Origin of the sequence: Exiguobacterium sp. Helios (assembly GCF_014524545.1) — a bacterium.
Classification (GTDB): domain Bacteria; phylum Bacillota; class Bacilli; order Exiguobacteriales; family Exiguobacteriaceae; genus Exiguobacterium_A.
The window spans coordinates 397,501-628,186 of the sequence record NZ_CP053557.1 but is presented as its reverse complement, the minus strand read 5'-3'; the positions used below and the strand labels follow the sequence as shown (position 1 = coordinate 628,186).

Sequence of the window (230,686 nt, the reverse complement as noted above, 5' to 3'; positions counted from 1 at the left end):
ACCAGGCCGTGTTCATTTAACTTTTTCAGACGATTGGAAATCGCACTTTTATGAACTCCTTGAATGACGGCAATCCGCCCGGAAGCAATCGGTCCATATTTATCGACCAGCTTCAGCAAATGGAGTTGTTCTGGTGAATAGAGACGCCAAACCGGTGAATCAACTGATTTCAGGACACGTTCTGTCCCGTGAATCATCACCTCTTCAAATAATTGAACGGCTTCCCGCAGATTTTCTTTCATGATTAGTTTACCCCCTAAACTCATATCAGTAGTTTAGCCCCTAAACCAGATGGCGTCAACTCCAAACTGTCACAATTATCCTGACATGTAAATCCAATTTTCGTTATGATGGAAGAGAGGATTTATCTTACTGAAGGAGGGCTAAACATGACCGTCTTATTTTGGATTGCTTTAGTAATCTGTGTACTTGGACTTATTTTTACAGTAATGGTCGGACAGAGTCGAAACGAAGAAACGTACAGCAACAGCCAGACAGCCAAAAACATGTCCTGGATGTATCTAGTCTTGTTGCCGGTTATTTTGATCATCTTAGGCATTTTTTATTATTTATTAACTTAAAAACATCACTGAACATCAAACAGGCTGCTTCGATTCTTCATCGAAACAGCCTGTTTGTGTGGTATTCACTTGAGTGTTTTCGGGCGAACGATATAGATATCACACTTCGCATAACGGGTAATGTTTTCAGAGACACTCCCGATCATGATTCGTTCCATTGCATTCATTCCGACAGCGCCACAGACAATCAGCCCTGCCCCGACACGCGGTGCGATGACTTTCGGGATTAATGTTTTCGGTGATCCGCTTTCGATGACCAGTTCAACTTCCGCTACGCCTTCCTCGACCGCCCGTTTTTGATATTTATCAAGGAGTTCCTGGGCGTACTCCGTGACATTTTGATCGATGAAGCGCTGGTTCGCACGGACATTCGCAAAGGTTTGAATATCGATGACATGTGTGATGACGAGTTTTGCTTGATCGAGTTTCGCGAACTGAACGGCTTTTTCAAAAGCTAAGTCTGCTGTTTTGGAGCCGTCGACTGCTACTAAAATCGTGTGATAATGGCTATCCATCGTCGTTCACCCTTTCCACTCTGGCACGGTTACAACATCCGGTCGTTTTCGTTCTCAAGTGCCCGGTTTTCATGGTCAAGCTTCCGCTCAGCCTCAATGCCTTCCGGTTCACTCTCTAAAATACTTTGGGGTTCTGGTTTAGGACGTCTTGCCCCTTCTTCATCCGCCAACAGAACATAAGACCCGTGTTTGACGCTTGTCACATGTCGTTCCATGTCGCCTTCCGGCAGCCCTAACGATTGGAAGGCTTCACGGGTTTCTTCTTCCGTTACCGGCTTTCCAGTAAATCGTTCGAATAACGTCCGTTTCCCTGAAACAAGCTGTGCTGCCGATTGGCCGCGTAACATCGCCATATCGGTTTTATCTTGCAGGACGATGTATAAGTCTTCTTCCAGATATCCGGCAAAGTGTAAGTCTTCAATCTGACGAATCAAATCCGTCTCATTATCATATGTTCCGATCAACTGCTTTTTCCCCATTGGTCATTTCCCCCTTTTATACTTCTATAAGGGATATACCCCAAAAAACCAAAAGCAATGACACCAACTGCCGCTTTCTTAAGAAACCGGTCTTTTTTCTTGCGCAAACAACCGGTCCCGTTTCCGAAAGACAAGAACTACCGCCACCAGGACTGCTATGACGCTCATGACTGTCACGCCTTGTTGAAAGTCCGTTAAACGTCCATTAAAGAACAGACCGACATAATACCAAATCATGACAAGACCAAATACCCAGTCAGTATGCACGAAAATAAAAAATACGATGCCGCAGGCAAATAAAATTAACATGACGGTCACCTACTCGGATGTCGTCAGCCCAAACAAATCTTCAAACCGGAAATCACGCAGAATACGAAATGGTAAAATTAATATCTGGATACTCGACCAGGCAAGAAAAACGGAAAAAGGAGAACGCATCCACGGGGAACGGTTCGGATGATGTTGTACTTTCATATAGATGATACATAAACTGATAAACGAAATCGTTGTCAATACAAGTTCCCATGGAGGACCGACGATACTACTCGCTCCGTATCCGAGCATCGTCAATATAAACCAGCCGCTGATATCAAAAATTAATGTCCGGTCAGCCGGGTACGCTTGGACAGGCCGGATACACCAAATCAGCAAAGTCGTATAGACAACACCAAACACCGCATCCGTAAACGATGCCGGCACGATGGCAAGAGGCTCTCCCGTCGGCGGTTCATACCAGACGACACGTGCTAAAAGGACAAATAAAAAGCTGATTAAATTTAACAGGCGAAGTCCGGTCAATGATTGCATTCCTGTACACCTCCTCAGGTATTTATTTCCCGGGTGTTACATGAAGAAAACAAAAAAATACCGTTTCACCGAAACCGATTTCGTGAATAAAGAATTACAAAGGGAGCGATATCTTATGGAACCTTTCATTCAACCATTTCAGTACAATTTCATCCGTGGTCAGGTCGATGCGATGATTCAGCAATTGGGTACCGTCCATGATCCCGACGTCCGGGACGCCGTCATTTACAGTGCCTCTAAAAAAATCTTTGATTTGCTTCCGGTTTTGACTGCCGAACAGGAGGCGTTATTGATGGTGGTTCGAACCGTTCAAACCGAGACGGATTCCGCCCGGTACCTCGAGGATATCCAACCGTTCGTCCAATCTTTCCCGTCGATTACCGAACAGCAACTGCAGCAACTGTTTCGAAAAACGAAAAAGTTACGGCATCCGCCCCTTCACTCAATCGATTTTCTTAAGACGACCTATTTAAGTTGGAACGACACCGGGAATAAAAAGAAATTTTTTGTCTATCCTTTAAAAGGAGAATGGATTGGAATCGAAGGCACGTATCTTCCGACGATTCAAAAAGGCATCTGTACAATCTGCAATCAATATAGTGATGTCACCCTTGTCTCCGCCCGGACGAATCAATCAGCTGATCAATACCGGGCAATCGGAAATTATATTTGTATCGACAGTGACCATTGCAATGAGCAGGTGACTAATCCGACCGCTTTGGAGAAATTACTGAGTAAGATGAAATGAGTCAAAAAAAGTCCCCGACAGTTGTCAGGGACTCTTTGCTTGATTCAGACTTCCACATGAAATTGATTTTTCCCGCGCCGCTTCGCTTCATACATCGCGACATCCGCCTGTTCGATCAAAGCTGTCCGGGAGGTCGCATGCGTCGGATAAACAGCGCCGCCAATACTTGCCGTCATGAAGACAGGCGTGTCTTTCAGAATGAACGGCCGTTCGAATAACTGAACCAGCTGTCGGCCACATGCTTCGATGTCCGATTCGTCTTTGACATCAAATAACAGTAAAACAAACTCATCCCCGCCTTGTCGGGAGATGACCGTATTATGCGGCAATTTTTTTTCAAGACGGTTGGCGATATCAATAATCAACTGATCTCCAATTTGATGGCCGTATGTATCGTTCACTTGCTTAAAATGATCAATATCGATGAAAAACAGACCGACAAATCGTTGATGAATTTCCGCCCGGCGAAGTTCCTCTTTGAACAAGCGGGCAAACAAATACCGGTTCGGTAAATTCGTCAGTGCGTCATGATAGGCCATATGCTCCATCTCTTCCAATGCCTGTTCGAGTGCTGCCGTCCGCTCCTCGACTTTCGCCTCAAGATTTTCCCGCAACCGTTGATTGTCCATCACGATCCGAACCTGCCTTGAAATCAATAAAGGAATGGCAATCATTAAACCAATCGTCAAACCATTCCAACTGACGGCTTGACGTGCCATTGTCACAAACAAAATCAACAGGAAGACATACGGTGTCACGAGACGAATCCCGTCTAGAATCCGCCGGTTGACGTTAAATCCGATCGGCTGTTCACCAACGTCGAATATCAGTCCCGCCCCGCCAATTAATAAGACGGTCGCAATCCAAATCGGATCCAGCCACATCAAAGAAATCGGAAAATTGGTTCGATCCAAAATGACGTATAATAAATCCGCAATTAATTGCAGATGAAAACCAATCAATATCATCAGAAGCGGGATACTGTTTTCACGTTTCATGACACCAAAGAACAGGATTAACATCCCACCCAGTAACAGCAGATCTCCTAATGGATAACGGAGTAACAACAGTGTTTCCATGCTGAACAGTTCCGCCTGTTCCAAATACGGCGTGACGAGATAATGCCAGGAAATCGCTCCTGTCACAATCAAAATGATGAGTTCATCAAATAGGAAAAATCGTAAATTCACTTCTGAACGGCGACTGATTAAAAAATAACAAAAAGCCAGCAAATAAAATCCGATTTGCAGACTGAATATTAAATCAATTCCATCAAATATTTCGGAACGTTCCAAGTGCTGTTGGGACACGATCAATTCTAACGTTTCGCCAATCGCCAGCGACATATTTCCGAATAAGAGCAGTAAAAATAGACGTTGCGTAAATGGACGATTCGGATGACGCCGCGCCGCTAATACCAACATGATCGTCGAAAGGACAGCGCCTAGAATCATGAACAGGCTGTTCCCTGTTCTCGAAAGGTCCGATGATGTACCGACGATTCCTAACCATAACAAATGAGACATCACCCATCCGCCGATGATGGTATAGATTAGTTTATGCATCGTCCACGCCCTTTCTTTTGTCCTAGTTCGTTTGTCCTATATGTTTATCGGCAAATCTTTCTGTTTTTTAACTATCTTTTCATTATATTTAAATATTCACTGAACGTCTTGTGTTTTCTCTCAGCGCTTGAAAAATTATTGTAAAACAAAAACAGGTACCGGTTGCCGAAGCAATCCGATACCTGTTTGGATTAGACATTTTCCAATGCGTGCAACGGCAGGGCGACCGTAAAGGTGCTTCCCTTTCCGACAGTCGATTCGACATGAATCACACCGTCATGTTCTTTGACGATTTCCTTACAAATCGAAAGACCAAGTCCCGTACCCCCGATTCGTCGTGTATCTGAATTATCCACACGATAAAATTTATCAAACAGATGGGCAAAGGCATATTGTGGAATCCCGATACCGTGATCGGTAATCTGAATCGTCGCATTTTCTTGATCCGCGCTGACTGTAATGTCAACCTGTCCACCGTCCGGTGAATACTTGATGGCGTTGTTGACTAAATTGTTCAGCAACTGCTTAATCCGTGTTTCGTCTCCAATAATCGCTGGTCGTTCTACACTCAACACGTGAAGTTGAATATCGTGAAGTCCGTTTGACGCCTTATAGACACCAATTACTTGATCGACGATCGAATACAAATCAAGGTGAGCCATTTGGTAACGTTGTCCACCGGATTGCATCCGTTGAACATCGAGGAAATCGGTCACCAAATTCGACAGCCGTTCCGTTTCATTATGAATCGTCGACAAATATTTCTGTTGTTTTATCGCATCAATCTCTCGATTGAGCATCAATTCCGTGAATCCGTAAATCGAAGACAAGGGAGTCCGCAATTCGTGAGACACCGTCGAAACGAGTTCTGTCTTCAGACGATCCGCTTCTGTTTCCCGGGTAATATCACGGATGACGAGGATGACCCCTTTCCAGCCACCTTCAATATCGATTCGTTCTGCATATACTTCAAGATGTGCCGAATTACCACGGACATCAAATTGAACTTTATCCGGAGAAACTTCTCCAGAACGTATCAAGTCTAAGTAATCGTTAAATCGTTCGACATCATCGACGATATTACGCATCACTTCAATCACATAACTGGCCGACGATAAAGTCCGGTCCGTCGTAAATTCGGTTTGCAATTCTGGTATCAGTTCGAACAACGGACGATTGACATATAATTCATCATTTCCGTCTTCCAGATAGATAATCGCTTCCCGGATTGAGTCGAGGACCTGCTCGGTTTTTTGTTTTTCCTGTTTCATCTCGTCATACGAACGCGTCCGTAATAAGGATAAAGTCATCTGCTGAGAAAAATCACGCATGTCCGCTAGATGCTGAGACTGATACGGTGATTGGTATCGAACCATATAGACAGCAGCCATCAATTGGTTTGTTGATGGATCGTAAATCGGCAAGGCGACTTCATGTGTACTAAAGCTGTACGGTGTATCGTCCGTTCGTGAGACCCGCTTTTCCGACTGAACGACTTTCGTCCCTAACCGCATCCGGTTCAATAAGGAATTCTCATCATCCAGTAAGGATTGAATCTGTTGTATCTTCATGCCGTTCGTCGTCGCACCGATGTAAACGCCATTGTCATACAATAATAAAGCGCCATACTCGGAAGACGTAATATCCAACATTTTTTGAACAATCGCCGGGTACGATTCGACCGTTTCCCGGACAGCGAGTGCTTCCGTTAATTCGCTGCGCATCTTCAGCTTCTCTTCGTTTTGTTTCGTCGCCTGATATGCCTCTTCGAGTTCTTCTTGTTGCGATTGTAATTCTTCTTGTTGGGCCAGTAATTCTTCACTCTGTGCCTGTAACTCTTCGTTTTTATTCTGCATCTCTTCTTTGTGTAGATTGGTCGTCACAGCCATCTGATTAAAGGATGAGCGCAACATGCCAATCTCATCTGTCCGCCGCTCCATGACATCCATCTCAATCGGCTCGTTTCGTGACAGCTTTCGATTGTCCTCAATCAGGCGTAATAACTGTTTCGTCATTCGTTTCAGGAACGGATGAACAAACAGTAAAATAAAGATAATCAGGACAAAGATACTCGAAATCCAAACCCATTTCGTTTTTGCGACCTCACTCCGCAGGTTGGCAACGGCTGTATCCTGCTGTTGTTGTAAATTATTCCGGTATTCATTTAATGCCGAAGATGCTTTTTCAATATCCGGTTCGACATCAATTGAACCGTCCGCTGTTTGTTTTAATTGACCTTGTTCCACCAATCGTTTAGCAATCGGTAATGAGAACAGACTGTCACCCTGTAAAAAATCTTCATTGATTTGATTCGCCTTTTTTTCATTTACGTACGACTGGGTCAAAGGAAACAAGGCTCCATAATATAAGTTGTACATATTCGTCATTTGGGTAGCGAATTCTTCTTCTTCATCCGTTTTGGCTTTACGGGTAAACCAGTCCGTTTCACTTTTGATTTCTGTCCGTAGCTCCTGGATTTGATCAAAACGTTCCTGGTTACCGAAAATGACAAATCCCCGCAAACCAAACTGGACGTTCTGCCAGTTATCCCATAAATGATCTGCGCGACGATTTTGTTCGCTGATGACTTCTAAGTTATCGCGTGATGATTCGATTCGATTTTCCATATAACCATAAACCATAAAGGAAGTCATCGAAACCAAAAACAGTAAGACATATAATACTGCCAGTAGTTGCCGCCCGATTCGTCTCCGAATCCAATTAATCATGAAATATCCTCCTCATCATTCGCTTCGAATGATGCTTTTTTAAAAAATAGTCGAATCAATTAAAAGTAACATATTTTCAAAAAAAATACTTTAAAAGTAAGATAACTCATCAAAAAAAAAAGCACCCTTTTTCGTTTTACCCGAAAAAGGGTGCTTTTAAGACTTATTTCTTCGCTTTTTTGACGACAACTGTTGTCTTCGTACTCGTTTGTTTCAAGTCATTTTTGAGATAAACATACAGCTTCGCTCCTGCTTTTTGTTTCGTAATCTTCACAGAAAACGTTCCTTTAGAAGTAACGGTTCCTTTGGCGATGACTTTTTTCTTCGCATTTTGGATATACACATGCGTTTTTTTCTCACCTGTACCGGTTACTTTCGTTTGACCGGCTGTCACCGGCTTTACTTTCGGTGCAGCTGGCGGAGCAAGAACCGTAATGACGGTCGCTTTGCTCGAACGGTTGGCAATATCTTTTACCGTGATCGCAAGACGGGCATTAGGGGCTAATTTCGCGACTTTGACCGTGAATTTCCCTTTACTGTCGACAACGGCTTTTCCGATTACTTTCTTTTTTGAATCTTTAATTGTAATTTTACCATTGATGATGGCTGTACCGGTTACTTTCGTTGCTCCGGCCAACACACGGTTGACTTTCGGTGCAGCCGGCGCTTTCCCTGGCAAAACTTCCGTCCGTTCCGATGTCACGTCAAGACCGTTCGCATAACGAATCGTCAAGACAGATGTTTTTTCCTGACGGGGAATCGCCACACTGTATTTACCGGCTGTTGCTGTTGTTTTTGCCAACATTTTTGCCGTGTCTTTTGTATCCGTCAACTTTTTCGTCGACCAAACTTCAACTTTTGTACCCGTTTTAACTTGTCCGCTGACAACAAGCTGGTTGTCATAGACCGGGTTCACTTTTCCGTTTAGGTGCAATTGCGAGATCGCACGTGTGATGTTGACTTTTCCATATCCCGATACCGGGCTGACGAATGCCGGGAAGTCCGGTGTCATTTCTTTTTCATATCCTGGTGGATACTCATCTTCCATATCTTCGTCTTCATCATCGTACCAATCGTTCGGATTCTCAAAGGCAAGCGGTTCAGCACTTGTCCGTAAGATTGTCTCGATTTGTTTTGGCGTCAATTTTGAATCGAGTGACGCAAGAATTCCGGCAACGGCTGCGACGTGCGGTGACGCCATGCTTGTTCCGTCCATATAAACGGTATTACCGTCCGGAACAAGACTTGCAATTTTTGAACCTGGTGCGACAACATCGAGTCCGATGCCGTAGTTCGAATAATCAGCAACCATACCGAGCGGATTTGTCGCTCCGACAGAAATGGCGTATTCTGAACTGGCCGGGAAACCAACGGACATATCGTATTCGTTACCTGACGCTGCGACGACCGTTACACCGCGATCTGCCGCATATTTCATCATATATGCCATCGTCCGGCTTTCACCGCCGCCAAGACTCATATTGATGATTTTTGCCCCGTGATCAACTGCATATTTAATTCCGAGTGCGATCGCATCCGTTTCCCCTTCACCGTTGGCGTTCAAAACCTTAACGGGAAGAATTTTCGCCGATTGATGGATGCCGCGAATGCCGTAATCATTTTCAAGGGCTGCTGCAATCACACCTGAGACGTGTGTTCCGTGACCGTTATCGTCGAGTGCATTTCCGTTCCCGTTCACATCGACGTAGTTCTTTTCCTGGGCAATATCAACTTTCCCTTGTAAATCCTTCAGGCGGTAATCCACCCCTGTATCAATAACTGCAATCGTGACTGGTTTCAACTTTTGACCTGCATTGTTTTTCAGGAATTTTTCGAATCCGATTCCCGCATCCGGGAACTGTTCGACGCTCGATTTTTGGTTGAGCGACCATTGGTAGTCATAGTTGATGTCACCAGTTGCTCGGTATGTCTGAACTTCTTCGACATACTCAACAGCACTTGATTTTTTCAACGATTGTTTCAGGACTGCTGCCGACTGATTTTTAACCGTCGGATCTTCCGTGACGATGACAAACTGACCTGTTTTACCAAGCGATAACTTCTCAACGTCTGTTGCCTGTGTACCGGCGATTTTCATCGTCCGCTCTGTATGACCCGGTTTCAGCTTAACGATGAACCGTGTTTTAGCTTCTGATTTCACTTGAATACCAAATGGTTTGAAGGCATCCGTCAAATTGGATCCACCAATTGTTTCAATGTTCGCCGTTTTCGCGACTTGATTGATTTCCGTTGCGATGACTTCCGGTGATGCGTCACGAGTCAACGCGTATAAACGGTTGACCGCTGCTTGATCGGTTTTCGTCAATGTGTATGATGTACCGTTGACAAGAGCAGACATGGCCGGCTTCAGTGATTTTAAATCTTCATATGCTTGTGTCCGTTTGTCTTTGTTGAACAACAAGGTTTTGACGACGTATGGTGATGCCTTGTAGTACAACGACGTTAAACTGCGTCCTTGTTCCGACTGGCTCAACACTTGTTTTTGAATCGCATGCATCAAGGCAAGCATCGGTTTTTCGTCCGATGTTTGTTTCAGTGCTTCTTCCGCCATACAGCTGATATCGCTGATTGGCTCATATTCGACAGCCAATTTGACATTATTGTACGTCAAGTTGACATTTGCTGGTTTGACCGTCTTATCTTCTTCGATTTCCGGATAATAATCGACTTTGACGTAATATGGTCCGTCCCATGCATACGGAACAGCGATTTTTGTGACGTCCTTATCGTTTGGTTCTGCATATCCGCGGTAACGGTCAAATGTCTCATCTTTTGATGCCATCTCTTGACTAGGGTAAGCCGTTACTTCGATCGGCTGATCCGTATCAATCGATAATTCAAAATGTGTCGCCGTTTTTTCAATCCCGGCTTGATGATCGACCTTATACCAATATGTATTCGTTTTATTCGTTCCTGTTTCCAGAAGCGTTTCCTGTCCTGCCTTTAATAAGACAGCTTCCGACAATTCATTTGCCGCTGCTGTTTTAACAGCTGATGGTCCGATTCCGAGCGTCAGAATCAAACAGCTCAGCATGAGCCAAATCGTTAACTTTTTCACAATGTTCCTCCTCAAGATATGATCTTACATTGTGTCTAGTATAAACAATATTTGGATAAAATGGATAGTTATTTTTAATGCGGTCACCTTACATTTTCGAAAGAAAAGGGACTTTTCACGAAAGTGAAAAATCCCTTTTTAGCTGATTATTTAAATTCGGAAGCATACTGACCGTAACCTTCTTTTTCGAGGTCGGCTTTCGGCACAAACCGTAAAGCAGCTGAATTCATACAATAACGTAAACCAGTCGGTTCAGGACCATCGTTAAAGACATGTCCAAGATGCGCATTTCCGTGCCGGCTTCTGACCTCCATCCGCTTCATCCCTAATGCAAAGTCACTTTTTTCAATGATATTTCCTTTTTCTAACGGTCGAATGAAGCTCGGCCAGCCGGTTTTCGAATCAAATTTATCATTAGAAGAAAACAGCGGTTCACCGGAAATCAGATCCACATAAATCCCGTCCGCTTTTAAATCATGATACGGATTATCAAAAGCCGGTTCTGTCCCGTCTTCCTGAGTGACTTTATATTGGATATCCGTCAACTTCGCTTTGATTTGTTCATCGGTCAATTTTGAATACTTCGGTAAGTCCAGTTTTGGTTGATCTTTCCAATATCGATTGATGAACTCATCACGTCCGGATGCAGCCCGGTAAAATTTATATTTCTTTTCGCTCTTCAAGTAATAGTCTTGATGATACGCTTCTGCCTCATAAAACGGACCCGCTTCAATCAACGGTGTGACAATTTTTTCATCAAAAATTCCGCTCTCGGCTAATTCGTTCTTCGACTGTTCCGCAATCTGCTTTTGTTCCGCATTTGTATAGAAGATTGCCGTCGTATATGATTCGCCTTGATCGACGAATTGACCGTTCGGATCGGTCGGATCGATTTGGCGCCAGTAGACATCAAGTAACTGTTTATAGGAAATAACAGCCGGATCAAATGTAATCAAAACGGCTTCCCGGTGTCCGGTTGTTTCCGCCGATACTTGATTATACGTCGGATTTTTCACATCTCCACCGGTATAACCGGAAATTACGGATTTGACCCCTTTTAACTCTTCAAACGGCGGCTCCATGCACCAGAAACAACCGCCTGCGAGAATCGCCGTTTCTTCTTTGGCATAGGTCAGTTCTTTGCTCCCACTCGATTTTGCCTGTTGTTGCTGAAAGACAAAGTAGCCGCCAATCATGATTGCAATCAATGCTACGACCGATAAAATCGTCAACATTCGTTTCTTCATCCCCCTCCGCCTCCTTTTTTAAGCTTACGTCGTCCATTGTCTGACGGATGTCTTTTTTCTAATGTACCTTGATTTCCCACAGTTTGTCGCCCGGTCTGCTCTCATTCGGCACATTCAAAAAAGACGATTCATCCTGTCAAAAGAGGGAAATAAATTTAAGACATCAAAAAAACCGGGAGGGGTATTCATGTTTGACTACACAGTCAACTCGAATCATTCAACGGAGAAAACAATCGAACGTCTCAAAACAGCACTTGCCGAGGTTTCCTTTGGCGTCTTATGGGAGTTTGATTTGGCGAAAAAATTTGCTGAAAAAGAGTTACCGTTTGAAGACCGATACCATATCCTCGAAGTCTGTAATCCAAAGGAAGCCCATCGTGTCTTGTCGGCGGAACGTCGGGCCGGCTACTTTTTACCGTGTAAGCTCGCTGTTTATACGGAAGATGGACAGACGAAAATCGGAATGCCGCGTCCAACGGCACTGATTGGTCTGGTCGAAGAAGACGAGTTAAAACAAGTCGCACTCGATGTCGAACGGCAACTTGTTGATGTCATTGAAAAAAGCCGTTTGTAGCTTCATCAAAAAAAGCGATACTTTGCTGATGTACAAGCAAAGTATCGCTTTTTTGTACTCTTTCATAAAATATCGAGCCAGATTTTGACGGCTGTCGCTAAAATCAGGACAGCCAAAATGATTTGCAGGACTTTTGTATTCATCTTTTTTCCGGCGATTGCGCCGAGCGGTGCCGCAATCAGACTGGCGACGACCATGATGGCAGCCGGTCCCCAGTCGACCTGCCCTGTCGTAATCTTTCCGACCGTTGCGCCGATTGACGAAATAAAGGTAATCGCGAGCGACGAAGCAATCGTCATCCGGGTCGGGATTTTTAAAACGACGAGCATAATCGGAACAAGTAAGAATGCTCCTGCCGCACCGACGATTCCTGCCCCGACTCCGACGATGAACGCGCTACTCGCTGCAATTGTTTTGTTGAACCGGACCTGATCAAGCGGAATATCATCCAGTCCTTTTTTCGGTACGAACATCATGACCGCTGCCGTTAACGCCAGTATTCCGTAAACGATATTGATCGTATCTTCCGCCAAGACATTTGAACCGTAGGCACCGAGGAAACTTCCGCTTAAAATGGCGCCACCCATACTTACGATTAATGACTTGTTGAGATAACCGCCTTTCCGGTAAGCCCAAACGCCGCCAATCGTCGCAAAAAAGACTTGAATGGCACTGATTCCCGCCACTTCATGGGCCGAAAAGGCAGCGAATCCGAGCAACGGCGGAATGTATAACAGCATCGGATATTTGATGATTGAACCGCCGATTCCGAGCATTCCGGAAATATAGGATCCGACAAGTCCAATCAAAAAAATGGTAATGATAAACCCGATTTCCATTCGATTCACTCCTTTTGAAAAAGAAGGACTGTCTCCAGCCCTCCTGTAACTTGAATTACCCTTTTTGGATCCAGAATTTTAAGACGCTGGCCTCTTCTTCGTGTTTCACAAGCTCATGGCCACCTGATTTTGCCCATGCTTGTAAATCGTTTTTTGCCCCTTTGTCCGTTGCATGGACTTCAAGGATTTGACCGGATTCGAGTCCGGCGATTGCTTTTTTTGTTTTGACGATTGGCATTGGACATGCAAATCCTTTTGCATCTAATACGAGTTCTGATTTCATAATTGTAATTCCTCCTGAAGTAATTTTTTTAGTTTAGCGAACGGCACAGCGGTTTGGACCGACTTCCATCTCACGTTGTGCTTCGAGATCCGGTGTCTGTTTCCCCATGTTTGTTTCTCGAATTTCCTGGTACGCATTCGGTTGCGGCGGCAAGTTTTCTGTCACCATTTTCCGGAATGTTTCTTCGTCTTCGATGTTCAAGCCATGATTGTTGGCAAGTAACACATCCAGTTTTTCCGCGACGCTGCCGTCTTCGTTTAATTCTTCGATTAACATGAAGTGGGCAGGCAAAACAATCAGGTCTTTCGATAGTTTACGATACGTGTTGTAGAGCGAGTCTCTTAAGTCACCGACCCAGTCTTCTGCGAGACCGGCTAAATCAGGACGTCCGATGGAATCAATAAACAAAATGTCGCCCGTCAGGAGATAACGATTATCGACGACGAACGAAGTCGACCCGATTGTATGTCCCGGGGAATAAAGGGCCCGTACATCAATTTGTGTATCTCCTACCTGAACGTGGCTTCCATCTTCGAGCGCTTCATAATCAAACGTGACGTCTGTAGCGTCTTTTGGTGGCAACCAATATGTTGCGCCTGTTTTTTCCGCAATCTCACGTCCGCCGGAAATGTGATCGGCATGAAGATGTGTATCAAATACATGTGTGATTTCAAGCTGACGTTCTTTTGCATAGTCGAGATAGATATCTGTCATACGTGTGGCATCCACGAGGACGGCTTCGCCTTCCGAGATGATCATGTAAGACAGGCAACCTTTCCCGATCCGGACGAACTGAACGACTTCTCCACGATCTGACCCGGTTTCATTTAATGATCCGAGTGAAATCGGCTCGAGATGTTCGCTCCAGGCTTTCATCCCGCCTGCAAGATACGAGACCGTCCGTCCTGCTTCTTTCAATAAATCCGCGACAAAAATGGACGATCCTTCCTTCGCACAGACGACGAGCACGTCTTGATCGGTCGGCAGTTGGTCTAAAATGTCTTCGACACCATCAAGTAAATCAAAATAAGGAACGTTCAAGTAGGAAAACTGTTCGCCTTCAATCTTCCAGTCCTGGAATGCGTCTTCATTACGGACGTCCAAGATAAACATTTTTTCGCGGCGAATGATTTTTTGCGTCACTTCTTTTGTTGTCATTGCTTGTGCCATCTTTGTCTTTCCTCCTGACAGTAATTTACGGATTAAACGTTTTTTTCTGTATCAAATGCCCAGTCACTCATACCGGGAACGACATTTTGAACGTTGAATCCTTTAGCATCGAGTTGTTGGCAAGCCAAGTCACTCCGGCTGCCTGTTCGGCAGACCACATAAATCGTTTTAGACATATCGAGTTCTTCGATACGTTCTTCCAGTTCACCCAGCGGAATGTTTACCGCACTAGGAATATGTGCAAACGCATATTCTGCCGTTTCCCGGACATCGAGAACAAGCGTATCCGCGTTCTGACGAGCAACTTCGACCGTCTCGTTATTGACGATTTGTTCGAACGCCGGCACTTCCTGATCATTACCGGAAGCTTTCCGGACGTAATGACGCAGAACATCGCCGTCTTCAATCGTTCCGAGGTATTGGTTGCCTGTACTGTTTGCCCAGGCCCGGAGATCGGCCGTCGATCCTTTATCTGTCGCTTGAACCTCTACGACTTGACCCGGTTCCAGTGTCTTCATCGTTTTTTTCGTTCGGACGATCGGCATCGGGCAAGCTAAGCCACGTGCGTCGAGTACGATATCTGTTTTGATTGTCTGCAAAAGTATTCGCTCCTTTTACCTATTGGGGTATAATTAAGATTAAAAAAATTAGTTGGTTTTACCTTCGTATGCCATCATACCGCCATCCATATTGATGACATCAAATCCCTGTCCCTCAAGATAAGTGGCTGCACGGCCACTACGGGCACCTGAACGGCAGACCATGACGTATTGTTTTTTCTTATCAAGTTCATTCATTTTGAATTCAACGAGTCCGAGTGGAATATGAATTGCTTCCGGAATTTTTCCTTCTTTGACTTCGTCCACTTCCCGGATATCAATGATGTTAAGTTGTTCTCCGCTCTCTAGCTTTTCCTGTACTTCTTTTGCTGTGAATCGTTTCATTTGTTATTCCTCCTCGTGTTTTTTAACGCCAAACATTCATTCCGCCTGATACCTCTGTTACGTGGCTGTATCCGGCTTTTTTTAATTGTTTGACCGCTTGTTTACTACGCATTCCGCTTTGACAGATTACGATGACTTCTTTATCTTTCGGAATCTTGTCAAGTTGCGACGGTAATATTTGAAGCGGAATGTTCTTAAATCCTTTAATGTGATTTCCTTTGAACTCACCCGGTGTCCGGACATCCAAATAAAATCGGTTACGGTCACCTAAATGCTGTTTCAGTTCAGTTGCTGACAGTTTGTTGACACCTTTTGTCGGTGCAAACATCCGGTAAGCGAGAAAGGCAACAATCACTAGAAATACGATGTTCAGGATATCCACTTGCATCAGTCCTCCTCGAAATTAGATGAACAGGTTGACGTTTCCGTCTTCAGCATCCGCGAGGTACGCTGCGACACCGGCATATTCGATCCCATCATGCAGTTCTTCCTGCTTTAAGCCGAGCAGATCCATTGTCATCGTACAAGCAACCAGTTTTACATCCTGTTCTTTCGCCAGTTCGATTAAATCGGGAAGCGGCATCGCATTGTGTTTTTTCATGACGTTTTTGATCATCTTCTGACCGGCACCACCGAAGTTCATTTTTGAGAGCGGCATTTTGTCGGCACCGCGCGGCATGAATTTACCGAACATTTTTTCAAGTAGTGTTTTATTCGGTTGAATCGGCTCGTCTTTACGCATCGCGTTTAATCCCCAGAATGTATGGAAAACCGTCACTTCGTGGTCGTAAGCGGCTGCTCCGTTGGCAATGATATACGCTGCCATGACCTTATCGTAATCTCCACTGAACAATACAATCGTTGTTTTTTTAATCTCTGACATCTGAAAAATCCCTCCATCTATTTTACCCCTAAGGGTATTAATCGTTGTAAAATTTTTTATCTGCTTTTCAGTAATAGTTGAACCGCTTCTGCTACAGCCTGTTCATTGTTATCGTCGGTTTCGTCATTCGTGACACATTCAATTAGATTTTCACTGACGACAAGTCCAATGACACGATCAATCGCGCTTCGTGTCGCACTGAGTTGAGTGACAACATCTTTACAGGACGCTTCTTCTTTCATCATCCGGATAATACCGTGAAGCTGACCTTCAATCCGGTTCATCCGGTGAATGATTTTGTCTTCATACACTTTTTCCATGCGAAGAACACTCTCCTTTTTCCGTGTGACCTGTGTCATACCTAATGGCTACATTCCATACAATAATACCTACATGGGTATATGTCAACGAAAAAGTTTTTAGTCGGATTCACCATGTTGATTGATCCATTTTTGGGACAGACGGGTTGTCTCTCCTTTAAGCGTAATGAATTGAAACATCCTTGGATCAATCTGCGAATCATCATATGTCTGAAACCGTTCTGATTCGAGCAGGCTTCCCGCCAAACGTTCCGAAAGAATCGAAATCCCCGTTCCATTTTTGATTAACTGTTTAATTAACCGGTTGGAATATACCGTGATTATCCGCTTCGGAACAATTGCTTGTGTCTGCAACCACGTTTCCAGTGCTAAACGTGCGGCTGATCCCTCTTCCCGGTAAATCCAGGTTGCCTGTTCCGGAACCAGATGATGATGACCGATGATGCGCAGTCGATCTGTCGCAAAAGGAATGGCTTCGATTTGGTGCGAGCGATGCAGTCCTTCTACCATACCTAAATCAATCTCGTAATGGAGCAAGGCCTGTTCGACTTGTTCCTGATTCATGACGCGCGCATCGACGGAAACATCCGGATAGACCAGCAAAAAGTTGTGAATCATCTCTTCTAACATCGCTTCGTAGATCGTATGTGTGGCCGCGATTCTGAGCGTCCCGCGTGTAATGCCTTCCAACTCATCCATTTCCTGCTCGAGCCGGATCGCTTGGTGCAAAATTTCCTTGGCATGCCGGTACACAATCCATCCCGCTTCCGAGATTTCAATCGTTTTATTAAAGGTATGGCGATGAATTAAACTTTGTCCAAAATGTTCTTCCAAATGTTTTAAATGGAGACTGACCGTCGGCTGTGAAATGTATAAGCGGTCCGCTGTTTTCGTAAAATGTTTTGTTTCGACCAACGCGACAAAGGTCTTCAGTTCATTAAAATTCATAGATTCACCTCATTTATTTTTCTAATCGTTACGATCAGTATAATTCATTTTCCTAATCATTACTTTCCCCGTAGAGTCATCTGTATCACTTTATAGAAAGAAGGAACATTCTTGGATTTATTACTTTTTCTTGTACTCGGAGCCGCAATCGGCATTCTATCCGGTTTTTTCGGAATCGGCGGGGGCATCATCCTGACCCCTCTTTTATTGATATTAGGATACACCCCGAGCACCGCAATCGTCTTAAGTTTGCTTTTGACACTCGGTTCGACGGTGACAGGTACCTTTGCCCATCTCCGTCAAAATAACTTTCACCTTCGGGATGCTGTCACGATTGGCGTTTCCGGTATCATCGGCTCCGCTGCGATTACGCCTGTCGTCTTTTGGATGGAACGGCACAGCGGTGCCGATACGGTCATCTCCACCCTTTACATCGTCCTGCTCCTGTTGTTTGCCATTCAGTTTTTGAAACCGGCTAAAAAAGTGGTTCAGGAGACATCTGTGCCGCACGCCTCGTTTTATAAACTGGTCGCAATCGGTGCCGCTGCCGGAATCCTGTCGTCTTTGATGGGGGTCAGCGGTGGATTTTTACTGACACCACTCTTGATGGGATGGGTTCGTTTCCCGCTTAAGCAAGCAATCGGAACAAGTATTGCGGCAGCTACGTTGATTGTACTCGGCGGCGTTACGAGTTACTTCATGTCAGGTACACAGGCTCCGCTTGCTTTAGGGATTGCTTTAATCATCGGAGCACTCATCGGCTCGCCGCTTGGCGCATCATTCCTCAATCTCTTCAGCAGTCAATTCGTCAAAAAGAGTCTGGGCAGTTTTTATGCCGCCGTTGCAGCCAGCGTGTTCTTAAAAACTACGCACTATGAACAACTCTCGTTACTTCTGCTCGCCTTGTTTACGACCGGTTTGATCGGTGTATTCTTCTATCAAAAAGTAATTCAACGTCAAACAAAAGACTGCCCTTAACGGACAGTCTCTTGTTTGATTTTTTCAGGTTTTAAGACTTTCGCTTCTTTCTTTTGACGCATCCGTTCGGCGTTCATCAATCCACCGAGCATCAGGACGACAGATGACAAATAGAACCACGTCATCAGGACGATAATTCCGGCCAGTTGTCCATACAGACGGTCGTAACTGCCGAATTCCGCGTAATACGAGAAGAATTCAGAAACAGCCTGCCAGGCGATTGTCGCAAACAACGCACCCGGCAAGACTTGACGGACTGTCAACCGGACGCTCGGCAGAACACGATACAGCAGAATGAAGAAGACCAACAGGAACAGTGATCCGAGTCCCCAACGGAATAAAAACCAAATCCAGGAGTAGTTCGTGACGACATCATTGACGATGGCAAAATGCGTGATGAAACGCCGCGTTAACTTTTCAGCAACCGGAACGAGAAGCGACATCGGTAAAATAACCATCATGCCGACCGTAAAACCGAAGTCCTGCAGTAACCCTCTCCAAAACGGCACTTTCCGCGTTACTTCCAGCGCATCATTCAATGATCGAACCAATGACTGCACCGACATCGAAGCGAGCCAAAAGGCTGCCAGGAAACTGATCGAGGCGAGTTTCAATCCCCCGTCATCAAAAATCCCGACGACGTTTTTCCGGATCAATTCATATGTTTCCGCCGGAGCGAACGGACGGATTAAATCAAGAACGTCTCCTGATGTGAACGGTAAAAAGGATACTAATCCAACTACAAATAACAAAAAGGGGAATAAGGACAACATCAGATAATAGGCGAGTTGAGCCGATTTATCAAAAAAGGCTTCGCCAAAAAATCGGGCAAATACAGATTTTAATAATGACATAACAATTTCCTCACTTTCGAATAGTTCTCTCCTCTATCCCCCTTTCCATACACTTTCTAAACTTTTAACGTCTTTTGAACTTGTAAGTAAGCGTTTAACGATTATCGTTTGGCACAAAGCGCAAGCAAACGGTACACTGAAGCAAGAACCATCGTCGTGTTGGATGAAGAAAGGATTTACGCCGTGTCTACTTTACTCACTGAAGCCGAACGCTTTTTTCATGACTATATAGAACAATACCCGCAAGAGGCACATCGCCTACATGAAGTGCGCGAAGAAATTTTGCGGACAGGTACGTATACGCAAACGCTTCAGGAACTTACGTATGGAGCAAAACTCGCCTGGCGGAACAGCAACCGCTGTATCGGGCGCCTCTTTTGGGAGCAACTTCACGTCATTGATGCCCGGAATGCCCTGACTGTGGAATCGATCCGCGACACCTTGTTTCATCATATGGAGTACGCGACCAACGATGGACGGATCCGTTCGACGATTACGATTTTTGATCCCGACCGGGTCCGCATCTTGAACCATCAATTAATCCGTTATGCCGGTTACGACACCCTGGATGGTATCATTGGTGATCCGGCATCCATTGCATTCACCTCGCTTTGTGAGTCGTTCGGATGGAGTGGACAAGGAACCGACTTTGATCTTCTGCCGTTACTGATCGAACTCGACGGACAAGTCAGTCTGCATCCGATTCCGGATGAACTGGTGCTTGAAGTCACGATTCAACATCCTGATTTTAACTTGTTCGCAAACCATACCGTCAAATGGTATGCTGTCCCGATGATTTCTGACATGCGTCTTGAAATCGGCGGTATCTCCTATCCGTGCGCCCCGTTTAACGGCTGGTACATGGGGACTGAAATCGGCGCAAGAAATTTGGCCGATGTTGATCGGTATAACCTCTTGCCGCTGGTCGCGGAGCAGCTTGGACTGAACACATCCCGCGAACGGTCGTTATGGAAAGACCGGGCACTCGTCGAACTCAATTATGCTGTCCTCGATTCGTTTGAACGGGCCGGCGTGACGATTGTCGACCATCATACGGCGACGAAACAATTTGCCCGGTTCGAAAAAAATGAAGCGGCCTGTGAACGGGACGTAACCGGAGAATGGTCCTGGCTCGTACCGCCCATGAGCGGTGCCGCGACGCATGTCTTCCACAAAGATTTCGATCCGGCCGTCAAGCGTCCGAATTTCTTTGCCCGTTCTGCGACTGTTGAAAAAACAACCAAGCCAACCGGCTGTCCGTTTCATCAAGGGGTGCCGCGATGAATTATGTCGAGACACTCCGAAAGCAAATCGGACAGACCCCGCTGATTCTCGTTGGTGCCGTCGTTCTCGTCATCAAGGACGGACACATTTTGCTTGAGCAACGGAATGAAACACAAGCCCGGTTCGGACTACCGGGCGGTCTGATGGAATGGGCGGAGTCAACAGACGAAACTGCACGCCGTGAACTGTTGGAAGAAACAGGTCTTGTCGCTGAAGACTTGACGTTACTCGGTGTCTATTCCGGAAAAAACTATGTCACGACGCTTGCGAACGGTGATGTGTTTCAAAGCGTCACGCTGGCTTATGTCGCTTCCAAAACGACCGGAACCTTACGCATCAGCGAAGAAAGTGTTACGTTAACGTATTTCCCTCTGACCGATTTACCGGAGCAGATCGTCGGCTCGCATCGCGTGATGATTGAGGATTATCTGAACCAATCGTAACCAGGTACTCACTAGTCTCTTGAAGATCAATCTATTGGAGTATACGAACGTAGGTTGATTTTGGTTTTCTATTTTTAAGGCTCAGTCATACAAAAACGTAGTTTTCTACAGATTTGAGGATGTTTTATGATGAACAAAATCATGTTGGTCATGCTTGGTGGCACAGGTATCTTATTCGTGATCTTTGCCGCCATCGTCATGATCAGCTTATGGATGTAACAAAAGACGGGATCTACAGAGTCGCCTCAATGGCCGTTCTGTAGATCCCGTTTGTTTAGACACTGATTGGTTTTTGCATGATGAATTGTTTGAGGTCCCGTTGTTTCCAACCGGCTTTGAGTAATTCTTCCCACACCTGCTGATTCGTTGATTGCAGATGATAGTGTTCACCTGCCAATCGGCGTGTTGCTTCGGTCGCGACCCGGGCAACTTCTTCCTCATCTGTCAAAATGGCAAAAATTGATTCATTGACTGCGGCAATAAAGGCACCATCGAGTTCGTAGTAAAGGGCTTTCGCCAGTTTCATAACGCCCGGATCCTGTTGCCAAATGTATTCGTCCTGCTGTATGTACCGCCGTTCAAAAGCCACTTGATCAATTTCAACAAGCGGTTCAACCTGTCCCTGTTCTTCTTTATGAAAATAACCGAGTTCACTGACAGTTTGATAACCGAAACTCTCGTATAAGGTAATCGCCGGCTCATTTCCTTGAATGACTTCAAGCATCAAGCAATCGATATTCAAAGATTTGGCATAACTCAGCTGTGCTTCATACAAGGCTTTGGCAATTCCAAGACGCCGGTACTGCGGATCGACCGCCAGTCCCCCACAACGCATGACCGTTTTTTTCTTGATGGTCTTCAGCCCGTTCAACCAAATCGCGACCGGTCGTTCCCCGTGATAGGCAATGAACGAATGTTCCAGTTGGTTGCCGTCACGTTCTAAGATTCGTTCCTGAAACACTTCAGGTGAAAGACCTAGTGGAATCATGTAATCGCTGAAACCTTCCTTCATGACTAAATATGCTGTTTCTGTATCAGGTGCCTGTTTAATATGAATCATTTCGGATCGCCCCTTTCCCTACAACCGTTCGCCTTTTCCGATGTTCATTCCTGCCAGAAGTAAATAAAAAACCATCCAGAAGCGGTCCTGGATGGCATAAGTGCTATTAATGCAGTTTTGAGCGTGTTCTTCCATATCCGAAGTAGACAAGTAGGCCAATTGCGGTCCAGATGAAGAAAGCAATCCATGTGAATGTTTGAAGGTTCAACATCAACATGATACAGGAAAGGACGGAAAGAATCGGTAAGAATGGAACCAATGGTACTTTGAATGCCCGCTTCAGATCAGGACGCGTTTTCCGTAAGATGACGACGGCAATTGAAATCAGAGCGAATGCTGCGAGTGTTCCGATATTGATCAATTCTGCCAGTGTACCGAGCGGAACGAACCCAGCAATCAAACCGGCCGTCGTACCAAGAATCCATGTTGCTTTGACAGGCGTATGTGATTTTTCATTCACGTCCGAGAAGATTTTCGGCAATAATCCATCACGGCTCATCGCGAACAGGAGACGAACCAGACCAAATGTCATGACGAGGATAACAGTTGTCATACCAACGATGGCACCTAAGTCGACGAAACCTGCGACCCAGTCCTGACCTGCTACTTTTAAGGCTAACGAAACCGGGCTGTCGACCCCTTCAAATTGTTTGAATGGTACGATTCCGACCATGATGGCGGATACGACGACGTATAGTACGGTAACGATGGCAAGTGATCCCAAGATTCCGATCGGCAAGTTACGGCCCGGATCTTTGACTTCTTCTGCCGCTGACGTAACGGCATCAAAACCGAGGTATGCGAAGAAGGCGATCGCTGAAGCCTGCAGGACACCACTGATACCGAACGGTGCGAACGGCGTGTAGTTGCCCGGCTCGACATACCAGATACCGACGACGATGAACAAGATAACGACGGCTACTTTAACAAGAACCATGATATTGTTGACGCGTTTTGTTTCCTTGATTCCCATTGAGAGCAACAGCGTGATGACCATCAAGATCAGGAACGCCGGTAAGTTAAAGAATGTTTCGCTGCCTGGTACAGCACCTGGTGCTGCTGTTAATGCTGTCGGCAGACTGACACCGAATCCGGATAACAACGACTGGAAATAACCGGACCAGCCTGTTGCAACGGCACTCGATGCTAAACCATATTCCAGGATCAAACACCAACCGATGATCCAGGCAACCAGTTCACCAATCGTGGCATACGTATACGTATAGACACTACCCGAGACTGGAATCATTGATGAGAACTCGGCGTAACAGAGAGCTGCTAATGCACAGACGATAGCAGAAATAATAAAGGCAACCGGTAATGCGGGTCCTGCATACAACGCTCCTGTTCCGGTCAGGACGAAGATCCCTGTCCCGATGATTGCACCAATCCCAAGTAAAACTAAATCAAAGCCTGATAAATGCCGCGCCAGTTTGGAATGGCTCTTTTGATCCATCATCACACTGACATCTTTCTTACGAAGCAAACTCATAAAACACCCTCCGAACTTTCTCTTTTTTCTGAATATTCAAATCATTTTTCTAATTGACCTTTTCATCATAACAAAGGATGTCAGCTTTTATAAGCAAAAGTTTCTGTTTTTTTTCACAAAATGGTCAAACCAGTTTTGTTGTTTTACTACAATACAAATATGTAGATATGCATTAACGTACTAAAAACTCCTCCACCGCTCGGTGAAGGAGTTTTCGTTTAGGTTACGGACGATCATTCGGGTGATCTAAGTTCGGACCACGGTTCGTGTCCGGATCGATCGGGTAATCGTCTTGTTGTGCTAAATCATTTTCAGGAAGTGCCCCTTTTGGTGTACCGTGTGTCGGGTTCACGTTCGTAGAAGATGATGGTTTAGAAGCTTTTGGTGCTTGATCTGGTGTGACGTCATCTGCTGCTTTTGACGCGGCACCTTTTGCTGCTTCTTTTAAGCTTGGCTTCGTCGAAGCAGACAATGTGTTGTTTGATGGCAGGTTCGATGTGTCGATATCTGCATTCTCTGCTTTTTTCTGGAGACGATCGAGGTAACGTGATGCATTATCACGGCCACCTAAGCCAAACGCGAGTCCGAAAGCAAGAGCAACAGCACCGAGGATCAAGATGAACGCTGAGTTAACGATTGTAGCAGCAACACCAAGTTGATCAAGTGCCATGAAGACAGCAAGAGCAAGGATGGCATATTTTGCGACGCTTGAAAGAACTTTTAAATCCGAGTTCGCAAACAGGCTGTCCATTGTACGTTTCACCAAGTTGCTGATGATGATACCGATGGCCAAGATGATGATCGCTGTCAAGACGCTTGGAAGGAAAGCAAGAACCGCGCGACCGAGATCAACCATGAAGTTGAGACCGATCAGATTGAATGCTTCAACGACGAACAAGACGACGATGACGATTTCAACGAGTGATCCAACGATGGATGATGGGGATGTCGAGGCATTGTTTGCATCCCAGTTACCGATTTTCAAGTGGCGTGTTAAGTTATTGAAACCGAGGCGTGACAAGAGGTCTGCGACGAATTTCTTAACGAAACGACCGACATAAAGACCGACAAGGATCAAGACGACACCGATAATGATGTTCGGAATCATACCAAGAACATCATTTAACATGTTGATGGCTGGTCCTGTAATCCCTTTGATGTTGAGCTGGTCAAGTGCCGAAATCGTGATCGGGATTAAGATCAGGATGAAGACGACTGTACCTAAGATGGAAGAAAGTGATTTTGTATCTTTTTGTTCGTTTGTACCGATGTTGAAGCGTGAAGCAAATTTGTCTGTACCGACTGCATGCAGGAAGTTCGTGACGATATCGCGAACGATTTTCGCAACGAGGAATCCGACGAAGAAGATCGCTGCTGCAGCAATCAGACGTGGGATGAAAGCAAGGAACGACGAGAGTAATTGGCTGAACGGCTCAGAAACACTTTCAATGTTGAGCGCACCCAGTACACCCGGTAGGAACAATAACAAGACAAGATAGAAGACGATTTCGCCTGCAATCTTCGGATAGTTCGAAAGATCCGTTTGACCTTGAAGCATTTTGTTCGAACGGACTTTTTCGTTCGACATCAATTTCGTTCCGCCTTTGACGATAACCATGCGCAGTACGACCGCGATGACGTAAGCAAGAAGAAGAATCAATGCTGCTTTCAGGATGTTCGGGATCGCTGCGAGCAATGTGCTCATCGTATCCGCAAGCGGTCCTGCGATGATGTTCAAGTTCAAGATGTTAAAGACGAGGATGAGAACGAAAACCATCAAGACCCAGAAAATGACTGTCCCGATAATTTTTTCAGGCGTCCACTTTTTCTTTTGTGGTGGTGTACCTTCTTTTTGTGGTGACAATTTGTTGACGACACCCGATTTTTCCAATGCCTTTTGAATACCGTTTGCGATCAGTTTCGCAATCAGCCATCCAATCAAGAAGACGATAAGTGCTCCTAAAATGTTTCCGAGAGTTCCTAGAATCCCGTTGACGTCAAATGACGTCGTGTTCCAAAAGTTGTTCATCCTGCCACACTCCTTCATCTCTAAATAATATATTTCCGACACTTCTTTAATTTCCCCGGCTAAAGGAATTACTAAACCACTTTTAACCTGAAAGTGGCAGTTTGTGAATAGTATTTAAAAAAATGGATGATTCTGATCAGAACCATCCATTTTGGAAAAGCTATTTATTTTTTAGTATTCCGCCGTCATGGTTTCGCCGACGTACCGAAATAATTTGACCGCGTCCATCTTAAACGACTTCTTTTTCCGAGAACTGACTGTTGTAAAGATCGGCATAAAAGCCGTTCGCTTCGAGCAAGGCTTCATGTGTGCCCTGTTCAATGACCCGCCCTTGATCCATGACCAAAATCAAATCGGCATCTTTAATCGTCGACAGACGGTGGGCGATGACGAAACTTGTCCGCCCTTCCATCAAACGTTTCATCGCCTGTTGAATAAAGATTTCCGTCCGCGTATCGACACTTGACGTGGCTTCATCGAGAATCATGATCGGTGGATCGGCGAGGACCGCCCGGGCAATCGTCAACAGTTGCTTCTGCCCTTGCGAGATGTTCGACGCTTCTTCGTTCAGGACGGTATCGTAGCCGTCCGGCAATGTCCGGATAAAGTGATCCGCATGGGCTGTTTTCGCGGCTTCGACGATGTCGTCTTCTGTTGCCCCGGTTTTTCCGTACGCGAGATTATCACGAATCGTACCGTTAAAGAGCCACGTATCTTGCAGGACCATGCCGAACGTCGTCCGTAAATCTTCGCGTGACATCTTCCGTGTATCGATCCCGTCAATTCGGATGACACCACGATTCAACTCGTAAAAGCGCATCAACAGATTGATCAGTGTCGTTTTACCGGCACCGGTCGGACCGACGATCGCAACCGTCTGACCCGGTTTGACGTCGATGTTCATGTCTTCAATCAACAGCTGTTCGCCGTAACCGAAGTCGACATGCTCGAACGCAACGGCTCCGTCGGCTTTCGTCAAGTGATGGGTCGTTACTTCCTTGACTTCCTCTTCTTCATCCAATAACTCAAAGACCCGCTCGGCAGCGGCGACCGTCGACTGAACGATGTTCGCGATATTGGCCGTTTGTGTGATCGGTTGTGTGAACTGGCGTGTATAGGTGATGAACGCTTGAATATCTCCGATCGAGATGCTGCGCTGGGTGACGAGAATCCCGCCGACGACACTGATCAGGACGTAACTGATATTCCCGATGAACATCATCATCGGCATGATGATCCCGGAGATAAACTGCGCTTTTCGTCCCGCTTCATATAATTCTTCATTAACCGTATCAAACTGTTCGACCGCTCTGCGTTCATGACCAAACGCTTTGACGACCGGATGCCCTGTATACATCTCTTCGACATGACCATTCAGTTGTCCGAGTGTCCGTTGTTGATCGGCAAAGTATTTTTGCGACCGTTTCAAAATCGGACGAATCGCGAAAATCGAGATCGGTAACGAGACGAGCGAGATCAACGTCAACAGCGGACTGATCGTCAGCATCATGATTAAGATCCCGACAATCGTCACGATCGACGTGATGAACGACGTCACACTTTGTTGTAACGTACTCCCGATCGTATCGATGTCATTTGTGACCCGGCTGAGTGTCTCCCCGTTCGGACGGCCGTCATAATACTTGAGCGGTAAGCGTTCAAGCTTCTGATTGACATCTTCCCGTAAATCGTAGACGGTTTTTTGCGCAATCCCGGACATCAGATACTGTTGCAGGTAACTGAACAGACTGCTGATGACATACAGTCCGGCGAGTAACAGCAAAATCTGTCCGATTTTCGTAAAGTCGATTTCTGCTCCCGGTACCCCCTGGAACTTGGCATAGGCTCCTTCAAACAGTTCCGTGATTGCCGTCCCCATGATTTTCGGTCCGGCAATCATAAAGATCGTACTGAGAATGGCTGCGACAAAAACCGCTATGAGAGCGTTCCGGCGTGGTTTCAGGTAACCGAGCAACCGTCGGAACGTCGCTTTAAAGTTTTTTGGTTTTTCGCCCATCATCATCATGTTCCCGCCGCCGGGACCACCACCCGGGCCACCTGGAGGACCGCCGGCAGGTCGTTTTGTATTACTGGTACTCATGCGATTTCCTCCTCTGACAGTTGGGATTTGACGATTTCCTGATAGACTTCGTTTGTTTCATAGAGTTCATCATGCGTTCCGATGCCGGCAATCCGACCTTCTTCGAGGACGATGATTTGATCGGCGTCCATGACTGTGCTGACACGTTGGGCGACAATCAGAACGGTCGCGTCCTCGGTTTCCTGCTTTAGGGCTTTGCGTAAGGTTGCATCCGTTTTAAAGTCAAGCGCCGAGAAGCTGTCGTCAAAGACATAGATGTCGGGTTTCCGAACCAGCGCCCGGGCAATCGACAAACGTTGTTTTTGACCACCGGATACGTTTGATCCCCCTTGTTCAATCATTGATTCATACCGGTCTGGCATCCGTTCAATAAAATCTGTCGCTTGAGCGACTTGTGCCGCATGTTGGATTTCTTCGTCCGTTGCGTCCTCTTTCCCGAACCGGATGTTATCCGCAATCGTTCCCGTGAACAGCAACGCTTTTTGTGGGACAAAGCCGATTTTCGAACGTAATTCTTCTTGCGGAACGGCTTGGCTGTCGACACCGTTGACTTGGATGCTGCCATCCGTCACGTCATAAAACCGCGGAATCAAATTGACGAGCGTTGATTTCCCGGAACCGGTCCCGCCGATGACGGCCGTAATTTCTCCCGGTCGGGCAGTAAAACTGATATCCGATAAGACCGGTGCCTCGGCTCCCGGATAGCTGAACGTCACCCGGTCAAAGACGAGCGTGCCGCGTTCTTTATCCGCAGAAGCGGTTCCGGCGTCGACCATCGTCGGCTCCATCTCGAGGACTTCATTAATCCTTTTCGCCGAGACCGCCGCCCGGGGAATCATGACGAACATGACGGACGCCATGACGAGGGCAAACATGATTTGCATGACGTATTGAATGAACGCCATCAAATCTCCGATCTGCATCCCGCCGTTGTTAATCCGGATACCACCGAACCAGATGACACCAACAACCGTCAAGTTCATCACGAGCATCATGACCGGCATCAAAAAGGCCATGATTTTATTGACCTTGATCGAGACATCCGTTAAATCCGCATTCGCTTTTTTTAACCGCACTTTCTCCTGGGATTCCCGGTTAAAGGCCCGGATGACACGAATCCCGGTCAGGTTTTCCCGTAAAACGAGATTCAAGCGGTCAAGCCGTTTTTGGACTTGGCCGAACAACGGGACTCCTTTCCAGAGAATCAACAGAATCGAGACAACCAACACCGGCATCGCCGCAACGATGACAAGTGATAATTTAGCATCTTTCGAGACCGCCATGATCAGTCCACCGACAAACATGATCGGCGCACTGACGACCATCCGGAGCATCATGATGACGACCTGCTGAACTTGGGTGATATCATTTGTCGTCCGTGTGATTAATGAAGCCGTTCCGACTTGATCAAACTCCTGTAAGGTAAAGCGTTCGACGTGGTTAAAGACTTTTCGGCGGATATCGCGTCCAAGTCCCATCGCGGCTTTCGAGGAATAATAACTGGCAGCAATCGCCGCGAGTGCGCCAAGTCCGGTAATCCCGAGCATGACAGCCCCGATTTTCCAAATGTATGCCGTATCCCCCGTCACGACTCCTTTATCGATGATGTCAGCCATCAACGTCGGTAAATATAAATCCGACATCGACTGGGCGAAGACGAGAATTAAGACGGCAAAAACCGCCCATTTATAGGTCGTCAGATTTTTGAGTAGCTTAATCATCTGTACAGCCTCCGTTTCCTGGTGCCAAAATTTCTTTTAATCCTTCTGCAATCTGCGCATGGGTTTGTAACATCTGCTCAAAAACAGCAGGGTCAATTTGATCGAGGACCTGTTCAAGCCGTTGTTGCATCCCCGCTTCCTGCTGTTTGATCGTTTCGACGAATTGCCGTCCGTGATCACTCAAACGTAAGACGACTTCCCGCCGGTTGTCCGGATTCGTTTCCCGGATCACCCACTCCGACTGCACCAATCCTTCTACCGATTGACTGAGCGTGCTTTTCGGCAGATGGGTATGCACGGCCAGTTCCTTTTGTGTAATCGGACTTCGTGGGGCAATCGTCATCAAACTGTGAAATTGCGGCAAACTGAGTCCGTTTTCCTGCGCCGTCTGATGCGCCGCGCGGACAAGATGACGTTGCACATTCCAAAACGACTGCATCATCGCCGTTGAACGGACCGGCTCTTTTTGTTCGGTTTCCATCCTTCCACCTCCATGTTCCATTTTGAATTGTTCTATATAGAATGATTATCTATGTAAACTAAAATTACGCCCATTCAGACCGAATGTCAACGCAGAAACAATGTGAAAATGCACATATTTATGTTCTTGTGATCCATGCTTTGATTTATACTGAGAAAGATCTCTTATTAAAGGATTCATGAGGAAGGAGAACTTGCTTTGTTACATCAAATGGGGTTGTATCAAGAGCCTTTTCAATCCATCGTTTCCGGAAAAAAGATAGTTGAAATCCGCTTGAATGACCCAAAACGACAAGCCGTTCAAGTCAACGATCAGATTGAATTCACGAACCTATCGACAAACGAAAAAGTGACCGTCAACGTTACCGAACGTCAATCATTCAAAGATTTCCAGACGCTTTACGAACAGATTCCGCTCGAACAGCTCGATTGCATCGGCTGGTCCATGAAGGAGTTATTGGACGCGACCTATACGATCTATTCAAGAGAATCTGAAAAACAATTCGGAACACTGGCTTTAACAATCGAACGGAATTCTTAAGTAAAAGGAGGGGAGTATCATTATTGCATCCATTAAACGTCTAATTAATCAGCAATACGCACATCCGACAGGACGGTTCGGAACCTATATCGGGGAAAAGATGGTCAGGCAGCACCAACCTGAAACAGAATGGACAATCGAGCTGTTGACTGTCCAAAAGGATGACAGCATTTTAGAATTAGGTTGCGGTGCAGGTTATGCCATCGAACGACTTGTACATCAAACAGACGCAAAGCAGATTACCGGTATTGATTCTTCTTCTGCTATGCTGCGATCGGTACAAAAAAGAAACAAAGAGGCGATCCAATCCAAACGGGTCCATGTTCTTTACGGTGATCTAAACAAGTTAGCTTTTCAAAGTGAACAATTTGATAAGGTATTTACGATACATACACTTTATTTTTGGGAAAACATCTCCGGCACCTTGGCTGCTCTCTATCACGCCTTAAAACCAGGCGGTCATTTTGTTATCACCTTTTGTGATGGTAAGAATGATGTCATTTGGGCCGGCGTGAGAGATCTAGTCCAAGACGAACTCCTTCCTGCCGCAAGAAAACACGGATTTTCCGACATTTCATTCATCGAAGGTCCTGTTTCAAGGCAATTCCGTAACGTTGCAGTGAGGGGCCATAAACCTTTCCATTAAAAAAAGGAACAGTCGTCAGAGGACGATCGTTCCTTTTATCTGCTTCATTCCGGCTCAACGTGGACATGAATATCGTAGACACCATATTCATCCGTCAGCGTATCTTCGACTTTCGTCGCGATATCATGGGCTTGATGGACGTTCAATTGCGAGTTGACGAGAATCACGACATCAACGACTTCATTATTCCCATAATTCCGTCCCTTGATTGACTTGATTCCTTTGACACCTTCTAAATCAAAAATCACATCTTCATACATCTTCAGCTTCTGTTCATCAAATCCATCCGACAATTCGTGGGACGCTTCCGAGAAGATATCCCACGCCGTTTTACAAATCAGGAATCCGACGACGATTGCCGTCGCGGTATCCAGCCACGGCATCCCGAACTGGGAACCGATAATCCCGATCGTCGTCCCGATACTGACCCAGGCATCGGATAAGTTATCCTTCGCCGCTGCCATGACAGCCTTGCTGTCAATTTTCCGTGACAGATTCCGGTTGTAACGGTAGACGAAATACATCACGACGGCAGAACCGATCCCGACGTAAGCTGCGACTATATCTGGCGACTCCTGTTTTCCTTGAAATAACGTCGAAACCGTATCAATCAATACTTGTAACCCGACTGCCATCATAATGAAGGAAGCAACCATCGAGGCAATCGTTTCACTTTTCCAGTGTCCGTATTTATGGTTATCATCTGCCGGACGTCTTGAAATCCGTAAGCCGATCAAAACCGCAATCGAGGCAATGATATCCGTTGTATTGTTCAAGCCATCCGCCCGTAAGGCCGCTGAATCCGCCGTGTAGCCGACAATCAATTTAATGACCGATAAGACAATATAGGCGATGATGCTGATGATTGCACCACGCTCACCAAGCTTTAAATTATCGTATTTTTGTTGATCCATTTTCGTCGCCCCCACTCACTCTGTCGATTAGCAAACCTCATCGTAACAGGTCGAAATCAAGTGGGTCTATAGAAATCATTTTGCTTAAAACTAGTTAATTAACAAAAGACCAATAGTTTTGCCTTAAAGCAAATCATATTTAATCGTGTATTGGCGCTTCTTGTGCAATTTGCGCATACTTCTCTTGCTTCGCTCTACAACATTTTTGCAGAACCCGGTTCCTTTTCAATCATAATCCGTGCATCTTGCGTCCCGAATCAGTAGACTAAAGATACACACCAACAACAGGGGGAACTAACACATGAGTAACTACATTAAGAGTGAAGATACATTTAAAGAGTTAATCGCAAGCGAAACACCGGTCATCATCAAGTTCGAAGCCGACTGGTGCCCGGACTGCAAACGGATGGACTACTTCATGCCGGACGTCGAAGCCCAGTTCAGCGAATTGCCGATCTATACGATCGACAAAGATGAATTCCCGGAAATCGCTTCTGACAATGTCGTCATGGGAATTCCAAGCTTACTCGTCTTCCAAAACAATGAGAAACTCGGTCACTTGCATAGTGCCAACGCAAAAACACCGGAAGAAGTCACAGACTTCCTCAAGAAAAACTTCAACTAAACAGACGAAGATCCATCTCCGACATCGGAAATGGGTCTTTTTTTAACGTTCGCAGGCGATGCCATCTTTGTCACGGTCTTTTGATTTGTTGAGATTGTATGTCGCTAAGCTGACATACGCTTTGTATTTCGTATCTTTATAGATGGCTTTACCTTTTTTATCGTATCCTGTCCGGTTTTTCAGACCTTTTTTCTTGGCGACGCCGCCTTTATATTTGTCATGCATCTCTGTACAGTTCTTGAATGTCTTCGCTTTCGTTGCTGCATGGCTTTCTGCCGACGTCACGCTGATCAATGAAAGACTAAGTACACCGGTCATGATAAGTTTCACTGCTTTATTCATGTCCATTCCTCCTCGTTTTTAAAATACCAAATTTTAGTGATAATTTAATTATAGAGGATTCGTTTAAAATATACGGCTCGTTTTTAACATTTATTTCTTATGAACACATATTTTGTTTAGTTTTTTAAAATCAGATTACCATTTTTTAATAATATGTTATGTTTTACATAATATATTATTAAAGGAGCGAAAAGGATGAATAAATTTTTTCTCATATTACTTGGTATATTAACTACACTTCTTACTGTCGTGCTGTTAATAGTATCTATTACGACCACTTCAATTTTCTCTAGTATTTTATTTATTGTCAGTTTATTTTTTAATTATCAATTCTTCCAAAAAATACGGAATAAAAGGTTTGTTATAAAACGTCCCTTACTTTGGATGATTCTTACTACACTAATTGCATTCTTTGTTTTAGCCTTTGAATTACCTAGTACGGACATGGCTGAAACCAATGATCTTCATACACTTTCAAAATCGGTTGCTCCGGCTAAAGTTCAAAAACCTGATGAATCAAATGTAGATGAAGTAACGACTGAACAGAAAGATGATGATCAGGAGAAAGCTGACGCTAAAGCCAAAGCCGAGGCTAAAGCCAAAGCCGAGGCTAAAGCCAAAGCCGAGGCTAAAGCCAAAGCCGAGGCTAAAGCCAAAGCCGACGCTAAAGCCAAAGCCGACGCTAAAGCCAAAGCCGACGCTAAAGCCAGAGCTGACGCTAAAGCAAAAGCTGAGGCTAAAGCCAGAGCTGACGCTAAAGCAAAAGCCGAGGCTAAAGCAAAAGCCGAGGCTAAAGCAAAAGCTGATGCCAAAGCGAAAGCTGATGCCAAAGCAAAAGCTGATGCCAAAGCAAAAGCTGATGCCAAAGCGAAAGCTGATGCCAAAGCGAAAGCTGATGCCAAAGCGAAAGCTGATGCCAAAGCGAAAGCTGATGCTAAAGCTAGAGCTGATGCCAAAGCCAGAGCTGACGCTAAAGCCAGAGCTAATGCATCCTTTGCGAACTGTACAGAACTGACCCAGGTCTATCCAAATGGTGTTCCCTCAACTCACCCCGCTTACCAATCAAAAATGGATCGGGATAAAGACAATTTTGCTTGCGAGCGATAATCTAACTTTATATGTATTTCAAAAAAACTCTATGAAATTGCAGTTTGGTTTATCTAAAACCATTCTGTCTTTTTCATAGAGTTTTCTTAGTAATGTAATTGTAGAATTGCTTATTTTGAAATAAAATCATCCGCTCGACAAAGGATGGTCACCGCCCAGTTCGGATGAATTCGAAATCCTTGGACAGAACGTGGTGATTCCGGAAGCATCACTGCTGTCGCTTCAATCAGATCAAGCTTTCCAAAACGTTCACGGACTCTTCGAATCAACTGCCGCATATGGTCATACGTGATATCTTGTCCACTTAGCTCAGACAAGGCAGCTTGCAGGACGGGATACGTCTGAAACACGGATTGATTTAACAATACAAGGGTCAAAAACATATGTTGATTTAACATCTCACTTGATTGACCGGCTACATGTAACATTTTCCCGGCATCCGAACTTTTTAGTAATAGTTCACCCTTCTCCGGTTTCGTCTCATGAAACGTTTCTTCATTGATAATCGTTTCACGATCTGCCGAGATTTTCCGGTAGTAGATTCGGTCCAGTACATACTCATCCTGCACGATCATTTCTGCGCGATAACGGTCAATTCGTATTTGATCGATATCACCTTCGATTTGCGATTCCAAATCTTCAAGCTTTTGTAACGCCTCCCGTGTTATCGCCACTCCACAATTCACGAGAAAGATATTCGCTAAGATCAGTTGTGTATCACTTAAGATGTCTGTCCGTGTTCCATCAACTGCTATTTTTAAATGATAGGCAGCTTGTTCATACTCACGTTCACGATACAAAATATAACCTAATCGGTAATTTGCAATCGGATGATGTTTCTCCATTTTAATGGCGTCCAGTAACCACCTTTTAGCCTGACGATAATCCGGAGTGTCCGACAACTTGTAGAATTCTGCCTGACGAACAAGTAAGTCAAGGTGTGCTTGACGCTTGATAGCCCGTTCCTCTTGGGTTTCGTTCGGTAATTCCCGGCGGATTCGTTGCGCTTCCAAATATCCTGACAGTTCCATTCCCTGTGACTCCTTCATTTTTGACGTGTGACAGCCTGTCACAGCTCCCTTGCTAAACTAAAAACAACTTACAAAACAAGGAGCTGTTTGAAATGACTAATTCAACGATTCTATTAGCACGACACGGTCTAAACCGGGAAGACCGATTCAGCAAAACGCACGTCGCCTTTTTGACTGACTCCATTTTACAATATCCGGTTGAAGACTGGAGCGATCGTCGGCTGATCGAGTGGATTCAGCAGGTTCCTTTTAATGATTTACCGGGTCGTGAAGCGATGCTTGATCCTTCGACAAATGATTTGCCTTATCAATCCTTTGATCCATATATTCGGGGCATCGTCCGTTGGCTGAACTCTCTCGACATCGCGACGTTGTCTTGTTGCGACGGACATGGCCGCGGACGGGCTTCCGTTACGTTAAAACAACTTCCATCCCTTGAACAGTGGCAGATGCTTAACCTTGCGTTGCCACACCAAATGACGATGCATTTGACGCGTCTGACGTTACAACTCGATTACCGGAAAAGTGGATTTTCTTCTTTACTATCCTTAGCGGAGCGTCTTTACCGGTTGTCCGAAGACCGGAGCTATCTCCATACCTTACAACTCGAACAATTTAAACATCGATTGCTGATATGGCTTGATATCCCGGGTGTCAGCAAACGGGAGCGACTGGTCGCGATGCATCTACGAAATCACTTAAAATCGAGCACGGATTTCCCGTATACCGATAAGCAGGGAAATGTTTTGGCGACGATCCAGTGTGGTGTCGGACCGACCGTCTTGCTATCAGCTCATATGGACACGTTTGAATCAAAGGACGAACACCGGACCATTTTCGAAGACGGGACGACACTGCGCAGCTCAAGCGGTACTTTGGGAGCAGATGATCGAGCCGGCATCACGGCGATTCTCGAAGTCGTCGATCGTGTGCAAAATACAAACTTCTCCGGTACTCTGAAACTCGCTTTTACCGTTCAAGAAGAAATCGGATGTCGCGGCGCGGCAGGCATCGATCCCGCTTTCATTCAAGATGTGGATGCTGCCATCGTCGTCGACCGCCGGGGAACGCGTGATATCGTCACAGCCTGCCGAAACCTGATTCCGTTCTGTCCGTCCAATTTCGGTTCGTTGTTTGAAGAAGCAGGACGCTTGGCCGGAATGCCCGATTGGCAGACGACCACGAACGGCGGATCAAGTGATGCCAAGGTATTTTCCGACTTCGGCATCCCTTCTGTCAACCTGTCTGTCGGATACATGCATGAGCATACCGAACACGAAACGGTTGATTACGCAGCGACGTTTGAGACAGTCGCTTTGATTGAATCCGTTCTGCATCATCAGCTCATCCCGCTTCGTACTTGAGTATCGTACAGAAGTAACCGAAAAAAGCGCGCCGCGGCGCGCTTTTCAACTATCTGGCAATCAGTACCGTAACCGCTTCGCTTCTAGTCTTTTGGACCGGACACTTACGCCAATCGCCAGCACGATATAAGCAAACCCGGCAAACAGTGCAAACTGTCCATATAATACGTCAAACCAGGCATTGAACCCAAACAGCGGGACTGCAAACAAATAATAGAACGGATATTGAATGCCCGAGACGAGATCAAACCAAAGTTCGCCCAGCCAGTACCGCTCAAAGAACGTCACCAAATAGACTACGATGCCGGCAACAAACCCAAAGCTTAGATAATAGAATACAAACGAAAGCGTCTTTTCTTCGCGGACGAGCATTACCGAACCGATTAAAAAGATCAGCCAAACGAAGGATGCTGCGATTTGAAGCAGTCCAATCGTACCGTCGGGATGAATACTCGCCGACCAGGCATTGATACCAATTGTCGCAAGCAAAAGCACGATAAATAAAACGATATACTGTTTTGTCGAACGAACCATGGTTGTGTTCCTCCTAAGTATGAAATTGCATTAGTGTTATGTTCTCTTAATTGGATTTAAATACCTTTTAACACAAAAAAATAAAACATCCAGGTTCTCCTCTTATATCGAAGCGGAGATTGCCCTGAATGTTTTATGTTTGGTCTTACTTCACTTCTTACTTCACTTCTTACTTCACTTCTTACTTCACTTCTAACTTCACTTCTAACTTCACTTCATCAATCGTCACGTCATGTGCCGCAAACGGTGAGCCGGCTGCTTTCCCAAGCAGGAATTTCAATCCGGCTGTATCATCCTGACCAAGCGTAAAGTCAAACTGATACGTTTTTGCTTCCGTTCCGAGCTCGACAACCTGACTGAAGTAACGTGTATAGGCTGCATTTTCAACCGTCACTTCCAGTGGTCGTGCCACTGTCGACGATGCTTTAAACGTCAGTTGGTACGTCTGCCCTTTGACAAGCTGTAAGTTACCTTGCTCAAGCAGGACGCTCCATGGTTCCTGTCCTTCTGACGTGATGGCCAGTTTCGCTGCCTCATTGACGTTCGAAACGACGGCTTGCGCGTCATAATGGACATACGAACTCCAGAAGTTCAGTCCGTCCGCAAACGAACCGTTTTTGAGCGGTGACCGATCGACCTCGACCGGTGTGACATCGATCAGTTCGACGTCATCCAGCGTGACTTCCCCTTTCGCCGTTCCGAAGTTGAACTGGAGTTGGCTGTTCAAATCCGTCGCCTGTGTCATCGTAAACGGTACTTCGACTGTTGTTGCCGTTTTTGTCAGCGGCACATCATGCGTCGGCAGATAGACTAACGTTCCGTCAGCATTCGTCAGCTTGACCTGCAACTGTTTGATTCGTTCGGCTTTCGTTTTAAAACGCAGGACATACTGATGGTTTTCTTTTAATTGGACACCTTGTTGTGTCAAAGTCGCGGCTTGCCCTTTTGACGGATTGGTCTTGAATGTAAAGTCACGTGTCACCGGATCAACGGTTCCCCTACCTTTTGTCTGACCGGCATCAAACTGCCAGTACGTCAGACGGTCCATCGCGCCCTGGTCAAATGTGCCGTTGTAGATTTGATTGCCGTCCGGCAGTGCCGGTTTTGTTGCTGCTTCATCGATTTCACCGCGTGGTACCTGCTCGACGCGGACATTGCCGATCTTGACGCCGGCTTTCGCCAGACCGAGGTTAAACTCGAGGCGTGCCGCAAGATCCGTTTCCGCTGCCATATCGAATGCAAACGTATAGCGTTTGACAGTTGGTGTTAAATCGATGACTTCTTCATTCGAATATTTCGTGTAGCCGCGTTCCGCTCCGCCGCCGACTTTCGCAACGATCGTCCGCGCTTCTTCACTGCTGGCGTCAAAGCTGACTTCATAGCGTCCGCCTTGGGCGAGGGAAATCTTTTGGATCAACTGGTGGGCATAGTTTTGCGCCCCCGGTTGGTCAATCGTGACATTCGCGAAGCGGGTTCCGTCCTGCTCCGTCACGTTGACTGATCCCTTCCCGCCGAAGTCCGGTAACGTCACATAGTTCCAGTACGTCGGATCAAGGACTTGTGCCCCGTCGGTAATCGTTTTAATCGCTTTTTCGTACGCTTGATCATACACGAGGTTCCCGTCAGCTAACGGCTGTTTCGCGCCGTCCGGTAACGTCACGTCTTCATACACCGGCTCGACCGGTTCGCGGTAATCACGGTTCTGTAAATCGTAGACGCGGACATAGTCGACTTCCATTTCCGCCGGGAACTTCGTCGTCGCATCGACTTCCCCGTCAAACCAGCCGCCGACGGCAAGGTTCATCACGAGATAGAAGTTTTGGTCGAACGGTGCCGGGTAACTGTAGTTCGTTGCTGTGTTTTTGCCTTTGCTGTACCAGTCGTTTTGCGTTTGATAGAGATTGCCGTCAACGTACCAGCGCAGTTCGCCCGGCTCCCACTCGACGGCATACGTATGCCACTGATCAATCCGTCCGCCGTCCGAGAAATGATAATCCTTGCCGGTGTATTTATTGTTCGGCCAGTTTTCACCATAGTGAATCGTCCCCGCGACTTTGTCCGGCTGACTGCCCCACGCTTCCATGACATCGATCTCACCGGACGAAGCCCAGGCGCCGTACTTGTCCTGCTCCGGCAACATCCAGAACGCCGGCCATAACCCTTTGCCGGTCGGTAGTTTCGCTTTGATTTCGTAACGCCCGTATGTCTTGCTGAATAAGCCTTTGGTTTTCAGTTTTGCTGATGTATAGTCGTACGTTCCAAGGGCGTCCGTTGTTTTTTCTTCCTGGGCCCGGATGACCAGTTTGCCGTCCCGGATAAACGAATTGTCTGTTTTGTCCGTGTAGTATTGTTTTTCGTTATTCCCCCAGCCCGGACTGATAGCGCTTCCATTTTGGTCGACAATCCAGTTCCCGGTATCATATGTCCACTTCGTCCGGTCGAGTTGTTGTTTCGTAAATTCATCGGACCAGACCATCTTCCATTTCGTGTTGTCCTTTTTGTCTGCTTTCTCGGCATGACCGGTTCCGGCATATGACAGGACGAGTCCCGTTCCGAGGGCGACTGCGAGCCACTTCTTCATCTGTAATTCCTCCTTTTGAATGAAAAAACAGGCAAGACGATCAATTCGACCTTGCCTGTTTGACGACGTTACGCTTCTTGCGGAAGTGCTGCCTTATGCGTCTGGATGACATTCGCATACCAATGCGCGCTGTCTTTCCAGATTCGTTCCTGTGTATCGAAATCGACATAGATGATGCCGAATCGTTTGTCGTAGCCGAAACTCCACTCGAAGTTGTCGAGTAGCGACCAGAGATAATAACCAGCGATGTTCATGCCTTCGTCATTCAAGTCAGACACGGCCTGTAAATGTTGCGCGACATAATCGATCCGATTTTGATCGTGAATCTGTCCGTCGACGAGCTGATCGTCGAACGCAGCACCGTTTTCCGTGATGTAGATTGGCAAATCGGTGTACTCGGCACGCAGGCGACGGATCAAGTCCTTGAATTCACTTGGAGCGATATCCCAGCCCATGCCGGTCTTGTCGTAATCCGAGTACGCGTCTTTGTGTAAGAAGTCACTCGCTGCACTGAACTCAACCAGATTGCGGCTGTAGAAGTTGATCCCGAAGAAATCACACGGCGTCGAAATCGTCGCGAGATCTCCCGCGTGGATGAAATCGTACGTGTGCACGTATTTCGAGAACAGGTTCATCATGTCGACCGGATATTGTCCTTTGAAGATTGGATCAAGGAACCAGCGATTCGCGTACCCATCGGCATTGTTCATCGCGATCTGATCGTTGATGGAATCCGTCTTCGCATACTTCGGTGCCAAGTTCAACGTGATACCGATCGGCGTCGCTGAGTTGAACTCTCCTTTTAGCATCTCGACAGCTTTTCCGTGTGACAACAGCATGTGGTGGACGGCACGGACGGCTTCGTTCATGTCCGTATGGCCCGGTGCGTGTTGACCGAGGTGATAGCTTAAGAAACCGGCACACCATGGTTCGTTGTGTGTAATCCACGAGTCAACGATCCCGTCGAGCTCTTCAAAGCAGACGCGGGCGAAGTCGAGGAACCAGTCGACCGAGTCACGGTTGACCCAGCCGCCTTCGTCGTACGCCCAGACCGGAAGATCCCAGTGGTAGAGTGTGACAGCCGGTTTGATGCCTTCTTCCTGCAAACGTGTGGCGAGTGTCTTGTAAAACGCCATGCCTTCCGGATTAAACTGCCCTTTGCTCGGGAAGATCCGTGGCCAGGCAATCGAGAAGCGGTACGTGTCGACGCCTAACTGTTTGATGTGCTGGATATCTTCTTCAAACCGGTGGTAATGATCGCAGGCGACATCCCCGTTATGTTTTTCGAAAACTTTTCCGTCCGTATCGCAGAATGTATCCCAGATTGACGGGGTACGGCCACCCTCGTCGTGTGCGCCTTCGATTTGGTACGAGGACGTCGCCGTCCCGAAGACGAAGTTCGGTGCAAATTTCATAGATGTAAGCTCCTTTAACAGTTTATTCTTTGACAGCACCAGCTGAGATGCTGCTGACGATGTATTTCGAGAGGAACAGGAAAGCGATCATGATTGGTACGACGGAAATCGCGATTCCAAGATACAGCGAGCCAAGGTTTTCTGCGACTTGTGATCCTTTTAAGAAGCCCATCAGGACCGGCAACGTATACTTTTCTGGTGAGAACAGAAGGACGAGCGGCATGATGTAGTTGTTCCATGAGCCGATGAACGTAAAGATCGACATCGTCGCGATGGCCGGCATCATCATCGGTAAGGCGATTGTATGGAAGATCCGCATTTCGCTCGCACCGTCCATCCGTGCTGCTTCAATCAAACTCGGGTGCATGACCGTCTGTAAATACTGACGGACGAAGAACACCGTGAACGGACTGGCAATTGCCGGGACGATCAGCGGAATGAAGCTGTCGAGCAATCCTAAGTTCTTGCTGAGTTCGTAGAACCCGATTAATCCGAGTTGCCCCGGAATCATCATCATGACAAGCATGAAGACGAACAGGACGTTTTTTCCTTTAAACTGGTAGAACGCGAATCCGAATGCTGTCATCGCCGAGAAGTAACCGGATAAGACGGTGACGAGGACGGCGATGATCAGACTGTTCTTGAAGCCGGACCAGATGTTGACGTACGAGCTTAACGCCGCATAGTTTTCCGCAAGCGAGTTCCCGGGAATCAATGAGAAACCGGACAGGACTTCTTCGTTTGAGCGGGTCGCATTGATGATCATCATCAAGAACGGAATGATACAGGCGATCGTCAAGGCAATCAGCGCGATATAAATGACACTCCTGCCGAACCAGGCTTTTTTCTGTTTCGGCGGCGGCGTCAATTTCAGCGGGCGTTCGGAACGCTCCGGTTGTTCTTCCGTTTGTGGCACGATCCGACGTGCTTCTGCATTTCGTTCCATCGGTCAGGCTCCTTTCGGTGAACGTTCTTTTCGGAACATCCCTTTGAAGACGATAATTGAAAAGACGAGTGTAATGGCAAACAATCCGTATGCGACAGCAGCGGCGTAGCCGTAGTTGTTGTACTTAAAGGCTTGGTTGTACAGATAAAGTACCATCGTGTTCAAGGCACCATCCGGCGCACCGACACCATCCGTGATCAACATCGGTAAATCGAACAATTGCAGTCCGCCAATCAATGACGTGATCATGATGTAGAGCAGGATTGGTTTTAAGAGCGGTAACGTGATCCGTGAAAAAATTTGCCAGCGTGTCGCACCGTCAATCAGTGCCGCTTCGAAATAATCCTTCGAGATACCGGATACGCCGGCCATGACGACGATGAACGAGTGACCGAGCCACATCCAGGTCAGGATGAGGGAGACGGAAATCTGTGCTGTGACCGGTTGTGTCAACCAGTTGATCGGCTCGGAAATCAAACCGATTTTCATCAGCATCATGTTCAGTGAACCGTGCTGCCAGTCGAGTAAAATCCCGAACAGCAAGGCAACCGAGCTGATCGTGATCAAGTTCGGCAAGTAGAATGTCGCGCGGAAAAAGGCGAGCCCTTTTAACTTAAGCTGTAAATCCGAGAACAGTAAGGCGAGCATCAACGCTCCCCCGATTTGCAGGAAGAAGTTCAGTCCCCAAATCTTGATCGTATTGAAGAACGCTTCAATGAAGTACGTATCCCCAAGCAAACGCGTATAGTTCGCGAGTCCGACGAGTTGTTCGCCTTCTGCGCCTGTGTAGTTGGTAAAACTGTAATAGAACGTCAAAGCAACCGGATAGATGCTGAAGATCAAGAAAACGATCCAAAACGGTGCAATGAACAGATAACCATGGCGGTCGAGTTTTTTCACAGGTCAAACCCCTTTCTTAAATAAGAAAAGGTGAAGCGAGGATCGCCCCACCTAGACTCCTTACTCCGGTACTTTTACGTCCGGATACGCATTTTTGACTTTTTTGTAGAATTCAGCAAGTGCTTCGTCTTTTGATTTTTTGCCTTGGACATACTCCATGACAGACGCACCGTACAATGTGTCGAGCTGTTGGTCGTACTTCGTCACGATTCCCGGTGTGATCTTGTCTGCTTGATCAAGGAAGAACTCGTAGTTGTTCTGTCCGCCGAGGAACTCATCTTTGAAGTCTGTTTTGATTTTATCCGTAACCGGTTTGTAAGCGAGGACGTCGCCTGTTTCTTTCGCCCAGTCTGTCAGGAACTCTTCGTCTTGCGTCATCATCTTAACGAAATCATACGCAAGTTTTTGTTTCTTCGAATCTTTGTAGACACCTAACCATGTACCGCCCCAGAAGTATGGGCTCGGTCCGCTTGTGACAGCCCAGTCACCGGCTGATTTCTTCGCGTTTTCTTTTAAGACACTGTGTAAGCCCCATGTCGGAAGGACATATGAGAAGATTTCTGTTTCAGTTTCTTTGCCGTTTTCTTTGACTTTGACCGGCTTATCCATTCCAGCGAACCATGATGGAGACCATTCCGGCGCAAGTGCTGTGTATTGTTTCGTCCGTAATTCTTTTGCGTAATCCATGTAGTTTTTCTTGTCTTCTGTCACGACGAGTTCCTGTTTGTCGTTGACCCAGGCTTGCGGCTCATTGCCTTGTGCGAACCAACGGATTGATCCTTCATCCGGGAACATTTTGTAGCCTTTGCCTTTCATCTTCTCAGCGACTTCGAAGACACCGTCCATCGAGTTCATCATCGCACCGATTTCTTTTGGATCATCTGTGCCGAGAACTTTTTTCGCGATGCTTCGTTTGTAGTAGACGCCACCTGGTGTTGTTTGCCATGAAAGAGCACGAACGTTACCGTCTTTGTCTTTCCCCATGTCATAGACATACGGGATATAGTCATCTTTGACTTCGCCTGCGTTAAACGGTTTTTCCGAAAGGTTTGCCCAGTAGCCGGCATCGACCCATTGTTTTAAGAAGGCAATCTCACCTGTGAAGATATCCGGTGCACCGACGCCGCTCTCAAGTGCCGGTTTTAACTTTGTCGGGTAATCCGCGATCGGAACGATCGTCAATTCGACTTTGACGCCGTTTTTCTCTTCAAACTTTTTGATTGGTTCTTTTAACTCATCCGTGAACGACCAGATTTTCAGGACTTCCTTGCCGCCGCTCGTTTTTTCTTCTTCACCGCCTGAACATCCTGCTAAAATGCTTGCTGTTAATGCGCCGATTGTTAATACGCTGACAAACTTCTTCTTCATGTCATCCCATCCTCGTCTTGTTTTAGTAGTCCCCTAAGTAAGCGGTCTCATTTATTATTCAAAAATATCGAAAGCGCTTTCGTAAATGGTCTGAAAAAAGTTCCGAAAGCCCTTTCGGAAACGTACAAAAAAATATAGTATAGTATGGATTTCGAAACCGCTCTCGCGTTTTCTCGAAGACAACCTGCGAGAGCGATTTCGAAAAGGTGTTATGCTTTGACAGGTCCCGTCGACTGGCGGACGATCAGTTCGACCGGAATGATATCCGTCGTCATGACCCGCTTCTTGTTGACGATCTGTTCGATTAAAAGGTTCGCTGCATGCTGTCCGATCGTATCCGTATCTTGCCGGACCGTTGTCAGCTTTGGTGTAATGAACTTAGCCAGTTCGATGTCGTCATAGCCAACAATCGAAATATCTTCCGGAATCCGTAAGCCAGCTTCATGAATCGCGTCAATGGCACCGATGGCCATTTGGTCACCTGCAACAAAGACAGCCGTTGGTTGTTCCGGCAGTGCGAGTAACTCTTGCATTGCCTGTTTTCCTTCTTCGACCGAAAAGAATCCTCCGCTGACGATATATTCATCAGGAATCGGTAATCCTAAGCGTCCCATTGCTTGTTTGTACCCTTCAATCCGAGCCGATCCTGCGTCAGTCGTACTATCCCCTGCGATATGGGCGATAAGTCGATGACCGAGCTGGTGTAAGTGATTGACGGCAAGTGCGCCGCCGGTCAGATTATCCGAGAAAACGACACTGCAATCCGTACTGTCCATATCAACGACAACGATTGGAATCGTACTTTGAATCAGTTCCTGAACGTGTTGGTCCATTTGATCGGAACAGATGACGACGATGCCGTCGACCGCCCGATGCCGGAAATGCTCGAGATAACTCATGTCCCGATTACGCAAATTCCGTGAAGCGAAGATTAAGTCATAGCCTTGTTGCTCTGTTGCTTTTCGGAAACTTTCGATGATCGCGTTGAAAAACGGATGCATCATTCCGACGCCGTGTGCTTCCGAGAACATGACGCCGATTGTCCAGGACCGTTTTGTCGAAAGTGACTGGGCATGCGCGTTTGGTAAGTAGCCCATATCGGCTGCTGCCTGAACGATTTTTGCTTTCGTCTTCTCACTGACATCGGAATAGTTATTTAAGGCTTTTGAGACCGTGGTGATCGAAAAACCGGTTATTTTCGCTAAATCATAAATTGTACCCATGTAACCACTCCATTTCACCGAAAGCGCTTTCGATAAATTTAGTATAGACGGTGATTTGGAAAGATACAACCATTTTTTTAGAATTTAATCGGAATTCGCAAATAAATGATATCGCTTTCATTTTGTACTCGAGAAAACTTTAAATAAGAACAAACGTTTGGTATACTATAAATATCAGTCAGCCGTGTTTAAATGGAGAGGAGCATTACTATGCCGATTACCCCCTATCTGGTTTTCAACGGTAATACCCGTGAGGCGATTCATTATTATGCCAAAGTTTTTGGTCAAGACATTCCTGAGATCATGGAGTTTGGTTCCGGCAATGGTCCGGACGGTCAACCGTTTGAAAAAAATGTCCAGTCGCTTGTCCTGCATTCGCAATTGATTATTCATGGGACACGCGTCATGTTTTCTGATGCGATGCCCCAGGATCCGGTGACGATCGGACAAAATGTCACGCTGGCCCTGCATCTGCCGGACATCCAAGTCATTCACAAGACATTCGACAAGTTGGCACAAGACGGCAATGTCATCATGCCGATTCAAAAAACGTTTTGGAGTGAAGCTTATGGCATCGTCGAAGATCCGTTTGGTGTTCAGTGGCAGCTCAATCATGAAGTGAGTGAAGAGTGACGGCTTAAATCACAACCTCCCCTGTTCAAATGAACAGAGGAGGATTTTTTATGTGAAATCAACTTCATTTGTCTTTCAAGAGTGTAAGATGACAAACTCATAAAACTGCTTCATCATTTTAGGTTCTATTAGGTTTTTGTCGGCACAGTAATAGTCTTTAGGACACTACATACCAATATTTTTATTAGATGATAAAGAAGGAGGAAAATCTATGCGTAAAATCGATTATGTCATCTTTTTCATTTTATTTTTCTTATTGAACCTTTTAAATTTCCTTGGGACGCCGGATTGGAAGGAAATACTAGCTATTTTTATAGTTGCTACACTTGAAGCATTGATTGCGGGAACAATCACGAACGTTATTTCACGGATTTTCTTTAAAAAGCGTTAAATTAAACGGAAGAGTGGCTGACAAATCGAATAATTCAGGAACCCTTCATTTCTAAGCGTAAAGTAAGTGGTAGTAGTTCAAGGCGTATTCATTTACTTGGCCACTCAAAACCCATTTCAGAGAAAGAAATTTTACTCTCTTCTATACCTTCGACATCAATGGCATCTAGTGCTTGAATATCCTCTACGGATAAAGTGATAGTTCGCGCAGGATTGGCTAATTTTAAGTGATACAGTTTTTTTAATAACGTCAGCTGTTGTTCTCTGAGTTCATAATACTCTTCCCAATGGTCAACTCCATTTTCATACTCCGATGCCTATATTTCTAAAAGGTGTGCCCCTTGTTCAATCATGTCGTCATATTGATGACTAGAAAAAGCTTGATTATCATTCCCCCACAAGACAGTAGTGACGATAGGAAGAGCTGCGCCATCTACCTCATCTAACAAGTATTGAAAGGTATCTTGTTCAGCTATTTTTTGTACGCGTTGCAGAGCTTGGCTGAACAGTTCTTTTGCTTCTGTCATCTCTACAGAGAATTCTTCGTTTCTAAATCCTCCGACAAAAAAATCTTGACTAAATGTAACTGTCCCTCTGCTACCTTGACCATCATTTGTACTGTAATTGTTACCATCCCAGGAATGTTCATACGCAAAGTCAGGATTATTCGCGACAAAGATAGCGTGAGCGATGGAGCCGAGCATACATCCTTCCCATATCGCTTGACGTTTCCATCCTGAATCTAAAACTTGGTATTTTTCCATTTTGACCTCCTATGTTTGCTTAATACGTTGGATTTTCTTCTATTTTCTTCACGAGTGGAGCCTTGAGCATTTTTGAAGAACTAGTATAAGTTCCGTAACCTTCTTTCAGCACTACTTAAGCCTCCATGCTGCATCTGGATTGACTTTCAAAATAAAGCATATAAGTCAGTGTTTCAGTATTTGTCATCTTCTCGAATTTTAGAAGTCTTTCGATCAGATAGAGTCTAAAATTCATGAAATATACTTTTCAGTTAGAACTTTTACAATATAAATTGATACTTCACTGATAGAGTACATAAGTCATTAAAAAAATAGGTATATATGTAAAAAATAGGTATAATAAAAAGAAAAAATAAAGGAGACACCTAATGGCCCTACTAACAAATGAACTAAAAATACTTCCACTAAGTAATTTATTCAGCATTCCCCTCTGTATCCCCTCGTATCAAAGACCTTATAAATGGAGTGCACGATCAACCAACCTTTTATTTATAGATACTTATGAGGCGTTTCAGAACGATTTATCTTAATACCGTCTTGGGTCTATCATTCTTCAAAAAGACAGCCTCAATAAGTATAATATCGTCGACGGTCAACAACGACTCACTACACTTTCGATATTATTTTACTGTTTAGGCGATACAAACCAGCCACTATTACAAGCAAATTATTCCGAACTATCTACAAATACGATACTGAAATCGCTAAAATACACTTTCTCATCTGTATCGAATTCCATTAATATGAATGTGATATCTGAAATAGACTTAGAAGACAGATGAGAAAACAACAGAAAAGAAAACAAATGCTATTTTAAACGGATGACCAATAAGAGCCACACTACTTTAAGCGTAAAGTAGTGTGGCTCTTACTATTAAAAAACAAATTTTAATAATTCTTTTTAATCTAATGAATTATACATATGGATTAAGTACTGAAACATGATTTTTTTATACTCCGAATAAAAGTTTAACCAAACTAATTAATTTTTGATCGTAAGAAGTAATTAAATTTAAAATCTATAATTTAGTAAGTACATAACTTAATCTAAATATTAAAAAATTTAAATAGTTACTCCAATTTAAAATATCTTCTTCTAGACAATACTTTACACAAGTGTTAATTAACAATTTTTAAAGGTGATTCTGTAAATACTTTTTTCAATTCAGGATAAAATTCGCATATTATATCTAATTCTTCCTTTAACATAGTCATTGAGTCATCTTTTAACAACACATCTTTAAAATATTTATTTTGAAAATGTATTATCATTTTCAATCTGAGTATTGTAATGAAATTTTGAGGTCCAAATTTAGTATTTAAATTATTTAATACACATAAAAAATTACTTTTGGATTGTTCACTAAAAATATTTTCTAGTTTTTCAAGTGTATTTACTCCTAAAGCATTTAATTCTTCAATTACCGTTTTATCTCTGTCATTAAAACTTGCTTTTACTATATTATTTTTAATTTCCTTTTTAAATTTACCACATAAATATACAAGTAACGATGTACTGTCAATTTGGTATGATAAATTACCTCTTTTGGCTTCTTCAGATACTTTTTCTGAGTACATTTCAATTTCTCTCGATAACCTATCAAACTCTCTATCAATCATCTCTAAGCTTGCAGATGCTAAGGCAAATCTTCTTCTAATATCATTTTCTTCTGGGAGTTTTTTATTAAATTTATATGTTCTATCATGGGAAATGTCTGCCCACGCATGTTCTAAAATGGTCCTTACTTGTATTTCAAAACACTTATCATTTAAATACACATATTCTGGCATTTCAGATCTGTTATCACCTACCTTTGCCACATAGTGAATGGATCTATATCCGACTTTATCTTCTCCTAACTCTTCACTTTTATTTGAACTATTTTCGATATCTATTTCAAATAATTCTTCAATCTCCTTACAAACTTTATCTACATCGGACTTAACGAATGTAACTATCCGAATCCCTATATAATCATGAATTTGAGACTTTGGATCTTTATAATTTTTATTTTTTATTTTATTCAGCAAGCTATCCTTATCTTTTATTCTATAGGTCACGGAATGATATTTAATACCTTTATGCTCAATTATTTCTTTTATGAGATTAGTGATTTTAATAGCTAATATTTCGAAAATTTTAAACTCCTTATCATACCAAAGCTCAAATTTTTTATTATCAAAATTAGTATTTTCTAAATTTTTTTCCATTTCAAATCTCCCTTATCATTTTTACATTTTAGTCTTCCCATAACTCTTCCATCAACTCATCGATTTCGTCTGACAGTCGCTGCCGTTCGCGGTCATCTTTTTCAATATGACCATATTCATCAATCCAGATGACATCGCCCGACTCCACCGTCATCGGGAAGCGAGAAATCAGGATGTCACGCATCCCATCGTCGAACTCGACGACGACCCACTTCCCCTCAATCCGGTCGATGATCCCTTTTCGCTTCGTCATTTCGATTTCTTGATCGTATAGGACGATCCGTTCCCTTCGAAGACGATTGTGCCACTCTTATCTGTCCGTAGCATCGTCGCCTTTGCACGCTTCAAGTTCGTCACGACTTCCTTCGTCGGGTGTCCATAAGCGTTCTTCCCGACACTGATGACGGCATACTTTGGCTTAACGTATTTAAGGAACGTCGCACTCGTCGAGGTCTTTGCACCATGATGCCCGACCTTGAGGACGTCCGCACGCAGCGTCTTCTTCTTCGCAATCATGTCCTGCTCCGATTTCAATTCTGCGTCTCCTGTGAAGAGGAAAGTATTTTTCTTATAGGCGACGTGTAACACGGCACTCCAGTTGTTGAGATCACTCATAGCATAATCCTTCACCGGTCCGACGAACTGCGCCTTCACGCCTTTAACAGGAAGCGAGACGCCGGCCTTCGCCATCTTAATCGTCAGTTTCTCGCGTTTGACGGCCAGCAGGAAGTCCTTATAGGCTTGCGTCGTGTGTTTGACCTTCGGGGCATAGATACTCTTGACCTTGAACGAATCGAGGACTTCATCGAGTCCTCCGATATGATCGGCATCCGGATGTGTCGAAATCAGCATCTCGATGTCGCCGACCTTCTGTTTCTTCAGATAGGCGACGAGCTCATCGCCCTTTCCTTTATTCCCACCGTCCATGACGATATCCTCACCACTCGGCATCTTGATGTAGATCGCATCACCTTGTCCGACATCGATATAGTGGACCTTGATTTTCGGCGTCGCCGCCTCCGCGCTCTGTAAAGGTCCTACTAATAAACCAACACTCGCGAATGCCAGACTGGCACCCATCCATTTTCGTTTCATCTTGCATCGCTCCATTCTCTATTCGTAAGTTATTTTAATTATACAGTGAACAGTAGGATAAAGTTGGGCATATTTCCCACCTATCACTTTTTATTGATAGGTGCAGTATTCTTACGAAAGAGCACATAAAAAAAACAGACCTTCATGAGGTCTGTTCCAGATAGTGTTGCTGAATAAAAGCGAGCGGTATATCGACATCAACGAACCATGTCACATGCTCGATCAAACCATCTACTTCTCGTACCAATCGAACTTGTGCATCAATAATGGTCACTTTTTACGAGTGCTCCACCATGTCCATCCATTTTCTCGACTCCTCGTTTTCTACAGTTGTATTCATTTTGGTCACTCCTCTTTGGTTTGCTTGAACACAGCATACAGTCGTGAAGGACATCGCACGAATCAGTTTAATCGAGATAAGCACGGTCATAGCTGAACCAACAAAGGAGTTAAGGACGAATCTAGGACTATTTCCACTTCATTCTTTAGAAAACAACGAAATGTTCAGAACAGGAATTCTCATCGTAACTGGTACTTGAAGATTGAATAAGTTTGAAGTCCTTAAAACTTATTTTCTGGTCTTACCATGCTCCGTGCCTTTCGTCGCAAGGATCAGGAACGTAGAGATACCTCACGCTAGTGATTGACAACTCTCGTTATCGATTCGGCAGTGAGGCAGCGGTGCGATGAGGATGTTGCTGCCATGCATCATACAGCCTTACGTATGAGCCCGCGAGTTCTTCTCTTGTCTCTACTAACACATACAAACTAAATCGAAACGTACAGAGGATGATCCACTCAAAGATAAGAGATGTACATACGTACACCAACAACAATTCTACTACTTCTTCTATAACCACCTCTTCAACAACCAGCACCTCTCACGAATCAACAGAAGACGATACGAAGCCTCTCTGGCCCGCAGTAGATTCGTCCACTGCGTGCATCTCACTTCCCTTGGATTTGGTACAAAGCCATTCCGTGCATTTGAATGTGACATGCGATTCCCGAACGAATACAATGAATGAGCGCGCGGACTACACTCTTAATAATAAGACCAGCAAAAAGAACCTTACTCTCGCGCTCTTACTCCAGTTGAAATCCCAGAAGCCCCGGAAAAAAAGGGACCTCTTTTCATGCAATCATCATTGCATAAAAAGAGGTCCCATCTAGATGAATCACGCTGTTCGATTATGACTTATATTTTCTGCTCATTTGATTAAAAGGGATTCTCTCAATCAATGTATAGATGATCTGGTCATCTCGACCACTGAAAGTTCGATCAAACGGATGAAGTACTCAAACAGATCAAGGACACGTGGCATCAAATATCCCCTCTTATGTTGAAGACATCGCTCCCATACAAAATCTCCAAACTCCTTCGAATGCCGTCGATTTTCTATCGCAGCCTTGATGTCTGATTTTTTCAACACAAGGTAATCTTCGAAGATGAACTTATTCATCAATTCAAACCATATCTCTTCTCGTACCTGCTCCTTGATGGCTTCCAGTTCGAGCTCAGAATAGCGAAAGATGTTCTCTTCTTCTTTTTAAACATCTGTTCCGGATTCACGGACAAGGGACCGAAAAGCTCCCAGCCTTTTGGTACACGACTTAAAATAAACGTCCTCAATGCCTACTCACTGATCGTCGAAAGAAAGGTTGATTACTTTAAATTTTCACAAGTTCCGCAAGTTTAACTGCAACAGCTTTTATTGAATTCTCATTCTCTTCGGTGCTTAATCCGCTTCTAGATGCAAGAAGTGGACTGACTTCTCGTAGTTTTTCGTATGTTGTGTTGTGCACAACTGGAATAAGACGCTCACCTGCAAGAAGAACTGAAAGCTCCTTATCGGCAATACCTTCTGTTCTAAGACGCTTTAAAAGTGCAGGTGTCACTAAAACGAGACCAATTCGTGAATTCGCCAAACCTTTATCTATAGCACGAAGTAATGGTACACCCAGAAGAACGTCCTTTTCACTGAACCAGACTGACACACCTTGTGATTCAAGCAAATCATGTAGCTCTTTCGCAGCTTCTTGTCGATCATCCCAAGCATGACATAAAAAAACATCTCGAAGATCTAGTTCAGGTTTCGCTGCTAATTCTTCGACACTATTGCGAATCGGAGTGAGTGCTCGAACTTCTTGCGTTGTATAAATTACAGATGAATTTGTGCTTGACCAGCGCGGTTTTGCTGTATTAGTAGAGCTTCTACTACTACTCCCACTTCCAGAATTGCTAGAAGACGGATTATAGGAAGGAGGCGAATACATACCATAATTGCTTCCATGATTACTTCTATAGTTCCCTCCTCCACACGCAGGACAATTTGCTCGGGCTTCTGCTGAGTGATGTCCTCTTACAGGGGCTGTACATCTCGCCATAAAAAAATCCCTCCATACTTATCGATTGACGTAGTGGGCATTTAATATTCTGAATACCTACTTTTACATTATATTACATATTTTACTTTTATACATTATCAATAATCCTTTAATAATGATCATTATAACTTTATTGCATTACTCTTATGAATTTGATTATTTAATAAAATATAAGATGATTTCTATTCCTATCTATACGTAATATTAACAGCATTTTCTTCAACATTATTTTTGTTAGTAACTGTCATACTCTGTTGCAGTAAGTAAATAAAGAGGAGTAGTATTAACATGATATTAAATTTCTAATCAGACAGGATGATAGCATTGAATATTGAAGCGAATAGCTCAAAAAGTTTCGTTGAGTTAATCAACGAAATGGACGCACCGGATCGTCAACAACGTGACCGAGGAACGATGTTCGAACTACTCTCTCGTACATACTTTCAAAACGAACCTTTATACGAGCGTTTATTTGAAGCAGTCTGGACTTTAAACGGAGTACCAGAAGAATATGGAATACCTAAAAATGACACAGGAGTTGATTTGGTAGCAAAAGAACGTGAAACAGGTGCTCTTGTTGCAATTCAGTGTAAATACCATGCAGTAGAGAATACCATTCAAAAAAGCAATATTGATTCTTTCTTAAACGAGGTTGGGAAAACCTATTATTCTTGGGGTATTATAGTCGCTTCTACAGATAAATGGAGCAAAAATGCAAATGATGCACTCGAGGGTCGTGACAAAAAAATCACACGCATTTCACTATCTCAATTACAAGATAGTCAAATTGATTGGTCATCGTTTAGCTATAAGAGTCCTGAAACAACAGCAACACAACCTAAAAAAACGCCTCGTAACCATCAGATACCAGCTATCACATCGGTTGTAAATGGCTTCAAATCTGCAGATCGCGGCAAACTAATTATGGCTCCCGGAACAGGTAAAACATATACATCAATGGCAATAGCAGAAGAAATGGCAAAAGAGAAAAACGGCGTATTTAAAGTACTTTACTTAGTACCAAGCATACAATTGTTATCTCAAACATTACGAGGATGGACCGCTGATACAAACTGTAATATGGATGCGATCGCTGTATGTTCTGATAGGAAAGTAACTAAAAAAACTGTAGGGAATGAATTTGATGATATCGCCGCATCCGATATTGGATATCCCGCTACAACTGACTATACTAAACTGCTAGCATACAAAGAGTTGATTGAATCAGACAAACTTAAAGGTGATTTTTTAACTGTATTTTCAACTTACCAATCTATTAATGTAATTGTTGAAGCACAGAAACAGGGCTTCTATGACTTCGACCTGATTGTATGCGATGAAGCTCATCGAACTACTGGAGTAACTGAAAATGGGGAGGAAGATAGTAGTTTTAAAAAAGTACATAGCAATGATAATGTGAGAGCAGACAAGCGGCTATATCAAACAGCGACTCCTCGTATATATGGAGAATCAGCAAAAGAGAAAGCGAACGACGTATCAGCTCTTCTTGCAGACATGTCGGACGAAACTATTTATGGTGAAGAGCTTTATCGTATTGGTTTTGGTGAGGCTGTTCGGAAAGGTATTTTAACTGATTATAAAGTAATGGTCCTAGCAGTTGATGAGGAGATGGTCGCTCGGAATTTCCAACAAATGTTGGCGACAGACTCCGAATTAAACTTCGATGACGTTACAAAAATCATCGGATGTTGGAATGGTCTAGTACGACGTCGTAGCCATTCAGATGAGGTTCTCGGTCCTCCCATGAAACGCGCCATTGCTTTCGCAGGGACAATAAAAGAATCTAAACTTATTACAGATATGTTTAGCAATGTAGTCGATCAGTACCTATATCAAAACAATGATGAAGCCAATTTGCAATACAAAGTGGAGATTGAACATGCCGATGGTTCAATGAACGCTTTAGAAAAAAACAAAAAAATCTCTTGGTTAAAAGGCGAAGTCCCTAATCAGACTTGTCGTATTTTATCAAATGCTCGTTTCCTTACAGAAGGAGTAGACGTTCCTGAGCTAGATGCAATCATGTTCTTAAAACCACGAAAATCAAAGATAGATATTGCACAGGCCGTTGGACGCGTAATGCGGAAATCACCTGGAAAAGATTATGGCTATGTGATTTTACCAATTGGTGTACCTGCCGGTACGGACGAAAATAATGTACTAGACAACAACGAAAAATATAAAGTCGTATGGGAAGTATTAAATGCACTTCGTTCTCTTGATGAACGATTCGATGCTACTATTAATAAACTTGATTTAAACAAAAGTCGATCAAAACATGTTCAAATTATCGGCGTAGGTGAAGCGCCTGAAGATGGGGAGCTAAAACCTCTTAAAGAGTCTCAACAATTAGCTATAGAATTTGATGCTGAAGAGCTTTCAAATCTTGAAAAAGCGATCTACGGTAAAATTGTTCGTAAAGTTGGAAATGTACGCTATTGGGAAGATTGGTCAAAAGACGTCTCAGAAATAGCAAGAAAACATGTTATGCGTATTAGTGTTCTTTTAGAAGATCATCAAAGTATTTATTACAAAGAATTTAAGCGGTTTGTAACCAGCTTACGACATAATATAAACGACTCAATATCAGAAGAACAAGCTATCCAAATGTTATCTCAACATTTAATAACAAAACCAGTCTTTGAAGCCTTATTTGATTCTTATAGTTTTGTTAATGATAATCCTGTGTCCCGCTCTATGGAGGCGGTATTAAAAATTCTAGATGAAAATCAATTAGAAAAAGAGCAAAAAACTTTAGAACCATTTTATGAAAGTGTTCGAATTCGTGCTCAAGGAATAGATAATTTAAAAGGGAAGCAAGATATAATCGTACAATTGTATGATAAATTTTTCAAAATTGGATTTGAAGAAACTACAAAAAGTTTAGGAATAGTTTTTACACCTGTAGAGGTTGTAGATTTTATCATCAACTCGGTTAACCATGCTTTAGAGAAACATTTAGGAAAATCAATTTTCGAAGAAAATATACATTTATTGGATCCATTTACGGGTACTGGGACCTTCATTACAAGACTACTTCAAAGTGGTTTAATTCCCAAAGAACATCTATTAAGAAAATATATGAAAGAATTACATGCCAACGAAATTGTTCTGTTAAGTTATTATATTGCAGCTATAAACATTGAAGAAACATTCCACTCATTAATTAGTAGTGATAGTAGTAATGAAAGTAACTATAAACAATTTGAAGGGATCGTATTAACTGACACCTTCGATTCAACCGAGCGAGACAACAGCTTTGAAGATCCTTTCTTTAGCGGAAACGACGTAAGATTAAAACGTCAGAAAGAACAACAAATAACTGTTATTTTAGGAAATCCACCTTATTCAATAGGACAAACAAGTGCTAACGATAATAATCAAAATGTTGAATATCCTTCCCTAAATAAACGTATTGATGATACTTATGCAAAATATACAACTGGTTTAAATAAAAAATCTTTATTTGATTCTTATATTAAAGCGTTTAGATGGGCATCTGACAAAATCGGACAACAAGGTATTATCGCCTTTATTACACCAAATTCAATAATTGATAAGCCTAGTCATGAAGGATTCCGAAAAGTAATTAATGAGGAATTTAATTATGTTTACTCTATAAACTTAAAAGGCGCTGTACGAGGGAAAATTGGAGAAGAGGCAAAAAAAGAAGGTCAAAGTGTTTTCAATATCTTGACTGGTGTTGCTATAACAATCTTAGTTAAAGATAATTCAGAAAATCATAAAATTTACTATCATGATATAGGGGATTACCTTAGTAGAAATGAAAAATTAGCAAAATTAGAAAGTCTTAAGTCTATTCAAGAAATAAATTTTGTAGAAATAGATCCAGATTCAAACAATGACTGGATTAACCAACGAGATCAATCATATGCTACTTTCGACAATATGGATAGCGAGGTTTTTTTAACTAAAGCTATCGGTGTTACAACAAACAGAGACTCTTGGGTTTACAATTTCTCGAACTCAGAAGTTGCAAAAAACTCCAGTCAGATGATTAATAATTTTAATCATGAAATAGATAGACTAGCTACAATAGATTCTCTAAAAGAACGTGCAAAATTAGTTAATACTGATGAAACTTACATTAAGTGGTCACGAGGACTTAAACACAAGTTTGATCGTTCTCAACGAATCGATTATAATTCTAACGCTATAATTGAAAGCTATTATAGACCTTTTACAAAAAAGTGGCTTTATTACGATAAAAGTATAGTTGAGTATCCGGGAATATACCATTCGGTGTTTGGAAAAGAAAACAAAATTATATACGTTTCCGGCGGGGGAGCTCGTAGAGACTTTTCAGCTCTTGTAGTCGATAAAATACCGAACCTTCATTTAATGGAAAATGGACGTGGTTATCTTCTGTATAATAACGATACCAGTTCTTTATTTACAGATAATAATAATATTAACGAGAGTTTCTCGAGAAAAATAAATCTTTCTCCTGAAGATGTTTTTTATTACGTGTATGGAGTATTACACTCTAAAGAATTTTGTTTGAAATACAACAATGACTTAAGAAAAGCCTCCCCAAGAATACCGATATTAAAAAATAAAGAGGAATTCGTACGCATAGGGAAAGCATTAGTTGAAATTCATCTTAACTTCGAAAAATATCCTTCAACATCTTTAGTTGATGTTATTTTTAATAGTAGTAATCCTTCGTATGAAGTTAAAAAAATTAAATTCTTGAAAAACAAAAAACGAGATACAATTATTTTTAATCAGGATATAACAATTGCGAACATCCCTATCGAAGCACATGAATATATAGTAAACGGTAGAAGTGCAATAGAATGGATAATCAATCAATATCAATTAAAAGCAAATGATGATCCTAATGAATATTCTACTGACGAAAAGTATATCTACAACTTGTTACTTTCAGTTATAAATGTTTCCATTCAAACTGTTAATTTGATAAACAGCTTACCTCCTCTCGAACTTGAATAATATTTAGAAATTTTTACGAAAAGAAAATGTCTGTTAAACGACCGTTAAAAAGATGTGTTTGTTTGTTATTTATTAACAAGATAATTATTAATAGCTTAATAAAGCATTTTGGATTTTTATCTTACTGTATACTAACTCATCTTTTAATCAATGTTTAATAATATCTGTTAATTATAAGAAAACATATAAAAATAAACGTTTGAACTGTTTCAAGTCATTAGACAGGAAAAATAATAAAAAACTCTTAAACGGCTTGATCCTTAAATTCTAACGGACTCAAGCCGTTTAATCACTCTCGATATCATTATTCTAATATAGTTCTTACTTTTTTTATTAAAAAAATCCTTTTTTTGTAAATATCTCTTATTTTCTATAATCATTATAGTTCGCTATACATTTTCCAAGTCATCACGTAACGCCTGGATTTCAAGTTTCTTCGGTTATTTCTTGCAACTATCCCGAGTTTCAAGGGTATAGATGCTACTACGACAATAAATACAAATCTATTCTTTAAGCACCTTTCTCAAGAACTCTAAGAGTGCTACGACTTTCCGTATCGTGTAAAAGTCTTCTTCCTACTTCTTAATGACTATTAATTTCCACTAAAAGAGTACTTCTTTTTTGGACACAGAGAAAACTCCTTTCAAAATTAGATAGCTTTATTATTTAAACAGGATTTTTTGATAGATTACAGTACTCTTTAAAGCTTATTTTTCATAGCGAAGTAAATATTGAGTCTCAATGATACAATTTCATATATGATTTGATGTAATTTACCTATGTATTTTTCTACTGTCTTTATAGACAACGTTTTACCATCAAACTCAAACGGCTTTCCCATCTTAGGAAACGGCATCTTTTTCAATAACTTTTCTACTTTAGTCGCATCAAATGTTCCCTTTAACTCCGCCGTTTGCGCGTCTTTTACTTCCCGATACTTCTCTGCATGCAAATACTCATAAAAGAACGGCGCAACTTCCTCTGCGGTAATCGGCTCCATCCAGCGTTCTTCGCCCCGCTCGAGCATTGCTAGCAACACAACCATCTTATAGCTCCGGTTCATTACCGTCTTTTCGACCTGTTCAATCAATTCACGGTTAGCATCGTAAGTCTCTACTTCTTCATTTGTCAATTCCCCTTGTTCTTTTAGAAAACCAACGTACGAGCCCCACTCTTGTTTATAGCCCGTTGGCACGGCTGTCAGTTGTCCGATTTCAACGTAGGTTGGACGACGTCCAAGATCGAGCTTCAGTTGTTCGTAACTCTCAATCAAACGCAATTTACGCTGATTTGGTTGGCGCATCCGATGAATGATATTCAATGCCTGTGTATCGAACTCGATGATGCATCCCTTAGGTGGCGTAATCGGCTCCTTATCACTCCGCTTGAGCTTATCTTTTACTGTTCCAAGTAACATCAGCTTCGTCTCGACATTTTTATAGTTGCCGATCAAATCGATGATGACACAATGTGATTTCTTGTTCGCTAAACGTAAGCCCCGTCCAATTTGCTGCGTGTAGATTGCAATCGATTCCGTCGGACGACAAAACAGTAACGTATCGACTTTTGGAATATCGACTCCTTCATTAAACAAATCGACCGTAAAGACGATTTCTAACGTTCCCCGCTCAAACTCCTGAATACGCTCACGTCGATTGACGGTCTGTCCGGTCAAGGCAATCGCTTGGTGTCCCATTTCCCGGAATGTCTGTGCCAAATATTCGGCTTGTCGGATCGACGAACAAAACCCGATCGTCTTCGTCTGCCGGTGCTTCGACCAGGCGGCATAGATGTTTTCCGAGACTGCCCGATCAATCTGCGCCTGTTCCAGTTCTATCGCATCATATTTCCGCCCCATCCGCCGCAGTTGCGAATAATCGATGACGTCATGAATCCCGTAATAATGGAACGGGGTCAGGAATCCTTCGTTGATCGCTGACGTGAAGTGCATTTGAAACGCAACGTTATTGTCGCACAGCGCATAGACGTCCGCCCCGTCCATCCGGTCCGGCGTCGCTGTCAGTCCCAGTAAAAACCGTGGTTCGAAATGAGCCAGGACCTTTTGATAACTTTTAGCTGCTGCATGGTGAAACTCATCGATGATGATCAAATCAAAATGATCCTTGGCAAACCGTTCCAAATGACGGTTTTGGGATAACGTCTGGACCGACCCAAACAGTATATCCGTCTGTTCATCATTTGTGCGGTCTGATCCGATATAAAAGGCTGTCTGCCAGTTTGGTTCGACCTTTTTAAACGAACGTTCCGCTTGTTCCAGCAACTCACGTTGATGTGCGAGGAACAGAATCCGTTTAAAATCACGCGCAAAGAACGCACTGAGATACGTTTTTCCAAGACCCGTCGCAAGTACGGTCAAAGCACGGTTTCGTCCTTCTTCCATCGTTTCCCGGAGTGCACGTAATGCTTCCTCCTGCACCCGGTGCGGCAGAATCTCCTCGGACGTGACGTGCTGTTGCTCCGCATAGTCAACTTCCGGTTCTGCGACATATTGCCGTGCGTCATGTTCCTGCCGGTACGCTTCGAGGACAATCGGATTCAGGTCTTGAGCTGCTTCACTTAAGTAAAGGTCCATAAATGCCTCGATCGCATCACCCAAGATATGCGGTGCGACGGCTTGCGGCAAATGGAGATTCCACTCGACACCGGTTCGGAACGCACTTTTGGAGATATTCGATGAGCCGACAATCGACAGACCCGTCTCTGCATTGCGGAACAAATAAGCTTTCGGATGAAACGCCCGTCCGCCGGAGCGGTAAAACCGGATCGACAGACCATCCAGTTTCAATAATTCGGCCAACGCCTCCGGGTCCGTAATATGTAAGTAGTCACCAATCAAAAAATGAACATCAGCGCCCCGTTCGACGGCGCGACGTAACGCCGGTAACAACAGTTCGACACCCGAGCGTTGTGCGAAGGCGGCGACGATATAGACTTCATCGGCCTGGTCAATGGCGTCGACCAACGACGCATACAAATCATGCGTCGTCAGTTTTGCTGCCGGAATCAATCTTCGACCTCAACCAGATACAGCTTGTCATCAAAGCCGCCCCGCTTATCGTGTTTCGCAAGCCGGATTGCTTCCAGTTGTTCCGGTGTCGTCCCGTGTGTACGAGCTAGTGCGTGAATTAGTTCCAACAAATCAGCCAATTCTTCTACCGCTTCTTCGGTCGTAGTCGCTTCTTCGTATTCGGCTATTTCTTCGTGCAACTTCCGTTTCGCTTCGACGAGGAATTCTTCTTCGTTAAGTGTCCGGAACGTTGCTTTTTTTCCGTTCCGAGCAATGATAGTTGGAATCTGATCCCGGACTAATTTATGATAAAGAGGCATTGGATTCACTCCTTGTAAGTATGGTGATGGTATTGTAAAAATTATCCTATAGTTCAAGGCAGATAACACGTTCTACATACTGTTTATTTTAGTTAGAGGAGGAGTTTTTATGAGTTCATTCCAGAAAATCGAAACAACCAACGCCCCGGCTGCGATCGGTCCTTATTCACAAGGTTTCATCGCTAACGGTACGTTCTACGCATCCGGTCAAATCCCGATCAATCCGGCAACGGGTGAAATGGTTGTCGGTGGCATTACGGAACAGACGGAGCAGGTTATGAAAAACGTTGATGCCATCTTAAAAGAAGCCGGTCTGACTCCGGAGCATGTCGTCAAGACGACCTGTTACTTAACGAGCATGGATCATTTTGCTGCGTTTAATGATATTTACTCCGATTACTTTGCTCCGCATAACCACTTCCCGGCCCGTTCTTGTATCGCCGTCAAAGAGTTGCCGAAAGGTGCTTTGGTTGAGGTTGAGATTTTAGGACTAGTTTAATGCTGTACCATCCTTTTTTAAATGATATTTAATTTTTGATCCATCGAAAATCTAGATTTAGTCATAGAAAAAGCTCCTTTTAAAAAAAGTAGATAGTTTTTGATATTTCAACTGTCTACTTTTTGAGGAGCATATCAGCGAGTCTGAATTCTAGTATAACTTTTTAAAGGCCTAAGAGTCGTGATGGACAGAAATTCCATTTTTATTTAATTGAACCGAATAAAAACTCGACTTTGCGCTTGCTAAAGACCAACTTATAGCTTAATTATTACTCAAACTTCCTTTGATATCTTTAAGAAATTCATCATAGGAGTCTAATTCGTCGATGTGTTGCTGGATCGTTACAGAATCCGTCTCCTTGATTTCTTGTCGCATCATCTCCAAGTGATTTTTCCATTCTGTTTCAAGCTCGTCCGCAGCCGCCTCGAAACTTATTGTGGTAGCTCCCCAATATTTGATGATTTCTTCACTGAATTTCGATTTCGCCTCATTTTTCGCGAAAGACTTTCGAATCGATTCAGCAACCTTGTCTCTCCATGCATTCGCATTCATTATGCCGTATATGGAAAGGCCTATTACCGCCGTCAGCGCGATACCAATGGTGACCGGCCCACCAATTGCAGCGATTCCTGCCATAATTCCTGGCATTCCACCAAAGATTCCTATGTTCACCCCGAGTGCGCTCAGTACCCCTACGCCCTTGGCCACTATGATATATGCACCGAGGTTACCCAAAGTAGCTGCATAAGCGGCCATTCCGCCTAAGGAAGCGACACCTGCCGCACCACCGATGAAGGCATTCCTCGCATTGAAGGAATTAGCTATATTTCCAATGTCAAAGCCCGATGGAGACGTGACATCCTTCTCGAAATCCCCTACAAAACCTTCAATACGATCCACAAAACGACTCGTCGACCCTTTCAAGACTTCCTTTAGTCGGAAAGTCAACGTGTTCGCTAAATACTCCACGAGGTTCTGCTGGTCTTCCTTACTCTTAGTCAATTTCCCTTCTTCAATCCATCTGACGATGTTATCCCGCTTCATGACCTCTTCATAGACGTCATCGAAGCGATTTATGTCCTCGTTCATCAAGTTACCGATGAAGGTCTTGATTTCTTGACGGTGTCTTCTCGTTTTCTGTTGTCGCTCTGGCTCGGAAAGTTCGATTTCACGCAATCGATCGAGCGCGGCTTCTCGGTCGTCCAGGATAGAGCGATGCTTCTTGATTTCCATACTGACCGCCTTCCGCTGTTCCTCGACGAGAGAATCAATCGTCTTTCGACTCTCCTCCTCACGCAGTCGGGGAAGGGTCTCGAGAAGTTCATTTAATGCTTCCTCGAATCCACTACGAAGTTTTTCATCATTCGTAGTGTATGGGTAGAATCGCATGCGGATATCACTCTCGGAATGCGATAAGCCTGTCTCTTTTGCTCGAACGTCCCATTCTTCTTGCGGAACAGTACGATAAAATCTTTGTGCTCCTAAATCCAGAATCCGGTTCATCTTCTGCTCGTCACCGATGATATGTGCTTGCGAACCAATCACAAATAAATTTCCGAGAGAGCTCTCCAAATTCTTGACGACAGGTAATGCTTCGATGCTTTCTTTTAGGAATCCGATATCCGGTCCCCTCATGAAGGCGTTGGACAACGAGAGATAGAGTATGATGTCGGCGACCTCGCGAGAGTTCTTCGCATACTGATCATCGGTCTCACGATCACCTGTGCCGAATCCGGGAACGTCGATGATGTCGCATCTTTCTAATATCGGACTATCGAGATATACTACTGCGGCCCGAGCTTGATTCGACATTGTTGCTTCTTCGTCTGACCGTGTTGCGTGCATCACCAATAGGTTTTCATCGCCTTGTGCTAATAGATGACGTTCGGCGTACCCTTCGTCGTCAATACGTCCGATATCAAATCCTTCAGTCTCGCCCGAAAAAATGATGACCTCTTCTTTAAGAAAGTCTGGGCGATCTTCTACGTGTTTTATATAGATGTTGACAGAAGTCATCGGTGACCAATCCGAAGGAATTTTATCAGTTCCGAGCAACTTATTCGTCAGATGACTCTTCCCGACATCTGACATTCCTACCAACGCCATCTTCGGTTTCGAGAGGGACGCTCTTATGAGACCTTCTAACATCTCGAGACTTTCGAGTGATGCCTCATTCCATTCCTGTCGCTTTTTTAATTCCTCTATACGCTCAAGAAGCGCAATCCTACTTTGCTTAAGTGTACGGGCCGAGGTCGGTCGAGCATTATTTTCCTTTACCAAGCCGACTGCAATCTCTTTAGTATCATTCATGAGTTTCGACATCTTGTTCATTCCATCTAAAATCTTTTTTGGATTCAACATAAAAAAATTTCCTCTATTCTATAGCTTTTTAGGTTACCTGTGCGCTTGTCTTCCTAGAATATGTTTTCTTCAGGGGACGCATGTAGTCTTATCATATGTCAAAAAACTAATCCTACGTTTAGTCGTCAGACGAAATGTAAGACGATTTGGATGATGGATAATATGATAATCCCTCCGAAAAAGAGACGATTCTGTTTGTTTTGGGTATCGTACTTCGATTCGAATTTCTTGTTCTCCGCATGAAGGTTCTCCTCGACGGTCTCGGATAGCTGTCGTTGCCCTTCAAAGAGGTTCTCGATGTGCGTCTGGCGGAATCGTTCCTGTTGCTCGGTCCGTTCATCCAAACGTTCTTGAAAGTTATGAATCAACTGGTTCATCTGCACCACTTTTTCATCCATTTCCTTCGCGAGCGAGTTCAAGGCCGGTTTTTGACTCTCCATCGATTGTTCGAGGTCGTTCCGCTGAAGCTCCATCTGTTGCTGATGTCGAAGCTCCATCCGATTCAATGAGGCTTCGAAAAGGGTTATGAAACCTTCAGTCGCATCTCGTACATCCAGAAGACAGCGACTGAGAACCGTGATGTTCGACTCGTTCATCTGCTTGTTCACATCGAGCTCCTCTGTGAATTTTTCTGTCGCTTTTTTCCAGTCTTCATTCATGATTCGGATTTCGGATTTTAGCGTGTCCATCCGCGACAGTCGATCTTCGTGTTCTTCCGTCCATATAATCCACTGTTCTTCCCAAGATTTCGAGATGTCTCGATACCGCTCGAGTTGTCGACTCGAATGCTCGCTGTATTTCATCATCTTCTCCGACGAATCATTCTTCATTTCTTCAAGTGTAACTTTGAGGGACCGCTCGAATTCATCCGAATATGCGTTCATCGTTTCAAATAGCTCTTGAATCTTTTCGTTCGATTGTCCTAAACTTTCAAGTGATTTTTTCCCGTTATTTTGTAATATGGCTGAAAGTTGCCCGTGTTGCTTTTTCATGCCGTCCATCATTTCATGCACTTCATATTTCAGTTCATCGGTTGCGAGCCCCATCATCTTTTGTAAGTCATTCAAGAAAATTTCTTCGTTCAATTGCCTCAACGATGATAATGCCTGCTGATAAAGTTTGTCGTCTTGTTTAGTCTGTTCCATGGCCTGTCTCCAATGTATCGATGATTTGTCTAGCATCCGATTCTAATGTATACAATGATAATCCAGCGATATATCGTGTTACGGGATTGGATGAAATCGCTTGTTCCATGAGATTTCGCCTTCGAATCATCAGATGTTTTATGAAGAAGCTACGATATCGTTTAGCATGTTCGATGTCACGATGCCAAAGCTTCTCATAGTCCTCGAGTTGTCTCTGTAAAAGAAATAAGTCATCCTCTTTTCGCTTCTTGTCGTTCAGGAACTTCGTGACTCTAAGCTCCTTCCTCTGTTCCAATCTGTGTTTTTCTTCAATCAATTCTATCTTATGTCGAGTAATCTGCTCTTCAATCGTCTTGAATTTCCTGTCGATTTCCTTTCCAAAATCTTCGACTATAGCCATCAGGAGGTCCTTCATGTGATTTAGTTGGTTTTCATAGTTCTGCTGGGATAAATACCAGTCGAAAGTAGAATCATCGTGAATCTCGTCGAAGTTCAGGTATGGATTTTCATCGAATCTGTCAATTTCGAGGTTGGTCAGGACGACATTTTTACAGCCCTTGATGATACGGTTCATCTGCTCAAGCGACTCCGTTATTAATTCATGAATGTCGTTACATAGCTTCCTAAAAGATTCATTGAGAACATCTCTGGAGCGAGAAACGTAAATGTTCTTGAGTATCGGACGAATATGATTGCGCAAGACGTTCACATGACTGATTTGTGCAATCAAGTCTGAAATTTTTCGTGTCGCCCATTCTAATTCATCGATTTGAAGGTGAAAATCCCGTGCTTGATCAATTCTTCTCATTTCTAAAGAATCAATTCTTCTAGATTCTGAAACCAATCGGTCACTGATGTTTTTTACTTCTTCTTGAAGCACTGAAATTTCTTGTTCGCTCCTTTGTACGACATCGGTGTAATAGTGTGTCAGAAAGCTAAAGGATAGATATCGGAAATCCATACGAACGATGCTCTCTTTCAACATAGCCAATGACTGATTCGCCAACTCTTTCGCAGCATCGTCAAGACGGTTATGACTCTGACCAACTTCTATAGGGAAAATCGAGGTCGATGCATGTCCGACGATGCTCGCAATCTCGTCCACATAATATTCTCGTAAACCTTCTATATTTTTGAAGGTACCGTTCGCTATCCTTCTTTTGATTGAATCCGGGGAGTACGCCCTAGTAAGAACTACATAGAAGTTGTCGGGGTACTCATACCAACGCTTCAGCTGAAGAATCTTCAAATCACGTAAGAACGTCAGGTCGGAGGCACTGTTAACGATTAGACAGGCATGTGACCTAGGAATCCAATATTCGACGCATGCCTGGACATGCAGACTTTCTCGCTCGTCGGACGACTCGATTCCTGGTAAATCAACGATATCGATGATTGATTCCGGATTCGCGAAAAAACATGCGGGAAATTCGATTAGCACGGGTGTTACGGGATTGATTTTCCCATGTTCCATTCTCAACCTCAAAGACGTGATATGTTCTTGAAGCTGGAACGGCGTCTCGAAATCCCTTCTGTCTTCTTCGGGCAAGGTGAGAGAGAACCTATCGTCCGTCGACACCGTATACCTCGTTACGGTAGAGGTAGAGGAATTACCGATTTTTCGATCGCCTCTTAGACAAGATGAGAGCAAATCGATGCTCTCAGGTTTGACTCCGAGAAGGTTCAAAATGAGTGTTGTTTTCCCCACCTGTGTCGGTCCATAAACCGACAGCACAGTACTGGTTCCACCTTTACCGGACTCGATGCCTACCGTGTACATGCTAAAGTGGTTCAGGAATTCTTCCTTCGCATCAAGTGCCCATCCATATCTATCGCTCTCGAACTCATTCAACGAATGATGCATCTAGAAAAGCCTCTTCCCTCAATTTACCGCAGTCATACTGAAGAAGGTGAATGAGATTGGTGATTTCCTCATAAAGTCCCATGTTCCCATGGATATTATGTCTTTCTTCGTATGCGATAGTCAGGCGATGCTCCATCTCGTCTAATATTTCTTCCACGACATGTACAATATGTTCTTTTTGATACTTGGCTGTCGCCTTCAGCGCCTTTTCGGCGTAATCCTGTCTTTCGAACTTGTATTTCTCTATCTTCTCAGCGCCTTTCACTACAGCGATAGTTCCGAAGATTCCCCCTATGCCTATGACGGCCGTACTAGCGGCGGCGGTCGATAAACCTACGGCTTGCAGCATACCGGTGATTGCACCGAAACCGTCGAACGTCCCGTCGATGGCATCAATTCCTAGAAAGACCGTTGCCCCTCTGATCATCATGTTCGTGTTAAGCAGCAAGTCATCATACTCGGCCTGGAAACCTTTCAGGTCCCCTTCCTTAGCTCGGAGTGATTCATATGATTCGATGCCTTCTTCATCCAGTCGGATGCTCCCGTCATTTCTTCTTCCTAAAATGACTCCTTGTAACATCATTCCGGCGACGACAGGCAATACATCGATATGTCTTTTTTCCAGATATACGTCTGTCGTGGAAGGGACGAGGTACTGTTCCACCACTTGAAGCGAGGTAGTAATTTCGTCTCTAAGAGTGTCATCCGCCTTAGCGATGGAGCGAGAATTATCGTCCTTCGACTCTCGCTCGATGTATTTCGATTCACGGACCGGGATGGACCGTTCTCGCATCGCCCGAGGTCTCCAAGATCGAGTCCGTTTGTCCGCCGTCGCTTCAATCACGTTAAGAATCATATAGTCCAGTTTTTCGGAAGAATCTTCTGAGTAAATCTTCATGATCGCCTTCGTAAGTTCTCTTCTTTCCTTGAAGGTCCTGTTCTTCTTGAAGGCAGATTCGAATTTATCTATGAGTGAGTGTTGTTCAGATGCTAGTTCATCCTTGAATTTCTCTATACAGACATTCGCATGACTATCCAAAGCTGCTTCTAATTGTTTTTCTAAATCCTCGAGATAGAGTGATTTTTGTTTACGGAACTCTTTGAGGATAACTTGTAACCCGTTACGATCCGAAGCCACAGCGTGGTGCATCTCAACTGAGTTCTCAAGAGTGTTCAGCTCCAGTGATAAATTTTCGCTTATTTCTAACATCTTCTCCGTACTCAGTACTTTGGAATCGAACGTGAAGCCGCTATTTTTTCTTAGGAGCTGCTCTAGTCTAGATTCGACGTCAAGAATGTCGATGTCGGACAGCACTATTTGGCTAGTATCGATGTCTCCGAACTTCTGTATCAATTTTTGCTCAATCAACGATTGATTTTCTTCGGACAATTCACTAGCATGTGTCAATACGAAACCTGGTGATTTATCCTTATATGTGTAAGCGACCTTCTTTAATAAGATCTCCTGGTCCATGTGAGCTAGGCGAGAGTGATTCAGGACAAGAATCATTCCGGTTGAACATTTCAGGAAAAGGTCGAGGAATTTTTGGGAGTCGGACCGCGAGCTTCTTTCGAAACCTGGTAGTAACGCCAGTGTGATGTGCCTTAACATAGGATTAGCTGGCAATACGATTTCGAACCAAAGTGAATCCTCGGGTGGGTTCTGCACGCCAATGTTCAGTTCCTCTTTCGTGATATTCTCGTAGCATAAAGCGAATCCGTCGTCTCTAGACTTCTTAATCCTAGATACTCTGAAGGAGGTCTCCATGACATCTTCCGAAGACGAGATGAGAACCGGACGCTTCTCGCCGACCCCTACCTCGGAAGACAATAAATCTTCTGGAAGTCCTAGGAATCGTTTGATCAAAAGTGTCTTTCCTGCACTCTGGAGTCCCGCAACACTTACTATGTGCCGATTCGAGAAAAGCTCTAGAACATTCAGTTCACGATAGATGACCTCCAATTCTTTCGTGTCGAGATTAAGCCGATTTGCTCTTGCGATGAGTTGATGTAATCTTCTCACCATGGATTTCACTGCAAATTCACTCTTAAAGTTCACAAGCTCATGATTATTCTGCATCGCGAATTCTCCTTTATCATCAACGAACGTGTCTGTTTATCATTTCTTCTGATTCCACATCATGAAATGGTCTTCACTTCACTCAGCCACACTCAATCGTCATTATTTTTAGATATACAACTATTATACAACCAAAAAAAGTAATTTCCTTTTTATATTATTCTTTTATTTGGCTCATCACCATAAGGTGTGGTTGACACATAAAATCCATCGGATTTTGAATTGAACATATAAAAAAAGCGAAAAGTTTATCAAATTACTTCTTCCACTTTCAACCCTTTTTCAAATCCAGATGTCGTCAGATGAAGAATCGCACATTTTTCCAGTCACTTCGGATACACATGACATCCCTTGTCTGCTATGCGAAAAAAGACCATCCTCATTCAAAAAAGCGTCGTTGTTTTCGACACGGTCATGCATGGGAGTCGGTACTTTATTGACAATACTGAATTCAATCTTTACATCAATAACGAAAAAGTTGAATCCTACTATGGTGGTTATGAAATGGCCATAAGTGATGACCTAAACAAAGGGAAAACACTGAAAGGTAAAATCTTCTTTGACGCACCAAAAGGTCAACAACTCGAGCTTATTTACAAACCATCATTCTCATAGAGTAATAACAAGGTCGTATTCAAAGGTAATAACTAACCCCTACCGCGTGCCATCTATCTTAATGACGGATGGCATTTTTATTACCGATATCTTCCCATTCATTCTGTCATGTGTTCCTTCGTCCGCTTTTTCGCTTCCAGTGACATCGCCACCACTATCGCAATCAATTGTGGAATAAGCATTAAGAGACTGACGAGCAAAATCAGTTGTTCCGCCGCCAACGGTTTGAAATAGCCGTCAAAGCCGTAGGCATCTGTTTGACCTGCAAAATAAACGGAGATGAAGTAAGACAGAACATTACCGGCCATCACAAACAGCAGATGACCCCACTGCTGACCGATAAAAGCGAGAACCGTGAATCCGACAAGTAACAGTAGATAACCGAGTAATGTCCCTGTCTTGAAATCTTCAAGCAACGCCAGGTAGACGAATGGAATACAATAGCCTGCTAAGACAGCTAACCCGATCCACCACTTCTTCATCTAAGCTCCTCCTTTTCAAACTGACGGTACAGCCAATCCCGAAGCAGTTCCCAGCGTTCCGGATAGGCGTTACTGCCCTGAGACGCTCCGTTCCCCTCTGATCCGGTCCAACTGATTTCCCAATATGTCCCGTCAAGAATCAGCCATTCCGTCGTGTATTCCGGTTGCCAGTCAATGACACCGGCTTTCTCTAAACGTCGTGTCAGCTCCTGCTGTTGCCGTCGGGACAAGAAAAAGATCGCTTCTTCTCCCGTCCCCTCTTCCAGTCGTAATTCCTGAGTCGCGGCCGTCCACGTAAATAGTTGTTCTTCTCCCATACCGGACTCCCGGTATCGGAATTGATGGATGCGATTGTCGCTCATTTTCATCTGTCCTTCCTCGTCACTCCTGTTATTTCCAGTATAATTCATTTTCCGTTTTCTACCTATATCAAAAAATGAACGGGTTCTTTTGATGGACTTATTTCCAATCGGCAGTTGCTTTTTCATCTTTTCGATTCTATACTGTCAATAACAGTTAAGTGTTATCGACAGTTATAAACCATGATCAATCAGGAGGGATTTACGTTGAAACATACCGGTCGCCACACAGGCGCTTTTTTACTCTTATTCCTTGCGAAAGGTCCTACCTATGGCGGGGATCTGCTCCAACGCTGCGAGCAGGAATTGCCGTTTAATCCGATTGATAGTGCGATTCTCTACCGGACACTCAAAAAGCTTGAAGAAGAAGGGTTCGTCACTTCCATCCTCACCACGTCTCCTCAAAACAAGATGGTGAAAATGTATCAGATAACATCGTCCGGTCGGGCACAGCTCGATCGCTTTCATGAGGACATCGAACAAAAAGTGCAAAATCTGCTGTATTTCCAGACGCATTATGCAAAACAGGTAAAATCCGATGGTTAACAGCATCGTGCTGTATGGACTGGTGCTTCTTCTGTCCAGTTTTTCCTTCTACAAGGACAAACAAAAGACACAGGCAGCGTTTGTGAAAGCCTGGAAAATCTTTACGAACCTGTTGCCGGATCTCCTGGCCATCCTGTTGTTCGTCGGTTTGTCGTTATCGATTCTGTCGCCTGCTCAAATCTCGGTCTTACTCGGACAGGACGCCGGATTTCCAGGTATCGTACTGTCACTCGTCATCGGGGCGATTGCTTTGATTCCGAGCTTCGTCGTCTTTCCGCTCGGCGCGACCTTGCTTGAGAACGGTGCCGGACTGGCGCAAGTCTCAGCTTTAATGGCCTCACTGATGGCCGTCGGAATCATGACGATCCCGTTAGAGAGTCGCCTGTTCGGCAAACGGTTTGCTTACGTGCGCAACCTGTCCGCCCTTATGATGTGCCTGTTCTTTTCGTTACTCGTCATGGAGGTGCTTGGATGAAAAGAATCAAAACATATGGCTTCTTCCTCACGATGTCCGTCCTCTTGCTCGGACTTCTGCTCATCGATCCGGTACGCGGTCAGCATGCCGCCCGGCTCAGTTTGAAGAGTCTGCTCGATATGCTGCTTCTGTTGCCACCGATTTTGGTACTGGTCGGTCTACTTGATCAATGGATAAAAAAAGAAACCCTGCTAAAATACATGGGACCAGATGCGGGGGTTCAAGGGTATTTGTATGTCTTATTACTGGCTGCCATCGCAGCCGGTCCGCTCTATGTCGCTTTTCCTGTCGCTGTCCTCCTGCTCGAAAAAGGCGCCAGCGTCCGATATGTCGTCTTTTTCCTCGGAGCGTTTACGACGGTCAAGTTGCCGGTCCTGCTGTATGAAATCTCTTCGTTTGGTCTTTTCTATACAGCGCTTCACATCGGTTTTGGTCTGCTGTTCTTTTTCATGACGGCCCAACTTTTTGAGCGGTATCAGACCGTTTTGCAGATGAAATCATTTTAAACACAGGAGGTTTTTCATGATGGATCAACAGCTGTTTCTCTTCGGTGGCGGTCCGCCGTTCACTTCAATGCTTTGCCAACAATTCGTCTCTTGTCTCGACCAGTCAGGACCGGTTGCCTTACTGTATGTACCGCGTCCCGGCTCAAACTGGGACGATTATGCTCCGATTTATACGGATGCATTAACGGCAAATGGTGCGACAGATTTCTTCCACTTTCCGTTGTCTGCGCGTCCGACACCTGAACAACTCGAACAGTTAGCCGGAAGTGCCGGAATCATCATCTCGGGCGGGGAAACGGAACGGTATCAACAGTTCATTGTCGGCACACCGATCGGCACTCTCATTCAAGAACGGTTTCAGCACGGTGTCCCGGTCGCCGGATTTTCAGCCGGTGCCTTATTGACACCAAACGAATGCCGGATTCCGGCAATCGATCAACGAAACGGTCAAGCGTTAGTCCTGAAGGGTCTCGGACTGTTAGCGGATGCCGTAATTTCCGTCCATTACGATACCTGGCAGGAAGAGACAAACTTGTCCGAGGCGTTCATGACGACAGCAAGTAATTTCGGCTACGGTTTACCGGAACGAAGCGGCGTTTATCTGAAGAATGGTCGGCTGATGCAACAGGAAGGTCCAGAAGCTGTTCTTCTCGGACAAAAGGGGGAAAACATATGACAACAATCGTAACCGCCGTCAAAGGTATCGTGCAGTACGACAACCGGATTTTAATCGTCCAGCGTGCTGCTGCCGACTCCGGTGGCGGAACATGGGAATGTCCGGGTGGGAAAATTGACTTTGGTGAGCAACCGGAAGACAGTCTGATTCGGGAAATCGAGGAAGAGACGGGGTTAACGGTCACCGTCGACCGGATTGCGTATGCCTCGAGTCTAATGACGCATCCTGACCGGCAAGTCATTCTGCTTGTCTACTTCTGTACGGCAACAAACGATGCTGTCGAACTATCCGACGAACACGACGATTATCTGTGGGCAGATGACTCGATGTTCCGTCAGAACATCGCGCCAAACATCCTGGCTGACTTTGAACAGCATCACATTTTCCGGAAATTGATTTTGTCTTAACGATCCGTCTGCCTGAACTAAGTCCAACACTGGAATATCCGTTCCAACACGTCAGCTGTCTGCGGCGTGTTTTTTGGCGTGAGCTTCATTTTTGAACCAGCCTTCTAAAGCACCGGCATTTTTAGCGAAACGGCTCCTATCATATATTTAATTTAGTTCATTATTTAAAATCACCTTGTATTCGAAGGGAAAGATTCCTAGAATGGACAAGAATGTCATTTCAAAGGAGTCGAACCATGAAACACACACTTACATATCTCAGTTTACCGCTAGCTGCCCTTTTGTTAACGGGATGCGCGGCGGAAGAACCGGTATCGCAAGATCCGAAAGTTGAACAACAGAGCGAACAGAAAAAGACTCCTGAGCAGACAAAACCTGTCCAGGAAAAGCCGAAGACGACGGATGCTGCTTCTGAACAGACAACGGACGCAGCATCATCGAAACCGGCCAGTCCGGCGGCAAAGGAAGCTCTTTTTTCCGGTTACAAACAGCTTCAAGTCGACGGCGGTGATTTGTCCGGTGACCGGGAACCGAACGTCGTCGTCAACATCGGCTTCGGTGACCGGAAGTACTGGGCGTTTACGAACGAACATGCACAACTCGTTAAAGTCGTCGCTAAAAAAATCACCTTACAAAATGATTCCGAGGAGACGACATCCTCCGGCCGTTACTACTCGGATGAAGCGAAGGTTCCCGGTGTCGAGAGTCCGCAGCTTGACGAGGGACACGTCATTGCCGACTCACTCGGCGGGGTCTCAAATGCCTATAACATCACACCGCAGGACAGTACACTCAATCGGCATGGCGATCAGGCTTACATGGAAAACACCATCCGTAAAGCCGGTAAGGTGACGGACTTTGAAGCGACCATTACGTATCCGGATACGACAACACAAATCCCGTCGCATTATCACTATACGTATACGTTGCGCGGAAATAAAATCGTCGATGATTTCGATAACGTCAACCCAGATGAAGTGAATGCCGAACTCGGTCTGACCGAAAACAAAGAAGAACCGGCACCAGCTCCTGCTAATCCGGAACCGACTTCGGACACAACGGGTGACGTCTCGACCGTTGATACGAACGGCAACGGACAAGTCACAATTCAGGAAGCAAAGGACGCCGGATTCAGCATGCCGATCACGGATGACCATTGGCTTTATCCCTATATGCGGGACAATGACCATGACGGCATGGTCGGTGAATAATTTTTACGTGCAGCATAAAACAGGCGGACTCCGTGGAGCCCGCCTGTTTGTATTGGATTATTCTTCACTGTATGCGACGACTTTATTCCGTCCCGTCTGTTTCGCTTGATAAAGAGACTGATCGGCCTTTTGGACGACTTCAAACGATGTCTCGCCTTGGTCCGACGAGGCTGCCCCAATCGATAGCGTGACATGGAATGCCGGATACGTACTGAAGACAAAGTGCTGATCGGCACAGGCCAAGCGGATTGTTTCCCCGAGCCGGACGGCATCTTTAAGCGGTGTGTCCGGTAACAGGACAACAAACTCTTCGCCGCCGTAACGTCCGACAACGGCTTCGTCGGGACTACAGTGTTGCAACAGATGACTAAGTTGACGCAAGACGACGTCACCCCCGTCATGTCCGTACGTATCGTTCACCGATTTAAAAAAGTCGATGTCGACAATCAGAACGGAAAACGCAAATCCATGTTTGTCATAGTGAGACAGCGTCTCATCCAGTTTCCGCCGGTTGGCAAGATTCGTCAGGCCATCCGTCAAAGCAAGTTCCTGTTGCATCTGAACGAACTGGAAATGTTTCCGTAGTTCCTGCAGGAAACGATACGTCACGTAGCCGCCCAATAACATGAAAATGATGTAGACCAAGGCGATTTCAAGAAACCGGTTAAACGTCTCCGTTAATAGATAAAGAGCAGGTAAACTGTAGCCGATCCCAATACCGATCAAGACTAAATAATCTTTGAGTGTATGCGACGCAAATCGACGGTAAATGCTTGCCGTGATAAGTAAAGCGATACAAATTAAACCGGTCAGGAGCAACCCTTCGTAAGCCCCCGGCGGCGTAACGGCAAACCGGGCGCCAATAATCGCTAGCGTCGTAATGCCGCCACTGACCCACCCCCCGTAATAAAACGCCGTGACAAGTGCGACAAGCCGTAAATCAATTTTGGCGCCATCATACGTAATGCTGTTGAGGACAAGCAATACACTGATAAATCCGGCAATGAACCCGACCAAAATACGAAGCTTGACCGGTGAAGCCGGTGAAATTCGTTTGACATGGCGTAATGGTAAAAAGGCAAATAACAGTGAGGTGATCAATAACGAAAAATTTAACAGAAACTGATTAAACTGACTCAACATGCTGTACGCTCCTTACGTAAAACAAATTCCTTATACGTTATAGTTCTTTATCGGACTGTTTCTTACCTGTTTCAAGTAGCTTAACAGGTTTCCATTTTTTTCATCAGGGAATCACTTCAAAGAGACCGTTTCTACTTCATAAGGGGGTAATCGCATCATGGATATGAAAGAGGAAAAAAAGAAAAGCAAGATGCCGTTCTTCGTCATTCTTGTCATTATCATTTTTGTCGCCGTCGCCGCTGCCCTGATTATTTATGTCACGTCAGAACCAAAAGAAGAAACACAACAGCTCATGCAGATGACGACCAGTTTCGTCTCGACTTACCTGCCGCATGCCAGCTGACAGTGGACATCCTCGGATGTCCTTTTTTGTGCGCTGAACCTTTACAAGAACGCTACGTTGCCTTCATAAATTATGCCTCATTCCTTTCCGATAGGAAGCATGGAGGCGATAAAACAAATGAAGCAACCTACACAGAAAAAAAGACTCTTGGCCCAACAATTAAACAACTGGCTGATCCCGATCGTCGCGGCGGGACTGTTACTGATCAGTGCTTTAAGCGTTGAAGAACTCTACCGCGCGTCGACGAAGTCCGTCAGCGAACGGTTTGAACGCGAAATGACGATGCTTGATGCCAATATCCGCTCCATCTACTTGGCGTATCCGGAAGACGAACAGGAACGGACACGCGCCATCAAACGATTAAAAAATCAACAGCTCGCCGATATGGCAAGGGACGAGTACGATGCGGCGATTCAGTCGCTCGCAACTAAAAACGTAGCTATTCAACCGTTGGCGTTGACGGCACAACAAAAAAAAGACGTGACGCAACAATTGAAGAAAGCACGCGTCATGATGTTTACGAGTAACGACCGGTTCGTTCTCGCCATGTCGATTCCGGAATTGAATGATGTCCTGTTCTTATCGGTCGATCAGGAACGGTTGGTCGCACCCGCTAAGGCACTGGCCTTGAAACTCGGTGTGCTCGGAATCATTGTCCTCTGTTTCGTCAGTCTGTTGATCCGGGCCCGCATCAAAAAACAACTGGCTCCGCTGTCGGTCTTGTCCTTAAAGATTGAAGAAGCCTATGCACGGCGGACCTATCAACCGATCAGCATCAAAACGACGACGTTTGAATTACAGCAATTGACGCACCAATACAACCAACTGATGCAGCAAGTCGGGAACTTGACGCAAGAAATCGCAATTGCGAGCGAACGACTGGAGGCAACTCAACCCGGTTTTTCGTCCCAACTCGCATCGATTGATGAATCTATCGTTGACGTCCATCAAGTGGCGACGTCGTTGACGGACCAGTCGACGCAGATGGAACAAATCATCACGGAATCCGGGCAACTGTTGACGACCTCGATTGAAGCACTCGCGACGATGGACGAGTCGATCCAAACGAGCCATCAACGGGTCAGCTCCTTTAATGACGAAGCGACGACGAGTCATCGAATCCTCGACTCCTTGCAACAGGATACAACGTTATTACGGACCCTGTCTGTCAACACGTCACAGTCACTGGAAGAAGCGACCGAACGCAATCAACAAATGCATGCCTCGATCCGCTACATCCAACAGGTGGCGGAAGCGACACGCCGCTTATCGCTCAACGCCCTAATCGAAGCAACACGAGCAGGCGAAGAAGGGCGCGGTTTCGTCATCGTCGCCAAGGAAGTCGAGTCACTTGCGCTCGACATCAAACGAAGTATCGATCACATCAACCAGGCGAACCGGGATTTGACGGCCAGCATCGGGCAGATCGAACAAGATGTTGTCCAGATGACGACCCAAATCGAGACGACACACGAACAGCTTGAACAGAGCACCCGACGGATTGCTTCCGTCCTTGATCATGCCCAACAGATTGAAGCCGCGCTCGTCCAGGTCGAGACGGACCGTACGCTCGTCTATTCGGTACAGCCGCAGATTCGGCAACACTTTCAACTGATTGAAACGATTCTGCTTGAGCTGACCCACTACAGCCAATCACTCGAAGCAAATATTCAGGCCAACAGTACCCGGCAACAGGAACTGAAACAGCACGGTCACATCATCGGTGAACAAATTGAGTCTCTTAACAGGACGATTGTCGGTCCGTCCCAGTAAAGATAAACAGACCCCGTGCCAAAAGCACAGGGTTTGTTTTTTGTTTAACTAATATACTGGGCTTCCTTCTTATCGATGATGTTACGGATCCGGTTTTCCGTCACCTGATACGCCATCGCTAACCGGCGAATCGACTGTCCTGCTTGATAGCGGTAGCGGATGTCCCGAATCTGCCGCGGCGACAATTCGATATGTTGCGTCAATAACAAGTCGAACTCGTCGAGGAGCGACGCATACGCTTGACTCACAGACGGTTTGACGGTCAGATTATCGATCTGATCGTTTAGACGATCACCGTCCGCCCGGATAATCCGGTCGTGCACGGCCTCGGAATCGAGAAACGCCTTGGCGACAAGCTCGGCAACATAAAACCGTTCTCCCCGTCCTTGTTTGTACAACGTCACTTTCCGGTAGCCTTCCTGATTGATCCGCGGTCGCAAGACAACGCCATGTCGCCGTTGTTTAACACCACGACTCGTCTCGATGATCCGGTCGAGCGAGCGGACATTCCCCGCTGTTGAAACTTGATACATCCCTTCATAACCGTCTACCATCTTCCAGTGTTCCATATAATCAATGACCTCCATTCGGTCGAAAAAACAGCAACATTTCCTATTGCCATTATATCATTTTACGAACAAACGTTCTAATAGGAACACTCCGGATTTCTGTGCTAGTATTAACAAAAAAAGGAAGAGGTGTCAGGGATGAAGTTTGTGATGTTACTTGGTCCGCAAGCCGTCGGCAAGATGACGATTGGTCAGGAACTCGAACAAAAAACGAGCATGAAATTATTCCATAACCATCAGACGATTGATCTGTTGCATCCGTACTTTGACTTTACGAAGCCGGCGCACCATAAGCTGAAGGACTTGATCCGGCGGGAGATGTTTAAAGAGATGGCCGTCAGTGATCTCGAAGGGGTGATCTTTACATTTTTGTGCCTGTTCGGCGTCGAAGGCGGAGGTATCGAATTCATCGAAAAGACCGTTCAACTGTTTAAAGAAGCCGGTGCCGAAGTCTTCATCATTGAACTTGAAGCTGCCCTGTCGACCCGTCTTGCCCGGAATCAGACGGAAAACCGCTTACTACATAAGTTTACGAAACGGGATATTGCCGCGTCGGAAGCGAACTTGCTCGAAACAGCTGAACAATACCGGACGCACTCACTCCCGGGAGAGTTGCCGTATCCGAATTACTTAAGGCTCGATACCGAGGGACGATCAGCCGCCGATAGTGCCGACGCCATTTGCCGACACTTCAACTGGTCGACACGTTTGGTCGAACAATGACCCAGTCCAAGCAGACGTATTTGCCGGTTTTCTTGACGCTTGGTTTGCTTCTGTTCAATATGCTGACTTCCTACCTGCTGAGTGGACGGTTTTTCCCGAATCTCAGCCTGTGGGTACCGATCGGACTCAACCTCCTGGTCGGAATCGGATACATCGTTTCACTGATGCTTGGGCTTAGATCGGAGAACAGCTACGTCAAATGGTTTAGCATCTTAGCGAACATTGCTTTTTTACTGTCGTTATCCGTCATCACCTTTTTATTGTTGCTCGCAAACGGCATCTCAGAACCGTAATCCGGACACGAAAAATCGTCTCATCAGAAGCGCGTTTTTTGATGAGACGATTCTTTTTTATCGTTTAATGCGTCAAGTCACGCCGAAAAACCGGTCCGTCCGCATAAAATTCATTTTGGAGCCATACCTCCGCTTCTCCATCCCGTCCGGTCACGAACGGCAACAACAGCGTCCGCGCCAGATACGAAAGGATGACCGTCAATGCTTCTTCGATGTATCCGGCTCGATCGGTCGGATCAATTGCGTCGTAACTGAGTTGCTGACCGGTTAATTGAATCAGAGCAACCTGTTCGTTCTCTCTTTTCTTCAGTACCCAGATACATCCGTCGGCAGTATCCGTAGCTGTAATCGATAACCGGGATGTCGTAAAGTCCGGATGGCGACCGTTCATGTTGTTTCCTCCTTCGTGACATCAAACTCCGTCGTCGCATAGGCTTCTCCGTTAATTAAAATCGTTAATTGATGTGTTCCCGGATAATGAACGCGCGTCGTCAAGTTCCGGAACGACTGCCGTTTCGCAAACGTCTCCCGTCCCGTCACCTGCCGTTCGCTGATCCGGAAGACTTTTTGACTCGTCCCCCGTTTTTTGACGTAGTCGATCACATATTCAATCCGCAGCACTTGCGGTTCGGTCGTCGTCACGTGAAAGGAAAAAGCCAGTTCTCCGCCAATTGCCAGTGTCGGTGTGACCGTCAGTTCGTCGACCGTCACAGTTCCCCGCGTAACGAGTCCAAAGGCTTTTAAGACATCCCGGTGGCCTTGTTTCAACAGAGTTCGTGACGCGTGGCGTAAAATCCAGTCCGTATGCGGATGCGTTCCAAGCCGCTCTAATCGTTCAATGACGAGTTCCGGATGAGTCTTCGCGATATCATTCAAGTGATTGGCAACACTTTTCCGGACATATAACGCATCGTCTTCGAGCAGTGCATCGAGAATCGGCAAGACCGGTCGAGGATCCGCAATCAGCGATGGAATCATCTGCCCCCACGGTAAACGCGGACGGGTTCCTTCTGACGCCAAGCGCCGGATGTGCTCGTCATTCGATTGACTCCATTGCGTCGCGACCTCTAAAAATCGTTTTTGATCCGCCAGCAGAAAACGGCGGACAGCGAATTCCGATGTCGAGTGCCGGGTCAACCGTTCCAGTGCTAACATTGCCCGGTCCCAGGCGTCACCCGGCGCATAGACTTCGATATAGTCCGGAAAAACGATGCCCGGCAACCCCGGAAACTCCAGGGCAATCGTTCCGAGGTGCGTCGCCGCCTGCTCAAAGTCAGCCGGTAAATAACGGTTAAGCTCAGTCGCAATCCGGCGGACCCGTTGTTTAAACGCCAGCTCCTCCCAGTCCCCTTGTTGAACGACGTCTTTAAAGTCCGGTGCCTGCACCGCTTTCCCCAATCGATTCAGCCAGTCATCCGTAAACACATCTTTAATCAAACTCATACGTGATTCAATCCTCTCTTCGTCCGTTCTAATTTTAATAAGGCCGCTTTTCGTGCCAAGCCGCCGGCATATCCACCGAGATCTCCGGTCAGACGAATCACCCGGTGACAGGGAATCAAAATCGCCAGTTGATTGGCGCCGTTTGCCCGGGCGACAGCACGGACAGCAGCCGGATTTCCGACGCGGACGGCAAGTTCCTGATAGGAAATCGTCTCACCCGTAGGAATCTGTTGCAACTGTTCCCAGACCTGTCTCTGAAACGGCGTCCCGTACAAAACAAGCGGAAGGTCGAACCGGTCACGTTCGCCGGCAAAATATGCTTCCAGTTGAACTGTTACCTGCTCGAAGATTGGCGCTTCACCGGGAACGATTACAGCACGGGCTGCCAGTCGCAATCGTTCCACTTCACGTTCGAGTCCGCGACGATCGACAAACTCGAGTAAGTGCAGTCCTTGTTCGTCGGCAATCGCCAGCATCGGTCCGAGCGGCGTGTCGAGCCATTTTGCCTGCAGATATGCTCCGCTCCACCGTTTAGGAGTTGCCCCTAGAATACGGGCAAAGGCATCGCGGAAGCCGCTGCTTGATTCATAACCACTCGCCAGCTGGGCTTCGATGACCGGTTGTCCTTTGCGGATTTCCTTCATCGCCAGTCCCATCCGGCGGGAACGGGCATATTCAACAAACGTCATGCCAAACCGTTTCTTAAACTGCCGCCGGGCGGTCGAGGCATCAAGTCCCAGTTCCCGGAAGTCGGCATCTTTGAACCGTTTCTCAGGATTGGCTTCGACGGCTGCAATCAGCCGGGTAATGACGTCACTGTCCCCCGGGTAAGCGAGCGGTTTACAGCGTAAACACGGCCGGTACGAGGCGAGTAATGCCTCTTTCGCCGTCTCAAAAAATTCGCAGTTCTGTTGCTTCGGTTTCCGTGCCGGACAAGTCGGCCGGCAAAAAATCCCCGTCGTCTTGACCCCGACAAAAAATGTCCCCTCGTACGAGGCATCACGACGGACGAGCGCTTCATAATAATCCGTTTCCGGTAAGGTATTCATCACGTGTCCCTCCCCTTCTTTTCCTCAGTATACCGAGTTTCCACTCCTGCATGTCGCCGAAAATCAGGCACGGATATTTTCTTCAGAAAAACTATCTTTTAATTTTTAAAATGATCGCTCTGTCACTTCTCCGGACGCAACAAAGCCACCATTCCCGGATTCCGAAGGTGACTGTGCTAAGGCGTATATAACAATCCGATATAGATGAGGCTGACACCAAGCAGACTGAACAGACTGCCGAGCAGGAACGGCAGGCGTTTCTGATAGGCCAACAGCAACAGCCCGATACTTCCACCGCCTGTTAAGAGAAGAACGATGTTTGACCAAAGAATCGGCTTGACTGCTCCAAGAGTGTTCAGATCTGGCGGTTCCAGATTACTCAGGGTCGCTGTCGCAAAAAAGATACAACCGAGAATCAAACTCTCAAAACGCAGACCACGCCGCGGATCAAAGGCCGGTTCCTTCTGTAACCACCGTTTGACGAGTGTCCCGTTAATGAATGCATAACCAAGCAAAGGAATTAACAACAGGTGTTTCCACAGCAAGGCCTGGCCATACGGGACGTTCCAGGCATTGCGGTACTCGCTTAACGGAACGCTTTGACGCATCAGGAAAAATCCGGTCACGATGACACCAAAAAATGTCAGTTGGGCGAACGGACTGAACCAGCGCAAAAACGATAACCAGTGTTTGGAATCCCGGGCACACCAACCGATGACGACCACGATGCCCGTCCAAAATGCCATTAAACTAAAATGACCGCCCTGTAGCAACAATCCGTATAGACCCTGTTTGGCAGCTGCATGACTCGTCCCTGCGATTCCGAGGAATAGCGGAATCGTCAGCAGAAGCAGGAACCAGCGGATCGCCGGACGAATCCGTGCCGTCAGAATCAGAATTGCGGCACACAATGCCGTAAAGTAGACGAGTAAAAAATACGTACCGATCCGGACATCAAACAGACTCGCCCGTAATGCTTCACGGAATGATAAGTCCATTTCCTGCTGAAAATAAGAAACTACACGCCACAACGGAAGGACCGAACCGACTACGATGCTGACGAGAGCGGCACACGCAAGACCGTCTAATTGACCGATTGTCGGTTTCTTATCTTCCGCCACAAACAGAAGCAGCAGCCGCCCTGCCCAAAGTGCCCCGCCGATATAAATGAGCAGTTCACTGATGATGCCACTCATGATCGTTTTTGACGACGGAGCAGGAAGAACGTGATGACGATTGCGAGTACAAGGACTGCCACAATCCAGGGTAAGAAGGTCGGGAACAATCCCGGTTCGACGGTTTCGGCCGATTCGGTCGGAACGATGCTTGCTTGTTGCGGTTCCACTTTTGCCGCTTCCGCATCTTGATCTTCAGTAGCATCGCTTGACGCAACGGCTGCTTTTACGTTGAAACGAATCGTGCCTTCGACCGGATGTCCGTCTTCCGAAATCAATTTCCAGCGGATGAGATATGTTCCGTTCTCAAGTTTTTGTTGAACGGCTGCACTCCATTCATTGCCGATGATCAGGGGCTTCTCAAGTAAAACTACGTCACCTTGAACTGTTTTCAGTTCGACCGTACTGGTTTTCTCGATCGCCGTATCGAAATTCAAACGAATTTTCGTTAAGTCCCCTTTGATGACTTCGCCTTCTGCAGGATTTGAATTCTTTAGACTCGTGTGAGCCGAGACCGAAAACGGCTGAACGACGGATAAGACCAGAATAAACAGTACAAGCCATTTGACCTTCATCGTAAACTCCTCCTTCAAGCGTAAAATGTGTAGAAAAAGACCCGCTGTTTCCAGCGGGTTCGGTTGTCCGATTATTGTTGTGAGCGACGTCCACGAAGTCCGAAGAATCCGAGGATCGAAGCGGCTGCGATTCCAAGTAATGACCAAAGGATGCCGTTTGATGTGGATGATTGTGATTCAGCCGTTCCACCAAGACCGGTGTTCGGCATACCGGCCGGTGCGCCTTTAAATTTATCCGGGAACTGATCGACGATTGCCGTCGCTGTTCCTTCACCGACACCGTACATGTGACCGTAGGCTTCACGGATCGCCGGGTACGTTTTGTCGTAGTCTTTTTCATTGTAGCTGTTAAAGGCCAGTAACAATTGATCGATGTGGACCTTCAGTCCTTCTTCCAAGTCTTTTGATTTCAAACGCCCTTCTGTAGCGGCATCAAGGAAAGCAGCTTGTTCGACACGGTATTCATCCAGTTCTTTCACGGCCATGTCACGTGCCTGATCATCTTTCGCACCTGTCGCTTTCACGTAATCTACAAAGTAGCCGATGTGACTCGACCAGATTTTCTTGAATTGTTGCGCGGCTTCACTGCCGTAGACCGAGCCGATTGAAGCTGATAAATCTTCTGTATTGGCATTCAAGGCACCTGCTGCCGCATCAAAGTCTTTCGCTCCGTCGATTCCTTTTTGCATCGCGAGGACAGCGAGTGCCGCATGTTCCGAGAAGTTCCGGTTCAATCCGGCACGGAGGTCAGCAGCCGGTGTATCGACTTTTGTATTTTTGAATTTATCCGGATACTGCGTAACGATGGCACCCGATAATCCTTCTCCGACCATGTACATATGCTCGATCGCTTTTCGCATGTTGCTGTAGGCGGCGTCATAATCACCGGCGACGTAACTGTCGAATGAGGTCAACAATTGCGTAATGTGGACTTTTAATCCGGCTTCCAAATCTGCTGCTTTTAAGCGTCCTTCTGTTGCTTTATCAAGGAAAGCGGCCTGTTCAACGCGGTACTCATCCAGTTCTTTTAATGCTTTTTGTTTAGCATCCTCATCTTTGGCGCCTGTTGCTTTCACGTAATCCACGAAATAGCCGATATGACTTGACCAAATCTTTTTGAACGCTTCGCCGGCTTCATCTCCGTAGACGGATCCGACTGCTGCCGATAAATCATCTGTATTTTGATTTAACGCAGCGGCTGCTTGATCAAAATCTTTTTTGCCGTCAATGCCTTTTTGCATGGCGACGACTGCTAAATACGCATGTTCAGATAAAAGTTGATCGAGCGTCGCTCGCAAATCCGATGCGGGAGACGAGACATCTAGCGATACTTTGCCCGAGCTGTGGGACATCTTGCTATGATCTTCATGACCATGGGCACTGACGCCTGCTGCTGGAATCAATAATGCGGCACTGAGTGGGACGGCGAGATACGACTTTTTCATCTTCATCTTATGAACACCCCTTTGTTTTTTTGAACTACACATAGATAACGTAAGCAGTTCACAAATAGTTTTATTTTTTTACATTTTTTATTTAAAATATTTTTCCTAGAAAAATGTAAGGCGTTTTGACAGCTCCTCTCTTTAACTATTTTGTTTTTTACTGACTCGTTTTTCGAAAGTGCGTCCTTATGTTAGAACAATTTGATTAAACTCTTCTTAAGATCGCTTTTTAAACTATTTTTCATCAGGAACAGGAGTGAACGTATGAAACGAATCATCATTGGAGCGTTACTCGCCTCCGTCTGTCTCTCCCAGTCGGTCGTATCGGTCGACGCCAAGACAAAACCAAAGAAAAAGGCAGTGACTCAAGTCGATCGGGATCAAAACAAGATTCCGGATTCCTGGCAGCGTAAGTATCATTTAGGGTATGGAAAAACCGTAGCGACGGCTGATCATGACCGTGATCGGCTGACCAATCTCCAAGAGTATCAATTGCAGTTGAATCCGACCAAAAAAGACACAGACGATGACCGGCTGGCTGACGGGCAAGAAGATGCGGACCGTGATCGCGTGACGAATCAACAGGAGTATCTTGCCAAGCTTAATCCCTTGAAAAAAGATACGGATCAAGACGGGATTTCCGATGCGGCAGAAGATCAAGATGCTGACAGCCTGACGACGAAAGAAGAATTTATTGTCGGCACACAACCGATCCAAGCTGATTCTGATCGGGATGGTCTAAAGGACGGGGAAGAAGATCGAGACAAAGATCAACTGAATAACGAGGACGAATTCGAACTGGGATCAGACCCGACCCATGCCGACAGTGATCATGACGGTGTTCGCGATGGTCAGGAAGACGCAGATCAGGACGGCGTCCAAAACAGTCAGGAAATCAAACGAATAATGATCAAGTTGACTGATACGAACAAACAAAAATTCGAATGGCGCTACAGCAGTGAACATCGCCGGAACGAATTACGCGTCAAGGATGAAATCGGCATCAAAGATAGTGCCACTTTACGCGAACGGTTAACGCTTACTGCCTCGATGACAAAAGAAGAACTTTTAGTACAGGTCACTCAAGCCTTACAGCTTCCGACGCCCATCAAAAGTCTTCAAGTCGAAGTCAAATTCGTGAATGGACACGAAATGGAATCAGAAGATGAATCGTCGGATGATGATGGACAATCAGATGATTCTGGAGATGACGACGAGTCGGATGATTCAGACGATCAAGGGGATGCCCACGGACCTCATGGAGATGATGATTAATTTAATCCATTGCACATGAAAACAGGACGACGGATTTTTATCCATCGTCCTGTTTTGCTGTCTTATTTTTTAATGATGATGCCCACTGCTTCCACCGGCAGGTTTGGCACCGCCCTGTAAGATTTTTAAATCGTTGGCGGACAGTTGACCGACAATGAATTGTTGTGTCGGCATAATCATCGCACCGTTACTGCTGGCATGAACCTTGATGTAATACAGACCTTCCTTTGGCAATTTCTTCTCAATCGAATAAACTCCCGGTTTCGTTTCATCTGCCGGTTCCATACTGTACTGAAGTGTTCCATCTGCTTTCCAGATTTCAAAATGGACATACTCCGCTTCTTTAACTGCTTTTTGATTCTGCCAAAGTGTCGCTCCGAATCGGTACTGTTTCTCCTGATCGGCTTTCAGTACTTTCGGCATTTCAAATTTTACCGATAAAGGGATGGCAACAGCGTATTGCTGAGCCGCGTCCGATGTGACCGCACACCCTGCAAGACCGCTACTTGTCACAATCAGTCCACTTAGTAAAATGCCTTTGATTGACTTACGCATTCAAAAACCTCCTTACAGCCGGAATCCGTCGGATGATGAAGAAATCGGCCAGCCAGACAACGATTAACGACAGACCAACCAGCGGGAACAGTATGCCAAGCACAATCAAAACGAGAATAAACCACTTGATTGATTTCGCCGGCGGTCCTTTTGGTGCGCCCATCCCTTTGCCCGGTTTCCGTTTCAACCATAAATAGAATCCGCTGACCGCGACTAAAATGATTCCGAGACAAATCGCTAAACTGATCAATTGATTGATCAGACCAAATTCCGTTCCTTTGTGCAAAGTAATCCCGAGCGCGACCGCTTTACCGACAAGACCATAGTTATCAAAACGATAATCTGCCAAGACGGCTCCGGAATATTGATCAAGATGGATTGTGGCTTCCTTTTCTGCTTTTGAAGGATACGCCGACAGCGTATAGACGCCTGTCGGATCACTTGGAATACTGATGGCATAACTTGGATCCATACCCTGTTGTTTCGCAATCGACACGATATCGTCAATCGACGCCGGTACAAGCCCTTCGACGTTTGATTTCGGCACGTCGAGTGTTTCGGCTGCCCATGGGACTTCTGCGACATCTTTTGTTTGAACAGCTGACACCGGTGCCTCGCCTCCCCAAATGGATGGCGGATAACCAAGCCCTTGGTTTGTAGCGACAGATTGAAAACTCGTCCCCCAAAAACCGGACCACGGCAGTCCCGTCAAAATCAGGAATAACATCCCGGCTGTAATCCAAAATGCCGGTACAGCATGCAAATCACGTCGAAAGATTTTTTTCCCTTGGCGCAGTCGTGGAATCAAGACACCGGACCACCCTGTTGATTTTTTACGCGGGAACCACAAAAATAGCCCCGTTACGATTAAGACAATCGCCCAACAGGCAACAAGTTCGACAATCCGGTCCCCAATCCTCCCGGCCATCAGTTCGCCGTGGATTTCTTCGATTTTATTCATGATCCGGTCATCATCCACCAGTTCACCGATGATTTTCCCTGTATACGGATTGATGAAGACCGTCGACGAGGCCTCTGCCGTCGCAATCTTCACTTCACTCGACCGCGCATCGGTTTCTCCGGGACGGTACTTCGTAATACTTGCGTCCGGATAGTTTGCTTTGACAGCATTGATTTGTGCCGTCGCTGAAATTCGGTTTTCTTGCGGTGTCACTTCATAATACTTCTGATATAAAACATTCTCGATTTGTGGTTTGAATAAGTAAATCGATCCCGTCACGGCAAGCATGACGAGAAATGGTGCAAAAATCAGTCCGGCATAAAAATGCCAGCGCCAAACCGTCCGGTAAAATGATGACGCGGAACGGTTTTCCGTTTTTTGTTCTGTTCCCCTCGTCTCGAGTTGATTCATGTTCAATCCCCGCTTCTTCGTTAAGTAGATGTTCTCATGACAGTATGTAGGATGAGTTATGATGGCACACGTGTTGTCATGAGTCTGCTGTCTTATTCTACGTTTTCTTTTCTCTCCCCACTCCTTCAGTGATTTCAGTTTTCCGTACATCCGCGAAAAATATGTCCAGCTTGTGAACGCTCATTAAGTATAAGCGGTTACACAATTCCCAGACCGCTGACACTATGGCGATTTTTTGCCAATCCGGTGATATCTCTGCGTGTTAATTAAGTAGTTGATTCGTTAAATTCCACACAATGATTTCGTACATATAATAGGAAAACACTTAGTTTCTTTGCAAGTTAGTTAAATGATTTTGAATTTTTTTCATATTTTTTAATCTTTTTTAAATCCAATTCCAATCCGGGCGCGTATGCTGTTCAGAACGATGCAGACAACAACTACCAAATATACAAAAACAACACCCAAATTTGAGAGGATGAGACAAGATGAAAAACACGAAAAAATTCGCAGCAACAGCAATGGCAGCAGCACTCGTATTACCCGGAACGGCAGCATTCGCTTCCGGTGGCGGAGACGACATGAAACATGAGGAGAGCGCGAAGAACGTCACGGTCAAAACAAAAGCCGCTGACCTCCGTGCGACACTCGATCAGTTACTCTCTGAGCACTTCGTGCTTGCCGTCATGGACATGAAAAAACAATATGACGGATCAAAAGATGCGAAGTATTATGAAGCAGCACTTAAACAGAATGCACTCGACATGACACCGGCGATTGCTTCTGTCTACGGCGACGAAGGTGCAAAACAATTCGAAAAAATCTTCGTTGACCACAACAAATACACAACCGATCTCGTCAAAGCCGTGAAAGCGGACGACCAGGACGGCATCAACGCGTCGAAAGCGGAAACAGAAGAGTTCGTCCAGGATCTCTCGAGCTTCCTCGATACAGCAACAGAAGGTAAACTGCCGAAGGCAGCAGCGGAAGAAGTCCTCCGTGCCCATGAAGCCGACGTCTATAAAACATTCCAACAATATGCAGCCGGTGACTACGAAGGATCGTACAACACGTTCCGTGAAGGCTACAGCCGCATGTATGATATCTCAAAAGCACTCTCAGTCGCGATCACAACACAAATGCCTGAGAAGTTCGACAACACGAAAGCCGACACAAAAGCAGCTGACCTCCGGTCAACACTCAATAGCCTTGCAGCGGAGCACGTCGCCCTTGCGAACATCAGCATGACGGCTGGCGTCGATCAAGCGAAAGACTACGATGCAGCGAACTGGGCAGAAGACATGCACACAGCTGACTTCAAAGCGGCAATGAAATCCGTCTACGGTCAAGCGGGTGCGGATCAGTTCGAGCAAGTCTGGACAAAAAACCACATCGAAGCGCAAGCGAACCTTGTCACAGCAGCAATCAACGATGACAAGAAATTGATGGGTGACGCACAAGACATGCTCAAAATGTTCTCAAATGACTTCGGTGCGTTCCTTGGCGCAGCAACGGAAGAAAACCTTCCGACAAAAGCAGCACAGGAAGCGGTCTCTGGTCATGAAACATACGTCCAAGATACGTTCATGCAGTATGTCGAAGGCGACTACAAAGGATCAGCTGACACATTCCGTGAGTCATATGCTTACATGTACGGTGTCGGTGAAAACCTCGGTGAAGCAATCGTCAAACAATCACCTGAGAAATTCATGGATGGTACACCAGGTTCAATGCCGAACACAGGTAACGGCGGCATGAGCGACAATAATACAGCAGGTACAACTGGTGCGATCGCTCTCTTCGGTCTTGCACTCGGTGCAGCCGGAATCGTCCTCGCACGCAAACGTCAAAACGCATAAGAGTTTACACCTAAACCAAAAACATCCCCTTTAGGAATCATTTCTGAAGGGGATGTTTTTATTCCGTGACGAATTCTTCTTCTTTTTTTAGACGATTTCGCCGTTTTGCGTGCACGACACCTGAAATAATAATTGTCAATAACGCTGCCATAATTACAAGTACCATACCTGGATGTTCACTTAACCATATTCCGAGTTCCGACCATGTGACAGCTTCACCGATTCGGACAATCAAGAACGTCCATAATCCGGTGTACAGCCCTGCCGCAAAGAATGTCATTGCTAAATACCGCGGTAACGGATAACCAAGTAACCCGGCTACGTAATGAATCGGGTGCCGGACACCCGGTAAAAAGAACGACAACCCGATTGCCCATAGTCCACGGCGTTCTAAAATCGATTCAGCCTGCTCCAGGAATTTTGATTTCATCAACCGTTTGACGAGTGGAATTTCACGGAAAAAGCGTGCCAACAGATAGAACCAGGCAAAGGCAATAAAAAAGACAGGCCATGCGGCTAACCAAATCAAAACCGGATGAATTCCTTCCCGGACTCGTAACGCAGCATATCCCATCATCAGGACGTCATCTGACAGCGGCGTAAACATAATCCCGCCGGCTAATCGGACCAATGCCATAACATCTACCATTCTCTCACGTCCTTTTTTTCTCTCTATAAGTAAAGTATGCCCGAATTTTCTTGAGTTGAGCCCTCTTCTTTTCTTTCTTTTTTCTTTTTCTGCTTCTTGCTACAAAAATATTCTTTTACATGCGCAAAGATTCCTACGCCTGCAAAGTCGCTTTTTTCACATCGAATCCGACAGAAAAGCAGGGATATTCCCCCTGATGCGAGAAGGTAGTCAAGGAACCTAACTGCTTAAAAGATAGAGGAGGAATTTCCATGTTACATCGCCGGAAGACCTATACGATCCGCCCGGAACGACTGCAGGAATTTACCGAGTTCTTTCACACGTATCTCTACCCTTTACAAATCAGCCACGGCGCCCGTCTTGTTGGTCGCTGGGTGAATGAAGCAGAAGATGAAGTCATTGCGATTTGGGAATACCGTGATCGCGAACATTACGAACAAGTCGACCGGGACGTCCGTGGCAGTACGTTACGCCGCGAAGCGATGAAAAAACGCGCCCGTCTCGGAAAAAACCTTTATATTAAATCAACGGAAGACTTTTTGACGGCAACCGGCGTCTATGCTCCGCCACGCGCCATCGTCAGTGTCACCGCTTATATTACAAATGAAGACGGCGAAGTCCTGCTCGTCCGAAATCTCCATCGTGGTGACACGTATGAAATGCCGGGTGGACAAGTCGAGAACCACGAATCGATTCTCGATGCTGTTAAACGGGAAGTCAAAGAAGAAACCGGAGCGGACGTCACGATTGAAGGCATTACCGGTATCTATCAAAATATCTCAAGTCACGTCCTTTGTGTCGCTTTCCGTGGTACCTATACCGGCGGCGAGCTCCGTCCGCAAGAAGGCGAGACGGCGGAAGTCGGCTTCTTCGACTTGAACCGGGAGAACATCGACACCTATATCAAACGGGAACACTTCCAGTTGCGGACGCTCGATGCGATGGATCCACATTACTTCCCGCATGCCTTATATAAAGTCCGGCCCTATGAACTGATCAGCCGTTATGACGGCAATGCCCCGTCGGCTTTATCCGGTCAAAATTAAGAAACGTCAAAAAAGCGATTTCGATGACGAAATCGCTTTTTTCTATGGATTCATCAGGCTTGAGCCATTAATCGGGCAGTGATTCCGGCATCATCTGTCACGTAAATCGCGTCTGCTTGTCGCTTCACTTCATACGGTGATTGATTAAGTGCTACGACTGCCGTTTCGCGCGAAGCCGCGTCCGGATAAATCAGTGTCCAGTAAGTCAGTCCAACGGCATCCTCCGGTGTTTTCGGCGCATCAACGCCTGACCAGACGTTTGTTCCGATATGGTGATGATAGCCGCCGGCAGCCAGGAACAACGCCCGCATCCGGGACGCGTCCGCTGCGACATCAAACCCAAGTGTCTCGACATAAAACTTCCGGGCCGCTTCAAGTGACTTCACATGGAAATGGACATGTCCCATGATGGTATCTTCAGGCATGCCGTACCAGTCTTCCTCTCCCGCCTCGACGAGCATACTTTGCCAGTCGACCGGATCTGTCGTCATTTTGACGTCTCCATTTGCTTCATACGTCCAGGTATCACGCGGACGGTCGGCATAAATCTCAATGCCGTTTCCGTCCGGATCCGATAAATAAAAAGCTTCGCTGACGAGATGATCCCCTTGCCCGAGTTCAATTCCTTGGGCAATCAGATTCCGGATGACAAAACCTAGTTCTTTCCGATTCGGTAATAAAATCGCGAAATGATACAACCCCGCCACCGAATTTTTCGGAAGTTGTTTTGCCGTACTGTGTTGCTCCAAAATGACGAGTGGTGTTGTCTTTGCACCGAGTGTTGCCGTTTTCTCGTCTTGTGTTAAAACGGTTAGCCCCAGTGCATCCCGGTAAAACGCAATCGATTGTTCCAGATTGGTAATCCGTAAGCTGACCGGTCCCAGTGTAATATTTGGATTGATGTTCATCTTGTTTCCTCCTCATAAGTTCGCTTCGTATCTTCATTATCAGTCAGAAGTGAAGAGAACGGAAGTAGGCACAAAGAAGTGGTATAGTATCCTAAACGATACCATGAAGGAGGAACAGCCATGGAAGAGACACCAAGCTGCCGCGTCGAGACGGCACTCGAAATCCTGACCGGGAAATGGAAGCCGTCGATTTTGCTCGAACTGATCACCCACGACACGCTCCGGTTCAGTGAATTGAAACGAAATCTCACGAATATCACGCAAAAAATGTTAACCGCTCAGCTCCGGGAACTGGAGTTGAACGATATCGTCCACCGGGAAATCTATCAGGTCGTCCCGCCCCGCGTCGAATATTCACTGACGGATTACGGAAAAACACTGATTCCTGTTTTAAATGCCATCAATGCCTGGGGCGAAAAACATGTCGAGCATTTGGCTCAGAAAGACATGCTTCAAGATGTCACTATTTCTAGTACCAGCGATTCATTTTAAATGAATCGCTCTTTTTTATGGAATAATCTCCCTTATTTCACGTATACTGACTGAATAGACTACGTAAGGGAGCGAAACCCATGCATCAACTTCATGCGATTGAACAGCTAGTAACACGTTTTAAACAAGATCCTGCTGTCGAAGCCATTTTTTTGAAAGGTTCATTTGGACGTGGTGAAGAAGATGTCTATTCGGATATCGACCTCTATTGTCTTGTGTCCGAAGAACGGATGGCGAAATTTTTAACCCGTCGACTGACCCACCTGTCCGTCTATCGCCCAATCATCTGGAAAGACGACCTCTTTATTGTCGCCCCGCAACTGATTGTCGTATATGACGATCTTTTGCATGTCGATCTGTTTACGGTGACCCGCGAATCGTTAAACCATTCCGATACGATTCGTGTCTTGTATGATCCGAAAAGACAACTCGATGCGTACGTCGAGACCTCCTCTTTGGCACTCGGGACACAGGAAGCTGCGGATGAAGCGATTGATGCCGTCTGGTTCCTGTTCCAGTATCAAAAAGCAGCCGGACGCGGGAATGCCTTATGGGCAGTCGAGATGTTGCGGAGCGCACTGATCAAATTTGCCAAAGTCCTATTACATCGGTATGTTCCCGACCGGGCACAACTCGGTTTAAAAACGGTTGCTGATTATTTACCGGACGCTCCACGCCTGCGCCTTGAAGCGATTTATGATGTCCTCGTTCCGGCCACCCATCACGAAGCCGCTCGTCTTTACCGGGAATTATTACAGGCTGAATTGCCACACTTGCAACAGATGCTGATCGATCAACCGGACACATTACAGTTGCTCGACCGGTTGCTCGAATCAAAACAAGTTTGTTAGACGCCATAGAAAAAGCCGGTTCCTTGAGCAAGGAAACCGGCTTTTCATGTGCTTACTTCACTTTAATGACAATTTTCCCTTTCGCATGACCTTCTTCTCCATAATCATGCGCTTCTTTGATTTGATCCAAATCGAAAATCCGATCGACGACCGGTTTTAATTCTCCCCATTCTACGGCTTGCGCGATATGTTGAAGCCGCTCGCCTGTCGGTTGCATGAAGACGTAAGCAACACGGGCATCCGCCTGTTTTGCCTGTTCTTCATCCGGTGGTGTCGAAATGGAAACGAGCATTCCGTTCGGTTTGAGCATCTGGTACAGCTTCGCCTGGTCGTCGCCGCCCATTGTATCAAACACAAAGTCCAAATCGCGGACAGTTTCTGCCGGATCCTGCTGTTTGTAATCGATGACTTCGTCTGCTCCAAGCGCTTTGACCCAGTCGACGTTTTTCGTGCTCGTCGATGTGATGACGTGAAGACCATGTGCTTTCGCAAGCTGGATCGCAACCGTTCCGACACCGCCTGAACCGGCACCGATAAAGATTTTATTTCCCGCTTTCGCATCCATCACTTCAAACATGACCTGCCAGGCCGTGTGGGCGACGAGCGGCAATGATGCTGCCTCTTCGAACGTCAGGGCCTCCGGTTTCTTGACGACAAGATGGGCATCCACCGCGACATACTCCGCATACGTCCCTTGACGGGCAATATCCGGACGACTGAACACTTCATCGCCGACTTTTAAATCCGTCACGTTCGCCCCCACTTCTTCGATCACACCGGAGACATCCCAACCGATAATCAGCGGCATATCATAGCTGAGCATTTCCTTTAAGTATCCTTCACGCAGTTTCCAATCAACGGGATTAACACTCGCCGCATGAACCGCAATCAAGACATCGTCTGCTCCGACGATCGGACGTTCGAGTTCCCCTACTTTAAATTGTTCCGATCCACCATACTGTTCAATGTAAGCTGCTTTCATGTCATTTCCTCCTCTGATTGTTTTACCTTTTAGTTGTTCCCCTTCAAGACTTGCGACAAACGAAAAAAGTGTACCGGCTCTTTCGAATCGGTACACGCCTGTCAGGTATGCGCTGTCTGTTGCAGTGTTAATGCCGTGGTATTTAACGTATGGATTGCCTGCTGTAAATCAACGATTTGTTCGACTTGTGACCGTGTCAGACCGGACAATTGATCACTGCTCGTCAGCAACAGATCCATGAAAGCATCCAGTTGTTCCGTTGCCTGCGCAATGTTCGTCAGACTGTTCGTGATCGTCACGAATTGTTGCTGCGCTCCACTGATTGCCTGAACGGAATCATTGGAATCCGTCGCAATCGTCTGCAAGGCGTCTTGACTTCTTTGCATCCGGGCCTCCTGCTGCCGCAGCAAGCTGGTACTGGCATCAATCGAATTACCGGTCTGCATGACATCATGATCGACCCGTTCGATGATTTGATTGATTTCGGTCGAGGCGGCCGCCGTCTGTGCCGACAAATTACGGATTTCCTGGGCGACGACGGTAAATCCTTTTCCGAACTCTCCGGCGCGTGCCGCCTCAATCGATGCGTTTAAGCTCAATAAGTTCGTTTGCGTCGCGATCGCATTGATGCTGGAAGTAATCGTAACAATTTCTTTAAAACGTCCAGCAAGCTGTCCAAACGCAGTGACGGATTCGTCCATGCTCGCGGTCAGTTCTTGTAATGATTCACCGGCTTCGCTGATGGTCTCGCGGCTTTGTTCAGCCGTCACCTTCGACGAAGAACTGAGGGCAAGTGCCCGGTCGACGGCTGTCGCGACATCCGTCATCAACGCAACGTTATCCGTGTTCATCCGTTTAATCTGCCGGACGGATTGGGCATTTTTCGACGAGTTATCGGCTAACATCTGCATCGCCTGATCAATTTTTTCAAATGACACTTTCGCCGTATCGACGGTTTCACTCATTCCTGCCGTGAACGTCGTGACATCGGTTGCTGTAGCGGCTGATTGCTCAAGCGTCAGCTGTGAGCTTGCTGCGTAATGCTCCGCCTTCTCTTGTTGCCTTTTGACTTCCCGCATGACATTTCGTCCGAAGACAGCAACAAACGTGGCTGCTGAAAAAACCATCAGATAGATGACGAATGCGACAATCATATCAAACAGATTTGAAAACTGAATCGTTCCAAAAACCGTAAAGAGTACCAATTCCAGTAATCCGAGCAAACCTGCCACTACGACTAAATGGGGAATGAGGTAGATGACTGAAATCGTTAAATACAGATAAGCAATCGTCCAGATACTTTGAGTTGGCAAGGTCACAAGGACAAGTGCCAGTACCAGATAGGTCAATATGATTTGAATATATTTTCCGCTGAGCTGATCGCCAAAAAAACGATTTCCCCCCAGCAAGGCGACCGTCAGTAACAGACCTCCGACCAAAAATTGATAAAATACACTCATGGGCACATAGTCCAGTTGAACAAAAATGAAAATCAAAGGATGCGCGATTGTAATTAATGAGGCAATGAGACGAGAGAGAATTTTCGTACTCAGTCTTTCAAGGGGTGAGACCATCTGCAAAACTCCTTCTGTTGGATTCGTACCCTTTCTTATCGTCCAGTTTGAAGAAGACGTGAAGTATTCCCGCTCATTTTCACAACTTGACGCTTGATTTCAGAAAAGCGTATGGTAAATACAAAATGGACAGAAAGGCGGCTTCAGATGTTATATGTATTAGTCGGACTGGCTGGTATCCTCGGTGCTTCCGCCCGTTATGGTCTCAGCCTTTTTATCACTCATTTTGCCGTCGGAACGTTTCCGTGGGCAACATTAAGCATTAATCTGATCGGCTGTTTCGTCTTGGGGTACGCGACGCACTTTCTATTTAAGACGACGTTGCTTCATCAATACGCGATGACGGCGCTCGGAACCGGTTTTGTCGGTTCCTTTACGACATTTTCAACGTTCAGTGTCGAATCCGTTGAACTGTTACGGAGCGGTTTTTACGGTTACGCCCTTCTCTATATCAGCATCAGTTTGTTCGGCGGATTATTGATGTCTTATCTCGGCTACACACTCGGGACAAGACGGTTACGTCTGTTTCAGAAGGAGGACGCTTCATGAATCTTGTTGCTCTTGCGACCGGTGCTTTTTTTGGTGCCATCAGCCGGTTTGCCGTCAGCCAGTGGATGAAAACATTTTGGAAAAAGGATTTTCCACTCGCGACATTCGTCATCAACATCCTCGGTTCTTTTTTACTCGGTCTCGTCATCGGTTCGCATTTGGATTCGACATGGACGTTATTGCTCGGCACGGGTTTTCTCGGTTCCTTTACGACGTTTTCGACGTTTAAGCTCGAGACACTGCAACTCGTTCAGAATCAAAACAGAAAAACGCTGACCCTTTACCTCGGACTCAGTTATCTCCTTGGCATCAGTGCCGCATTTTTAGGAATCATTGTTTCATTAAATATCTAAAAAGAACCAGGACTTGCCCCGACACACGGGAACAATTCCTGGTTCTTGTTCGTTTTTATTTTTTAGTCATTCAGCCAGAACAAGCCAACGGTTTCTGCACCGGCGTGTGTTCCGATGGCCGGACCAAACGTGCCGTCGAGCACCGTTAGTTCCGGGAATTTTGTTGCGACCTGTGTCCGTAAATCGGCTGCCATCTCAGGTGCCATCGTCGTCGCGACATAAATCCGGTTTTTATAAAACGTATGCTGACGCATCGCTTCTTCGACCTGTTTGATGATTTCGATGTAGGCTTTTTTCAGGGAACGGGCTTTTTTAAACGGAACGATTTTTCCCGATTCATCCGTCGTGATGATCGGTTTAATGCTGAGCAGGTTTGCGAGGAACAAATCACCGGACGAGACACGTCCGCCCCGGCGCATCGTCTCCATGTTCCCGACAATCATATAAAAGTGCGTTTTTTTCGCTAACGCTTGTAAAGCCGCCGTAATCTCTTCGACCGACTTACCTTCCGCTTCCAGTGCCATCCCGTAACGGATGAACTCCTGCTGATTTTCAAACGCCGTATGCGAATCGATGATGTGGACCGGGAAGCTTGCTGCTTCCGCTGCCGATGCGGAACTTTGGACCGTACTCGACAGACCGTTCGTACAGTGGACCGCAATCGCACAGTCGTATCCTTCTTCTTTTAAGCGTTCATACGTCCCGACGAATTCCCCGAAAATCGGTTGTGACGTTTTGGCGACCAGCTTTTTATCTGCTTCCAGTGCCCGAAACAACCGTTCGACCGTAATCGTATCTTCATTGTAGGCTGTGTCACCAAGCAAGATTTGAATTGGTACGACATTCACACCGATTGCTTCCGCCTCTTCTTTTTTGAAATAGGCCATACTATCGGTCACCCATGCTATTTTAGTCATTTTCCTATGCCTCCGTTAGATTCTTCTCGCTTTATCCTACCACATTCGCTTCGGATGTCAGCAAAAAAACGTTACTGCACTCGACTAAATTGGAACGTCGTCCGTTTTTCATAGACCTCGCCGGCACGTAAAACAACAGACGGAAAATCGGGCTGATTGATGGCGTCCGGCAATCCTTGTGTTTCGAGACAAATTCCGAGATACGGTGTCGCCCGTCGCCCGGCAATCGTAAACTCACCGGCCAAATGGTTTCCGGTATAGACGACGACACCCGGCTGATCGGTTTTCACCTGTAACATCCGACCACTGACCGGTTCCTCCAAGACGATTTCACCGCCTTCTTTTAATAAAAACGGGTGGTCGACACCACTGCCTGCCTGACGCAACGCTTCGTCACTCGCATGTGTCACTTCATACAACGAGCGGGCTGTCCGGAAATCAAAGACCGTCTCGTTGACGGATAAAATCTCGCCTGTCGGAACGGACTCTGCATTTAACGGGACGTAAAACGGGGCATCCATCCGGAGACGGTGCTGCTCAATCGTCGTTTTCGCATTTCCCGTCAAATTAAAATACGTGTGGTTCGTCGGACTGAACGGTGTCGAGGCCGTCGTCGTCGCGTGGTACGTCAGAATCAAAGCGTCGTCGTCCGTCCAGTCAATCGTCAACCGGACATCGAGTTGACCCGGATAACCGTTTTCTCCGTCCGGGCTCGTCAGGAGCAGATGTAACTGTTCACCGTCGATTTCATAATCAAAAAAACGGTTCGACCAGTTGACGCTTCCTCCGTGAAGGTGATGTTCTCCTTCATTTTGTTCCAGGATGTAGTTCATCCCTTCTAATGCAAACGCACCGTTGGCAATCCGGCCGCCGACCCGGCCGATTGTTGCCCCCAAGTGGTGGGGATCCTCTAAATATTCTTCCATATCATCAAAGGCCAGGACGACGTTCTCGATGGTCCCGTGTTGATCCGGAACACGGATTGCCGTGATTTTCCCGCCCAAATTGAGTAATTCCACACTGTGTCCGTTACGATTCATCAATGTAAAAGCGATGATCGGCTGCTCGCCGGAAAACCCGACTTCTTTTGTTGTAATCATGCGCTTATCCTCCTGTATCGATCTACTCTTGCTTTCATTTTTACCCAGGATTGGCTAAAAAAAAACAATCGTCCGATTCCGGCAATCAGAATCGAACGATCATTACACTTGGTCGGTCGTAAGAGGCAACATCAGTTTCAGGTGTGTTCCACCGGGGCGTGAATGAATCGTACAACTCGCCTGTTCCCCGTATCTCCGGTGAAGAGCACGTCGTAATAAAAATAAATTACTCGTTTCCGTTTTTTTATCCTGCTTCCAGCGTTTCAGGAATTCAGCCGGTACACCGACCCCATTGTCCGATACTTCAAGCATCCAGTGTGTTTCTTCCTGAAATGCCCGAACATCAATCCGGTGATACGGACCGCTTTCGGGAAACGCATGCCGTAACGCATTATCGACAAGCTGTGTCACGAGCAACGGAAAAACAAAATGCTCTTCAACGGCCGTTTCGATATCCAAATCAATCGTGACCGCAGCCGGTGTCAATGGATGGTGTCGGCGGATTCCTTCCAGCGACAGATACGATTTTAAGGTCAGTAATTCTTCACGCAAAGGATACAGATCAAGTCGTCGTGCGGTCGTAAGAAGCTGTCGCAACGCTTCGAGTTGGTGTTTGACCGGGGTATCCGGATCAGCTGTCTGATGGATTTCATCGACGATGCCGAGGAGATAGTTCGGACTCAGAATCGGTTTGATGCTGGTGTTTGGAAATTGATTCAGTTGCTCTTCTTGGTGAACGACGAGTTCGCGTGCCAGGAGATCCACCAACTGTTCCATCGTCCACTCCATCGTATCATCGAACAGATGAGCCGGAAACCAACAGACGATGCCCGCTTTCTTGCCCTCGATGAGTAGTGGATGAAACGAGACGATTTGACGCGTCAACTCATCTTCCGACCGGTAAACGACAGCTGTCTCCACCCAGTCCAAAATCGTCTGATGCTGGAATAAATCGGCTGTATCGTGTCCCGTCCGGACATCGGCTAAAATCCCATCCGGTCCAAGTAAAACGACCCGGTTGATTTTCGTTTCTTCCAGGATGGTCGATCCGATTTGCCGGGCGACATCAACCGTCATGCCATTTTTACGTAGCGGACGAATCGCATCCAGTAAACGATAGGAACGTGCGGATTCGCGAACGAACAATTCGTTCTCGAGCCTTAATTGCGTCCGTAAGATGGCGATGAAGACACTGATTCCGACTGCATTCGTAAATAACATCGGGAAGACAGCTTGACGTGTCAACTCCAACACACGCGCCTGGTCCGGTGCCAAAATCAATGCGACTCCAATATCGAGGATGACGGCACTTAAGACGATGCCAATCGGTTGGAGCAGGGAATAGCCGTCTTTCCTGCTCCACTGGCGGCTGTACATCCCACTCAACAATCCGGTTCCGACCGCAATGATCCAGGCTGATTCCGCACCGGATGCACCAAGATAATAGCGGTGAAATCCGACCAGCAAACCGGTCACACCACCGACGAGCGGTCCCCCCAGCAGACCGCTGGTGACGATGATCGTCAATCGGGTGTCGACAATCCATTGCTCCGGTGAAACGGCTAACCCGAGTAACGGATCAATCGTCTTATCAGCCGAAAGACCAATTCCGGCATAGTTCATCAAAATACCCGATACGACAAACACACTCAGTAAAATAAAACGATGACTGCGGCGCGACGACGTTTGAAACAAATGGCGTGATATGCGCCATTGTGACAATAAAAAAGCCAATAAGGCTAACATGCCTAAGCGGCTGAGTAAAAACGGGATTTGCTCGAGCACTGGACGTCTCCCTTCTCAGAAAAAATAATCTTTCCTCTCCTTACTCTTTCCCGCTCCCGCCCCCGTTTCCCTACCAACGTGTTCATTCTTTGCACATTCGTTTTAAACTTCATTTTCCGACTGACGTCTTACCGAAAAAAAAAGCGTCTTTCGTACGAGACGAAAGACACTTCGGATTATTCTGCTCGTTCGAGCGGGTGTAACCACAATTTGATCTGGTTGATTTGATAGTTCTCCATCTCCATCACTTCGACTGAGAAGGATTCCGTATCAATGTGTTCTCCCGGTTGCAGATCGATGTTGTGCATCTGAATCCAACCACCGATCGTATCGACGTCTTCATCGTTCGTAAACGTCAAACCGAATCGGTCTTCGAGATCTTCAAGCAACACGGTACCGGCAACGAGGTATTCATTGTTCGGCAACTCCTGGATTTCTTCGACTTCATCCGTATCAAACTCGTCGCGAATTTCACCGACGATTTCTTCGAGTAAGTCTTCCATCGCGACGATTCCGGCCGTTCCGCCGTATTCGTCGACGACCAATACGATATGCGAGCGTGTTTTCTTCATCTTTCGCAACGTGTCCTGCAGCGACGTGACTTCCGAGACGACCGGTAAATCCTTCACGTAATGTGTAACCGGATGATTGTTTCCGTTGGCGAAGTCCGTCAACATCTCCTTGACGTTGACATAACCAAGAATCCGGTCTTTATCATTTTCTTCCGTCACCGGATAACGGGTAAATGGATTATCCATGAAGATTTCCATCAGCTCGTCTTTTGACAACCGTTCTGAGATCGTCGCCATTCGCATCCGCGGCACCATCAAATCTTTGACGACATGCTCGTCAAACGCAAACACGTTCTGCATCAGTGCGAGTTCCGTCTGATTGATTTCTCCGCTTTGAAAACTTTGTGCCATGATGATTTTCAATTCATCTTCTGAGTGGGCTTGTTCATGACCAGCCGGTTTGACACCGAATAATCCAAGGAAAAAGCGGGCCGAACCATTGAGTAACCAAATGAACGGATACATGATTTTCCCGAAAATGTACAGTGGACGGGCAAACAACAACGTCATCTTTTCCGCGTATTGAATCGCAAGTGTCTTCGGTGCCAGTTCTCCGATGACGACGTGTAGGAACGTCACGGAAACAAAGGCAATCCCGAACGACAATAAGGTCGAGACCGCAGCCGAGACACCGAATTCATCAAACACCGGGTGCAGGATTTTTTCGACGGTCGGTTCACCGAGTGCCCCAAGACCAAGTGCTGTCACCGTGATTCCCAGCTGACAAGCAGACAAGTAATAATCGAGGTCTCCGGCAATCTTTTTCGCCAGGATGGCACTTTTGTTTCCTTCCTGAATCATTTGATCCAGACGGGACATCCGTACCTTAACGACCGCAAACTCTGATCCGACGAAAAACGCGGTCAACATGATCAATAACACCACTAAAAATAAATTGATAAATAATATAGTATCCAAAATCCCCTAAACAGGGGTCACCTCCATTTTATTGTTACAGCTGCGCAATCAGGGAAGCAATCAACGTCAGACGTTGAGACAGTTCGAGACGAATCTCCTGTTTCTCATAGTCGGTCGATTGCAATAAACGCTGTTCGAGCCCATTGACGCTTTCTTGAAGCTGCTGTACTTCCTGATAAATGGCATCACCCGTTTTGACTTCACGCTCGGTGAAGAAAGCAAGAATCTCTTGCAGGGACAGCCGTTGTGTCTTTAAATACTCAATCTTTTGAATATGCTGGACGACATCTTCCGTATACAAACGATAACCAGCCGGTGTCCGCTCTGTTGTTAATAAACCGAGCGATGTATAGTAGTCGATGGTCCGTTTTGATAAGCCGGTGGCCTCCGCGACCTGACCGATTTTAAGCAACGCCTTCCCAAAGATCCTCACCTCCCTCTCATTAAATAATGCTTTTATCATACCACGGTTAAACCGTACACAACAACGTTATGCTTATTAGGCGCCTTTAAAAAACGCCTCCTCTTTCTCAGAGGAGACGTTCCGTTTGCTCAAGCTATTTTTTGAACTTAGTTTGTTACCGCTTCCTTCATCGGTGTTCCGACGATTGACCGTTCGAGCAGTTCGACGACATCATACGTCGCAACCTGCTCGTCGACTTCTTTCGCCTTCGTTCCGTCGCTGAGCATCGTCAGGCAGTACGGACAAGCAGATCCGATGACGGACGGTTGGACCGTCAACAACTGTTCCGTCCGGGCGACGTTCACCCGGGCGCCGACTTTTTCTTCCTGCCACATCATACCGCCGCCGGCTCCGCAACACATACCTTTTTCGCGGTTGCGTTCCGTTTCGACCAGTGTGATGCCCGGAATTTTCTCCAGGATGTAGCGTGGTGCGTCATAAATATCATTGTAACGACCGAGGTAACACGAATCATGATAGACGACCCGTTCACTGACCTCATGGGTTGGTGTAATCCTTTTGTCGTCAATCAACCGCGCGAGCAGCTCGGTATGGTGATAGACTTCAACATCCGGGCTGAGACCAAAGTCAGGATACTCGTTTTTGAATGTATTGTACGCATGCGGATCAATCGTGACGATTTTTTTGACGTCATATTTCTCAAACGATTTGATGTTTGCTTCCGCCAGTTCCTGGAACAGAACTTCGTTTCCGATCCGGCGTGGTGTATCGCCTGAGTTTTTCTCATCGTTTCCGAGAATCGCAAACGAGATGTCCGCTTCATTCAGGATCCGTGCAAACGCCATCGCGATTTTCTGACTGCGGCTGTCGTACGAGCCCATCGCGCCGACCCAGAAGAGGTATTCGAACGTTTCGCCGGCTTTTTTCTTTTCTTTTGCTGTCGGCACGACCAGCTCTTCGCGCGTCTTGCGCCAGTTTTCGCGTTCCTTCCGGTTCATGCCCCATGGATTCCCCTGGCGTTCGATATTCGCCATCGTCCGTTGCATCTCAGGATCCATTTTCCCTTCCATCATCACGAGGTGACGACGGAGATCGATGATTTTATCGACGTGTTCATTCATGACCGGACATTGATCTTCACAGTTCCGGCATGTCGTACACGCCCAAATTTCTTCTTCCGTGATAACGTTGCCGATTAAAGAATCCGGGACGACATCCATCTGTCCGGCTGCGGCAAGTGACGCAATTTGATTGCCTTGTGATCCTCCAAAGGCGAAAGCCGGTGCCCACGGTGACTTTTGCGTGATCGCTGCCGTTTTCATGTTGAGGTGATCACGAAGTTTAACGATCAGGTCCATCGGTGACAGCATTTTTCCTGTTCCGCTGGCCGGGCACATATTCGTACAGCGGCCGCATTCGACACAGGCATATAAATCGACGAGTTGTTTTTGATTAAAATCTTCGATCCGGTTAACCCCGAAACTGAACTCCGCCTCGTCATCTTCTGCTTCTTCCATGACTGACAGATCGATGGGCGTGATCCGTCCGACTTTTGATGTCCGGCCAAGCCAGACATTGGCTGTTCCGGCAATCAGGTGGGCGTGTTTGCCTTGCGGGATATAGACCATGAAGCTGAGTAAGAACAGCAAGTGCGCCCACCAGAAGAAGACAAACAATCCAAAGGCGACTTGTTGCGGCACCCAGCTGAATAGGAAGGCAATCGCCGACGCGACCGGTTCACCGAACGTGGAATGATTTTCATAAACTAAGAAAAATCCGTTTCCGAACAGAACAGCGACCATCAGACCGCCGATGAAAATCAAGGCAAGACCGGCCATGAAGTTCCGTTTCAGACGGACCAATTTTTCAACATAGCGGCGGTAGAATCCCCAAACGACCGCCACCAGAATGACGAGCATAACGATTTCCTGGAAAAATGTAAAAATCGGATACAGTGGACCGAGCGGGATGTGCGGGAAGCGTTGTCCGACTGCGAGCCCCTTCCAGATGAAATCAATCGCTCCAAATTGAACGAGTAAAAATCCGTAAAACATCATGACATGAATCGTCCCGCTTTTCTTGTCCTTCAGCAGTTTCTTTTGCCCAAAGACATTGACGAGAACAGCGTTCAGACGTTCTTTGTTCGTCAGCGTCCATTCCGCTTTTTTCCCCCGGCGAATCGCCTCGTACCGACTCTTGACGAGCGTCACGAATAAATAGCCCGCGTACCCTGCGACAAGCAGGAAGGCGATCCAGTTAATCAGTAAAAATGTCCCCATAAAACAAGCCCCTTTCCCCCTAAAGCCATTATTTGATATGAGTATAGCATATAATGAATGACTATTCATTCATTATTTTACTGTTTTTTCTTCTATCTTAATCATTGACTATACCTTACAAAAAAACCGTTTAAATTGAAAAATAAGTAGGTTAAAATTAAAAAGTTCTAATATATGTATATTTTGTAGGAGGTAATTGGCTTTGAACGGAATTTTACAACATTCAAGCGGCTTAATTAAAGAAGTAAAAGCAGGATTCTCATGGACAACATTCTTTTTTGGATTCTTTCCAGCATTTTTCCGAGGCGATATTAAATGGGGATTGATTCAATTGATTGTCGGTATCGTCACTACACTTTTGACTGCCGGTTTCGGGGGATGGATTGTCAATATCGTCTTTTCTTTCTTATACAATAAAATTTACATCAATGATTTAATCGAAAAAGGCTATCGTCCGATTGACCATTCATTCCAACAAGCATTAAAACAACGTGGAATTCATGCAAAGTTGTTATCTGAAACTCCGACTTCACAATCAGCAGTGTAATACTCTTTCCTGTAACTATCTCTAAAAAATAAGGATGACGGATGCGTCACTCTTCATATTCAAAGAGGACACCGGATTTCAATTCCGGTGTCCTCTTTGAATTATCGAGAATTTATTCGCTTCCCAAGACTCCTCCAGAAAGAAAACTATAGGCTTCAATCCGCCTTCAGTATCAACACGATTTTCCCGAGTTTGCCTGTCTCTTTAAAATACGACTGGGCTGCCGCCGCTTTCTCAAGCGGAAACGTCCGATCAATGACCGGTTCGAGTTTACCGTCAGCAATCGCTTCAAGCATCCGTCCGAACTCGTCACGCGTTCCAAGCACTGAGCCGTAAAATGTTAAGTGCTTCAGGTACAGCATTCGAAAATCGAGGTCCGTCTGTTGTCCGCCGGCAGAACCGGAAATACAGAATTTACCACCATTTTTTATAACAGTCATAACCGTTTTGAATAACGCATCCCCGACGACATCGAGTACGGCGTCAACTGGTCCGCTGTTAACAGCTAGGATGTCTTCTGTCAATTGATCGGAACGGTAAGACACGACGTATTTCGCCCCAAGACGCTTCAATTCCTGTTCGATCTTCATGTCGCCGACGACGGCAATCACAGTTGCTCCAAACACCCGCGAGGCGATTTGAACGTTCAACGAGCCGACACCGCCGCTCGCTCCGGTTACGAGGACGGTTTGTCCCGGCTGTAACTGGAGTTGTTCGTTCATATGCCATGCCGTCAAGCCACTGACGGAAAAAACAGCACTTTTGACGTAATCGTCAAGCGGCATGTCGTAACAGAGCGTTGCCGGCCAGACGACATACTCGGCGTATCCCCCGTCATATTCCGATCCGATGAACGCCATATCTTCACTGATATGTTCCGTTCCATCGGCGCCACTTGAAGTAAACGGAAACAGGACGACATCTTGACCAACCCGGGAGGGATCAACACCGCTCCCGACTTCAATGATCCGGCCGCTGATATCGGAACCAGGGACACGGGGAAACTGAACGCCCTCCGGTTTCCAACCCGATTTGTCATCCGTTCCGTAGGCGCCTTCTCGCATCCAAATTTCTGTGTTGTTGATGCCGCATGCTTTCACTTCGACCAGGACTTCCCCAGCGCGCGGTGTCGGGACTGGACGTTCGATGACTTCGAGTTGCTCGACACCGCCGTATCCGTTGACTTGGACAACTTTCATATGTTTTCCTCCATCTCTAAAACAATTTCTCTTTATCCCTTGTCCGCTTTTTAAAAGCTTTAGACTTTATTCTGTGAAATTACCAGACCATATTTTCGTACAGATAATAAGATTTGGATGTCTCATTCAAATAATCCTGCAACGGTTCAAGCACATCACGATTCAGGAGATAGTCCCCAAGCTGTTCGATCGGTACCCACTGACAGGCAACGACTTCTCGGTCAGGATCGTTCAGTGACAGCTCTCCTGTCACCGAACATTCAAAATACGTGACAAGACTATGGGCGTCAAACTGTTCGATGAAGTTTTCTGTGACGTAAGCCAGTTCGAACGTTTCGACGGACAGCCCGGCCTCTTCTTTCATCTCCCGTTGCAATGCTTCTTTTAAAGTTTCACCGTCTTCAATCACACCGCCCGGCAGACTCCAAACCGCTTCCGCTCCATCCTCCTGATTTTTGACCAACAGCAACTGCTGCTCCTGCCTGACAATCGCAGCGACAATCCGGTATAACGTTCTCATGCTGATTCCCCCTGTGTCATGAACATAAAAAAAAGCAGCCCGTTCAAATATCCTTTGAATGGAACTGCTTTGGCACGTACTTATTCTAATCCAAGCGATTGCGGTAATTTAACGGCACGTGCATACGCCGTTTTGTAATCTTTTTTCGCGACAGCCTGTTCGACTTCGCGGAGGGCCGGATGGTTTTCTTCTGAAAACGCCCCTAAAATCGTCAGGTACCGTTCGTAGACCGAATCATCTTCCTTGCGTGCATGAAGCAACGCCGTGTAGAGCATGACCGTATCTTCTCCGTACAAGACCGGTAAATCTTCGTTGATCAATAATAACGAATCAATCGCATCGGAATCGACCTTCGAATTGTATTCCGTCATGACCTGTTCTGCGAGCGCCTCGAGCTGATCGCGCCACTCGTTGTACTTCGGTTCGTCATTCTCTAACCACTCGAACCAATCTTCTTCGAGCATCTGTTCCATCTCTTTTACTGTTTGTTCAAATGCCATGTGTTTCACTCCGTTCCCAAGTTAATTCAATCGTATACAGGCCGACCGGCTGATGGTTCATCATCAGCTCGTACTGGAATTGCATCCGTTGTTCTGTCATTTCGATGGTAGCTGTTTCCGTCTCCATCACCATTTGGCCAAACTGGCTCTCATAACCACTTTTTGTCTTCTGACCTAAAATGAAGACATGATGCATCGAGACCGGACCTTTCCGGTTCAAGGCGACCTGATCGTGCGACCACTTGATGGTCGTATCGATCGGTTGTTCATCTTCTTGCATGAACTTCAGAGCAAACCCGTCTTTTGTTTCAAACAAGGTTCCCTCTGCTTCTAGTTCAACGGACTCCCGCACCGCGTCATCCTGAATCGATGTCACTTGGCGCAGGCGGACCGGGTAACGTACTGGTTTCACTTCTATCACCTCATCGTCTAGCGTACACGATTTTCTTCTGTCCTGCATCTTCTTGATTTCTTTTTTCACGACAGCAAAGGCTGGATTTGGCATCTGCCAAATCCAGCCTTGTTTTAACGTACGCGGTACAGGCGTGCTTCGAAAGGTTGAAGCGTGAGTTCGGTTCCTTCATGATACGTTGTCTCATAGTTCGCAAGCATGATGTTATCCGAATGGAGGATGATGTCGGTGTCGACTTCCGCCACTTCGTCTTTCAGGTTCGTCACAATCAGGAACTGTTCGTTTCCGAGCGTCCGCGTGTAACCATAGACTTTTGTATCTTCCGGAAGAATGAGATCGTATTCTCCGTAAATCAACGTCTCTTCCATCTTCCGGATTTGAATCATCCGTTTATAGAAGTTCAGGATCGAATCCTCATCGGCTTGCTGCGCCGCCACGTTGATGTCGGCAAAGTTCGGATTGACACCGAACCATGGGGATTGTTCTGAGAAACCGCCGTTTTGTTCATTTGTCCACTGCATTGGTGTCCGGGAGTTATCACGCGACGAGTTCCAGATGACTTCCATGATCTCTTCGTGTGTTTTCCCTGATGCCAGTTGCATGTTGTACATGTTTTTCGTCGCGACATCATCGTAGTCGGAGATATCCGGGAACTGGACGTTCGTCATCCCGATTTCTTGTCCTTGATAGATGAACGGTGTTCCTTGCATGAAGAAATACATCATCGCAAGTGACTTCGCGCTTTGTTTCCAGTATTGTCCTTCATCACCCCAAAGGGAGACGGAGCGGACCTTATCGTGGTTTTCAAGATACAGTGCATTCCAGCCTGTTTCTTCAAGTCCTTTTTGCCATTTCGTCAAAACTTGTTTCAGTTTAACAACGTCGACGCCTTTTTCGGCATCTGCCCGCCACAGGTCCATGTGTTCAAACTGGAAGACCATGTTCATCTTGCCGTTTTCTTCTCCGACCCAAAGATCTGCTTCTTCCGGCGTTACACCGTTTGCTTCACCGACTGTCATGATGTCGTATTTTGAGAACGTCTCGTTTTTCAATTCTTCGAGATATTCGTGAATTCCTTCGACATTCATGTGCATCTCAAACGATGGCACGTGCGGCATGCCGAGTGGATTCGGAAGATCTGCGTACGACTGATCTTTATTAATGTGGCTGATGGCATCAATCCGGAAACCATCGACCCCTTTGTCGAGCCACCAGTTGATCATCGTGTAGACCGCTTGGCGCATGTCTTTATTCCGCCAGTTCAAGTCAGGTTGACGACGTGAGAAGACGTGCAGGAAATACTGCTCGGTCTTTTCATCGTATTCCCAAGCGGAACCGCCGAAGATACTTTCCCAGTTATTCGGTTCACCGCCGTTGACGGCATCCTTCCAGATGTACCAGTCGCGTTTGTCATTATCTTTTGACGAACGGGATTCGAGGAACCACGGGTGTTCATCCGACGTGTGGTTGACGACTAAATCGAGTAATACTTTAATGTCACGTTTATGTGCTTCTTCCATTAATAAATCAAAATCGGCCATCGTTCCGAATTCGTCCATGATGTCTTCATAATCACTGATGTCATATCCGTTGTCATCATTCGGTGATTTGAACATGGGGCAAATCCATAGTACATCGACTCCGAGATCTTTCAGATAATCCAATTTTGCGATGATACCCGGGATATCGCCGATTCCATCATTGTTTGCATCATAAAAGCTGCGTGGATAGATTTGGTAAGCAACGGCTTCTTTCCACCAAGCTCGTGTAAGTGTTTTTTGTGCCGTTTCAGGGCGCGGTATCATTTGTGTCATTATGGATAAATCCTCTCGTATTTCAGTCTTTGTTGTCCGTTTTTTTATACTAATTCTTGATATTTTATAGTAATCATCGGTTCATTCTAATTAAGCGCAACCGATTGCGCAAATACCCTATATTTATCTTATCAAACCCAGTTGGAATGTCAATGATTCGGGACATTCTCCATCACTTCACACATGTATGAAATTTGATTCTTTACGAATTGTTATTGAAAAAATACATTACATTTACTGAATTATCCTACACTGTTTATCGGTCAATTTCTAGCCATTTGCACAACCTTTTTCGGAAAAGCGAATCTTTTTTTCAATCTTCGGGTATATCTTTAACAATGCGAATAAAAAAGGGGGATTTTGTAAATGAAGGGGCAGTTTTTAATCAATGGGCAGTGGCTCGATCAGGGACGTGAACGGACGGATGTGAAAAATCCGGCGACAGGTGAAATCGTCGGCAGTGTGCCAAACGGAACGAAATCCGATGTTAATGAAGCGGTTGAAGCAGCTCACAAGGCTTTTCCGGAATGGTCGAAACGGACGGTTTATGAACGCGCGGCGCTTCTTGAAAAATTGTATGCGAAAATGCTTGAGAAAAAAGATGAATTGGCCCGCTTGATGACACTCGAGATGGGCAAACCGCTCGCGGAGTCGGAAGGTGAAGTCGAGTACGCGGCAAACTTCGTCAAGTGGTTTGCGGAAGAAGGAAAACGGGCTTATGGCCGGATCATCCCGTCGCATGATGCGACTAAACGTCTCCACGTCATCAAACAACCGGTCGGGGTCGTCGCTGCGATTACCCCATGGAACTTCCCGGCTGCCATGATTACCCGGAAATTGGCACCAGCGCTCGTCGCAGGCTGTACATTTGTCCTGAAACCACCAACGGCTACTCCATTGACTGCACTCCGGCTGCTTGAACTTTGTCAGGAAGTCGGCATTCCGGACGGCGTCGTCAATGCGGTGACCGGAAGCGGAAAAGACTTAGGCGAATCCCTCGCCACTCATCCACATGTTGCTAAGATCACGTTCACGGGGTCGACGGAAGTCGGTCGGACGTTGATGGCGCAAGGCGCAGAGACCATCAAAGCCATGTCACTCGAACTTGGCGGACACGCCCCGATTCTTGTCTTTGACGATTGCGACCTCGATCTTGCCGTCCGGGAAACGATCAAATCGAAGTTCCGCAACGGCGGACAGACCTGTGTCTGCGGAAACCGTATCTACGTATCGGATTCAATCTATGATGCGTTCGTTGAAAAGCTCGGTCAGGAAACCGCTAAACTCAAAACCGGCAACGGACTGGAAGAAGAAACAAAGATCGGTCCGATGATCAATAAGGCCGGCTTCGATAAGGTCAAAAAACATGTTGATGATGCGACATCGGCGGGTGCCCGCGTTGTCACCGGCGGATCAGGACAAACGGATGACGAAAACGAAGTCTACTATTATGAGGCAACCGTTCTTGCGGATGTCACTCCGCAGATGCTGATCATGAATGAAGAAACCTTTGGTCCGGTCGCACCTGTCCAGCGCGTCAGTTCGGATGAAGAAGCTGTCCATTATGCCAACCAAACGCCGTTTGGTCTTGCCTCTTACGTCTTTACGAACAATTATGCCCGCGCTTTTAAAGCCATCGAGCATCTCGACTACGGCATCGTCGGATGGAATGACGGTGTGCCTTCAGCCGCTCAGGCCCCGTTCGGCGGTATGAAACAATCCGGTGTCGGTCGCGAAGGCGGATCGGAAGGTCTTGAAGCCTACCTTGAGACGAAGTATGTATCGATTGGCGGACTCGACCAATGAACGCGGCCGAACGATTTGTCCAGTGTCTGGAGGCCGAGGGGGTCACGCACATTTTCGGCGTTCCCGGTGAAGAGAACATCACCTTACTTGAAGCAATCAGCAAATCAGATATCACGTTCATCACGACACGTCATGAGACGAATGCCGCCTTCATGGCTTCGATGTTCGGCCGGTTGAGCGGGCGCCCCGGCGTTTGTCTGTCGACGCTTGGTCCCGGAGCGACCAACATGATGACGGGAATCGCAAGTGCGACGATGGATCACTCGCCGGTCGTCGCCATTACCGGACAAGGTGCGACGTGGCGCCAACATAAAGCGTCCCATCAAATGTTTGATTTAGTCGAGATGTATCGGCCGATCACGAAAGCAAGTACATCGATTGTGTCGGGAGACATCATTTCAGAAGTCGTTCGCCAAGCCTTCGCGAAGGCGGTTTCCGAAAAACCCGGTGCGACGCATCTCTCGTTCCCGGAAGATATCGCAAAAGCCGATGTTGATGCCAAGACACCGATTTTACGCGACAGTACTCCGACCTTCCTGCATCCGACATCGGTTACGGACAGTGATGTCCTGTTACAAATCGAACAAGCAGAACGGCCGGTCGTGATTGCCGGATTCGGTATCAACCGGAGTGGCGCTACGGATGCTTTTCATGCTTTCTTCGAGCGGTTAGGCGCCCCTGTCGTCGAGACGATGATGGGAAAAGGAACAATCTCGTCTTTTCATGAGCTCGCAGCCCATACGATCGGCTTACCGAATGCCGATTATAACCAACGGATTCTGGATCAAAGTGATTTGATTATCGCTGTCGGCTACGATATTACAGAGTTGCCGCCCTCGAAGTGGAATCCGAATCAGACGCCCGTTTTGCATATTGATACGAATCAGCATGAAATCGATCAGTTCTATCCTGTCGTCGCGAATTTAATTGGATCGTTACCTGACATTCTGCATCTGCTTTCGGAAAGTATTCCGAACCGGTCCTGGACCGGATGGCAACAGGACCGCGACCGGTTGCGTCAGGAAATCCGGGCGACGTATTCCCTTGCCCTTCCGTTGCATCCCCAAAGCATCGTGCGTGAGCTCGAACAGGCAACCGGTGAGGACGGGATGATTTTTTCAGACGTCGGGGCCCACAAAGTATGGCTCGGACGGCATTTTCAGACGACACGCCCTAATCAATTGTTTATCTCGAACGGTTTTTCTTCGATGGGATACGGCTTGTCGAGTGCGATTGCCGCTAAACTGTTACACCCGGATCAACGTGTCCTCTGCGCTTCAGGTGACGGTGCCTTCTTAATGAACGGTCAGGATCTCGAGACCGCAGTTCGGTTGAAATTGCCGATCGTCGTCATCATCTGGCGCGACGGCACATACGGACTGATTGAATGGAAACAACAGCAAGCGTACGGTCGTGCACCTTATATCGAATTCGACAATCCGGATCTCGTCAAACTGGCGGTCGCCTTTGGAGCACTTGGTCTGCGTGTCGGAGAACATGGCACCCTGTCCAGTTGTCTTGAACAAGCTTTTCTGAGTGACGTACCCGTTTTAATTGACTGTCCGGTCGATTACAGGGAAAATCTGAAGTTAAGTGACCGTTTACGGACTTATGGAGGCTGATAAAAATGACACAACTCAGAAAATTACAATCGATTTCCGACTTTGATCAATTCGTTTCCGAACATGCAACATTCGTGATTTGTAAACACAGCACGACCTGTCCGATTAGTTCAGCCGGTTTTTCCGCCTATACGAAGTATGCGGATACGACAGAAATTCCGACTGCTTATTTATTGATTCAGGAAGCACGGACATTATCGAATCACATCGCAGAACAGTACAACGTCCGGCATGAATCACCGCAAGTCTTGTTCATTCAAGATGGAAAAGCGGTCTGGACGACCTCTCATTATGACATCACGACAGATGCCTTACACACGTACGTCGGATGATTGTCCCGGCATTTCTAAGCGTGCGCCTTTTCCTGTTGCTTCCTAACAGGAAAAGGCGCACGTTTTTTTGATGATTTCATATTCCATTACAGCCCGTCTTCTTCATAACAAATAAAATTACCTTTCTTAGCTATTAATATTTGTAATTCAAGCTAATTCAGATTAAGATAGACAACAGATATAACGACCGTATAGAATTGTGTACTGTTAGTTCATTAAGGAGGAAAACCATGTCACACGAAAAATCTGCTACCGCTCGTCCCCCTTACGGCATCCTTGCCGTATTGATGATTGGTGCCTTTATCGCTTTTTTAAATAACACATTACTGAACATTGCTTTACCTTCCATCATGAAGGATCTTGAAATTGAAACGTCAACGGTCCAGTGGTTATCGACCGGTTTCATGCTCGTCAACGGGATTTTGATCCCGACCTCTGCTTTCCTGATTCAAAAATTCTCAGTCCGTCGTCTGTTCCTGCTCGCGATGACGTTGTTCTCTGCCGGTACGATTCTTGCCGGCTTCGCGGATGCTTTCCCGGTCTTGCTTGCCGGACGGATGGTCCAGGCTTCCGGATCCGCAATCATGATGCCGCTTCTGATGAACGTCATGCTCGTCAGCTTCCCGATTGAAAAACGCGGAACGGCGATGGGCTTCTTCGGACTCATCATGATGGGTGCTCCCGCAATTGGTCCAACTCTTTCCGGTTGGATCATCGAACATTACGATTGGCGGATGTTGTTCCACTTCATTACACCAATCGCCTTACTTGTCCTCGTTGCCGGATTCGTCCTGCTTCGTGATGTAAAAGAACGGTCTAACGCTAAACTCGACTTTATGTCTGTCGTCTTGTCGTCCTTCGGATTCGGCGGTCTGCTCTATGGTTTCAGTTCTGCCGGCTCAAAAGGTTGGGACAGTCTGCAAGTCATTTTAGCGTTGATTATCGGAGTCGTCGCACTCGTCACGTTCATCACACGTCAGTTGAAAATGGAACGTCCGATGCTGAACTTCAAAATTTACCGTTATCCGATGTTTGCTTTATCGTCCGTCATCTCGATGGTCGTCACAATCGCGATGTTCTCCGGTATGTTGCTGTTACCGATTTACGTTCAGACGATTCGCGGAATTTCTCCGCTCGATGCCGGTCTGATGTTACTACCGGGTGCGATCCTCATGGCGGTCATGTCACCGATCAACGGGAAACTGTTTGATAAAATCGGCGGTCGTCCACTTGCCATCACAGGCTTGTTCATCACCGTCGTCACGAGTTATTATTTCAGTCAGCTTAAAATGGATACGACCTATACACACTTGATCATTCTCTACTCACTCCGGATGTTCGGGATGTCGATGGTCATGATGCCGGTCTCGACGAACGGTCTCAACCAATTACCGACGCGTTACTATCCACACGGAACGGCGATGAATAATACGTTGCAACAAGTTTCCGGTGCAATCGGAACGGCACTTCTCGTTACAATCATGTCTACGCACGCAAAAACGCGTGGAACGGAACTTGCACAAGAAGCAGCGAAAAACATGACGAGCCAACCCACAGCGGAAGCCGCAGCCGCGATGAAACAACAAATCATCATGCAGGCAACGCTTGACGGCATCAACTATGCGTTCTTCATCTCAACGTTCATCGCAGGTCTCGCGTTTGTTCTGTCGTTCTTCATTAAACGGGCGACCCAAGCGGAAGACATCATCAGTAACCGGTCGTTGAATGAACAAATCATTAAACCGCAAGTTTCCAATCAATAACGCCAAGAGGTTTTTCCCGTTATCGGGAAGAACCTCTTGTTGTTTGCTTTGAATCGTTTTCCTGGAACAATCATCGCGCCGCTTCGCTTCGCTGCAGGGTCGCTCCTGCTTGTTTTTTTCCTAGGAAGCGATTTCGAGCAAACGAACACTTTTTCTTTGATGATTAGGCGACGGACACCAAATCCGTTGCCTTTTTCATTTGGTTTTTTTGAAAATCAATCTTTATACTAGTACCCCCTATACCTATATGATATACTCAATGTATCAACTAACCAAGAAAGAGGTGTTCCCCATGACGCATGATCATCCTCTTGTTCCCCGTTCCGCGGAAGAACAAGACGCCTTATTGAAACGTTTAAAACGAATTGAAGGCCAAGTCCGCGGCATTGCCAACATGGTCGCAGAAGACCGGTATTGTATCGATATCCTGACCCAGACCGCATCGATTCAAGCGGCGCTCCGCCAAGTCGAGTTGCAGGTCATCGAACGCCACGTCAAAATGTGTATGCACGATGCGGCGACCGGCAAACAGGATACAGATGTCTACGTTGATGAACTGATGGCCGTTATTGCCCGTCTTAAGAAGTAAGGAGGGATTTCAATGTCGAAAACGATGGAACTGAATATCGAAGGCATGACGTGTGCGGCCTGTTCGGCCCGGATAGAAAAGGTCTTGAACCGGATGGACGGAGTCGAAGCCACCGTCAACCTGCCGCTCGAAACAGCACGGATTGATGTTCCGGAAGAGATGGATGAACAACTGATTTTAGATAAGATTAAAAAAATCGGATATGGTGCCACGATTAAAACGACGCCACACGAACAGGTGCAAAACCGCCGGATGCTCTACCGTTTTTGGATTGCCGCTTTCTTGTCCCTGCCGTTACTGCTCAGTATGGTCTCCCACATTCCGAACAGTCCGATCCATCTGCCTTGGCTCATGAACCCCTGGCTGCAGTTCGCCCTGGCGACGCCGGTCCAGTTCATCATCGGTGCCCCCTTCTATGTCGGTGCCTATAAAAGTCTTCGGAGCGGGAGTGCCAACATGGACGTCCTGGTCGTACTTGGAACGTCCGCAGCCTATTTCTATTCCGTTGCCGAAATGATGATTCACTCGGTGATGCCGAATCTCTACTTTGAGACCAGTGCTGTTCTGATTACGCTCGTCCTGCTCGGAAAAGTCCTCGAGGATCGTGCCAAACAAAAAACAACGGGTGCCATCAAAAGCCTCCTTTCCTTGCAGGCGACAGATGCTATCGTCCTGGAGCAAGGCGTCGAGCGGACGGTTTCACTCGATCAGGTTCAACCCGGCATGCAGTTGATCGTTAAACCCGGTCAAAAAATTCCGGTCGACGGTGTCATCACAGCCGGTGATGCTTATCTCGACGAATCGATGTTGACCGGAGAACCACTTCCGGCTCATAAAGGAATCGAGGATGTTGTAATCGGCGGGACCTTGAACACGAACGGTCACCTGACGATTCAAGCCACGAAAGTCGGTCAGGAGACGATGCTCGCAAGCATCATCCGTGTCGTCGAACAAGCGCAAACGGAAAAAGCCCCTATTCAGCGTCAGGCCGACCGGATTTCCGGTATCTTCGTCCCGATCGTCGTCGCCATAGCACTCGTGACGCTTGCCGTCTGGTGGTGGACGACCGGTTCATTCGCCGAAGCGATTCGTCCGGCAATTGCCGTTCTCGTTATTGCCTGTCCCTGTGCCCTCGGTCTTGCGACTCCGACATCGATCATGGTCGGGACGGGTAAAGGGGCAGAACACGGTGTTTTGTTTAAAGGAGGAGCACAACTCGAGTCGTTACAACACGTGGATGCTGTTGTCTTTGATAAGACCGGAACATTGACGATTGGCCGCCCGGTCGTGATCGAGACGTTCGGACAGGAACAGGCACTCGATTTTGCAGCGGCTCTTGAAAAAAAATCGGAACATCCACTGGCTCATGCCATTACCGAAGAGCGCGATGTCGTCTTTGACATCGAACACTTTACAGTCGATCCGGGACGCGGTGTCCGGGGATCGATTATGAATCAGGACATCATGGTCGGGTCGGCACGGATGATGGAGGAACACGGCTTCTCCCTGCCCGACTGGACATCTGTCGGCGCAACCGTTGTGTATGTCACGGTAAACGGAACGATTGAAGCGGGTTATGCGATCCGGGATGAGCTGAAACCGACTACCAAACAGGTCATTCAGGAGATTCAGCAGACAAAAGCGGTTTACCTGCTGACCGGAGACCGGCGCGAAGTCGCCCTACAACTCGCAACGGAACTTCAGATTCCACAGACCAATGTCTTTTCCGATGTCCTGCCGATTGAAAAAGCTGATCATATCAAAGCCCTTCAATCGAAAGGACAACGGGTCGCGATGGTCGGAGACGGGATCAATGATGCGCCGGCTCTTGCGACGGCAAATGTCGGGATTGCCCTCGGCAGCGGAACAGATGTCGCACTCGAAGCGGCAGATGTCACGTTACTTGGACATGACCTGCAGCAAGTCCTTACAGCCATCCGGCTCAGCGAACAAACGATGAAGAACATTCGGCAGAATCTGTTTTTCGCCCTCGGTTATAATGCAATCGGGATTCCGATTGCCTGCCTCGGCCTGCTTGCCCCTTGGGTCGCAGGTGCCGCGATGGCATTCAGCTCTGTCTCTGTCGTCACAAATGCGTTACGCTTAAAACGTATTCCACTATCCAAAGGAGGAAACCAATCATGAAAGAAACAACTTTAACTGTCGTCGGAATGACGTGCAATCACTGTAAAGCAAGCGTCGAATCGGCGTTAAACGAACTCAATGGTGTAACGAATGCAACCGTCTCACTTGCAGACAACAATGTTACGGTGACACATGAAGACGTCGCAACAGAACGTCTCGTCGAAGCGATTGAAGAAATTGGATACGATGTTCCGACTGCCTAATTTTTTAGTCAAACTGCGCGAAACATGCAGTTTGGCTTTTTTATTTTGAAAAAAACGGGAATGGTTCTACAAGGAGGGGTTCGTATGGTACCGAAAATCGAATTCGTAGAACACTTCGATGACAACAAAGGAAAACGATTTAAAATCGAACTTTGGAATCTCGGAACCTTCACATTCAGTGCTGAATCAGCCAAAGGACCTGTCACCCGGTTTACGTCCATCGACATTCAATTCGTCCAAACTTGTGTGAATCGGATGCGATCGATTGTCGATGCCAAAAAAGCCTTCCAAGAAGATCAACCGGTTTAAATCACCGTTTGACATATATAGCAGGTACCCTTCGTTTCAGAAGCGGTCATTCCACTCATGGTCCTTGATCATGAGTTTTTTGATTTCAGGTCAATACTTTATTCACATCCGACAAATTCTTCAGAAAACGATTATCAGAGTTCTTAAAACAGCCGATAACAAATAAGACATTAAAAATCTTAATTCCAAGAAAATCGGGGGCATATCGTGCGCAATCCATTTAAAGCTAAATCATCGATGTCGACCTATCAGGCGACAATCGGATTCCCAGACAAACGACTAATCACTAAAACCAGTGATCCGACCTTAACCGGACGCCTGGAATACATGGGCTATACGGAAGAACATCTGCAAACTTTGAAAGCCATGGCGCCTATCGTCAACAGCATTTTGGATGAAGTGCTCGAGCAAGTACTTGATCATTTACTTCTTCATCCTGAAATGGTTCAAATCGCTCAAAATTCATCCACACGCGAACGTCTGAAAAAAGTATTTGCCGACTACTTCGGTAGTTTATTGACAGGAAATATGGATGATAAATTTCTTGCGATGCGGACACGAATGGGGAAAACCCATAACCGTAACTTCGTCCCGGTGACTTGGTTCATCGCTTCTTATGCGGCGTTCAATACATTGTTGATTCCAAAAATCGTCGAACATTTCCAACATGATCCGGCACGATTGACGAATGCGATTCTGGCGCTGAATCATGCGATGAATCTTGATGCTCAAATCGTGACAAGCCAGTATGTTGATGCCCGCTTGCATGAAGTGAGTGCAGCCAACGAATCACGGAGCCGTCTGTTGCAGGACGTCGTCCGTGTCAGTCAAGAAGTCGCAAGCACCGTCGAACAGACGGAAGAAGCGATTTCCGAGACGAGCCGCCGGGCGACACAAATCTTATCCGAAACGGATCAAACGGAAAAAACAAGCCGTAATCTGGTCGGATTGACGTCAGAAAATGAGACGAAAATGGATAAAATGGAGCAGCAGTTTGTACAGGCAACGGAACAGGTCAGTACTTCATTGACAAGTATCCAGCAACTGAAAACGACATCAGACGAAATCGTCAAGATGACACAAGGCATCGAAGATATTGCCAATCAGACGAACTTACTTGCCTTGAATGCTTCCATTGAAGCGGCTCGTGCCGGTGAACACGGTAAAGGATTCTCTGTCGTCGCAATCGAAGTCCGTAACTTGGCGGAAAATGCGAAATTACTCAGCAGCAGTATCAATACGTTGATTCAAAAAAATAACGGGAACATCAATGAACTCGTTTCCCAAATGGATGATATCACCCGGTCAAATTCTGCTTCCCGTAACGAACTTCAACAAGTGAAGAGCGGTATCCATACCGTTAAACAGGAAATGGAAAACTATCTGGAGATGTTCGGTCGCAACAAAAACGACTTAAGCCAAATCGTTCAAACGATTCAAGGAATCAGTCAGACGACCCAAGGATTGTCTGCCTTAACGACAGATCTCGTTGCCGCTTCTGAAGTCAATACTTGAGCAAACGAAATAAACGAAGGGACCTTTCCGCTAACGGAGAGGTCCCTTCGTTTATTTTTCCTGTTCGGCCGTCACAACCAATCGCTGATCGTATCCTTTTGATTGGGTAAACGTTCCGACACAGGTGATTAACGTTAAACGTTGCGCAAGTGTCGCACCAAAAATTGATCCGACAGGTGCCTGGTCAACGGGATAAGACATTACGTTCGTCACCACGTATGAAACCTGTTCTCCCGTTTTAGAACTTACTTCAATCCGTTGTCCCCGTTTCACTTTTGCCAAGTCATAAAAGACAGCCGGACCATCCGTGTCATCTAAATGTCCTGCCAAAATGACATTGCCGGTCTGATTGGCTTTTGCCCCGTATTGGTACCAACCGACTTGATCCGTCTGCTTCGGAACATCCATCCGTCCCTTATCATCTTTTCCAACGACTTCAATCTTTGCATTCACATCGATCGCCGGGATTTTTAAACGGTTCGGTATGAATGTTTCGACGGCTTCTGCTTTTGAGTCAGACTTTGGTGCCGGTGATTCGACGACAGGTGGTGCCGGTTCCTCAGAGCGCGGCGGAGAAGCCTCTTCTACTCCTCCACACCCTGCAAGCACCACGGTGAGAAATAATAAGAGATTACGCGTTTTGTTTACGACGGACGACATAAGCTGTCCCAACAAGTGCAGCTCCAGCAAGTGCTACGAGTGCCCAAGTTGTCGCCATCGAAGAATTTTCAGTTGTTCCGCCGAGACCAGTGTCCGGCATTGCTGCCATTTCACCGCCGTCCGGAATCAGGAGGACGTCAAAGGCCGGTTCGCCTTCAAGGAGTCCAATTGCGAGTGCTGTATAGTTTTTGCCACTGTCGAGTTTGATACCGTCGAGTGCTTTAACGACATCCATTGCACCGGCTGGTCGTACTTCAAGGTCGTACGTACCGGCATCCAGTGTACCGTAGTCAGAGACTTTCGAGAACTCGAGGTCGCTGAAGAGCGGATCTCCACCTTTTGGTGCGACATCAACGGCTGGTGCATCCGGTGCAAAGTGAGCGACACGGACCATTGATTTTCCATCTTCGCCTTTGCCGTTATCTTCCATGACAGCAAGTTTGATATCTGCCAATTTACCGATTACGGCTACAGAATAGAATTTTCCGGCTTCGATGTTGAGTGTTTGAGAAAGTACAGGATCTTTTGTTGTACCGGCTGCGAAGACTTCTATTTTATGTTCTCCGGCTGGGAGAGTGAGATAATCTGTAACGGCTTTAAATTCTGCTCCTGAGACTGCTTTTTTGCCATCGACGGCGATGTCCACTGCGGGAGCATCAGGTGAAGCGTGAATCACACGAACCATTGCATCGTCTGCTGCACCTACCGGGAGCACAAATAGTGCGAATAGCAGAGCAGCTGTGACGAAAGATAAGAGTTTCTTCATCTTTTTTTCCACCTCTCATGTCATGATGTATTTCGCTCTCAAACCAACATTTCGTTTTACATTCAGAATATTCTGTTTGTGGTGACATCTTAAACTTAAAGCAAGTGTTCAAACCTGTAAATGTCTGAGTGTGCTTTCTTGTCAGGAAAAACACATTAAGTTTCCTGACGAAATGAGATGATTTCCGTCCGTATGATCACATTCATTTTACTGTGTACCCGCACTGTTGCTGTTCGGTTTTGGTAACTGCGGTTTGTATGAACTGTCTGTCTGACAACAAAAAGGTCAGATTCCGCAAAAACGGATCTGACCTTTTCTTTTACTTTATAAAACCAATCATCATTTCACGCAAGACTTTAGCAGCCGCAATTGCTGTCATGTCTGACTGATCATACGCCGGGCAAACCTCTACGAGATCGGCTCCGATGACATCAACATCAGCCCGTGCAATCATATGGACGACTTCAAGTAATTCCTTTGTCGTCACGCCGCCGATTTCCTGTGTTCCCGTTCCGGGTGCCGCCGAAGGATCAAGGACATCGATATCGATTGTCACGTAGACCTTTTTACCGGCAAGTTTCGGTAAAACTGCTTTCAACGGTTCAACGATTTCGTATTTGAACAGGTTGTAACCGGATGTCTTCGCCCATTCAAACTCTTCTTTCATCCCTGAACGAATCCCGAACGAATAACAGTTTTCCGGTCCAATCAAGTTCGCGATTTTTTTGAGAGGTGTCGAGTGCGACAACGGTTCTCCTTCATACGAATCGCGTAAGTCCGTATGTGCATCAAAGTGCAGGACAACAAAATCTTCGTAATGTTTATCAAAAGCTTTGACGACCGGCCATGTAACGAGGTGTTCGCCGCCCATACCGAGCGGGAACTTACCTGCCGTCAATAACGAGTCTACGTATTCTTCAATCATATCAAGTGATTTTTGCGCATTACCGAACGGAAGCGGGATATCTCCAGCGTCAAACAGTTTCGCATCGGCGATATCGCCGTCAAGATACGGACTGTATTCTTCAAGTCCGAGTGAGACCTCACGGATCCGGGCCGGGCCAAACCGTGAACCGGGTCGGAAACTGACCGTCCAGTCCATCGGCATACCGTACAACACACCTTTTGCATCTTCGTGAGTCGGTTGACTCGCGATAAATACCTTACCTGAGTAAGCTTCATCAAATCGCATCATTATTCCTCCAGTCATAGAAAGGAGTGCCCCTGAAAACGGAACACTCCTGACGTTTAATTAGATCGTTAAGTCTTTGACGAACTTCGGTAGCGCGAATGCAGCTGTATGAAGTTCCGGTGTATAGTATTTCGTTTCGATATCGTGGAAACGCTCTGGTGCGACAGCGAGGGGATCATGTTTTTTCGATCCAATCGTAAATGTCCACAGACCGCTCGGATACGTCGGAACGTTGGCAATGTAGAGTTTTGTGATCGGGAAGATTTCTTTAACGTCGCGTTGCACATCACGGATTAAGTCCGGTGTGAACCACGGGTTATCCGACTGAGCGACGAAAATACCGTCTTCTTTTAATGCTTTTGAGATTCCTGAGTAGAATCCTTTTGTGAACAGGTTGACGGCCGGACCGACCGGTTCCGTTGAATCCACCATGATGACATCATATTCGTTGACTGCTTCTGCAATATGCATGAATCCGTCTCCGACGATGACTTCAACACGTGCGTCATCAAGACCACCTGCGATGTTTGGTAAATATTTTTTCGAGTATTCGATGACTTTTCCGTCGATTTCGACAAGAACCGCCTTCTCAACAGATGGATGCTTCAAGACTTCACGGATGACTCCGCCGTCTCCTCCACCAACGACCAAAACAGATTTTGGATTCGGGTGTGTGAAGAGTGGAACGTGTGCGACCATTTCGTGATAGACAAACTCATCACGATCTGTCGTCATGACCATTCCGTCAAGTAACAACATTGTACCGAACTCGTCCGTCTCAACCATCTCCAGGCGTTGAAACTCCGTTTGTTCGCTCTCATAAACGTGGTTGACACGGAATGTGATACCGTAATCTTCCGTTTGGTGTTCCGTGAACCATAACTTTAATTTTTGTTCCATTTGCGATAGAACCCCTTTCTTTCATCAAGACAAAAGTTGTTCGTATGCGAGTGGCGTTTACGGCGCTTCTTAATCATACAAATGCGAGTATACCGGACTTTGAAAGAAACTTCTATATAATTCGAAAAGATTCGACTGTTTTTTTAGTCGACGAACGTGACGATTTCATCCAGGCACCGACGCTGCTTCGCCCGTTTCGGTTCATCCGCCCGGTAGCCGAATGCGACCATGACCGGTACGGTGAAAACAGACCGGTCGAGCACACCGTGCCGTTCGAGAATCTGTTCCACTGCCTGCTGATCGAATCCTTCAATCGGACACGAGTCGATGCCGATTTGCGCTGCTGTCGACATCATGTTTCCAAGCGCGATATAAGCTTGTTTCGCCGACCAATCGGCCATCGCCTTTTCATTATCCCCAATCTTGAAATCTTCTTCGAGGAACAGACCGTACCGTTTTGTCCGACCGGCTTTTGCTTCATCCGACAGACCGAGTACATCCATCATATGTTTCACGTGCTCCCCGTCCGGTTGCATCTGTCCACCTGTCCGGGCCATAAAGATGACGTAGTGGCTCGCTGTCGGCAATTGACCTTGTGCTCCCCACGAGACGTCCCGAATCTCATTTCGAACGGCTTCGTTTTGAATGACAAGCAGATTCCATGGTTCGTATCCGAAAGAACTCGGTGAAAGACGCGCTGTCTCCAAAATAAATGAAAAATCTTCTTCTGTTATTTTTTTAGTCGGATCAAATGATTTGGTTGCATGCCGGAACTGAAAAGCATCGATAATCTGTTGTTTTGTCTGATTGTGATTCATAACTGATTCCTCCTGATTAATATGATGACTACCTGATACGATATCAAACCCGTTTCACTCCGTCTGTTTTTTTGCTTCATCAATGTATCTGAAATGCATGTTACAAAACATCTGAAGCGGGAAATAATAAATAATTCGATCATTTCAACCTTTTCTATCCCCTTGATTCAGACCCGTCATTTCAGGCTTTATTTGAATTTCGTTAGTTTTTCTACTGTCCGTCCCCTTCCCATCATTACCCATTTCGGTTTGCCAGTCTGCTCCATCTTTGTTACGGTTAGAACTTGCGTGATAAGGTTTTGTTTTCAAATGACACGGGTATTACTAATGTCGTTGTCTAAAAGAGTTACAAAACTACATGTAAAATTCGAAAGAAGGTGTTGATCACGATGGAAAATAAACGAAAAAGTAAAATTACGAATGTCTTTATCATCTCTGTCATTTTCTGTGTGCTCTTTACCATATGGGGAATCTTGCCTGAATCACTCATTGGTGCCGCAAATCTTGGCAATGTCACAGGCATCGCTCAAAACTTTGTTTCGAACGGCTTCGGCTGGCTTTATCTTTTTGGTATGAGTGCCTTTTTATTAATTGCCATCTTTTTAATTTTTTCACGTTTTGGTTCAATCCGACTCGGTAAGGACTCCGATCGTCCCGAGTACGGTCTGATCTCATGGTTCGCGATGTTATTCAGTGCCGGCATGGGGATTGGTTTAGTCTTTTGGGGTGTCTCAGAACCACTGACCCATTTTCATACCCCCCCGGTCGCAACAAATGATTTAACAGAAGCTGCTCCACTCGCCATGCGTTATTCCTTTTTCCACTGGGGTCTGCATCCGTGGGCACTCTACGCGGTCGTCGCCCTCGCCATCGCTTACTCGACGTTCCGTAAAGGACGTCCGGCCACAATCGGTGATACCGTTGCTTCCCTGATGAAACCGAAGTACGAAGCGGCCGGTAAAGGAACAGTTGAAGTACTTGCCATTGTAGCTACGGCATTTGGTGTTGCCACGTCACTCGGTCTCGGAGCCCAACAAATTTCAGGTGGACTTCACTTCCTTGTCGACGGCATCCCGAACTCCTTCATGACCCAATTAATCATCATTTTAGTCGTATCCGTCCTCTATATGATGAGTGCCGCTTCCGGTCTTGATAAAGGAATCGTCCGCTTGAGCAACGCCAATATTGTCTTGGCGATCCTCTTGATGGTTGGGGTTCTCTTCCTCGGACCGTTCAGCTTCATCATGGATCTGTTTGTTCAAACGACAGGTGCTTACTTGCAAAACCTACCGACAATGAGCTTCCGGGCGTCAGCCTTCAATCCCGATGAACGGGGATGGATCAATGACTGGACAATCTTCTACTGGGCATGGTGGATTTCCTGGTCGCCGTTCGTCGGAACGTTCATCGCCCGTGTCTCAAAAGGACGGACAATTCGTGAGTTCGTACTTGGCATCATGCTGGTACCGACAATTTTCGGTCTGCTCTGGTTCTCTGTTTTCGGTGGATCTGCGATTTGGAACGAACTGTTCAACAATGTTGATCTCATTTCAACGGTCAACGAAAAAGGAGTCGAAACCGGTATGTTCGCCTTGTTCGAAACATTCGGTGGTCTCGGAACATTCCTCAGTATCATTGCTGTCTTCTTGATCACGACGTTCTTCATCACGTCTGCCGACTCCGCGACGTACGTCCTCGGGATGTTATCTTCCGGCGGTAGTCTGTTGCCGAGTCTCCGCATCAAATTGACATGGGGAATCATCCAGTCGTCAATCGCAGCTGTTCTCTTGTACGCAGGCGGACTCAGCGCCTTGCAGGCCGCAGCTGTCCTTGCCGCCTTCCCGTTCATCTTCGTTGTCGGGATGATGGTGATTGCCCTGTTCATGGATCTGTCCAATGAACCGGATGCTGCGAAATCAGCCGACGAGTTGAAAAAAGAAGCCTAACTGCAGTCAGACCCTGTCTTCCGTCAGGCGGAAGTCAGGGTCTTTTTGGTATGCTGAATACAAGAAAAGGGGTGAGGACTTGCGCGTCAAGAAAAAATGGTTTATTCCCATCGGCATTCTCGCTCTCAGTAGCTGGTTTTTGTACCGAGAAAATAATCAAATCGACACGACGGCAGTAACGGTCCAATCGGATAAACTGCCTGCCGCGTTTAATGACTATAAGATTTTACAGATTGCCGATCTGCATGGTAAATCCTTTGGTTCCCGTCAAAAGGTTCTTTTGAAAAAAGTGAATAAACTGCAGCCGGATGTCATCTTAATGACCGGTGACTTGATTGATTCAAGACGTAATGGAGAAGAAGAAGCACTTCAGCTGATGAAACAGCTGATACCGGACTATCCGGTCTATTTCGTGACAGGCAATCATGAAGTCCGTCTGAATTTGACGATTTTACCGAAGCTTGAACGACTTGGCGTCACCGTCCTTCGAAATACATCCGTTCCGCTTGAACGAGACGGTCAGTTCATTGAGTTGCTTGGAATTGACGATCCGACGACGACCCGTTGGAGTGAAGGGCTGCAGGAGCCGGATGGCATCCGGCAAAGTCTCGATCAAGCCCAGTCGACTGCTGATCCCCGTGCTTTTCAACTATTGATGGCGCACCGTCCGGAATATTTACCGTTGTACGCGGAACGGAAAGTCGATTTGGTGTTATCGGGTCATGCCCATGGCGGACAAATCCGGTTACCGTTCACGGACGGCATGTATGCTCCCGGTCAAGGCTTTTTCCCTGAACTGACAGCTGGACAGCATACGATGGAGAACACACGGTTGATCATCAGCCGTGGGCTCGGCAACAGCTTATTTCCGTTCCGAATCTTTAATCACCCTGAGTTAATTGTCGTGACGTTACGCAGATAATCAATCAAAAAAGTGCCAACTCTTTCACAGAGTCGGCACTTTTATTTTTAAGTGAGCGCTTCATGCAACTCAGGTTCAGCATTTTCCCACATCTCCGGTTTATGTGTTTGCAGGAAGTCACGCAACAAGTGTTTCGATGTATCGTCCATATGATCGACGACAATCCGTCCTTTTAACGATTTATCCATCTTATTGACATGATCTGCTAAAATCTTAAAGCCGCGTCGTGCTTCGACATCAACTAACAGGTCACACGCTGCGACGCCACCGTAATAAAATCCTTCCGGTTTCCGGCCAACCGTCACCCAAACGATCCAGTACAGCTTTCCGTTTGGTGAATCCGCCTTGTCCGTCGTGAATTTAATCCGTTTCTCGATAGCTGCTTTCGCATGCATCGCACCCATATCAATATAGGCTTCACCGTCTTCCGGCGAGATGATGACCGGTGACATGCTGTTCAGACTGAGTGTTCCGACACCAAATCCACCATGCCCGTCCGTTGAGTTATCTGAAATGATATTGAAGTTAATTTTCTTTTCCATCGTTTACTTGTCCCCTTTTACTACTGTTGCTTCTATCATACCGCATCCAACAGTCGGTGCAAGCCTTCGTTTACCGCTTGAGTGTCTCAAGCTGCTCCCGGGTGACACGACGGATCGTTGGTAACCGCAGACATTCGAGGGACGTGAGTTCTTCATGAGCGGGTGGATTCAACTCTTCCAGTTGCACCAATGCCCGGTCATACAACGTTTGCGAGGCACGACCGAACAGAACAATCCGCTCCAGTGATGAACATTTCGAACGAATCGCCCGTAATTGCTTGGCCAGTTCCCGAATCCGCTCTGCCAACTCGTCTTCAATATCAGGTGTCGGTTTACGATTTTGAAAAATCGGCTTGAAGCGGTCCTCATCCCGAAGCAACGTCAACATCCCGTAGCGTTTTGCTTCTTCATTTCCGACAAGCGCTGCCAATTCCTTATCCGTCACGAGCCGTCCAAACGGAATATTTTGATCAAATAAGACATCTGCGACTTCGAGACCTTTTGCGCCTGATAACGGGTATGTGTTGTCTTCTGGTAAAGCGCGGTCAAAAATCAGTAGCGTATGGATTTTTTTACGAATCACCGGTTCCATCTCCATGCCTTCACCTCATCCTCATCATTTATTAAGTACTACTTCTTGCTTCCGACAGACTATTCCTGTTCTATACCCATCTTTTTCAATTTCAATGTGCGGTTTGACGGAACCCGGGTGGCGTACGGTATACTGAGGGCGTATTGTACTTATGCTAAGAGGAGGAATCTGACATGCCTTACGTTACTGTTAAAATGTTATCCGGACGCACAGTGGAGCAAAAACGTGCTTTGATCGAAAAAGTCACAGCAGCCGTTTCTGAATCCGTCGATGCGCCAAAAGAAAATATTACGGTTTTCATCGAAGAGATGGAGAAAACCGATTACGGTCAAGCCGGCGTCATGTTCGCCGACAAATAAACACTTTTCAGGAGGAACGATTTAACCCGTCGTTCCTCCTGTTCCATATACTTATCACAGGAAGGATGAATCATCATGGCAAAAGTCAGCTTACTTGGGGCAACCGGACGTACAGGACGGCCTTTACTGGATTTACTATTGGAGAAAGGACATGACGTCCGGGTCCTTGTCCGATCGGAGCAGCATGGACTACCTGACCATCCCCACTTGACGGTTATAAAAGGAGATGCGACGGATGCAGACGATCTCGAACGGGTCATCGCTGGGACGTCTGCCGTCTTCAGCTGTTTAGGAACCGATCAAAAACAAATTCTTTCTGTTGCGGTTCCCCACCTCATCATTAAAATGAAAGAACAGCAAATCGAACGAATCGTGTTCGTCGGAACGGCCGGCATCCTTGATGCTTCGGAAGAACCGGGAAAATATCGTTTCCAATCCAGTGAATCCCGTCGTCGCTCGACGATTGCAGCTGAAGATCATCTCAAAGCCTACTTGACGTTAAAAGACGCAGATGTCGACTATACCATCATTTGTCCGACACAACTCGTCGAAGAAGATGCGATCGAGGACGTCTTGATTGAATCCAATCGATTCACCCACGAAACCGGTCCAATCCCCCGCATCAATGTCGCCCGCTTCGCTTATGACGTTTACGATGAAGGGCTGTTCCATCGCGAACGGGTCGGAATTGCTTCACGCGGCTAAAAATAGTAGAAACCAAAAGCAGGACCCGATTTTCTAGTCGGGTCCTGCTTTGTTTTAAGAAATGACAGATCTGCCATTCGTATGCGATTTAGAGTAAGATACTGACGACGATTGCCGTCAAGACACTGACGAGTGTTGCTCCGTAAAGCAATTTCAGTCCGAAGCTCGCTGCAACACTTCCTTGGCGATCGTCGAGTCCTTTGACAGCACCCGCGATGATCCCGATTGACGAGAAGTTGGCGAATGAAATCAAGAAAACGGAAACGATTCCAAGTGTCCGTGCTGAGAATTCTTTTGCGTATTCAGGCAGGCTGAGCATCGCGACGAATTCGTTTGTAATCAGTTTCGTTGCCATGATACTACCGGCACTGACTGCTTCCGCCCACGGAATCCCCATGATGAAAGCGAATGGTGCGAAGATATAACCGAGAATATCCTGGAACGAGATACCGAGAACCATCAAGAAGATATCGTTGACCATGCCGATCAAAGCATTGTATCCGATCAACATCGCGCCGACGATGATCGCGACTTTGAATCCATCCATGATGTATTCGCCGAGCATTTCGAAGAACGTTTGTTTTTCTTCCACGATTTCCAAAATGTCTTCTTTTGGATCAACTGTATACGGATTGATGATTGAAACGATCATGAATCCACCAAACAGGTTCAAGACGATTGCTGTGACGACATATTTCGGTTCGACCATCGTCATGTATGCACCGACGATTGACATTGAAACTGTCGACATCGCAGACGCACATAATGTATACAGACGGTGAGGAGGTAATTTACCAATTTGCTTTTTAACCGTGATGAATACTTCTGATTGACCGATCGCTGCTGACGCTACGGCGTTATATGACTCAAGTCGTCCCATTCCGTTAATTTTCGAAAGGACGAACCCGACTCCGCGCATTAAGAGCGGCAGGATTTTCGTGAACTGCAAAATTCCGATTAAAGCCGAGATGAAAACGATTGGCAACAGGACGTTGATGAAGAATGGTTGCGCGCCTTCGTTCGCTAATCCACCGAAGACAAAGTTGATACCGATCGCGGCATAACTGAGCAATTTTTCGAAGACTTGAGCGATCCCTTTAATGACGATATAGCCGAATGACGTGTTCAACAGAATGTATCCCAGGACAAGCTGAAGCACTAGCATGACCGCAAGCGGTTTCAATTTGATGCTTTTACGATTACTGCTGACAAGGTATGCCAAACCAAACACGATGACAAGTCCCAGTATTGCGATTAAATATTTCACGAACTATCCCTCAATCCATAGTTTATTTTATCAGTTGTACATAAGTACGAGGTCTGACGTTCAATCTCTTTCCCAAGTACTACAATAATCAACATTCGGAAGAACTGCAAGGGGTAAAGTTCATTTAGTAACCGCTTTCGTCATTTTCATAAACTTTCAATACAATGTTTTCCATCCGTTCCCGAACATTGCCCTGACTGATGTTTGCCTTCCCATATGCTTTCCAACCGGGATAAACATCGAGGGTGTCCGGTTCAAAATCAAAAACAGCTGTTAAATCCCATTTCCGATCGTACGAAAATCCACTGCAAGCAATATATTCAGCTAAAAATTGATCTGCTGCTTCGACCGATTCAAGCAACGCCAGATTTAATCGGCAATGGGCGACATCTGCTTCAATGGGTCCAACACAGCCACTAATCCAATCGACTACGTTATACTTTTCAGCTGATTCGTATAACACATTGACCGGATGAAAATCGCGGTGGATGAATCGAACTTGTTGACTCGTTGCCGGCGGTTCTGCCACAGCCCGTTGCCACATTTCCTTTTGAACTGCCCAAAAAGGAACCGTTCGCTTTGTCACGTATGGTGCATACCGGTACAAGGCTTCTGGAACCGGCAGTTGATGAATCGCAACTAACGTTTTTGCCAATTGTTTGAGGTACGCTCGATTTAACGGTTCGAGTCGGACTTCTCCCGGTAAACACGTCATTTGAATCCATGGGGGAATCTCCCCCTCCCACGTCAATTGATAATTTTCGACATCCGGCCCTAATCTACCGGTCGCCCGTAACGCAAAGACCTCGTGCGCGACGAGGTCCGGTTCCTGTTTTAGCCAGGCAGGATTGGTATGAATTCGAAAAACACTATTCCCCGCTCGAAACACGTACGAGGAAGTCGCTCCTATTAAGGGGATAACCGCTTTCCCTTCCAAGCCGGCATACTTTAAGATGGTTGCGATGATATTGTTCATATTTCTTCTCCAAGTAACAATTGATCGATTTGCATCTTCTCGTTCGCAAATTCCCGTAAGTCATGCAGGATTTCCTGCGGGAAAAATAGCTTTTCATCCGTCTGACGTGAATTGGCAATCGCCTGAACGAGCGGCGAGACTTGCGAGATCTCTTTCATCTGACCATTTTTCATCTGCAGCATGATCGGTTGTTTACTGATTTCGCCATTATCTCCATATAAGTCGTACGGCAGGCGGCTGAGCTTGTCTTCGAGCAGATAATAGGTTGGATCGAGCCCGATTTTTTCAAATAAGGCACAAAGTTTTTCGTGGACACGCGCGCGCTTTTCTGCCGGATAATCCACATATTTAAATAATTTCCGATCCACGAACCGGCGTGCTAAATCGCTTAATACGTCGTCCTCTTCCTCTGCCCACTGCTGGAAATAGAAGTAGACGATCGTCTCATCCAGTGCCAGATAATTCTTCAGCGACATCTGTTGTGTAAAAAGTGGACTTAAGTGCACCGGATCAATCGTGAAGGCATACCCGCCCGTATACAGTTCTTTTGCCCGCTCAAGAATCGCTTTTAATAAGTAATCGCTCGAACGCGTCACGGGATGGAGATAGACCTGCCAGTACATCTGATAACGCCGCATGATGTAATCTTCGATCGAATGCATCCCGGACTGCTTGACGACCATCTGATTCGGTGCCGGACGCAGGACACGCAACATCCGTTCGAGATCAAACTTTCCGTAACTGACACCGGCGAAATGTGCATCCCGCAACAAGTAATCCATCCGGTCGACATCGAGCTGGGAACTGATCATCGTCACAAGCAATTGATTGGGATGGGTTTTGTTGATGATTGACGCGACTTCTTCTGCAAATCCTTCCCCGACCTGATCGAGGACCTGTTTGATTTCTGTATCCCCAAGGATAATCCGTTCCGTCCATTCTTCATGATCAACACCAAACACATTCTCAAAGGCATGGGAAAACGGACCATGACCGACATCGTGCAAGAGTGCGGCGACGAGTGTCAATTCGCGGTACTGATCGTCCCAGTCGGCGCGACCATTAAAGACATCAATCAATTGACGGGTAATCTCGTACACGCCAAGCGAGTGATGAAAACGGGTATGCTCGGCTCCATGGAACGTCAAAAATGATGTGCCGAGCTGTTTAATCCGGCGCAGACGTTGAAATTCTTTTGTTCCGATTAATTGCCAAATCAATTGGTCGCTGACATAGATGTAGCGATGAACGGGATCCTTGAATACTTTTGTTTCTTTTAGCTGTCCCAGTGACTGATACATACACTCTCTCCTTTAGTAGCTCGTTCTCGATCGGTATAGTTCATAGTTCGGTTTGAAACGGTCCGTTCCTGTTGCTTCACTGGCTTCTTATTAAAAAGTTTACACTGCCGTATGCTATAATAATGTCGCAAATCTAGAAAAAAAGGAACGAGCCTATGGGAATCGAACTCTTAAAACAAGAACATTATCGTATTTTTGATCAAACGTCACTCGGAAACACCTTTCATGCCACACAATCGTTTGCGATGGACGATACATTGTGCGCCTCCGTCGCTACAGAGGGTGCCGCCATCCGCTCCTGGGTCCACCATGAAACGGTTGTCCTTGGGATTCAAGATGCGCGTCTCCCTCATCTCGATGATGGAATCGACGTCTTACACGCTCATGGTTTTCAACCGGTCATCCGCAATTCCGGCGGGCTGGCCGTCGTGCTCGATGCCGGTGTCCTGAACATCTCGCTTGTCCTCCCGGAACGCGGTGGAATCGATATCGACAGCGGCTATGAAGCAATGCTCGCCCTTGTCCGGCAGATGTTCGCCGAAGAAACCGATGCCATCGTCGCCGGTGAGGTCGTCGGATCATATTGCCCCGGATCCTATGATTTATCGATTGCCGGCAAAAAGTTCGCCGGTATTTCACAGCGGCGTGTCCGCGGAGGCGTCGCGGTTCAAATTTACCTCTGCGTGAACGGCAGTGGCAGTGCCCGGGCGCAACTTGTCCGTGATTTTTATGCTGCCGCCCTACAAGGAGAAGCGACCAAGTTCGTGTATCCGACAGTCGTTCCCGAAACAATGGCCTCTTTGGAAGAGCTGTTGCAACTCCCCTTCACGGTCGAAGACTGCTTGGTACGTGTTTACCGCTCCTTAATGGAACTTGGCGCGACACTCACGCCGTCCGTCTTGAGCGAGGTCGAGAACGAACGCTTCGGTGTAAACCTGGGTCGGATGTTGGATCGAAATGAAAAAGTCCTAGGTTGATAAAGGAGAGAACGAACATGGTACGTTTTATTACTGACAGCGGTGCTGATGCACCTAAAGAATTACTAGACGCTTACGGCTTCACCGTCATGCCGTTCGGCGTGTTGATTGACGAAGAGACATTTTTCGACGGCGAATCGATTTCACCGGTCGAATTATATGAAAAAATGCGGAACGGGGCGGCACCAAAGACGTTTCAAGTAGAAGTGTCACGGATGGTCGAAGTCTTTACAGAACACTTTAAACAAGGTGAATCGTTCATCTATCTGGCTTTCTCAAGCGAACTATCCGGTACGTATCAAACCGCAACGATGCTCGCAGCAGAACTTGCTGAAACGTATCCGGATGTCCCCTATGCCATCATCAACACGAAAACAGCCTCGACCGGTCAAGGACTGTTCGTGTTAGATGTCGCTGAATTTGCGAAAACCCATTCGTTTGAGGAAACAAAAGCGTATGCCGAACAAAAAATCAATACCGTCCGTCATTTGTTTACGGTCGAATCGCTCGAATACCTGATGCGGGGCGGCCGTGTTTCGCGGGCCAGTGCTTTCATCGGTGGTTTACTGTCGATTCTTCCACTTTTGACGGTCGAAGACGGGAAACTGATTCCAAAAGAAAAGATCCGCGGTCAGAAAAAAGTCATGAACCGGATTGTCGAATGGATGGAAGAAGCACGTCCGTCGATCGATGGACACCGCATCATCATCGGGCACGGCGACTCGATCGAACGCGCGGAACAACTCAAACAATTGATTGAAACCCAGTTCGCACCAAGCGAAGTTTTAATTACGATTGCCGGCGCGGCGATCGGCTCGCACACCGGTCCCGGATTAATCGTCATCGGCTATGATTTACCGGCCTGATTCGTCATTTAAAAAATCCGAATGTCCCCACCTCTTCTTATGGATAGAGGGATGGGAGCATTCGGATTTTTTTAGTTATTTTATTAAAGATAACCTTTTACGAAGTCATTAAATTCGAGTTCGGTTTCATTCAGATTTGCCGGACACAACTGGTTCCCCTTGATTCAAGTTGACCGTCAATGGTTTCGCCGTTCCTTTACCCGAGAAGTTTTCAATCAAGTCTTTGACATCGATGCCGGATGACGCTTTCAGTGTCTCCTGCAATGACGCCATCAAGTCGGTTGCGTATCCGGTCACCCGGTTTGCTCCGCCGCCTTCGCCGCTCCCTGTATCGACGACTGTAATCTTGTCGATGTTGCCGAGTGGTGCTGCGACCTGTTTCGCATATTCCGGCATCATCCGGACAACCATGTCGAGAATCGCCGCTTGTCCGAACTGTTCGAACGCTTGAGCGATCTTTTCTTTCGCTTCCGCTTCCGCGAGACCCTTCAGACGGATGATATCGGCTTCTGTCTCCCCTTGCGCCCGCTCTGCTTCCGCTTTCGCAAGACCGTCAAGACGAATCCGTTCAGCGTCGGCTTTGGCAGAGGCTTCAATCCGGTACTTCGTCGCATCAGCTTCCGCATATTGTTTCGCCCGGTCGGCTTGGGCCGCCTGCTCAATGGAATAACGGTCAGCGTCCGCCCGTTTTTTGACTTCCGCATCGTATTGTTTCTCACGACGAAGAATCTCGCGTTCTTCGAGCTCAATTTGTTTCTGACGTTCGATGATTTTAATTTGCATCTGTTGTTCCGTGACTTCCTGCTGGGCGCGTGCATTTTCAAGATCATACGCCTGGTCGGCTTTCGCTTTTGCGATATCCTGCTCGCGGCGGTAATCTGCCATCTTCAGTTGATTTTCTTTTTCCGCTTCCGCAATTTCCGTTGCCCGTTCGAGTTCAGCTTTTTTCGCATCTTTTGAGGCTTCCGCCCGCTTGATCCGTGTTTCTTTTTCTGCGTCGGCTGTTGCGATATCGGCATCGCGGCGGACCTGGGCAATCCGCGGTTTCCCGAGTGATTCCAAATAACCGTTTTTATCGCGGACGTCTTTGATCGTGAACGAGACGATGATCAGTCCCATTTTCGCTAAATCCTGTGACGCGACACGTTGCACTTCCTGTGAGAATTTATCACGGTTTTTGTAAATTTCTTCGACTGTCATCGAACCAAGAATTGACCGTAAGTGCCCTTCAAGGACTTCCCGTGCTTCGCCTTCTCGGTCTTCTTTTGATTTACCGAGGAATTGTTCGGCTGCCGTCGCGATTTCAGAAATCGAGCTGCCGATTTTGATGATTGCTGTCCCGTCTGCCATGACCGGAACACCCTGCTCTGTATAGACTTCCGGTGTCGTCACTTCGAGCTTGCTCGACAGCAGACTGAGCGGGGATGCTTGTTGAAAGACAGGTAAGATAAACGCTCCGCCGCCACGGATGATTTTGACCCGGTTGCCGGATTCATCAGTGTTGACGGTCGGACTGTTCCCGAGATAACTCCCGGACACAATCAACGCTTCTTCCGGTCCGACTGTGCGGTACTTTGTGACGAATAAGGCGATCAGCGCTAAAATCAGTGCGCCGGCTATGATTGCTACAATAATAATCGGATTCATGAAAACATCTCCTCTTTCCACTGCGTAGGATAGGTCATGACATGCGCCACGCCTTGTTTAATTTCAATGATGATGACTTTTGTTCCTTGTGCCAGAGCCGGACCTTCAAAAAGAACGGCGGATTTGGCAATCCGTCCTGACACATCATCGACGAGAATTTCACCGTAGCCGTCCTCCGGAATCGGGAGGATGACGATGGCACTGCGTCCTTCAAGCGTCTGTTCCGAAAAACTGATGGATTGCTCCGCTTTCGCAAGCGGTACAAAAATGAATAAATGCAACAAAGACGTCAAGATGAGACTGATACCGGCACTGATCAGCAAAATAACGAGCGAACCAAGTGACGTCAGATGCTCGAGTCCGAATCCGAAAGCGGATGTCAAAATGACAAAGGACAGGATTAACGTCGGATGAAAGATTTGATCAATACCGGGAATCAAGTCTGAAAAAACGACAGACAGTAAAACACCGCAGGCAGCAGCGGCAAGGGCATACAGATAAAGCGTACTAACGTCCATCTTCGGTCACCTCGATAAACGGATTCGATCCGTACAGTTGCCGGTAAGCTTGAAGGTACGCATGACGATTTTCTTCATATAACAATTCGGCTAATTCTTTTTCCCGTGGACTGTCTGCTTCCTGACATCTGCGGGCATACTTTTTTTGTGCCGCGTAATGCCGCGCCAATAAACTCTCCAGTGTCCTCTGATTCTTCGGTTCAGATACCGGCCGTGTATCCGAAAGAGATCGTTTTTTCATCCGCCTGCTCCTCTCTTCTTTGCTGAGCTCCTCTTTATTTACGGTTTATTTTTGGAAATAGTTTCAAAATCCACTGATTTTTTCTGACAGCATTTCTTCCAATACAGTCTTCAACAAAAAAACCGATTTCCTCAAAAAGGAATCGGCTTCATTGAATGCATCTTTTTATTGATTTCTTCGGACAATCAGTAAGGTATACACGAGCAATGCCAGACAATCAAGTGTCATGATGATCAAGCCCATCGGCAACGCCGACTCTTCCCCCATCACGCCAACGAGTGGCGAGACGAGTGAGCCGACAAGCATCGGCAACAGACCAAGCAAGGCCGAAGCACTTCCGGCCGTCGAACCGTAGTTTTGCATCGCCAAGGTAAAACCGAGCGTCGAAATCATCCCGACACTCGAAACGACGAAGAACAACGGAATCATAACGAGAATCAAGGAGTCGGATAACGTCAGCGCAAGAAACAGACAGATCCCGGCTAAGGCGACGACCGTCAAGGCGATCCGCATCATTTTCTCACTGTCGACGCGCCCGGCCAACCGTCCGGCCGTTTGGGCAGCCAGAATGATTCCGATCCCGTTCAGACCGAACAGAAAACTGAATTGTTGCGGACTCGCCCCGTAGATGTTTTGTAAAACGAACGGGGAACCGGAGATATACGCAAACATCGCACCCATCGCAAACGCTTGGGCAAAGGCATACCCGATGAAGGTCCGGTCTGACAGCAAGCGTCCAAACGTCCCGAAGGTCGTCTTCAAATTCCCTTCGACCCGGTGATGAACCGGCAGGGTTTCCGGCAACCGGAACGCGACTGCAATCAGCATCAACGTACTTAAGATGGCAAGCAGATAAAATACGACGCGCCAGTCGCCGAACCGCAAAATTTGGCCCCCGATGATCGGCGCCAAAATCGGTGCCGTTCCGTTGACCAGTGATAACGCCGCAAAAAACTTCGTCAATTCTGGCCCTTCGAACAAATCCCGGACGATCGCCCGCGAGATGACGATTCCGGATGCACCGGCTGCTCCTTGAACGAAACGTAAAGCAATCAAAATTTCAATCGTCGGCGCAAAGGCACAGGCGAGCGATGCCAGTAAATAGGCAAATAAGGCCAATATCAACGGACGTTTTCGTCCCCGGACATCACTGAGCGGACCGACGATGATCTGCCCGATTGCCATCCCGAGCATACAGGCGGTCAAGCTTAGTTGGATCGAGGAAGCACTGGCGCCAAATGAACGCGACATGTCCGGAAATGCCGGTAAATACATGTCAATCGAAAGTGGACCGAGTGCGGCGAGTGATCCTAAAATCAGGATTAGGGTCAATCGTTTGGTTTGAATCGGTGAAGTGTTCGTCATGATTTTCCTCCTTCCTATTAAGATGTCACGTAGTCTAAATCGTGTAAGACATAAGCTAAAAAGAAGACGACGGATGGATTTTCATAGGCCGTTTGGACTTTCTTCAACTGGGCCCGGTAACCGGTCTCATATTCCACACCATTCAATTTTCGTTCCATGTTCATCTTGATCAACGCATCGAGCTTATCGACGACATCAACCATCTGTCCTTCGTACGTATCATCTTTTGCTTCGACGACGAACCGGTGAAATTCCTTTCGCATCGAGGACGGCAACAAATTGATCAACGCTTCGCCTTCCGTCCGTTCATACGCTTCAAAAGCTGCTGCCGTGACCGGGGTCGCATGTTTGACAGGTCCGAGGACATCGCCTGTTGTCCCTTCGACCAGGTCATGACACAACAGACGCGAAACGACTTCTGCCGTATTGATCTTCACACCGTATTTTTTGGACTCAATCAATCCGTTGAACAAACCGAGTGATGCCGCACGGAACGCATGTGTCGCATCATTGTCGTCAATCGTATTGAATCGTCCTTTCCAGCGCCGAATCGTATCCATCATCAAGACGTTGTCAATGAAACGTGACATGTCATCCTCTGCCCAAACTGACTCCGTCAACGTCCGAATTGAAAACAACGGATGAACCGATAGTGCCTCTTTGAGTTCATTCGCCTTGTCGAGGAAAAACGTCGATCCCGTCACTTCTGCTTCCCGTTTCGCAAACAGCATCGCATCAAACGTGTCGATTGCTTCGACCAGCTTTCCTTCTGTTGAGTCATCTTCTGCAAACACCAGATAATTCGTGAAATCCGGTTGAAGGGACTTCGACAGCAACGCAACGAGTTTTTCACTCGCCTGGCGCTCCATCGCCTGGATGTGGGCATGCAACGTCGGTTCTTTTTTTGTCCGGTGTTTAATCGGTCCCGTGATGACCTCGTTCATATCGTGGAACAAGGATTTTCCAAGCAACGTCAATCGATCGTATTTAGTATCTGCTACCTCTTCTTCAATATAACTCGCCATCAAACTGAATAAAGCGACACGAAAGCTGTGACTCGCCGCATTATCCGGAAAGCGAGGGGCATATTCGTCCCAACGCGGGACATTCTGCATCCGTGTCAACATGCGAATAAAATTACCGTTTTGCATCGTCATCTCTCCTCATAAAAAACGGACAGAGGAATGATGACCCTGTCCGTTTCTAATTATTATTCGTCTGTTTTCGTACCACTTCTAAACCAACCTAACACTAAAATCAAGACGAGTACAATCCAGAAAATCGATTGCCAAAGCGTGCTTTCCGGGAATTCATGCGGTAAGACATGAATCGACGGATGCGCCAGTGTCATGACGACAAGCTTGACCCCGACCCACGCAACGAGCCAAAAGGCAGCTTCTTCGATTCCCGGCCGTTTTTGTAATAAGACGACAAACCAGCTGGCGAAGTAACGCATGATGACAAGTCCAATGATTCCGCTGAAGAAGACAACCCAGAATTGTCCTGTGTTCAAGCCGCCGATTGTTCCGCCGATCATTGGTAACGTCGTCGCCATCGCAACAGCTGCGAGCGTCGAGTCGACCGCGAACGCTAAATCCGAGAACTCGACTTTGACAACCGTCCACCAAAAGTTCGGCGACGCTTTTTGTGACGCCATTGCATCGGGAACCTGATGTTTGTTTGAACGTGCTTCGATAATCCCTTTGAAGGCAACATAGAACAAATAAATGGCGCCGAGTGCCTGAAGCTCCCAAATCGTCGCCAGGTAAGACGCGAAGAAAATCGCAACGAAGCGTAAAACAAGTGCTCCGATCAATCCATAAAACAATGCCTTTTTTCGTTGATCGTCCGGCAACGGACGCACGAGAACAGCCATGACCATGGCGTTATCAGCTGACAGCAGACCTTGTAAAATGATTAAAACAAGCCCAACCGTCGCATACTGTGTAATTAATCCAATATCCATAAAAACGAATCCCCTTTTTGTTCAGTAAGTTTATTATAAGGCCGCTTACCTAAAAGCAAAAGACTCAAGACTTAAATCTGACGGTTCTTTTTATCTGCTCTTCCGGATTAGTAGACAAAAAAAGACTCCCCTTGAAGGAGAGCCTAATTGAAATTACAGATTTTTTTCGACTTTCTTTTCAGCATCCGGATTTGATTTCGTCTTCGGAGAAGAGAACCAACCCCAGAGTGCGAGACCGACCATGACTGTCCAGAAGAAGATTTGCCACGGTGTGCTGTGGGCGAATCCTTCCGGAAGTTTCCATGCTTCGAAAATCGTACCTTCGATTGATGCATGGTATTTAGGGTGTTCGAGTGCGAGGACCGCAAGTTTTACACCGACCCAGGCAACGATGGCGAATGCTGCTGTTTCAAGACCCGGACGTTCCCCCAGTAACTTAACGAAGACGCGGGCTGCAAAACGCATCAGGACGACACCCATCAGTCCACCTGTCAAAATGACGACGAAGTGACCGGTGTTCAAGCCACCAATTTCACCTGTTCCCCAGTTCGGGAGCGCAACGGCAAGTGCGACGGCTGCCAAAATTGAATCGACGGCAAACGCGAGGTCGGCGAATTCAATCTTCGCGACTGTTTTCCAGAACTCGGCTTTAGAAACCGGCTCATCTGATTTCGGTTCTGCGTCGAGTTCATTTTCCGCCCCATGATTCTCACCGATTCGCCGGGCTTTGATCGTCTTATAAATATGCCGGAGTCCCATGATTAACAGGTAGGCGGCACCAAGTGCTTGGATCTGCCAAATATCGACGAGGAATGAGATTGCGAACAATGCTGCAAATCGAAGAACGAATGCTCCTGCTAATCCATAAAATAAAGCCTTTTTCTGCTGCTCGCCCGGTAAATGTTTTACCATGACGGCCAAGACAAGTGCGTTATCTGCCGAAAGGAGTCCTTCTAACGCGATTAAGACGAGGACAACCCAGGCATATTGAAGTACTAACTGCCAATCCATCTACTTCATTCCTTCCTAAGTTATGATTTTAAATTGAAAATCAAGTTTTCATTAGACACATCGTTTATGCGTTCATATGAACATATACTATAGGATAATATACCCGATTGCAAGCAAGTTATACCTGAAAATAAGCAAACTGTTTCTTCCGAGCCTTGTAAGTTTTGTTTTTAGGAAGGTTCGTGATAAAATTCATAGCAACGATACGTCGCGACAACACATTCACGGAATCATCAGACTTGCTCGTCTCTAGCATTCCTGTCATGTTATTACTACTTGCATTACTACAAAAGGACAAAGGGGCCGATATGAATGTCTACCTACCCGGTTACACTGCCAACCAAAGAAGAGCGCCACAAGCTGTTTGGTTCTGTTCCTCCTATTAAAGGGACAAAGCCGACTGAAAAAGATAAAATGATCGACTTGCAAAATACACCGAAGAATTTCCTATTCGCACTCGATGCTGTAGGAATTTCAAACGTCAAACATCCTGTCGTCATCCAAGACGGCGAATCGACACAAGCAACTGTCGCGACATTCGAACTGTCTACTTCGCTTGTTCAAGACCGTAAAGGGATCAACATGAGCCGTTTGACGGAACAACTTGATCAGTACCATAACGAGGGGTGGGTCATCACGAATGAATCCCTCATCCAATTCGCACGTGAACTTGCTGAGCGGATGGAACAGACCGAAGGACAATTGACCATCCGTTACCCATGGTTCTTCACACGTAAAGCGCCTGCAACAGGACTCGGCGGATTGATGAATGCCGAAGTCTGGCAAACAGTCAGCGTCGACACAGAAACAAACGAAGCGACCTTGTCTGTCGGTCTGACGATTAACGTCACGACACTTTGCCCATGTTCAAAGGAAATCAGCGAATACAGCGCGCATAACCAACGTGGTTATGTGACAATGGAAGCTTCATTACGCGATGAAGCGGATGATTTTAACTGGAAACAAGAACTTCTTGATGCAGCAGAATCAAATGCATCGGCACCTCTGCACCCGGTCCTGAAACGTCCGGATGAAAAACGTGTCACAGAGATGGCCTATGAAAACCCACGTTTTGTCGAAGATATGGTGCGCCTAATCGCCGCTGATCTTTACGAAATGGATGCCATCGCGTCGTTCTTCGTCGAATGCCGCAACGAAGAAACGATTCACCAGCATGATGCGATTGCACGCATCACCTTTGATAAAGATGCACAGTAATCTATAAGGAAACTCCAACCAATCCTCGGATCGGTTGGAGTTTTTTTTCGTTGTCCTCCTTTTCGGTAACGTTTACACTTAGGACGAATGGAGGGATGTCATGTTTGAACTCATACCCTTTTTACTGGAACGACTCGGAATCATGATCATTTTAGCGTTCATCCTCGCCCAGTGGGGACCGACAAGGCGTTTACTGAAACAGCCTGAAGCCGGCTGGCAGTTTGGGTTGTTGATTCTGTTTTTCGCCACATACGGGATTTTGAGTAACTACACCGGTGTCAAAGTCGATTTGGCCAAGTTTTTACCGCACACCTGGCTCGAACAGGTCGATGGTACATCGGCTATTGCGAATACACGGACGATGATTGTCGTCATCAGTGGATTGCTCGCCGGTCCACTCGGCGGCACGATCACCGGTCTGCTCGTCGGTGTTCATCGTTATACACTCGGTGGTTTTACCGCCTTTGCTTGTGCTTTATCGACTGTCGTCGCAGGAGGTGTCAGCGGCTTACTCCGTCCTTACTGGCGCGATCGTCTCGGCAGCCAAGCGTTATTACCGATTTGTCTGACCGGCTTTTTAATGGTTTTCGAAATGTCTTTAATTCTTCTGTTGTCCGATCCGTTTCCAGCCGCCCTCGAACTGGTCCAGTTCATCTTTCTTCCGATGACCGTCGTCAATGTCCTTGGAGTATGGCTGTTCTTATCAATCATCCGTCTCGCAACGCGGGAAGAAGAGCATGTCCGGGCCCGTGAAGCGGAACGCTCCCTGCATATTGCGGATTTGACCTTACCGTATTTGACACGCGGCTTAAATATCCAAACGGCTGAAGCCGTTGCCGATATCTTGTTACAACAAACACGCGCCGATGCCGTCTCCTTGACCGATCAATCGGTTATTTTGGCACATATCGGCGTCGGCAGTGACCACCATCGATCCGGCGGGCACTGGACGACCCGTCCGACGGAACATGTCCTGACAGACGGACAACTCCGCCTCGTCACTGATCAGGATGAGATTGGCTGTCCGAAAGCAGACTGCCCGTTACAAGCCGGAATCATCGCGCCGTTGACGATCGGTGAAACGACGATCGGGACATTGAAGGTTTATTATCCTCACCCTGAATTACTCGATGCGGTCGAAGTCGAATTGATCGAAGGACTGGCGAAGCTCTTTTCGACCCAACTCGCTCTCGGCAAAGCGGAACGGCAAGCCGGTTTATTAAAGGATGCCGAAATCCGCGCACTCGAAGCGCAAATTCATCCGCACTTTTTGTTTAATGCCATCAATACGATTTATGCGTCGTGCCGGACAGATGTTGAACAGGCCCGGACATTACTGCTGGAACTGTCGACCTTTTTCCGCAGCAATCTGCAAGGCGCCCGCTCGACGAAAATTCCATTGCAAAAGGAACTGGAACATATCGAAGCCTACATCTCGCTTGAAGCTGCCCGTTTTCCCAGCCGTCCGTTCGTTGATATTGATTTAGAGGAAGGCACAGAACAACTACTCGTTCCTCCGTTTATTCTCCAACCGTTAATCGAAAACGCCTTCCAACATGCGTTCAGTCCCGGACAAACCGGATATGTCGGTTTCACTGCCTGGTTGACCGCCGATCAATTGGTATTGGAAGTCGTCGATAATGGACGCGGGATTGAAGCGGAGCAACTCACACGCCTCGGCCGGGAAGTCATCGAATCGAGTGGCACCGGGACCGCCCTGTTCAATACTGCGGAACGAATCAAAAGCCTGTATGCCGAAAACGGTTCTTTCCGATTGACCAGTCAACCTGGAGAAGGTACGACCATTACCATCCATCTGCCGATCGAAACAGGAAAGGAGGCGCCGCATGCGCACGATCTTAATTGAAGATGAACCACTTGCCCGCGATGAACTACGGTATCATGTCGTCCGGGCCGGACTCGAAGTCATCGCTGAGACAGGACACGTCGGTGAGGCTGAACAACTCGTTCGGACGTTGCAACCGGATCTCGTGTTTTTAGATATCGAACTGATTGACGGGAGCGGGCTTGACGTCGCCAAACGTTTGCAATCGATGCCGCATCCGCCGGCGATTTTATTTGTGACGGCTTATGATGCCCATGCCCTCGAAGCGTTCGAACTGAACGCTTACGATTACATCTTAAAACCGTATGATCCGTCACGGATTATTCGGGCGATTGAAAAAATCATGCGAAAACCGGCGCTGAAAACACCGCGGATCGAACGATTGGCCGTCGAATCCGGAGAGCAGTTAAAATTGCTTTCCCCGCAGGATGTCGACTATATCGTCGCTGAAAGCGGAAAAACAAAAATCGTGACCCGTTCCGAATCCTATCCGTCAAATGATACGTTACAGGAACTTGAACGAAAATTATCGGATCACCGTTTTCTGCGGGTCCACCGCTCCTATCTCGTCAACCTGGCTGCCATCGAAGCGATCGAACCCTGGTTCAATGGTGCCTATACGATCAAGATCCAACAGATTGATGTACCTGTCAGTCGGACGTATGTCAAAGTCTTGAAGGAAGCTCTCGGTATCTGAGGGTTTTCTTTTTTCCGTTCATCCTTCTTTTTCGACATGTCATCGGTCAAAACGAACGGTTCATCCGCTTAACGAAAGAAAGCGCTTCCAAATCAAGTACACTTTTCTCATACCAGTTTATGAGGAGGTTCATACATGAGTGCTACACCAATTGTTATTGCCGTCATTTGTATTTTATTGATCGTTTATCGTCTTTATGGCACATTCATGGCTGTCAAAGTCTTAAAAATCAAAGAGGACCGGGAAACACCGGCCCATAAGTTTGCGGATGGAAAAGATTATGTCCCGACCAACAAATGGGTGTCGTTCGGTCACCACTTCGCAGCAATCGCCGCTGCCGGTCCGCTCGTCGGTCCTGTACTTGCTGCCCAGTTCGGCTACTTACCGGGACTGTTATGGCTCTTGATTGGTGCCGTCATCGGTGGCGCCGTCCACGATATGGTCGTCTTGTTCGCTTCGATGCGTCAAGATGGACAGTCGTTATCGGAAGTCGCTAAAAAAGAGCTTGGACCTGTCGCCGGTTTTTGTGCCGGTCTTGCGATGCTATTCATCATCACAATCACGATGGCCGGCTTATCAATGGTCGTCCTGCATGCCCTTGAGCACAATCCATGGGGAACATTCGCTGTTTTCTCGACCATTCCGATTGCAATGGGTGTCGGCATCTACTTACGAAAAGGCGGCAACCTCGCCTTGGCTTCAGTCGTCGGTTTCCTATTAATTCTTGCTGCGATTGGTTTCGGTCCCCAGTTGACTGACACGTTCATCGGAACATGGTTCGACCTGTCGTCACGTCAACTTGCGATTGCGTTACCGATTTATGCCTTCTTCGCTGCAGCACTGCCGGTCTGGTTGTTGCTTGCACCGCGTGATTACTTATCCAGCTTTATGAAAATCGGTGTCTTCCTGGCCTTGATCGTCGGTGTCTTCATCATCAACCCGGACATCCGCTTCCCGGCTTTCACGAAATTTGTCAACGGTGGCGGTCCCATCATTGCCGGTCCGGTCTGGCCGTTCATCTCCATCACGATTGCCTGTGGTGCGATTTCCGGCTTCCACGCCTTCGTCGGTTCCGGAACGACACCAAAGATGATCAATCGGTGGAGCGATATCAAACCGGTCGCCTTCGGTGCGATGCTTGTTGAGTGTCTCGTCGCTGTCATGGCTTTGATTGCCGCGACTTCCCTTGAAGTCGGTGATTACTTCGCCATCAACTCAACACCGGAAGTCTTTGCAACACTCGGGATGAGTACGGTCTATCTCGATGAATTGTCACGGGAAATCGGTCTCGATCTCGCCGGGCGGACTGGTGGAGCTGTTTCGCTGGCCGTCGGTATGACGTTTATCTTCCGGGCCATTCCCTGGTTCCGTGAAATTGCCGGCTTCTTCTTCCAATTCGTCATTCTCTTCGAAGCAGTCTTCATCCTGACAGCGATCGATGCCGGAACACGTGTAGCCCGCTACCTGATTCAAGATTTCTTCGGTGAATTCTACAAACCATTGAAACGTGTTGACTGGATTCCGGGTGCCATTTTTGCCAGTGCGCTTGGAACGTTCTTCTGGGGGTACCTGCTCTTCTCCGGCGACATCGGTTCGATTTGGGCCTTATTCGGTGTCTCGAATCAGTTGATGGCTTCCATCGGCTTGATCATCGGAACAACGATTATCCTGAAAATTGCCGATAAAAAAGTCTATGCGTTAACGACATTCATTCCACTTGTCTACCTGCTCGTAACGGTCACGTTCGCTGACATCTGGATGGTCGCCAATGTCTATGCAAACCCGGCCTCTGCCGGCTTCAGTATTCTGAATACGATCCTGTCGGTCACGATGGGCGTTTTAGCGATCGTCATCACGATTTCAGCTGTGCGGAAATGGATTGAATTGCTCAATTCACCGCGTTGGGAAAAAGTGAAAAAATCAGCTTAATCAAAACCGCTTGGATTGTACACGGATTTCGTGTATCCATCCAAGCGGTTTTTTTATTTACGAACACCCAAATCAGTTGCCCGAACCGTACCCCATGGCGAGACATCGGCTTTGACCACTAATTTTTTTTCATCTTCGTATCCTTTTCCTGTTCCCTGCTCCACATAATACTGGTTCAATTGGGGAATCGTGACGTATTTGTCATAATAATCTCCGGCAACTGAACCAAAAAAGCGTTCATTCGAGATACGGTCAATCTTGGCATAACCATCAGAATCCGTCGTAAACGTAACGTAGACCAATCCTTTTTTAACGGAATCCGCCGGCTTCAAGTCAGGATACTGCAACATGACATATTCACCGTAGACCGGGCTAAACGGATCATACGGTTCGGCCCGAAAACGATAGCTGTCACCGAACCAGGAAATGGAATAAAAACTGAGGATCACACCGAGGACAACGATAATTTGCAGGACTGGAAACAGATACCGTTTCATGACGGAACCCCTCCTTCATGACGTTTTCGAATCCACCACAAGACACCGGCAATCAGGAAGACGAGCAATGCACCGACAAGGAAGAATAACGACATATCGAGGCGATCCCAGGCATAGATGAAATAAATCGTCAGTTGGACGGCGATGAAGTAAACGAATGGAATCGTCAGGCGACGATCTTGGCGCTCCTGCACAATCAAATAGACAAAGGCAATGATTTCGACGAGCGCAGCAATCAAGATGGCTTGTTCGTCAAACCAAAGGAATCCGAACAAACCGAGCGGCAAAATCCAAAGAAGCGGACGGAATCTTTGATAAATCAAATAACCGACTGCGAGACCAAAAACGGCAAGTGCGATGGCTTCTCCTAAAGGAATGACAGAGTCCGTTGTTTCCGCACGGACTGTTAAATAGATCAGTGAATTGATTGCGGCGACGATTAAATAGAGGTTGTATAAAAAATGACGGTCCTCTTCCTGTTTGACGACGAGTAACATCGGGACAAGCGCGAACAAGGTCCAAATCGGCCAAAGGACACCGTCGTAAGAGACAAGTGCAAACAACTCAAGTCCCGATACATAAAGAAATAACCAACTAAGAATGAGCGACGGGAAGGACTGGCTGAAATAAAACCAGGCAAGCGAAACGATCACGACGAAGACAATCGATGTCCAGTCGAGGAACGTGGCGTGCTCACTTCCGAATCCGCCAACTCCGGTAAATATATTCAAACCCGAGATGAATGCGAGAATGGCATAGGCCGGATGACGCCACGTAAAGAAATGAGCCAGTGCAGCGAGAAAGACGGCCCAACCAATAAAGGAACCTTGCATGGACATATGGAAGCTCTGAACGGTGACGATGAGTGCTCCGGCAAAGGCAATTAATCCAAGAATTCGAAAAGCGACCGGATTCCAAATGGTACGCCGTTCCGATACATCTGCCAGAACATAACAACTGACCATGATGATCAAAACTAAACCGATTTTAATGAGGACAGGAATCACTTGCCAGTTGGCGGCTAAAAAACTGAGTAGTGCTAAACCGACAAATGTCAATCCGACAATCAACAACAGCGGAACACGTTTCTTTTTTTGGCGGTGGGCTTCATACTCTTTAATCCGTTGAATCGTCTCTGCGTCAATCAAACCAGCCTGTTGCCATTCCATTAATTTCGTCTGTCGTGCCATCACCAACACCTCCCGATTACAAGCTGCCAGGCTATATAAGTATTTTCCCGTTTCTTATTCTATTCAAGCAACATTCATCAGTAATCAGGTCGAAGATAACGTCTTTTTCAAAAAAAACGACCGTTCCTGAAAGAGGACGGTCGTCTGCAGGTTATACTTTGAATCGCGATACGAGGACTTGCAATTCTTCCGCCATATCGGACAAGGTTTTTGCCGATTGCGAAATATCTTCCATCGAGCCGAGCTGTTCTTCCGTCGTCGCTGCGACGCGCTCTGATGCTGCAGAATTTCCATCTGCGATATGGGCGATTTCCGTTGCCGATGCCGAGACTTCCTGGACGTTGGCAGCAATCTCTTCGACCGTTGCCGTGACATCTTCGATCCGCGGTGTCATCTCTTGCGTCCGTAACATGATTTGTTTGAATCGAACGGCTGAATCTTCTGTCGTTTCGAGTCCTGCTTTCGTATGATGCGACACTTCTTTCATCAAGAAAACCGAACGTTCCGTTTCCTGTTTGATGTTTTGAATCAGGTGGGAAATTTGTTTCGTCGATTCCTGCGATTGTTCTGCAAGTTTCCGGACTTCACTGGCAACGACAGCAAATCCTTTGCCGTTTTCCCCTGCCCGTGCCGCTTCAATTGCAGCATTCAAGGCAAGTAAATTCGTTTGGGTCGCAATGCCGTTGATGACATCCACAATCTTGCCAATCTCATTTGAGCGATGCGCGAGCGACTGGATGACCTCACCAAAGTTCTCGACCGATGCATCGATTGCTTTCATCTGTTCCACGTTCTTCGTGACAGCTGCTGTCCCGTCTTCTGCTTCTGAAGCGGTTGCGCGCGACAGTTCCGAGACATTCGTTGAGCTCTCGGCAATCCGCATGACACCTGATGTGATAGCTTGCAGAGAAACGGCATTACCGTCGAGTTGACGTTTCGATTGACCTGCCCCTGCGGCCATTTCTTGAATCGAACCGGCAATTTGTTCTGAGGCTGCCGTCGTTTGCGCCGCATTCGCCATCAGTTCTTCGGAAGAAGCCGCAACTTGGCCGATGGATTGATCAAGATTTGAGATAATACCACGCAGTGACAGAATCATCGTATTAAAGCTCTTGGCGACTTGGCCGATCTCATCATCCGACTCGACGACGACTTCCTCCGTCAAATCTCCTTCCTGGATTCGTTCCGCACTTTTCGTCAATCGGTTCAAGGGGCTGATGATCGAGCGTAAGATAAAGAATAACAGGAGTGCAGCCAGGATGAACGTACCGGCAATGACACCTAATGTCGTCCATAAAATACCTGCTGTTTCATCCGTGATTTCGTAATCGTACAATGTCCCGGCAACTTTCCAACCGGTCAGACCGTTCGTCATGAAGTCCATTTGTTTGTCTTCATCTTCAAACAAGTAAGAGAAGCGTCCTTCTTTTCCTGCATAAAGAGATCCAACCCAACTGCCGGATGCCGTTTCACCCGGTTTGAGTGTCGGATGGGTGACGAATTTTTTCTTCGAATCCAAAATCGTGACATAACCTTCTTTTCCGATTTTGATTTTTTGGGCGATTTCTGAAATCCGGTCGACATCGACGTCGATTGCGATGACACCCCGTCCGTTTCCACCCGTTTGTGAGAGTGTGACCATCATCTTGCCCGATGCTGCATCCACGTATGGATCCGTGATGACAACTTTTCCGCTGGCGTCTTCTGCTGCTTTGTACCATGGACGTTCACGCGGATCATAATCTTCCGGCATCGACTGCTCCGGATAAATCGTCATCTCGCCGGATGTCGTCGCATAATAAATATTAGCGGCTTGCGGATGCGTATCTAAGTATTCGGTCATTTTTTCTTCTAAGTCGAGGTTCTGTTTGCCTGATTGATACAACGTCCCGTCAATCCGGTCCGCAAAAAAGGCGACATCACGTCGCATCGGATCGATGATATTCATGATTTCATCATTCATCCGGTCGACGCCGGCATGCGCCGACTGCAGAATTTCATTCGTGATTTTTTGTTTGGCCTGGCTGTAAGAAACAAAACCGATCAATAAAGAAGGAATCAATAATAAGAGCATCGATGTCAGGATCAACTTCTGTTTAATACTCAACGTGCGTTTTTTCTTCTGTTCCATATCCAACTCTCCTTCTCGCGCTACATAATCGCTGTTCTAGTTTCTTTATCGGTTAAAATGTATACTTTTTCACAGAAAATAAAAAAAAAGAAGCGGATCCGTTTAGGAATCCGCTTCCAATTTTCATGACTTACGCTTCTTGATCGCCTTTCCAGTTCATCATGCCGCCTTCGACGTTGACGATGTCATATCCGTACTGTTCGAGGAAGCGTCCGACGTTTTCACTTCGTCCGCCTGCTTTACAAATCAGATAGTACGTTTCGCCTTCCTGCAACTCTGTATACCGTTCACCGATTTCAGACATCGGCAGAAAACGGACATTCGGAATATGACCGGCATCGTATTCGTCCTGTTCCCGGACATCTACGACGTGTAAAGATTCACCCGCTTCAAGCTTTTCTTGCAGTTCATCGACATGAATCGTTTTCATGATTATTCCTCCTTTGACGTATCTGTGTCCAGTGTAGCAAAACTGACGTCGAAACAGAACAAAAGAGACCAGCCAAAGCTGATCTCCAGTTCTTATTCTCCGGATGCCTGATCCAGTGGTTGACGCTTTTGCTTATGCATTCCCCGTGCATAATACACAGCAATCAAAATCACGTACCAGAGCGGTCCGACAATCAGTGCAATCCGTGTTCCGGCATCAAATGCCATCAGGACGATGACACCCGCGAGTGCGGCTAACGCAAGATAGTTCGCAATCGGGAAGAACGGAACTGCGAATTCAGCTGATCCGTGCACTTTACGTGCCCGCATCTGAGCAATCAAAATCATCGCCCATGTCCAGACAGCTCCGAATGTCGCAATGCTTGTGACGATCGCAAAGACATCGTCCGGCAAGAAGTAATTGAGTGCGACACCGACTAGCAACGCAACGCCAGAAAGGATCGTTGCAAGTGCCGGCACACCGTTTTTAGAAATCTTCGCAAAACGCTTCGGTGCTTCCTGATTTTGTGACAAGTTCATCATCATCCGTGCTGTTGAGAAAATCCCTGAGTTACATGAGGATAAAGCCGCCGTCAGGACCACGAAGTTAATGATTCCGGCAGCGGCCGGAATGCCTAGTGAATCAAATAATAAAACGAATGGACTGCTGTTATTCTGTCCGACTTGATCCCATGGATAAATCGAAAGAATGACGAACAGAGCACCGATATAGAAGACTAAAATTCGTAAGAAGACATTGTTGACCGCTTTACGGATCGTTTTCTTCGGATTTTTTGCTTCTCCTGCTGTGACCCCGATCACTTCAATCCCTAAGAAGGCAAACATGACCATTTGCATCGCAAGTAGAACACCGCCGAACCCGTTCGGCAGGAATCCGCCATGCGACCAAAGATTTGAAATCCCGACCGGCGTACCGCCGTTCCCGAACCCGATGACGATCGTCAGCGTTCCGAGGATGATCATTGCGACGATGGCAACAATTTTGATCAATGCAAACCAGAATTCGAATTCCCCGTAAAACTTAACGGCAATGAAGTTGATGCTCGTCATCAAAATCAGTGCACCAAGCGCCCACATCCAAGTGGGCGAATTCGGGAACCATTCCTGCATATAAATCCCGACGGCCGTAATTTCGGCCATACATGTGAAAATCCAGAGCAACCAATAATTCCATCCTGTCAGGAAACCGGCGAGCGGGCTGACATATTTTCGGGCATACTCGGCAAAGCTGCCTGATACCGGTTCACGGACTGCGAGTTCCCCAAGAGCCCGCATGATAATGAAGATAATAAGACCACCGATTAAGTACCCGATCAGTATTCCTGGTCCAGCTAATTGAATCGCTTTTGCGGATCCCAAGAACAATCCGACACCGATTGCCGCCCCCAGCGACATCAGTGTAATGTGACGTTCCTCTAATCCCCGATTCAGTTCTGTCTGTTGTTTCATCTGTACGACGTCCTTCCCGTCTGTGTTTGATTCTTAGCAGTTCCCCTAACCGCTACGTTGTCAGTATAAAGAAATTGTGTCCGTTTTGTAAACGTTTTCAAGAGATATTTTCTCCGAATCCCACATACTCGAAATATTCTGATTTATGTAACGGTACATAAAAGGAGCAACCACCTATACCGAATAGTATACATGACTGCTCCTTTCATAAGGGTTACAAAACTTATTCAACCTTTGCCAAAGATGATTTTTTCATTGTGGTTTTCTTTTCCGTCAATCGGAATAAACCGTTTAAGAGCAACGCGGTTACTGATCCGGCAACGATCGGGCTGTCCGTCAAGACACGGACTTGATCCGGAAGTGACGCGACAATCGCCGCATTCATGCTGATACCGAGTCCGACACCAAGCGCAAGAGCCACCGTGATGACATGATCATTTTTGGAAAAATCGACGCGGGATAAAATCCGGATTCCGCTCGCTGCGACCGTTCCGAACATGACGAGCATCGCCCCGCCGAGAACCGGCTTTGGAATCAGCGTCGTGAAGGTTGCGACTTTCGGCAGGAAACCGAGCACAATCAAAAAGAATCCGGCAAAGATGATGACTTTTCGTGTTTTCACACCTGTCAATTGAACAAGACCGACATTCTGACTGTATGTCGTATACGGGAAACTGTTGAAAATTCCGCCGATGATGGTCGCTGCCCCTTCCGCGCGGTAGCCGCGGGCTAAATCCTGATCCGTCAACTTCTTGTCGGTGATTTCTCCAAGCGTCAAGAAGACTCCGGTCGACTCGACCATCGAAACGAGTCCGACCAGTGTCATCGTCAAAATCGCTGTTGCATTAAAGGTCGGGACACCAAAATAAAACGGTGTCACCATTTGGAACCACGACGCCTCGGCAACCGGGCTGAAATCAATCATCCCCATACCGAATGCAACGAGCGTTCCGATCAAGACGGCAATCAAGACCGCTGCCGCTTTCGAAAAGACCGTTCCGTAACGGTTAAAGACTAAAATCAAAACGATGGTCAGTCCGGCAAGTGCCAAGTACCGCATGTCACCAAAATCCTTTGCTCCTTGTCCGCCGCCGATATCGTTAATGGCAGCCGGAATCAACGAGATCCCGATGATCGTCACGACAGAACCGAGCACGACCGGTGGAAATAAAATCGCAATCCGGCTGAACCAACCGGAAATGACTAAGATGATTAATCCACTGGCGATCAGCGCTCCATAAATCGCGGTAATGCCTTGCAGACTGCCAATCGCAATCATCGGACCGACAGCTGTGAACGTACAGCCGAGGACGACAGGTAAACCGACACCCGTATACTTCGTCACGAAAACTTGCAGCAACGTCGCTACACCACACATGAACAAATCAATTGCAACGAGATAAGCCAGTTCTTCCCCTGATAAACCGATTGCGCTGCCGACAATCAACGGGACAATCGCGGCTCCCGTATACATGGCGAGGACATGTTGCAGACCAAGGCTCGCCGCTTTGGCGTTGGATAACGTCTTCATACCGTCACCGGGTCAACGAACGTCGCCTCTCCGGCTTCTAACTTTTTAATCCGGGCAAGCGATTCGACACGGAATCCGGCATCCAGCAGCTTTTGACGTCCCGGTTGGAATGATTTTTCAATGACGATGCCGAAACCTGCAACTTCTGCTCCTGCCTGTTCGACGAGTTTCGCTAAACCAAATGCCGCTTCCCCGTTCGCGAGGAAATCATCGATGATCAGAACGCGTTCTCCTGCCTGCAGATACTTTTCCGCGACTGTAATCGTACTCGTCTGCTGTTTCGTAAACGAGTAGACTTCTGCTGAAATCGTACCTTCGTTTAACGTCAACGACTTGGTTTTCCGGGCATAGACCATCGGAACCCCTAATCGGAGAGCGGTCATCATCGCCGGGGCGATTCCGCCCGCTTCAATCGTCAAGATCCGTGTGATTCCGGCATCCTTGAACCGATCCATGAATTCATAAGCAATTTCCCACATTAAGGTCGGATCGACCTGGTGGTTTAAAAAGGAATCGACTTTTAATACCTGATCCGATAAGACTAACCCTTCTTGTTGAATCATTTCTTCCAAACGTTTCATAACTGATTTCTCCTTTTTGAACGAAAAAAACGTACAGCCGCTACCCGGGGGCAGCCACTGTACGCTAAAAAGAGAGCAGTAACTCACCACCCGTAGTCGGATCGTTACGGCGATCCGGTAGAGACTCGTGGGCCAATTCCCACTATTATACGAGCGTTGCTATACGTTTATTCGTTGATGCGTGATGTGTTCCATTTTACGGAGTTCACTGAAAAAGTAAAGTCTTTTTCGAAAATGGATTACGCTTGGCGTTCTTCAACCGCTTGCGCTGCCGTGATGATCGCCAATTTGTAGACGTCTTCTTCGTTACATCCGCGTGACAGATCGTTGACCGGTTTGTTGAGTCCTTGCAGGATCGGTCCGATTGCTTCAAAACCACCAAGACGTTGTGCGATTTTGTAGCCGATGTTTCCAGACTCAAGGCTTGGGAAGATGAAGACGTTCGCTTGACCGGCAACGTCTGATTCTGGTGCTTTTGATTTCGCGACACTCGGGACGAACGCTGCATCAAATTGTAATTCTCCGTCGATTGCGAGTTCCGGTGCACGTTCTTTTGCAAGACGTGTTGCTTCGACGACACGCTCTGTTTCCGGTGATTTTGCAGAACCTTTTGTCGAGAAGCTGAGCAACGCAACTTTCGGCTCGATGCCGAATGTTTTTGCCGTTTTCGCAGAAGCAATCGCGTTTTCCGCTAAATCGTTTGCGTCCGGTGCGATGTTGATTGCACAGTCGGCGAATACGTACTGCTCATCGTCACGGACCATGATGAAGACACCTGATGTCTTTTTATAGCCTTCCTGCATTTTGATGATTTGCAGCGCCGGACGAACCGTGTCACCTGTTGCGTGCATCGCACCCGAAACAAGACCTTCTGCTTTTCCTGTGTGAACGAGCATCGTTCCGAACGTGTTGACGTCTTTCAGGATAAGCGCACGTGCCTGCTCTTCCGTCGCTTTTCCTTTACGGCGCTCAACGAATGACGCGACGAGTTCTTCGATTCCTTCATATGAAGCAGGATCAATCGTTTCGAGATCTGCAACGTCGATGTTGTTCGCTGCTGCCGTCTCTTCGATTTGACCGCGTGGTCCGATGACGATCGGTGTGACTAAACCGTCTTTTTTCAAACGTACAGCTGCACCAAGAACACGGGCATCGATTCCTTCAGGGAAAACAATCGTTGGTTGATGGGCTTTGACTTTTGTCTCAAGCATTTCGAATAATTGCATGATATTAGCTCCTTTTGTGGCGAATAAGTGTCGGTTTCTGTTGTTATTCCATTCCATTGTTCATTATACACAGTTCTGTTTCGTTGTTAAAACAATTTGCAAAAAAGTGTGTTTTTCATTCTGACGCCTGACTTTTCGAATACTATTACAGTATCTTTTTTAATATAGTACAGAAAAAAAGAGAGACTGTTTCTCACACCCTTTTACTTCATACCCTGCTTTCTGTTTTTCTATGTCGGTGACGCCTGAAGATCGAACCCGTTTTCTTACGGGAAAAACAAAAAGATATGGTAAGATTGAACATGGATTAACACGTTACTACTACAGATTCAGGAGGTTTTCTCATGCAACATCAATCATCCGAACCAACCGTTACACAACAAGCTGCCGAAACACTCGACGGCTGGTATACATTTCATGATTTCCGCCGGATTGACTGGGCCCGTCTAAAGCAGGTCGACGCTTCTGTCCGGATGAAGATGGTACAGGAGTTTCAGGCATTCCTAGGCGAACTCGCACAAGTCGAAGAACAAAAAGAAGGCAGTCACGCCCTCTATACGATCATCGGTCAAAAAGCGGATCTCGTTCTGATGGTCCTTCGTCCGACAATGGAAGACATTCAAGACGTCGAAGTGAAGATGCAAAAACTTGATTTATATGACTACCTGATTCCGACGTATTCGTACGTCTCTGTTGTCGAACTCGGCACATACCGCGGATCCGGAGAAGGTAACCCGTACGAAAATCCATACGTCCGCGACCGTCTCTATCCAATCCTGCCAAAATCGAAGCATATCTGTTTCTATCCGATGAGCAAGTCACGCCGCGACGGGGACAACTGGTATACGCTTTCGATGGAGAAACGAAAAGAACTGATGTACCGCCACGGGATGATCGGTCGGAGCTACGCCGGGAAGATCCAGCAAATCATCGGCGGATCAACCGGATTCGACGACTGGGAATGGGGCGTCACGCTGTTCGCAAACGATATTCTGCAGTTCAAGAAAATCGTCTACGAAATGCGTTTTGACGAAGTCAGTGCCAAATACGGTGAGTTCGGTGAGTTCTTTATCGGTAACCGCCTCGAAACAGCGGATATTGAAGCACATTTCGCACTTTAATCTGCTAAATCACGTTTCATAGGAAAACCCTGCGGGAATATACTCTTTGCGGCCACAAAAACTGTCAGATTTGTACCTGAAGGAGGAATTACCATGGGGAATGCTATGAACCGATCAACACGATCGCGTGAATTGCAATTCGCTGTGCTTTCAAAAGAGCTAAAGCCAGTCGCAGAACGCGTACTGGACCGCTATGAGCAAGCATTATCGAAGCTAAACAAAACACAACCTGCCAAGCGCTAAAGCATTTGCTTTTGTCGCTCTATCGTACCGGTGAACAGACAATTACTGTCTGTTCACCGGTTTTTTGTAGACATTCACATATCAAAAAAAGACCTATTCGCTTCATACGTTTCTCTGTGTGAGTCACGTGAAGCGAGTAGATCCTTATTGTCTTTACAATCCTTTATACGCCCCGATGGCAACGAAAATCCATGCTGCGATGAACAGGACTCCGCCGATCGGCGTCACAGCACCGAGTTTCGTCACACCTGTCAGCGCCATCACATACAGGCTTCCTGAGAAGAAAACGATTCCGGCAAGCATCAACCAACCGGCTAATGAGAACTGGGAAATTGATACTTTCAATAACATCCCGCCAAGTGCGAGGATTCCAAGCGAGTGAACCATTTGATATAACACACCCGTCTGCCAGTTCGCGAGCATCCGCTCCGATAACATATCTTTTAAGGCATGGGCACCGAACGCACCAAGTGCTACGGCGAGCATCATCGATAATGCTCCAATCATGATGAAAATCTTCATTCTTTGTCTCCCCCTAAACGTCGTGCTGGTAAATTCCATTCATAATAATAGGATAGCATACGTAAAATCGTAATCAGTCCGAGTAATGTGAACAAATGGAGTGGATTCGTCAGTTCGAACCGATCGATGACGAGTGCTGCCATGACGGCCCACATCGCATAGATTTCTTTATGCAGGACAAGCGGTTTACGTCCGGCGAGTAAATCGCGGATGACACCACCACCGACACCTGTCAAAACTGCTGCGGAGATGGTTGCCGATAACGGCAGACCTTTCGCAGAAGCCATCAAAGCTCCTTGAATCGCAAAGGCGGATAAACCGAGGGCATCAGCAAGCACGCCCCATCGCGTCCAGTGCGGTAAAAATAATTGCGGCAAAATGAAAATCAACAAAGCGACTAAAATCGCGATTAAAAACAATCCGCCTTGCGACCAGAGCGCAGAAACCGGGACACCAATCAACAGGTTACGGATGGCACCACCACCGAAGGCCGTGATTAAAGCGAGCAGCCAAACACCAAACAAATCATACTTTTCTTCCATCGCGACAATCGCGCCACTCATCGCAAACGCAACCGTTCCAATGATATTTAATAAGTCCCAGGACATACGCACATTTCACCTTTCCCATTAGAAATTCCAATACTTACTATACGCTCTTTTTTGATTCCGGCAAGCTTATTTTTTCTGTCACCGATTCAACCGTTTGTAAGTGACGTTTTTAGGTAAAGTAACCTATACTGAAACAAACTGTACAGGAAGCTAGGTGAAGGCATGAAACGTTGGGCGCTTTATCGGATTTTCATCATCGTAACGATGTTCGCTCGTTACATTTGGACGATTTATCGATTCACCCGGAAGAACCGACCCGGTACGAATAATGAAGAATTTGAGCGCATCATGATTACGATTGCGCGTGACTATAAGAAAAAAGCCCTTCGTCTCGAAGGACTCCTCATTAAGCTGGGGCAGTTCCTGTCGATTCGGGCCGACCTGTTTCCCCCGTCCGTCTTGATGGAGCTGACGGAACTCGTCGACAAAGTTCCATCCAGTAAACTCGGCGAATCCCGGAAAATCATCGAAGAAGACTGGGGAACGACGATCGAAGACATCGTCGATAACATCTCCCCCCGGCCGATTGCCTCTGCTTCAATCGGTGAAGTCTACAGCGCAACTCTTAAATCAAACGGCCGGAAAGTAGCGATCAAAGTTCAACGGCCGAACATTGATCAAATCATCAAAACCGATTTCCGGGCGATGCGGCTCGTCATTGCGATGCTCCGCCGGACGTCACTCAATAAATCAACCGATTTACAAAGTCTGTACCGTCAGATGGTGTTCGTCATCGGAGATGAGCTGAACTACCGGACTGAGCTGAAAAACGGTTTGTACTTCAAGAAAATGTACGAAACGAATCCTGTCATCTATATTCCCGATTATTTTGAAGAACACTGTACCAACCGCGTTCTTGTCATGGAATGGATCGAAGGCACACGCATCACGGATCTTGATTACTTAGCGGAACATAACATCGACCGCGATGAACTGGCCCAGAACCTGTTCCTGAATGCCGGAGAACAGTTATTGTTCGGAGGTAAATTCCATGCCGATCCCCATCCGGGTAATGTCCTTGTCCAAAGTGACGGTCGGATCGTCTTACTCGATTTCGGGATGATCGGTGCGACGACAGCCGACGATATGCGGGCCATTCAACGTATTCTCCAGTCCTTCGTGACGCTCGATTACGATGCCATTGTCGACGGACTCGAAGACTTACGCTTTTTATTACCAAACGCCAACAAACAAAACATCCGTCAAGCGATCGAAAAAGCCGTTACCTTCTATCTTGAGAGTGACATGGAGAACGTTGATACGAAGTTGATTGAAAAAGTATTATCCGATATTGAATTACTGGTCCGAAACGAACCAATCCAACTTCCGGCAGAATTCGCCTTTTTCGGTCGTGCGGCCTCGACGATTCTCGGTATCTTACAAATCTTATCACCGAAAATCAATTTACTCGATCTTGCTAAGCCGATGGTCCGGAAATGGCTCGACGAAGAAGGGAAAAACCAAAACCGTTACTTGCAAATCGCCGCTTCCTACGGCGCACGATTACTTGCCTTCCCTCGTCTCGTCAACGATGCCTTAAGTGAACCGACAAGATGGCGTCTGTTTGAACAACAGAAGTTTTCCCGTGTCGCTAACATGGAGTCGTTGAAAATCCGTCAGTGGACCAGTTCTCTTGTCGGAATCGTCAGCCTGCCGGTCAGCTACACCGGCTATTTTCTCGCCCACTACGATTTGATGGGAATTTCACTGACCATTGCCATCATTGCTTTATGGAACGGTCGACGCATCGGACGACAAATCGTCCGGATTGCTGATGAACCGTTTAAATAATCACCAAAACGTCCTTGTAAGAGGACGTTTTTTTATTTTAAAATAATGTTTCTTCATTCTTCTATGTTTTTCAGATCTGTTCCCGGGGTACATCTTCAAGTAGATAGAAAGAAATTTAGAAGAGGTGAAACACTTGATTGATATCTTAATCGCGCTCGTACCTGCCTTGATGTGGGGGACACTTCCATTAGTCGTCTCTAAAATCGGCGGTTCGACGGAACAACAAATTATCGGAACAACACTTGGGGCGTTAGCGTTTGCCATCATTACGTTCTTTTTCGTCAGTCCTGAACTTTCGACGACTGCCTGGGTGGCTGGATTCTTCTCCGGTGCTTTTTGGGCACTTGGTCAAATGAATCAGTTTGCTGCCTTTAAACAGATGGGTGTCTCAAAAACGATGCCGATTTCAACCGGGATGCAACTCGTCGGGACGTCATTGTTCGGTGTCCTCGCTTTTGGCGAATGGTCAAACCGAACCGCCTTGATCCTCGGTATCAGTGCACTCGTTTTGATCGTTGCCGGTGCCGCTTTCACTTCTTATAAAGAAGATAAAAGCAAACAGGATGAACATATCGGAAAAGGTTTACTGTTACTCCTGATCTCAACTGTCGGTTACGTCGGCTATGTCGTCATCGCCCGTTGGTTCAACATCAACGGTTGGGAAGCGGTCTTGCCGCAGGCCATCGGTATGGTCATCAGTGCCATCCTTTTATCTTTAAGAAAAGGAAACTTGTTTACGAAAAAAACAGCCGGTAATACAATTGGTGGTCTCATGTGGGCAGTCGGTAACATCGCCCTGTTGTTTGCAACTGCCAAGGTCGGTGTCGCCACCAGCTTTTCACTGTCACAAACCGGTGTCGTCATCTCGACAATCGGTGGTGTCGTCCTGCTAAAAGAAGCAAAAACAAAAAAAGAAATGACCTTCGTCGTTATCGGCTGTATCTTAGTCGTCGTCGGTGGGATCATGATTGGATTTACGAAGCAATAATAAGGAGGAATTCATGTTATGTATAACAGTCTAAAAGGTAAAGTCGCTATCGTCACAGGTGGATCAATGGGAATCGGTGAAGCCATCATTCGCCGTTATGCGGAAGAAGGCATGCGTGTCGTCATCAACTACCGGAGTCATCCGGAAGAAGCCAAGAAAATTGCCGATGACATCATCCAAGCCGGCGGTGAAGCCATCACCGTTCAAGGGGATGTATCAAAAGAGGAGGACATGATCAACCTCGTCAAAGAAACGGTCGATCACTTCGGACAGCTCGATGTTTTCGTCAACAATGCCGGTGTTGAAATGCCGTCACCCTCGCATGAAATGTCACTTGAAGACTGGCAAAAAGTCATCGATGTCAATTTAACCGGTGCCTTCCTCGGTGCCCGCGAAGCACTCAAATACTTTGTTGAGCATAACGTCAAAGGAAACATCATCAATATGTCGAGCGTCCACGAAATCATTCCATGGCCGACGTTCGTCCATTATGCAGCAAGTAAAGGTGGCGTCAAACTGATGACTCAGACGCTTGCAATGGAATATGCACCAAAAGGTATCCGCATCAATGCAATCGGACCGGGTGCAATCAATACACCCATCAATGCCGAGAAATTCGAGGATCCGAAACAACGTGCTGACGTCGAAAGCATGATTCCGATGGGTAATATCGGGAAGCCGGAAGAAATTTCTGCAGTCGCAGCATGGCTTGCTTCGGACGAAGCGAGTTATGTAACGGGGATTACTCTGTTTGCTGACGGCGGTATGACACTTTATCCATCATTCCAAGCTGGACGCGGGTAATTCCCGCGTTTCCGCTCTTTAAAGGGAGGAACCCTCATGTCGAATTTTTTTACTCTGCTCAGGCGCGGAAATAAATCCGCTCTCGCTGCTGCAATCGTCAATACCATTATCGCCATTATAAAATTCGTTGCTTACATCTTGACGGGTAATATCGCCATGTTTGCAGAAATGATGCATACCATCGGTGACGCAGCCAATCAGTTTTTTGTTTATATCGGATCAGCATTAAGTAAAAAAGCACCGACCAAACGGTTCCCGAACGGATTCGGTCGACTCGTCAACCTTGTTTTACTTGCCGCCATTCTTGTTGTCGCCATTCTTGCCTACGAAACGATTCGTGAAGGTATCCTGCACATCCTGCATGCACCGGGTGAGAAAACAAGCGGTCTTTGGATCATCCTGACTGCGCTTGGAATCGGTGTCGTACTTGAAATCGGTGTCTTTTACAAAGCAATGATTGAGATTGCCCATGAGACCGGATTAAAATCCCGTGGCCTGACGCTGGTCGGTCAAAGTTTTGCTAACTTATCGCAGGCAAAACCGGCGACACGGCTTGTCTTCATGGAAGATTTGGTCGCAACGCTCGGTGGTGTCATCGCCATTATCGCTGTCTTGATTTCACATTATACGTCGTTTTATCAGGCAGAAGGAATCGCTTCGATATTGATCGGTTTAATGATGTTCTATGTCGTCTATAATGTCTTCATTCAAAATGCTGCCGGTGCGCTCGGTGAGATTGATGAAGTCTTAACTGCAAAAATCGGGGAAATCCTGATGCGTGATCCGGACGTACGTGATATCGAAAAACTTGAAGTCATCAAAGAAGGAGATCACTTCCACGTCGAAATTGAGATTGAAGTGGATCCTGAACTGACGATTGCTCAAGCAGACGATATTAAAGACCGCCTTGAATTGCAGATTCGGATTCTAAAAGGGATCACGGATGTTACAATTTCTTTTGATGAAGATGATAAGATTCAACACTATCAGCCACCGACACAGCCCTAACACAAAAAAAGCAGGAACGTCCTTTTGTGGATGTTCCTGCTTTTTTAGTCAATTCGCCGCCCGGACGAATCCGGCCTCTTTTGCTTCCTGTTCACTGCAAAACATCTCTTCCGGGTTCACCTCATCATATGAACGTCCCCCTTGGATGTGGTAGATTTTTTTCCCTTGGCGGTTAATGTTGCCTTTGATGTCGGCACAGTCCGCTGACTCTTCCGATGTCCCATTCATGACCGAGGTATCAAATCCCCGATCAGTGGCATACCCTTTTGTCTGCCAGATGCCTGCCTGTTGCCCTTTTGTTTCCTGTTCAATTTCTTGAAAAGTCTCGACATACCGGGTATCCGGCTCATAGATATACGCGACCCGGGCCAAGCCTTTTCGCAACAGTTCCTGATTGATCATCTTGCCGTCTGACCAGACATAAGCGAGCAATCGCCCATAGCGGTCTGTCTTTGACTGATCCCGTTCAAGCAGGATGTCGCTCCCTACCGGTAATGCCTCTTTCGTAAAACGGGAGGCTTCCGGACCATACGGCTGAACCGGCTTTTCCGGATTTACGGTTTCCGGTGTATCGACCAATAAAAAACGGACATCTTCCGTTTGACCGTTTTGTAGCCGGACTTTCACCGTATCCCCGTCGATGACACGCTCGACGGTGGCTTCCGTCACTTTTGTTTCATCCGGTTGCTTGATGCCAATCTGTTCATCTGTCTCTGAATCCAGCGCACATCCGGTCAAACCGATGATGCTGACGATGAGAAGCAGTTGGGTGAACCATCGTTTCATATTCTCGTCCCCCTCGTTCATTCGATTCAAAAAAGCGTCGACATCAGCGTCGACGCTTGCCCATTCCCATCTTGCCTGAAGTTCATTTCATCCTATGCCGTTCTGCCGAGGCTGACGGCTGATCAATCTGTTTCGAGCACTTTTTCGACATCGGTGCGATTCGTGTACAGCGTATAGAAGGCTTCGGCAACGTTTTTCGGATCAAGTGCCGTTCCACGTTTGACTTCCCCGGCAATCGTCACGGTTCCGACGTAGACATTGTCGTCTTTTAGCGTGTCGTGCAACATATGCGTCAGTTGACGGACACCGGCCTTCCCAATCGATAAACCCGGTAAGGATTTAATCGCATTCAGTGCTGCTCCGCCGCCGGTAATCAAGATGGCTCCGTCTTTTCGTGCCACCATATCCGGTGCAACGACTTGCGCGGCATGCAACGCTCCAAGGACATCAATTTCAAATTCTTTTGTAATCTGTTCAGCCGATACCTCGAGTACGGACGCTTGATGCAGGATTGAGGCATTATAGACAAGGACATCAATTTGTCCGTATTGGTCTTTTGTCCATTCGACGAGTGATTCGAGATCTGTGCGGCGTGAGGCATCACATTCAACCCCAACGGCTTCGATGCCTTGTTCTTTCAGTTCCGTGATGACGGCTGCCAATGTTTCCTGTGTCCGTGCGGCACAAACGACTTGAAAGCCTTCTTTACCGAACCGCTTGCTGATTTCGGCTCCGTTTCCTGGGCCGGCGCCAATGACTATGACTGTTTTCATGATCTGTTCCCCCTTATTTTTTCCTTTTACCCTATTCCCACAATTGATTTGATTTACTCAAAAATCGAGTAAGGAAGGTCCTTTTTCTTCTTTTTCCTGGGCAACTCCCATAAAACGGGCCAGCATCGGATCGACTTCCGGGTTTTGCTGTTCGGTTGCCGGAGTCATGACCGGGCGGATCGTCTGTTCTGTCGCCGGTTGTTCGAGCAGCAACTCACAATAGGCTTTCATGGCCGCAACGTATTCGATTTGCAACGAACCGTTCGATTGCTCAATTTTTGACATCATCTGTCGCATTTTTTCAATGACTTGTTGTTCTGTAATCATCTTGCTCACCTCATATGATAGATTGAATGTATTAACCGAAAAGGAAGTGTCCTCCATGATTCGTACTGCTTTAATTGGTTTTGGACTTGCCGGCGAACACCTGCATGCCCCATATCTTACACCACCTGATTATCAACTTGTTGCAGTTCAGTCCAGTCGTCCGGAAGCAGTCGCCGCCCGTTATCCGGATGTGCCGGTGTATTCTTCGCTTGAAGCGTTGTTAGCTGCTGAAACGATTGAACTGGTCGTCATCGCGACACCGAATGCTGAACATTATCCCCTCGCCAAGACAGCGTTACTTGCCGGCTGTCATGTCCTTGTCGAGAAGCCGTTTACCGTCACCTTGACGGAAGCCGAACAGCTGACGGATCTTGCGCGTCAGCAAAATCGATTACTGACAGTTTACCATAACCGCCGTTATACAAAAGACTTCCAAACGTTGCTCGGACTGGTGCAAGCCGACGAACTGGGCGTCGTTCAGACCTTCGAAGCCCACTATGACCGCTATCGTCCGACCGTCCGGGCACGCTGGCGGGAACAGGACGTCCCGGGTGCCGGTCTGCTTTATGATTTAGGCTCTCATTTAATTGATCAAGCCCTGATATTATTTGGCGAACGACCGGATCGTGTCTTTTGTGATCAGACGATTCAGCGGCCGGATGGTCCGGTCGAAGACTATACGCACCTGATTCTGGCTTTCGGAACACGACGCGCTGTTTTGCATATCGGCTCACTTGTTCCGGCTCCCGGTCCTTCGCTTGCCGTCCACGGGACGAAAGCGAGTTATTTCGTCGACAGTGTGGATACGAAACGCTCGACGTACACATGGGGAAGACCTGAACAGCCTCTCGAGGAACGTCCTTTCGTCGCTTCTGGTTTTGCCGACTACTATCATGATTTAGCGCAGGCCTTACGTCATGAGGCCCCTCTTGCCGTCACGACGGAACAAGCTCTGCTCGTCATGAAAATTATTGATTGTGCTCAAAAAAGTGTAAAAGAGGGTACATGGATAGAAGTAGAATAAAATAATCCACTTCAGACGAACAGGGGGAAAATGCATGTTTTCAAGTACGGAACGAACCGCATGGTTAGAAGAGATGGGACAGGAATTGCTCGATGTATTGGTCATTGGTGGCGGCATTACAGGTGCAGGGATTTTACTCGATGCTCAAAGCCGGGGTATGCGGACCGGATTGATTGAGATGCAGGATTTCGCAGAAGGCACATCAAGCCGCTCGACGAAACTTGTTCACGGAGGCTTACGTTATTTAAAGCAATTTGAAATCAAGTTAGTCGCAGAAGTCGGGAAAGAACGGGCGATTGTTTATGAAAATGCACCGCACGTCACGACACCTGAGTGGATGATGTTACCGCTTGTCGAAGGTGGGACATTCGGCAATTTTTCGACGTCGATCGGTCTGCGGGTTTACGATCAACTGGCAGGCGTCCGACGCCATGAACGACGGACGATGTTATCTAAAGAAGAAACGCTTCGCTACGAACCGCTTTTACGATCGGAACACCTTGTCGGAGGCGGACGTTATGTCGAATACAAAACGGATGACGCCCGCTTGACGGTCGAAGTATTAAAAGCTGCGGTCGGATACGGTGGACGTGCCGTCAACTATACGAAGGCTGAGTCACTGGTCTACCACAACGGAAAAGTCGTCGGTGTTGAAGTACAGGACGTCTTAACCGGCAAGACTTATACGATTCGTGCGAAAAAAATCATCAATGCGACCGGTCCGTGGGTTGATGAATTACGCGAAAAGGACGGCTCGAAATCAGGGAAGTCGCTTCATCTGACGAAAGGCATTCATCTCGTCATCGACCAAGCTCACTTCCCGTTGCAACAAGCCGTCTACTTTGATGTGGCGGACGGACGGATGATTTTCGCGATTCCGCGCGAAGGAAAAACTTATGTTGGCACGACGGACACGAATTATCAGGGTGACATTCTCGAACCTGGTGTGACAGAAGAAGACCGGGACTATATCTTGGATGCGACAAATCAGATGTTCAACGTTGATTTGCACCCTGACCACGTCGAATCGACATGGTCCGGCTTACGTCCGTTGATTCACGAAGACGGCAAAGATCCGAGTGAACTGTCGCGTAAAGATGAAATCTTCGTCTCGAAATCCGGCTTGATGTCGATTGCCGGCGGAAAATTGACGGGGTACCGGAAGATGGCAGAACGAATCATCGATATGGTCGCCGATCAGTTCAAGGAGGAGGAGAACCGGATTTATCTCGCGTCCCGGACACACGATATTTTACTCGGCGGCGGTCATCCTGACGGCAGTAAAGGATTTGCCCGTTACTTGAAAGAACAGCAACCTAAAGGTGAAGCCCTCGGATTGTCTCCGAAGGAAGCGACATGGCTGATTCAACGTTACGGAACGGATGTCGAACGTGTCTTTGAATTAATTCGCTCGCGCGGCAGTGAAGCGGAGCGTTATCAGCTTCCCCTTCACTGGTTCGGAGGACTGTTATACGGAATGGAAGCAGAACTCGTCATGCAACCGGGTGATTTCTTGAATCGACGCGCCTCTGCCGTCTTCTTCGATTTCCCGAATGCAGAAAAATATGCCGACGGTGTTCTCGCTTTAATGCGAAGCGAACTTGGATGGTCGGCAGAAGAAGAAGCTAAAGCCAATGCCAGCATCCAACGTGAGTTCGATGCGGTTCGGATCAAGACCTCTCTGCCTTCTTAATTCACTATACTTCTGACTTACAACAAAAAAATGCGACCCCTTCACGGGATCGCATTTTTTTATTTTTCGTCTGCAGCTGCGATTTCAGTAGCCGGCATGTTTCCTGGTTCCAGATTCGAGTTCTTCCGGGCAAAGGCGAAGTACAGGACAAGTCCAATCGCCAGCCAGATGAAGAAAGCAATCCATGTTTCGAGTTTCAAGTTGAACATTAAGAAGAGACAAGAAGCGATCGCTGCGATCGGCACATAAGGCATTCCCGGGCATTTGAATGCACGAGGAAGATCCGGTTGTGTTTTACGAAGGATCAAGACCGCAACAGAGATTAAGACGAATGCTGCGAGTGTCCCCATGTTAACGAGGTTTGCGATGACATCGAGTGGAACGAGTCCTGCGACTGTCGCACTACCAAGACCAATCATCCATGTTGCTTTGAACGGTGTTTTGTATTTTGGATGTACTTCCGAGAATACTTTCGGGAACATTCCGTCACGTGAGATGGCGAACGCTAAACGTACCATTCCGTATGTCATGACGAGGATAACGGTTGTGATCCCGAGGATGGCACCTAAATCGATGAAACCGGCGACCCAGTTTTGTCCTGCCATTTGAATGGCGAGTGAAACCGGGTGATCGACGCCCGCAAATTTTTGGTACGGGACGATTCCTGTCATGATAGCCGCTACGATGACGTAAAGGACTGTACAGACCGCAAGAGAACCGATGATACCACGTGGTAAGTTCTTTTGCGGCTCACGTACTTCTTCTGCTGCCGATGTGACGGCATCAAAACCGATGTAAGCAAAGAAGACGATTGCGGCTCCAGAGAAGACGCCACCCCATCCGAACGGTGTAAATGGTGCCCAGTTCGTAGGTTCAACATAGCCGACACCAACGACGATGAATAAGACAACGACTGCCAGTTTAATGACAACCATGATGTTGTTGACACGTTTTGTTTCTTTAATCCCCATCGATAACAGGGCTGTAATTGCAAGTAAAATCAGGAAAGCCGGTAAGTTGAAGAACGTTTTTGCGCCTTCTACCGCGCCGGGAGCTGCTGAGAGTGCTGTCGGGATATGAATGCCAAATCCACCGAGTAAGGACTGGAAGTAACCTGACCAACCTGCCGCAACGGCACTCGAGGCGAGTCCATATTCCAGAATTAAGTTCCAACCGATGATCCAGGCAAAGATTTCTCCCATCGTTGCATACGTGTACGTATAAACGGAACCACTGACCGGAATCGTCGAAGCGAATTCCGCATAAGCGAGTGCCGCTAACCCACAGGCAATGGCAGATAAAATGAATGAGACGATAAGACCAGGTCCTGCTGTCAATGCTCCTGTTCCGGTTAGGACGAAAATTCCCGTACCAATGATGGCGCCAATTCCTAAAAACGTTAAATCCATTGCGCCAAGATTTCGAGCAAGTCCATTGTTACGCTGACTCGCAGCAATCATAGCGGAAACATCTTTTTTCCGCGTCAAACTCATGATGATACTCCCCCTGTTGTGTGTTTAGTTCGAATTACAAAAAATGTTTTGCAATTACTTAATCCAAAATTTACGAAGTTTTCAGATAAATTGATATAGGTCATTAGACCCATTTGTAAATTGTGTTTCGCTTACATGTTTTTAAATGCATGAAAAAATCCCTTCTCAGCCCAGTATGAACTGGTATTCAGAAGGAATCTTTGTCTAAAAAAAAGCTCTTCGAAAATAGTGTTTAACGAGTAGCTAACCAACTTAAAAACACTTGGAAATCAAGCGTTGTCCGTGCTGCATAGGCACTCGACCACCGTTGAATTTGACGGGTGAATTCTGTATCCGATACCCCAATCGATTCGATGATGACGACGTCCGCATGATGGTTTAAGACATCAATCTCAATTCCTGCATCCATGTCGGCCCGTGCATGGATTTTGGCGGTAATTTGACCTTGAATCGAAAGGACGTTTTCGAGGTCATCCTGGCTTTTAATGTGTTTTGCTTTCAACTTTTTTTTGTATGGAGAGCGTTCCCTTACATAATATTCTTTCTCTTGCATCGTCACATAACCGAGATACGGATCCTCATGTGCCTGCATGGCCTTTTGTGACGTGATAATCCGGCGACCTTGGTGAACCGTCTCAACCTCCTGCAAATACACCGGGACAAACAAGGACGGCACAGAAGACTGGGCTTGCTTCATCTCAAGAATCAAGTCTTCATGCTCTCCCCCTTTTCCTTCGACTAAAATATAATACCGTTCAAGACCGATCGAAGCCGTTCCGCTGTCGAGTTTATAGACGATATCCTTAATGTCATAGAATCCGTCCTCTTGCCGATCTTCAGGATCAATCGTTGCGATATATTCCGGCCAAACGGCTTCAATTGCTGCATAAGTCGAGGCATCCAGCCGCTTCATATCCGGTAAATCAGTGAACTGACGTTGTCCATCGACGACAGTCGTCCGTTCTCCCAGTAATTCCGCCTTCTTTTTCTCTGCTTTTTTAATCAGTTTACGGATCGGACCTTTCGTGTTGTCGATCGTAAAGCAGACCTTGCTTGGATTTTTCCCTTTGGCATATTGGCGTAAGTCATCTAAGTAATGTTGAATGTAGGCTGCAATGGCCGGCTCTGCATCATACCCCGCTTCTTCCGCAAACAATTGGACGGAGACCGCCATCCGAATCAAATCGTACAGATAAGAACCGAGATACCCTTCGTCAAAGTCATTGACGTCATAAATGATTTCACCCTTGGCATTACCATGAACCCCAAAGTTTTCGAAATGGAGATCACCTTGAATCCAGGTCGGTGTCTCAGGGGGCGTATCAAATCCGAGCGGAATCCGTGTCACATCATAATAAAACAAATGTGAACTGCCGCGGAAAAAGAGAAACGGGCTGGTACTCATCTTTTGATACTTCGTTTGCCGTGCTGCTTCATCCAGTCCACGGACTTCATGATCGTAAAAATCCAGTACTTTCGCGATGGTCAGCTGTCGAATTTCTTCATAGACTTGTGTAAACATACAAAACCCTCCTTTTTCTAGAAAAAAGACAGCAAAACGAATCCGCTTTGCTGCCTGCCTGTTGACTTCATTCGAAGTGTTTTTTATATTCCCCATATCCTGCCGAATCAAGCTCTTCTACCGGAATAAACCGGAGTGCTGCCGAATTGATGCAGTAGCGGAGACCACCAAGCTCGGTCGGACCGTCATCAAAGATGTGACCAAGATGACTGTCTGCATTTGCGGAACGGACTTCTGTCCGTGTCATGCCGTGTGTCGTATCGAGTTCCACTTCCATCTTGTCCTCGGAAATCGGTTTGGCGAAGCTCGGCCATCCGCAGTTCGAGTTAAACTTATCTTTTGACGTAAAGAGCGGTGTCCCGTCGACGATATCAACATAAAGTCCCGGTCGTTCCTCATCCCAATATTCATTACGGAAAGCCGGTTCCGTCCCGTTTTCCTGCGTAACTTTATACTGAATCGGCGTCAGACGTTGTTTCAGTTCCTGTTCTTTGCCCTGATCCTTCCAGGCTTCCTTCACGAACTTGGCACGTCCCGATCCGACACTGTACATCTGATAACGGAACGGATTTTTTTTGTAATAATCCTGATGGTATTCTTCTGCCGGCCAAAACGGTTTTGCCGGACGGATGTCGACTGCTACAGGACGTGAAAAACGTCCAGAGGCGTCCAGCGCCGCTTTCGAACGTTCTGCGGCTTGCTTTTGTTCTTCATCGACATAAAAAATTGCCGGTTCGTACGATTGACCACGGTCATTGAACTGTCCGCCGCCGTCCGTCGGATCGATTTGCCGCCAAAAAATTTCAAGTAACTCATCGTATGAAATGACAGACGGATCATACGTCACTTCCACCGCTTCTAAATGTCCTGTCGTTTCAGAACAGACCTCTTTATAAGTCGGGTTTTCTGTATGACCACCTGTATAACCGGAAATGACTTGTTCGACGCCATCATATTTATGAAATGGCTTGACCATGCACCAAAAACAGCCACCTGCGAATATTGCTTTTGCCATCTAGCTTCCCCTCCTCTGTATAGGTCTATTTTAACGCGTTCCACGCCAGTACCCTACTATCTTGCTCAGTCACTCTTCAGGATTCGCTTTTAGACGGCGCATGACAAAATAAATCGCCGCAAACACTAAAATCAATCCACCGAGTGAATACCATATGTTATTCATACGGTACAGCATCTGATAGATGGCTAACGTCACAAGCAAAATCGCAATCGGGATGAATGCCCGTTTAAAGTGATACCAATAGTTCACTGAGGTCGCCTCCATTTTTCTTTTATCTTATACGATTTTTTACTGTTTGATATGCTTTTCTAGATTATTTCTTTTTCAACATCCATCAAAAAAAGCCGACTCCGTTTGAAACGGAATCGACTTTTACCTTACGAACGCGGATGTTTCGGGAATTCCATTTCTGAATAAGGAACGACCGATGTCCGGTTTTTAAATTTATGACCTAACCAGAAAGCAAGGAATAACGGAATACCGACATATGTCGCGGCGATTCCAACCCAATCAATTTGATCCGCGAGGAATGCGGCATAGTTTTGACCGACGATGACAAGGAAACAAAGTCCGAAGGCAAAGAGCGGTCCAAACGGGAAAGCGGGTGCAACGTACGGCAAGTCACTGAGTGAATGACCTTGTGCAAGGAATCCTTTACGGAAACGGTAATGGCTGATCGCGATACCGAGCCATGCTATGAAACCGGTCATCCCGGAAGCATTCAACAACCAGAGGTAGACCTGTCCGCCAAACATCGATGTCAGGAAGCAAAGTGCGCCGATTGCCCCAGTTGCGAGCAAGGCATTACGGGGAACACCGTTTTTCGAGACTTGTGCGAACATTTTCGGCGCGTCACCTTGGCGTGCCAATGTGTACAGCATCCGTGTCGATGCGTACATCCCGGAGTTCCCGGCTGATAAAACAGACGTCAGGATGACGGCGTTCATCAATGCTGCCGAGAACGCGAGACCGGCTTTTTCAAAAACAAGTGTGAACGGACTGACTGCTACATCGGTAATATCGTTTGAAACCAGGTTCGGACTTGTATACGGAATCAACATGCCGATGACAAAAATCGCAAATACATAAAAGAGAAGAATCCGCCAAAAGACTTGTTTAACAGCTTTCGGGACGTTTTTTTCCGGATCTTCGGATTCGCCTGCCGCGATTCCGACAAGTTCGGTTCCCTGGAAGCTGAAACCGGCGACCAAGATGATACCGATAACGGCTGGAATGCCTCCGACGAACGGTGCATCACCTAATGCAAAGTTTTTAAAGCCGACCGGCGCTTCTGATGTGAAGACACCAAAAATCATCGCGACTCCGACAATCAAGAAGATGATGACTGTGACGACCTTGATCATCGCGAACCAGTATTCGGCTTCACCGAATCCTTTAACGGAGAAGTAATTTAAACCAATCATCAGTAACAAGAAGATGGCACTGAAATAAAAACCTGGAACATCCGGGAACCAGTATGTCATGACGATTTGGGCCGCAACGAGTTCAACGGCAATCGTGACTGCCCAGTTGTACCAGTAGTTCCAACCGAGTGCAAAACCAAACGATGGATCAACGAACTTCGCACCGTAGGTCGAGAAGGAACCGGCGACCGGCATGTAAGCGGCCATCTCACCAAGGCTCGTCATTAAAAAGTACACCATCAATCCGACGACCGCATACGATAACAGGGCACCGCCCGGACCGGCAGCTGCAACGGACGCACCGGAGGCAATGAATAAACCGGTTCCGATGGCTCCGCCAATCGCAATCATCGACATGTGACGGGCTTGCAGACCGCGTTTTAATCCTTCTTCAGTTGAATCGAGTTTTCTTTGGGGTTGTAAAGTATTCATCTTATTCGCTTCTCTCTTTTTTAAATTTTTGAGAGGACACTTTTTGAATCGAAAAAAAACAAAAAGCGCCCTCACCTTCCAGAAGGAAGATGAGAACGCAACATAGTAAAAAGGATGCGCCCCATTCTACCGTCGTGAAAGATAGCTCCCCACAAGTCAGATCTGACCTGTGACAGTATTAGACCTGTTCGATCTAATCCCAATCGATCATCTTCAAAGCGATGATTGATTTCGGCAATTCTTCCTTTTCAGTCACCTCATCTGCCGCTTGACGACATCTGTGACTGTACTTATAAGAACTGCAACCTCCATCCCACTGGTTGAGTGAGAACTAATTAAGTTAGTTATAATTTCGTTATTACTTCGTCATGTTACACAAAACGTCTTCAAATTGTCAATTCTTTTTTTGAAATTCCCGCTATCCGTGGTAAAATTCCGTAATTTTTAGTACACTAAATTATAGAAGTTAACCGAGAGAAAGGATGTTGCTTGAATGCCACAAGAACGTGATCAACTGACCTATCGATTAGAGGAACAAATGCGGGTCATTCTCCGGACATTACGCCGCGAACTCAACCGACTGTTTGAAGGAACCGCGACGCGGAGTGAATTTTTCATTTTGCGCAGCCTGTCCGAAAATGGTCCCCAACGTCCGACTCTACTCGCAGAACAGTTTGAGCTTGCGACAAGTCAGGTAACGGCTTTGACTGATCGTCTGTATAAAGCCGGATTCGTCACGCGGACGCGTTCGACGGACGACAGAAGATCGATTGTTTTAGCATTGACGGCCGAAGGTGAAGCCGCTTTCCACGAACTTGAAATCGTCCGCCGGAAATATCTCCAAGACCGTTTTGGTACACTCACCGAAGAAGAGCTTCATGCGATGGTCCAAGTCTTCGATAAGATCCTTTTAACGATGGATGAAGAGGCTGTTTCTTCCTAAAAATTGTTTTAAAAAAATATTTATTTTTTTCGCTGACAAAGTTCACTTGACTGTGTACTTTGTCTTTTTTTTCGACTTGCCATGTTTCCCTAAACATTTTTCCATTTCTTGCCGTTATTAAAATGGGTATACTAGAACTATCTTATTGGAAATGCGTTTACGAGGAGCTGGGAGGATTTGTTGTCCATCATGAATAATTTCATCATCAATTTTTGTCTACTGTTTACAACGATCACTCTTTTGTTTCTACCTTTTCGAAATCACCCGCGGATTACACCGAACACGAATCTGAACATCCGACTCGTGTTAGGCTTCATCGCCGGATTGATTTCTGTACTCTTGATGTTCAACAGCATCCAGATCGATGTCGCCCGGATTGATTTACGAATTGTCCCCATCGTCATTGCCATGATGTTCGGCGGCTTACCTAGTGCACTCGTCACCGGCACCATGATTATCGCAACACGTTTTGCCCTGACGCCTGTCGAACAAATCGATGCTGCCATCCTGTCAACAATCGTCATCGCACTGTTCATCCTGACGATTGCCATCGTCCGGCGCTACATCCGGATGACCTTCTGGAACTTCGAACTGATGATCGGGATCGGTATTCTCTATTCGTTGCCGGCTATCTATCTATTGACGAGCAGTTGGACGACCTTCATCGAAATATCACTGGCTTACATATTTTTTAACCTGATTGCCGGTTTTGTGACCTATCACCTGTTGACAGAGTTGCGACGCCACTTTGAAAACATCCAGTATCAACAAAAGCTCGCCATGACGGATGCCTTGACGGGCCTCGCTAACCGGCGCCGGCTGGATGATTCCTTGTCCCTTGTCGGTTCAGCAGAAGACGGGTATTCGCTTGTCTTGATTGATATTGATTTCTTTAAGCACGTCAACGATACGTACGGTCATGATGCCGGAGACGATGTTTTACGGCAACTCGGTACGACATTAGCATCACTGGCACGGCCGGATGATTTAGTCGGGCGTTACGGGGGCGAAGAATTTTTAATCATTCTCCCGAATACATCACTCGTCGATGCGAAAAACATTGCTGAGCTTGCCCGGACGACGGTCGCACGAAATCTGTTCCCGACGACGGCGGTCCCTGACTTACAGATTACGATTTCGCTGGGTATTGCACATTCCAGCAGCTCGCATACGTCTCTTGAGGCTTTACAGCAGGCGGATAAGGCATTGTATCATTCGAAAGACAGCGGACGGAATCGGAGTACGAATTACACCAAAAAACTGGAACTCGAACAAGCCTGATAACTGCCCTTTCCCGTCACTCGGTGAAAGGGCAGTCTTTTTTAGGTATTCTTTTCTACTGTTCCAGCCGATTGTTCCGGAAAACCGATACTTTTGACTGTTCCGAAAACAATCATCCGGCTGAGCTGGTCCGCCATATAGGCCGCTGAATAAGGACGACCGTTTCGTAACCAGGAAATCAATAGTCCGAGCTGTCCACCGATCACGTAGTTCAATAATAAATCACGATCAACCAATTGGGTTTCATTGACGGCATGTGCTTCAAACACACGTTGATAGTTTTCTTTTAACGTATCCAAAAAGCGCGAAATGAACGTTTTTACCGGACCATTCAACAACATCGTCCGGTAAAATTGTTCATGTTGCTCAATATGGATGAAAAGCCGTTCGAAATAGCGGCTGACCCGTTCGAGCGATGGATAGTCCGGTGATGTGATTCCTTGAATCCGGATCGCTTCCACAAGAAGCCGCATATGATCGTCTACAATCTGATTCATCAAATCATATTTATCTGTAAAGTGTGCATAGAACGTCGATCGATTGACAGCCGCCCCATCCGTCAACATCTTGACTGTGATCGTTGAAAAAGGATGATGGTCAAGCAAACGAAACAATTCTTTTGTAATACGGTCACGTGACCGCTTTGGTCGTGGATCTTGCCCTGGATTCATCTACTGGAACCACCTTTTTTTGATATTGTATCCGTTCTCATCGACTTTTCCAACACTTTGTCGGAAATTGTCGGTTGTATGTTGATTCCTTCTCCATATAATTAACTATATTAACTACTCCTCCCCCAGAGGAGTAGTTTTTATGTTACGACTGGGGAACTCAGAGTACACGAAAGAAAGGATGCATTTCATATCATGAACATGAAAAAAGTATTATTGATTAACATTTTGACACTGGTTGTTTTAATCGGTGGAGGCGCGATCGGCTATTACTACTACGATCAGGCGACAAGTTATGTGAAAACAGACAATGCCAAGATCGACGGAAAAATGATTACAATCGCAAGTCCCGGTGCCGGTAAACTGACGGACTGGACAGCAAAAACAGGTCAAACGCTCGACAGTGACACAACGTTAGGTCACGTCATGATGGCACAAGCTGGTCAAAAACCGGTCAGCACGGCTGTCTCTATGCCAACTAAAGCAACGGTCGTTCAGTCGATGGCGACAGAAAACGGCGTCGTTGGTGCAGGAACACCACTTGCTTATGGTTTTAACTTAAATGAGCTTTGGGTAACAGCAAACGTCGAAGAAACAGAGATCGATGAAGTTAAAGTCGGACAAACCGTCGATGTTTACGTGGACAGCTATCCAGACACGACGTTATCCGGTGAAGTCGAACAAATCGGTATGACGACGGCTGGAACATTTTCGATGATGCCGTCTTCAAACGGAACGGCCAACTATACAAAAGTTGCGCAAGTCATTCCTGTAAAAGTTTCGCTTTCACAAGAAAAATCACTCGACATTCGACCTGGTATGAATGTGACCGTCCGCATTCATAAGGATTAAGGAGGGACGTCTATGTCTACGACCTTCCTCTTTGGATACATTGCCTTTATGGTTGTCACGATCATCGGTGTCAACCTGATTGTCCGGCGTGCACGTCCAGCCGTGGCCGGTGATGTTCCTCTTGACGACGTGCCCGACCATCTCGATAACGTTCCTGTAACGCCTGCACCGCAAGTGCAAGAGCGGACGCCGTTAGCGACCGCAGATATCAGTATTCCAAAAGTCTTGACGGTTCTCTTGATCGGGATGTTCATCGCGATTTTGAATCAAACGTTGATCAATGTCGCTTTACCTGTCTTAATCAATGATTTTAACGTCTCGACCTCGACGGCACAATGGTTGACGACCGGATTCATGCTCGTCAATGGTATCTTGATTCCAATCAGTGCCTTTTTGATGCGAAGTTATACGTTTCGTCAACTGTTCCTCGTTTCGATGACATTGTTCTTCTTCGGCTCCATCATTTGTTCGATGGCGATGAACTTTCCGGTCATGATGATCGGACGAGTCGTACAAGCAGCCGGTGCCGGTATTTTGATGCCACTCGGCTCAAACGTCTTCATGACGTTGTTTCCGCCGCATAAACGTGGAGCAGCGATGGGCATGCTCGGAATCGCGATGATTCTTGCTCCCGCAATCGGTCCGACGATTACCGGCTATGTCATTCAGAATTACGATTGGCATGTCATGTTTTACGGAATGGCCTTTTTCGGTCTTCTGACACTCTTACTGGGTGTCGCTTGGTTTAAACTCGTTCAGCCTTTATCCAAACCGAAATTCGATGCACTTGGTGTTGTCTTCAGCACGATTGGTTTTGGAAGTCTATTGTACGGCTTCAGTGAAGCCGGTAATGACGGGTGGGACAGCCCGCTTGTCATCAGCACGATTCTGATCGGTATCTTAGGAATCGCAGCGTTCGCCCTTCGCGAACTTTCAATGGATGATCCGATGTTGAATATCCGTGTGTTGAAAGTACCGGAGTTTTCGTTCACGCTATTCATCAATATCATCGTCACGATGGCGTTGTTCGGCGGGATGCTTCTGCTTCCGATTTACTTGCAAAGTATTCGCGGTTTCTCACCGGTTGATTCCGGTCTCCTGTTATTACCCGGATCATTGATCATGGGAATCACGGGTCCGATTGCCGGTCGACTATTTGACCGGTTCGGCATCCGACCGCTCGCTATTTTCGGATTGACGTTAATGACCTACGGAACGTGGGAATTGACACAACTCGATATGAATACCTCTTACAATTCGATTATGGGCATTTATATGCTTCGGTCGTTCGGAATGGCTTTCATCATGATGCCGATCATGACCGCCGGTATGAACGCCTTGCCGATGAAGATGATTCCACATGGGAATGCAACACAAAATACGTTGCGCCAGGTTGCCGGGTCAATCGGGACAGCGATTCTCGTCACAGTCATGACGCGGCAAACAACGGCTCATCTCGCAGATGATGCCAATCAGTTTACGACACTTGATCCAACTCTTTCACAGCATTTGAATGAGCTTGGACAACAGCTCGGTAGTCCGCAAGCAGCATCTGTCAGCTGGATGACGCAGTTGACGAAACAAGCCACAATCAGTGGAATCACGGATGCCTTTTGGGTGGCTACCGTCTTATCTGCTGTTGCCCTGATTTTGTCGCTTTTCATGCATGGAAAAAAAGAACCGAATCTCGATTAAGACTTTTCCAGGACCCGTTGACGGCACATCGTCAACGGGTTTTTAGTTGTTTGCCTTTGCACTTCTTTCCTAAAATCGCTACACTAGGGTCATTGAGTTTCATATCTAAAAGGAGATGCTGTATGGTTGCCTTTCTGCAATTTTATGCGTTCATCTTTGCCTGCTGTTTTGCCTGGCAAGTCGGACGCCCTTCATCCTGGTCTCAAAAGGTCACACGTGCCTTTTTAATCAGTATCAACAGTCTATTTATCTTTTTCCGGGCGTCCGTGTCCATCTTCCTGTTAATTGGACCGTTATTGCTTGTTTCTTACGTCTTATTTCCGAACTTATTATACTTCGCCGGACCTTTGTCCATCATCATCAGCATACTTGTCATCGGTCTGCTCGATCGGCTCGTCAGCTTCGTCATCCTGCCGATTATCCGTTCGTTCTTCCTGAAAAAAAACCGGATGATGCCGCAATTACTGGAAGCCGCCCTTTATACATGCTCGATGGGTGTGCTCCTGTACGTGAATTTGACAGTCGTACCCGGCGTACAGATTAACGTGATGATGGCCGTTTTCTTCGGCTTCACACTCTATTTTGCACATTACTTGTTTGCTTTATTCCGGATTCGCCAACTCAAGAAAAAAATAGCTTCTTCATCTGAAAAACGCTGATTCAAACCAGCGTTTTTTTAATTAACCGTTGACAATGATAATCGTTATCAATTATATTCTAAGAGTACTTACGTCAGGAGATGATCAATATGAACGCTCGACAACTGATTTTAGAACGACGGTCCGTCCGTGCTTATACCGATCAACCGATTCCAAATGAAATGATTGAAGAAATTCTCGAGGCTGCCATCTACGCCCCGACTCATAAATTGCGTGAACCTTGGCGATTTGTCCTTGCGAATGAAGAAAGCCAAGTCCGGTATGTCGATCAATTGATGCGTTTGCTTGCCCAGCGGGGGCAATTGGATCAAAAAACAGATGAACAGCGTCAGATGATGCGTCAAAAATTTGCTGAGGTCCCCGTTTACTTGACTGTTTTGTATGAAGTAAAAGGAACAGAAGATCAGCAGATGGAAGATTTGCTCGCGACCGCCGCCATGATTCAAAACGTTCAACTCCTCGCGACTGAACTGGGTTTAGGCTGTTGTTGGAAAAGCGGAAAACATTGGTTCACGGAGGAATATGCTGAAATGATCGGTGCTTCAGAAAGCGAACGTGTCGCAGGAGTCATTCAATTCGGCTGGCCTGCCTTGATTCCACCACTGAAAAAACGAACGGCTGCACGTGACAAGTTAACGCACTTCTAAATCGGTGCGCATTCTGCGAGCTACCCCTGCTCGCGCCAATCAAGCCCCATCATAATAGTTAAAGCGTTCATCTTTTCATTCCCTCCCCAAACGGAATCGTGAAAGATGGACGCTTTTTTTGATGTCTGATTCTGAACGACAAATAAAGGTGGCGGATTTAGTATCCACCACCTCTGTTCTGTTTCATCTGTTTCGATTCAATAAATCAAACGGTCTTCAGTTCTTCCGGACGCATCGATGCATCCGGGAGCGCTCCCGTCAAAATATGATTGACGATCCGTTTCGTCGCCTGTCCATCTTGATATGTGAAGAACCGGCCCGCGAACTTTTCAATCTGTTCGGGTTCAAACTGATTCGCCTTGATCCAGGAAATGACGTCATTGAATGACGAGACAATCGGTCCCGGTACAAATGATTCGTACGGAAAGTAAAAATCACGTTCTTCCTTATACGAGTTCAAATCGTTCACGAGGAAGATGATTGGTTTTTTCAGTAAAGCAAATTCAAAAATAACGGAAGAATAATCGGTCACTAAAATATCCGCCACCTGCATCAAGTCATTGATGTCCGGATAATCCGTCATATCGATGATTTGATTCGAAAACTCTGTCGGCACGACCGGTCGGTTCAAGACAAACGGATGCATCCGTAACAATAGAATATGATCCGGTCCCAGTTGTTCACGAAATTGCTGGAAATCGAGTTCCTGATCGTAATGCGCAGTTGTTTGTCCATTTCCACGGAACGTCGGCGCCAGTAAAATCAGCTTTTTCGACCGCCATTCGGGATACTGATCATACAGTTTATGCTCAATCTGCACTTGCCGCTCCCGGTTTAACAACTGATCCGTCCGGGGAACGCCAAACGGATGAATTCGGGTTGAATCCATACCAAAAGCTTCAGCAAACGGTGCGATGCAAGCCTCTCCCGAAACATAGACTTTCGAATAGTTCCGGTGTATATCCACCATTTTCAAATAATCGTCATCCGGCGAATAGGACTTATCGAGGACACTGTAACCAAATTTCTTGAATGCCCCACAGGCGTGCCACAGCTGGATGACTTCTGTTCCTTTACGTAACGTCGAGACATAGACGGGATAATAATAGTCATCAATAATGAAGTAGCGGGCCGTCGCCAGTTCGTATGTCGCACGCATCATGTGGAAGACGTACTTGGTTTGTCCCACTACATTTTGCGGGAAACGTTTCAATAAAAACACATACTGAAATCCGAGTTCACGACTTTCAAGTTCATCATAAACAGCGCGGAAGTTATCGACGAGCTTATCCGAACGATACGTCGCGAAGACGACTTTTTTTGTCTGTACCGGAAAGAACTTCGAGATCCAATACGTCACCACAAGCAAATAATGGACCGTTCGTCGCTGAATCAAACGCAGTTTCTGTTTCATAAGATCCCTTCTCTTTCCACTTTCATTCTTACATGCACCATTCCATGACGGTTTTACCGAAACGGTTCGTCAAATCACTTTCAAATGCTTGATGGATATCTTCGATTTGTCGAATCTGGAATACACCGGAAACCAGGTTGGACAAATAAGCTGGAATATCTGGATACTGCTGATACAATTCCAACGTCCGTGCGAAATCAGCCGGTGTACTCCGACTTGATCCATAGACACGTAATCCCTTTTCAAGAATCATCCGCGTGTTGACGGCGACCGGTTCTTCCGAAACGCCAAGCAATGCCATCGTTCCTTCAGGAATAATGTAATCAATCATCTGATTGATCGCATATTGACTGCCGATTCCACCCACACATTCGAATCCGTGATTAAACGAGACATCATCCGGAATTTGATCGATATGATACGTTTCATCCGCAAACGAGAAATAATCCAACTTCGATTGTGTTTTTCCGAAAACGAGCAATTTTGCTTCCGGATACAATTTACGTAACATCAAGGCTGTGATGAATCCGAGATTTCCATCTCCCCAGACGCCAAATGTTTCACGGCGGCTGTGAGCAATCTGATCGAAGCGTGTCATGGCATGAACGGAGACACTGACAAGCTCCGTGAAAGCCGCGACTTCCGGATCGAGATCAGCCGGCACTTCGACGAGACGATCCGGTTTGATGAAGACATAATCCTGCATGTAGCCGTCATAACCGCTCGAGCGGAAACGGCTTGTCCGCAAGTAGTTTTCTCCGATAATGTCATCCGTTTCCGACGGTGTGTTCGGAACCATCGCGACCAACGTACCGATCTTAAACGTGCCTGACGGATCATGCACTACTTTACCGATGCCTTCATGAATCATCGCCATCGGTAACTTTTTCGCTAACACTTCAGCACTGCGGCTACCCGTGAAGTAACGTTGATCCGCGTGACAAATCGATAGGAAAGTCGGACGAACGACGACCCGGTCTGAATTGAGTGACCGTTCGTCATACGTCACCTCGATTTGGCGTGGTGCCACGAGTTGATAGACTTGGTTAATCATTGGTGAATCCGCTCCTTCAGAATAGCATTAGCGATGCGGAGATCGTACGGTGTCGTTACTTTAATGTTGAACAATTCACCTGTGACGAGAGCGACCGCTTCACCTTTAAGCAAGAGAATCTTACATGCGTCTGTCAAAATTGCCCGCTCATCGGTTGATAATGCTTCGTAATGATTTTTCAGTTTCGTAATTTGGAAACTTTGCGGCGTTTGTCCCTGATACATTTGATCACGGACCGGAATATCGGAAATCGTTTTTCCGTCCGTCGAAGCGACAATCGTATCAATGGCTGAGATGACGGTGTCACACGCTCCGTATTCGAGTGCTGTCGAAATGTTTTCTTTAATGATCCGGTGTGTCAAGAACGGACGGACTGCATCATGTGTGACGATGACATCCTCGTCTGACAAACCGTTTTTATTTTCAATCCAGTTGATAGCTGCCATGATGGACTCGTTGCGGTCACTTCCGCCTGCCGTGATGACGATCCGCTCATCGGTCCCAATGTATTTCTCCAAGATATCGCGTGTATAGTTGATCCACGCCGTTGGAGTCACAATGATGATTTGATCAAAATCTTCGTGTAACAGAAATTTTTCCACGGTATGCACGAGGATCGGACGTTCTCCGATTGACAGGAATTGTTTAGGACGATCGACATTCCCCATTCTTGTTCCTTTTCCGCCAGCTAAGATTGCTGCATAAATCATCTTGTATCGCAAAGGACCCACCCAATAGACAATGGCGCTGCCATGGGTCGCTTCGCTTCCCTCCCTTGTAAAAAAAGTTTTTTGTTGTTTCCACTTACCAGCGATGTGGGTATGTCTCACAATATGTCTTCTTTCGACGATTCTATCCACCTAAAGCAAAAAAAATAGATAAAGTTCTATTTTTTTTGCTTCATCACGATATAATGATGGGTGATTTCTAATATCACTATACTATGTTCGTGATGATTTTAAAAATCTGTCATTGTTGTGTAAATGCATTGTAATCATTTAAGCGAGGAGAGATTGTTTTGGCAGAAGAAACACAGATGCCGATATTACAGGCACACGTTAACTATCTAGAACTGGCGGGAACAAAATTCCGCTTCGAGGCTCGTCTTTTCGGATTAACTGATTTCCTTCAGGCCGAACAGCTGCTTTTTGAGAATCCTGCTGTCCCTGAAGTCACAGAAGAAACACAACCGGAAGATGAATACATCCAGTCCGAGGCGCCGGCGGAACCGATCCCTTTAGAACGGGCTATCATTTTCCGTAACAAACGAAATAAACGGACATTCATTCTTCGTTTCCCGTTTGAAGGTGACTGGACAGAAGAAACATTCAGCGGAGAGCTTGATCTCAATCACCTGACCCCGACCGGGCGCCCGTTGCCGATGGGTTATTTCGATGCGTTCTTCGGAATCGTCCAAGGAAAATCAATTTTACATGAAGCTCCATTCGGTGATACACGTTCCTTGATTCCGATCATTTACCGTGTTGAAACAAAACATAGTAATGTCTTGCTCAAACTCGAATATGAACTGGTCGTCCAGTATTCAGAATACAGCAATACCCTAGGTTTTCATTCCCTTAAGCAAGGAGAGACGAAACGTTTTATCCGCTTGATTGAAAAATTCAACAAAGCGAAGAAGAATTGGCGGAAACGCGCGTTTAAATTCCGTCGCTTTACATTCAAGAGTATTTACAATGTCACGAAATGGACGCAACCGATCCAAGACAACAAAGTGGTATTTGCTTCGGATTCCCGAAGTGATGTCAGCGGGAATTTTGCCTATATCTTAAACGAAATCGAACGCCGGGATTTGAACCTTGACGTTAAAACGTTCTTCAAACCTAATTTGCAGTCCCGTCGCGATTGGCGTGACAAATTTACATTGCCGTATCATCTCGCGACGGCCAAAACGATTTTAGTTGATGATTTTTATCCGATGATTTATCCGCTCAGCATCCGGAAAGGAAGCGACCTTGTTCAAGTCTGGCACGCAGTCGGAGCCTTCAAGACATTCGGATACAGCCGTCTTGGCAAGCCGGGTGGTCCAAGTGCCAACTCGCTCAGCCACCGGAACTACACGAAAGCCATCGTCAGTTCGCATAACGTCGCCCGTCACTATGCGGAAGGATTCGGATTACGGGAGGATCAGGTCATCGCAACCGGAATTCCCCGGACAGATATGTTCTTTGACCAAACCTACATCGCCGATGCAAAAGAACGGATTTACGAAGAATATCCTGTCTTTAAAACAAAAAAAGTCATCATGTTCGCACCGACTTTCCGTGGGAACGGCGCGAAAAGTGCCCATTATGATTTCAGTCAACTCGATTTGGATGCTTTGTATGAAGCTTTCCATGAAGACTATGTCTTCGTTTTGAAGATGCATCCATTTGTCCGCCGCCGGATGGAGATTCCGGAAGTCTATGCTGACTTCTTCCTCGACTTGACGGATCATCGGGAAATCAACGAATTACTGTTCGTCTCTGATATTTTGATTACCGATTATTCATCGACGTGTTTTGAATTTTCACTGCTCGACCGCCCGATGTTATTCTTCGCCTATGATTTGGAAGATTACATCTCAAAACGTGACTTCTATTATGACTTTGAAGAATTCGTTCCGGGACCAATCGTCCGTACCTCGGAAGAGTTGATTGAACGGATTAAGAACGAAGATTTCGAGATGCAAAACGTCAAAGCCTTCGCGGAATACTTCTTCGAGCATCAGGACGGAAAGTCGAGCCAGCGTTTCGTCGATCAAATCATCCTTGGAGAAAACAAATGAATCCAACACCAAAACCAATGACCTTTTCCTATGATCATTGGCTCGGGAACTACAAAGTGCTACTGATTTTCATGGTCGTGTTCGGACACCTGATTGAAACGTTCCGTAATCTTGATGGAAACGATCCGGTCCAAATCGTCTACAACATCATTTATTTACTGCACATGCCGGCCTTCATCTTCATGAGCGGATATTTTTTCAAGGAAGTCAGACCAAAACGAATCTTTTCGTTTGTCGTCCTTTATTTCATTTGGCAATCGATTCATGAAGTCTATCTCGCTTATGTTAATGAAAAGACAGTCGATGGATTAGTGGATGGTCTCCTGCATCCGCTCGTTCCGAGCTGGACACTCTGGTACTTGCTCGGAATCATTATTTGGCAAATCGTGACACCGGGATTCCTGACCTTACGTTATCCGTTGTTGATCAGCATTGCGTTTGCTCTGCTGATTAATGCTAATCCGGGTTCGATCACGAACTTCCTGTCCTTACAAAAGGTCATCAGTTTTTATCCGTTCTTCTTGATGGGATATCTCGTCAAAGAACGGGGATGGCTCGCGGACGGACGGATTCGTGACCGGATGACGTCCCCCATTGGTCGTTTGACCGGATTACTCGTTTCTGTTTCCATCGCCATCGCTATGGCCATTTGGACAAAAAACGGATTCGATACGGTTTGGTTGTTCTACCGGGACACGTACGGTGAATTTGATGTCCCGGTACTCAAAGGCGCATTAATTCAGCTCTTTTTGTACGCGGTCAGTACCGTAATGATTTTTTCTGTATTAATGATGATTCCACACCGTTCCTTCGGTGGTCGGTTTGATCAAATCGGGATTCAGACGTTGGCGATCTATCTGTTACACTCGTTCATTGTCCGGCTGTTTCGGGATTCGGTTCCACCATGGATTGCCGAGTCGCCGGTGCTCCTGATCGGTTCATCCTTCTTGCTCGCCCTGTTCTTCGTTTGGATTTTATCGAGTCGTCCGGTTGTTCGACTGTTTCGACCGTTATTGTCACCAAATGTCAACTGGCTGTTCAAGAAAACATCGTAAACTTTTCTTCAAAAAAAGCACCTGATGCCAGGACCAGATCTCGCTTCTTGAGATTTGGTCCTTTTTGTATCGGTACGATAAAATTGACAGGGTCTTTGCCTTGAAACTAAGATAGTAGAGGTTGCTATAATAAACGCTTACACAAGCGTGCAGAAAGAAGGGATCCCCTTGCAAGCGGATCAACGTAAAAAATTAACGGTCCTGATGATTAATATGTTCATCGCCGTCGGGAGCTTCGGGATCATCATTCCGATTCTGCCCGCTTACTTAGCTTCAATCGGTCAAGGCGGTACAGCTGCCGGTCTGATGATCGCGATTTTTGCCGGCGCCCAGCTCGTCATGTCCCCGGTCGCCGGGAAATGGGCCGATCAATACGGTCGCCGCAAGATGATCATCTACGGTTTGATTGGACTGACGTTATCGATGTTCGTCTTTTATTTCTCGAACTCGGTTACGATTCTTTACATCTCACGGGCCATCGGCGGTGTCGGTGCGGCGCTTCTGATTCCGGCAATCTTTGCCTATGTTGCGGATATTACGACGATGGACCAGCGCGCGAAAGGCAACAGCTTCGTCTCTGCTGCGATGTCACTCGGGATCGTCATCGGTCCCGGGATTGGCGGTTTCCTTGCCGAGTTTGATTTAAAATTACCGTTGCTTGTTTCGGCACTCGTCTCACTTCTAGCCGTCTTATTCAGTGTCATTCTTCTTCAAGAAAGTGACGTCCACGATGCGACGGCGATGGCACCGGACGAAGGCTCCATGTGGAAAAAGCTTGGCGCATCGTTCCATAAGCCGTACTTCGTTCCGCTCGTCATCACACTCGTCATGAGTTTCGGATTGATGGCCTATGAATCAGTCCTCGGCCTGTTCGTCGACAACCAGTTTGGCGCCTCTCCAAAAGACATCGCCATCATGGTGACGTCGACCGGCATCATCAGCGTCATCGCTCAGATTTTCGTCGTCGATAAGTTATCACGCAGTCTCGGGGAAGGCAAAGTCCTGAACATCTTCCTGTTGATCGCGACGCTTGGCTTCTTGTTGTCACTCCTGACAGCAAGTTACGGCGGCTTCTTCGCCGTCACACTCGTCATCTTCCTTGCGACGTCGATCCTGCGTCCTGTTTTGAACACGATGATTTCAAAACTGGCCGGAAACGAACAAGGATTTGCGATGGGGATGAACAACGCCTACATGAGCATCGGAAACGTCCTCGGTCCGACACTGGCCGGACTGTTATATGATGTCAACATTCTTTACCCGTTCATGCTTGGACTTGTCTTCCTGGCCGTGACACTGATCGGATCTGTCATTTGGCAACGCCGTCAGTCCCGTTTGATTAAAAAGATTGAACAGACATCTTGATTCAGATGTCATAACAAAAGCAGGAGGTCGTCCGATTGGATTGTCGGAGAACCTCCTGCTTTTTTCATATGGTATGGAAACATCAGCCATGCAACGTCGTCCGGTCCCACCAAAGCGCCTGCAGGAAGCGGAGGGTTTTGACAAACGTTTCGACGACGAGCAATACAAGTAAAAATGCCGTGAATCGTAAATCAAGGACATGATTCAGGACTAGTCCTAACAGGAGCGTCGTCACGAAGACACGTCGTGTCAGCTCAATTGAAGATACCTCGAACGTCGTGACGATACTGAGTCCGATACTGTATACCAACAGGCCGACCAAGATGCTGACAGGGACGGTTTCCGTTGTATAATCGACTAGCAGATACATACTTATAATCAATCCGATCAAAGCTACCCAGTACGTGTATCGCATAAATGTTCCTCCCTTTTGATCACATCATAGCAAATTCTGAACCCTCGATTTTCAGTATATCGAAACAGGCGAACGGAAAACTGAAAATCCTTTTATCCGTACTGTTTTTGATGAGCTTTCTTTAATTTTAAGTACTCTTCATCCGCCCGGATCAAATCCCATTTTTCTTGAAAGATTTCCGCGGATTTTGCTTTTTCCGGATCAATTTCCCGTTCGTTTAATTCACCGGTCTCTTTATTTTTGTATTTGCGTCCGCCTTTGTAATTCGTATAACGGCGTGCCCGCGTATGCCCCATTTGGATGAACTTTCGTGCCATGTCCATTCCGACGAAATCTCCGGCCTCTTTATAGTCGAGGTACATCTGATAAATCTTTTCGGAAGATTCTTTGGCAATTTCCGGCGTCTTGAACCGCCAGTGCGGTAGGATTTCCCCTTTATACGGTTCGACGAGCAACACACCCTGTTCGCCCCGCCCGACCCGGTATTTTTCCGGTTCCTTCCGAAAATCCGTCGTCTTGAAGTCCAAATCGTAATCAAATGCCATTTTCACCGCCTCCTTCTATTGAAAGATTCCCGGGAACGTCCGGCTTTAATCGTGTGGATACAGTCCGGTCGTATAGACCGCCGTCAATGTCTCGGCGATTTCTTCAATCGTCGCCGTCGTCTCTTCCCGGACGACTTCGAACAAATACATTTCATTGGCGAAAAACCAGCCGCGTGCGACGAGTGTCGGATTCAAGTCGGGACGCGCCAGTCCCGCCTCTTGCGCATAGTGAATATCACGACTGATCCGTTCAATGAAGCGCTCGCGAATCTGTTTCCACTTCGTCCGGATGACATAGGATACCCCGATTGCCTGCTCGACGACCCGGAGCATCTCCCGTTCCTGTTCAGCAAGCTGTAAAAACGCCGTTGCCTGCTGCTCGATTTGCTTTTTGGCCTCTTCAGCTGTTCCGGGCTCAAACGGCTGTTCCGCCACCAGGTGAAAACGATCCATGACGTCTTCCATCAGGACAATCAGCAGTTCATCCTTCCCTTCAAAATGAACGTACGCCGTTCCATAGCCGACACCCGCCCGTTTGATGATTTGTGAAATCGTCGTTGTCTGAAAGTCATTTTCAAGAAAGACAGCCCGTGCTGCGACAAGCAGTTTTTCCCGGGTCCGGACTGTCCGCAAATGCCGTTTGTCCATTTTGGATTCATTTGATTTCATCATAATCAACTACCTCTCCTGATTCTCTATCCGATAATATTGACATAGTGTCAATTTGTTTGCTACGCTTTTGTCAAAATTGATTACTGATTCATTTAAGGAGGAACGGACATGGCATTGACCGCTAAGCGTGAAGAAGCAATCGAACGAGACGAACAGGATCGACTGGCCCCTTACCGGAACGAATTTTATCTGCAGGAAGGTTCGATTTATATGGATGGCAACTCGCTTGGCCTGTTGTCGAAACGGGCGGAAGCCACGTTACTCGAATCGCTCGCCGATTGGCGGGAACTCGGGATTGACGGATGGATGAAAGGTCGGCACCCCTGGTTTGACTTGTCGGAAAAACTGGCTGCCTTGAACGCACCGCTTGTCGGTGGACGTGCGAATGAAGTCATGGTGACCGGTTCGACGACGGTCAATCTGCACCAGCTGGTCGCGACCTTCTTTGCTCCGTCCGGACGACGGACGAAAATTTTAGCCGACAGTTTGACGTTCCCGTCTGATATTTATGCGCTGCAAAGCCAGCTCCGGTTGCGCGAACTCGATCCGGCGGAACACCTCGTTCAGGTCGAAAGCCGCGACGGACGGTTTCTTGATGAAGCGGACATCATCGCCGCAATGACTGATGACATTGCCTTGATCGTTCTGCCGACCGTTCTTTACCGGAGCGGACAAATTTTAGATATGGAACGGCTGACCCGCGAAGCCCATGCCCGCGGGATCCTGATCGGCTTTGACGGCTGTCATTCCGTCGGCGCGATTCCCCATGCCTTTCATGACTGGGGCGTCGACTTTGCGTACTGGTGCAACTACAAACATTTGAATGGCGGTCCCGGTACGGTCGGTGGATTATTCGTCCATGAACGTCATTTCGGAACATTGCCCGGTCTGACCGGTTGGTTCGGTTCCCGTAAAGACAAACAATTTGATATGAATCATACGATGACACCTGCCGAAAACGCCGCTGCCTTCCAAATCGGCACACCACACGTTTTAAGCCTCGCCCCGCAAATCGGTGCGCTCGAGTTGTTTGCAGAAGTCGGCATCGATGCCGTTCGGACAAAATCACTGGCACTGACCGACTACATGATGGCGCTCGTCGATCAGGAATTGACGCCGTACGGCTTTGTAATCGGAAATCCGCGTGACGACACACGACGCGGCGCTCACCTGAGTCTCGAACATCCGGAAGCGGCACGGATTTGTAAAGCGCTGAAAGCCCATCAGGTCATTCCTGATTTCCGGGCACCGAATATTGTCCGCCTGGCCCCTGTTGCCTTGTATAATAGTTTTGAAGACGTCTATGAGGTCGTTTCGATTTTGAAAACGATCATGGACGAAAAACAGTACGAACAATTTAAGAACGAACGCGAAGTCGTCGCGTAAGGAGGCTTTATGAAAGAACATCCTACTGAATTACGGCGTGACTTAAAAACACGCCAACTGACGATGATTGCGATGGGCTGTGCGATCGGAACCGGTCTTTTCCTCGGAAGCGGTCTCGCGATCAGTCTTGCCGGACCGAGTGTTCTCGTCAGCTATGCAATCGGCGCTTTCATCGTCCTGCTGTTGATGGGCTGTCTTGCGGAAATGACCGTCGCCCATCCGACCTCCGGCTCATTCGGCACGATTGCTGAAATGTACATCAGTCCCTATGCCGGTTTCCTTGTCCGCTATTCTTACTGGGTCGCCAATGTCTTGGCCATCGGCGTCGAAGTCAGTGCCATCGCCATCTACATGAAATATTGGTTCCCGGACGTCCCCGGTTACATCTGGATTTTCGTCTTCGCAGCGGCGTTGATTTATATCAATGCCACGACCGTCAATACGTTTGCGACGTTCGAATACTGGTTTTCTGTCATTAAAATCAGTGCCATCCTGATGTTCATGATTCTCGGTGCGTACCTGGTCTTCGGAAGCAATTCACCTGAGATTGGTCCCCAAAACTTCACGAATGACGGCGGCTTCATGCCGTTCGGTTTTTCCGGTCTTTGGATTGCCGTCTTCATCTCGCTGTTCAGTTTCCTCGGAACAGAATTAATCGCCGTCACAGCCGGCGAAGCAAAGGATCCGGATGTTGCCGTGCCGAAAGCACTGAAGGCAACGGTCTTCCGGCTGTCGACGTTTTACGTCATCACGATTGCTTTGATGCTCATGATCGTTCCGTGGAAACAGGCCGGCGGTGTCGATGAAAGTCCGTTCGTTAAGGTCATGGAAATGTTGTCGATTCCCGGTGCGGCCGGCATCATGAACTTCATCATCCTGACAGCTGCGTTATCGGCGATGAACAGTCAGTTGTACGCTTCAACGCGAATGATGTATTCATTGTCGAAAGCAACTTACGCCCCCCGGATCTTCAGTCGTCTGAATGCGAAAGGCGTGCCGCTCTTTGCACTCGCTGTGTCGACACTCGGCATATTCCTTGCTGCCGTCATCAGCAGTCAATCGAGTGTCTCCTATCCGTTCATGATGGGAATTTCGATGTTCGGGGCCATCTTCACCTGGTTCATGATTTTCATCTCTCATCTCTATTTCCGGAAAGCTTGGGAACGGGACGGTGGACGGAAACTGCCGGTCCGGATGATGGGCTATCCGTATTTGACGGCGCTCGGTGCCCTCTTGTTATTTGCACTGGTCATCACGACCTGGTTTACCGATTTCCAGATCGTCTTGAAGTTTGGTATTCCGTGGTTGATTTTCCTGACGATTGCCTATGTGTTCTGGAAACGCAACAACCCGCCGCAAGCGGATCAGACAAAACGTTCACAATCACTTTAACGTAAAGGGGAACGATTGGAATGAAACAGACGGATGCGACGAAGATTGAGGAAACGATTCAAACCGACTTTAAAAAAGACATGTCTTACGGAGATTATTTACAGCTCGACTCCCTTTTGACAAGCCAGCAACGGTTGTCGAATCATCATGACGAAATGCTGTTCATCGTCATTCATCAGACAAGCGAACTGTGGATGAAATTGATTTTACATGAGATGACCGCTGCCATTCAGGCAGTCGCCGACGATCAGCTCGAACGGTCGTTCAAGATGCTGGCCCGTATCTCAAAAATCCAACAACAGTTGATTCAGTCATGGAGTGTCCTCTCGACACTGACACCGGCTGAGTATCTTGAATTCCGTGACTCGCTTGGGCATTCGTCCGGATTCCAATCCTACCAAAACCGGCAAATCGAGTTTGCGCTCGGCTTCAAGAACGCCCAAATGCTTCGGGTCTACGAACACGAAACGGCGTTGTACGCTCAATTGAACGATGATTTAAAAACACCGAGTATCTATGACGAGACTGTCCGGGCGATGCATCGACGCGGCTTACAGATTGATGAGACCATTCTCAACCGGGACGTCACCCAGGACTGGGAAGCGAACGCGAGTGTCGAAGCCGCTTGGGCGACTGTCTATCAGGATGTCGAACAGTACTGGGATCTATATGAGCTCGGTGAAAAGTTACTCGATATCGGCAGCCAGCAACAAATGTGGCGCTTTAACCATATGAGCACCGTCGAACGGATCATCGGTCAAAAACCGGGAACGGGCGGTTCGTCCGGTGTCAGTTATCTGCGCCGTGTGCTCGACCACCGGTTCTTCCCGGAACTCTGGTCGGTCCGGACAAAACTTTGAGGGGGAACCTGATATGAACCGTTGGATAGATGTCTCACAACCGTTAACCTCGTCTGTTACGACATGGCCGGGTGATACGAAATTTAACTACACGATTAACTGGAGTAAAGCCGATACCGGCTCCGTCAACGTCGGCCAGGTGACGATGAGTCTGCATACCGGTACTCATATCGATGCTCCGTTTCATTTTGACGATGCCGGTCAAAAAGTCATCGATCTTGATCCGGATCTCTATATCGGTCATGTCCGCGTCATTTATCTGCCCGGCCGGACCGAACTCGTCGCAAGCGACCTTGATGCATTTGATTTAACCGATGTGCGCCGGCTGATCATCAAAACAGACGGTTGGGTCGATAAGTCGATTTTCCCGGAAACGATTCCGGTCCTGACGCCGAGTCTTGCCGAACGCCTTGGAGCACTCGGGATTGAATTAATCGGACTCGATTTACCGTCTGTTGACGCGATCGACAGTAAAGAGATGGCGGCCCATCATGCGCTCGCCGCCCATGGAGTTCACATACTCGAAGGGTTAGTCCTCGATACGATCACTCCGGGTGATTATCATCTCAATGCTGTTCCGCTTCCACTCGTCGACGGTGACGGCAGTCCCGTCCGTGCACTGATGCGACCGTATTAAAAAAAACCGACAGAACGCTCTTCCAAGAGTTTTCTGTCGGTTTTTTTCAGTTTTCCTTAACCGGTACGGGGAACAACACTTCTTCCGTCCGTTGCATGATCTGTCCGAGTACTTGCAGGGACGGACCGACCTCAAAATCGAGATCAAGGGAATGATTAGCCCCTTTTATTTGTTCCAGTACGAGGTTCGAGCTGCCGCACCGTTCCAACGCTTCCGGACTGAACTGACGATCGTGGTCACCGATGACGAGTAATCCATGATGCTGACTGTTCGCAATCGCTTCGACAATCGCCGGATCTTTTAAGAGTGGCGTCAGAAGGACAACACGCGCTTCCGGAAACAGTCCGCGGTGCATCATCGATACAAGCGGTACCGTTCCAAGCGATTTGGCAATAAAGTGAATCGTTTTATATGTACGTGAATGTAACACGTCCTCGATGACCGCTTCAATCCGCCTGCTCACCTCCGCATCTCCCTGTTCGTCCGGCAAGCTGAACAAGTCGTCCGAGACATACTGAATCTCAATCACGTTCACGCCCCGCTTCAATAACATCATCCGACTAAAGTAAAAGTATGGATGGTCATACGCATAACCTGCGCCGGACAACATAAAGCAGACCTCATCTGACTCGGAATAATAGTGATTATAGGCAATCGTTTGATCGTCCAGTTGTACCTGACAACGGCGAATCTCCATCAATGCTCCCTCTTTATTTTTTCCTTACTTTACCATCCGATAACGAAACCGTCCATTAAAATTCCATTTCCTTGTCATCGGAGCTTAAGACCACCGTTTAAAAATTTGTGATTCCTCAAAAAAAGCCACATCCGACACTCTGTTAGCGTGGATGTGGCTGTTGGTTCAGCGGACCAGTTGATCCGGTGCAAAGACCGACTGTTCGACTTGTTTTAAAGCATAAAAAGCACCTTGGTTGGCCATCAAATCAGCATACGTGCCGACTTCGATGATTTGGCCCTGTTCCATGACGACGATTTGGTCCATCGTCTCAAGACCAGCCAGCCGGTGGCTGACAAGCAACAGCGTTGAATCCTCTGCACGGGAAAACAGGTGACGTAAAATCATCTGTTCCGTCAACGCATCGACCGATGAGGTCGGCTCATCCAGCAGATAGAGTGGTGTCTGACGCAAGAAGATCCGGGCAATCGCAAGCCGTTGTTTTTCACCGCCGGACAGGTTTTCCCCTTTTTCAAGCACCCTGTCGTCGAGTTCAAGTAAAGAAAGACCGACGTGTTTGAGTGCTTCCATCATCTGCTTATCCGTCGCTTCCCCGCTTGCCAGCTTCAGATTGTCACGAATCGTGCCGTAAAAGAAATGATTTTGTTGCAGGACGACATTCGTCTGTCGCCATAATGCTTCCGGATCAATTTCTTGACCGGATGTTCCTTCGATCCGGATCCCGTCGACTGGATACATCCGCAACAACAGTTGCAACAGCGTCGATTTTCCGGAACCGCTCGCTCCGACAATCGCCGTTTTACTGCCGGCAGGGAACGTCACGCTGACGTCCCGTAAGACAGGACGATCCTGACCCGGAAACGTGAAAGTGACGTGTTCCGTGCTCAGTTCCGGAGCCTGCGTCAATTCAAACGGACGGTATTCCGGTGTCGTTGTGGCTTCGACGACGTCATCAAGACGACGTGCCGCATGACGGCTGTCTTCAAAAAATCCGGGTAAAATCGCCATCGGTGCGGCATTTTCAAACACCGTCAACGAGGTCATGACCAGCAATGCGAGGAAAACGCCGTCGAGTTGTCCGTCAGCGACCAGATATGCCCCGAGTCCGAGGACAATCCAGGAAATAACTAACGTCGCCAGTGTATTCAATGCAAGGTTCGAGACCGCATGCAGTCCGTTGCGTTTTTCTTCCGCCACGTACCGTGCGGCAACGGCATTCAGCTCCGCTTCCTTGTTCCCGAGTTGCTGATAGATCTTTAAGTCACGATAACCTTGGAACAGTTCCGTCACTTCCGTCGACAGTTCCCCGCGTCGGGCCCGGACGGACCGGGCAAACCGTTGTTCCCGGTAGGCAAACCAGCCGGGAATGACGAATCCCGTCAAGATCAGACCAAACACGAGGACAAGCGCGACACTGAGTGAAAAGAAACTGACGAAAAAGATTGTACACAGAAAGACGAGCACTAAAATGATCGGTGGATAGACGACGCGCAAAAACGTATTTTGCAGACTTTCGACGTCCCCGACAATCCGGGCGAGCAAATCCCCGCTCCGGTACTTGGCAAAGATACCCGGTGCGAGTGGTTCCAGCCGTTTATAAAACGTCGTCCGCAAGTCACTGAGGATCGTAAACGTCGCCCGGTGTGAGTAATACCGTTCGGCGTACCGGCTGACAGCCCGCGTCAGACTGGAGATTTTCTGTAAGGCAATCAAAACGGCAAGTGTCTGAATCGGCGGCAACAGGGCGGCTTTTGAAATCAAAAAACCGCTTGCTGCGAACAAGCCGACTGCCGTGATTCCGGCCAAAACACCGAAGACGATCGAGAGCACGATGTCCCGTTTCTGGTGCAGCATCAAACGAAAAATTCCTATTAACTCTTTCATCGTGTCTCCTCCCCCCGTTGAACGGCACGCATCATCGCATATTCCGATTCACGTCCAAGTAATTCTTCATGTGTCCCCCGGTCGACAATCCGTCCGGCTTCCAGCACGACGATTTGATCCGACCGTTCAATCGTATGCAGACGGTGGGCGACCGTGATGACGGTCGCTTCACGTCCGAGAACAGTCATCGCTTCCTGCAACAACCGTTCCGTCTTCACGTCAAGACCGGTCGTCGGTTCATCAAACAAGATGACATTCGGTCGTTTCAGGAAGGCACGTGCTAACGCAACGCGCTGCTTTTCGCCGCCGGATAAGCCGCGTCCGCCTTCTCCGATTATCGTGTCGAGTCCGTTCGGCAACTGTCCGATCAATTCGGTCAGACCGGCGTCCGATGCCGCCTGTTCAATCGCAGCCCGCGATGCTTCGCGCAATTCACCGATGGCGATATTATCCGCCAGCGTCCCGGCATAGAGATACGGATGCTGCGAGATGTAGCTGAGCTGGCTGAACCAACTGGATTCCGTGATGGTCTGACGATCTTGACCGTCAAGCAACAGCTGTCCGTCCTGCGGATCGGCAAGGCCAGCCAGCAATTGGAGGACCGTCGATTTTCCGGCACCGCTGCGGCCGATCAAGGCAACCTTTTGATACGGTTCAATCGTCAAATTCAACTGTTCCATCGCAAACCGGGCATCGCGGTACGAAAACGCGACGTCTTTCAGTTCAATTCGCGGCGGACGGGCTGCCGGCAGTTCCGTTCGTCCGAAAGCGACATTCCGGTCGTCGTCCGTCAGTTCGGCCGCAATCTGTTTCGCGGCGGCGACACTGCCCCGTCCGGTATGGAAAGCAGCTCCCATCTCTTTTAACGCCAGATAGTATTCCGGTGCCAGAACCAACATCAAGAAGGCCGGCACAAAGGTGATGCTTTGGAACAAAATCAACCGTAAGCTGACTTCAAGCGCAATCATCCCCATACTGAGCATCGAGATGAATTCGAGCATCAACGACGACAGGAACGCGAGTTTTAAGACGGTTAACGTCGCATCCCGAAATTCGAGACTGCTTCGTTCAATCACGTCCTGCTGAGCTTTCGCCCGCCCGAATAACTTGAGCGTCGTCAATCCTTGTAACGTATCGAGAAACGTACCAGAAAAGGCATTCATCTTCTCAAGCTGCGTATCGGCCCGCTTTTGCGTCATGATCCCGATGACGATGTAAAACAACGGAATGAACGGGGCGGTAATCATCATGACCAGTCCCGTGACCCAGTCATAGCTGAAGGCGGCAATCAAGACCATCAACGGAACAATCGATGTCTGAATGACCTTCGGCAGGTACTGGCTGTAATAGCTGTCCATCTCATCGACGGAATCCATCAGGATACTGACCTTTTGTCCGGATTGTCCTTCAAGCATCGACTCGACAGAGTTTCGTGTGTATTTCGCGACGAGCGCCTGACGCAAATCTTGTTTGACGCGTGCCGCAAGACTCGTTCCGAGGCGCCCGTTCCAGTACGTGACGCCGACGCGCAGGACAAGCATCCCCAATAGGACACCGAGCAACGGAATAACTGCCGCGAACGGATCCCCTTGCAGAAAAATCCGGTCAACGATGATGACAATCAGATAGGATTGTCCGATGACGGCGACTCCCATCAGGACGGCGGCCAGCATCAGTTGTATAAAAATCGTACGCGGAATCGTAATAATTCCTTTGAGTGGATTCATAAGAAAACGTCCTTTCACTAAGTGTGAACGACTTTTAGTGAATATTTTCACATATCGTACATTCAGTATACCGAATCCATTCTGTTGATGCCACGGGTATGCTGTCGAAAAGGTGTGACGGTTTTGTGAGGGACCTTTTGTTGGACAATTGATTTATCCGGATGTATTATAGACAATAGTTATCCACGTTATACAGAAAGGAGAATGTTTCATGCAAATGAAGACAGGTGTTGAACAATCGGTGTATGCGATGCTCTTATTGACGTTTTTACCGGAGAAAGGTGTGTTGCCGGGCGAATTCATCAGTCAGCAACTTGGCGCTTCGCCAACCTACTTTCAAAAGTTGCTCCGGAAGCTCGTGAGTGCGGATCTGCTGATTTCTGTTCCCGGTGCAAAAGGCGGCTTCCGGCTCAAAGCGTCACCGGAGACGATTCGTGTGTTTGATATCTATGAAGCAATCGAGGGCAAACAATCCTTATATGCCTCAAGCGGTGTTTTCGAAGACTTGATGGGTATCCAGGATCAGAACATCTGCTTATTGTCCGACCTGATGGCAGAAGCGGAACAGTCGTGGCAATCGAGACTCAAACGCGAGACGATCGACTCGATCCGCCGTGAAATTTATTTGAACTGTCCGCCCGATCATCTGACAAAACTGCAGAGTTTAATTGAAGAAAAAATGATTCGTAACTAAAAGGAGAATATATGATGAACACCACTACACTTGACCGCTATTTTGATTTATTTGATGCTTCCCGGACCGATGAAAAAGCTTTTGATGACTTGATTTCCCTGTTCTCGGACGAAATCACATTCGTCCTGAACGGACAGGAACAGCACGGTATCGATGCCTGGAAACAGTTCGTCCGGATGGTCTTTACGGCGAATCAGGATATTAAACACATGTATGCCGGATGGGTTCCATCAGAAACAGGAGATACGATGGAAACACGCTGGGCTGTTTGCGGGAAACGCGCGGACGGCTCTGTCTTCACCCAGGAGGGAACCGACATCGCCCGGCTCAATGCGGATGGAAAGATTGTCTATCTCGCCAACGTTCCCGATGATACGGCGATGTTTAACCAATACAACGATTAATCGAAAACAGGCATCACTTCGTTATGAAGTGGTGCCTGTTGATTATGCTTATAAATTCTTCGCTTTGAAGGTATCGCCGCCTTCAATCGTTCCGTTATCAAATCCTTTTTGGAACCATCGTTCGCGTTGAGCCGATGTACCGTGTGTAAAGCTTTCCGGTACGACATATCCTTGCCCTTTTTTCTGCAATGTATCATCTCCGACAGCATTCGCCGCTCCAAGTGCCTCTTCCAAATCGCCTTCTTCAAGCAGATTTTGTCCTTGTGCATGGTTGGCCCAGACACCCGCATAGTAATCCGCCTGCAATTCAAAGCGGACCAGGTATTTGTTGAACTTCTCTTCGCTCATCTTTTGACGAAGCGGCATGATTTCGTCTGATGTCCCAAGCAACGTCTGAACATGGTGCCCAACTTCGTGGGCAATGACATACGCCATCGCGAAGTCTCCCGGTGCCCCGTATTTATTTTGTAACTCATCATAAAAACTTAGATCAATGTATAATTTCTGATCCCCCGGACAATAAAACGGTCCGACTGACTTTCCGGCTTGTCCACACGCTGAACTGACCTGATCGGTATATAAAACGAGCGTCGGTTCTTTATATGTCATACCGTCCTGTTTAAATTCCTTTGTCCAGACTTTTTCCGTATCCGCTAAGACAACGGATACAAAATCAGCCGCTTCTTTTTCTTTGGCCGTTTCCTGGTACTCGCCTTGACTGTCGCCTTGTGAATCGGACAATCCTCCGAGGATGTCGGCCGGATTCCCGCCCATCAACGTGACGACGATTAAAATGATGATCCCGAGTCCGCCTCCGATCCCGGCGACTCCTTTTCCACCCATGCCCCGTCGATCTTCGACGTTCGAACTTCTTTCTCTGCCCTTCCATTTCATACACGGTTCCTCCTACAAGTCTCAATGCCCTTCTATACCCCATATCTTGTCTGTTTAGGCATGAATTTCTATTTTAAAATTTAATTTTGTTTTAAGTATCTTGAAGCTAAACAATCTTATTTTCCCGACCGATAGTCGTATACGTTTAACATGTTTACTCGTGATTTGTTTCACTTTCTATTAGAAAATGGGGGAATTTTATTTTATGAAACGTCGGAATCAACTTATGCTTTGGATCAGTTTTCTTGTCGTCACTTTATCGTTCATTGTCCATGGTTTACACCGGTTCACCGACTTTGCGGAAGGTTATCAACTCATCCGGGGAAACGTAACAGCCGCTTCACCCACGACACTTGCCTGGATTGCTTTGTTACCGTTTGTCTGTTGGATTGCTTCTGCCGTTCTCTACCGGATTCGACCAGACAGTATAATCGTTGCGCTTCTCTTGACGTTGACACTGACGTTTTCCAGTATGTCGATCGTCGCCGGCGGCAATGGACTGGTCGAGTATCATTTTTCAATTTTCATGGTCCTGGCGTTGATTGCTTATTTCCGCCGGATTAACTTGATTCTCGTCAGCACCATCCTTTTCGCCTTGCAACATTTCGCCGGCTTCTTTTTTGCCCCGTCCCTGATTTGCGGAACGACCGGTTATCCGTTCAGCATTCTGATGATTCATGCCGTTTTCTTGATTTTGACGAGTGTGGCTCTGATTATCCAGATTGCCGTACAAAATCAGGAACGATCCGTCTCCTTGAAACGAGAAACGGAAGCCACGACGCTGATTACGAATGTCAGTCACCAAATCGAAGCACTTGTCGGTAATTTAAAAACGAATACGAAACACTTACAACAGGCAGCTGTCCAGTCCGTCGAAGCAACGAACCAGATCGCGACAGCGATTGCACCGATTGTTCAGTCCGCTGACGGTCAGCATCAATCGATGCAACAAGGAACGGATCAGTTGCATCAGGTCAATACGTCCATCGCATCGATCCAATCGAAAATGGCACAAACCGTCACGACGACGGAACATATGACGAAACGCGCGTTGACTGGAAACGAGGAGATGAACCTGATGGACCGCCGCGTCGAAGAGATGGTCGAATCAACGAACGGTCTGCACACTTCCGTCACGGCAATGGCCAGCCGGTCGGATAAGATTCAAAAAATCCTCGCCAGTCTGGAAGCCATTGCCGGCCAGACGAATCTATTGGCATTAAACGCTGCGATCGAAGCGGCACGTGCCGGAGATGCCGGACGGGGGTTTGCCGTCGTTGCAACGGAAGTCGGGCATCTCGCTGTTCAGTCCCGCAGTTATGCAAACGAAGTAACGGAAGTCCTGCAGGCCCTGATTGTCGATACCGATCAAATCAAAACGACCGCCGCCGGTTATACGAAAACACTGGCTGAAAATCAGGAAATGACGAGCCGTGTCCGTCAGACATTTTCTGATATCACGCAACTCGTACAGGAAGTCGAACAAAGTATCAGCTCCATTCAAACCGCCCGTCACGGGGTCGGTGTCCAGATGCTCGACATCGAACAGCGGATGGAGACGACGCGAACCGCTTCCCTCGAAGTCCGCCATGGTATTGAATCGACTGCCGTTTCACTCGAACAACAAACGACCGTCCAGCATGAATTTGAAACGATGACGGAATCGCTCAGTACAATGACCGTTTCCCTTGAGCAGCTTGTCGATGAATTAACTCAACATGTGGACCGCTAAACTAAAAGTTCCTCCCTTAATCGGCAGGAACTTTTTTTGATTCTTCCGAGGAGTTCTTCCCTCCCGTCTCGAATAGACATACAAAAGAAATTCAGTAAAGGAGACGAGTCACATGCGTAAATCTTTACTGTTTCTGACCTCATCCGATATTCAGCATCCTGACGCTGACTTTTCACATCACCTCTTACACGAACTTTTTAAACGAATCACGGATGAATACAACGTGACATGCTTGGCTCCGGCATTTTTTGGCGGACGTGACATCGAATCAATCGACGGTGTAACGTACATCCGGCGTGGTAGTACGCTCAGCTTCTCTTGGCATGCCTTGCACTATATCCAGTCCCATCCCCTTGCACTGATTCTCTTGTCCAATGTTCCCTTGCTTGAATTTATGTGCCGACACAGCACAATCCCATCTGCCCGAATCCTTGTCAATATGCCGACTTGTCAGGCGACATCGTCATTTTCTGATCCATGTCTTGTTTTCCATCCGTCTGTCCTGACGACGTTAACCAAACACGGGTATCATCAAGCAGTCCGTCTTCTGGAAGGACTCGATTTGCTTTCCCCTGAGTCGACTTGGCTCAAAAAAGAAAAACGACCGACGTTTGTTTACGTCAGCCGTCCCTCTCAACCTAAAGAATTATTTGATGTCTGCCAAGCCTTCATCGCCTCGAAACAAGAATTTCAAACGGTTCAACTCTGGATCATCGGACATTGTCCGATCCGATTCGATGCGTCGATTCCAGCAGCCATGCAACAAAGCATTCACTACTTCGGCGATATCGAACCTGTCGAGCGTAACCGTCATATCAGCCGGGCAACGGCCTTACTCGTTCCGTCCCATGAAGATAACTGGGGAATGATTGTCTATGAAGCAGCACGCGTCGGCACACCGGCGATTGTCTATGACACCCCCGGTCTGTGTGACGCTGTCCAGTATGGCATGACCGGTTATTTGGCTAAAGCCAATCATCCCGGTGCTTTGGCGGCAGAAATGCGTTCCTGTCTGCTCGACGAGACCACGTATCAGATGTTGCGCTATGCCGCGCATCAATTCTCGACCACAAAACGCCTCCATGATCTTGAACCGACTTTTCGTGACTGGTTGCGTATTAAAACATCTGATGTTACAGAAGACTGATGACAGACAAAGGATCCGTCCGTTTTGTATAATCGTCCGGGACGTCCGCAAAAGTAATCTGTCCGGACGGCTGAATGATGAACGTCGCCGGTTTCGGCAACTGCCAGTCTTCATTGCCGTTATGTCCGGCAACATCGAGTCCGGATGCTTTGTACACGTCAATTAAATAATCGGGCATATCGAACACCAAATCGAACTGACGGGCGACGACGTTATCGACATCACTCAACACCTGAAATGCCAGGTCGTTTTTTTCCTGCGTCGAGAGCGAGTGCTCCGGTGTTTCCGGACTGATCGCCACAAGCGTCGCTCCTTTTGCCTCAATTTTTTCTAATTCCCGTTGGTAAGCCCGGAGCTCCAAATTACAATACGGGCACCAGCCGCCGCGATAAAACGTCACGATGACGGGACCGTCCTGCAACAGTTTTTCAAGAGACACGGATTGACCAGATGCGTTCGGTAACGTAAAACGGGGTGCTTCGTCTCCGACGGTCAATCCTTTGGCGCCGTCTGATGCGGCTAACTCGTTTGTCGCTTGTGCCATCAACCGTTGTTTTTCCTGCGGTGCCTTTTGTCGAAACTGTTCTTGATACGCTTTTATTTCTTCAAGCAATGTAGACATGACGTGTCCCTCCTTATGTTTGTCTTACAGCATAGCAGGGACTTCATAATCTGTCCGTCATTTTGCTCCGTCCGGCTTCTTGCGGAATTTCTTAAGAAAGCCCATCAGACTTTCCGGTGTCAGTTCCAATTTGTTCTCATAAGCATATTTCGTCCCGTATCCGAGTGCGAGTGTTGCCGTTGAAGCGACACCGGCTCCGATGACCGCTCCGTATCCCGGAACCATCTTCGCCAGTTGGCGGAACGCTGTTTTGCCGGAGTTCCCGACAATCGTCACGACCAGCAACTCCTTCGCACTTTCCTTCGACAGATTCCGTTCGTACAAATTCGACAGTTTCAGCATCAGTCCGATTTGAATCGATGTCAACGGAATGATGTCAGCTCCCGGAAATGGTACCGCTCCAATTGCCCCGGCGGCCGTTCCGGCTCCGACAATCCAGTTGTTCGCGATTTTCCCCCGCAACGCCGGATCGATCTCGCGAACAAACAGATTATCCTTGTTGAACTTTTTTAGGATGTCGAGCACCTCACGACGCAGACGGTCAATGTTCGTCCCGTCCATCGCTGAGACCGGAACGACTTTTGGTCCCGGTAACTTCGACTCGATATGCGACAGGATCGTCGCGAGGTCGTTCGTCGCATCGATTTTCGTGACGACGATGACGATATTTTTATTATGGGCATAAATCTTCTTGAAGTTTTTGGTCTCCGTTTCCGATAAGACGGTCCCGGCGGCGTTTAAGAAATAAAGAATAACATCGGCACTTTGATAAAACTTCCACGTCGTGTCCGAGTTCAGGCTGTTTGCATCGTTCAGTCCCGGCGTATCGACGAAGACGACCTTGTCTTCCGGATGTTGCCGAATTTGATCAATGCGTGTCGTCTCCCCCGGCTTTGCTCCGACGGTCGCGACTTCCCGACCAAGGATCGCATTCAATGTCGAGGACTTGCCCGCGTTGACGTCCCCGATCAGCGCAACGGTCACTTCCTGTTCGAGTGACTGGTTAAAGTCGCGACGTTCCGACTCAAACGATTGGTCAAACACTTCCTCCAGTTTTCGTTTTCGTTTCTGCTCATTGGTCTCAAGACCTTCTCCAAAAAAATCATCCATCTTTATCCCTCCTGAAAATACCTGCTGTCGGTCTTTTCCCGTTCTCCATTGAAATCATCCTTCAAAAGAAGGTCTATTTTCATCCGTTGGTGAATATTACCAATAACTACTTACGAGATGAGGATCTGATCATGAAAACATACAGCGTCTTTTTACTGACGGCTACCTTCTTATTGAGTGGCTGCACATCACCAACAAGTGACACATTGACCGTATCTTCCATTAATTTAAAAGCCGGTGAAAAAGTTTTTGCGGAAATCAATGATCAAGATATCGCTGCTTATCACTTAAAAGGTAAGCTGAACAAAAACTATCTGTTAAAAGGCGTCGAATATTTGCCGAACCACAAAGAACGGACACTCTTTTCCATGGAAATTGAACCAAAGAAATACGATTCGACACTCCGAGTCCTTCAATCCTCTTCAGCGAAATACATTCACTTTGGCGCGAATCTAGAGGGCGGAAGTATTCGTGCCCATGAAGCGTTAAAACAAAAACCAGTTGCCTTCAGTACTACGGGTCCTAGCTCGAACTTCACGCTGAGTGATTATGACGTGCTGTTGCTTCGTCATGTATCAACAAGTGGTAAAATCGAGACGCATTCACTCGAAGATATCCATGGTCCTGAGGATATTGATGTGAAGAAGGACGAACAGATTTTTGCGCTTGTTTTAACAGCAAGTGAATGACTTTAATTTTTAAGACACAAAGGGGAGGCGGACACTAACATCCATCTCCCCTTTTCATATAATTCGCTTCGTTTTAAATCTGACTTCTGCGCTCCAGTAAAATCGTATCCCGCCAAACTCCTGCCAATTGTCCAATCCGTTCCCGCCGGCCGACTTCCCGGAAACCAAACCGTTGATGAAGTTTCAAACTGGCCGTGTTTTCCGGAAAGATTTGCGAATGCAGCGTCCAGATGCCAGCCGCTTCACTCGCTTCGATGAGAGCCTGCATCAATGCGGTGCCGATTCCTTTGCCGCGTGCATCTTCGTCAATATAAAGACTGACTTCCGCTACTCCTCGATAGGCGGGAATCGATGAAAACGGACTGATGGCGACCCAACCGAGCACCTTCAAGTCTTCTTCCGCCACCAGCCGGCTGTGCAGGTGATGATGGGCATTCCAGTAATCAAACGATGGTACTTCCGTTCGAAACGTCGCATTCTGCGTCTTTATCCCCTGTTTGTAAATCCGACCGACCTCCGGATAATCGGTTGCGGTCATTGCCCGTATATTCATATTTTTCCACTCCTTATTCAATCGCTATTCAATCGCTATCCGTTTGGAGTTCGACATCCGGTCTGGTTTTCCTGTTAGTCGACCGTAAACGGAATCGGTTGTAACTCAAGTGGTGTATTGACGAGGGTATTGCTGTAGCCGGTTTCGAGATAATATTCTTCACGTGTGTGCTCGGATGGTTCCGGCAGGCGGAATGTCGACCGGAACATTTGTTTATCCGCATCGAGCACGGTGACTTTTGGTTTGATTTCCCGACCGTCCGGCGGTTCTGTTCCTTCAAGCAACCGCATGGAGTTACGGATATCAAGCTTCATACCAAATCGAGACTCACGGGAATTCGTCGAAAATTCAACGACGACTTGCTCGGATGTTGTCTCAATCGATGTGATTGTCATCTTGAGCGGGTGCGTTTCCGACTGTTGGCGGTACGGCAACGGCTTGGTTAACGGAATCGGTTGTGTCTCTAGATCAATTCGTAAAGAAGGCTGCAACAGATAGTTCCCTTTTGGAATCACATAGTTCCCGAAGATTAACCGTGACTGCTCGATGGCCTCCGTTCCAGTTTTCGTCCGTTTAACGGACTGAGTCGACCATGTCCAGTTGCGGATGATTTCCTTGCCGGATGAATCAAGCAACGTCAGCTCGACACGGGCACGTTCTTTTTTCGGCGAGCGTGTTATATAGTCGAACGAGGTGCTGCCTTTGCCCTGAATCAACTTATCCAATGTGACTTCCGTTTGATAGGTTGGATTTTTGACCGTTGTGCCATAGACTTGTTCTTTGACAGGAAGCCGCTTAACCGGTACGTTAAACGCCCAGTTTCCATTGACGCCAAATACGTCCGTCAACACGATCGGAATCTGGAGCGTATCTTGCAATTTGGTTTCACCGAGCGTGTATTCAATTCGTCCTTGCCAAATACCGTTCACCTGCTTGAACTGAACCACTTCTTTCGTCTCTGTCCCGGCAAACCGTTTATCCCCTTTGAACAGTTCATATAATCCTGACCGCGCTTCCGCTTTCACATCCGGGACGCCGGTCGCTGTCAGATTCATACCGATTGTTGCTCCGTCGTAGTAGGCATCGATGACTTGGATGTCGATCCCGTTGTCACTTGCGACTTGATCGATTTTCGTTGCGAGTTGCTTCTGACTAATTGCGGTACCGGTGTTTTCCTGTTCGAGGAACGGTCGGTACATCTGACCGAGTAATGGAACTTTTGCCATCGCCGTCGCAAAAGATGGAACGACGAATGTCGATGTGATCAACAGTGATGCCGCAAGTCCCGTCGAGACAACCAGACGTCGCAGACGTTTCGGTCGTTTGATTTGTTGATCCCGCTTTCCCTGCTCCATTCCTTGGCGAATCCGCTCCTGTAAGGCGGCCTGCGGTACAGGAATCTGGTTATAGTCATTTTGAAGATTGTGCTTCGACATAATCAAGCCCTCCCAACTGTTTCTTCAATTCTTCCCGTCCCCGTTTGAGATACGTCTTGACCGTATTCAGGGTGATACCGATAAAAGAAGCAATCTCCTTCATCGGGACATCGTGAAAATAAAAGAGCACCAAAACATCCCGGTATTCTTTTCGCAGGTGCGACAACGCTTCAATCAAGTCCAGATGTTCTTCCCGCGAAGATTCCTTCACCGGAATCTGTTCAATGAGATCCGCTACCGCTGTCTGTTGGTTCAGGACACGGTAACAGTTCCGAATCAGAATTTTCGTCAGCCAGGTCACGAAGTATTTGGGCTCTTTGACCTGTCCGATTGAAATGAAGGCCTTGTAGACCGTTTCCTGGACAACGTCGAGTGCATCCTGTTCGTTTTTAACATAGACGTAGGCCGTCCGGTAGAGCTGTTCACTATGTAAGAGAATCAATTGTTCAAAGGCTGTCTCGTCCTGCTTGATGGCACGCCGGACAAGCTCCGTGTGCTCCGTTCGTAAGTCCAATTCCGTTCCCTCCTTTTACCCATTAGAGCGTCGAATGTATGAAAAGGTTTCAAAAAATATCCATTCCACTAAAAAAGACCTTAGCGAGGCTAAGATCTTACTGCTTAAAACGTGTACCGGACTGCCATCTCTTTTCCGAACCGGTCACCGTGATCGATAAATCCAAGTCGTTCATACAGACGGTGCACTGCTTGATTGTCCGGACGGTAACCGACGACGATACACGTCGCTTCCGGAAGCTGTTGCATCTCTGCAAGCAACAAACGGACTGCTTCCCGGCCGATACCTGAACCTTGATGGCGCCGGTCAATCATCAACCGGTAAATCCAGTAGCCGTCCAGTTCTTCCCGTTCCGAATTGTACATCAAAAATCCGGCTAACTCATTCGCTGCATAAACCGTCCGCATGACGAGCGTCGGCTCAAAACCAGCCTGAGCAATCGAGTAGACGTTCGGTTCTAAGAATCCCTGTTGTTCCGCCGTCAATTCAAGCGCACAGCACGCTTCCCAGTTCTCGTGCGTGACTGGGCGTAATTCAATCTGCATATCCATTCCCCCGTTTTTTAGAAAACGGGTTACGCATCGCGCCCCGTTTCCTGTTTTGTTTGCGTCATGTTCACCATGATCGCCTCCTTTCGTAATCTTTTCATTATTATCGGATGGTATCCAGGATATGTTAAATCCATCTCATTACTTAGATTTCATTTCGAGGTTGTCCGAACTACCTCTTTCGTCCCAAGCAGCGTCACAAGCTGATCAAGCCGCTCGATCATGTAGGTCGGCGTCAGTTCCGCCGAAGCAGTGGCATGACCGGGATTAAACCAACATGTTGCAATTCCTGCCAAGATGCCGCCCTGAATATCTGCCGTCAACGAGTCGCCGATGATCAACGCCTGATTGCGCGTCGTGTCCGGCATCCGCTCAAACACGTAATCAAAAAAGGCTGGCATCGGTTTTTGATAACCGGTTTCTTCCGAGACAAAAATTCCGTCAAAATAAGGAGCCAAACCGGATCCTTTGAGCCGATCCCGTTGCGTCGCCGCAACACCGTTCGTCACGACATACAGCTGATACTTGCCTTTGAGTGATTCGAGCAACTCGATTGCCCCTGCAATCAGTTCCGTCCCTTGACTCAAGTACGCACGGTAGCGCGTATCCATTCGACTGCCGTCGACCGTACGGCCCTGCTCGGCAAAAAACGCCACAAAACGTGACGTGATCACTTCCTGCCGTGTTACCTCGCCCCGTTCAAGTGCCTGCCATAAGCAGCGGTTGATTGTCCGGTAACGGGCTTCCCGCTCTTCTGTCCACTCGAGCTGCTCGTCTTCAAACAATTGTCGTAAAGCAGAGCGTTCCGTCGCATCAAAATCAAGCAAGGTATGATCGATATCAAATAATAAAGTCGTGTAATTCATGTATTAGGCTCCTTTTCGTAACATCCGTCGTTCGGTTAACTTGCCGCCGAGTTGGAACAATAAAACACCGCCGCCGATCAAAACAACGCCGACAGCTTTCGTCCAGGTGAACGCTACTTGATCAAGACCGAACCAGCCGAGCGTATCCCACAGCAAGGCAAACAGGATTTGTGAAACCATGACGATTGAGATTGCATAACTCGGTCCAAGCTGCTGCACCCCTTGCGTTACGCACAAAACGACGCCGACTCCGATGATGCCGCTGAACCAAAACCACGGTTCCATCCCGCTCGTCGAAAAGAGACCGCCGCCTTCAACAAGCAGTCCGATCGTCAGCGAGGCCAGGAATCCGAGTCCGAGGACAAGCGTCGTCGTCGCCCATGCCCCGACCCGTTCCTTGACCTTGGCATTAAACGTATTCTGAATACAGACCATCATTCCGCCGAATAAAGCCAGAACTATTCCAAGTGTCATCTTGTTTCCTCCTCACTCATAAATACTTTCGCCGATCCGTTCTGTCAGACCCGCCCGGTCGATAATCGTAATCATCCGGTTCGTCCGCTCAATCAAGCCGTCCTGACTGAACTGCCGCAGGACACGGTTCAGGTGGCGATAACTCGTGCCGATTAAATCCGCCGCATCAACCAAATCACTGACTGGTAACGTCGGTGTTTCCGGTGTCATCGATAAGAGATAACTGGCAAGCCGGACCTCGACCGGATACAGCAGATTAAAGCTCATCGAGTGTGATTTCAGCTCAAACTTCATCGTAATCGTCTCAAGTAAAAACCGGAGCAGTGCCGGATTGTCAGCACCCTTTTGCTCGAGTGCCGCATAGGAGATGCTGACGGCTTTGACCGGCGTGACCGCTTCGACTGTGTTCATCAATGGGGTCCGTCGGACGTATTCGATATCGCCGACCAGATCAAACGGATGCTTAAACGATAAGACAAGCCGTTTTCCGGTCGCCGACATATGGGTAATCTTCAGTTTCCCCTCGAGTAACAAGTACATCCGATCCGCCGCGTCGCCTTGACGGCACAGCCAGTCGCCGGCCTGAAAGGCGACCGGTTGTAAATGATCACGCAAGCCGCCGGCAAAGACGTCCGTCAACTGAAACCGGTCCAAATATTCATCCAGTTGTGCTTGTTCCACGTTAGTGCCCCCTTACCATTTCAAGATCAGCACGCCGCCGATCATCATCAAAATGCCGATGACTTGCGGCAACTGCAACCGCCGTTTCATCATTCCGAACCAGCCGTTCCAATCGATCACCAGCGCCAGACCAAGCTGGGCAATCAGGAATAACGAAATCGTCAACGTCACACCCATCAAATGAACAGCTGTCATGTTACTGAATAAGACCGCTGCTGCAAGTGTCCCGCCGGATAAATACAGGACTTTCACGTCTTTCATCTGCCGGAACGTCCGGTCGCGTAAGATCAACGTAATCAGTAACGCGACGACAAAACCGGTCATCTGCGTCAGGGTCGCTGCTTGCCATGTGCCGATGCTGTTGCTGATTCGGGCATTGGCGACGCTTTGCAGGGTCAGAAAAAAACCGCCGCTGATTGCAAAAAGAATGCCACGCATCGTTGTCCCTCCTCTTCTTGATTTTCATACTTCCATTTAAACGAAGCCTCCCTGAATGATAAAGGACATTTGTCCTGAAAGGAAACTTATATCTTTTCCCATGAAAAAAACCGCCTCGTCGTCAGACAGGCGGTACATGCTTAGATTTTCTTAACGAACTCCGACTTCAACTTCATCGCACCGAGTCCATCAATCTTGCAATCGATGTCATGATCCCCGTCGACGAGACGGATCCCTTTGACACGGGTCCCTTGTTTGACGACAAGCGACGTGCCCTTCACTTTTAAGTCTTTAATGACCGTAATTGTATCACCATCGTTCAATACATTCCCATTTGCATCCCGGATGACAGTGGATTCTTCTGCCGCTGCCGCGTCATCCGCCGTCCATTCATGGGCGCATTCCGGACACACGAATACATTCCCGTCTTCATATGTATACGCTGAACCGCAGTTCGGACAATTCGGGTATTCATTCATGCTGATTCCTCCAGTACTTGATCGATTCTTCCACTTGATTATAACAGCGATCTTTAAAAAGGAATCCATTTTTCAGCACAATAAAGGAGACAGATCGTAAAATCTGCCCCCTTCATTTGAGAACTGACAGTTCTGTCAGCCGCTTATTCTTATTCGTTTTCCAGCTTTTTAATCGCTTCATCGAGTTTTTCCTGATCCTCATCCGTCAGTTTCGGATACTGCGGATCGATTTCACGCAGAACATCATTCATGACCTCCGTCACGATGTAACGGGTAAACCATTCATCGTCTGCCGGTAAGACATGCCAAGGTGCGTGCTCCGTTGACGTATGCGTGACGAGCTCGGCAAAGATGTCCTGATATTCATCCCAATGCTCCCGTTCCTCGACATCACTGAACGAAAACTCAAAGTTTTTCTTCGGATCTTTAATCCGTTCGAGCAAGCGCTTTTTCTGCTCGTCTTTTGAGACATTAAACAAAAACTTGACGACGCGGAAGCCGTTTTCGACGAGATAACGTTCAAAATCATTGATTTGACGGTAACGCATCTTCCAAACGTCCTGATCGTCCGGGACTTCCTCTTCTTCCAGTAAATCATGGATCCGCGGTGCGATGACTTCTTCATAATACGAGCGGTTCAGGATACCGACTTCCCCTTTTTCCGGCAAGCCTTCGTGAATCCGCCAGAGATAATCATGCTTTTTCTCCGTATCTGACGGTTTTTTGACGGACAGTGTCCGCAGGCCTTGGGCGTTGAGATTCGAGAAGATATAGCTGATGGCTTCATCTTTTCCGCCGGCATCAATCGCTTGCAGGATGACAAGAACGCCGTTTTTCTCTTCGGCATGCAGACGCCAGTGGAGTTCCTTTAGTTCCTCGACACTTTTCGGGATGTGCTGATCCAGTAACTCATCCTCTGCAATCCGGTTGTCATCTGACGTCGGATAATCCGACAAATGAATCGATTCGCCCGGTGTTACACGGTATTTTTTTATGTCCATAGTAATCCCCCTCGTTTTAAGTACTTAAGGAATATTTACCCAAAGTACCTCAAGAAGAAACGTTCAGATGAACTTATCTTTAGACAAGTTGCCGCAAGCCGTCTTCGAGTGAAACCGGTGGCCGGCCCAGGATATGTTCAAAATCCTGACTCTCAACTGCCAGCGTTCCGGTCGCAATACCTTCTTGAATCGCCTGTAACATCGGCAGTAAAAACTCTGGAACTCCCGCTTGCTGCATGATTGCCGTATAGGTCGCGCTGTCGACTTGCTTCACCTGCACCGGACGACCAAGGACCTGTCCAAGTGCTTCTGCAATCTCTTGTTGCGTATGGAGAGGTCCCGACAGTTCATAAATTGATTTTGTTGGCTTCGGATCAACCAAGACGGTCGCGATGGCTTCCGCATAATCTTCCTGGAGCGCCCAACCAACTGTACCGTTTCCGGCACTCGTCAACCAATCCTGGCCGGCACGGACGGCATCGATCGTCGACTGTTCATTCTCCAGGTACCAGTTGTTGCGGAAAAACAGGAATGGAATCCCTGTTTCGCGAATTAACTGTTCCGTCACTTGATGCGTGCGGGCCAAGAAATTTTGACTGGCTTCCGCGTTGGCGATACTCGTGTAAGCAATCAACCCGACTCCCGCTGCTTTAGCTGCCTCGACAGCTGCTGTATGTTGACGGATCCGTGTCGCCTCTTCGCCGTCGGTCGAAATGATCAGGAGTCGGTCGACGCCTGCAAAAGTTTGTTGTAACGTATCCGGCGCATCAAAATCGCCGTGACGGACTTCAATACCGCGTGAAGCCAGCTCATTTGCTTTTTTCGGGTCACGGACACTGACGATTACATTCTCCGCTTCAATTTTCGTTAAGAGTTGCTCGATAATTTTAGCTCCTAATTTTCCGGTTGCACCGGTCACAAGTAATTTCATGGACGTAAGCTCCTTTTTTAATAAGTTTCTACCTGTATCCAATTGTATTACAGGTGGTACACTGTGAGGAGTAGGCACTTTTTCGATACCAGGTCATACAAACCGAACTATAGGAGGAATTCCCGATGAATCCAGCTTCGACAACTGACTCTTCGCTTTCACAACGGACGGCGTGTCCCGTTACCCGAGCCCAGACCATCATGGCCGGCAAGTGGAAAATCCTCTTGCTTTGGCATCTCAGCACCGGAACAAAACGGTTTCATGAACTCGAACACCTGTTGCCTGGGATTTCAAAAGGTATTTTAACACGGCAATTACGGGAACTTGAAGCAGATGGAATCATTCATCGAAAAGTATACCGGGAAGTCCCGCCGAAAGTTGAATATTCCTTAACAGAAATCGGACACAGTTTTCTGCCGATCCTCGATCAGATGGCGACTTGGAGTAATCAGCATTTTCCACCTGAATCGTAATCATCAAAAGAGCGACTTCCACTAACGGAAATCGCTCTTTTTCACTCACTGTTCTGTCAGGACTGCTTTAAAGTGTGCATCCAGGGCTGACGCAACACGCAAACCGGAAATGACGGCACTTTCGACCCGTGTCCGACCAGACGTGTCTTTCGGATCGAGGAAGGCATCACCAGCCAACCAGAGCGGATGCTGATCGAGCTTCAGGTAAGGTGTACGGAAGACATCACGTGCCTGCGCATACCGCCAACGCTTCAACTGCTTGGAAATCACTTTGACCGGTCCGAGTTGTTCCTGCAACAACCGTTCGATTTCCCCAAGCGTCGCGTCTTCTCCTTTGTCATACCAGACTTCACTCCAGTCACCGGCCATGTAGACACTCAGAAGCGGTGTCGCCGACACTTCTTTTTGCGCATTGTTGACGATTTTCAGCATTCCGGATACAAGACCGTCGTCGAGCAAACCGACTTCTCCGAGATTGGGCGATTTCTCCAGCTCAAACAATCCGACGAACGTCGGCTCGAACGTCACTTTCCCGAGACGGGCGTGATCGGACTCCACCAGCATTAACGGTGAGGCTGCGAGCAAGTCATAGGCTTGTGGAACCGGTGCCGTCAGCAGAATCGCATCATACGTCCGTGTCTGTGCCGCTGCCGTGGTCTGAAGAGCCGGTCCTTCTGCCAAAATCCTTTCGACCTGTTCATTTAAATGAACCGGAATCCCACGGGCAATCGATTGGACCAGCTGATTCATCCCGTTGACCGCAATATAGCGGGGAAAGTCATCCCCGAACCATTTTCGGATTAGTCCCTGTTCCAGCCATTCGTCGACTTCCTGCGCTAACTCGTCCGTCCGGACCGTAAAGAAGACAGCCCCATGATCCGCTGTTCCCTGGTCGATCCGTCTCGTCGCCATCCGTCCCCCGACACTTTGGCTTTTTTCGATGATCTCGACCGCATAACCTTCCGTCATCAATTGACGAGCCGCAAATACGCCCGCGAGTCCGCCGCCAATGATCCCGATCCGTTTTTGTTGTTCCATCCGAACTTCCCCCTCTACTTGCATCATTTCCACAAGTATAGCGGTTCGCACGTCAAACAACGTCTTTTAACGTTCTTCGAATATGCTCGTCCGTTCCAACTCGACCAGTACACGGGAATAGTTGTGATTGAAAAACTGTTGGTGATGCTCCAGTCCCCGCTGGACACACCAACCGATTCCCGTCAGTGCTTCAAACAGACGGTAGTACGGCAAATAAACTTCAATCGGTTCCGGTGTCCGAATTTTTCCGTATCCGCCTTGATACGCATCAAGCAGGGCACTGCCACCTTGGAATACATCCCGGTCAAGTTTCGTAAAATCAATTTCCGTCGCCCCGAAACGTGAGGTTTCAAAGTCAATCAATCCAGTAAGATTTCCCCCGTCTGCGAGCAAGTTGCCGAGCCGGAAATCGAGATGGACCGCGACAGGGCGAGACGGTTCTGGCAACTCCCGTTCACGTCGGTTCAATTCTTTAAAGGTTGCCTGGTACAGGTCCGGCGAGAGAACCTGGCGAATCGCCGGTTCGAACGACGTCATTTTTGCATTCCGGAAGACACGCCAGTCCTGTGAGGTAAACGCGCTGAAGCCATCCTCGGCAAAATCGCCGTAAGTATCGCTTGTACACGTGTGGAGTGTTGCATGCAACTGTCCGATTTGCGAAGCCAGTGCCGGTGTCACTGTTTCGATCGTCGAACCGGCAAGTGCTTCGAGTACAAACGCACCCGTCGTCTGTTTGGTTGGTCGCGCCTCCATTAAAATCTTCGGCACAGCAACACGACTGGCTAAATACGTTAACCAGCCGTGTTCCCGGTACCATTTGTCTGCCGTATAGGGACGCTTTAAAAACACAGTTCGTCCGTCTCGCAGTACCAGCCGGTCAACATCCGAACTGTACGAGTCAGTGACGGAAAAGATATCCGCGACGTCGAGATCAAACGATTGAATCCAGTCTTCGCGCGTCATGAGGATTCTCCCAGTCGTTTCTCGAGGATTTCACCAGGTAATCCGTCAACCGGTCCGACATACGTCGAATGGAAACCAAGATTCGTCAAAATCTTTCGCGACGCGAGATGATTCGGATCAATCGTTGCCGTGACGACGGTCAATTCGTGTTCCGTTGCCAGTTCGAGCAACCGTTTGGCGAGCAATGATCCGTAACCGTGACCCCACTGTTCCGGCAATAACATGTAGCCGAGTTCCGCTTCAAACGGTTGCCTTGTATCCCGCGTGACATGACCGATGCCAATCCATGTAGCGTCCTGATAGACGAGGTATGATCCGAGACGGTCGTGCCGCTGTTGCTCGATGATCGACGCGAACCGCCGTTTGGCTTCTGTTTCGGTTAAGGGATGTTCTGTGATATAGCGCATCACCCGCTCATCCGTGACGAGTGTCGCGTAGGCGGGATAATCCGCTTCTTCCATTTTTCGTAGTTCAATCATGAGGTCGCTCCTTTTTACGTTCTATAGTGATTGTGGATGGGTTCAAACAACTTCTCCGTTGAGGGACGGACCACCGCAAAATGTTCGACATTGTAGTGTCCGTGCAAGACTTGATTGTGATGGGCAATCATCTGCTCTGCTGATAAGACATCGGAACCGTTCGTCGTATGTCCGTCAGCAACGAGTGTCACATCAAATCCGTTGACGGTTGCACTGCGGACAGCCGTATCGATACAGTGTTCCGTCTTACAGCCGAGGATGACGATATGTCCGACCTGTTGCTCTTTCAGATGACTGAGCAACGGCGTGCCGTGAAACGAATTGGTGGCGGCTTTGTCGAACGTGACTGCCTGATCCGGAATCTGAATCGAGGAGTGCACCGCAAAGCCGGCTCCTTGTCCATTCGCGACATCAAGATCTCGGATGAAGACAATCGTATGATCGTGATCACGCGCTTCTTGCACCACTTGATTGATGACTCCGATGACAGATTCCTTCGCATACACACCGGACTCTTCGGGTGTCCCTTCGACAAGAACATGTTGAAAATCGATGACGAGTACCGCTTGTCGCATCTGAATGTCCCTCCTTTTGGTTTCTTTACTTTCTTCTTTCCCTTCTCTTCTTTCCCTTCCCTACTGGAAAATCCTGTTTTTCACAAGAGATTTTAAGCCTTTACGAAACTTTTGATCGGTTTGATGCGTTGAATAAGACGACGGAAAGGATGTTATGTATGGAATTAGTACCGCTCTTTTTTGTAACTTTCACCATCGTCTTGGCTGTGAATCTATTTCTCGACAAGATGATCATGAACCGTGAGATGACACGACCTGTTTTGTTAACTAATCTCTTTATCTGCTTCTTGATTTCACTGGTTCTGGTAAATATCTTTTATTTACAATCCTTAATGAGCTGACAACAAGACCGCCCACTTGATCCGAGTGAGCGGTCTTGTTGGATTCAATAGACTTCGTAGTTTTGTCCGGTCTGTGCCCCTTCGACGCTTTTTTCAAATGCTGTCGCGACACGCGATGCCGGAACCGCTTCGAATCCGCGGAAAAATGGTCCATACTTCTCGAGTGACTCAATCAACACGTTTGGACTGACACTGTTGATCCGGATCCCCCGTGGCATCTCGATCGCCGCGGCATGAACAAACGCTTTGACCCCGCCGTTCGCAAGAGCAGCGGACGCGCCTTGCCGAATCGGATCGTCCATCATGATACCGGTCGTTAAGGTAAAGCTGCCCCCATCCCGAACCGTCTCCAAACCAAGCAGGACGAGATTGACCTGCCCCTTCAACTTACTGTCGATTCCGATCTGATTTAACGCCGGTGTCAAATCCGTCAGCGGTCCGAAGTGTGCCCCGCCAGTCGCACTGACGACAGCATCGACCGGACCGACCGCTTCTTACATCGAACGGATGCTGGCTTCCGACGTGATGTCTACTTGGACGTCCGCTGCTGTCCGTCCGGCCCGGATGATTTCATGCCGCTCCCCTAATTGCGCGACGACGGCTTGCCCGATTGTTCCACTCGCTCCGACTACTAAAATTCTCATTTCTTTATCCCCTTCTGATCTAAACTATGTGTTCAGCCTACCGTAAATCAGCAGTTTTTTTCAAGAATGAGTACGATATGTGCGATAGAACTGAGCAAGCCGGAAGCCGACATAATCGGAATTCCATAACACGGGATAGACTGTCCGCTGATGCAGGTCCCAATAGCTGATGATGCGTCGTTCAATTCGTTGCAGATAACGATCGTTTGCTGCGGCAAAAGTTCTCAGCTGTTCTTCGGACCAGGTCTGTAGCATCGGTTCGATCCGTTCGAGAATCTCACGGACGTATTCGCCTGTCAGTTCAATTAAATAAAGCAGTACCCAATCGGTTTTTGCCTGTTCCTGTTTTAGTCGTTGAACATATTTTTCCCGGATGAACCCATCGTGATGACGGGTGTACATGCAGTACAGCAACCAGCGTTGAGTTTCGGACAGTCTCTGGATTTCTTTTTCTGTTACTTCGTCTAAGTAGAGCCGGGACGGAAGAATTAATGGCTCTCCGTAAAACGTGATGTCAATCGTCCCCCAGGTGATCGGTCTAAGGAACCGGTGCGGCAAAAGACGGATGACCGCCTGAACGTCTTTCGAACACGCTTTGGGAAAGGCCTGAATCCAGATTGATTTCTTATGATGTAGACAGAGGTTAAACATGACTCACCTTCCCCTTATTTTTATGTAAAGAAATACCCTTTCAGATTCGAACATCTGAAAGGGTATGAACTGTTTTATTTATTCAACTGTTACCGATTTCGCCAAGTTACGTGGCTTGTCGACGTCGCAATCACGGCCGAGTGCCGCGTAGTACGAGATCAACTGAAGCGGTAAGACAGACAAGAGTGGTGACAGGAGCGGCTCGACTGCTGGGATGACGAATGCATCCGTCGGCAATTCGAGACCTTCTGCTGCGATGACACACGCGTTAGCACCACGTGCGACGACTTCCTTGACGTTGCCTCGGTTGTTGAGGTGAACGTGTGGTTGTGTCACGAGGGCGATGACCGGTGTGTTGTCTTCGATCAAAGCGATTGGACCGTGTTTCAATTCGCCGCCGGCGTAACCTTCTGCTTGGATGTACGAAATTTCTTTGAGCTTAAGGGCCCCTTCCATTCCGACATACGCATCTTGACCACGACCGATGAAGAACGCATTGCGTGATTCAGACAAGTATTCTGAAGCGATCTCTTGGAACCGTTCTTTTTGTGACATGACGGACTCCATTGCGCTTGAGATTTTCCCGAGTTCTTTCATGAGATCGAAGTTCACGTCGACACCTTTTGCTTGAGCAAGGTCAAACGCAAGGACTGCGAGAACAGCGATTTGCGCTGTGTACGCTTTTGTTGACGCTACGGCGATTTCAGGACCTGCATGCAACAAGAGTGTTGCGTTTGCTTCACGTGATAACGTTGATCCTGCAACATTCGTGATTGTCAGTGCCGGGTGACCGAGTTTTTTCGCTTCGACGAGAACCGCACGACTGTCCGCTGTTTCACCTGATTGTGAAAGGAAGAGGAAGAGTGGTTTCTCAGTCAAGAGTGGCATGTTGTAGCCGAATTCAGATGAGATGTGAACTTCTGTCGGGATACCCGCGATTTGTTCGATCAATTGTTTTCCAATCAATCCTGCATGATAGCTCGTTCCGCAACCGATGATGTAGACACGGTCACGTCCGAGGACTAAATCACGGACCGATTGATCAAGTGTGATTTCGCCTGACTCGTTTTGGTATTTCTGAACGATATTCCGGATAACAGCCGGCTGCTCGTCCATTTCTTTGAGCATGTAGTGCGCGTACGTGCCTTTTTCGATGTCTGATGCATCGATTTCTGCTGTATACGCCTCACGCTCTTTGACGTTCCCGTCTAAGTCCTGGATTGTGACACTGTCACGCGTCAAGATGATCATTTCGCCGTCATGCAACTCAACGAACTGATCCGTGACTTGAAGCATTGCCATTGCGTCAGATGCGACGACGTTGAACGTACCGTCACCGAGACCGACAAGAAGCGGTGATTTGTTTTTAGCGACGTACAAGACATCCGGGTTTTCAGCATCGATCAACGCAAGTGCGTATGAACCGTGAAGCACACGAAGTGTTTGACGGAATGCTTCGACGACGTCATTTGTTTCAGCAAAGTTCTTTTCAATCATCTGAACGATGACTTCTGTATCTGTGTCGCTGAGTAAATCAACATTGAGTTCTGCTTTTAACTGCTCATCGTTTTCGATGACACCGTTATGCACGAGTGTGAAACGTGATGAAGCGCTTTGGTGCGGGTGAGCATTCGGTACACTCGGGACACCGTGTGTCGCCCAACGTGTGTGACCGATTCCGACAAGACCGTCTGCTTCTGCAGGAACGACTTCGCGTAGCGCAGCAATCCGGCCGACTTCTTTATGGACTTGAACGCCGTCGTTGACGAACGCAAGACCAGCCGAATCATAACCGCGGTACTCGAGCTTTTCGAGTCCCTTTAATAAAATTTCCTTTGTGTTAACCTGTCCAATCATACCTACGATACCGCACATAATACATTCTCTCCCATTTACAAGTATTTCCCTGAAGAGGAAACGGCTCTTGTCGAGAGTTGTCATCACGCATCTGCCTGTCCGTCTAATCACTTAAACGATTTCAGATGAGTTTACGGTACTGACATGGTACCGGGAGGCATCCGCCGAATGATTCGATAAACCCCCACCTCGTCAGCTGCCTATCACATAGTCAGCCCTGGCGCTTTCATTTCTGTCCGACCCCGTTTCTGTCCGACTTTACAATCATACGAACTTTATTTAGAAAAAGCAAGAAAGGTAACGTATTTGTAACTATTCCCGATATTTTTCTAAACGATACCTCTAATACCTAGATTTTGTAAAAAACTCTTTATTTATTTTTTGCTCTGCTTTTGCTTTTTGTCTTGTGTCCGTTTGATGATGCTTCTTTATCATGTGAAACAGGAATGCATTTTTCATGCGACTTCTACAGGACCACCAGGAAAACAGGCAAGACCCGGTTGTCGAGAGACGACAGCTAGCTTGCGTTCCGCCTGAGAAAAGCGCGGGAAAACAAGCATTTCGACAGAGTCCCCCTGACAATCCGTCCAACAAAAAAAGGAGCGGATATTCATCCGCCCCTCCGATTCACTCAGTTTTCCTGTAACGCGTAGTTTTCACGGACAACGTTCGCAATCCGCTCAACGTACATGTCACACGCTTCTTGCGTCGGCGCTTCCGCCATGACACGGACAAGTGGTTCTGTCCCTGACGCGCGGACGAGGATCCGACCGTTGCCGGCCATTTCCGCTTCCACTTCGGCAATGATTGCTTGAACAGCCGGACCGTTCATCGCACCGTTTTTATCCGACACGCGGATGTTGACGAGACGTTGCGGGAAGACCGGCATTTCGGCTGCAAGTTCCGACAACTTTTTGCCTGTCGCCTTCATGATTTGCAGAAGTTGAACGCCTGAAAGCATTCCGTCTCCTGTTGTTGAGTAATCCATGAAGATGATGTGGCCCGACTGCTCGCCGCCGAGTGTGTAGTTGTTTTTACGCATTTCTTCGACGACATAGCGATCACCGACTGCTGTCTGTAATGCTGTCATGCCGTGTTCTGCGACCGTCTTATGGAAGCCGAGGTTACTCATGACTGTTGCAACGATTGTATTGTCTTTCAAGCGGCCGATTTCATTGAGGTATTTTCCGCAGATGAACATGATTTTATCGCCGTCGACGATTTCGCCGTTCTCATCGATTGCAATCAAGCGGTCGCCGTCACCGTCAAATGACAGACCGACATGTGCGCCCTTTTCAAGGACGAATGCCGCGAGGTGTTCCGGGTGTGTTGATCCGACACCTTCGTTGATGTTCAAACCGTTTGGTGTCGTTCCGATTGTCGAGACTTCCGCTTCCAGGTCACCGAACAGTCGTGGTGCGAGGCTTGAGGTTGCACCGTGTGCACCATCGATGGCGACATGGATGCCTGAGAAATCTTCATCTGATGTCTGGCGTAACATGTGAAGGTACTTTTGTGCACCTTCATAGTAATCGTGGACGAATCCGAGTTCTTTGCCGGACGGACGCGGCAACGTATCTTCCGCTTCGTCCAGTAACCCTTCGATTTCAAGTTCTGTCGCATCATCGAGCTTAAAGCCGTCTGAACCGAAGAACTTGATTCCGTTGTCTTCGACCGGGTTGTGTGACGCGGAAATCATGACGCCCGCTGTCGCATCCATTGTTTTCGTCAAGTACGCGACACCGGGTGTCGAGATGACACCAAGACGCATGACTTCCGCTCCGATTGACAGGAGTCCGGCAATCAAGGCATTCTCAAGCATTTGTCCGGAGACACGTGTATCACGGCCGATCAAGACTTTTGGACGTGTACTTTCGTGTTTCGTTAAGACATAACCGCCTGTACGGCCAAGACGATATGCCAATTCAGGTGTCAATTCTACGTTTGCGACGCCGCGGACGCCGTCAGTTCCAAAATACTTACCCATGTTTTATTTCCTCATTTCAAAAAGTTGATTTAATTGGCTTGAACCGATGTCCGGGGAATCGCTTTGAGCGTGATATCCATATGATCCGGACGAAGAACGTCGAACGCTTTTGACGTCTGATATGAAATCGGTAAGCCGTGTGTACCTTCTTTTAAGCCGGTCACATCAATGACCGCTTTAATATCTGTTGCATCAATCGATTCAAGATCCGCTTCACTTCCACGGACGACGAGATCAATCGTCTGTTCGTAATCAATCGTATACTTCGACTCATCGAATCCGTTTAATGTCACCATCACACCGGAAATTGTTTTTTCTGCCCGATCCTCGACAGTTTCTGTCGTCGCTTTGGCATTTTCCTTCTCGACGACGATGCTGACTGTAATCGAAGTTGGTTCCATTGCTGTCACGTTGTCAGGCTCAATCAGTTTGACCGTCCGATCGACCGTCTTCGTTAATCCTTTTAAGGAAACGGGTTCCGTCGAAACGGAACCAATCCGCGACAACTCTTCTTTTGTTCCATACAATCGGGCTTCTGTCGTAATGGGAACAATCTTGACGACTTTGTAGCCTTTCTTGACAGTATCTTTTGTTTCGACGTTAATCGGAACGGTTTTACTTTCTTTATAGACCGGAACTGTGACTTCCAGTTGTTCCGGATCATAAGTAGCACTGATGGCATTTCCGTTCGCATCCGTTGCCTTGACGTTAAAGGACTCCGTAAACGTCTCAGCCCGGCCCGTCACATCGATCGGAACTTGGATTGCTGTGATCGCCTGAAGTTTTTCTGCCCCGCCGGTCACGGAGACCGTTTGACGGGTCGGCTGTGCTTCACCGACAACATATCCTTCTGCGATTTTATTTTTGTTCAGCAACGCCACTTGAACAGGAACTTCTTTCGTGACTTTTTTATCAAGGAACACTTCAATCGTTTCCTGTTTTGGTGTCACTTCGACATCTTTACCAAACCCGTCGGCAGATAGTCGTACGCGGTGATACCCTGGATCCAGCCCCGTCAAGTCAATCGACAGACCAAAGTCTTTAACGAGCCGAAGCATCGTCAAACTGCTCGATGGTCCTTTAACCGTCGTCTCGATGGTTTTTGGAATATTATAGGCGACCCACTGCGTTTCATCATAATTGACTGATACCGGTACGTCAAACTTTGCTGAGCCTTGACCGGCAATCGGCAACAGGCTCGCCGCATCACTTTTGACGGTCGAATTGGTTCCTGCCACCATCAGGTAGAGCATGACGGCAAGCAAAACCGCAACGATGCGGAGAAACCAGCGTTCATTGAACCATTTTTCGAACATTATTTTTTCGCCCCCATCCAATTCAAGAAGGAAGTATTCGTCGGTTCGGCTTTGACAATCGTCTCCAGTAACTTCGTCCGGAGTGATGCTTCATCAAGCTCCCGGTACAAACGACCATTGATGGCAAGGGAAACACCACCTGTTTCTTCCGATACAACCAGTGTGACGCTGTCCGTCACTTCGCTGACACCGATTGCTGCCCGGTGACGCGTCCCGAGATCCTTTGAGATATGTGCACTCTCAGAAAGCGGCAGGTAACAAGCAGCAGCTGCCAGTTTCCCTTGTTGGACGATGACCGCTCCATCATGCAGTGGTGTATTCGGAATAAAAAGATTGATCAATAACTGGCTCGTAATTTGTGATCCGAGCGGAATGCCCGTCTCAACATATTCACTGAGACCCGTTTCCCGCTCAATCGTAACGAGTGCTCCAATCCGGCGTTTGGACATGTATTGAGCAGATGTCACGAGCGCATCGACGATCCGGACTTGTTCATCTTCGTCACTGATGGCGCTCCGCGAAAAGAATTTACTCGTTCGACCGAGATGTTCCAGCCCCCGGCGTAATTCTGGCTGGAAAATGATGATAATCCCGAGCAGACCGTACGTGATGATTTGGTTCAGCAGAAATTGTAACGTCTTCAGTCCGAAGAATCCGCTTAAGAACCAGCTGATCAAAATGACCGAAATCCCTTTGATCAATTGAACTGCTTTTGTGCCTTTGACAATGATCATCAGACGGTAAATGACGAATGTCACGACCGCGATATCAATCACATCATTAATATAATCGTACCAATGTACGTTTTCTCCCAGTTTCAACAATTGAAATTGAAGTGGTTGCCAGTTGAAGTAATTCACCAACCGTGCCCCCTATCTCATCTGATTTAAACAGCTTTCATTATAGCACAAAGGGACGAGTTAGACTCGTCCCACTTGACTCATTCAAAGATTCGTTTAATTCCGTACCAGACCCGTTCAAAGAGTTGATCAATTTGTTTGATTTCGCCTGTGACGTTCCCGGCACTCGCGGTATATGCTTTTCCGTCGACGGTCATCACGTCTCCGTTGACCTTGCCTTCAATCCGGACATTTCCGCCTTCGACATAAAGATCCTGGTTGACGGTAACGCCTTCCGGTACAACGACTTCGCCGTTCTCTGCCACGATTCCCGGTACATTCGTATACGATAAGTCATGTTCTTCCTGTGTCAGGTAGCCGCCAAGACTGCCGACAGACAGTAACATGAAAATCGAAGCTGCAGCAAGCAACGGGTACTGCTTCATTTTCCCGCCAAAACGGGATGTTTTCCTAAGCGGAGTCACATTCGGTTGGTCCACCTGTTCGGGCAATTGTGCCAGCACGCGGGATGTAAAATCCGCCGAAAGCTTGGGTGCTGAAAGCGCGCGTAACTCTGCATCGAGGAGCCGATACTCTTCGAACTCGTCCATCGCATTCGCTTCCCGTAACTCCGCTTCAAGTCGTTTGAAGTCTTCTGGAGGTTGGTTTTGGTCTAAATAATCCTGTATCCGTTCATACACTTTTTCTCGTGTCATGGTGAGTGCCTCCTTCTCATCTCATCGTTTGCCGAAATGCTTTTTCAGCGCTTCGCGTCCCCGATGAATTCTGGTTTTAACTGTAGCGACGGGTAAATCGATCATCTCACTGATTTCTTTGAGTGAAAGATCTTCAATGTATTTCAAAACAAGTGGAACCCGGTATTTTTCCGGCAAGCCGGCGATCGCCTCTCCCACATCTTGTCGTTGTTCCGAATCAATGACTTGATCCTCCGGCAACTGATCCTTGCTTTCGAGCTGGGAATACAACGTTAGTCCTTCAGTCCCTGACATCTCAGCGTCAAGGGAATAATCCGGACGTTTCTTACGGAGCCGGTCAATCGAAACATTCGTCACGATCCGATATAACCAAGTCCGGAACTTCCACTGGGCATTATACGATTCAATTTTTGTAAAGACGCGGATGAAGGCTTCTTGTGTAGCATCTTCTGCTTCCATTCGATCCCGTAAGACACGGAAGGCGACTAAAAAAGCCCCTTCTTTATATAGATCAACAAGTGCCGCGAATGCATCACGGTCTCCCTGCTTCACTCGCTCAATCAAGCGTAGTGTTGTTTCTTCCACTTTAAATACCCCCCGCTCTATGCGGTCAATCTCTTATACGGAGTCGACCAACAAATGTTTCATCTCAATTTGAATTGTAACAAAAAAAACTTGAACCCTGACGAAAAGAGTTCAAGTTCTATCCATTATTTTACTAAACGATGGGTCCGCATATACTGGAGCAAGTTTCCAATCAACTCATTTGCAAGAATCGCTGTCCCGTTTCCTTCTTCGAGCAATGGATTCACTTCTACGAATTCTGCCGCGATGAACTCGTCCTGCTCTGCACAATGACGTAGGACCGTCTGCGCATCGTCGAGCATAATTCCGTCTGCGACCCGTGTCCCGGTTCCTTCGACAAGGCTTGGATCGAGCCCGTCCATGTCGAAACTGAGATAAAACGCATCCGTGGTTTCTTTTAAATAGGCAACTGCTTCTTCCATGATGGCATCCATCCCGCGTGTCCGAATCGCTTCCATATCATAGACACGAATACCAAGACGGTCAATCAGTTCCTGTTCTCCTGCATCCACATCGCGTAAACCGATAAAGACGAGGTGTTCCGGTTGCAGTTTGACCTCACTGCCGCCGATCTCCGTTAACCGCTGATGTCCTTCCCCTAACGCGACAGCAAGCGGCATTCCATGAATGTTACCAGATGGAGAAGTCTCAGGTGTATTCAAGTCCCCGTGTGCATCAAACCAGATGACACCGAGACGCGGTACGACTTGCCGCAGACCGGCGATCGTTCCGATTGCCATGCTGTGATCCCCTCCGACGAGTAACGGAAAACGTTGCTCTGTCAGCGCCTCACGTACAAGTAAGTGCAAATCGTTTGTCGTATGGACAACGCCTTCCAGACGTTTCAGCTGCGGATCTTCTTCCCGGACAGCATCTTCAGACAAAACAGCCGCTTCCCCATAGCGAACTGCTTCTTGTCCGTGTACTGCCAATGTTTCGAGTAGTCCTGCTTGTTCAACAGCAGCTGGTCCTTGCTCTGTCCCCGGTTTTCCTTGACCATAACGATACGGTACGCTGATATATGCAATGTTCATCGACGTGTTCCCCTTTACTTAGTAAGTTGCCTTAATTGTAAGCGGTAACAAGACGGTGGTTCAACTCAACACGATGACGCATGATTATACAAGATCAGACGACAAAAAAGCACTGTGAGAGTTTCTCACAGTGCTTTCGCGTACGTACATGAATTGCAGGCATTTCAAGTATAAAAAAACTTAAGACGAACGAAACTCGCTTAAGATCTTTAAGCAAAATTTGGTGGAGCCTAGCGGGATCGAACCGCTGACCTCCTGCGTGCAAGGCAGGCGCTCTCCCAGCTGAGCTAAGGCCCCAAAAACATAAAAAGCGGAAGACGGGATTCGAACCCGCGACCCCGACCTTGGCAAGGTCGTATTCTACCACTGAACTACTTCCGCAAAATATGAGCCATGCAGGATTCGAACCTGCGACCCTCTGATTAAAAGTCAGATGCTCTACCAACTGAGCTAATGGCTCGACATGGTGGGGGGGGGCGGATTCGAACCGCCGAACCCGAGGGAGCGGATTTACAGTCCGCCGCGTTTAGCCACTTCGCTACCCCCCCAGTTTGTCTAGGAACTATACAATTAAAAAAACAGTGCCGGCAACAGGAGTCGAACCCGCGACCTACTGATTACAAGTCAGTTGCTCTACCAGCTGAGCTACACCGGCAAAAAAATAAAAATGGTGACCCGTACGGGAATCGAACCCGTGATACCGCCGTGAAAGGGCGGTGTCTTAACCGCTTGACCAACGGGCCATTGGCTCCGCAAGTAGGATTTGAACCTACGACCTACCGGTTAACAGCCGGTTGCTCTACCACTGAGCTATTGCGGAATAAATAAAAAGAATTGCCTGGCAACGTCCTATCCTCACAGGGGGAAGCCCCCAACTACTTTCGGCGTTCAAGTGCTTAACTTCCGTGTTCGGCATGGGAACGGGTGTGACCACTTGGCTATCGTCACCAGACGACGGGCTCGCGCCCTCAAAACTGAAGTCATCAACAATCATCTGCTAGAACAAGGCCTCGACCGATTAGTATCACTCAGCTCCGCATGTCGCCATGCTTCCACCCGTGACCTATCTACCTCATCGTCTCTGAGGGGTCTTTCTTGATTACTCAAAGGGAAATCTCATCTTGGAGGGGGCTTCATGCTTAGATGCTTTCAGCATTTATCCCGTCCGCACGTAGCTACCCAGCGATGCTCCTGGCGGAACAACTGGTACACCAGCGGTGCGTCCATCCCGGTCCTCTCGTACTAAGGACAGCTCTCCTCAAATTTCCTGCGCCCACGACGGATAGGGACCGAACTGTCTCACGACGTTCTGAACCCAGCTCGCGTACCGCTTTAATGGGCGAACAGCCCAACCCTTGGGACCTACTCCAGCCCCAGGATGCGATGAGCCGACATCGAGGTGCCAAACCTCCCCGTCGATGTGGACTCTTGGGGGAGATCAGCCTGTTATCCCCAGGGTAGCTTTTATCCGTTGAGCGATGGCCCTTCCATGCGGAACCACCGGATCACTAAGCCCGACTTTCGTCCCTGCTCGACTTGTAGGTCTCGCAGTCAAGCTCCCTTCTGCCTTTGCGCTCTACGAATGATTTCCAACCATTCTGAGGGAACCTTTGGGCGCCTCCGTTACTGTTTAGGAGGCGACCGCCCCAGTCAAACTACCCGCCTGACACGGTCCTCCAGCCGGATGACGGCTGCGAGTTAGAGACTCTATGCATGAAGGGCGGTATCCCAAGGGTGACTCCTCCGAAGCTGGCGCTCCGGTCTCGACGTCTCCCGCCTATCCTGTACATCATGCACAAAGCCTCAATATCAGGCTGTAGTAAAGCTCCATGGGGTCTTTCCGTCCTGTCGCGGGTAACCTGCATCTTCACAGGTACTATGATTTCACCGGGTCTCTCGTTGAGACAGTGCCCAAATCGTTACGCCTTTCGTGCGGGTCGGAACTTACCCGACAAGGAATTTCGCTACCTTAGGACCGTTATAGTTACGGCCGCCGTTTACTGGGGCTTCGGTTCAAAGCTTCGCTTGCGCTAACCCATCCCCTTAACCTTCCAGCACCGGGCAGGCGTCAGCCCCTATACGTCATCTTGCGATTTAGCAGAGACCTGTGTTTTTGCTAAACAGTCGTTTGGGCCTATTCACTGCGGCTCTACTCATGTAGAGCGTCCCTTCTCCCGAAGTTACGGGACCATTTTGCCGAGTTCCTTAACGAGAGTTATCCCGCGCGTCTTAGAATTCTCATCCCGCCTACCTGTGTCGGTTTACGGTACTGGCACCTTCCACCTCACTAGAGGCTTTTCTTGGCAGTGTGAAATCGTGACCTTCGTCCCTACGGGACTCCGCATCGTTCCTCGACTTTGGTGCCTGACGGATTTGCCAATCAGACGGTCTCGAAACTTACACATGCACTTCCATCCGCATGCGTCACTATCCTCCTGCGTCCCCCCATTGTTCAAACGGTGGATCG

The 230,686-nt window shown here is 47.1% G+C and carries 225 protein-coding genes, 7 tRNA genes, 2 rRNA genes, 2 pseudogenes and 2 riboswitches (2 of these 238 running past the window's edge); of the genes and pseudogenes, 81 read left to right on the top strand and 155 right to left on the bottom strand.

All coding sequences use genetic code 11. The features are described 5' to 3' along the window. On the bottom strand, positions 1-242 hold the 5' portion of the coding sequence (locus tag HNY42_RS03335; protein WP_026829386.1) for a MarR family winged helix-turn-helix transcriptional regulator. It extends 202 nt beyond the left edge of the window; 242 of the gene's 444 nt are visible here — the first part of the coding sequence; its start codon is at positions 240-242; its stop codon lies off the left edge, out of view. Positions 243-389: 147 nt separating this feature from the next. Here HNY42_RS03335 and HNY42_RS03330 point away from each other — a divergent pair, with 147 nt between their 5' ends. After that, entirely contained in the window at positions 390-581 is a 192-nt protein-coding gene (locus HNY42_RS03330; RefSeq protein WP_012369273.1) for a hypothetical protein, read from the top strand. Between the two features lie 65 nt (positions 582-646). Here the strand turns inward: HNY42_RS03330 and HNY42_RS03325 are convergent, their stop codons facing one another. The 4 genes from HNY42_RS03325 to HNY42_RS03310 form a co-directional block, all read right to left on the bottom strand. Further along, on the bottom strand, positions 647-1,096 hold the full coding sequence (locus tag HNY42_RS03325; protein ID WP_114597045.1) for a universal stress protein: 450 nt from the start codon (positions 1,094-1,096) through the stop codon (positions 647-649). 29 nt (positions 1,097-1,125) lie between these two features. Next, positions 1,126-1,575, bottom strand: a complete 450-nt coding sequence (locus tag HNY42_RS03320; RefSeq protein WP_188005103.1) for a general stress protein — start codon at positions 1,573-1,575, stop codon at positions 1,126-1,128. Positions 1,576-1,653: 78 nt separating this feature from the next. After that, on the bottom strand, positions 1,654-1,884 hold the full coding sequence (locus HNY42_RS03315) for a hypothetical protein (protein ID WP_188005102.1): 231 nt from the start codon (positions 1,882-1,884) through the stop codon (positions 1,654-1,656). 9 nt (positions 1,885-1,893) lie between these two features. Continuing rightward, entirely contained in the window at positions 1,894-2,382 is a 489-nt protein-coding gene (locus HNY42_RS03310; RefSeq protein ID WP_188005101.1) for a hypothetical protein, read from the bottom strand. A 115-nt stretch (positions 2,383-2,497) separates the two neighbouring features. On the opposite strand from HNY42_RS03310, the gene HNY42_RS03305 reads away from it, so the two are divergent. Continuing rightward, complete coding sequence (locus HNY42_RS03305) at positions 2,498-3,130, top strand: FusB/FusC family EF-G-binding protein (RefSeq protein WP_165871670.1); 633 nt, start codon at positions 2,498-2,500, stop codon at positions 3,128-3,130. Positions 3,131-3,174: 44 nt separating this feature from the next. Here HNY42_RS03305 and HNY42_RS03300 read toward each other — a convergent pair whose 3' ends face one another. The 4 genes from HNY42_RS03300 to msrB form a co-directional block, all read right to left on the bottom strand. Then, entirely contained in the window at positions 3,175-4,695 is a 1,521-nt protein-coding gene (locus tag HNY42_RS03300; protein WP_188005100.1) for a GGDEF domain-containing protein, read from the bottom strand. Positions 4,696-4,886: 191 nt separating this feature from the next. Continuing rightward, positions 4,887-7,424, bottom strand: a complete 2,538-nt coding sequence (locus tag HNY42_RS03295) for an ATP-binding protein (RefSeq protein WP_131973335.1) — start codon at positions 7,422-7,424, stop codon at positions 4,887-4,889. 163 nt (positions 7,425-7,587) lie between these two features. Further along, positions 7,588-10,503: a S8 family peptidase gene (locus HNY42_RS03290; protein WP_188005099.1), complete on the bottom strand. Its 2,916-nt coding sequence runs from the start codon at positions 10,501-10,503 to the stop codon at positions 7,588-7,590. Positions 10,504-10,649: 146 nt separating this feature from the next. After that, positions 10,650-11,750 carry a peptide-methionine (R)-S-oxide reductase MsrB gene (gene msrB / locus HNY42_RS03285; RefSeq protein ID WP_131973337.1) on the bottom strand — a complete coding sequence of 367 codons (1,101 nt, stop codon included), beginning with the start codon at positions 11,748-11,750 and terminating at the stop codon, positions 10,650-10,652. 187 nt (positions 11,751-11,937) lie between these two features. On the opposite strand from msrB, the gene HNY42_RS03280 reads away from it, so the two are divergent. Then, on the top strand, positions 11,938-12,324 hold the full coding sequence (locus HNY42_RS03280; RefSeq protein ID WP_131973338.1) for a DUF302 domain-containing protein: 387 nt from the start codon (positions 11,938-11,940) through the stop codon (positions 12,322-12,324). Positions 12,325-12,386: 62 nt separating this feature from the next. Here HNY42_RS03280 and HNY42_RS03275 read toward each other — a convergent pair whose 3' ends face one another. From HNY42_RS03275 to HNY42_RS03235, 9 genes are all read right to left on the bottom strand, one after another. Further along, positions 12,387-13,163, bottom strand: a complete 777-nt coding sequence (locus HNY42_RS03275; protein WP_188005098.1) for a sulfite exporter TauE/SafE family protein — start codon at positions 13,161-13,163, stop codon at positions 12,387-12,389. A 55-nt stretch (positions 13,164-13,218) separates the two neighbouring features. Beyond that, positions 13,219-13,446, bottom strand: coding sequence for a sulfurtransferase TusA family protein (locus HNY42_RS03270; protein ID WP_188005097.1), 228 nt, complete (start codon positions 13,444-13,446; stop codon positions 13,219-13,221). Positions 13,447-13,479: 33 nt separating this feature from the next. Beyond that, positions 13,480-14,616, bottom strand: a complete 1,137-nt coding sequence (locus tag HNY42_RS03265) for an MBL fold metallo-hydrolase (protein WP_188005096.1) — start codon at positions 14,614-14,616, stop codon at positions 13,480-13,482. 32 nt (positions 14,617-14,648) lie between these two features. Beyond that, positions 14,649-15,161, bottom strand: coding sequence for a sulfurtransferase TusA family protein (locus tag HNY42_RS03260; protein WP_370528995.1), 513 nt, complete (start codon positions 15,159-15,161; stop codon positions 14,649-14,651). A 102-nt stretch (positions 15,162-15,263) separates the two neighbouring features. Further along, the gene (locus tag HNY42_RS03255; protein ID WP_131503357.1) at positions 15,264-15,560 is read right to left on the bottom strand and encodes a rhodanese-like domain-containing protein; all 297 of its coding nucleotides are present in this window, start codon (positions 15,558-15,560) and stop codon (positions 15,264-15,266) included. Between the two features lie 22 nt (positions 15,561-15,582). Then, positions 15,583-15,948, bottom strand: coding sequence for a rhodanese-like domain-containing protein (locus HNY42_RS03250; RefSeq protein ID WP_131503356.1), 366 nt, complete (start codon positions 15,946-15,948; stop codon positions 15,583-15,585). A gap of 15 nt (positions 15,949-15,963) precedes the next feature. Continuing rightward, a complete protein-coding gene (locus HNY42_RS03245; protein WP_131973341.1) occupies positions 15,964-16,443 on the bottom strand; it encodes a DsrE/DsrF/DrsH-like family protein in 480 nt (159 codons plus the stop codon). Positions 16,444-16,499: 56 nt separating this feature from the next. Next, positions 16,500-16,763, bottom strand: a complete 264-nt coding sequence (locus tag HNY42_RS03240) for a metal-sensitive transcriptional regulator (protein WP_188005094.1) — start codon at positions 16,761-16,763, stop codon at positions 16,500-16,502. Between the two features lie 99 nt (positions 16,764-16,862). Further along, positions 16,863-17,711 (bottom strand): LysR family transcriptional regulator, encoded by an 849-nt coding sequence (locus HNY42_RS03235; protein WP_188005093.1) that lies wholly within the window; start codon positions 17,709-17,711, stop codon positions 16,863-16,865. Between the two features lie 111 nt (positions 17,712-17,822). Here HNY42_RS03235 and HNY42_RS03230 point away from each other — a divergent pair, with 111 nt between their 5' ends. Further along, entirely contained in the window at positions 17,823-18,689 is an 867-nt protein-coding gene (locus HNY42_RS03230) for a sulfite exporter TauE/SafE family protein (protein WP_131503353.1), read from the top strand. Here HNY42_RS03230 and HNY42_RS03225 read toward each other — a convergent pair. Beyond that, entirely contained in the window at positions 18,686-19,543 is an 858-nt protein-coding gene (locus HNY42_RS03225) for a YihY/virulence factor BrkB family protein (RefSeq protein ID WP_188005092.1), read from the bottom strand. The genes HNY42_RS03230 and HNY42_RS03225 overlap by 4 nt on opposite strands. A 183-nt stretch (positions 19,544-19,726) precedes the next feature. Here HNY42_RS03225 and HNY42_RS03220 point away from each other — a divergent pair, with 183 nt between their 5' ends. Together HNY42_RS03220 and HNY42_RS03215 are read left to right on the top strand one after the other, a co-directional pair. Further along, positions 19,727-20,827, top strand: coding sequence for a nitric oxide synthase oxygenase (locus HNY42_RS03220; RefSeq protein ID WP_188005091.1), 1,101 nt, complete (start codon positions 19,727-19,729; stop codon positions 20,825-20,827). Then, complete coding sequence (locus HNY42_RS03215; protein WP_188005090.1) at positions 20,824-21,270, top strand: NUDIX hydrolase; 447 nt, start codon at positions 20,824-20,826, stop codon at positions 21,268-21,270. The genes HNY42_RS03220 and HNY42_RS03215 overlap by 4 nt, the downstream gene beginning before the upstream one ends. Before the next feature lie 274 nt (positions 21,271-21,544). Here the strand turns inward: HNY42_RS03215 and HNY42_RS03210 are convergent, their stop codons facing one another. The 6 genes from HNY42_RS03210 to HNY42_RS03185 form a co-directional block, all read right to left on the bottom strand. Continuing rightward, on the bottom strand, positions 21,545-22,330 hold the full coding sequence (locus HNY42_RS03210; protein ID WP_188005089.1) for a GNAT family N-acetyltransferase: 786 nt from the start codon (positions 22,328-22,330) through the stop codon (positions 21,545-21,547). 106 nt (positions 22,331-22,436) lie between these two features. Then, the gene (locus tag HNY42_RS03205) at positions 22,437-23,822 is read right to left on the bottom strand and encodes a branched-chain amino acid transporter BcaP (RefSeq protein ID WP_131503348.1); all 1,386 of its coding nucleotides are present in this window, start codon (positions 23,820-23,822) and stop codon (positions 22,437-22,439) included. Between the two features lie 223 nt (positions 23,823-24,045). After that, positions 24,046-25,851, bottom strand: a complete 1,806-nt coding sequence (locus HNY42_RS03200; protein WP_188005088.1) for a mechanosensitive ion channel — start codon at positions 25,849-25,851, stop codon at positions 24,046-24,048. 229 nt (positions 25,852-26,080) lie between these two features. Beyond that, complete coding sequence (locus tag HNY42_RS03195) at positions 26,081-27,952, bottom strand: ABC transporter ATP-binding protein (protein ID WP_131503346.1); 1,872 nt, start codon at positions 27,950-27,952, stop codon at positions 26,081-26,083. Continuing rightward, positions 27,949-29,673, bottom strand: coding sequence for an ABC transporter ATP-binding protein (locus HNY42_RS03190; protein WP_188005087.1), 1,725 nt, complete (start codon positions 29,671-29,673; stop codon positions 27,949-27,951). Before HNY42_RS03190 ends, HNY42_RS03195 begins: the two co-directional genes overlap by 4 nt. Next, positions 29,666-30,154 (bottom strand): MarR family winged helix-turn-helix transcriptional regulator, encoded by a 489-nt coding sequence (locus tag HNY42_RS03185; RefSeq protein WP_188005086.1) that lies wholly within the window; start codon positions 30,152-30,154, stop codon positions 29,666-29,668. Before HNY42_RS03185 ends, HNY42_RS03190 begins: the two co-directional genes overlap by 8 nt. Positions 30,155-30,364: 210 nt before the next feature. Between HNY42_RS03185 and HNY42_RS03180 the strand changes: the two genes are divergently transcribed. Further along, complete coding sequence (locus HNY42_RS03180; RefSeq protein WP_370528994.1) at positions 30,365-30,694, top strand: ASCH domain-containing protein; 330 nt, start codon at positions 30,365-30,367, stop codon at positions 30,692-30,694. Between the two features lie 100 nt (positions 30,695-30,794). Then, entirely contained in the window at positions 30,795-31,340 is a 546-nt protein-coding gene (locus HNY42_RS03175; protein ID WP_114597111.1) for a class I SAM-dependent methyltransferase, read from the top strand. A 44-nt stretch (positions 31,341-31,384) separates the two neighbouring features. Here the strand turns inward: HNY42_RS03175 and HNY42_RS03170 are convergent, their stop codons facing one another. Continuing rightward, on the bottom strand, positions 31,385-32,254 hold the full coding sequence (locus HNY42_RS03170) for a cation diffusion facilitator family transporter (RefSeq protein WP_188005084.1): 870 nt from the start codon (positions 32,252-32,254) through the stop codon (positions 31,385-31,387). Between the two features lie 301 nt (positions 32,255-32,555). Between HNY42_RS03170 and HNY42_RS03165 the strand changes: the two genes are divergently transcribed. After that, positions 32,556-32,879 carry a thioredoxin family protein gene (locus HNY42_RS03165; RefSeq protein WP_188005083.1) on the top strand — a complete coding sequence of 108 codons (324 nt, stop codon included), beginning with the start codon at positions 32,556-32,558 and terminating at the stop codon, positions 32,877-32,879. A 42-nt stretch (positions 32,880-32,921) separates the two neighbouring features. Here the strand turns inward: HNY42_RS03165 and HNY42_RS03160 are convergent, their stop codons facing one another. Then, the gene (locus HNY42_RS03160; protein ID WP_188005082.1) at positions 32,922-33,221 is read right to left on the bottom strand and encodes an excalibur calcium-binding domain-containing protein; all 300 of its coding nucleotides are present in this window, start codon (positions 33,219-33,221) and stop codon (positions 32,922-32,924) included. A gap of 195 nt (positions 33,222-33,416) precedes the next feature. On the opposite strand from HNY42_RS03160, the gene HNY42_RS16340 reads away from it, so the two are divergent. After that, positions 33,417-34,328: an excalibur calcium-binding domain-containing protein gene (locus HNY42_RS16340; RefSeq protein ID WP_304999551.1), complete on the top strand. Its 912-nt coding sequence runs from the start codon at positions 33,417-33,419 to the stop codon at positions 34,326-34,328. 110 nt (positions 34,329-34,438) lie between these two features. On the opposite strand, the gene HNY42_RS03150 is transcribed toward HNY42_RS16340, so the two are convergent. After that, on the bottom strand, positions 34,439-35,359 hold the full coding sequence (locus HNY42_RS03150) for a tetratricopeptide repeat protein (protein ID WP_188005081.1): 921 nt from the start codon (positions 35,357-35,359) through the stop codon (positions 34,439-34,441). A 92-nt stretch (positions 35,360-35,451) separates the two neighbouring features. Between HNY42_RS03150 and HNY42_RS03145 the strand changes: the two genes are divergently transcribed. Beyond that, positions 35,452-36,723 carry a M20/M25/M40 family metallo-hydrolase gene (locus HNY42_RS03145; RefSeq protein ID WP_188005080.1) on the top strand — a complete coding sequence of 424 codons (1,272 nt, stop codon included), beginning with the start codon at positions 35,452-35,454 and terminating at the stop codon, positions 36,721-36,723. 60 nt (positions 36,724-36,783) lie between these two features. Here the strand turns inward: HNY42_RS03145 and HNY42_RS03140 are convergent, their stop codons facing one another. The 7 genes from HNY42_RS03140 to HNY42_RS03110 form a co-directional block, all read right to left on the bottom strand. Continuing rightward, the gene (locus HNY42_RS03140) at positions 36,784-37,257 is read right to left on the bottom strand and encodes a hypothetical protein (RefSeq protein WP_188005079.1); all 474 of its coding nucleotides are present in this window, start codon (positions 37,255-37,257) and stop codon (positions 36,784-36,786) included. Between the two features lie 181 nt (positions 37,258-37,438). After that, positions 37,439-39,838 carry a carbohydrate binding domain-containing protein gene (locus HNY42_RS03135; RefSeq protein WP_188005078.1) on the bottom strand — a complete coding sequence of 800 codons (2,400 nt, stop codon included), beginning with the start codon at positions 39,836-39,838 and terminating at the stop codon, positions 37,439-37,441. Positions 39,839-39,906: 68 nt separating this feature from the next. Then, positions 39,907-41,253 carry a GH1 family beta-glucosidase gene (locus tag HNY42_RS03130; protein ID WP_188005077.1) on the bottom strand — a complete coding sequence of 449 codons (1,347 nt, stop codon included), beginning with the start codon at positions 41,251-41,253 and terminating at the stop codon, positions 39,907-39,909. A 22-nt stretch (positions 41,254-41,275) separates the two neighbouring features. Further along, complete coding sequence (locus HNY42_RS03125; protein WP_188005076.1) at positions 41,276-42,199, bottom strand: carbohydrate ABC transporter permease; 924 nt, start codon at positions 42,197-42,199, stop codon at positions 41,276-41,278. A 3-nt stretch (positions 42,200-42,202) separates the two neighbouring features. Further along, on the bottom strand, positions 42,203-43,099 hold the full coding sequence (locus HNY42_RS03120; RefSeq protein ID WP_188005075.1) for a carbohydrate ABC transporter permease: 897 nt from the start codon (positions 43,097-43,099) through the stop codon (positions 42,203-42,205). A 60-nt stretch (positions 43,100-43,159) separates the two neighbouring features. After that, the gene (locus HNY42_RS03115) at positions 43,160-44,467 is read right to left on the bottom strand and encodes an ABC transporter substrate-binding protein (protein ID WP_188005074.1); all 1,308 of its coding nucleotides are present in this window, start codon (positions 44,465-44,467) and stop codon (positions 43,160-43,162) included. 209 nt (positions 44,468-44,676) lie between these two features. Next, positions 44,677-45,690, bottom strand: a complete 1,014-nt coding sequence (locus HNY42_RS03110; RefSeq protein WP_188005073.1) for a LacI family DNA-binding transcriptional regulator — start codon at positions 45,688-45,690, stop codon at positions 44,677-44,679. Positions 45,691-45,900: 210 nt separating this feature from the next. Between HNY42_RS03110 and HNY42_RS03105 the strand changes: the two genes are divergently transcribed. Continuing rightward, positions 45,901-46,323 (top strand): VOC family protein, encoded by a 423-nt coding sequence (locus tag HNY42_RS03105; RefSeq protein ID WP_188005072.1) that lies wholly within the window; start codon positions 45,901-45,903, stop codon positions 46,321-46,323. A 211-nt stretch (positions 46,324-46,534) separates the two neighbouring features. Next, positions 46,535-46,714, top strand: coding sequence for a hypothetical protein (locus tag HNY42_RS03100; RefSeq protein WP_188005071.1), 180 nt, complete (start codon positions 46,535-46,537; stop codon positions 46,712-46,714). Positions 46,715-47,030: 316 nt separating this feature from the next. On the opposite strand, the gene HNY42_RS03095 is transcribed toward HNY42_RS03100, so the two are convergent. Next, complete coding sequence (locus tag HNY42_RS03095; protein WP_188005070.1) at positions 47,031-47,477, bottom strand: hypothetical protein; 447 nt, start codon at positions 47,475-47,477, stop codon at positions 47,031-47,033. A gap of 542 nt (positions 47,478-48,019) precedes the next feature. On the opposite strand from HNY42_RS03095, the pseudogene HNY42_RS16355 reads away from it, so the two are divergent. Further along, positions 48,020-48,259 (top strand): annotated as a pseudogene (locus HNY42_RS16355) (DUF262 domain-containing protein); the annotation flags it as partial. A 337-nt stretch (positions 48,260-48,596) separates the two neighbouring features. On the opposite strand, the gene HNY42_RS03085 reads toward HNY42_RS16355, so the two are convergent. From HNY42_RS03085 to HNY42_RS03070, 5 genes are all read right to left on the bottom strand, one after another. Continuing rightward, positions 48,597-49,688 (bottom strand): GTP pyrophosphokinase, encoded by a 1,092-nt coding sequence (locus HNY42_RS03085; protein ID WP_188005069.1) that lies wholly within the window; start codon positions 49,686-49,688, stop codon positions 48,597-48,599. A 28-nt stretch (positions 49,689-49,716) separates the two neighbouring features. Beyond that, positions 49,717-49,941 carry a DUF3006 domain-containing protein gene (locus tag HNY42_RS03080; protein ID WP_188005068.1) on the bottom strand — a complete coding sequence of 75 codons (225 nt, stop codon included), beginning with the start codon at positions 49,939-49,941 and terminating at the stop codon, positions 49,717-49,719. Continuing rightward, complete coding sequence (locus tag HNY42_RS03075) at positions 49,938-50,768, bottom strand: ComEC/Rec2 family competence protein (RefSeq protein ID WP_370528993.1); 831 nt, start codon at positions 50,766-50,768, stop codon at positions 49,938-49,940. Before HNY42_RS03075 ends, HNY42_RS03080 begins: the two co-directional genes overlap by 4 nt. Positions 50,769-50,925: 157 nt before the next feature. Then, positions 50,926-51,057, bottom strand: coding sequence for a hypothetical protein (locus tag HNY42_RS16210; protein ID WP_255508416.1), 132 nt, complete (start codon positions 51,055-51,057; stop codon positions 50,926-50,928). A gap of 1,397 nt (positions 51,058-52,454) precedes the next feature. Continuing rightward, on the bottom strand, positions 52,455-53,171 hold the full coding sequence (locus HNY42_RS03070) for a toll/interleukin-1 receptor domain-containing protein (protein WP_188005066.1): 717 nt from the start codon (positions 53,169-53,171) through the stop codon (positions 52,455-52,457). A gap of 315 nt (positions 53,172-53,486) precedes the next feature. Here HNY42_RS03070 and HNY42_RS03065 point away from each other — a divergent pair, with 315 nt between their 5' ends. Then, positions 53,487-58,169: a DEAD/DEAH box helicase gene (locus HNY42_RS03065; RefSeq protein ID WP_188005065.1), complete on the top strand. Its 4,683-nt coding sequence runs from the start codon at positions 53,487-53,489 to the stop codon at positions 58,167-58,169. Between the two features lie 700 nt (positions 58,170-58,869). On the opposite strand, the gene HNY42_RS03060 is transcribed toward HNY42_RS03065, so the two are convergent. Next, positions 58,870-61,197, bottom strand: coding sequence for a DEAD/DEAH box helicase family protein (locus HNY42_RS03060; protein WP_188005064.1), 2,328 nt, complete (start codon positions 61,195-61,197; stop codon positions 58,870-58,872). Beyond that, the gene (locus HNY42_RS03055; protein ID WP_188005063.1) at positions 61,194-61,517 is read right to left on the bottom strand and encodes a nucleoside triphosphate pyrophosphohydrolase; all 324 of its coding nucleotides are present in this window, start codon (positions 61,515-61,517) and stop codon (positions 61,194-61,196) included. The genes HNY42_RS03060 and HNY42_RS03055 overlap by 4 nt, the downstream gene beginning before the upstream one ends. Positions 61,518-61,626: 109 nt before the next feature. Here HNY42_RS03055 and HNY42_RS03050 point away from each other — a divergent pair, with 109 nt between their 5' ends. Continuing rightward, the gene (locus HNY42_RS03050; RefSeq protein WP_188005062.1) at positions 61,627-62,016 is read left to right on the top strand and encodes a RidA family protein; all 390 of its coding nucleotides are present in this window, start codon (positions 61,627-61,629) and stop codon (positions 62,014-62,016) included. A gap of 261 nt (positions 62,017-62,277) precedes the next feature. On the opposite strand, the gene HNY42_RS03045 is transcribed toward HNY42_RS03050, so the two are convergent. The 4 genes from HNY42_RS03045 to HNY42_RS03030 all read right to left on the bottom strand — a co-directional run bounded on the left by HNY42_RS03045 (position 62,278) and on the right by HNY42_RS03030 (position 69,466). Further along, a complete protein-coding gene (locus HNY42_RS03045; protein ID WP_188005061.1) occupies positions 62,278-64,377 on the bottom strand; it encodes a dynamin family protein in 2,100 nt (699 codons plus the stop codon). Positions 64,378-64,502: 125 nt separating this feature from the next. Further along, the gene (locus HNY42_RS03040; protein ID WP_188005060.1) at positions 64,503-65,522 is read right to left on the bottom strand and encodes a hypothetical protein; all 1,020 of its coding nucleotides are present in this window, start codon (positions 65,520-65,522) and stop codon (positions 64,503-64,505) included. Continuing rightward, the gene (locus tag HNY42_RS03035; protein ID WP_188005059.1) at positions 65,509-67,386 is read right to left on the bottom strand and encodes an SMC family protein; all 1,878 of its coding nucleotides are present in this window, start codon (positions 67,384-67,386) and stop codon (positions 65,509-65,511) included. Before HNY42_RS03035 ends, HNY42_RS03040 begins: the two co-directional genes overlap by 14 nt. Further along, entirely contained in the window at positions 67,367-69,466 is a 2,100-nt protein-coding gene (locus HNY42_RS03030; RefSeq protein ID WP_188005058.1) for a hypothetical protein, read from the bottom strand. Before HNY42_RS03030 ends, HNY42_RS03035 begins: the two co-directional genes overlap by 20 nt. A gap of 360 nt (positions 69,467-69,826) precedes the next feature. Here HNY42_RS03030 and HNY42_RS16350 point away from each other — a divergent pair, with 360 nt between their 5' ends. Then, on the top strand, positions 69,827-70,081 hold the full coding sequence (locus HNY42_RS16350) for a DUF4352 domain-containing protein (protein ID WP_188005057.1): 255 nt from the start codon (positions 69,827-69,829) through the stop codon (positions 70,079-70,081). A gap of 98 nt (positions 70,082-70,179) precedes the next feature. On the opposite strand, the gene HNY42_RS03020 is transcribed toward HNY42_RS16350, so the two are convergent. Further along, the gene (locus HNY42_RS03020) at positions 70,180-70,563 is read right to left on the bottom strand and encodes a hypothetical protein (RefSeq protein WP_188005056.1); all 384 of its coding nucleotides are present in this window, start codon (positions 70,561-70,563) and stop codon (positions 70,180-70,182) included. Next, positions 70,560-70,931: a hypothetical protein gene (locus HNY42_RS03015; RefSeq protein WP_188005055.1), complete on the bottom strand. Its 372-nt coding sequence runs from the start codon at positions 70,929-70,931 to the stop codon at positions 70,560-70,562. The genes HNY42_RS03020 and HNY42_RS03015 overlap by 4 nt, the downstream gene beginning before the upstream one ends. A gap of 198 nt (positions 70,932-71,129) precedes the next feature. On the opposite strand from HNY42_RS03015, the gene HNY42_RS03010 reads away from it, so the two are divergent. The 6 genes from HNY42_RS03010 to HNY42_RS02985 all read left to right on the top strand — a co-directional run bounded on the left by HNY42_RS03010 (position 71,130) and on the right by HNY42_RS02985 (position 74,743). Then, a complete protein-coding gene (locus tag HNY42_RS03010; protein ID WP_188005054.1) occupies positions 71,130-71,468 on the top strand; it encodes a PadR family transcriptional regulator in 339 nt (112 codons plus the stop codon). Next, complete coding sequence (locus HNY42_RS03005; protein WP_188005053.1) at positions 71,461-71,943, top strand: hypothetical protein; 483 nt, start codon at positions 71,461-71,463, stop codon at positions 71,941-71,943. Before HNY42_RS03010 ends, HNY42_RS03005 begins: the two co-directional genes overlap by 8 nt. Beyond that, the gene (locus HNY42_RS03000) at positions 71,940-72,449 is read left to right on the top strand and encodes a permease (protein WP_188005052.1); all 510 of its coding nucleotides are present in this window, start codon (positions 71,940-71,942) and stop codon (positions 72,447-72,449) included. The genes HNY42_RS03005 and HNY42_RS03000 overlap by 4 nt, the downstream gene beginning before the upstream one ends. Before the next feature lie 16 nt (positions 72,450-72,465). Beyond that, positions 72,466-73,125 carry a Type 1 glutamine amidotransferase-like domain-containing protein gene (locus tag HNY42_RS02995; protein WP_188005051.1) on the top strand — a complete coding sequence of 220 codons (660 nt, stop codon included), beginning with the start codon at positions 72,466-72,468 and terminating at the stop codon, positions 73,123-73,125. Beyond that, a complete protein-coding gene (locus tag HNY42_RS02990) occupies positions 73,122-73,532 on the top strand; it encodes an NUDIX hydrolase (RefSeq protein ID WP_188005050.1) in 411 nt (136 codons plus the stop codon). Before HNY42_RS02995 ends, HNY42_RS02990 begins: the two co-directional genes overlap by 4 nt. A 236-nt stretch (positions 73,533-73,768) precedes the next feature. Continuing rightward, on the top strand, positions 73,769-74,743 hold the full coding sequence (locus tag HNY42_RS02985; protein WP_188005049.1) for a DNA/RNA non-specific endonuclease: 975 nt from the start codon (positions 73,769-73,771) through the stop codon (positions 74,741-74,743). Positions 74,744-74,800: 57 nt separating this feature from the next. Here the strand turns inward: HNY42_RS02985 and HNY42_RS02980 are convergent, their stop codons facing one another. After that, positions 74,801-75,886 (bottom strand): GGDEF domain-containing protein, encoded by a 1,086-nt coding sequence (locus HNY42_RS02980; RefSeq protein ID WP_188005048.1) that lies wholly within the window; start codon positions 75,884-75,886, stop codon positions 74,801-74,803. A 157-nt stretch (positions 75,887-76,043) separates the two neighbouring features. On the opposite strand from HNY42_RS02980, the gene HNY42_RS02975 reads away from it, so the two are divergent. Further along, complete coding sequence (locus HNY42_RS02975) at positions 76,044-76,229, top strand: hypothetical protein (RefSeq protein ID WP_188005047.1); 186 nt, start codon at positions 76,044-76,046, stop codon at positions 76,227-76,229. Positions 76,230-76,346: 117 nt separating this feature from the next. After that, positions 76,347-78,002 (top strand): methyl-accepting chemotaxis protein, encoded by a 1,656-nt coding sequence (locus HNY42_RS02970; RefSeq protein ID WP_188005046.1) that lies wholly within the window; start codon positions 76,347-76,349, stop codon positions 78,000-78,002. A gap of 44 nt (positions 78,003-78,046) precedes the next feature. Here HNY42_RS02970 and HNY42_RS02965 read toward each other — a convergent pair whose 3' ends face one another. Continuing rightward, entirely contained in the window at positions 78,047-78,571 is a 525-nt protein-coding gene (locus tag HNY42_RS02965; RefSeq protein ID WP_188005045.1) for an NUMOD4 domain-containing protein, read from the bottom strand. Positions 78,572-78,709: 138 nt separating this feature from the next. Here HNY42_RS02965 and HNY42_RS02960 point away from each other — a divergent pair, with 138 nt between their 5' ends. Beyond that, complete coding sequence (locus HNY42_RS02960; RefSeq protein WP_188005044.1) at positions 78,710-79,294, top strand: DEAD/DEAH box helicase family protein; 585 nt, start codon at positions 78,710-78,712, stop codon at positions 79,292-79,294. After that, positions 79,252-79,587, top strand: coding sequence for a hypothetical protein (locus HNY42_RS02955; RefSeq protein ID WP_255508415.1), 336 nt, complete (start codon positions 79,252-79,254; stop codon positions 79,585-79,587). The genes HNY42_RS02960 and HNY42_RS02955 overlap by 43 nt, the downstream gene beginning before the upstream one ends. Positions 79,588-79,651: 64 nt before the next feature. Here the strand turns inward: HNY42_RS02955 and HNY42_RS02950 are convergent, their stop codons facing one another. From HNY42_RS02950 to HNY42_RS02925, 6 genes are all read right to left on the bottom strand, one after another. Next, complete coding sequence (locus tag HNY42_RS02950; RefSeq protein WP_188005043.1) at positions 79,652-79,978, bottom strand: hypothetical protein; 327 nt, start codon at positions 79,976-79,978, stop codon at positions 79,652-79,654. After that, entirely contained in the window at positions 79,975-81,030 is a 1,056-nt protein-coding gene (locus tag HNY42_RS02945; RefSeq protein ID WP_188005042.1) for a DNA alkylation repair protein, read from the bottom strand. The genes HNY42_RS02950 and HNY42_RS02945 overlap by 4 nt, the downstream gene beginning before the upstream one ends. Further along, complete coding sequence (locus tag HNY42_RS02940; protein ID WP_370528981.1) at positions 81,027-82,082, bottom strand: bifunctional transcriptional activator/DNA repair enzyme AdaA; 1,056 nt, start codon at positions 82,080-82,082, stop codon at positions 81,027-81,029. Before HNY42_RS02940 ends, HNY42_RS02945 begins: the two co-directional genes overlap by 4 nt. 173 nt (positions 82,083-82,255) lie before the next feature. After that, positions 82,256-83,275, bottom strand: coding sequence for a copper resistance D family protein (locus tag HNY42_RS02935; protein WP_188005040.1), 1,020 nt, complete (start codon positions 83,273-83,275; stop codon positions 82,256-82,258). Beyond that, entirely contained in the window at positions 83,272-83,829 is a 558-nt protein-coding gene (locus tag HNY42_RS02930) for a copper resistance CopC family protein (RefSeq protein ID WP_188005039.1), read from the bottom strand. The genes HNY42_RS02935 and HNY42_RS02930 overlap by 4 nt, the downstream gene beginning before the upstream one ends. A gap of 71 nt (positions 83,830-83,900) precedes the next feature. Then, positions 83,901-85,280, bottom strand: a complete 1,380-nt coding sequence (locus HNY42_RS02925; protein WP_188005038.1) for a copper amine oxidase — start codon at positions 85,278-85,280, stop codon at positions 83,901-83,903. 258 nt (positions 85,281-85,538) lie between these two features. Between HNY42_RS02925 and HNY42_RS02920 the strand changes: the two genes are divergently transcribed. Continuing rightward, positions 85,539-86,549, top strand: coding sequence for a hypothetical protein (locus HNY42_RS02920; RefSeq protein ID WP_131503304.1), 1,011 nt, complete (start codon positions 85,539-85,541; stop codon positions 86,547-86,549). A 69-nt stretch (positions 86,550-86,618) separates the two neighbouring features. On the opposite strand, the gene HNY42_RS02915 is transcribed toward HNY42_RS02920, so the two are convergent. Both HNY42_RS02915 and HNY42_RS02910 read right to left on the bottom strand, forming a co-directional pair. Then, a complete protein-coding gene (locus tag HNY42_RS02915) occupies positions 86,619-87,104 on the bottom strand; it encodes a FixH family protein (protein ID WP_131503303.1) in 486 nt (161 codons plus the stop codon). Next, positions 87,097-88,476, bottom strand: coding sequence for a PepSY-associated TM helix domain-containing protein (locus tag HNY42_RS02910; RefSeq protein WP_188005037.1), 1,380 nt, complete (start codon positions 88,474-88,476; stop codon positions 87,097-87,099). Before HNY42_RS02910 ends, HNY42_RS02915 begins: the two co-directional genes overlap by 8 nt. 488 nt (positions 88,477-88,964) lie before the next feature. Here HNY42_RS02910 and HNY42_RS02905 point away from each other — a divergent pair, with 488 nt between their 5' ends. Next, positions 88,965-90,335 (top strand): copper amine oxidase, encoded by a 1,371-nt coding sequence (locus HNY42_RS02905; RefSeq protein WP_188005036.1) that lies wholly within the window; start codon positions 88,965-88,967, stop codon positions 90,333-90,335. A 58-nt stretch (positions 90,336-90,393) separates the two neighbouring features. On the opposite strand, the gene HNY42_RS02900 is transcribed toward HNY42_RS02905, so the two are convergent. Beyond that, positions 90,394-90,984, bottom strand: a complete 591-nt coding sequence (locus HNY42_RS02900; protein WP_131503300.1) for a DedA family protein — start codon at positions 90,982-90,984, stop codon at positions 90,394-90,396. 251 nt (positions 90,985-91,235) lie between these two features. On the opposite strand from HNY42_RS02900, the gene HNY42_RS16345 reads away from it, so the two are divergent. Then, on the top strand, positions 91,236-92,030 hold the full coding sequence (locus tag HNY42_RS16345; protein ID WP_188005035.1) for an NUDIX domain-containing protein: 795 nt from the start codon (positions 91,236-91,238) through the stop codon (positions 92,028-92,030). Positions 92,031-92,083: 53 nt separating this feature from the next. Here the strand turns inward: HNY42_RS16345 and HNY42_RS02890 are convergent, their stop codons facing one another. After that, positions 92,084-92,938: a VOC family protein gene (locus HNY42_RS02890; protein ID WP_188005034.1), complete on the bottom strand. Its 855-nt coding sequence runs from the start codon at positions 92,936-92,938 to the stop codon at positions 92,084-92,086. A gap of 120 nt (positions 92,939-93,058) precedes the next feature. Between HNY42_RS02890 and HNY42_RS02885 the strand changes: the two genes are divergently transcribed. Together HNY42_RS02885 and HNY42_RS02880 are read left to right on the top strand one after the other, a co-directional pair. Then, positions 93,059-93,430, top strand: a complete 372-nt coding sequence (locus HNY42_RS02885) for a winged helix-turn-helix transcriptional regulator (RefSeq protein ID WP_188005033.1) — start codon at positions 93,059-93,061, stop codon at positions 93,428-93,430. Between the two features lie 80 nt (positions 93,431-93,510). Then, on the top strand, positions 93,511-94,281 hold the full coding sequence (locus tag HNY42_RS02880) for a nucleotidyltransferase domain-containing protein (protein ID WP_131503297.1): 771 nt from the start codon (positions 93,511-93,513) through the stop codon (positions 94,279-94,281). Positions 94,282-94,333: 52 nt separating this feature from the next. On the opposite strand, the gene HNY42_RS02875 is transcribed toward HNY42_RS02880, so the two are convergent. Together HNY42_RS02875 and HNY42_RS02870 are read right to left on the bottom strand one after the other, a co-directional pair. Further along, the gene (locus HNY42_RS02875; RefSeq protein ID WP_188005032.1) at positions 94,334-95,263 is read right to left on the bottom strand and encodes an NADP-dependent oxidoreductase; all 930 of its coding nucleotides are present in this window, start codon (positions 95,261-95,263) and stop codon (positions 94,334-94,336) included. A gap of 101 nt (positions 95,264-95,364) precedes the next feature. Further along, positions 95,365-96,723 (bottom strand): methyl-accepting chemotaxis protein, encoded by a 1,359-nt coding sequence (locus HNY42_RS02870; RefSeq protein ID WP_255508414.1) that lies wholly within the window; start codon positions 96,721-96,723, stop codon positions 95,365-95,367. A 261-nt stretch (positions 96,724-96,984) separates the two neighbouring features. Here HNY42_RS02870 and crcB (HNY42_RS02865) point away from each other — a divergent pair, with 261 nt between their 5' ends. Together crcB (HNY42_RS02865) and crcB (HNY42_RS02860) are read left to right on the top strand one after the other, a co-directional pair. After that, a complete protein-coding gene (gene crcB, locus HNY42_RS02865; protein WP_131973387.1) occupies positions 96,985-97,386 on the top strand; it encodes a fluoride efflux transporter CrcB in 402 nt (133 codons plus the stop codon). Continuing rightward, positions 97,383-97,739 carry a fluoride efflux transporter CrcB gene (crcB, locus tag HNY42_RS02860; RefSeq protein ID WP_131503293.1) on the top strand — a complete coding sequence of 119 codons (357 nt, stop codon included), beginning with the start codon at positions 97,383-97,385 and terminating at the stop codon, positions 97,737-97,739. Before crcB (HNY42_RS02865) ends, crcB (HNY42_RS02860) begins: the two co-directional genes overlap by 4 nt. A 62-nt stretch (positions 97,740-97,801) precedes the next feature. Here crcB (HNY42_RS02860) and HNY42_RS02855 read toward each other — a convergent pair whose 3' ends face one another. From HNY42_RS02855 to HNY42_RS02830, 6 genes are all read right to left on the bottom strand, one after another. Then, a complete protein-coding gene (locus HNY42_RS02855) occupies positions 97,802-98,656 on the bottom strand; it encodes a DegV family protein (protein WP_131503292.1) in 855 nt (284 codons plus the stop codon). Positions 98,657-98,727: 71 nt separating this feature from the next. Further along, positions 98,728-99,756 carry an aldose epimerase family protein gene (locus HNY42_RS02850; protein ID WP_131503291.1) on the bottom strand — a complete coding sequence of 343 codons (1,029 nt, stop codon included), beginning with the start codon at positions 99,754-99,756 and terminating at the stop codon, positions 98,728-98,730. Positions 99,757-99,858: 102 nt separating this feature from the next. Then, positions 99,859-101,541 carry a LytS/YhcK type 5TM receptor domain-containing protein gene (locus tag HNY42_RS02845; RefSeq protein WP_188005030.1) on the bottom strand — a complete coding sequence of 561 codons (1,683 nt, stop codon included), beginning with the start codon at positions 101,539-101,541 and terminating at the stop codon, positions 99,859-99,861. A 176-nt stretch (positions 101,542-101,717) separates the two neighbouring features. Further along, a complete protein-coding gene (locus HNY42_RS02840) occupies positions 101,718-103,031 on the bottom strand; it encodes a hemolysin family protein (protein ID WP_188005029.1) in 1,314 nt (437 codons plus the stop codon). Positions 103,032-103,065: 34 nt separating this feature from the next. Beyond that, positions 103,066-103,464 carry a MerR family transcriptional regulator gene (locus HNY42_RS02835; RefSeq protein WP_012369183.1) on the bottom strand — a complete coding sequence of 133 codons (399 nt, stop codon included), beginning with the start codon at positions 103,462-103,464 and terminating at the stop codon, positions 103,066-103,068. A 137-nt stretch (positions 103,465-103,601) separates the two neighbouring features. Further along, positions 103,602-105,734 (bottom strand): (Fe-S)-binding protein, encoded by a 2,133-nt coding sequence (locus HNY42_RS02830; RefSeq protein ID WP_188005028.1) that lies wholly within the window; start codon positions 105,732-105,734, stop codon positions 103,602-103,604. Between the two features lie 202 nt (positions 105,735-105,936). On the opposite strand from HNY42_RS02830, the gene HNY42_RS02825 reads away from it, so the two are divergent. Next, complete coding sequence (locus tag HNY42_RS02825; protein ID WP_012369181.1) at positions 105,937-106,281, top strand: hypothetical protein; 345 nt, start codon at positions 105,937-105,939, stop codon at positions 106,279-106,281. A gap of 155 nt (positions 106,282-106,436) precedes the next feature. Here HNY42_RS02825 and HNY42_RS02820 read toward each other — a convergent pair whose 3' ends face one another. From HNY42_RS02820 to HNY42_RS02800, 5 genes are all read right to left on the bottom strand, one after another. Next, positions 106,437-107,480: a zinc-binding dehydrogenase gene (locus HNY42_RS02820; protein WP_188005027.1), complete on the bottom strand. Its 1,044-nt coding sequence runs from the start codon at positions 107,478-107,480 to the stop codon at positions 106,437-106,439. Positions 107,481-107,559: 79 nt separating this feature from the next. Beyond that, the gene (locus HNY42_RS02815) at positions 107,560-108,000 is read right to left on the bottom strand and encodes an NUDIX domain-containing protein (protein WP_188005026.1); all 441 of its coding nucleotides are present in this window, start codon (positions 107,998-108,000) and stop codon (positions 107,560-107,562) included. Positions 108,001-108,080: 80 nt separating this feature from the next. Continuing rightward, positions 108,081-108,500, bottom strand: coding sequence for a hypothetical protein (locus tag HNY42_RS02810; protein WP_014969289.1), 420 nt, complete (start codon positions 108,498-108,500; stop codon positions 108,081-108,083). After that, entirely contained in the window at positions 108,490-108,912 is a 423-nt protein-coding gene (locus HNY42_RS02805) for a YwiB family protein (RefSeq protein ID WP_255508413.1), read from the bottom strand. The genes HNY42_RS02810 and HNY42_RS02805 overlap by 11 nt, the downstream gene beginning before the upstream one ends. A gap of 113 nt (positions 108,913-109,025) precedes the next feature. Further along, positions 109,026-110,726: a glycoside hydrolase family 13 protein gene (locus tag HNY42_RS02800; RefSeq protein ID WP_012369176.1), complete on the bottom strand. Its 1,701-nt coding sequence runs from the start codon at positions 110,724-110,726 to the stop codon at positions 109,026-109,028. Positions 110,727-111,092: 366 nt separating this feature from the next. Between HNY42_RS02800 and HNY42_RS02795 the strand changes: the two genes are divergently transcribed. From HNY42_RS02795 to HNY42_RS02755, 9 genes are all read left to right on the top strand, one after another. Then, positions 111,093-112,532, top strand: a complete 1,440-nt coding sequence (locus HNY42_RS02795) for an NAD-dependent succinate-semialdehyde dehydrogenase (RefSeq protein WP_131503283.1) — start codon at positions 111,093-111,095, stop codon at positions 112,530-112,532. After that, on the top strand, positions 112,529-114,154 hold the full coding sequence (locus HNY42_RS02790; RefSeq protein ID WP_188005025.1) for an acetolactate synthase large subunit: 1,626 nt from the start codon (positions 112,529-112,531) through the stop codon (positions 114,152-114,154). Before HNY42_RS02795 ends, HNY42_RS02790 begins: the two co-directional genes overlap by 4 nt. 5 nt (positions 114,155-114,159) lie before the next feature. Beyond that, a complete protein-coding gene (gene ytxJ / locus HNY42_RS02785) occupies positions 114,160-114,486 on the top strand; it encodes a bacillithiol system redox-active protein YtxJ (RefSeq protein ID WP_188005024.1) in 327 nt (108 codons plus the stop codon). A gap of 230 nt (positions 114,487-114,716) precedes the next feature. Continuing rightward, on the top strand, positions 114,717-116,249 hold the full coding sequence (locus HNY42_RS02780) for a DHA2 family efflux MFS transporter permease subunit (protein WP_131973395.1): 1,533 nt from the start codon (positions 114,717-114,719) through the stop codon (positions 116,247-116,249). A 292-nt stretch (positions 116,250-116,541) separates the two neighbouring features. Beyond that, complete coding sequence (locus HNY42_RS02775; RefSeq protein WP_131503279.1) at positions 116,542-116,838, top strand: metal-sensitive transcriptional regulator; 297 nt, start codon at positions 116,542-116,544, stop codon at positions 116,836-116,838. Positions 116,839-116,850: 12 nt separating this feature from the next. Continuing rightward, the gene (locus tag HNY42_RS02770) at positions 116,851-118,983 is read left to right on the top strand and encodes a heavy metal translocating P-type ATPase (protein WP_188005023.1); all 2,133 of its coding nucleotides are present in this window, start codon (positions 116,851-116,853) and stop codon (positions 118,981-118,983) included. Then, positions 118,980-119,186, top strand: coding sequence for a cation transporter (locus HNY42_RS02765; protein ID WP_114597139.1), 207 nt, complete (start codon positions 118,980-118,982; stop codon positions 119,184-119,186). Before HNY42_RS02770 ends, HNY42_RS02765 begins: the two co-directional genes overlap by 4 nt. 84 nt (positions 119,187-119,270) lie before the next feature. Then, positions 119,271-119,495, top strand: coding sequence for a hypothetical protein (locus tag HNY42_RS02760; protein ID WP_131503277.1), 225 nt, complete (start codon positions 119,271-119,273; stop codon positions 119,493-119,495). Positions 119,496-119,702: 207 nt separating this feature from the next. Then, entirely contained in the window at positions 119,703-121,010 is a 1,308-nt protein-coding gene (locus HNY42_RS02755; protein ID WP_188005022.1) for a globin-coupled sensor protein, read from the top strand. Between the two features lie 51 nt (positions 121,011-121,061). Here HNY42_RS02755 and HNY42_RS02750 read toward each other — a convergent pair whose 3' ends face one another. From HNY42_RS02750 to HNY42_RS02730, 5 genes are all read right to left on the bottom strand, one after another. Beyond that, positions 121,062-121,682: a class F sortase gene (locus tag HNY42_RS02750; RefSeq protein ID WP_255508412.1), complete on the bottom strand. Its 621-nt coding sequence runs from the start codon at positions 121,680-121,682 to the stop codon at positions 121,062-121,064. Continuing rightward, on the bottom strand, positions 121,642-122,436 hold the full coding sequence (locus HNY42_RS02745) for a DUF4397 domain-containing protein (protein WP_188005021.1): 795 nt from the start codon (positions 122,434-122,436) through the stop codon (positions 121,642-121,644). Before HNY42_RS02745 ends, HNY42_RS02750 begins: the two co-directional genes overlap by 41 nt. 319 nt (positions 122,437-122,755) lie before the next feature. Continuing rightward, a complete protein-coding gene (gene speB / locus HNY42_RS02740; protein ID WP_012369162.1) occupies positions 122,756-123,628 on the bottom strand; it encodes an agmatinase in 873 nt (290 codons plus the stop codon). A 60-nt stretch (positions 123,629-123,688) separates the two neighbouring features. Further along, positions 123,689-124,528: a polyamine aminopropyltransferase gene (gene speE, locus HNY42_RS02735; protein WP_026829494.1), complete on the bottom strand. Its 840-nt coding sequence runs from the start codon at positions 124,526-124,528 to the stop codon at positions 123,689-123,691. A gap of 143 nt (positions 124,529-124,671) precedes the next feature. After that, a complete protein-coding gene (locus HNY42_RS02730; protein ID WP_131503274.1) occupies positions 124,672-125,346 on the bottom strand; it encodes an NAD(P)H-dependent oxidoreductase in 675 nt (224 codons plus the stop codon). A 389-nt stretch (positions 125,347-125,735) separates the two neighbouring features. Between HNY42_RS02730 and HNY42_RS02725 the strand changes: the two genes are divergently transcribed. Both HNY42_RS02725 and HNY42_RS02720 read left to right on the top strand, forming a co-directional pair. Continuing rightward, entirely contained in the window at positions 125,736-127,292 is a 1,557-nt protein-coding gene (locus HNY42_RS02725) for a BCCT family transporter (protein WP_131503273.1), read from the top strand. Between the two features lie 79 nt (positions 127,293-127,371). Then, positions 127,372-128,214, top strand: a complete 843-nt coding sequence (locus tag HNY42_RS02720; protein WP_131503272.1) for a metallophosphoesterase — start codon at positions 127,372-127,374, stop codon at positions 128,212-128,214. Between the two features lie 47 nt (positions 128,215-128,261). On the opposite strand, the gene HNY42_RS02715 is transcribed toward HNY42_RS02720, so the two are convergent. Together HNY42_RS02715 and HNY42_RS02710 are read right to left on the bottom strand one after the other, a co-directional pair. Further along, entirely contained in the window at positions 128,262-128,756 is a 495-nt protein-coding gene (locus HNY42_RS02715) for a YwhD family protein (RefSeq protein WP_131503271.1), read from the bottom strand. Positions 128,757-128,826: 70 nt separating this feature from the next. Continuing rightward, positions 128,827-129,354, bottom strand: a complete 528-nt coding sequence (locus HNY42_RS02710) for a hypothetical protein (protein ID WP_114597146.1) — start codon at positions 129,352-129,354, stop codon at positions 128,827-128,829. A 167-nt stretch (positions 129,355-129,521) separates the two neighbouring features. Between HNY42_RS02710 and HNY42_RS02705 the strand changes: the two genes are divergently transcribed. After that, positions 129,522-129,707: a 2-hydroxymuconate tautomerase gene (locus HNY42_RS02705; protein ID WP_114597147.1), complete on the top strand. Its 186-nt coding sequence runs from the start codon at positions 129,522-129,524 to the stop codon at positions 129,705-129,707. A 75-nt stretch (positions 129,708-129,782) separates the two neighbouring features. Continuing rightward, positions 129,783-130,412, top strand: coding sequence for an NAD(P)-dependent oxidoreductase (locus HNY42_RS02700; RefSeq protein WP_131503270.1), 630 nt, complete (start codon positions 129,783-129,785; stop codon positions 130,410-130,412). A gap of 88 nt (positions 130,413-130,500) precedes the next feature. Here HNY42_RS02700 and HNY42_RS02695 read toward each other — a convergent pair whose 3' ends face one another. The 3 genes from HNY42_RS02695 to HNY42_RS02685 form a co-directional block, all read right to left on the bottom strand. Next, on the bottom strand, positions 130,501-131,679 hold the full coding sequence (locus tag HNY42_RS02695; RefSeq protein WP_114597149.1) for a NupC/NupG family nucleoside CNT transporter: 1,179 nt from the start codon (positions 131,677-131,679) through the stop codon (positions 130,501-130,503). Positions 131,680-131,803: 124 nt separating this feature from the next. Further along, positions 131,804-132,655 carry an aminoglycoside phosphotransferase family protein gene (locus HNY42_RS02690; RefSeq protein WP_131973401.1) on the bottom strand — a complete coding sequence of 284 codons (852 nt, stop codon included), beginning with the start codon at positions 132,653-132,655 and terminating at the stop codon, positions 131,804-131,806. Further along, complete coding sequence (locus HNY42_RS02685) at positions 132,652-133,956, bottom strand: HD domain-containing protein (RefSeq protein WP_188005020.1); 1,305 nt, start codon at positions 133,954-133,956, stop codon at positions 132,652-132,654. Before HNY42_RS02685 ends, HNY42_RS02690 begins: the two co-directional genes overlap by 4 nt. A gap of 155 nt (positions 133,957-134,111) precedes the next feature. Here HNY42_RS02685 and HNY42_RS02680 point away from each other — a divergent pair, with 155 nt between their 5' ends. Further along, a complete protein-coding gene (locus HNY42_RS02680; protein ID WP_131503267.1) occupies positions 134,112-134,933 on the top strand; it encodes an octanoyl-[GcvH]:protein N-octanoyltransferase in 822 nt (273 codons plus the stop codon). Between the two features lie 17 nt (positions 134,934-134,950). Further along, positions 134,951-135,799, top strand: coding sequence for a DegV family protein (locus HNY42_RS02675; protein ID WP_188005019.1), 849 nt, complete (start codon positions 134,951-134,953; stop codon positions 135,797-135,799). A 126-nt stretch (positions 135,800-135,925) separates the two neighbouring features. On the opposite strand, the gene HNY42_RS02670 is transcribed toward HNY42_RS02675, so the two are convergent. From HNY42_RS02670 to HNY42_RS02640, 7 genes are all read right to left on the bottom strand, one after another. Next, entirely contained in the window at positions 135,926-137,446 is a 1,521-nt protein-coding gene (locus HNY42_RS02670) for a flotillin lipid rafts scaffold protein FloT (RefSeq protein WP_131503265.1), read from the bottom strand. After that, positions 137,443-137,964: an NfeD family protein gene (locus HNY42_RS02665; RefSeq protein WP_131503264.1), complete on the bottom strand. Its 522-nt coding sequence runs from the start codon at positions 137,962-137,964 to the stop codon at positions 137,443-137,445. The genes HNY42_RS02670 and HNY42_RS02665 overlap by 4 nt, the downstream gene beginning before the upstream one ends. Further along, a complete protein-coding gene (locus tag HNY42_RS02660) occupies positions 137,954-138,205 on the bottom strand; it encodes a hypothetical protein (RefSeq protein ID WP_131503263.1) in 252 nt (83 codons plus the stop codon). The genes HNY42_RS02665 and HNY42_RS02660 overlap by 11 nt, the downstream gene beginning before the upstream one ends. 165 nt (positions 138,206-138,370) lie before the next feature. After that, entirely contained in the window at positions 138,371-139,570 is a 1,200-nt protein-coding gene (locus tag HNY42_RS02655; RefSeq protein ID WP_188005018.1) for a Bcr/CflA family multidrug efflux MFS transporter, read from the bottom strand. Between the two features lie 17 nt (positions 139,571-139,587). Beyond that, complete coding sequence (locus HNY42_RS02650) at positions 139,588-140,721, bottom strand: YfbR-like 5'-deoxynucleotidase (RefSeq protein ID WP_131503261.1); 1,134 nt, start codon at positions 140,719-140,721, stop codon at positions 139,588-139,590. Positions 140,722-140,780: 59 nt separating this feature from the next. Then, on the bottom strand, positions 140,781-141,536 hold the full coding sequence (locus HNY42_RS02645; protein ID WP_131503260.1) for a TerC family protein: 756 nt from the start codon (positions 141,534-141,536) through the stop codon (positions 140,781-140,783). 153 nt (positions 141,537-141,689) lie between these two features. Next, on the bottom strand, positions 141,690-142,547 hold the full coding sequence (locus HNY42_RS02640) for a TerC family protein (protein ID WP_131503259.1): 858 nt from the start codon (positions 142,545-142,547) through the stop codon (positions 141,690-141,692). A gap of 312 nt (positions 142,548-142,859) precedes the next feature. Between HNY42_RS02640 and folE2 the strand changes: the two genes are divergently transcribed. From folE2 to HNY42_RS02620, 4 genes are all read left to right on the top strand, one after another. Further along, the gene (gene folE2, locus HNY42_RS02635; RefSeq protein WP_131503258.1) at positions 142,860-143,765 is read left to right on the top strand and encodes a GTP cyclohydrolase FolE2; all 906 of its coding nucleotides are present in this window, start codon (positions 142,860-142,862) and stop codon (positions 143,763-143,765) included. Positions 143,766-143,865: 100 nt separating this feature from the next. Continuing rightward, positions 143,866-145,632, top strand: coding sequence for a LytS/YhcK type 5TM receptor domain-containing protein (locus HNY42_RS02630; protein WP_188005017.1), 1,767 nt, complete (start codon positions 143,866-143,868; stop codon positions 145,630-145,632). Continuing rightward, positions 145,613-146,308: a LytR/AlgR family response regulator transcription factor gene (locus HNY42_RS02625; protein WP_131973409.1), complete on the top strand. Its 696-nt coding sequence runs from the start codon at positions 145,613-145,615 to the stop codon at positions 146,306-146,308. The genes HNY42_RS02630 and HNY42_RS02625 overlap by 20 nt, the downstream gene beginning before the upstream one ends. A 135-nt stretch (positions 146,309-146,443) precedes the next feature. Beyond that, a complete protein-coding gene (locus HNY42_RS02620; RefSeq protein ID WP_131973410.1) occupies positions 146,444-148,237 on the top strand; it encodes a carbon starvation CstA family protein in 1,794 nt (597 codons plus the stop codon). A gap of 53 nt (positions 148,238-148,290) precedes the next feature. On the opposite strand, the gene HNY42_RS02615 is transcribed toward HNY42_RS02620, so the two are convergent. From HNY42_RS02615 to pta, 8 genes are all read right to left on the bottom strand, one after another. Continuing rightward, on the bottom strand, positions 148,291-148,734 hold the full coding sequence (locus HNY42_RS02615; RefSeq protein WP_131973411.1) for a GDYXXLXY domain-containing protein: 444 nt from the start codon (positions 148,732-148,734) through the stop codon (positions 148,291-148,293). Next, positions 148,731-149,924 (bottom strand): DUF2157 domain-containing protein, encoded by a 1,194-nt coding sequence (locus tag HNY42_RS02610; RefSeq protein ID WP_188005016.1) that lies wholly within the window; start codon positions 149,922-149,924, stop codon positions 148,731-148,733. Before HNY42_RS02610 ends, HNY42_RS02615 begins: the two co-directional genes overlap by 4 nt. A 151-nt stretch (positions 149,925-150,075) precedes the next feature. After that, entirely contained in the window at positions 150,076-152,055 is a 1,980-nt protein-coding gene (locus HNY42_RS02605) for a methyl-accepting chemotaxis protein (RefSeq protein WP_188005015.1), read from the bottom strand. Positions 152,056-152,185: 130 nt separating this feature from the next. Then, positions 152,186-152,485: a rhodanese-like domain-containing protein gene (locus HNY42_RS02600; RefSeq protein ID WP_131973414.1), complete on the bottom strand. Its 300-nt coding sequence runs from the start codon at positions 152,483-152,485 to the stop codon at positions 152,186-152,188. A 92-nt stretch (positions 152,486-152,577) separates the two neighbouring features. Continuing rightward, positions 152,578-153,954 (bottom strand): amino acid permease, encoded by a 1,377-nt coding sequence (locus HNY42_RS02595; RefSeq protein ID WP_131973415.1) that lies wholly within the window; start codon positions 153,952-153,954, stop codon positions 152,578-152,580. A 223-nt stretch (positions 153,955-154,177) separates the two neighbouring features. After that, the gene (locus HNY42_RS02590; RefSeq protein WP_188005014.1) at positions 154,178-155,485 is read right to left on the bottom strand and encodes a nucleobase:cation symporter-2 family protein; all 1,308 of its coding nucleotides are present in this window, start codon (positions 155,483-155,485) and stop codon (positions 154,178-154,180) included. Continuing rightward, the gene (locus HNY42_RS02585) at positions 155,482-156,066 is read right to left on the bottom strand and encodes a xanthine phosphoribosyltransferase (protein ID WP_131973417.1); all 585 of its coding nucleotides are present in this window, start codon (positions 156,064-156,066) and stop codon (positions 155,482-155,484) included. Before HNY42_RS02585 ends, HNY42_RS02590 begins: the two co-directional genes overlap by 4 nt. A gap of 73 nt (positions 156,067-156,139) precedes the next feature. After that, positions 156,140-156,239, bottom strand: a riboswitch (purine riboswitch). A 66-nt stretch (positions 156,240-156,305) separates the two neighbouring features. Continuing rightward, positions 156,306-157,292, bottom strand: coding sequence for a phosphate acetyltransferase (gene pta, locus HNY42_RS02580; RefSeq protein ID WP_114597171.1), 987 nt, complete (start codon positions 157,290-157,292; stop codon positions 156,306-156,308). A gap of 344 nt (positions 157,293-157,636) precedes the next feature. Here pta and hemQ point away from each other — a divergent pair, with 344 nt between their 5' ends. Both hemQ and HNY42_RS02570 read left to right on the top strand, forming a co-directional pair. Beyond that, a complete protein-coding gene (gene hemQ / locus HNY42_RS02575; protein ID WP_131503248.1) occupies positions 157,637-158,413 on the top strand; it encodes a hydrogen peroxide-dependent heme synthase in 777 nt (258 codons plus the stop codon). A 93-nt stretch (positions 158,414-158,506) separates the two neighbouring features. Continuing rightward, positions 158,507-158,656 carry a hypothetical protein gene (locus HNY42_RS02570; RefSeq protein WP_012369127.1) on the top strand — a complete coding sequence of 50 codons (150 nt, stop codon included), beginning with the start codon at positions 158,507-158,509 and terminating at the stop codon, positions 158,654-158,656. Positions 158,657-158,809: 153 nt separating this feature from the next. Here HNY42_RS02570 and HNY42_RS02565 read toward each other — a convergent pair whose 3' ends face one another. Then, a complete protein-coding gene (locus HNY42_RS02565) occupies positions 158,810-159,178 on the bottom strand; it encodes a DUF423 domain-containing protein (RefSeq protein ID WP_012369126.1) in 369 nt (122 codons plus the stop codon). Continuing rightward, positions 159,175-159,786, bottom strand: coding sequence for a trimeric intracellular cation channel family protein (locus tag HNY42_RS02560; protein WP_012369125.1), 612 nt, complete (start codon positions 159,784-159,786; stop codon positions 159,175-159,177). The genes HNY42_RS02565 and HNY42_RS02560 overlap by 4 nt, the downstream gene beginning before the upstream one ends. Positions 159,787-159,951: 165 nt before the next feature. Between HNY42_RS02560 and HNY42_RS02555 the strand changes: the two genes are divergently transcribed. The 4 genes from HNY42_RS02555 (at position 159,952) to HNY42_RS02540 (ending at position 164,380) form a co-directional block, all read left to right on the top strand. Next, positions 159,952-161,580: an ABC1 kinase family protein gene (locus HNY42_RS02555; RefSeq protein WP_188005013.1), complete on the top strand. Its 1,629-nt coding sequence runs from the start codon at positions 159,952-159,954 to the stop codon at positions 161,578-161,580. A 136-nt stretch (positions 161,581-161,716) separates the two neighbouring features. Further along, entirely contained in the window at positions 161,717-162,568 is an 852-nt protein-coding gene (locus tag HNY42_RS02550; protein WP_188005401.1) for a GRP family sugar transporter, read from the top strand. 18 nt (positions 162,569-162,586) lie between these two features. Continuing rightward, positions 162,587-163,372, top strand: coding sequence for a glucose 1-dehydrogenase (locus tag HNY42_RS02545; protein WP_131503245.1), 786 nt, complete (start codon positions 162,587-162,589; stop codon positions 163,370-163,372). 36 nt (positions 163,373-163,408) lie between these two features. Continuing rightward, positions 163,409-164,380, top strand: a complete 972-nt coding sequence (locus HNY42_RS02540; protein ID WP_131503244.1) for a cation diffusion facilitator family transporter — start codon at positions 163,409-163,411, stop codon at positions 164,378-164,380. Between the two features lie 48 nt (positions 164,381-164,428). Here HNY42_RS02540 and HNY42_RS02535 read toward each other — a convergent pair whose 3' ends face one another. From HNY42_RS02535 to HNY42_RS02525, 3 genes are all read right to left on the bottom strand, one after another. After that, positions 164,429-165,166, bottom strand: a complete 738-nt coding sequence (locus tag HNY42_RS02535) for a thermonuclease family protein (RefSeq protein WP_188005012.1) — start codon at positions 165,164-165,166, stop codon at positions 164,429-164,431. 122 nt (positions 165,167-165,288) lie between these two features. Further along, entirely contained in the window at positions 165,289-165,939 is a 651-nt protein-coding gene (locus tag HNY42_RS02530) for an SDR family NAD(P)-dependent oxidoreductase (RefSeq protein WP_188005011.1), read from the bottom strand. 57 nt (positions 165,940-165,996) lie between these two features. After that, positions 165,997-166,266, bottom strand: a complete 270-nt coding sequence (locus tag HNY42_RS02525; protein WP_188005010.1) for a DUF5327 family protein — start codon at positions 166,264-166,266, stop codon at positions 165,997-165,999. 55 nt (positions 166,267-166,321) lie between these two features. Here HNY42_RS02525 and HNY42_RS02520 point away from each other — a divergent pair, with 55 nt between their 5' ends. Together HNY42_RS02520 and HNY42_RS02515 are read left to right on the top strand one after the other, a co-directional pair. Continuing rightward, positions 166,322-167,290: a Gfo/Idh/MocA family oxidoreductase gene (locus tag HNY42_RS02520; RefSeq protein ID WP_131503240.1), complete on the top strand. Its 969-nt coding sequence runs from the start codon at positions 166,322-166,324 to the stop codon at positions 167,288-167,290. Between the two features lie 34 nt (positions 167,291-167,324). Next, positions 167,325-168,983 carry a glycerol-3-phosphate dehydrogenase/oxidase gene (locus HNY42_RS02515; RefSeq protein WP_131503239.1) on the top strand — a complete coding sequence of 553 codons (1,659 nt, stop codon included), beginning with the start codon at positions 167,325-167,327 and terminating at the stop codon, positions 168,981-168,983. A 59-nt stretch (positions 168,984-169,042) separates the two neighbouring features. Here HNY42_RS02515 and HNY42_RS02510 read toward each other — a convergent pair whose 3' ends face one another. The 5 genes from HNY42_RS02510 to HNY42_RS02490 all read right to left on the bottom strand — a co-directional run bounded on the left by HNY42_RS02510 (position 169,043) and on the right by HNY42_RS02490 (position 174,872). Next, positions 169,043-170,476, bottom strand: a complete 1,434-nt coding sequence (locus HNY42_RS02510) for a branched-chain amino acid transporter BcaP (protein ID WP_131503238.1) — start codon at positions 170,474-170,476, stop codon at positions 169,043-169,045. 232 nt (positions 170,477-170,708) lie between these two features. Beyond that, a complete protein-coding gene (locus HNY42_RS02505) occupies positions 170,709-171,998 on the bottom strand; it encodes a DUF2252 domain-containing protein (RefSeq protein WP_131503237.1) in 1,290 nt (429 codons plus the stop codon). Between the two features lie 67 nt (positions 171,999-172,065). Further along, positions 172,066-173,013, bottom strand: a complete 948-nt coding sequence (msrA, locus tag HNY42_RS02500) for a peptide-methionine (S)-S-oxide reductase MsrA (RefSeq protein WP_114597185.1) — start codon at positions 173,011-173,013, stop codon at positions 172,066-172,068. A 69-nt stretch (positions 173,014-173,082) separates the two neighbouring features. Continuing rightward, positions 173,083-173,265 (bottom strand): hypothetical protein, encoded by a 183-nt coding sequence (locus HNY42_RS02495; protein ID WP_131503235.1) that lies wholly within the window; start codon positions 173,263-173,265, stop codon positions 173,083-173,085. Positions 173,266-173,393: 128 nt separating this feature from the next. Continuing rightward, positions 173,394-174,872, bottom strand: coding sequence for an amino acid permease (locus tag HNY42_RS02490; protein ID WP_131503234.1), 1,479 nt, complete (start codon positions 174,870-174,872; stop codon positions 173,394-173,396). A gap of 134 nt (positions 174,873-175,006) precedes the next feature. Then, positions 175,007-175,191, bottom strand: a riboswitch (Lysine riboswitch). A 174-nt stretch (positions 175,192-175,365) separates the two neighbouring features. Between HNY42_RS02490 and HNY42_RS02485 the strand changes: the two genes are divergently transcribed. Both HNY42_RS02485 and HNY42_RS02480 read left to right on the top strand, forming a co-directional pair. Further along, positions 175,366-175,815, top strand: coding sequence for a MarR family winged helix-turn-helix transcriptional regulator (locus HNY42_RS02485; RefSeq protein ID WP_131973423.1), 450 nt, complete (start codon positions 175,366-175,368; stop codon positions 175,813-175,815). Between the two features lie 189 nt (positions 175,816-176,004). After that, on the top strand, positions 176,005-177,096 hold the full coding sequence (locus HNY42_RS02480) for a GGDEF domain-containing protein (RefSeq protein ID WP_255508411.1): 1,092 nt from the start codon (positions 176,005-176,007) through the stop codon (positions 177,094-177,096). Between the two features lie 41 nt (positions 177,097-177,137). Here the strand turns inward: HNY42_RS02480 and HNY42_RS02475 are convergent, their stop codons facing one another. Then, positions 177,138-177,767 carry a TetR/AcrR family transcriptional regulator gene (locus tag HNY42_RS02475; RefSeq protein WP_131503231.1) on the bottom strand — a complete coding sequence of 210 codons (630 nt, stop codon included), beginning with the start codon at positions 177,765-177,767 and terminating at the stop codon, positions 177,138-177,140. 195 nt (positions 177,768-177,962) lie between these two features. Between HNY42_RS02475 and HNY42_RS02470 the strand changes: the two genes are divergently transcribed. The 4 genes from HNY42_RS02470 to HNY42_RS02455 all read left to right on the top strand — a co-directional run bounded on the left by HNY42_RS02470 (position 177,963) and on the right by HNY42_RS02455 (position 181,620). After that, positions 177,963-178,619 carry an HlyD family secretion protein gene (locus tag HNY42_RS02470; RefSeq protein WP_131503230.1) on the top strand — a complete coding sequence of 219 codons (657 nt, stop codon included), beginning with the start codon at positions 177,963-177,965 and terminating at the stop codon, positions 178,617-178,619. Positions 178,620-178,631: 12 nt separating this feature from the next. Beyond that, the gene (locus HNY42_RS02465) at positions 178,632-180,314 is read left to right on the top strand and encodes a DHA2 family efflux MFS transporter permease subunit (protein ID WP_131973424.1); all 1,683 of its coding nucleotides are present in this window, start codon (positions 178,632-178,634) and stop codon (positions 180,312-180,314) included. Between the two features lie 122 nt (positions 180,315-180,436). Next, positions 180,437-180,973 carry a hypothetical protein gene (locus HNY42_RS02460; protein WP_131503228.1) on the top strand — a complete coding sequence of 179 codons (537 nt, stop codon included), beginning with the start codon at positions 180,437-180,439 and terminating at the stop codon, positions 180,971-180,973. An 89-nt stretch (positions 180,974-181,062) separates the two neighbouring features. Continuing rightward, entirely contained in the window at positions 181,063-181,620 is a 558-nt protein-coding gene (locus tag HNY42_RS02455) for a nitroreductase family protein (RefSeq protein WP_131503227.1), read from the top strand. Between the two features lie 205 nt (positions 181,621-181,825). On the opposite strand, the gene HNY42_RS02450 is transcribed toward HNY42_RS02455, so the two are convergent. From HNY42_RS02450 to HNY42_RS02440, 3 genes are read right to left on the bottom strand one after another with little or no spacing between them, the layout of a single operon-like run. Further along, entirely contained in the window at positions 181,826-183,034 is a 1,209-nt protein-coding gene (locus tag HNY42_RS02450) for a CDP-glycerol glycerophosphotransferase family protein (RefSeq protein WP_131973425.1), read from the bottom strand. Between the two features lie 28 nt (positions 183,035-183,062). Beyond that, entirely contained in the window at positions 183,063-184,088 is a 1,026-nt protein-coding gene (locus tag HNY42_RS02445) for a ribitol-5-phosphate dehydrogenase (RefSeq protein ID WP_131973426.1), read from the bottom strand. Then, positions 184,085-184,798 (bottom strand): IspD/TarI family cytidylyltransferase, encoded by a 714-nt coding sequence (locus HNY42_RS02440; protein WP_026829555.1) that lies wholly within the window; start codon positions 184,796-184,798, stop codon positions 184,085-184,087. The genes HNY42_RS02445 and HNY42_RS02440 overlap by 4 nt, the downstream gene beginning before the upstream one ends. Positions 184,799-185,106: 308 nt before the next feature. Between HNY42_RS02440 and HNY42_RS02435 the strand changes: the two genes are divergently transcribed. The 3 genes from HNY42_RS02435 to HNY42_RS02425 all read left to right on the top strand — a co-directional run bounded on the left by HNY42_RS02435 (position 185,107) and on the right by HNY42_RS02425 (position 189,293). Further along, complete coding sequence (locus HNY42_RS02435; RefSeq protein WP_251138825.1) at positions 185,107-186,873, top strand: CDP-glycerol glycerophosphotransferase family protein; 1,767 nt, start codon at positions 185,107-185,109, stop codon at positions 186,871-186,873. Further along, positions 186,870-187,928: an acyltransferase family protein gene (locus HNY42_RS02430; protein ID WP_188005008.1), complete on the top strand. Its 1,059-nt coding sequence runs from the start codon at positions 186,870-186,872 to the stop codon at positions 187,926-187,928. The genes HNY42_RS02435 and HNY42_RS02430 overlap by 4 nt, the downstream gene beginning before the upstream one ends. Before the next feature lie 168 nt (positions 187,929-188,096). Continuing rightward, complete coding sequence (locus HNY42_RS02425; RefSeq protein ID WP_131973428.1) at positions 188,097-189,293, top strand: MFS transporter; 1,197 nt, start codon at positions 188,097-188,099, stop codon at positions 189,291-189,293. An 82-nt stretch (positions 189,294-189,375) separates the two neighbouring features. Here HNY42_RS02425 and HNY42_RS02420 read toward each other — a convergent pair whose 3' ends face one another. From HNY42_RS02420 to HNY42_RS02410, 3 genes are all read right to left on the bottom strand, one after another. Beyond that, positions 189,376-189,708, bottom strand: coding sequence for a hypothetical protein (locus HNY42_RS02420; RefSeq protein WP_131503222.1), 333 nt, complete (start codon positions 189,706-189,708; stop codon positions 189,376-189,378). 92 nt (positions 189,709-189,800) lie between these two features. Continuing rightward, positions 189,801-190,253, bottom strand: a complete 453-nt coding sequence (locus HNY42_RS02415; RefSeq protein WP_131503221.1) for a DUF4385 domain-containing protein — start codon at positions 190,251-190,253, stop codon at positions 189,801-189,803. A gap of 45 nt (positions 190,254-190,298) precedes the next feature. Continuing rightward, positions 190,299-190,922, bottom strand: a complete 624-nt coding sequence (locus tag HNY42_RS02410) for a TetR/AcrR family transcriptional regulator (RefSeq protein WP_188005400.1) — start codon at positions 190,920-190,922, stop codon at positions 190,299-190,301. A 111-nt stretch (positions 190,923-191,033) separates the two neighbouring features. Here HNY42_RS02410 and kynU point away from each other — a divergent pair, with 111 nt between their 5' ends. The 4 genes from kynU to kynB are packed head-to-tail and all read left to right on the top strand — an operon-like array spanning position 191,034 to position 195,200. Further along, positions 191,034-192,311 carry a kynureninase gene (kynU, locus tag HNY42_RS02405; protein WP_188005007.1) on the top strand — a complete coding sequence of 426 codons (1,278 nt, stop codon included), beginning with the start codon at positions 191,034-191,036 and terminating at the stop codon, positions 192,309-192,311. Positions 192,312-192,320: 9 nt separating this feature from the next. Continuing rightward, the gene (locus HNY42_RS02400; protein WP_188005006.1) at positions 192,321-193,703 is read left to right on the top strand and encodes an amino acid permease; all 1,383 of its coding nucleotides are present in this window, start codon (positions 192,321-192,323) and stop codon (positions 193,701-193,703) included. 20 nt (positions 193,704-193,723) lie between these two features. After that, positions 193,724-194,563: a tryptophan 2,3-dioxygenase gene (gene kynA, locus HNY42_RS02395; protein ID WP_188005005.1), complete on the top strand. Its 840-nt coding sequence runs from the start codon at positions 193,724-193,726 to the stop codon at positions 194,561-194,563. 13 nt (positions 194,564-194,576) lie between these two features. Next, on the top strand, positions 194,577-195,200 hold the full coding sequence (gene kynB, locus HNY42_RS02390) for an arylformamidase (RefSeq protein ID WP_131503217.1): 624 nt from the start codon (positions 194,577-194,579) through the stop codon (positions 195,198-195,200). 46 nt (positions 195,201-195,246) lie between these two features. Here kynB and HNY42_RS02385 read toward each other — a convergent pair whose 3' ends face one another. The 3 genes from HNY42_RS02385 to cydD all read right to left on the bottom strand — a co-directional run bounded on the left by HNY42_RS02385 (position 195,247) and on the right by cydD (position 199,508). Beyond that, the gene (locus tag HNY42_RS02385) at positions 195,247-195,897 is read right to left on the bottom strand and encodes a cyclase (RefSeq protein ID WP_131973431.1); all 651 of its coding nucleotides are present in this window, start codon (positions 195,895-195,897) and stop codon (positions 195,247-195,249) included. 165 nt (positions 195,898-196,062) lie between these two features. Then, positions 196,063-197,781, bottom strand: a complete 1,719-nt coding sequence (gene cydC / locus HNY42_RS02380; protein ID WP_188005004.1) for a thiol reductant ABC exporter subunit CydC — start codon at positions 197,779-197,781, stop codon at positions 196,063-196,065. Next, positions 197,778-199,508: a thiol reductant ABC exporter subunit CydD gene (gene cydD / locus HNY42_RS02375; RefSeq protein ID WP_188005003.1), complete on the bottom strand. Its 1,731-nt coding sequence runs from the start codon at positions 199,506-199,508 to the stop codon at positions 197,778-197,780. The genes cydC and cydD overlap by 4 nt, the downstream gene beginning before the upstream one ends. A gap of 211 nt (positions 199,509-199,719) precedes the next feature. On the opposite strand from cydD, the gene HNY42_RS02370 reads away from it, so the two are divergent. Together HNY42_RS02370 and HNY42_RS02365 are read left to right on the top strand one after the other, a co-directional pair. Beyond that, positions 199,720-200,202, top strand: coding sequence for an RrF2 family transcriptional regulator (locus HNY42_RS02370; protein ID WP_188005002.1), 483 nt, complete (start codon positions 199,720-199,722; stop codon positions 200,200-200,202). A gap of 11 nt (positions 200,203-200,213) precedes the next feature. Beyond that, positions 200,214-200,606 (top strand): nuclear transport factor 2 family protein, encoded by a 393-nt coding sequence (locus HNY42_RS02365; RefSeq protein WP_188005001.1) that lies wholly within the window; start codon positions 200,214-200,216, stop codon positions 200,604-200,606. A 48-nt stretch (positions 200,607-200,654) separates the two neighbouring features. Here the strand turns inward: HNY42_RS02365 and HNY42_RS02360 are convergent, their stop codons facing one another. Continuing rightward, positions 200,655-201,500: a KPN_02809 family neutral zinc metallopeptidase gene (locus HNY42_RS02360; protein ID WP_012369084.1), complete on the bottom strand. Its 846-nt coding sequence runs from the start codon at positions 201,498-201,500 to the stop codon at positions 200,655-200,657. Between the two features lie 205 nt (positions 201,501-201,705). On the opposite strand from HNY42_RS02360, the gene HNY42_RS02355 reads away from it, so the two are divergent. Together HNY42_RS02355 and HNY42_RS02350 are read left to right on the top strand one after the other, a co-directional pair. Further along, complete coding sequence (locus HNY42_RS02355; protein ID WP_188005000.1) at positions 201,706-203,232, top strand: methyl-accepting chemotaxis protein; 1,527 nt, start codon at positions 201,706-201,708, stop codon at positions 203,230-203,232. A gap of 112 nt (positions 203,233-203,344) precedes the next feature. After that, positions 203,345-204,379 carry a glycosyltransferase family 4 protein gene (locus HNY42_RS02350; RefSeq protein ID WP_188004999.1) on the top strand — a complete coding sequence of 345 codons (1,035 nt, stop codon included), beginning with the start codon at positions 203,345-203,347 and terminating at the stop codon, positions 204,377-204,379. Here HNY42_RS02350 and HNY42_RS02345 read toward each other — a convergent pair. Together HNY42_RS02345 and HNY42_RS02340 are read right to left on the bottom strand one after the other, a co-directional pair. Next, positions 204,366-205,001 carry a peroxiredoxin-like family protein gene (locus HNY42_RS02345; RefSeq protein ID WP_188004998.1) on the bottom strand — a complete coding sequence of 212 codons (636 nt, stop codon included), beginning with the start codon at positions 204,999-205,001 and terminating at the stop codon, positions 204,366-204,368. The genes HNY42_RS02350 and HNY42_RS02345 overlap by 14 nt on opposite strands. A 57-nt stretch (positions 205,002-205,058) precedes the next feature. Further along, positions 205,059-206,111 carry a YcjF family protein gene (locus tag HNY42_RS02340; protein ID WP_131503209.1) on the bottom strand — a complete coding sequence of 351 codons (1,053 nt, stop codon included), beginning with the start codon at positions 206,109-206,111 and terminating at the stop codon, positions 205,059-205,061. A gap of 131 nt (positions 206,112-206,242) precedes the next feature. Here HNY42_RS02340 and HNY42_RS02335 point away from each other — a divergent pair, with 131 nt between their 5' ends. Beyond that, positions 206,243-206,800 (top strand): putative periplasmic lipoprotein, encoded by a 558-nt coding sequence (locus HNY42_RS02335; protein ID WP_131503208.1) that lies wholly within the window; start codon positions 206,243-206,245, stop codon positions 206,798-206,800. A gap of 73 nt (positions 206,801-206,873) precedes the next feature. On the opposite strand, the gene HNY42_RS02330 is transcribed toward HNY42_RS02335, so the two are convergent. The 11 genes from HNY42_RS02330 to HNY42_RS02280 form a co-directional block, all read right to left on the bottom strand. After that, positions 206,874-207,353, bottom strand: a complete 480-nt coding sequence (locus tag HNY42_RS02330) for a GNAT family N-acetyltransferase (RefSeq protein WP_188004997.1) — start codon at positions 207,351-207,353, stop codon at positions 206,874-206,876. Positions 207,354-207,427: 74 nt separating this feature from the next. Then, on the bottom strand, positions 207,428-208,789 hold the full coding sequence (locus HNY42_RS02325; protein WP_188004996.1) for a DUF4179 domain-containing protein: 1,362 nt from the start codon (positions 208,787-208,789) through the stop codon (positions 207,428-207,430). Then, positions 208,764-209,303, bottom strand: coding sequence for a sigma-70 family RNA polymerase sigma factor (locus tag HNY42_RS02320; RefSeq protein WP_131973439.1), 540 nt, complete (start codon positions 209,301-209,303; stop codon positions 208,764-208,766). Before HNY42_RS02320 ends, HNY42_RS02325 begins: the two co-directional genes overlap by 26 nt. Before the next feature lie 104 nt (positions 209,304-209,407). Further along, entirely contained in the window at positions 209,408-209,848 is a 441-nt protein-coding gene (locus tag HNY42_RS02315; RefSeq protein ID WP_188004995.1) for a GNAT family N-acetyltransferase, read from the bottom strand. A 155-nt stretch (positions 209,849-210,003) separates the two neighbouring features. Further along, entirely contained in the window at positions 210,004-210,717 is a 714-nt protein-coding gene (locus tag HNY42_RS02310; protein ID WP_188004994.1) for a YjjG family noncanonical pyrimidine nucleotidase, read from the bottom strand. A 3-nt stretch (positions 210,718-210,720) separates the two neighbouring features. Further along, on the bottom strand, positions 210,721-211,191 hold the full coding sequence (locus tag HNY42_RS02305; RefSeq protein WP_131503202.1) for a DMT family transporter: 471 nt from the start codon (positions 211,189-211,191) through the stop codon (positions 210,721-210,723). 12 nt (positions 211,192-211,203) lie between these two features. Then, on the bottom strand, positions 211,204-211,872 hold the full coding sequence (locus HNY42_RS02300; RefSeq protein ID WP_188004993.1) for a Crp/Fnr family transcriptional regulator: 669 nt from the start codon (positions 211,870-211,872) through the stop codon (positions 211,204-211,206). 12 nt (positions 211,873-211,884) lie between these two features. After that, a complete protein-coding gene (locus HNY42_RS02295; protein WP_131973444.1) occupies positions 211,885-212,310 on the bottom strand; it encodes a DMT family transporter in 426 nt (141 codons plus the stop codon). Between the two features lie 140 nt (positions 212,311-212,450). Further along, positions 212,451-212,789 carry a zinc ribbon domain-containing protein YjdM gene (locus tag HNY42_RS02290; RefSeq protein WP_131973445.1) on the bottom strand — a complete coding sequence of 113 codons (339 nt, stop codon included), beginning with the start codon at positions 212,787-212,789 and terminating at the stop codon, positions 212,451-212,453. Positions 212,790-212,938: 149 nt separating this feature from the next. Further along, complete coding sequence (locus HNY42_RS02285) at positions 212,939-213,790, bottom strand: PPK2 family polyphosphate kinase (protein ID WP_188004992.1); 852 nt, start codon at positions 213,788-213,790, stop codon at positions 212,939-212,941. A 79-nt stretch (positions 213,791-213,869) separates the two neighbouring features. Continuing rightward, positions 213,870-214,721 (bottom strand): SDR family oxidoreductase, encoded by an 852-nt coding sequence (locus HNY42_RS02280; protein WP_188004991.1) that lies wholly within the window; start codon positions 214,719-214,721, stop codon positions 213,870-213,872. Positions 214,722-214,846: 125 nt separating this feature from the next. Here HNY42_RS02280 and HNY42_RS02275 point away from each other — a divergent pair, with 125 nt between their 5' ends. Next, positions 214,847-215,194 carry a winged helix-turn-helix transcriptional regulator gene (locus HNY42_RS02275; RefSeq protein WP_188004990.1) on the top strand — a complete coding sequence of 116 codons (348 nt, stop codon included), beginning with the start codon at positions 214,847-214,849 and terminating at the stop codon, positions 215,192-215,194. 45 nt (positions 215,195-215,239) lie between these two features. Here HNY42_RS02275 and HNY42_RS02270 read toward each other — a convergent pair whose 3' ends face one another. From HNY42_RS02270 to HNY42_RS02165, 22 genes and pseudogenes are all read right to left on the bottom strand, one after another. Continuing rightward, positions 215,240-216,232 (bottom strand): NAD(P)/FAD-dependent oxidoreductase, encoded by a 993-nt coding sequence (locus tag HNY42_RS02270; protein ID WP_188004989.1) that lies wholly within the window; start codon positions 216,230-216,232, stop codon positions 215,240-215,242. 66 nt (positions 216,233-216,298) lie between these two features. Continuing rightward, the gene (locus tag HNY42_RS02265) at positions 216,299-217,195 is read right to left on the bottom strand and encodes a phosphotransferase enzyme family protein (RefSeq protein ID WP_188004988.1); all 897 of its coding nucleotides are present in this window, start codon (positions 217,193-217,195) and stop codon (positions 216,299-216,301) included. Further along, positions 217,192-217,674: a GNAT family N-acetyltransferase gene (locus HNY42_RS02260; protein WP_255508410.1), complete on the bottom strand. Its 483-nt coding sequence runs from the start codon at positions 217,672-217,674 to the stop codon at positions 217,192-217,194. The genes HNY42_RS02265 and HNY42_RS02260 overlap by 4 nt, the downstream gene beginning before the upstream one ends. Before the next feature lie 14 nt (positions 217,675-217,688). Continuing rightward, entirely contained in the window at positions 217,689-218,249 is a 561-nt protein-coding gene (locus HNY42_RS02255; RefSeq protein WP_188004987.1) for an isochorismatase family protein, read from the bottom strand. Between the two features lie 385 nt (positions 218,250-218,634). After that, positions 218,635-219,234: pseudogene (locus HNY42_RS02250) on the bottom strand (short chain dehydrogenase). Between the two features lie 60 nt (positions 219,235-219,294). Continuing rightward, positions 219,295-219,885, bottom strand: a complete 591-nt coding sequence (locus HNY42_RS02245) for a hypothetical protein (RefSeq protein WP_188004986.1) — start codon at positions 219,883-219,885, stop codon at positions 219,295-219,297. A 78-nt stretch (positions 219,886-219,963) separates the two neighbouring features. Next, a complete protein-coding gene (gene glmS / locus HNY42_RS02240; protein WP_012369053.1) occupies positions 219,964-221,760 on the bottom strand; it encodes a glutamine--fructose-6-phosphate transaminase (isomerizing) in 1,797 nt (598 codons plus the stop codon). Positions 221,761-222,373: 613 nt separating this feature from the next. Continuing rightward, positions 222,374-223,729 (bottom strand): phosphoglucosamine mutase, encoded by a 1,356-nt coding sequence (glmM, locus tag HNY42_RS02235; protein ID WP_131503192.1) that lies wholly within the window; start codon positions 223,727-223,729, stop codon positions 222,374-222,376. 29 nt (positions 223,730-223,758) lie between these two features. Continuing rightward, positions 223,759-225,045, bottom strand: a complete 1,287-nt coding sequence (locus HNY42_RS02230) for a CdaR family protein (RefSeq protein WP_131503191.1) — start codon at positions 225,043-225,045, stop codon at positions 223,759-223,761. Further along, entirely contained in the window at positions 225,045-225,905 is an 861-nt protein-coding gene (gene cdaA / locus HNY42_RS02225; RefSeq protein ID WP_119923844.1) for a diadenylate cyclase CdaA, read from the bottom strand. The genes HNY42_RS02230 and cdaA overlap by 1 nt, the downstream gene beginning before the upstream one ends. A gap of 80 nt (positions 225,906-225,985) precedes the next feature. Then, positions 225,986-226,600, bottom strand: a complete 615-nt coding sequence (locus HNY42_RS02220; RefSeq protein WP_114597232.1) for an anti-sigma factor — start codon at positions 226,598-226,600, stop codon at positions 225,986-225,988. A 21-nt stretch (positions 226,601-226,621) separates the two neighbouring features. Then, positions 226,622-227,185 (bottom strand): RNA polymerase sigma factor SigW, encoded by a 564-nt coding sequence (gene sigW, locus HNY42_RS02215; RefSeq protein WP_026829608.1) that lies wholly within the window; start codon positions 227,183-227,185, stop codon positions 226,622-226,624. A 125-nt stretch (positions 227,186-227,310) separates the two neighbouring features. Next, positions 227,311-228,219: an arginase gene (gene rocF, locus HNY42_RS02210; protein ID WP_131503189.1), complete on the bottom strand. Its 909-nt coding sequence runs from the start codon at positions 228,217-228,219 to the stop codon at positions 227,311-227,313. A 221-nt stretch (positions 228,220-228,440) separates the two neighbouring features. Further along, a tRNA-Ala gene (locus tag HNY42_RS02205) sits at positions 228,441-228,516 on the bottom strand. Positions 228,517-228,528: 12 nt separating this feature from the next. Beyond that, positions 228,529-228,600 (bottom strand) — tRNA-Gly (locus HNY42_RS02200). A gap of 6 nt (positions 228,601-228,606) precedes the next feature. Continuing rightward, positions 228,607-228,679: transfer RNA gene (locus HNY42_RS02195), tRNA-Lys, on the bottom strand. A gap of 4 nt (positions 228,680-228,683) precedes the next feature. Continuing rightward, positions 228,684-228,767: transfer RNA gene (locus HNY42_RS02190), tRNA-Tyr, on the bottom strand. Positions 228,768-228,801: 34 nt separating this feature from the next. Next, positions 228,802-228,874, bottom strand: a tRNA-Thr gene (locus HNY42_RS02185). 13 nt (positions 228,875-228,887) lie between these two features. Beyond that, positions 228,888-228,962 (bottom strand) — tRNA-Glu (locus HNY42_RS02180). Between the two features lie 2 nt (positions 228,963-228,964). Beyond that, positions 228,965-229,039 (bottom strand) — tRNA-Asn (locus HNY42_RS02175). Positions 229,040-229,055: 16 nt separating this feature from the next. Further along, positions 229,056-229,171, bottom strand: a 5S ribosomal RNA gene (gene rrf, locus HNY42_RS02170). Between the two features lie 46 nt (positions 229,172-229,217). Continuing rightward, a 23S ribosomal RNA gene (locus tag HNY42_RS02165) occupies positions 229,218-230,686 on the bottom strand (it continues 1,446 nt past the right edge of the window).

Excerpts from the sequence above, each read along its gene's own strand:
- HNY42_RS03330 (WP_012369273.1), top strand. The coding sequence starts at position 390 with ATGACCGTCTTATTTTGGATTGCTTTAGTAATCTGTGTACTTGGACTT.
- HNY42_RS03325 (WP_114597045.1), bottom strand. The coding sequence starts at position 1,096 with ATGGATAGCCATTATCACACGATTTTAGTAGCAGTCGACGGCTCCAAA.
- HNY42_RS03320 (WP_188005103.1), bottom strand. The coding sequence starts at position 1,575 with ATGGGGAAAAAGCAGTTGATCGGAACATATGATAATGAGACGGATTTG.
- HNY42_RS03315 (WP_188005102.1), bottom strand. The coding sequence starts at position 1,884 with ATGTTAATTTTATTTGCCTGCGGCATCGTATTTTTTATTTTCGTGCAT.
- HNY42_RS03310 (WP_188005101.1), bottom strand. The coding sequence starts at position 2,382 with ATGCAATCATTGACCGGACTTCGCCTGTTAAATTTAATCAGCTTTTTA.
- HNY42_RS03305 (WP_165871670.1), top strand. The coding sequence starts at position 2,498 with ATGGAACCTTTCATTCAACCATTTCAGTACAATTTCATCCGTGGTCAG.
- HNY42_RS03300 (WP_188005100.1), bottom strand. The coding sequence starts at position 4,695 with ATGCATAAACTAATCTATACCATCATCGGCGGATGGGTGATGTCTCAT.
- HNY42_RS03295 (WP_131973335.1), bottom strand. The coding sequence starts at position 7,424 with ATGATTAATTGGATTCGGAGACGAATCGGGCGGCAACTACTGGCAGTA.
- msrB (WP_131973337.1), bottom strand. The coding sequence starts at position 11,750 with ATGAAGAAACGAATGTTGACGATTTTATCGGTCGTAGCATTGATTGCA.
- HNY42_RS03280 (WP_131973338.1), top strand. The coding sequence starts at position 11,938 with ATGTTTGACTACACAGTCAACTCGAATCATTCAACGGAGAAAACAATC.
- HNY42_RS03275 (WP_188005098.1), bottom strand. The coding sequence starts at position 13,163 with ATGGAAATCGGGTTTATCATTACCATTTTTTTGATTGGACTTGTCGGA.
- HNY42_RS03270 (WP_188005097.1), bottom strand. The coding sequence starts at position 13,446 with ATGAAATCAGAACTCGTATTAGATGCAAAAGGATTTGCATGTCCAATG.
- HNY42_RS03265 (WP_188005096.1), bottom strand. The coding sequence starts at position 14,616 with ATGGCACAAGCAATGACAACAAAAGAAGTGACGCAAAAAATCATTCGC.
- HNY42_RS03260 (WP_370528995.1), bottom strand. The coding sequence starts at position 15,161 with ATGCCGATCGTCCGAACGAAAAAAACGATGAAGACACTGGAACCGGGT.
- HNY42_RS03255 (WP_131503357.1), bottom strand. The coding sequence starts at position 15,560 with ATGAAACGATTCACAGCAAAAGAAGTACAGGAAAAGCTAGAGAGCGGA.
- HNY42_RS03250 (WP_131503356.1), bottom strand. The coding sequence starts at position 15,948 with ATGCAAGTGGATATCCTGAACATCGTATTTCTAGTGATTGTTGCCTTT.
- HNY42_RS03245 (WP_131973341.1), bottom strand. The coding sequence starts at position 16,443 with ATGTCAGAGATTAAAAAAACAACGATTGTATTGTTCAGTGGAGATTAC.
- HNY42_RS03240 (WP_188005094.1), bottom strand. The coding sequence starts at position 16,763 with ATGGAAAAAGTGTATGAAGACAAAATCATTCACCGGATGAACCGGATT.
- HNY42_RS03235 (WP_188005093.1), bottom strand. The coding sequence starts at position 17,711 with ATGAATTTTAATGAACTGAAGACCTTTGTCGCGTTGGTCGAAACAAAA.
- HNY42_RS03225 (WP_188005092.1), bottom strand. The coding sequence starts at position 19,543 with ATGTCATTATTAAAATCTGTATTTGCCCGATTTTTTGGCGAAGCCTTT.
- HNY42_RS03215 (WP_188005090.1), top strand. The coding sequence starts at position 20,824 with ATGAATTATGTCGAGACACTCCGAAAGCAAATCGGACAGACCCCGCTG.
- HNY42_RS03210 (WP_188005089.1), bottom strand. The coding sequence starts at position 22,330 with ATGATTCATATTAAACAGGCACCTGATACAGAAACAGCATATTTAGTC.
- HNY42_RS03205 (WP_131503348.1), bottom strand. The coding sequence starts at position 23,822 with ATGAGTTTGCTTCGTAAGAAAGATGTCAGTGTGATGATGGATCAAAAG.
- HNY42_RS03200 (WP_188005088.1), bottom strand. The coding sequence starts at position 25,851 with ATGAACAACTTTTGGAACACGACGTCATTTGACGTCAACGGGATTCTA.
- HNY42_RS03195 (WP_131503346.1), bottom strand. The coding sequence starts at position 27,952 with ATGAGTACCAGTAATACAAAACGACCTGCCGGCGGTCCTCCAGGTGGC.
- HNY42_RS03190 (WP_188005087.1), bottom strand. The coding sequence starts at position 29,673 with ATGATTAAGCTACTCAAAAATCTGACGACCTATAAATGGGCGGTTTTT.
- HNY42_RS03185 (WP_188005086.1), bottom strand. The coding sequence starts at position 30,154 with ATGGAAACCGAACAAAAAGAGCCGGTCCGTTCAACGGCGATGATGCAG.
- HNY42_RS03180 (WP_370528994.1), top strand. The coding sequence starts at position 30,365 with ATGGGGTTGTATCAAGAGCCTTTTCAATCCATCGTTTCCGGAAAAAAG.
- HNY42_RS03175 (WP_114597111.1), top strand. The coding sequence starts at position 30,795 with ATGGTCAGGCAGCACCAACCTGAAACAGAATGGACAATCGAGCTGTTG.
- HNY42_RS03170 (WP_188005084.1), bottom strand. The coding sequence starts at position 32,254 with ATGGATCAACAAAAATACGATAATTTAAAGCTTGGTGAGCGTGGTGCA.
- HNY42_RS03165 (WP_188005083.1), top strand. The coding sequence starts at position 32,556 with ATGAGTAACTACATTAAGAGTGAAGATACATTTAAAGAGTTAATCGCA.
- HNY42_RS03160 (WP_188005082.1), bottom strand. The coding sequence starts at position 33,221 with ATGAATAAAGCAGTGAAACTTATCATGACCGGTGTACTTAGTCTTTCA.
- HNY42_RS16340 (WP_304999551.1), top strand. The coding sequence starts at position 33,417 with ATGAATAAATTTTTTCTCATATTACTTGGTATATTAACTACACTTCTT.
- HNY42_RS03150 (WP_188005081.1), bottom strand. The coding sequence starts at position 35,359 with ATGGAACTGTCAGGATATTTGGAAGCGCAACGAATCCGCCGGGAATTA.
- HNY42_RS03145 (WP_188005080.1), top strand. The coding sequence starts at position 35,452 with ATGACTAATTCAACGATTCTATTAGCACGACACGGTCTAAACCGGGAA.
- HNY42_RS03140 (WP_188005079.1), bottom strand. The coding sequence starts at position 37,257 with ATGGTTCGTTCGACAAAACAGTATATCGTTTTATTTATCGTGCTTTTG.
- HNY42_RS03135 (WP_188005078.1), bottom strand. The coding sequence starts at position 39,838 with ATGAAGAAGTGGCTCGCAGTCGCCCTCGGAACGGGACTCGTCCTGTCA.
- HNY42_RS03130 (WP_188005077.1), bottom strand. The coding sequence starts at position 41,253 with ATGAAATTTGCACCGAACTTCGTCTTCGGGACGGCGACGTCCTCGTAC.
- HNY42_RS03125 (WP_188005076.1), bottom strand. The coding sequence starts at position 42,199 with ATGGAACGAAATGCAGAAGCACGTCGGATCGTGCCACAAACGGAAGAA.
- HNY42_RS03115 (WP_188005074.1), bottom strand. The coding sequence starts at position 44,467 with ATGAAGAAGAAGTTTGTCAGCGTATTAACAATCGGCGCATTAACAGCA.
- HNY42_RS03110 (WP_188005073.1), bottom strand. The coding sequence starts at position 45,690 with ATGGGTACAATTTATGATTTAGCGAAAATAACCGGTTTTTCGATCACC.
- HNY42_RS03105 (WP_188005072.1), top strand. The coding sequence starts at position 45,901 with ATGCCGATTACCCCCTATCTGGTTTTCAACGGTAATACCCGTGAGGCG.
- HNY42_RS03100 (WP_188005071.1), top strand. The coding sequence starts at position 46,535 with ATGCGTAAAATCGATTATGTCATCTTTTTCATTTTATTTTTCTTATTG.
- HNY42_RS03095 (WP_188005070.1), bottom strand. The coding sequence starts at position 47,477 with ATGGAAAAATACCAAGTTTTAGATTCAGGATGGAAACGTCAAGCGATA.
- HNY42_RS03085 (WP_188005069.1), bottom strand. The coding sequence starts at position 49,688 with ATGGAAAAAAATTTAGAAAATACTAATTTTGATAATAAAAAATTTGAG.
- HNY42_RS03080 (WP_188005068.1), bottom strand. The coding sequence starts at position 49,941 with ATGACGAAGCGAAAAGGGATCATCGACCGGATTGAGGGGAAGTGGGTC.
- HNY42_RS03075 (WP_370528993.1), bottom strand. The coding sequence starts at position 50,768 with ATGGGTGCCAGTCTGGCATTCGCGAGTGTTGGTTTATTAGTAGGACCT.
- HNY42_RS03070 (WP_188005066.1), bottom strand. The coding sequence starts at position 53,171 with ATGGCGAGATGTACAGCCCCTGTAAGAGGACATCACTCAGCAGAAGCC.
- HNY42_RS03065 (WP_188005065.1), top strand. The coding sequence starts at position 53,487 with ATGATAGCATTGAATATTGAAGCGAATAGCTCAAAAAGTTTCGTTGAG.
- HNY42_RS03055 (WP_188005063.1), bottom strand. The coding sequence starts at position 61,517 with ATGCCTCTTTATCATAAATTAGTCCGGGATCAGATTCCAACTATCATT.
- HNY42_RS03050 (WP_188005062.1), top strand. The coding sequence starts at position 61,627 with ATGAGTTCATTCCAGAAAATCGAAACAACCAACGCCCCGGCTGCGATC.
- HNY42_RS03045 (WP_188005061.1), bottom strand. The coding sequence starts at position 64,377 with ATGTTGAATCCAAAAAAGATTTTAGATGGAATGAACAAGATGTCGAAA.
- HNY42_RS03040 (WP_188005060.1), bottom strand. The coding sequence starts at position 65,522 with ATGGAACAGACTAAACAAGACGACAAACTTTATCAGCAGGCATTATCA.
- HNY42_RS03035 (WP_188005059.1), bottom strand. The coding sequence starts at position 67,386 with ATGCATCATTCGTTGAATGAGTTCGAGAGCGATAGATATGGATGGGCA.
- HNY42_RS03030 (WP_188005058.1), bottom strand. The coding sequence starts at position 69,466 with ATGCAGAATAATCATGAGCTTGTGAACTTTAAGAGTGAATTTGCAGTG.
- HNY42_RS16350 (WP_188005057.1), top strand. The coding sequence starts at position 69,827 with ATGCGAAAAAAGACCATCCTCATTCAAAAAAGCGTCGTTGTTTTCGAC.
- HNY42_RS03020 (WP_188005056.1), bottom strand. The coding sequence starts at position 70,563 with ATGAAGAAGTGGTGGATCGGGTTAGCTGTCTTAGCAGGCTATTGTATT.
- HNY42_RS03015 (WP_188005055.1), bottom strand. The coding sequence starts at position 70,931 with ATGAAAATGAGCGACAATCGCATCCATCAATTCCGATACCGGGAGTCC.
- HNY42_RS03005 (WP_188005053.1), top strand. The coding sequence starts at position 71,461 with ATGGTTAACAGCATCGTGCTGTATGGACTGGTGCTTCTTCTGTCCAGT.
- HNY42_RS03000 (WP_188005052.1), top strand. The coding sequence starts at position 71,940 with ATGAAAAGAATCAAAACATATGGCTTCTTCCTCACGATGTCCGTCCTC.
- HNY42_RS02995 (WP_188005051.1), top strand. The coding sequence starts at position 72,466 with ATGATGGATCAACAGCTGTTTCTCTTCGGTGGCGGTCCGCCGTTCACT.
- HNY42_RS02990 (WP_188005050.1), top strand. The coding sequence starts at position 73,122 with ATGACAACAATCGTAACCGCCGTCAAAGGTATCGTGCAGTACGACAAC.
- HNY42_RS02985 (WP_188005049.1), top strand. The coding sequence starts at position 73,769 with ATGAAACACACACTTACATATCTCAGTTTACCGCTAGCTGCCCTTTTG.
- HNY42_RS02980 (WP_188005048.1), bottom strand. The coding sequence starts at position 75,886 with ATGTTGAGTCAGTTTAATCAGTTTCTGTTAAATTTTTCGTTATTGATC.
- HNY42_RS02975 (WP_188005047.1), top strand. The coding sequence starts at position 76,044 with ATGGATATGAAAGAGGAAAAAAAGAAAAGCAAGATGCCGTTCTTCGTC.
- HNY42_RS02970 (WP_188005046.1), top strand. The coding sequence starts at position 76,347 with ATGAAGCAACCTACACAGAAAAAAAGACTCTTGGCCCAACAATTAAAC.
- HNY42_RS02965 (WP_188005045.1), bottom strand. The coding sequence starts at position 78,571 with ATGGAACACTGGAAGATGGTAGACGGTTATGAAGGGATGTATCAAGTT.
- HNY42_RS02960 (WP_188005044.1), top strand. The coding sequence starts at position 78,710 with ATGAAGTTTGTGATGTTACTTGGTCCGCAAGCCGTCGGCAAGATGACG.
- HNY42_RS02950 (WP_188005043.1), bottom strand. The coding sequence starts at position 79,978 with ATGAACGGTCGCCATCCGGACTTTACGACATCCCGGTTATCGATTACA.
- HNY42_RS02945 (WP_188005042.1), bottom strand. The coding sequence starts at position 81,030 with ATGAGTTTGATTAAAGATGTGTTTACGGATGACTGGCTGAATCGATTG.
- HNY42_RS02935 (WP_188005040.1), bottom strand. The coding sequence starts at position 83,275 with ATGAGTGGCATCATCAGTGAACTGCTCATTTATATCGGCGGGGCACTT.
- HNY42_RS02930 (WP_188005039.1), bottom strand. The coding sequence starts at position 83,829 with ATGAAGGTCAAATGGCTTGTACTGTTTATTCTGGTCTTATCCGTCGTT.
- HNY42_RS02925 (WP_188005038.1), bottom strand. The coding sequence starts at position 85,280 with ATGAAGATGAAAAAGTCGTATCTCGCCGTCCCACTCAGTGCCGCATTA.
- HNY42_RS02920 (WP_131503304.1), top strand. The coding sequence starts at position 85,539 with ATGAAACGAATCATCATTGGAGCGTTACTCGCCTCCGTCTGTCTCTCC.
- HNY42_RS02915 (WP_131503303.1), bottom strand. The coding sequence starts at position 87,104 with ATGCGTAAGTCAATCAAAGGCATTTTACTAAGTGGACTGATTGTGACA.
- HNY42_RS02910 (WP_188005037.1), bottom strand. The coding sequence starts at position 88,476 with ATGAATCAACTCGAGACGAGGGGAACAGAACAAAAAACGGAAAACCGT.
- HNY42_RS02905 (WP_188005036.1), top strand. The coding sequence starts at position 88,965 with ATGAAAAACACGAAAAAATTCGCAGCAACAGCAATGGCAGCAGCACTC.
- HNY42_RS02900 (WP_131503300.1), bottom strand. The coding sequence starts at position 90,984 with ATGGTAGATGTTATGGCATTGGTCCGATTAGCCGGCGGGATTATGTTT.
- HNY42_RS16345 (WP_188005035.1), top strand. The coding sequence starts at position 91,236 with ATGTTACATCGCCGGAAGACCTATACGATCCGCCCGGAACGACTGCAG.
- HNY42_RS02890 (WP_188005034.1), bottom strand. The coding sequence starts at position 92,938 with ATGAACATCAATCCAAATATTACACTGGGACCGGTCAGCTTACGGATT.
- HNY42_RS02885 (WP_188005033.1), top strand. The coding sequence starts at position 93,059 with ATGGAAGAGACACCAAGCTGCCGCGTCGAGACGGCACTCGAAATCCTG.
- HNY42_RS02880 (WP_131503297.1), top strand. The coding sequence starts at position 93,511 with ATGCATCAACTTCATGCGATTGAACAGCTAGTAACACGTTTTAAACAA.
- HNY42_RS02875 (WP_188005032.1), bottom strand. The coding sequence starts at position 95,263 with ATGAAAGCAGCTTACATTGAACAGTATGGTGGATCGGAACAATTTAAA.
- HNY42_RS02870 (WP_255508414.1), bottom strand. The coding sequence starts at position 96,723 with ATGAGTGTATTTTATCAATTTTTGGTCGGAGGTCTGTTACTGACGGTC.
- crcB (WP_131973387.1), top strand. The coding sequence starts at position 96,985 with ATGTTATATGTATTAGTCGGACTGGCTGGTATCCTCGGTGCTTCCGCC.
- crcB (WP_131503293.1), top strand. The coding sequence starts at position 97,383 with ATGAATCTTGTTGCTCTTGCGACCGGTGCTTTTTTTGGTGCCATCAGC.
- HNY42_RS02855 (WP_131503292.1), bottom strand. The coding sequence starts at position 98,656 with ATGACTAAAATAGCATGGGTGACCGATAGTATGGCCTATTTCAAAAAA.
- HNY42_RS02850 (WP_131503291.1), bottom strand. The coding sequence starts at position 99,756 with ATGATTACAACAAAAGAAGTCGGGTTTTCCGGCGAGCAGCCGATCATC.
- HNY42_RS02830 (WP_188005028.1), bottom strand. The coding sequence starts at position 105,734 with ATGGGGACATTTTTACTGATTAACTGGATCGCCTTCCTGCTTGTCGCA.
- HNY42_RS02820 (WP_188005027.1), bottom strand. The coding sequence starts at position 107,480 with ATGAAAGTTGTCCAAGTCAACGGATACGGCGGTGTCGAGCAACTCGAA.
- HNY42_RS02815 (WP_188005026.1), bottom strand. The coding sequence starts at position 108,000 with ATGAGAACGTTATACCGGATTGTCGCTGCGATTGTCAGGCAGGAGCAG.
- HNY42_RS02810 (WP_014969289.1), bottom strand. The coding sequence starts at position 108,500 with ATGGCATTTGAACAAACAGTAAAAGAGATGGAACAGATGCTCGAAGAA.
- HNY42_RS02800 (WP_012369176.1), bottom strand. The coding sequence starts at position 110,726 with ATGACACAAATGATACCGCGCCCTGAAACGGCACAAAAAACACTTACA.
- HNY42_RS02795 (WP_131503283.1), top strand. The coding sequence starts at position 111,093 with ATGAAGGGGCAGTTTTTAATCAATGGGCAGTGGCTCGATCAGGGACGT.
- HNY42_RS02790 (WP_188005025.1), top strand. The coding sequence starts at position 112,529 with ATGAACGCGGCCGAACGATTTGTCCAGTGTCTGGAGGCCGAGGGGGTC.
- ytxJ (WP_188005024.1), top strand. The coding sequence starts at position 114,160 with ATGACACAACTCAGAAAATTACAATCGATTTCCGACTTTGATCAATTC.
- HNY42_RS02780 (WP_131973395.1), top strand. The coding sequence starts at position 114,717 with ATGTCACACGAAAAATCTGCTACCGCTCGTCCCCCTTACGGCATCCTT.
- HNY42_RS02775 (WP_131503279.1), top strand. The coding sequence starts at position 116,542 with ATGACGCATGATCATCCTCTTGTTCCCCGTTCCGCGGAAGAACAAGAC.
- HNY42_RS02770 (WP_188005023.1), top strand. The coding sequence starts at position 116,851 with ATGTCGAAAACGATGGAACTGAATATCGAAGGCATGACGTGTGCGGCC.
- HNY42_RS02765 (WP_114597139.1), top strand. The coding sequence starts at position 118,980 with ATGAAAGAAACAACTTTAACTGTCGTCGGAATGACGTGCAATCACTGT.
- HNY42_RS02760 (WP_131503277.1), top strand. The coding sequence starts at position 119,271 with ATGGTACCGAAAATCGAATTCGTAGAACACTTCGATGACAACAAAGGA.
- HNY42_RS02745 (WP_188005021.1), bottom strand. The coding sequence starts at position 122,436 with ATGAAGAAACTCTTATCTTTCGTCACAGCTGCTCTGCTATTCGCACTA.
- speB (WP_012369162.1), bottom strand. The coding sequence starts at position 123,628 with ATGCGATTTGATGAAGCTTACTCAGGTAAGGTATTTATCGCGAGTCAA.
- speE (WP_026829494.1), bottom strand. The coding sequence starts at position 124,528 with ATGGAACAAAAATTAAAGTTATGGTTCACGGAACACCAAACGGAAGAT.
- HNY42_RS02730 (WP_131503274.1), bottom strand. The coding sequence starts at position 125,346 with ATGAATCACAATCAGACAAAACAACAGATTATCGATGCTTTTCAGTTC.
- HNY42_RS02725 (WP_131503273.1), top strand. The coding sequence starts at position 125,736 with ATGGAAAATAAACGAAAAAGTAAAATTACGAATGTCTTTATCATCTCT.
- HNY42_RS02715 (WP_131503271.1), bottom strand. The coding sequence starts at position 128,756 with ATGGAAAAGAAAATTAACTTCAATATCATTTCAGATAACTCAACGGAC.
- HNY42_RS02710 (WP_114597146.1), bottom strand. The coding sequence starts at position 129,354 with ATGGAGATGGAACCGGTGATTCGTAAAAAAATCCATACGCTACTGATT.
- HNY42_RS02705 (WP_114597147.1), top strand. The coding sequence starts at position 129,522 with ATGCCTTACGTTACTGTTAAAATGTTATCCGGACGCACAGTGGAGCAA.
- HNY42_RS02700 (WP_131503270.1), top strand. The coding sequence starts at position 129,783 with ATGGCAAAAGTCAGCTTACTTGGGGCAACCGGACGTACAGGACGGCCT.
- HNY42_RS02690 (WP_131973401.1), bottom strand. The coding sequence starts at position 132,655 with ATGAACAATATCATCGCAACCATCTTAAAGTATGCCGGCTTGGAAGGG.
- HNY42_RS02685 (WP_188005020.1), bottom strand. The coding sequence starts at position 133,956 with ATGTATCAGTCACTGGGACAGCTAAAAGAAACAAAAGTATTCAAGGAT.
- HNY42_RS02680 (WP_131503267.1), top strand. The coding sequence starts at position 134,112 with ATGGGAATCGAACTCTTAAAACAAGAACATTATCGTATTTTTGATCAA.
- HNY42_RS02675 (WP_188005019.1), top strand. The coding sequence starts at position 134,951 with ATGGTACGTTTTATTACTGACAGCGGTGCTGATGCACCTAAAGAATTA.
- HNY42_RS02670 (WP_131503265.1), bottom strand. The coding sequence starts at position 137,446 with ATGAATCCGATTATTATTGTAGCAATCATAGCCGGCGCACTGATTTTA.
- HNY42_RS02665 (WP_131503264.1), bottom strand. The coding sequence starts at position 137,964 with ATGGACGTTAGTACGCTTTATCTGTATGCCCTTGCCGCTGCTGCCTGC.
- HNY42_RS02660 (WP_131503263.1), bottom strand. The coding sequence starts at position 138,205 with ATGAAAAAACGATCTCTTTCGGATACACGGCCGGTATCTGAACCGAAG.
- HNY42_RS02655 (WP_188005018.1), bottom strand. The coding sequence starts at position 139,570 with ATGACGAACACTTCACCGATTCAAACCAAACGATTGACCCTAATCCTG.
- HNY42_RS02650 (WP_131503261.1), bottom strand. The coding sequence starts at position 140,721 with ATGCAAAACGGTAATTTTATTCGCATGTTGACACGGATGCAGAATGTC.
- HNY42_RS02645 (WP_131503260.1), bottom strand. The coding sequence starts at position 141,536 with ATGGATATTGGATTAATTACACAGTATGCGACGGTTGGGCTTGTTTTA.
- HNY42_RS02640 (WP_131503259.1), bottom strand. The coding sequence starts at position 142,547 with ATGGATTGGCAGTTAGTACTTCAATATGCCTGGGTTGTCCTCGTCTTA.
- folE2 (WP_131503258.1), top strand. The coding sequence starts at position 142,860 with ATGTCTACCTACCCGGTTACACTGCCAACCAAAGAAGAGCGCCACAAG.
- HNY42_RS02630 (WP_188005017.1), top strand. The coding sequence starts at position 143,866 with ATGTTTGAACTCATACCCTTTTTACTGGAACGACTCGGAATCATGATC.
- HNY42_RS02625 (WP_131973409.1), top strand. The coding sequence starts at position 145,613 with ATGCGCACGATCTTAATTGAAGATGAACCACTTGCCCGCGATGAACTA.
- HNY42_RS02620 (WP_131973410.1), top strand. The coding sequence starts at position 146,444 with ATGAGTGCTACACCAATTGTTATTGCCGTCATTTGTATTTTATTGATC.
- HNY42_RS02615 (WP_131973411.1), bottom strand. The coding sequence starts at position 148,734 with ATGAAACGGTATCTGTTTCCAGTCCTGCAAATTATCGTTGTCCTCGGT.
- HNY42_RS02610 (WP_188005016.1), bottom strand. The coding sequence starts at position 149,924 with ATGGCACGACAGACGAAATTAATGGAATGGCAACAGGCTGGTTTGATT.
- HNY42_RS02605 (WP_188005015.1), bottom strand. The coding sequence starts at position 152,055 with ATGGAACAGAAGAAAAAACGCACGTTGAGTATTAAACAGAAGTTGATC.
- HNY42_RS02600 (WP_131973414.1), bottom strand. The coding sequence starts at position 152,485 with ATGAAAACGATTCATGTCGATGAACTGCAAGAAAAGCTTGAAGCGGGT.
- HNY42_RS02595 (WP_131973415.1), bottom strand. The coding sequence starts at position 153,954 with ATGAAACAACAGACAGAACTGAATCGGGGATTAGAGGAACGTCACATT.
- HNY42_RS02590 (WP_188005014.1), bottom strand. The coding sequence starts at position 155,485 with ATGAAGACGTTATCCAACGCCAAAGCGGCGAGCCTTGGTCTGCAACAT.
- HNY42_RS02585 (WP_131973417.1), bottom strand. The coding sequence starts at position 156,066 with ATGAAACGTTTGGAAGAAATGATTCAACAAGAAGGGTTAGTCTTATCG.
- pta (WP_114597171.1), bottom strand. The coding sequence starts at position 157,292 with ATGCAATTATTCGAAATGCTTGAGACAAAAGTCAAAGCCCATCAACCA.
- hemQ (WP_131503248.1), top strand. The coding sequence starts at position 157,637 with ATGCAACATCAATCATCCGAACCAACCGTTACACAACAAGCTGCCGAA.
- HNY42_RS02570 (WP_012369127.1), top strand. The coding sequence starts at position 158,507 with ATGGGGAATGCTATGAACCGATCAACACGATCGCGTGAATTGCAATTC.
- HNY42_RS02565 (WP_012369126.1), bottom strand. The coding sequence starts at position 159,178 with ATGAAGATTTTCATCATGATTGGAGCATTATCGATGATGCTCGCCGTA.
- HNY42_RS02560 (WP_012369125.1), bottom strand. The coding sequence starts at position 159,786 with ATGTCCTGGGACTTATTAAATATCATTGGAACGGTTGCGTTTGCGATG.
- HNY42_RS02555 (WP_188005013.1), top strand. The coding sequence starts at position 159,952 with ATGAAACGTTGGGCGCTTTATCGGATTTTCATCATCGTAACGATGTTC.
- HNY42_RS02545 (WP_131503245.1), top strand. The coding sequence starts at position 162,587 with ATGTATAACAGTCTAAAAGGTAAAGTCGCTATCGTCACAGGTGGATCA.
- HNY42_RS02540 (WP_131503244.1), top strand. The coding sequence starts at position 163,409 with ATGTCGAATTTTTTTACTCTGCTCAGGCGCGGAAATAAATCCGCTCTC.
- HNY42_RS02535 (WP_188005012.1), bottom strand. The coding sequence starts at position 165,166 with ATGAAACGATGGTTCACCCAACTGCTTCTCATCGTCAGCATCATCGGT.
- HNY42_RS02530 (WP_188005011.1), bottom strand. The coding sequence starts at position 165,939 with ATGAAAACAGTCATAGTCATTGGCGCCGGCCCAGGAAACGGAGCCGAA.
- HNY42_RS02525 (WP_188005010.1), bottom strand. The coding sequence starts at position 166,266 with ATGATTACAGAACAACAAGTCATTGAAAAAATGCGACAGATGATGTCA.
- HNY42_RS02520 (WP_131503240.1), top strand. The coding sequence starts at position 166,322 with ATGATTCGTACTGCTTTAATTGGTTTTGGACTTGCCGGCGAACACCTG.
- HNY42_RS02515 (WP_131503239.1), top strand. The coding sequence starts at position 167,325 with ATGTTTTCAAGTACGGAACGAACCGCATGGTTAGAAGAGATGGGACAG.
- HNY42_RS02510 (WP_131503238.1), bottom strand. The coding sequence starts at position 170,476 with ATGAGTTTGACGCGGAAAAAAGATGTTTCCGCTATGATTGCTGCGAGT.
- HNY42_RS02505 (WP_131503237.1), bottom strand. The coding sequence starts at position 171,998 with ATGTTTACACAAGTCTATGAAGAAATTCGACAGCTGACCATCGCGAAA.
- msrA (WP_114597185.1), bottom strand. The coding sequence starts at position 173,013 with ATGGCAAAAGCAATATTCGCAGGTGGCTGTTTTTGGTGCATGGTCAAG.
- HNY42_RS02490 (WP_131503234.1), bottom strand. The coding sequence starts at position 174,872 with ATGAATACTTTACAACCCCAAAGAAAACTCGATTCAACTGAAGAAGGA.
- HNY42_RS02485 (WP_131973423.1), top strand. The coding sequence starts at position 175,366 with ATGCCACAAGAACGTGATCAACTGACCTATCGATTAGAGGAACAAATG.
- HNY42_RS02480 (WP_255508411.1), top strand. The coding sequence starts at position 176,005 with ATGAATAATTTCATCATCAATTTTTGTCTACTGTTTACAACGATCACT.
- HNY42_RS02475 (WP_131503231.1), bottom strand. The coding sequence starts at position 177,767 with ATGAATCCAGGGCAAGATCCACGACCAAAGCGGTCACGTGACCGTATT.
- HNY42_RS02470 (WP_131503230.1), top strand. The coding sequence starts at position 177,963 with ATGAACATGAAAAAAGTATTATTGATTAACATTTTGACACTGGTTGTT.
- HNY42_RS02465 (WP_131973424.1), top strand. The coding sequence starts at position 178,632 with ATGTCTACGACCTTCCTCTTTGGATACATTGCCTTTATGGTTGTCACG.
- HNY42_RS02460 (WP_131503228.1), top strand. The coding sequence starts at position 180,437 with ATGGTTGCCTTTCTGCAATTTTATGCGTTCATCTTTGCCTGCTGTTTT.
- HNY42_RS02455 (WP_131503227.1), top strand. The coding sequence starts at position 181,063 with ATGAACGCTCGACAACTGATTTTAGAACGACGGTCCGTCCGTGCTTAT.
- HNY42_RS02450 (WP_131973425.1), bottom strand. The coding sequence starts at position 183,034 with ATGAAACAGAAACTGCGTTTGATTCAGCGACGAACGGTCCATTATTTG.
- HNY42_RS02445 (WP_131973426.1), bottom strand. The coding sequence starts at position 184,088 with ATGATTAACCAAGTCTATCAACTCGTGGCACCACGCCAAATCGAGGTG.
- HNY42_RS02440 (WP_026829555.1), bottom strand. The coding sequence starts at position 184,798 with ATGATTTATGCAGCAATCTTAGCTGGCGGAAAAGGAACAAGAATGGGG.
- HNY42_RS02430 (WP_188005008.1), top strand. The coding sequence starts at position 186,870 with ATGAATCCAACACCAAAACCAATGACCTTTTCCTATGATCATTGGCTC.
- HNY42_RS02420 (WP_131503222.1), bottom strand. The coding sequence starts at position 189,708 with ATGCGATACACGTACTGGGTAGCTTTGATCGGATTGATTATAAGTATG.
- HNY42_RS02415 (WP_131503221.1), bottom strand. The coding sequence starts at position 190,253 with ATGGCATTTGATTACGATTTGGACTTCAAGACGACGGATTTTCGGAAG.
- HNY42_RS02410 (WP_188005400.1), bottom strand. The coding sequence starts at position 190,922 with ATGAAATCAAATGAATCCAAAATGGACAAACGGCATTTGCGGACAGTC.
- kynU (WP_188005007.1), top strand. The coding sequence starts at position 191,034 with ATGGCATTGACCGCTAAGCGTGAAGAAGCAATCGAACGAGACGAACAG.
- HNY42_RS02400 (WP_188005006.1), top strand. The coding sequence starts at position 192,321 with ATGAAAGAACATCCTACTGAATTACGGCGTGACTTAAAAACACGCCAA.
- kynA (WP_188005005.1), top strand. The coding sequence starts at position 193,724 with ATGAAACAGACGGATGCGACGAAGATTGAGGAAACGATTCAAACCGAC.
- kynB (WP_131503217.1), top strand. The coding sequence starts at position 194,577 with ATGAACCGTTGGATAGATGTCTCACAACCGTTAACCTCGTCTGTTACG.
- HNY42_RS02385 (WP_131973431.1), bottom strand. The coding sequence starts at position 195,897 with ATGGAGATTCGCCGTTGTCAGGTACAACTGGACGATCAAACGATTGCC.
- cydC (WP_188005004.1), bottom strand. The coding sequence starts at position 197,781 with ATGAAAGAGTTAATAGGAATTTTTCGTTTGATGCTGCACCAGAAACGG.
- cydD (WP_188005003.1), bottom strand. The coding sequence starts at position 199,508 with ATGAATCCACTCAAAGGAATTATTACGATTCCGCGTACGATTTTTATA.
- HNY42_RS02370 (WP_188005002.1), top strand. The coding sequence starts at position 199,720 with ATGCAAATGAAGACAGGTGTTGAACAATCGGTGTATGCGATGCTCTTA.
- HNY42_RS02365 (WP_188005001.1), top strand. The coding sequence starts at position 200,214 with ATGATGAACACCACTACACTTGACCGCTATTTTGATTTATTTGATGCT.
- HNY42_RS02360 (WP_012369084.1), bottom strand. The coding sequence starts at position 201,500 with ATGAAATGGAAGGGCAGAGAAAGAAGTTCGAACGTCGAAGATCGACGG.
- HNY42_RS02355 (WP_188005000.1), top strand. The coding sequence starts at position 201,706 with ATGAAACGTCGGAATCAACTTATGCTTTGGATCAGTTTTCTTGTCGTC.
- HNY42_RS02350 (WP_188004999.1), top strand. The coding sequence starts at position 203,345 with ATGCGTAAATCTTTACTGTTTCTGACCTCATCCGATATTCAGCATCCT.
- HNY42_RS02345 (WP_188004998.1), bottom strand. The coding sequence starts at position 205,001 with ATGTCTACATTGCTTGAAGAAATAAAAGCGTATCAAGAACAGTTTCGA.
- HNY42_RS02340 (WP_131503209.1), bottom strand. The coding sequence starts at position 206,111 with ATGGATGATTTTTTTGGAGAAGGTCTTGAGACCAATGAGCAGAAACGA.
- HNY42_RS02335 (WP_131503208.1), top strand. The coding sequence starts at position 206,243 with ATGAAAACATACAGCGTCTTTTTACTGACGGCTACCTTCTTATTGAGT.
- HNY42_RS02330 (WP_188004997.1), bottom strand. The coding sequence starts at position 207,353 with ATGAATATACGGGCAATGACCGCAACCGATTATCCGGAGGTCGGTCGG.
- HNY42_RS02325 (WP_188004996.1), bottom strand. The coding sequence starts at position 208,789 with ATGTCGAAGCACAATCTTCAAAATGACTATAACCAGATTCCTGTACCG.
- HNY42_RS02315 (WP_188004995.1), bottom strand. The coding sequence starts at position 209,848 with ATGCAGATTGAATTACGCCCAGTCACGCACGAGAACTGGGAAGCGTGC.
- HNY42_RS02310 (WP_188004994.1), bottom strand. The coding sequence starts at position 210,717 with ATGAATTACACGACTTTATTATTTGATATCGATCATACCTTGCTTGAT.
- HNY42_RS02305 (WP_131503202.1), bottom strand. The coding sequence starts at position 211,191 with ATGACACTTGGAATAGTTCTGGCTTTATTCGGCGGAATGATGGTCTGT.
- HNY42_RS02295 (WP_131973444.1), bottom strand. The coding sequence starts at position 212,310 with ATGCGTGGCATTCTTTTTGCAATCAGCGGCGGTTTTTTTCTGACCCTG.
- HNY42_RS02290 (WP_131973445.1), bottom strand. The coding sequence starts at position 212,789 with ATGAATGAATACCCGAATTGTCCGAACTGCGGTTCAGCGTATACATAT.
- HNY42_RS02285 (WP_188004992.1), bottom strand. The coding sequence starts at position 213,790 with ATGGACATAAAAAAATACCGTGTAACACCGGGCGAATCGATTCATTTG.
- HNY42_RS02280 (WP_188004991.1), bottom strand. The coding sequence starts at position 214,721 with ATGAAATTACTTGTGACCGGTGCAACCGGAAAATTAGGAGCTAAAATT.
- HNY42_RS02275 (WP_188004990.1), top strand. The coding sequence starts at position 214,847 with ATGAATCCAGCTTCGACAACTGACTCTTCGCTTTCACAACGGACGGCG.
- HNY42_RS02270 (WP_188004989.1), bottom strand. The coding sequence starts at position 216,232 with ATGGAACAACAAAAACGGATCGGGATCATTGGCGGCGGACTCGCGGGC.
- HNY42_RS02265 (WP_188004988.1), bottom strand. The coding sequence starts at position 217,195 with ATGACGCGCGAAGACTGGATTCAATCGTTTGATCTCGACGTCGCGGAT.
- HNY42_RS02260 (WP_255508410.1), bottom strand. The coding sequence starts at position 217,674 with ATGATTGAACTACGAAAAATGGAAGAAGCGGATTATCCCGCCTACGCG.
- HNY42_RS02255 (WP_188004987.1), bottom strand. The coding sequence starts at position 218,249 with ATGCGACAAGCGGTACTCGTCATCGATTTTCAACATGTTCTTGTCGAA.
- HNY42_RS02245 (WP_188004986.1), bottom strand. The coding sequence starts at position 219,885 with ATGTTTAACCTCTGTCTACATCATAAGAAATCAATCTGGATTCAGGCC.
- glmS (WP_012369053.1), bottom strand. The coding sequence starts at position 221,760 with ATGTGCGGTATCGTAGGTATGATTGGACAGGTTAACACAAAGGAAATT.
- glmM (WP_131503192.1), bottom strand. The coding sequence starts at position 223,729 with ATGGGTAAGTATTTTGGAACTGACGGCGTCCGCGGCGTCGCAAACGTA.
- HNY42_RS02230 (WP_131503191.1), bottom strand. The coding sequence starts at position 225,045 with ATGTTCGAAAAATGGTTCAATGAACGCTGGTTTCTCCGCATCGTTGCG.
- HNY42_RS02220 (WP_114597232.1), bottom strand. The coding sequence starts at position 226,600 with ATGACACGAGAAAAAGTGTATGAACGGATACAGGATTATTTAGACCAA.
- rocF (WP_131503189.1), bottom strand. The coding sequence starts at position 228,219 with ATGAACATTGCATATATCAGCGTACCGTATCGTTATGGTCAAGGAAAA.